The sequence below is a fragment of the Variovorax sp. AC194 genome (assembly GCF_979257995.1).
The window spans coordinates 5,602,842-5,827,722 of the sequence record NZ_OZ409823.1; the positions used below are offsets into that span (position 1 = coordinate 5,602,842).

The following is a 224,881-nucleotide window of genomic DNA, read 5'->3' on the forward strand; positions in this document are numbered from 1 at the left end:
ATCGGGCTCTATGCGCTGGTCGCCGCAGGCCTCGTGATGCTCACCGGCGTGGGCGGCATGACCTCCTTCGGCCAGGCCGCGTTCGTCGGCATGGGCGCCTACGCCACCGCGTGGATCTGCACCTCGCCCACCGCCGCCGCATGGATGGGCGGCGCGGTGAGCCCCGCGCTGCTGCCGTGGGCGGGCCTTGCGCTCGGCCTGGTCTTCACCTTCGCGCTCGCCTGGACGCTGGGCGCGGTCACGCTCAAGCTGCAGGGCCACTACCTTCCGCTGTGCACCATCGCCTGGGGCCTGAGTCTTTACTACCTGTTCGGCAACATGGATTTCCTGGGCGGCCAGACCGGCATCACGGGCGTGCCGCCGCTGGTGGTCGCGGGCTTCTCGCTCGCCACGCCGCGCGCGCTCGGCGTGGTGATCTGGGGCGTGCTGCTGCTCGCGCTGTGGGCGATGCACAACCTGCTCGACTCGCGCGAAGGCCGCGCCATCCGCGCGCTCAAGGGCGGACGGCTCATGGCCGAGTCGATGGGCGTCGATACGGCGCGCCACCGCATCAAGCTCTTCGTGCTGGCCGCGCTGCTCGCGGCGGTGTCGGGCTGGCTCTATGCGCACCTGCAGCGCTTCGTGAACCCGACGCCCTTCAACCTGAACATCGGCATCGAGCTTTTGTTCATGGCGGTGGTCGGCGGCGCGGGGCACCTGTGGGGCGCGGTGCTCGGCGCGGCGCTGATCACGCTGCTCAAGGAAAAGCTGCAGGACGTGCTGCCCGCGCTGCTGGGCACGAGCGGCAACTTCGAGGTGGTCGTGTTCGGCCTGCTGATGCTCTTCGTGCTGCAGCGTTTTGCGGACGGGCTCTGGCCCACGGTCTCGCGGCTGGCGAGCCGCTGGGTGCGCGACGACGCGCGCAAGGCGGCGCCTGCCTTGGTACACCCCTCCACGATGCAGCTCGTGCAACGCAAGCTGCCCGCATCGGGCGAGTTGCTGCTCGAGGCCAGCGACGTGAGCAAGCGCTTCGGCGGACTCGTGGCCAACAACGCGATCTCCATGACGCTGAAGGCCGGCGAGATCCATGCGCTGATCGGACCGAACGGCGCCGGCAAGAGCACCTTCTTCAACATGATCTCGGGCGTGGACGATCCCACCTCGGGCGTGGTGCGGCTCTCGGGCCAGTCGATGGCAACGAAGCCTTCGCGCGCCTTCGCCGCGCTGGGCCTGGGCCGCACCTTCCAGCACGTGCGGCTGCTCGGGCAGCGCAGCGTGGTCGAGAACGTCGCGCTCGGCGCCCACCTGCGTGCCAAGCGCGGCTGGCTCGCCGCGATGCTGCGGCTGGACCGCGCCGAAGAGGCCGCGCTGATGGCCGAGGCGCGCCGCCAGATCGAACGCTGCGGCCTCGGCGCGCACGCCGACACGCCGGCCGCATCGCTCTCGCTCGGCCAGCAGCGCGTGGTCGAAATCGCGCGCGCGCTCGCAGGCCAGCCGTCGGTGCTGCTGCTCGACGAGCCCGCCGCGGGCCTGCGCCACCTCGAAAAGCGCGCGCTCTCCGTGCTGCTGAGCCAGCTGCGCGCCGAGGGCCTGGGCATCCTGGTGGTGGAGCACGACATGGAGTTCGTGATGAACCTGGCCGACCGCATCACGGTGCTCGAATTCGGCACCGTCATCGCCACCGGCACGCCGGCCGAAGTGCAGGCCAACCCGCGCGTGCTCGAGGCCTACCTCGGCGGCGCCGACGACGAACTGCTGGAAGACGCACGATGACCGCGATGACCACACCCCTGCTCCAACTCCAGGACTTCTGCGTCGCCTACCGCACCGTCGAAGCGGTGCACAGCGTGCGCCTGCATGTGAACGAAGGCGAGATCGTCACCGTCATCGGCCCCAACGGCGCGGGCAAGACCACGCTCCTGTGCGCGGCGATGGGCCTCCTGCCTTCCACCGGCGCGCTCACGCTCTCGGGCGAGCGCATCGCGCGCCCCGGCGTGGAGACCATGGTCGCGCGCGGCGTGGCGCTCGTGCCCGAGCGGCGCGAGCTGTTCGGCGAGATGTCGGTCGAAGACAACCTGTTGCTCGGCGGCTTCTACCAATGGCGCAAGGGCAAGCGCGACCAGCGCGCGCGCATGGAGGAGGTGTTCGCCATCTTCCCGCGCCTGCGCGAGCGCAAGCCCCAGCTGGCCTCCACGCTCTCGGGCGGCGAACGCCAGATGCTGGCCATCGGCCGCGCGCTGATGGCGCGGCCGCGCCTCCTGATGCTGGACGAACCGTCGCTGGGCCTCGCGCCGCTGGTCGTGCGCGAAGTGCTGCGCGTGGTCTCGCAACTGCGAAGCCATGGCGTCTCGGTGCTGCTCGTGGAGCAGAACGCGCGCGCCGCGCTGCAGGTGGCCGACCGCGCCTACGTGCTGGAGATGGGCGCCGTGGCGCTCGAAGGCAACGCGCGCGAGCTGTTGCACGACCAGCGAATCATCGACACCTACCTGGGCATCGGCAACCGCAACGCGGAACCCGCCGTCGCCTGAACCCCCGGACGCTCAAGGACCTCCATGACCACCCTTCAAAGCTACATCGCCGGCCGCTGGATCGGCAAAGAGAGCGCGCAGCAGCTGCGCAGCGCCATCAACGGCCAGCCCGTGGCCGCGACGCATGCCGAGGCGATCGACTTCGCCGAGGCGCTGCAGTACGCGCGCCGCACCGGCATTCCCGCGCTCATGAAGCTGGACTTCCAGCAGCGCGCCGAGCGCCTGAAGGCGCTGGCCAAGTACCTCGCGGCGAACAAGGAAACGCTCTACGCGATCTCGGCCCACACCGGCGCCACGCGCGCCGACAGCTGGATCGACATCGAAGGCGGCGCGGGCACGCTGAGCGCCTATGCGGGCATCGGCTCCAACGAGCTGCCCTCGGGCAACCTCGTGCACGAAGGCCCGGCCTTCCCGCTCGGCAAGAAGGGCGGCTTTGCGGGCACGCACATCCTGGTGCCGCGCGGCGGCGTGGCGGTGCACATCAACGCCTTCAACTTTCCGGTGTGGGGGCTGCTCGAGAAGTTCGCGCCCAGTTTCCTTGCGGGCATGCCGTGCATCAGCAAGCCGGCCTCGGCCACCAGCTACCTCACCGAGGCGGCCGTGCGGCTCATCGTGCAGTCGGGCATCCTGCCCGAGGGCAGCCTGCAGCTGGTGATCGGCGGCACGGGCGACCTGCTCGATCGCCTCGAAGGCCCCGACGTGGTGACCTTCACCGGCTCGGCCGACACCGCCGCCAAGCTGCGCGTGCACCCGAACATCGTGCGCCAGTCGATCCCGTTCAACGCCGAGGCCGACTCGCTCAACTGCGCGATCCTCGCGCCCGACGTGACGCCCGACGACGAGGAGTTCGATCTCTTCGTGAAGGAAGTGGCGCGCGAGATGACGACCAAGGCCGGCCAGAAGTGCACCGCGATCCGCCGCGCGATCGTGCCGCGCCAGCACCTGGATGCGGTGGCCGAGCGCCTGCGCGCGCGGCTCGCGAAAACGGTCATCGGCGATCCGTCGCGCGAAGAGGTGCGCATGGGCGCCCTCGCTTCGCACGCGCAGCAGGCCGACGTGGCCGAGCGCGTGGCCATGCTGCTGCAGGGCGCCGAGCTGGTCTACGGCGAGCGCGACGGCTTCTCGCCCGTGGGCGACGGTGTCGCCGAGGGCGCCTTCTTCGCGCCCACGCTGCTCCTGAGCCGCAAGCCCCTCGAACACGATGCCGCGCACGACGTCGAGGCCTTCGGGCCCGTCAGCACGCTGATGCCCTATGACGGGATCGACGAAGCGTTGGCGCTCGCCGCACGCGGCCGCGGCAGCCTCGTGGGCACGCTGGTCACGCGCGATCCGGCCATCGCGGCCAAGGCCATCCCGGTCGCCGCCGCATGGCACGGCCGCCTGCTGGTGCTCGACCGCGAAGCCGCCACCGAATCGACTGGCCACGGCTCGCCGCTGCCGCAGCTCAAGCACGGCGGCCCGGGCCGCGCGGGCGGGGGCGAAGAGCTCGGCGGCCTGCGCGCCGTCAAGCACTACCTGCAGCGCGCCGCGGTGCAGGGCTCGCCCACGATGCTGGCCGCGATCACCGGCGAGCACGTGCGCGGCGCGGCCGTGCGCGAGAGCGATGTGCACCCGTTCCGCAGCTACTTCGAAGACCTGCGCATCGGCGACTCGCTGCTCACGCACCGCCGCACCGTCGGCGAGGCCGACATCGTGGCCTTCGGCGGCATCTCGGGCGACTATTTCTACATGCACTTCGACGAAGTGGCGGCCAAGGAGTCGCCGTTCGGCAAGCGCATCGCGCACGGCTACTTCGTGCTCTCGGCGGCGGCGGGCCTGTTCGTCTCGCCGGCGCCCGGCCCGGTGCTGGCCAACTACGGCCTCGATACGCTGCGCTTCGTCAAGCCCGTGGGCATCGGCGACACGATCCGCGCGCGCCTCACATGCAAGCGCAAGATCGACCGCAACAAGAAGGACGCGAGCGGCCAGGGCCAGGGCGTGGTGGCCTGGGACGTGGAGGTGACGAACCAGGATGGCGACGTGGTCGCGAGCTACGATATCCTGACCCTCGTCTCCAAGAAACCGGAAGCCACCTGATGTTCGATCTCACGGGAAAAGTCGCGCTCGTCACCGGCGGCAACGGCGGCATAGGTCTCGGCATGGCCCAGGGCCTGGCGAAAGCCGGCGCGCGCGTCATCGTCGCGGCGCGCAATGCGCAGAAGTCGGCCGCCGCGGTGGAAGCCCTGAAGGCCCTGGGCAGCGACAGCTTCGCGCTCGAAGTCGACGTGACCAGCGAAGCATCCGTTCAGAAGGGGTTCGACGACGCGGTCGCGCGCTGCGGCCGGCTCGACATCCTCGTGAACAACGCCGGCACCACGGTGCGCAAGCCCGTCGACCAGCTCGCGCTCGCCGAATGGCACCAGGTGATGGACACCAACCTCACGAGCGCGTTTCTGTGCAGCCGCGCCGCGCACCCGCACCTGAAGGCGGCCGGCGGAGGGAAGGTCATCAACATCGGCTCGATGATGTCGATCTTCGGCGCGCCCTATGCGCCGGCCTATGCCGCGAGCAAGGCGGGCATCGTGCAGCTGACCAAATCGACCGCGCTTTCGTGGGCGGCCGACAACATCCAGGTCAACGCGATCCTGCCCGGCTGGTTCGAGACCGAGCTCACCGACGGCGCGCGCAGCCAGATTCCGGGCCTGTACGACCGCGTGGTGGCCCGCGCCGCCGCCGGCCGCTGGGGCCAGCCGGCCGACATCGCGGGCACCGCGGTGTTCCTCGCGAGCGCCGCTTCCGACTACGTGACCGGCACCGCCATTCCGGTCGATGGCGGGTTTTCGATCTCTGGCTGAAGACGGGCGGCCCGTGTAAATTCGGCCGCCATGCTCTTCTGGTTCCAGATCTTCCTTCTTGTCGCCGGCACTGCCGCGCTGCTCTACGTCTCGCGCGGGCCGTTGCGCCAGCCCGGCTCGCATGGCTTCTACCGCTTCTTCGCGTGGGAATGCATGCTGGTGCTGATCGTGGTGAACCTGCCGGTGTGGCATGTCGATCCGTTCTCGGCGACGCAGATTCTTTCGTGCGTATTCCTGGCGCTGTCGATCTGGCTGCCGATCCACGCGGTGCGCCTGCTCAAGGCGCAGGGCAAGCCCAGTGATGCGCGCAACGACGACCCGGCCCTCTACGGCTTCGAGAAGACCTCCTCGCTCGTGACCTCGGGCGCCTTCCGCTACATCCGCCACCCGATGTACACCGCGCTGATGCTGCTGGCCTGGGGCGCCTTCCTCAAGCAGTTCACCTGGCTCACGCTGGCGCTGGTGGCGGCGGCCACGCTGCTCTTGGTGCTGACGGCGCTCAGCGACGAGAAGGAATGCATCTCGCATTTCGGCGACACCTACCGCGACTACATGCGCCGCACGCGGCGCTTCATTCCGTTCGTGCTGTAGTTGGCCATTCGGGCGCGGGATGCGTCCGTCGTTTCGCGGGGCGACGGTAATATGCGCGACCTCCCCCGTCCCCGCCCCTCGCTCCTCGCGCCCCTCCCATGCCCTCCCCGAAAAGCACGGCCTTTCCCTCCGCCGTGCAGGCCGTCCTGCTGTTCGTGGCGCTGTTTCTCTGCGAGCTCGTCGTGGGCGCCGCGCTGCGCGATGCGAACGGCTGGCTCGGGCTGAACGGCATGCAGCTGGGCGTGCTCTCCACCGTGCTGGGCAACGGCTGCGTGTTCGCGGTGGTGATGCACTACCAGCAGCTCACCTACCGCCAGCTCTTCCACGCCTCGCCGATGTCCGTGCGGGCGACGCTCACGATGGTCGTGCCCCCGGTGCTGCTGCTCGTGCCGGCGCTGATGGTGACGGTGATCACGGCGCTCAACCTGCTGGTGCTGGTCGCGCCGCTCTCGCCGTGGGAAGAGTCGCTGTTCAGCCGCATGGCCGACGGCAGCGTCGCGGCCACGCTGGCGGTGTGCGTCGTGGCGCCGCTGCTGGAGGAAATGCTGTTCCGCGGCATCGTGCTGCGCGGCTTCCTGCAGCGCTATGCACGCTGGCATGCCATCGTCGGCTCGGCTGTGCTGTTCGGGGCCGCGCACCTGAACATCTACCAGTTCCTCGTCGGGCTGGTGCTGGGCCTGGTGCTCGGCTGGCTCTACGAGCGCACCCGCTCGCTCATTCCGTGCGTCGCGCTGCACGCCACCTACAACACCGGCACCTTGTTCGTCGGCGACTGGCCCACGGACGCGTCCAGGGCGGACGCGGTGTGGACCCTGCTGCTGGTCGTTGTGGCGGCCGTCGTGGGTGCGCTGGCGTTGCGGCGCCTGCTGGTCACGCCGGGGGCAGGCAAGCCCCGGCGCTGAGCCGTCAGGGCTAGCGCTGCACCGGCGGCAGCGGCCGCGCATCCACCGCCTCGCCATCGACGATGAAGTGCCCGCCCGCCACGTGATGCAGCGTGCGCAGGTCGTCGTGGCCGGTGAAGTTCCAGCGCCCGTCGGCGAACACGCGCGCATCGGCCTGCGCGGCGATCACTTCGCCGAGGAACAGGTCGTAGCGCTCCTGGATCGGCGGCTCGGGGAGCAACCGGCATTCGAGCCACGCGGCGCAGCCTTCGAGCAGCGGCGCCTCGGTCGCGGTGCCCGCAAAAGTCTCGAGGCCATACGCGGCGAACTTGTCGCGCCCCGAGGTCTCGACGATCTCGCGGCCCGAACTGTTGCCCAGCGCCTCCGTGAGGTCGAGCTGTGCGCGCGTGGGCACCTGCAGCGCGAAGGTGCCCGCGCCTTCGAGCAGCACGCGCGTCCAGGTGCTCTTGTCGAGCACCACGGCCACCTTGGGCGGATCGAAGTCGAGCGGCATCGCCCACGCGGCGGCCATGATGTTGCGCTGCCCGCCGTGCGCGGCGCTCACGAGCACGGTGGGGCCGTGGTTGAGCAGGCGGTAGGCCTTGGCGAGCGGAACGGGGCGGCGGTGGGAGGACAAGGACGAGGACGAGGAGGCGTTCATGAAGTCGTCGGAGAATGAAGTAGAAACCGGGGCGGCAGCGGCGGCAAGCGTCGCACAAAGCCCGCCCTTCGTCATCCTCTGCCCGGAGCGCCCCTTCATGGAACCCTCGAAAGCCAGCTACACCGCCCTCGTCACCTCGCTGATGCGCGCGCTTCACACGCGCAGCGACCCGGCGCCGCTGCTGGACGACCCGTGGGGCGACCGCCTCGTGCCCGAGTCCGTGCAGGCCGGCCTGCGCGACCGGGCGATGGCGCGGCTGGACCCCGCTGAGCGCGCCGAGGCCGCGCCGGCCAGGGTGCTGGACGCCGCGATGCGCGCGAACGCCGCTTACCCCGGCGTCATTTTGCGAAGCCGCTACACCGAAGACATGCTGGAGGCCGCGGTCGCGCGCGGCATCGCGCAGTACGTGCTCATCGGCGCGGGCTTCGACAGTTTTCTCTGCCGCCGCCCGGCCTGGGCCGAAGGGCTGCAGGTCTACGAAGTGGACCACCCCGCGACGCAGCAGTTGAAGCGCGAGCGCCTGCGGCACTGCGGCATCGCCGAATCCGACGACGTGCATTTCGTGGCGGCGGACCTCGCCGAGGAGACGCTGCAGTCGGCCCTCGCGCGCTCATCCTTCGATCCGGCGCAGCCCACCTTCTTCTCGTGGCTCGGCGTCACCGTGTACCTCACGCGCGAGGCCAACCTCGCGACGCTGCGTGCCATCGCCACCGTTGCGCCGGCGGGGAGCGAGCTGGTCTTCACCTACATCGACGAAGTGGCGCTGCAGCCCGGCCATGCGGGCACCGAGGGGTTCCGGAAACTCCGCAGCGATGTGTCCGGCGTGGGTGAGGCGTTTCTCTCGGGCTTCGATCCGGCGACGCTCGGTGCGCTGCTGCTGGAGACCGGCTTGGTGCTGACGGAAGACCTGGACGGAGAACAGACCGTGGCCCGCTACGACGCGGCGGGTACCAACGGCCTGCAGCGGCAGCGGGCCGGCGCGGGGCACATCGCTCACGCGCGCGTGGATGCACGCGTGGTCAGCGCCGCGCCGCCCGCCGCCTGAACTCGCCCGGCTGTACGGCTACAACGCGGCGATCTCCTGCGTGACCCGCAGGAATTTCTCCATGTCCGCCATCGAGTGGCAATGCAGCGGCGAGACGCGCACCGTGCCTTCGAGCCCGAAGGATTCGAGCATCCGCTTCGAGTAGATGCTGCTCGCCACGCGCTCGTACACGGTGACGCCGCGCTTGCCGTACTCGACCACCGCCTGCGTGCAGTCGATGCGGTCGAAGCCGATGCCCAGGATCAGGTCGCGCCGGGTCAGGTCTTCGTGGTCGAGGAACACCTGGGCGCCGCGCATTTCGCGCAGGCCTGTCGCATCGCCCGTGCCGTCGAGCAGCGCCGCGAGCAGCGCGCGCTCGTGCAGCTCGATGCGGCCGATGCCTTCGACGAACAGCGCGCGGCGCTCGGTGGCATCTGTGAACTGGCCGCCGATCCAGCAGACGTAGTCCACGATCTCCGTGAGCGCGGCGAACTGCCACGGCGCGGAACTGCCCAGGTCCCAGTAGTCCGGCTTCTTGCCCGCGAGCTTGTGGTGCGGCAGCACGGCCGCGCGCTCGGACACCCACGAGAGCCCCGAGCCGCGGCAGCCGAAGAACTTGTAGGGCGCGAGGTTGATGCCATCGACCGGCGTCTTCTGCAAATCGATGAGGCCGTGCGGCGCATGCTGCACCGCGTCCACGAGGATGTAGAGATCGGGCTTGATGGCGCGCGCGCGGCGCACGATCTCGGCCATGTCGAGCTTGGCGCCCGAGATGTTCGAGGCGTAGATCACGTTCAGGAGGCAGGTGTCCTTGTCGATGAGGCGCACGATCTCCTCGACATCGACGCCGCCCGTCACCGGGTTGCTCTTCGCCACGCGCAGCTCGCGGCCGAGCCGGCTCGCGTAGAGGCTCATCGCATCGAAGGCAGAGGGGTGCTCCAGCACCGTCGTGACCATGTTCGTGCCGGCCACGTTCTCGGCCACCGCGCGCACCATGTCGAACATGGCGCCCGAGGCGGTGAGCGAGGCGTAGACGCTGCCGCCCTTTGCATTGAGGATGGTGCGCAAGTCGTCGGCCGCCTTCGCCTGGATCTGCTGCAGCTCGACCGCCGTCGCGTGGATGCGCTCGGCGTTGTCGGGAATCGCATCAACCTGTGCGAAGCGCTCGGCCGCAGCCTTCAGGCGAAACGAGCCGCCCGCGTTGTCGAAGTAGAGGCGCTCGCGGCCGTGGTGATCGTGGTCCACGAGCAGGAAGCGCGCCTTCACCTCGCGCATCAGCGCATCGGAAAACGCGAGGCCGCGGGGGTGGTTGTCAAGCGTGGTCGCCATGTGCTCAGACGCCCTTGTTGTTGGGGTTCTTGTAGATGTCGCGCACCGCGTCGGACATCGGGAAATTCAGGTTCGCGTTCTTCGGCGGAATCGGCGACATGAACCACTTCGCATACAGCTGCTCGATGGCGCCCGACTTCATGAGGCCGGTGACCGTTTCATCGACCAGCGCCTTGAATTGCGGATCGTCCTTGCGCAGCATGATCCCGTAGGGCTCCTGGCGCAGCGACTCCTTCAGCAGCTTGTACTCGCCCGGATTGGTGGCGCTGGCGACCATGCCGGCGAGCTGCACGTCGTCCAGCACGTAGGCATCGGCGCGGCCGGTGGAGAGCAGCAGGAAGCCGTCTGAGGTGTCCTTGCCCGCGATCTCGTTGACTTCGATCGTGCCGCTCTTGCGCGCACCGCGCAGCAGCTGGATCGAGGTGCTGCCCGAGACGGTGGCCACGTTCTTGCCGTTGAGGTCGGCCAGGGTGTTGATGCCCGAGCTCTTGCGCACCGCGGCGGTGATGTTGGTGACGAAATGGCTCGGCGCGAAATCGACCTGCGCCTGGCGCTGCGTGGTGTTGGTGGTGGTCGCGCAATCCAGGTCGACCGTGCCGTTCTGCAAGAGTGGAATGCGGTTGGTCGAATTGAGCATCGTGTAGCGCACGTCGAGCTTCGCAAGGCCGAGCTTGGCCTTCACCGCATCGACGATCTTCAGGCAGATGTCGTTGGTGAAGCCGATGGGCGCGCTGTCGGCGCTCAGCTTGTAGGAGAACGGGATCTGGCTGTCGCGCGCGCCGATCTGGATCGTGCCGCTCTCCTTGATCTTCTGCAGGGTGCCGCCGTCCTGGGCGCTGGCGGCGCCGCAGGCGAAGGCGAGGGAGAGTCCCAGGGCAAGGACAGAAGGCAGCTTGACGAAGTCCATGGCGTGTATTCCTTGGTTTGCAGACGGAGGGGTGGGCTGGGCGAATCTTCTGCGTCTCGATGAATTTCTAAAAGCGATTTTTTGTGATCGAATTGCATGAACAAAAGCGTTCTGTCAGGCAGTTTTCACAGGAGACCCGCACCGTGATGACCTTCAAGCAACTCGAAGCCCTCTACTGGATCGGCCAGCTCGGCGGCTTCGCGCAGGCCGCCAACCAGCTGCACACCTCCCAGTCGGCCGTCTCCAAGCGGGTGCACGAACTGGAGCTGCTGTTCGACACCGAGCTCTTCGACCGCAGCCAGCGCACCGCGCGCCTCACCGAAAAGGGCGAGGAGATGTTCGTGCTCGCCAAGCGCCTCCTGGAGCAGCGCGATGCCGCGGTCGAGCAGTTCGGCAAGCCCGGCGTGGTGGAGCGGCGCATCCGCATCGGCGTGACCGAGCTCACCGCGATGACGTGGCTGCCGCGCCTGGTCGGCCTCATCCAGCAGCACTACCCCAAGGTGATCCTGGAGCCCGACGTGGACGACAGCCTGCAGCTGCGCGACAAGCTCCTGGTCGATGCGCTCGACGTGGTCATCGTGCCCGACACCTTCGCCGACTCGCGCATGCAGAGCAAGGTCATCGGCAAGGTGAAGAGCGCGTGGATGTGCAAGCCCGGCGTGATTCCATCGGCCGCGGCGACGGGCACCGTGCGCCTGCACGACCTGGCGCGCCACCGCATGCTGGTGCAGGGCAACAACTCGGGCACCGGCCGCGCCTACGACGCATGGATGAAGGACCAGGGCGTGCAGCCTTCCAACGTGATCGTGGTGAGCAACCTCGTGGCGCTCACCGGCCTCACCGTGTCGGGACTGGGCGTGAGCTACCTGCCGCGCGAATGCCTCGCGCCGCTGGTGGCGGCCGGCATGCTCGCGGTGATCGAAGTGACGCCGCCGCTGCCGGTGGTGCGCTACGTGGCGATGCACAAGGGCGAGCACCGCAGCGCGCTCACCTCGTCGATCGTGATGCTGGCGCAGGAGTGCTGCGACTTCACGCGCATGTTCCAGGCGCAGGATTGAACCACTGGGGAGTGCGGGCGGCCTTGTTCGGGGGCGCGATCACGCCGACGGGGTACCTTGCTCCGCGAATGTCCCCCGCCTTCGGCTCCTCCTTGATTTCGCTGCGCAAGGCACCCCATCGGCGTGCTCGTTATTCAGCGCGGTCGTTGATCGGCCGCGAACCAGCAGCGCGTCCATGTGCGCAGGGCGTCGGGTGCTCCCCGCAGCGAAATCAAGGAGGAGGCCGCAGGCCGGGGGACATTCGCGGAGGGGAGCACCCGGCGGCCTGCGCACCCGCCCCGAATGACTTCAGCCCCCGCGCGTCAACATCCGCCCGGCACGCGCAAGCACGCGCGCTTCGGCCTCACCGCCGCGATACGCGAGCACGCCGTTCACGAACACACGCTCCACGCCCACGCTCACGCCGTGCGGCTTGTCGTAGGTCGCGGTGTCGGCGATGGTCTCGGGGTCGAACACCACCACGTCGGCCATCGTGCCGACGCGCAGCAGGCCGCGGTCCGCGATGCGCAGGTTGCGCGCGGTCATGCCGGTCATCTTGTGCACGGCCTGCTCCAGCGTGAAGAGGCGGCGCTGGCGCCAGTAGCGCGCGAACACGCGCGGGAACGCGCCCCACAGGCGCGGATGCGGATGCCGGTCGTGCGGCAGGCCGTCGCTGCCGATCATCGTGAGCGGGTGCGCGATGACGCGCTCCACGTCCTCCTCCTGCATCTGGAAATAGCAGGCGCCACCGGGCTTCAGGCGCAGGCACGCCGCCTGTTCGGTGATGCCCCATTCGCGCGCGATCTCGGACACGAGGCGTCCGGTCATCTCCGGATGCGGATCGGACCAGGTCAGCAGCACGTCGATGACGCCGTCCACCAGGTCTTCGCGCAGCACGGTCGAGCCGGCCACGTAGGGGTACACGTCCATCGCGATCTGCTGGCGCTGCGCGAGCGATTCGATCAGCGGCAGCGTCTCTTTCGTGCGGCCCCAGTTCGCGGGGCCGGCGCACTTGTGGTGCGAAATGACCAGCGGCACACCGGCATTGAAAGCCGAGTCGCCGGCCTCGTGCAGCGCCTCGATGATCTGCTGCATCTCGCTGCGCAGGTGCGTGGCGTACACGCCGCCGTGCCGCGCGACCACGCGCGCGAGCGCGGTCACTTCCTCGGCCGGCGCGGCAAAGGCCTCTTCGTAGAAGAGGCCCGAGGACATGCCGTGCGCGCCATCCGCCATGCAGCTGTCGAGCAGCGCTTCCATGCGCGCGAGCTCCTCGCCGCTCGCGGGACGGTCGAGCGCCTGCATCGTCGCGAAGCGCAGCGTGGTGTGGCCGACGAGCGCGGCCACATTGAGCGCGGGCTGCGTCGCATCGACGGCGGCGCGGTACTCGGCCATCGTCGAGTGCCTGAACGAATCGGCGCCCAGCAGCGTGAGCGGCGGTTTCGATTGCGGCGTGCGGTACGGCGCGAGCGAGATGCCGCAGTTGCCCGTCACCACCGTGGTGATGCCCTGCGACACCTTCGGCAGGCACAGCGGGTCGCGCAGCACGATCGCATCGTCGTGCGTGTGCGCGTCGATGAAGCCGGGGGCGATCACTTTCGCGCGGCAGTCGACGATGTCGAGATCAGCGACGCTCAGGCCCTCGGGCAGCCGCCCGCGCAAGCCCTCGCCGAGCGCGAGGATGCGGTCGCCCTGCAACAGAACGTCGCCGGGCCACGAGGGTCCGCCCGAACCGTCGACCACGAGGCCGGCTTCGAGCAATATGGCCTTTACGGCGTTCGGCTCGCTCACGATGCGCGCCCTCCCTTTTCGTTGATGCCGCCGCCGTCCCAGCTTTGCAGCGGGTGCGTGGTGGCGTCGATGCCATGGCGTTGGAAGGCTTCGCGCGCGCGCTGCAGGCGCTGCACCGCGGGCTCGCCGCGGCGTTGCGCGACCAGCACCGTGAGGATCTCGATGGCCGTGAGGTGCGTGAGGTAGGCATCGATGCCCACGTGCATCACCGCGTCGTCGGGCACCGAGAGGCCCAGCAAAAAGTCGGCCTTCGCCGCGAGCGCCGTGCCGGGCCGCGTGAGCGCGACCACCTTGGCGCCCTGCCCGCGTGCGATGTCCACCGCGTCGAGCAGCGAGGGCATGCCGCCCACGTGCGAGATGGCGATCACCACGCCGCCCGGCCGCTGCGCCGCGCCGGCCACCTGCTGCAGGTGGTAGTCGGCCCAGGCGTTGGCCGAGAGGCCGAGGCGAAAGAGCCGCGCCTGCAGGTCGTTGGCCATGAACCACGAGGTGGCGCCCGCGCCATACAGGTCCACATGCGGCGCGGCCGCGATGGCGGCCACGGCGCCGTCGAGCACCTGCATGTCGAGCTGGCCGCGCACGCCCGAGACCGAGGCCGCGGCGCTGCGCGCGATCTTGCCGACCACTTCGTCGGCCGCGTCCTCGATGTTCACGCGGCGGTGCAGCGGCGAGCCGCCGAGCGCGAGCTCCTGCGCGAGCGCGAGCTTGAACTCGCGCAGGCCCGCGAAGCCGAGGTCCCGGCAGGTGCGCATGATGGTGGGCACCGAGCTGCGCGAGCGCTCGGCCAGCTGCTCGAAGCTCTCTTCGAGCACGCGGTCGGGGTCTTCCAGGATCAGGTCCAGGATCGCGCGCCGCGTTGCCGGGGCGCTGCTGCGGATCTGCGCGATCTTCTGGAGCAGGGAGGGGGCCATCGGTGTGCGCGTTTTCAGAAGTGCATGGCGACGGCGTCGCTCACGCGGTAGTCGTTCTCGACGATGGGCATCCAGTGCCATTTGTCGAAGGTGGTGCAGGGGTGCGAGATGCCCAGGCCCACGCGGTCGCCGACCTTGGGCGCATCCGCCTCCTCGCTGGCCTCCCAGCGCAGGTACGCATGCTGGTCGTTGAGCGCGGTGATCTTCCAGCCGGCGGGCACGGCCTGCGCTTCGAGCGCGCCGCGTGCCGCGCGCGCGATGGGCACGGGCATCGAGAGGTCGAACGAGATGTCGCGCTTGCCCACGGCAAGGATCGCCAGGCCCGGCTCGGGGCGCGATTGCACCGTGGCCCAGACCTCCATCGCGGGACGCAGGCTCTCGCCGCAGTCGCAGCCCAGGCGCTCATCGACCGCGCTGACCATGCGCTTGTAGAAGCCATGGTCGTGCGTGACGTAGCAGCCCGAGCGCAAGAGGCCGCGCACCGGCGAGCCCAGCGCGGGCTTCAGGCGCCCGGCCACCAGATCGAAGATGGCCGAGCCGCCGGCCGAGACCAGCACCTCGTCGGTCTCGAAGAGTTTCTGCGTATCGCAGTGGCGCGCGATGGCTTCCACGCGGTCCATCAGCGTGTTGGCATACGCGGTGTCGGGCTCGCTCACGCCGGTGGCGCCCTGCCCTTCGTAGGTCTCGATGCCGACGAGCTTCGCGGCATCGCTCGCGCGCAGGCGCGTGGCGAGCGTCACCGCTTCTTCGTGCGTGCGGCAGCCGGTGCGCGCGCCTTCGACGCCGATCTCGATCATCACGTCGAACGGCACGCTCGCGGGATGGCGCTTCGCCCAGTCCTCGATGAGGCCGAGCTGCGCGAGCGAATCGACCAGGAACACGATGCGCAGGCCCGCATTCGCGCGCAGCAGCAGCTGGATGCCCGCGAGGTCTTCGTCGCTCACCACCTGGTTGGCGATGAGCGTGCGGCGCGCGCCGGCCGCCACGCCCACGGCCAGCTGCGTGACGGTCGCGAAGGTCAGGCCCCACGCGCCCGCGTCCAGCTGGCGCTGGAAGAGCTGCGGCGACATGCTGGTCTTGCCGTGCGGCGCGAGGTCGATGCCCCACTCGCGCACGCGCGACTGCATCCATGCGAGGTTGTGCTCCAGCGCCTCGCGCTTGAGGATGGCGAGCGGCAGCGGCAGGTCGCCGGCCAGCACGTTCCAGCCGGCGGCGCCGACCTCGCTGCGCAGGCGCGGCGGCTGGGTGCGCGGGTAGCCCTTGAAGCTGCTGCCCAGCAGCGGGTCGGTGAAGCTCGTGGCGGTGGTAGTTGCGGTGTCTGTCATGGTCGTCATGCGGCGATGTTGGAGAGCAGTTCCTTGCGGATGCAGGCGCTGTAGTGTCCGGGGGAAATTTCGTCCAGCGGCGGCACGGTCTGCGCGCAGGCCTCGATGGCGTGCGGGCAGCGCGTGCGGAACACGCAGCCCGAGGGCGGCGAGATGGGGCTGGGAATATCGCCCTTCAGGGCAATGCGCTCGGTGGCGAGCGTGGGGTCGGGCTTCGGGCTCGCGGCCAGCAGCGCCTGGGTGTAGGGGTGCGCGGGGCGCGCGAAGAGTTCGTCGGTCTCGGCCACTTCCATCACCTTGCCCAGGTACAGCACCACCACGCGGTCGCACAGGTACTCGACCACATCCAGGTCGTGCGAGATGAAGAGCATGGTGAGGCCCAGGCGCTCGCGCAGGTCGGCCAGCAGGTTGATGACCTGCGATTGAATGGACACATCGAGCGCCGACAGCGGCTCGTCCGCCACGATGAATTCGGGCTCCACCGCGAGCGCGCGCGCCACGCCGATGCGCTGGCGCTGCCCGCCCGAGAACTCGTGCGGAAAGCGGCTCGCATGCTCGGCGCGCAGGCCCACGGTCTCCAGCAGTTCGGCGATGCGCTTGTCGCGCGCCGCCGCGCCCTTGTGCAGGCCATGCGTGGAAAGCGCTTCGCCCAGGATCGCGCTGATGCGCATCTTCGGGTTCAGGCTCGCATACGGGTCCTGGAAAATGATCTGCAGCTTGCTGCGGAGCTTGCGCATGCGCTCGCCCGAGAGCGCGCCGATGTCCTCGCCGCGGTAGAGCACCTGGCCCTCGGTGCGCTCGACCAGCCGCAGCACGGTGCGGCCGATGGTGCTCTTGCCCGAGCCCGATTCGCCGACCAGGCCCAGCGTTTCGCCGGGCTGGATCGCGAACGACACGTCGTCGACCGCGCGCACCGGGCGGTCGCTGCTGCCGAAGTATTTCTTGAGTCCGCGGACTTCGATGAGGGGAGGAGAGGAAGAAGAGGAAGAAGAAATGGCGGTCATGCGACCCTCGCGAGTGGGGCATCGGGCTGCACGCGAATGCAGCGGGCCTGGCGGCCCGGGCGGATGTCGATGAGCGGCGGGATCGCGGCGCTGCAGCCGGCCAGCGCCAGGTCGCAACGCGGCTCGAAGGCGCAGCCGGGCGGCGGCGCGAGCGGGCTCGATACCTGCCCGCGGATCGCGAACAGGCGCTTGGGCTTCGGTTGCCCCGGAACGCGCGCCTTGCCCGGAAGGCACGCCAGGAGGCCCTGCGTGTACGGGTGCTCCGGCTGCGCGAACAGCGGCCGCACGGGCGCGCTCTCGACCACGCGGCCCGCGTACAGCACCACCACGTCGTCCGCATGGTGCGCGACCACGCCCAGGTTGTGGGTGATGAAGAGGATGCTCATGCCCGTCTCGGCCTGCAGCCGCCGCATGAGTTCGAGGATCTGCGCCTGGATGGTCACGTCCAGCGCGGTGGTGGGCTCGTCGGCGATCAAAAGCGTCGGGTCGCAGGCCATCGCGAGCGCGATCATCACGCGCTGGCGCATGCCGCCCGAGAGCTGGTGCGGGTACTCGTGCAGGCGCTGCGCCGCGGCCGGAATTTCCACCAGCTCCAGCATGCGCAGCGCATGCGCGAGCGCGGCCTTGCGGTCCAGCCCCTTGTGCAGCCGCACGCTCTCGGCGATCTGCTCGCCGATGGTGAAGACCGGGTTCAGGCTGGTCATCGGCTCCTGGAAGATCATCGACAGCTGGTTGCCGCGCAGCGACCGCATCTCGCGCTCGCCGATCTGCAGCAGGTCGAGCGTCTTGCCTTCGCGCGTGACGAAAGCGGCCGAGCCGCTGACCTGCGCGTTCGCGGTCTTGGGCAAGAGGCGCATCAGCGTGAGGCTGGTGACCGACTTGCCCGAGCCCGATTCGCCGACCAGCGCGGTCGTCTTGCCCGGCTGGATGGAGAAGCTCACATCGGCCACCGAACGGATCAGGCCGTCCTCGGTGGGGAAGCTGGTGCTCAGGTTGCTGACCGTCAAACGCGGTGTGTTGTTCGTGGGGTTCGTGGGGTTCGTCATCACGAGGTCTTCTTGAGCTTGGGGTCCAGCAGGTCGCGCACGCCGTCGCCGAGCAGCTGCAGCGAGAGCGCGGTGAAGATGATCGCGAGCCCCGGGAACAGCACCACCCAGAAGGCCTGGTGCGCGTACTGCTGGCTGCCCGCGACCATGGTGCCCCAGGTCGGAATCTCGGGCGGCACGCCGACGCCGAGGAACGAGAGCCCCGCCTCGGCCAGGATCGCGTAGGCGAAGATGAACGACACCTGCACGAGGATCGGCGACATCAGGTTCGGCAATATGTGCCGCCACAGGATGCGCGAGGTGCGCACGCCCAGCGCGCGCACCGCCTCGACGAACAGCAGCTCCCGCACCACCAGCGTGGAAGCCCGCACCACCCGCGCCACGCGCGGCGTGTACACCAGCACCAGCGCGAGCACGGTGTTCATCAGCGAAGGCCCGAGGATCGCGACCAGTGCGATGGCCAGGAGGATGTCGGGGAAGGACATCATCGCGTCGACCACGCGCATGAGCGGCGTGTCGAGCCGGCGAAAGAACCCCGCCATCAGCCCCAGCACCGTGCCGGCGATGACCGAGCCCAGCGCGGTGAGCGCCGCGATGGCCAGCGAGTAGCGCGCGCCGTGCACGATGCGCGAATAGAGGTCGCGGCCGAGCTCGTCGGTGCCGAGCAAATGCGCGGCGCTCGGCGCCTTCAGGCGGTCGAGCACTGCTGTGTCGTTGGGGTCGATGGAGGCGAACAGCGGCGCGCCGATGGCGAGCACCGCGATCACCAGCAGCACCAGCGCGGAGACCATCACGATGCGGCGGTGCATCAGCTGGCGGAGCATTCTTGGCATCTGCATTTTCTTTTTCCCTCAGACCTTCACGCGCGGATCGACGACGGCATACAGCAGGTCGATCGAGAAATTGATGAGCACGTAGATCGCGGCAATCACGAGCAGCGCCCCTTGAATGACGGGGTAATCGCGCCGCAGCACCGCGCTCACCACGAGGTTGCCGACGCCCGGCAGGCCGAACACCGTCTCGGTGATGACGGCGCCGCCGATCATCAGCGCGACCGTGAGGCCGATCACCGTGACGATGGGCACCAGCGCATTGCGCAGCGCGTGCTTGAGCACCACCTTGCTTTCGGAGAGGCCCTTGGAGCGCGCGGTGCGCACGTAGTCTTCGCCGAGCACGTCGAGCATCGAGGCGCGCGTGAAGCGGATGATGAGCGCCGAGTTCAACAGGCCCAGCACCGCGGCCGGCAGCACCAGCGCATGCAGTCGCTCGGCCAGCGCCGCATCGGGCGCGCCGTAGCCCGACACCGGGAACCAGCCGAACGACACCGCGAAGATCTGGATCAGCACGATGCCCAGCCAGAAGCTCGGAATGCTCGCGCCGAGCATCGCGATGCCGGTGAACAGCTGGTCGACCACGCGCCCGCGAAACACCGCCGACACGATACCGCAGGGCACGCCGATCAGTGCCGCGACGGCCACGGCCATGAGCGCGAGCAGCGTGGTGGGCTCGGCGCGCTCCCACAGCGCCTGCGTCACCGGGCGCTGCAGGAAGATCGACGTGCCCAGGTTGCCCTGCAGCACTTCGCGCAGCCAGTAGCCGAACTGCACGGGCAGCGGTTTGTCCAGGCCGTACTCCTTCTGCACGCGCGCGATGTCGGCGGCCGTGGCCTGGTCGCCCAGCAGCACCGAGACCGGGTCGCCCGACGCGGCGCGCGTGAGCACGAAGACCAGCACCGCCACGATGGCGAGCACGACGAGCATGCCGCCCGCGCGGGAGGCGATGTAGCGCAGCGGCGCACTTTTCATCTTCATCATCACGACGAGAACTCGATGGCGGCCGCGCTGCCCACGGCCACGTACTGGCCGGTGAACTGGATGTCGCCCTTCTTCACGCGGAACACTGTGACGTTGTCGCCCTGCTTGTTGTGGCACACGTAGAGAAAGCGCCCGCTCGGATCGAGCGTGCAGCTGCGCGGGTAGTTGCCGCGCGTCCACTCCTCGCGCACGAGCGTGGGCGCGCCGGTGCGGGCATCGACCTTGAAGAGCGAGATCGAATCGTGCAGCCGGTTGAGCGACACGAAGTGCTGGCCGTCCGGCAGCATGCGGATGCCCGAGGCGTAGCTGGTGCCCTTGAAGCCCCTGGGCAGCGCCGAGGTTTCGCTCACGAGCGTGAGCACGCCGGTGGCGCTGTCGTAGCGCATGAAGGCGATGGTCGAGGCTTCCTCGTTCACGAGGTAGAGCCACTTGCCGTTCGGATGAAAGACGAAGTGGCGCGCGCCCGAGCTTTCGGACACGGCGACCGTGCTCGGCTCGCTGAGCACGCCGGTGATGCGGTCGAAGCGGTACGAGATCACGCGATCGAGGCCGAGGTCTGCGACCAGCACGAAGTTGCCGGTCGGATCGCTGTGCACCATGTGCGCATGCGGGCCGTCGTGGTCGCTCGTGGCAAAGCCTTCGTGCGAGCGGGCCGCGGCCGGCACCACGTCGGCGCCCGGCTTGCAGGGCGTGGCGCCGCAGGCGGCCGCGTCCTTGTAGACGACGGCGGCGACGTCCGGATCGAAGCCGCCGTCGGTGCGCAGCGCGATCACGCTCACATCGCCGCTCGCGTAGTTCGCGGTGAAGAGAAAGCGCCCGTCGGGATGCACGCTGATGTACGCCGGGTCCTTGCCGCCGCAGGCCATTTCGGCCACGAACGACAGCGCGCCACGGTCGCTGGTGCTTGTGCCGATGCGGAAGGCGGAAACAGAGCCCGCCTCGAACTCGTTGGCCGCATAGAGCATCGGCAGCTTCGGGTGCCGCGCGAGCGATGCGGGGTTGCGCAGCTTGGCGCTATCGCCGGTGCTCGCCACCGCAGGCGGCGCGCCGGGGATGGGCTTGAGCGCGCCGGTCGCGCCGTCCACCACGAACTGGTGGACGCCCAGGCCGCGCCCGCCGCGCCACGGCTTGCCGCCGTCGCTGTAGGTGCCGACGTAGGCATACACGGGACCCGACGCAGCGGCCTGTGCGGTGGAGGTCGTGAGACCCAGGGCTCCGAGGCCGGAGGCCAGTGCGCTGGCTTGCAGAAGTTGGCGACGCGATGGCATGGCGGATGTCCTTTGCGGCCTTACTTGATCTTCGCGTTCCAGAAGAACGGCCAGGTCGCGGGCTGGTAGTTGTCCAGCGCCGGGCTCTTGGCCGATAGGCCGTTGAACTTGCCGACGTTGATGTACGGCACCTCGTCGTAGACGACCTGCTGCACCTTGCCCCAGAGCGCGCCGCGCTTGGCCGGATCGCTCTCGACATTGAAGGCCTGCAGCGCCGACTTCTTGGCGGGCGTGTCCCACCAGCCGGGCGCGCCGTCGCCCAGCTGCGGCGGCGAGAGCATCGGCTCGGGGAACTGGCCCGAATGGGTCACGTAGATGTCCCAGAGCTTGGAGTCGTTGCGGCGCTGCACGAGCGTGGCCCAGTCGACCACGTTGAGGTCGACCTTGAAGCCCGCGCGCTTCAACTGCTCGGCCATCAGCAGCGACATGTTGTAGTGGAAGTCGTACTGGCGGCTGGTGAGCACGCGGATCGGATCGCCCTTGTAGCCGGCCTTGGCCGCGAGCTCCTTGGCCTTGGCGGCGTTGCGCTGGTTGTACTGGTCGCCGCCGGCGGTCGAATAGAACGGCGAGCCCTTGGGGAAGTGGTTGCCCTCGGCCACGAAGAAGCGCGTGTCGCCGAAGCCCGCGGCGAGCATCTCGCCTTCGCCGAGCGCGGTCTGGATCGCCTGGCGCACCGGCTGGCTCGCGGCCACGCCTTCCTTGGTGTTGAGCACGAGGTAGGGAAAGCCGAACGACGGCGTCATGATCGGCACGGTCTTGCCGCCCGACTTTTCAAGGCGCGGCAGCGCCTCCACCGGCAGCAGGTCGGCGAAGTCGTACTGGCCCGCGAGCGCGCCTTCGACGCGCGTGCTGGCGTTGGGCACGGGCACGAAGCGCAGCTCCTCGATCGCCGCCTCGCGCTTGCCGCCGTAGCCGCTCGCGGGCTCCTTGCGCGCGGCGTACTTGTCGAAGCGGGTGAGCAGCACGAACTGGTCGGGGCGGCGCTCCTTGAACTTGTAGGGGCCGGTGCCGACGAAATCCTTGAGCGGCGAGGCGATCGAGTCCTTGGCCATGATCGCGGCCATGCCGCTCGGCAGCGCCAGCTGCGAGAGCAGCGGCGCATACGGCGCCTTCAGCACGATCTCCACGCCGAGCGGACCCTTGGCCTTGAGCGTCTCGATTTCCTTGCCCACGGCCTTGCCGCGCGGCGACTGGTCCATCCAGCGCTGCAGGCTCGCCACCACATCGTCGGCATTGAGCTCGCGGCCGTTGTGCAGCATCACGCCCTTGCGAAGGGTGATGGCGTAGGTCTTGCCGTCGGCGGAGATCTTGGGCATGGTTTCGGCCAGCATCGGCACCACGTTCCACTTGGCATCGAAGGTGTAGAGCGTCTCGTACACGTGCTGCATGATGGTTCCGACCAGGTCGGCGGTCGATGCCATCGGGTCGAGCGTCTGCGGCTCGGCCACCATCGCGAGCGTGGCGAAGTTGCGCGGCCCCTGGGCGTGCGCCTGTTGATACGGCAGCGCGGCGCACAGCATCGCGAGGAGAGACGCACCCAGCAGGCTGCGCTTGGACAGCGTGGGCAGGCGCTGGACGAGACCAGCGTTGGCGGCGTGGGGCATGGAGAACTCCTTCATGGGGGTCGGGCAGGTTTTTGAAAGAAATTTTCTTTTCGGCCCGGACTTTGAAGCAGTATTCATGCCAAATCATCCGTGTTAACCCTTGTTCGAGGGTTATTCTGAAATAGATTTTCAGATTGGATCGATACTTGCGGTCCGCTTTTCTTTCATTCCCCCACTTCAGGAGTCCTCCCATGCCCCTCGAATACCTCGGCGCCCCGCCCGTCGCCTCGGACCGCCAGGCCCGCCCCTTCTCCCCGGCCGTGCGCGCGGGCGATTTCATCTACGTCTCGGGCCAGGTGCCGGCCAATGCCGATGGCGAGATCGTGGTGGGCGGCATCGAGGCGCAGACGCGCCAGGTGATGGAGAACCTGAAGAAAGTGCTCGCGCTGGCCGGCGCGACGCTCGACGACGTGTGCAAGAGCACCGTCTGGCTGCACGACGCGCGCGACTTTGGTGCCTTCAACCGCATCTACATGGGCTACTTCGGCGAGAACAAGCCGGCGCGCTCGACCACCGAGGCGCGCCTCATGGTCGATGCGAAGGTCGAGATCGACGTGGTGGCCTACAAGCCCAAGTAACTGTTACTTCAGCTCGGTCTTGCGCTGGATGATCCGCGAGACCAGCCCGTACTCCACCGCCTCCTCGGCCGAGAGCCAGCGGTCGCGCTCGATGTCGGCCAGCACCACGTCGATGGGCTTGCCCGTTTCGCGCGCGATCTCGTGCGCGATGCGCTGGCGGGCCTTGATGATTTCCTGTGCCTGGATCGCGATGTCGGTCGCCTGCCCGCCCGCGCCGCCGCTGGGCTGGTGGATCAGGAAGCGCGTGTTCGGCAGGCACACGCGGCGCTCGCGCGGGGCCGCGAGAAAGAGGTGCGTCGCCGCGCTGCCGACCCAGCCGGTGCCGATCATGTTCACCGGCGCGCTGATGAAGCGCACGATGTCGTGGATCGCATCGCCCGATTCCAGGTGCCCGCCGGGCGAGCTCACCAGGATGTCGATGGGTTGCTGGTTGTCCGCGTCCAGCGCGATGAGGCGGCGCGTCACGTCGGCGGCCACCGCGTCGGTGATGCTGCCGAAGATCAGCAACGTGCGCGATTTGAACGCCTTCTCCTCCAGGTAGGAGTTGCGCGGCTCGGCCGTGGCCGCGGGCTTGGTGTCGTCGTCGGTTTCCATGATCAAGAAAAACTCCTGTGGTTGAACTGTCTTGACGAACAAGCCCACAGTTTCGTGACATTGCGGGGGCTGTGGCAAGCTGCATCGATGCTCGATGAACGCTACCTGTCGCAATTGCCGGCGCATCGCGGCCGGCTCGTCCGTGCCGCGGCACGGCTCCTGGGCAACACGGCCGAGGCCGAGGACGTGGTGCAGGACACGTACCTGCGCGCGCTCGAGGAAGGCGACCGGCCTGCACTCGATGCGGCTCAGGCCTGGCTCACCACAGTGATGCAGCACCTGGCCATCGACCGGCTGCGGCGGCGCAACTGGATGCAGCGTTGGCTTCAGGATGCGCAAGCGCTGGAGCCTGCGGCCGAGGCTGCTTCCATCGAATCCCACGCAGCGCTGGCGCAAGAGGTCGAACAGGCGCTGCGGCTGCTGGCCGCGCGGGTGAGTCCCGCAGACGGCGCCGCGGTGCTGCTGCGCGAAGTGTTCGAGGCCAGCTTCAAGGAAATTGCAGAGGCCGGTGGCAAGACAGAGGCGGCGTGCCGGCAGCAGCTGCATCGCGCATTGCTGCGGCTGCGGCAGGACAACAAGGACGCGGGAGACGGCGGCTCTGAAGCGGTCTTTCATGTGTATCGACAAGCGCTGCATGACTGCGATGCGAGCACGCTGTTCGCGATGCTGCCGCAGCCACCGGCGCGTGCGCTCTCCATGTCGGCTGCGATCGCACCCAAGTCCGATGCACCGCGTGTGGTGTGCCAGGTGATGCAGATCGGCGGGCAGCTCGGGCTCGTGCTGACGCTTGGCGGCAAGGTGCTGTGCGTGCTGCCGCTGGATGCGCGGCAGGCCGAAGAAGCGTTGCATTAGCCCCTTCCCCCTCTGGGGGAAGGTTGGGATGGGGGCACGCGCGGCCTTGAAGGCTGCATGGCGTTGGAGGCCGCGAGCCCCCACCCCGGCCCTCCCCCAGCGGGGGAGGGAGAAAGGCAAGGGTCAGCCCGCGAGCCGGCCCGCCACCAGCTGCAGCACGCGGTCGCAGCGCTTGGCCAGCTCCTGGTCGTGCGTGACCATCACGAAGGCCGTGCCATGGCGATGCGCCAGGTCGAGCATCAGCGCGAACACCGTGTCGGCCGTGCTGCGGTCCAGGTTGCCCGTGGGCTCGTCGGCCAGCACGCACGCTGGCTGCGTGACCAGCGCACGCGCGATCGCCACGCGCTGGCGCTCGCCGCCAGAGAGCTCGGCCGGGCGATGGTGCACGCGCTCACCGAGGCCCACGCTCGCGAGGATCTTGCGGGCCGACTCCGCGGCCTGCGCCGCCTCGACGCGGCGGATCTTCAGCGGCATCGCCACGTTGTCGAGCGCGCTGAACTCGGGCAGCAAATGATGGAACTGGTAGACGAAACCCAGGTGCTGGTTGCGCAAGCGCCCCTGCTCCGCGGCATCGGCATGCGCGATGTCCTTGCCGAGCAGCTCGACCTTGCCCGCGGTCGGCGAATCGAGCCCGCCCATCAGGTGCAGCAGCGTGCTCTTGCCCGAGCCCGAGGCGCCGACGATGGCCAGCGTTTCGCCGGCGTGCACGTCCAGGTCCACGCCGTGCAGCACGGTGAGGTCGATGCGTCCTTCGTGAAAACGTTTGGTGAGCCCGCGTGCCTTCAATACGACTTCACTCATAGCGCAGCGCCTCCGCGGGGTTGACGCGACTGGCGCGCCAGCTCGGGTACAGCGTGGCCAGGAAGGCCAGGACGAGGGAAATGATCGCGATGGGCATGATGTCGCTCTGCTGCGGGTCGCTCGGCATCTTGCTGATCAGGTAGATGTCCTTGGGCAGGAAGCTCGCGTGAAAGAGCTGCTCCAGAAAGGGCACGATCACGTCGATGTTGTAGGCGATGCCCAGGCCCAGCAGCAGGCCCGCCACCGTGCCGATCACGCCCACCATCGCGCCCTGCACCACGAAGATGCCCATGATGCTGCGCGGCGAGCTGCCCAGCGTGCGCAGGATGGCGATGTCGGCGCGCTTGTCGGTCACCGTCATGACGAGCGTGGAAACCAGGTTGAACGCCGCCACCGCCACGATCAGCGTGAGGATGATGAACATCATGCGTTTCTCGACCTGCACGGCCGCGAACCAGGTCTTGTTCTGGCGCGTCCAGTCGCGGATCAGGAATTCGCCAGGCAGGCTCACGGCCAGCTGGTCGGCGATGTCGCGGGCTTCGTTCAGGTCCTTGAGCTTCAGGCGAATGCCGGTCGGGCCTTCGAGGCGGAACACCTTGGCCGCGTCCTGCTCGTGCACCATCGCGAGCGCCGAGTCGTACTCGTAGTGGCCCGAATCGAAGGTGCCCACCACGGTGAACTGCTTCAGGCGCGGCACCACGCCGGCCGGCGTGACCTGGCCGCCCGGCGCCACCAGCGTGACCTTGTCGCCCGGCTGCACGAACATCGAGCGCGCGAGCTCCACGCCCAGCACGATGCCGAATTCGCCCGGCACCAGCTTGTCGAAGGTGCCCTTGCTCGCGATGCCGCCGGTGTCGGTCACTTCGGGTTCGAGCTTGGGGTCGATGCCGCGGACGATCGCGCCCTTCATGTCTTCGCCGCGCGCGATCAGCGCCTGCGTGTTGATGAAGGGGGCCGCGCCGATGACCTCGGGGTTCTTGCGCGCGGCGGCCATGATCTCGTCCAGGCTCTGCAGCGCCTGGCCGTCGCGCGAGAAGATCTCGATGTGCGACACCACGCCGAGCATGCGGTCGCGCACCTCTTTCTGGAAGCCGTTCATCACACTGAGCACAATGATCAGCGCCGCCACGCCCAGGGCGATGCCAAGCATCGAGACACCGGAGATGAAGGAGATGAAGCCGTTGCGCCGCGTCGCCCGGCCTGCGCGCGTGTAGCGCCAGCCGAGCTGCAGTTCATAAGGGAGTCGCATAGGGGCGGAATTGTGGCATCACGGAAAACCTGGGGGCTTCCGGGACAATAGAGGGATGGCCGAACAACCCCCACGTCACTTGTTGATCCCTTTCGCCGGCCGCGGTTCCCCGGCGTGCCGCGCGGCACTGCCGGCGCTGAAGCTCCCGAATCTCGAATCCCTCCTCTCCCGCCTCACCCTCGCGGACACCGACACGCAGGACGAAAGCACGCGCTCGCCTCCACACGAGAGGGCGCTCGCCAAGGCACTCGGCATCACGGCTGCCGACGGCTGCATCCCCTGGGCCGCGCTCGAAGCCCGCCAGGCCGGCCTCGCCACCCCTGACGACGCCGAAGGCTGGGGCGTCGTCACGCTGTGCAACTGGCAGGTGGGCATCGACGACGTGGCGCTGGGCGATCCGGCCGCGATCGAGATCGACGCCGCCGAATCGGCCGCGCTGCTCGACGTCGCCAAGCCCTTCTTCGAGGAAGACGGCATCGCGCTGCACGCCTCTACCACGCCCGGCCGCTGGCTTGCGCGCGCGCACATCTTCGATGGGCTGGCCACGGCTTCCATCGACCGCGCGGTGGGCTACCCGATCTCGCAGTGGTCGCCGCTGGGCGATTCGGCGCGGCCGCTGCGCCGGCTGCAGAACGAGATGCAGATGCTGCTCTACACGCAGCGCGTGAACGACGACCGCGCCGCGCGCGGCGTGCCGCCGATCAACTCCTTCTGGCTCAGCGGCACCGGCGCGTTGAAAGGCGCCACGCCGGCAGCGGCCGCACCGGCCGTGAGCGACGCGCTGCGCGTGCCGGCCCTGCGCGACGACGGCGCGGGCTGGGCCGAGGCTTGGCAGGCGCTGGACGCGGGCGAGATCGCCTCGCTGCTGGCCGACTACACGCGCGGCGCCGACGTCGCGCTCACGCTCTGCGGCGACCGCGCCGCGCAGCGCTACACCGTGCAGCAGCGCGGCCTCGCGCGTTGGGCCAGGAGCCTGTTCGACCGCACGCGCGCCGGCACGGTGCTGGAGTCGCTGTGAAAATCATCGCCCGCGACATTCCCCCGCGCACCGTCTGGGCGCTGGAGCAGGCCGGCGTGCACCCGCTGCTCGCGCGCCTGTTCGCCGCGCGCGGCGTCATGGCCAAGGACGAGCTGGACGACGGGCTCGCCCGCCTGCTGCTCCCCGACACCCTGCGCGGCACGCGCGAAGCCGCCGTGCTGCTGGCCGACGCGATGGCGCAGGACAAGCGCCTGTGCATCGTCGCCGACTACGACTGCGACGGCGCCACCGCCTGCGCGGTCGGCGTGCGGGGCCTGCGCCTCCTGGGCGCCAGGCACGTGAGCTACCTTGTGCCCGATCGCGTGGTCGACGGCTACGGCCTCACGCCGCCGATCGCCGAGCGCGTGGCCGACAGCGGCGCCGACATGCTGATCACCGTGGACAACGGCATCGCCAGCGTCGAAGGCGTGGCCGCCGCCAAGGCGCGCGGCCTGCAGGTGCTGGTGACCGATCACCACCTGCCCGGCCCCGAGCTGCCGATCGCCGACGTGCTGGTGAATCCGAACCAGCCCGGCTGCGAATTCGAGAGCAAGAGCATCGCCGGCGTGGGCGTCATGTTCTACGTGCTGCTCGCGCTGCGCTCCGAGCTGCGCGCGCGCGGCGTGTTCGACGTGGCGACGCAGCCCAAGCTCGATGCGCTCCTGCCGCTGGTCGCGCTGGGCACCGTCGCCGACGTGGTGAAGCTCGATGCCAACAACCGCCGCCTCGTCGCGCAGGGCCTGCGCCGCATCCGCGCGGGCGCGATGCCCGCGGGCGTGGCCGCGCTCTTCAAAGCGGCGGGCCGCACGGCGTCGGCGGCCACCACCTTCGACTTCGGCTTTGCGCTCGGCCCGCGCATCAACGCGGCGGGGCGGCTCGCGGACATGACGCTCGGCATCGAATGCCTCCTGACCGACGACGCCGGCCGCGCCGACGAACTGGCGCGCATGCTGGACGGCATCAACCGCGAGCGGCGCGACATCGAGGGCGGCATGCGCGACCAGGCGCTGCTGCTGGCCGAATCGCTCTTTGCCACCGACGGTGAAGGCATCGAAGCGCCGCCGGCCGCCATCAGCGTGTTCGATGCGAACTTCCACGAAGGCGTGGTCGGCATCGTGGCCTCGCGCATCAAGGACCGCTTCCATCGCCCGACCTTCGTGTTCGCCGCGAGCGGCGCGCCGGGGAAAGAGCAGGAGCTCAAGGGCTCGGGCCGGTCGATTCCGGGCTTTCACCTGCGCGATGCGCTGGACCTCGTGGCCAAGCGCCATCCGGGCGTGCTGCTGCGCTTCGGCGGGCATGCGATGGCCGCGGGCTGCACCGTGGCACGCGAGCACTTCAAGACCTTCGAGCAGGCGCTCGCGCAGGTGGCGGGCGAATGGCTCGCCGTGGCCGCGCTCACGCGCCAGATCGAGACCGACGGGCCGATCGCGCGCGAGTACATGCGCATCGACCTGGTGGACACGCTGCACCGCGAGGTGTGGGGCCAGGGCTTTGCGCCGCCGACCTTCAGCGAAGAGGTGGAAGTGGTGTCGCAGCGCCTTGTGGGCGAGAAGCACCTGGCGCTCAAGCTCAGGCACCAAGGGCAGCCGATCGATGCGATCTGGTTCAGCCACACCGAGCCGCTGCCGCCGAAGGTGAAGCTCGCGTTCCGCCTCGATGCGGACGAGTGGCAGGGCGTGCGGCGCCTGCGCTTCCTGGTCGAAGGGGCGGAGTTCTAGAGGAAAAGACCCGGGGAACCTGCCCGGAGAACCTGATCAGAGGGGGGAGACTGCGTTTCGCCGCGTCGGCGGTCTCATTTCAGGCACGCGCAGACCGGCGGACGCAAGCCGACCGCCTGTTCGATCAGCGCCACGGCCGACCGGCTGCATCCGCACTCGGCCGGGTCGTCGCACAGGCAGATCATCGACACCACGAACGCACAGCTGTAGACCGCGACCACGCACATGCCCACGAGAAAGCCCGCCGCCCTGCGGCTGTCTTCCGTCGCGCGCCAATGCGCCTGCCGGGCCTCGGAATTCCGAATCAGCAACCGGTCGATGTCCATCACGTCCACCCCCCTCCTCACAGCACCTCCCTGTCCCGCAAGCCAGCCGCGCCGAGGCGATCGCTCTCCCGCCCGTGGACGGAAACAGTCGTCACGCTCCCTCCCAGGATCATTGCCTTCGATGCGGCCTGCATTGCTTTCACTCCCGCGCCGTCCGATGAGGCGCATGCAGCGACTTTAGTGAAAACTAAATTTGAAACAACTAATGACTAATACCAGTCGCACCGTCAATATCGCAATTGCCGGAGGCTGAAAGTTCGACGTTTGGCCGGCCGATAAAACTTCCGGCTACGCGACTTCCCGCAACACCAGTGAATTCTGCGTATTCCCTCCGGCGGGCCGCGGTGCTGCAATGGACACACGTTGAAGCGCCGCACGCGCCCGCTTTTTCGTTTTCACGATGGCGCGGTTCCCAAGGATGCATGGCAAAGAGCCCGCAACAATCGAAAGCCTCTTATCTGTCGCCGCTGGCCGCTGACATCGAAGCCGAGTTCGGCGCGCTGCGGCACATCAAGGGCGAAGGCGGACCTTTGTCGGCCGCCAGGCTCGATGCATTGCGCATTGCATTGGAACAGGCCGCGCAGAATCTGCCGAAGGCGCTGCACCCGGGTTTTCATCGCAATTGCACGGAAAGACTGAAATCGCATTTCGGCTGCGATTATCGGGAAATAGCCGAAAGCCAATTCCAGGAAGCCGTGGCCGTGATCGGCCAGCAGATTACCGAGGCGCGCCACCGCGTCGACAAATTGGCCATCGAATTGCCTCGCGCCGAAAACCGCCGCTGGCGCGTGACGTTTTTCGACCTGACCAGTTAATCGCTGGAAACCGTGCCGATCACGAATTCGCGGGGAATGAGAATCCTGAATAGCGTGCCCCGGCCCATGACCGATTTGACTTCGATGCGGTAACTCAGGCGCGCCGCAAAGCGCTTGACAATGGCCAGGCCCAAGCCCACGCCCTTGGCGCGGCCCTGATCGCCCGAATCCTCCTGGTGGAACGCATCGAATATCCGCTGCTGCGCTTCGGGCTTGATGCCATTGCCCTGGTCCCAGACCTCAATGGACACGCCGCGTGAAGTCTTGCGGGCGCACACCAATACACCGCCCTTGGTGTATTTGAGTGCATTGGAAACCAGGTTTTCGAGCATCCGCAAAAGCATCGATGCATCGGTACCGATGGTGATGCGGGCCATGCGAAAACGCAATTGCACCCCGTTCTGCTCCGCGATCTTCTCGAAATGCAAATCGAGCTTCTGGAACAGCGATTGAATCTCCGTCGCCCGTATCTTCACGCCCGCATCGAGCGATTCGATCCGCGCGAATTCCAGGATATTGTTGATATAGACCTGCAGCGCATCGACTTCCTGGCCCAGCCGGTCGAGCGTCGATTCCGCGGATTGATTCGCCTTGGTGGCCGCCATGGCGGACAGCACCCACAATTTGGCGGCATGCAGCCGCTGCTGGAAATCGTGGCTCGCGCCGGCAAAGAATTCGGAGCGGGTGTCCAGCGTCTTGTAGGCCCTGTCCTTCAGGCGTTCCAGTTTGCTGTTGGCCGTTTCGAGCGCGACCACCAATTGGCTGGTTTCGCGGGTGCGCTCGAGCTGGTCGTTGAGCTGGCGGATGGCAATGAAAATATTGAGCCAGAGCACGGCCAGCACCCCCACGTCGAGCGCCACGATGACCGGAAAGCTCGCCACCCCGTTCGCGTACAGGCTGATCGAAAAAGCGCCCCACAGCACGCTGTTGTAGATGACCACGGCCAGCGGCGTGACCGGCCACATGCCGGTCATCGACACGCTGATGCTGAGCAGGCCGATGCACATGATCAATTCGCGCACCGTGAGCACCGGGCCCGCGAACAATTTGATGGTCCATATCCAATACAGGCACGCAATGACGCTGATGCTGAGCGGAATCAATTTGAGCCAGAGCGATTTCTTGACAACGGCCGGCGGCAATTGCGTCAATGGCCAGAAAAGGCTGACCCGGACAATCCACGTCCCGACCGACACCCCGAGCCATATCCACATCGAGGTGGAAGTAAGAACAGGCGCGCTCGCCTCGGCCACCAGCAAACCGAGCACGGTGATCCAATAAGCGATTTGCTGGACGACGAATTGCCGCTGCGCCAGATGCCGATGCGCCAGTGTCACATTGATCAGGGAGCGCGAGACTTTTCCCTGATTTTCCATGAGCGATTCATCGATCGCTCCGGCGTTTTTTGCGATATTGCGGCGGAAATTCTCAAGCATTTCCATCGCTGCTCCTTGCCGCAAATCCGGCGAGGAGCCCCAATTGCAATGCCTTCTGGACCGCATGCGCGCGCGATTTGACGCCCAATGCCTCCATGGCGGAGTCGATGTGGTAATTGACCGTTCCGGGATGCAATGACAGCAATCGCGCGATTTCTTTCGTGGAATGTCCGGCGCCGACGAATTCCAGGCATTGGCATTGGCGATTGGTCAAACGCACCGCACCCGAATCCGCGCTCAGGTCGGGAATATCAGGGAATACTTTCTCACCCGCAATGGCTTTTTCCAGGCTGGCCTCGAGTTCCTTGATTTCAATGGCTTTCAGGATATAGCCCTGGAATCCGCTGGCCTTGGCTTGCGCGATGTAATCGGCCCGATACGTTCCGGTCAGGATGCAGGTCAATGCTTCCTTGCCCATTTTCTTGATTTCCATGGCCAGCGAAAGACCGACGGCGCCAGGCACGTCCAGGTCCAGAAGAATGAGACCCCAGCGATCGGGCGTCGCTTTCAATGCGAGCAGTGCCTTTTCGGCGCTGTTGCAGATGTCGATATTGGCGACGCGAGAACTTCGCGCAATCTTTTCGGCGGTCGCCTCCGACACCAGAGGCTGGTCTTCTACAAACAACACGTTGATCATTGACATTTCCGACAGGTATTTCTTCTTTTTTTGAATTGGGAATCTGGAAAATCGGGAATCGCGAACAGGGAAATTCAGGAATTCCAGTTTCTATTGGCCGGCCCGCTGTCCAGCAGCGTGACCAGCGCCGTGCCCAATTCCGGCAGGGGCTTGCGCGCGAACGCGCCGATGACCGAAGCGATGACTTCGCGCTGGTCCGTGGGCACGGCCTGCAGGAACTCCGCGAGCCGGTCGATCACGGTCTGCAGCGAGACCGCGGCGGCGCCGCCTTGCGGGTCCAGCGACGGGTGCAGGATCGGGTCGCCCTCGATCTTCAGGCGCTCCTGCCAGTTGCGGGCGCTGCGCTCGCCCAGCGGGGCGCGGGAGCCCTTGGCGATCAATTGGGAGAGGTAGCTCATGTGGGATGGCGTGAGGCCGTATTTGGCCGCGACCTTGCTGTAGCCGCCTTCGCCGTCGATGAAGCGGCGCAGCGCTGCACGACGGGCTTCGGTCAGTTCATCCATTCCATGACTTTACTAAAGATAACTAAGTCAACTGGGAAAAATAACTGACGGGCCAGGGCGTTGATCGCGTGTTTCGCCGCCGCCGAATTGGCTGCTTCTTATGGGTGGAAAGACCTGGCTTTCGCCAAGCCAGCGAGTGGTTTTGACGAGGTGGCCGTGGGTCGCAAGCGCATGCCGTGACGGGCGCAGGTTCGGGACGCATTCCTACGCACGCACGCTCGCGGCGTTCTACGGTGATTCCTCAAACGCGAACCACCTCGCGCAACACCTCACGCAATTGCAGGAGCACCGTCCATGGCATCCACCACCACCTCGAAACCGAAGGCCCGCAAGACCAGCGAGGTCGCCACCCGGCACCGCGCCGTGCAGCGCGCGCAGGATGCGAAGGACCGCGCGACGTCCGAGGCCGGCACATCGAAGAAGAAAAAGCCCGTGCAGGCGGGGCCGCGCCCGCAGCCGGAGAACCCGGTGCCCGCGCAGCACCTGCGCAAGCCCGGCAACGAAGCCGACATGGCGCTGCGCCCGCGCTTCGAGGCGCCCGATTACCAGGGCAGCCACAAGCTGCAGGGGATGGCCGCGCTCATCACCGGCGGCGATTCGGGCATCGGGCGCGCGGTGGCCGTGCTCTATGCGCGCGAAGGCGCGGACGTGGCCATCGTTTACCTGGAGGAAGACGCCGATGCCGAGGAAACCCGGCGCCACGTGGAGGCAGAAGGTGCGCGCTGCGTGCTCATCAAGGGCGACGTGCGCGATCCGGCCTTTTGCCGCGCGTCGGTCGAGCGCACGGTGAAGGCGTTCGGCAAGCTGGACATCCTGGTGAACAACGCGGCGTTCCAGCTGCACGCCGCGTCCATCGAGGACATCACCGACGAGCGGCTGGACCTCACGCTGCGCACCAACGTGTTCGGCTATTTCCAGATGGCGCGCGCGGCCGTGCCGCACCTGGGCAAGGGCGCCTCGATCATCAACACCGGCTCGGTCACGGGCCTGGAAGGCAGCGCGCAGCTCTTGGACTACTCGACCACCAAGGGCGCGATCCACGCCTTCACCAAATCGCTCGCGAGCAACCTGCTCGCCAAGGGCATCCGCGTGAACGCCATCGCGCCCGGCCCGGTGTGGACGCCGCTGAACCCGGCCGACCGCTCCGCCGAGGAAGTTCAGGACTTCGGCAAGGACACCGACATGAAGCGCCCCGCGCAGCCCGAAGAGCTGTCGCCCGCTTATGTGTTCCTCGCCGCGCCGAGTTGCGCGAGCTACATCACCGGGATCGTGCTGCCGGTGACGGGAAGCGTGGGCGCGGTGTGACGCCGTGTGAAGCGGTGTGCGCTTCGTTCGTTTACTCAACTCATTCAGGAGACCGACATGGAAACCACAGACCTTCGCCCGCTCGCGGTGGTGACGGGCGCCTCGTCCGGCATCGGCTTTCAACTGGCGCTGCTCGCGGCGCGCAACGGCTACGACCTGTTGATCGGCGCCGACGAGCCACTGGAACAGGCCGAGACCGAACTGCGCGTGCTGGGCGCGAACGTGACGTCGGTGCGCGCCGACTTCGCCACGCGCGACGGCGTCGACGCGCTGTTGACCGCCACCCAGGGCCGGCCCATCGACGCGCTCTTCGCCAACGCGGGCCACGGCCTCGGCCATGGCTTTCTCGACCAGGACTTTCACGACGTGCAGCACGTGATCAACACCAACATCACCGGCACCATCTATCTCGTGCAGTGCGTGGGGCGCGAGATGCGTCAGGCGGGCCAGGGCCGCATCCTGATCACCGGCTCGATCGCGGGCTTCCAGCCGGGGAGCTTCCAGGCGGTCTACAACGGCAGCAAGGCCTTCATCGATTCTTTTGCGATGGCGCTGCGCAACGAACTGAAGGGCACGGGCGTGTCGGTGAGCTGCCTCATGCCGGGCGTGACCGACACCCACTTCTTCGCCCGCGCCGACATGCTGGACACGCGCGTCGGCCAGCAGAGCGACAAGGCCGACCCGGCCGACGTGGCCAAGGCCGGCTTCGACGCGATGATGAAGGGCGAGAGCGGCGTGATCGCGGGCTGGCGCAACAAGATGCAGGTGGCGCTGTCGCGGGTGATGCCGGGGCCGAAGCTGGCGGAGCAGCACCGCAAGCTGGCGGAGCCGGGGAGCGCGGAGCGGAAGACGGCGTTGTCGTAGGCGGCCGTCCATCGCGCCGTCTGCCGCTCAAAGAAAAACCCTCCGGGCGGTGGACCACCGGGAGGGTTGTGAGGGCTTGGTGCCGCTTGTCGGAATCGAACTGACGACCTTCCGCTTACAAGGCGGGTGCTCTACCAATTGAGCTAAAGCGGCTGAATTTCTTCGGTGCGTGATTCTAAAGGCGCCGTTTCCGGCGCCTGTTACTTGACGCGCTTGAGCGACGGCCGCGAACCGCCACCGGCCGGCGGGCGCGGCGGCTCGTCGACGGGGCCGGTGGCCGAGTCGGCGGGCGCCGCATCGATCGTTTCGCCGCCGTCTTCGCCTGTGACCAGGTGAACGATCTTGCCGGCATCGCCTTCGGTGCCACGCGAGGCGTCGCGCAGCGGCATGCGCGCGGGACCCGTGGGCGAGGCCGGCACGTCGCCGTTGTCGCCCGCGGGCGCCGGCGCCGGTGCCGGAAACGCCATGCCCTGCCCGTTCTCGCGCGCATAGATCGCGATCACGCGCCCCACGGGCACGCTGATTTCGCGCGCACTGCCCGCAAAGCGGGCCTTGAACTCGATGAAGTCGTTGCCCAGCTTGAGCGAGCTGGTCGCGTCGAAGCTGATGTTGAGCACGATCTCGCCGTTCTTCACGTACTCGCGCGGCACCTGGACGGAATCGTCGACCTGCACCGCGACATAGGGCGTGAACCCGTTGTCGGTGCACCATTCGTACAGCGCCCGGATGAGGTACGGGCGGGTGGAGGACGACTCGAGCGCGTTGATCATGAAAAAGACTGCGGAGAACGGTACGGTGGGCGCAGGCTTACTTGCGCATGACCTTTTCGGAAGGCGTCAGTGCTTCGATGTAGGCCGGGCGCGAGAAGATGCGCTCAGCGTACTTCAGAAGCGGTGCCGCGTTCTTGCTCAGGTCGATGCCGTAGTAGTCCAGGCGCCAGAGCAGCGGCGCGATGGCCACGTCGAGCATCGAGAAGTTGTCGCCCAGCATGTACTTGTTCTTGAGGAACACGGGGGCCAGTTGCGTCAGGCGGTCGCGGATGTGCGAGCGGGCCTTTTCGATGGCCTTCTCGTTGCCCTTGGTGGTGCGGTTCTCCAGCGTGGAGACGTGCACGAACAGTTCCTTCTCGAAGTTGAGCAGGAACAGGCGCACGCGGGCGCGGTCGACCGGGTCGCCGGGCATCAGCTGCGGATGCGGGAAGCGCTCGTCGATGTACTCGTTGATGATGTTCGACTCGTACAGGATCAGGTCGCGCTCGACCAGGATCGGCACCTGGCCGTACGGGTTCATCACGCTGATGTCTTCGGGCTTGTTGTAGAGATCGACGTCGCGGATCTCGAAGTCCATGCCCTTTTCGAACAGAACGAAGCGGCAGCGGTGGGAAAAGGGGCAGGTCGTTCCTGAATACAAGACCATCATGGCGAGAGACTCCTAAAAATCAAAAAGAGTGGGTCGCGTTGGCAACCCACTCTGTGGGACCGGATGCACGGGGCATGACCGGTCGGCGTGGACGGAACTACTTGACGTCTTTCCAGTACGAGGCGTTCAGTCGCCACACAAAAATCACCGACATGGCCAGGAACAGCAGGACCCACACGCCGATGCGGATGCGGGTGTTCTGCGCGGGCTCGGCCATCCACTGCAGATAGCTCACCAGGTCGCCGACCGCATTGTCGTACTGCACGGGCGTCAGGGTGCCGGGCGTGACCTGCTCCCACTTGCCCGTCAACACTTCGGTTTCGTGGCCGTGCTGCTCGACCTTGGTGTAGACCGGCCGGCGTTCGCCCTGCAGTTCCCACAGGGGGTTGGGCATGGCGACGGCCGGGAACGCGAGGTTGTTCCAGCCGGTGGCCTTGGTGTCGTCGCGGTAGAAGGTGCGAAGGAAGGTGTAGAGGTAGTCGGCGCCGGTGCCGCCGTGGCCGGCACGCGAGCGCGCGACCAGCGTGAGGTCGGGCGGCGTGGTTCCGAACCAGTCCTTGGCCTGGCGCGCGTCGATGTTGGCCTTCATGGTTTCGCCGACCTTGTCGGTCGTGAACAGAAGGTTGTCCTTGATCTGCTGCTCGGTGATGCCGATGTCCTGCAGGCGGTTGTAGCGCATGAAGGCGGCCGAGTGGCAGCTGAGGCAGTAGTTGACGAACAGCTTGGCGCCGTTCTGCAGCGCCTGCACGTCGTTCGTCTTGTTGGGTGCCTTGTCCCAGGCCAGGCCGCCCGATTCGGCCGATGCGGCGGCGGAAAAGGTCAGCCCCAGCGCCAGACCCATGACCGCGAGCCAGCCGGAAATTCTTTTCTTCATCGTGTTTCTCTCAAGCTCTTGCACTTCTCGTGTCTCGTCTCAATGCGCGGCGAAGACCACGCGCTCGGGCACGGGCTTGAATTCGCCCTTGCGGCTCCACCAGGGCATCAGGAGGAAGAAGCCGAAGTAGAAGAGCGTGCCGATCTGCGAGATGGTCTGGGCGATGTCCAGCTTGAACGAGCCGATGCCCAGTTCACCCCAGACGCCGGGCGGCTGGATGCCCAGGTAACCCAGGATCAGGAAGAAGAAGACGAAGACGCCGTACACATACTTGTGCCAGCTCGGGCGGTAGCGGATCGACTTGACTTCGCTGTGGTCCAGCCACGGCAGGAAGAACAGGATGATGACCGAGCCGCCCATCACGACCACGCCCCAGAACTTGGCATCGAAGGCCTTGAGCAGGAAGATGGCCACGGCCGCCACGACGACGATCGCGATCTTCAGCGCCGTGCCCGACTTGCCCTTGACGAAGTTCAGGATGGCAGCCGCGCCGATGATGAGGGCGAACACGTTCACCATGTCGTCGGTGGTCGCGCGCAGCATCGAATAGAACGGCGTGAAGTACCAGACCGGGGCGATGTGGTTGGGCGTCTTGAGCGAATCGGCCGGGATGAAGTTGTTGTACTCCAGGAAGTACCCACCGGCTTCGGGCGCGAAGAAGATCACCGCCGAGAAGATCGTGAGGAACACCACCACGCCGAAGATGTCGTGCACCGTGTAGTACGGATGCGACGGAATGCCGTCGAGAGGATGGCCGTCGGGGCCGCGGTTGGCCTTGATCTCGATGCCGTCGGGGTTGTTGGAACCCACTTCGTGCAGCGCGATCAGGTGGGCCACCACGAGGCCCAGCAGCACCAGCGGCACGGCGATCACGTGGAAGCTGAAGAAGCGGTTCAACGTGGCATCGCTCACCACGTAGTCGCCGCGGATCAGGAGTGCCAGGTCAGGACCGATGAACGGAATGGCCGCGAACAGGTTCACGATCACCTGGGCGCCCCAGTAGCTCATTTGCCCCCAGGGCAGCAGGTAGCCCATGAAGGCTTCGGCCATGAGGCACAGGAAGATCGCGCAGCCGAACACCCAGATCAGCTCGCGCGGCTTGCGATAGCTGCCGTACATGAGGCCGCGGAACATGTGCAGGTACACCACGATGAAGAACGCCGAGGCGCCCGTCGAGTGGATGTAGCGGATGAGCCAGCCCCAGGGCACGTCGCGCATGATGTACTCGACCGATGCGAACGCCTGGTTCGCGTCGGGCTTGTAGTGCATCACCAGGAAGATGCCGGTGACGATCTGGATCACCAGGACCAGCATCGCCAGCGAGCCGAAGATGTACCAGAAGTTGAAGTTCTTCGGCGCGTAGTACTTGCCCCACTGGTCGTTCCAGAGCTTGGTCAGCGGGAAGCGGTTGTCGACCCAGTTGAGCAGCTTGGCGCCGGCGGGCGCATTGGGGGAAATTTCGTGGTATTCAGCCATGTTCTTCTTCTGCCTCAGGCCTTCTTGGAGTCTTCACCGATCAGGAGCTTGGTCTCCGACAGGTACATGTGCGGGGGCACAGGCAGGTTGTCGGGGGCGGGCTTGTTCTTGAAGACGCGGCCGGCCAGGTCGAACGTGGAACCGTGGCAAGGGCAGAGGAAGCCGCCTTCCCAGTCGGCCGGCAGCGAAGGCTGGGGGCCGGCCTGGAAGCGGTCGGTCGGCGAGCAGCCCAGGTGGGTGCAGATGCCCACCACGACCAGCACGTCGGGCTTGATCGAGCGGTGCTCGTTCTGCGCGTACTTGGGGGTGAATTCGTCGGGGTGGCGCTTGGAAAGCGGATCGGCCAGCTGGCCGTCCAGCTTGGGCAGCTCGGCGATCTGCTCCGGGGTGCGCTTGAGGATCCAGACCGGCTTGCCGCGCCATTCGACGGTCATTTTCTCGCCGACCTTCAGGCCCGAGATGTCGACTTCGACAGCGGCGCCGGCGGCCTTGGCCTTCTCGGAAGGCTGGAAAGTGCTCACAAATGGAACTACGGTGGCCACGCCACCCGCTACGCCGGCACAGCTGGATGCGATCAACCACGTCCGCTTGCTTGTGTCGATCCGGGGCGAGCCGGAGGTCATGTCACTCATGGGGATCCTCTTGTCTTCTTCGCTGGAGCAGGGGTCAACCCGCGATTGTAGCGGGCCGCTGCAGGGATATTCAATGGGCGCCATGCGCGTGGCCGGCGGCCGATGGTCGGCGCGGCGCGTCCGAGGAGCGCCGGCCATGCCACGGCGAGGGCGGCAAGGGCAGCAAGGGCCCTCGCCGGACGCGCTTCAGTTCAGAAGCCCGTGCTGCGTCGCCTCGTGGACCGCTTGCGTGCGCGACTTGACCGCGAGCTTGCGATAGATGCTCTTGGCGTGGAACTCGATCGTGTTGACCGAGAGGTACACCGCCTCGGCGATCTGCCGGTTGCTCCAGCCCTGCGCGATCAGGCGCAGCACCTTGAGTTCGCGCGGGGACAGCAGCGCCGGCACGGAGCGCGGCGCCGGTTCGGCGCGCGGCTCGATCCGCGGCTCGGTGCGGATGGGCTCGATCGTGCGCGTCTTCGCCGAAGCCGCGATCAGCCCGAGGATGCGCCGCGCGACGCGCGAGTCCATCGGCGCGCCGCCGCGCTCGATCGAGCGCAGCAGGAATGACAACTCCATGTCGTCCGCTTCCGTCAGCAGGTAGCCGATAGCGCCCGCGGAGATCGCGGCGTTCACCAGTTCGTGATCGTCCGACGGCGACATGGCGATGGTCTCGATCTGCAGGTAGGTCCGGCGGATGTGGGCGATCAGCGAGACGCCTTCGCTGCGCGGCAGGCGCATGCCCACCAGCACGAGGTCGTAGGGCAGCGAGGCCAGCAGGTTGCACGCTTCGGAGCGCGTGGAGGCCACCACGACGCGGCGGCCCGGCGCAAGGTTACCCAGTATGCGTCGCATGCGGTCGGCCACCGCGGGATCGTCCTCGACGATCAATGCGCCATGAAAGATGCTCACGTACGACAGCTGCGACGCCGACGGCATCGGGGCTGTTCTCACAGGGTGACAGGAAAGATTGATGGCCACGCGCTCGCCCCTCTTCGCTACGCAAGGTAGCTTCCAAATGTTGACTTTCGTTTCAGATGTCGCAGGAACAATGCCCGCGCGGAAACACGTCAACCGGAACACCGGGGTCAGGACGAGTAGTACTTTGATTTCATTGGGAAATTCATCAAAAAAGAGGCGTTGAACGCCCTCTCGACACGGCCTCTTCGAGGCCGTTTTAGCGCCGTTGTTACGCGCTTGTGACGACGCGTGTTACGTAGCACCGGGCCACGCGGAACACGCCGCAAAACGCTGCGCGAGGGGCCCATCCCATGTTCACGTGATGCCCGCGAAGCCGCATGGGCAGTGGCTTTGCGGTCCATCGGCCAACGCGCCGCCGGCGTATCTGCCAAACCACATAGGCCGAGAACTACGGATACCGGTGATGTTCACCGGAGGACTCGATTTCTAGCATTCGTTGCATTGGGTAACTCAATGAAACCCAACCCTGCTTCGAGGCTGCGAGGGACATGTCGGGCTCGCGAAGTTGTCACTTATCCATCAAGGAAAACAGTCCAAATGACTACACGCAAGAACGCCGGTTCAGTTCGCACCATCACCATCACCCGCTACACGGGTGTCAGCCGCGTCCTCGCTTCTGTCCTGGTGGGTGCGGGCTTCGTCATGACGTTGCCCATGGCACAGGCGCAGGTCACCATCGGTGGCAACGCCATCGCCACGCCGAGCAATCCTTTCGGCACCGGTGGCCCCCTCACCAACAACAACGGCGTGCTGAATGCTGGAGGCGGCATCACCACGACAACGCTCTCCGCCGCAAGCCTCAGCAGCACCGCGCTCACGGCCAGCAACGGGACTATCCGCACGCTGAGCGCCACGAGCATCACCGCCGGCACCGTGACCGCGACCAGCATCAGCTCGGGCAGCATCTCTGCGGCCAATGGCACGCTCGGCACGTTGAGTTCCACCAGCATCAGCTCGACCAGCCTGAGTGCCGGCACTGTCACCGCCACCAGCATCAGCACGGCCAACGTGTCGGCCACCAACGGCACCATCACCAACCTGAGCGCCGGCACCGTCAGCGCCGCCAGCGTCAGCGCGACCAACGTCTCGGCCACCAACGGCACGATCACCAACCTGAGCGCCGGTACCGTCAGCGCCGCCAGCGTCAGCGCGACCAATGTCTCGGCCACCAACGGCACGATCACCAATCTGAGCGCCGGTACCGTCAGCGCCGCCAGCGTCAGCGCGACCAACGTCTCGGCCACCAACGGCACCATCACCAACCTGAGCGCCGGTACCGTCAGCGCCGCCAGCGTCAGCGCGACCAACGTCTCGGCCACCAACGGCACCATCACCAACCTGAGCGCCGGCACCGTCAGCGCCGCCAGCGTCAGCGCGACCAATGTGTCCGCTACCAACGGCACCATCAACAACCTGTCCACCACCAGCATCTCGGCCAACACGGGCACGATCAACACGCTGAGCTCCACCAGCATCACGGCCGGCACGGTCAGCGCGGGCAATGTGACCACCGGCAACCTGTCGTCGGGCAACGGCACGATCCAGTCGCTCACCTCGACCAACATCCTGGCGACCGGCGTGACCGCGACCAACGTCCTGGCAACCGGCGTCACATCGACGAGCGTCCTCACGACCAACCTGACGGCCAACACCGGCAGCATCTCGACGCTCACCTCGACCAACGTCAGCACCACGCAGCTGACGGCATCGAACGGCACGATCAACACGCTGAGCGCGACCAACGTCAGCACGACCAACCTGTCGGCTTCCAATGGCACGATCAACACGCTGAGCGCGACCGATGTCAGCACGACGAACCTGTCGGCCAGCAACGGCACGATCAACACGCTGAGCGCGACCAATGTCAGCACGACCAACCTGTCGGCCAGCAACGGCACGATCAACACGTTGAGCGCGACCAACGTCAGCACGACCAACCTCTCGGCCAGCAACGGCACCGTCAACACGTTGAGCGCCACCAACGTCAGCACGACCAACCTGTCGGCCAGCAACGGCACGATCAACACGCTGAGCGCCACCAATGTCAGCACGACCAACCTGTCGGCCAACAACGGCACGATCAACACGTTGAGCGCAACCAACGTCAGCACCACCAACCTGACGGCAAGCCGCGCCACGATCAACACGATCAGCGCCACCAACGTGAGCACCACCAACCTGTCGGCAGCCAGCGCAACCATCAATGCACTGACCGCCAACACGGTGGCCGCGACCACGGTGAACGCCAGCACGGTCAACGCAAGCACGGTGAACGCCACCACCGTCAACGCCAACACCGGCAACTTCCAGACGCTGACGGCCGCCAACGGCAACATCACGGTGCTGAACACGCAGACCGGCAACATCACCACGATCAACGCGGTGACCGGCAACGTCACCACCTTGAACGCAGGCACGGTGAACGTCACCGGCAACGTGACGGCGGGTGGCACGATCACCGCAGGCAACGGCGTGGTCGCCAACGGCCGCGTGCAGAACGTGGCGCCCGGCATCCTGCCGACGGACGCAGCCAACATCTCGCAGTTGAACCAGGTTCGCAGCGAAGTGCAGGACATGCGCAAGACGGCCAGCACCGGCGCGGCCATCGCGCTGGCTGCGGCCTCGGTGCCGGCGCTCGAAGCGGGCAAGAGCTTCGGCATCGGCGTGGGTGTGGGCTCCTACGACGGCCGCTCGGCGGTCGCCGCGGCAGCCAGCTTCCGCCTGAGCGAATCGGCCCAGATCAAGGTGAACTTCGGCAGCGGCAACAACGGCAAGGTCGGCGGCGGCATCGGCGCCTCCTGGTCCTGGTAATCCGCCCGCGGGCACCCTCGGCGCCGATGCGCGAGGGGTGCCCCCGAGGGTGAAATCGAAGGCCGGCACCTATACTGGGTGACCGGTCTTTTTCGTTGCAGCAAGGGGTCGGGGCCGGTGTTCTCGGCGGCCCTTTCGACCCGTCCATCACATGGCCTCATGACCACTTCCTCCATCGCGCCCCTTGGCTCCGAAGACAACATCGAGGACAACGCGCCTGGCCTGCTGGAGCAAGGCCTCGTGCTGCACCGCCAGGGCCTCTTCGCCGAGGCGCTGAAGGTCTACGAAACGCTGCTCGCCCGATTCCCCGAACACGCGGACGCGCTGCACCTGACGGGCGAGGCGCTGTACCGGCAAGGCCGCCCGCGGCTGGCGCTCAACTATGTGAACCGCGCGATCGTGCAATCGGCGCATCACTTCTACTTCAACACCCGCGCGACGATCTTCATGCACCTGGGCCTCCTGGCCGAGGCGCAGCAGGACCTGCGCCGCGCGATCAAGGCATTCGCGAACTACCCCGAGGCGTACGTGAACCTGTCGGCGGTCTACCGCCAGCAGAAAAAATTCCGGCAGGCGCGCGAGGCCGCGGCCGATGCCACGCGCCTCGCGCCGCAGGTGCCTGCGGCATGGAACAACGCCGGCGCGATCGACATGGAACAAGACCGCTTCGACGAAGCCGTCGTGCAGTTCCAGCAGGCCCTGAAGCTCGACGCGAACTACACCGCCGCCCACAAGAACATCGGCAAGATCCGCGCGCACCAGAAGGACTGGGCCGGCGCCCTCGCCTCGCTGCAACAGGCCACGGCCGATGCGAGCGACTTCGAGGCTTCGTACCTGCTCGCTCGCGCGCTGCTCAGCGCCGGCCGCACCGAGGACGCCATCGCGCCCATGCAGCACGCCATGCGCAACTGGCCGGCCGAGGAGCGCCACAAGGCGCTGTCCGATCCCGAAGGCGTGGCGGCGCTTTATGGCGTGTGCGGCGCGCTGGAGGGCGTGTCGATGCGCTTCGCGGAATCGGCCGAGCTCTACAAGCTCGCGCTCGAGAGCCTGCCCGAGCACGAGCTGCTGCTGAACAACCTGGGCACGGTGAACTTCCGGCTCGGCCATTTCGACACCGCCATCGAGGTGCTCAAGAAGGCGCTCGACGTGCACCCCAAGCAGGTGCTCGCGCGCTGCAACCTGGGCGTGACCTACGTGATGGCCGGCCGGTCGGAGGACGCCATCGCGGAGTTCGAGCAGTGCCTGCGCGACGACCCGAACTTCATGCCCGCCATGGTGTGGATGCTGGGCGAGAAGGCCCACATCGCCGACTGGCGCGGCGTGCCCGAGCTGCGCGAGAAGATCGCCGCGCAGCTGGACAACCCGGGCAACGACCAGACGGTGTCGTCGTTCATCCTGATGTCGAACTACGACGACGCGCGCCGGCTCATGGCGTGGACGCAGCGCTCGGCCACGCTGGCCGACAGGAACGCGGGCATCAAGGCTTTTGCCGATGCCGGCGCACGCCGCACCTCGCCGCGCATCCGCGTGGGCTACTACTCGTTCGACTTTCGCAACCACCCGGTCGCGCACCTCACGGCCGAGCTCTTCGCGCGGCACGACCGCAAAGACTTCGAGGTGTTCGCGTACTCCTACGGCCCCGACGACGGCCATCCGGCGCGCGCCCGCATCGCCGCGTCGGTGGAGCATTTCGTGGACATGCAGGGCCAGTCGATCCAGCAGATGGCCGAGCGCATCCGCGAGGACGAGGTCGACATCCTCATTGACCTCTCGGGCGACACGCGCGGCGCCAAGCCGCAGGTGATGGCCTACCACGCGGCGCCCGCGCAGCTCATGTGGCTGGGCTACATGGGCACCAGCGGCACGCCGAACTACGACTACCTGGTGTCCGACAACTTCCTCTCGCCGCCGGGCACGGAAGACTGCTATTCGGAGAAGCTGCTGCGCCTGCCCGAGACCTTCCAGGTGATCGACTCGCAGCGCCCCACCAGCCCCGCGAAGGCCACGCGCGCCGACCACGGGCTGCCCGAGGACGCCTTCGTGCTGTGCAACTTCTCGCAGTCCTTCAAGATCCAGCCGGAGACCTTCGCGGCCTGGGTGCGCATCGTGCAGCGGATTCCGAACGCGGTGCTCTGGCTCGCGCAGGGCCCGAGCGGCTTCGAGCCCAACCTGCGCGCGCAATGGGAGGCCGCGGGCCTGCCGGCCGAGCGGCTCATCGTCTCGCCGCGCATGCCGATCGACAGGCACCTGGCGCGCATCGGCCTGGGCGACCTGTTCATCGACACCTTCCCCTACAGCAGCGGCGCCACCGCCAACGACGTGCTGTGGGCCGGCGTGCCGCTGCTCGCGCTCACGGGCACGACCATGGTCTCGCGCATGGCGGGCAGCCTGCTGGGCGCCATCGGGCTGCCGGAGCTGGTGGCGACGAACCACGACGAGTACGTCGAGAAGGCCGTGCACTACGCCACGCATCCGGACGAACTGGCGGTGCTGCGCGGCCGGCTGGCCGAAGCGAAGGCCGCGCGCCGCGGCTACTTCGACACGCCGCGCTTCGTGCGGCACCTGGAAGACGGCTTCCGACAGATCGCCGCGCGCAGCCGTGAAGGGCTGCCGCCGGAGCACATCGGCGTTGCGCTGCGGCCGCTGGAGAAGTGAGCAATCGCGGGCATACTCGGCTCTCCTTCAACAGCAGAGCTCCAGCAGCCTTTTGAATCATGAGCATCCTCAGTGAATTCAAGGAATTTGCCGTCAAGGGCAACGTCATCGACCTGGCGGTCGGCGTGATCATCGGCGCGGCGTTCGGCAAGATCGTCGACTCGCTGGTCGCCGACATCATCATGCCGCTGGTGGGCGTGGTGTTCGGCAAGCTCGATTTCTCGAACCTCTACGTGGTGCTCGGCACAGCACCCGCCGGCGTGGCCAACACGCTGGCCGACCTGAAGAAAGCCGGCGTGCCGGTGCTGGCCTATGGCAGCTTCATCACCGTGGCGGTCAACTTCGTGATCCTCGCGTTCATCATCTTCATGATGGTCAAGCAGGTCAACAGGCTGCGGAAAACCGAAGTGGCGGCGCCCGCCGCACCGGCCGCGACGCCGGAAGACGTCATGCTGCTGCGCGAAATCCGCGACAGCCTCAAGCGTCCCTGAGTTCTTTCAGGCGCTCCCGAGCGTCCTTGCCATGCGAAGCGCCTCGACGAGGCTCGACGCATCGGCCAGGCCCGTGCCCGCGATATCGAACGCGGTGCCGTGATCGGGGCTGGTGCGCACGAGCGGCAGCCCCAGCGTCACGTTCACGCCCTTCTCCACGCCGAGGTACTTGACCGGGATCAACCCCTGGTCGTGGTACATCGCGATCACCACGTCGAACTCGCCGCTGTCGGGCACGCCGTGCCTCGCGCGAGCGCGCATGAACACCGTGTCGGGCGCGTGCGGCCCGTTGGCGTCGATGCCTTCGGCGCGCGCCGCGGCGATGGCCGGCGCGATGATCTCGCGCTCTTCCGAACCGAACAGGCCGCCCTCCCCCGCGTGCGGATTCAGGCCCGCCACGCCGATGCGCGGCGCGCGGCCCAGCGCATGCGACAGCGCCCGGTGCGTGATGCGCAGCGTCTGCAGCACGCCCTCGAAATGCACCGCCTCGATGGCATCGCGCAGCGACATGTGGATGCTCACGAGCACGGTGCGCAGTTCGTCGTTGGCCAGCATCATGCGCACCGGCACGTCGGTAACACTGCGGCCCAGGTGCGCGGCCGCCTCGGCCTGCAGCAGCTCGGTGTGGCCGGGGTAAGGAAAGCCGGCCGCGGCCAGCGCCTCCTTGTGCAGCGGCGCGGTCACGATGGCGGCGATTTCGCCGCGCAGCGCCGCCCGCGCGGCCCAGACCACGCAGTCGCCCGCCGCGCGGCCGGCCTCGGCGCTGACCTGGCCGAGCACGATGTTCGCCGGCGGCGCGATCACCTGCAGCACCGGAATGCAGCCGGGCGGCACAGTTGCCGCCTCGGCCACGGTCTCGATCTGCGCGACGGGCCATGCGGGCTGTCCCGGTCCGGCGAGCGATTGCGATGCGCGCCGCAGCGTGGCCACGTCGCCGGCCACGAAGGCGCCACGGGTCGCATCAGGGGCGTCGCGGAAGGCCTTGGCGATGATCTCGGGACCGATGCCCGCGGGATCGCCCAGCGTGATGGCGATGGCTCCGCTCATGCAGGGTTGTCGATGTCGATGAACTCGTGCTTCAGCCCGAGCTGCACCGCCACATGTGCGGCCACGGCCTGCGCGCCGTAGCGCTCGGTGGCGTGGTGCCCGCAGGCGAGGAACGCCACGCCCATCTCGCGCGCATAGTGCGCCTGGGGCTCCGAGATCTCGCCGGTGATGAAGGCATCGGCGCCGGCCGCGATGGCGGCCTCGAAATAGCCCTGGGCGCCACCGGTGCACCAGGCGATGTTCTTGATGGGGCGGTGCGCCGTGTCGAGCAGCGTCACGGGGCGTTTGAGCACCTTCTCGACGTGCGTGGCCAGCGCCTTGGCACTGGCGAAGTGCTCACCGTTCTCGCGCGCCCCGAGGAAGCCGAGTTCCTGCTCCCCGAACCGCCCGCCAGAACCCCCGTGCGCCACGAGCCCCAGTTGCAGCCCGAGCTGCGCGTTGTTGCCCAGTTCCGGATGCGCATCGAGCGGCAGGTGGTACGCGAAGAGATTGACGTCGTCCCCCAGCAAAAGGCCCAGCCGCTGCTTCATCCAGCCGGTGACGCAGCCGTCCTGGCCGCGCCAGAAGAGGCCGTGGTGAACGAAGATGGCATCGGCCTCGGCGTGAATCGCGGCCTCGATCAGCGCGCGGCTGGCGGTCACGCCCGAGACGATCTTGCGGACCACGGTGCGCCCTTCGACCTGCAGGCCGTTGGGTCCGTAGTCCTTGAAGCGTCCGGGGGCCAGCAACAGGTCGAATGCGTGGAGCAGTTCGTGGCGTGTGGTGCTCATCGCGACATTGTCGCGCCGCCCGGGGCCCCGACGCCATCGCGCATGGCATGGCCGCGTGCGGCCAGTGGCCACAGCGCGAGCAGGAAACCCAGCGCCGCGAGGGCCGCGACGTAGTGCGCCGGCGCCATCGGGTCGCGCTGCAGCCAGAGCGTGAGGATCACCGGCGTGAGCCCGCCGAAGACCGCGTACGACATGTTGTAGGCGAACGAGAGCCCCGTGAAGCGCACCGGCGCGGGGAAGGCGCGCACGCCCGCGATCGGCACCGTGGCGATGGTGCCCACGAAAAAGCCCACCAGCCCGTAGTGCCAGAACAGCGTGGCCGGCGTGCCGGGCAGGCCCGTGTAGAACAGGTAGGCCGTGGCGAAAAGGCCGCCCCAGCCGACGAGCATCACCGCGCGCGTGCCGATGCGGTCGCTAGCCCAGCCGACGATCACGCAGCCGATGGTCAGCGTCAACGTGGCGAGCGCGTTGGCTTCCAGCGCCAGCGCGGCCGGGATGTGGTGCACTTTCTGCAGGTAGGTGGGCGTGTACAGCACCACCACCACGATGGCTGCCGACAGCACCCAGGTCTGCAGCGCCACGTACACGCAGGCCAGCCGGTGCTCGCGCAGCACGGTGCGCAGCGGCAGCTCGCGGGCGACCGACTTCAGGCCGGCCAGCTCCTTGAAGACCGGCGTCTCGTGCAGGAAGCGGCGCAGGTACACCGACACCAGCCCGAACACGCCGCCCAGGATGAAGGGAATGCGCCAGGCGAAATCGCTCACCTCCCCGGGCGAGTAATGGCGGTTGATGGCCACCGCCACCAGCGACCCCAGCAGGATGCCGCCGGTGATGCCCGAGGTCAGCGTGCCGATGCCCAGGCCGTAGCGCCTGGCCGGCACGTGCTCGCCGACGAACACCCAGGCGCCGGGCATTTCGCCGCCGATGGCCGCGCCCTGCAGCACGCGCATCGCCAGCAGCAGGAGGGGCGCCGCCACGCCGATGCTCGCGTAGGTGGGCAAAAGGCCGATCACCAGCGTGGGCGCGGCCATGAGGAAGATCGACAGCGTGAACATGCGCTTGCGGCCCAGCAGGTCGCCGAAATGCGCGATGACGATGCCGCCCACAGGACGGGCGAGGTAGCCCGCCGCGAAGATGCCGAAGGTCTGCAGCTGCCGCAGCCAGTCGGGCATGTCGGTGGGGAAGAAGAGCCCGCCCAGCACCGTGGCGAAGAAGACGTAGATGACGAAGTCGTAGAACTCCAGCGTGCCGCCGAGGGCCGAGAGGGCGAGGGTCTTGTAGTCGCGCGCGTCGAGCGTGCGGGCCGGAGCGGGCTTTTTTGCGCCGTCCGCGAGGGTTGCTTCTGAAGTCATGGCTGGCAGGGAAATCGTGATCGCGCGCCGTCGCCAAACCGGATGGGAAAAACGGGACATGGCGCGCTGACGAAACGCCTGGCCGCATCCGCCGGGTGGGCAGCGCGGGAGGCCTGGAAAGGTGGGAGCCGGGTGGGATCGCTGCGCGATGCTAGGGGTTATCCCGTATTCACGCAGCCGGGCTTGGCCAATCTCGACCGTGCGGCGCGGTCTATGGTCAACCCCATTGAGGGACAATCGCACGCATCGCCGTCGCAGGCGGTGTCTTCAAACGTCTTTTCATCAAGTTTTCATGAAACGCACCTGGCTGCTCTTTGCCCAAGCCGTGACCGTCCTCTTGGCGGCCTATTTCGTCGTCGCGACGCTCAAGCCCGAATGGATCAACAAGCGCGCGACCTCGCTCGGCGGCGTGGTGTCGATCGTCGAGGCCCCGGCCGGCGCCCCGAGCGTGCCCGCCGTCGGCAGCCTGAGCGCGGCGGCCAAGAAGGCCTCGCCGGCGGTGGTGAGCATCAACACCAGCAAGGCGGCCCAGCGCCATCCGCGCAGCAACGACCCCTGGTTCCGCTTCTTCTTCGGCGACCAGGCCGACCAGCCCCAGGTGGGCCTGGGCAGCGGCGTGATCGTGAGCACCGACGGCTACATCCTCACCAACAACCACGTGGTCGAGGGCGCCGATGAAATCGAGGTGACCCTGAACGACAGCCGCCACGCGCGCGGCAAGGTGATCGGCACCGACCCCGACACCGACCTGGCGGTGCTCAAGATCGAGCTCGACAAGCTCCCGGTGATCGTTCTGGGCAACTCCGACGAACTGCTCGTGGGCGACCAGGTGCTGGCCATCGGCAACCCCTTCGGCGTGGGCCAGACCGTGACCAGCGGCATCGTCTCGGCGCTCGGCCGCAACCAGCTGGGCATCAACAATTTCGAGAACTTCATCCAGACCGATGCGGCCATCAACCCCGGCAACTCGGGCGGCGCGCTGATCGACGTCAACGGCAACCTGCAGGGCATCAACACCGCGATCTATTCGCGCTCGGGCGGCAGCATGGGCATCGGCTTCGCCATTCCGGTGTCGATGGCCAAGATCGTGCTCGAGGGCATCGTGAAGGAAGGCCAGGTGCGCCGCGGCTGGATCGGGGTCGAGCCGAACGACCTGTCGCCCGAACTGGCCGAGACCTTCGGCGTGAAGGCCGATGCGGGCGTGATCATCACCGGCGTGCTGCAGAACGGCCCCGCCGCCAAGGCCGGCATCCGGCCGGGCGACGTGATCACCTCGGTGGGCGAGAAGAAGACCGACAACGTGCAGGCGCTGCTGACCGCCGTGGCGGGCCTGAAGCCCGGCGACACCGCGCGCTTTGCGCTGCAGCGCGGCAGCGACAAGATGGAGCTGGACGTGACGCCGGGGCTCAGGCCGAAGAGCCCGGTCCGGCAAGTCCCCAATCAGCAGGAATAAAAGGCTCGCCCCCAGGCTTCGCGCACTTCGTGTCGCTGCGCCTACCCCCTACCGGGGGCAACACCTGAGGCCCGGCAAAGCCGGTTCCTCGGTGTTTCCGGCGAAGCGGATTCGGTGAAGGCCTCAGCTTGACGCTGAAGAGTCGGCGTTTTCTTCTTCAGGCTTCTTGCCACTCTGCGCGAAGTAACGCGCGCCGATGATGCCCACCTCGTACAGCAGGCACATCGGCACCGCCAGCGCGAGTTGCGACACCACGTCGGGCGGCGTGAGCACCGCGGCCACCACGAAGGCCACCACGATAAAGTAGCCGCGGAAGGACTTGAGCTTCTCGATGGTCACCATCTCGAAGCGCACCAGCAGCATCACCACGATCGGCACCTGGAAGGCGACGCCGAACGCGATGTAGAGCGAGAGGATGGCCTCCACGTACGACGAGATGTCGGGTGTGGCAGCCACCGCGGCGGGCGTGAACTTCTGGATGAAGCTGAACATCTTGTCCAGCACGAAGAACTGCACGAAGGCGATGCCCGCATAAGCCAGCATGCTGCCGAAGAAGATCAGCGGCAGCGCAAAGCGCTTCTCGTGGCTGTAAAGGCCAGGCGCCACGAACATCCAGGCCTGGTACATGAGCCACGGCAGCGCCAGCAGCACGGCCGTCATCATCAGCACCTTGAGCGGCACGAAGAAGGGCGAGAACACGCCGATGGCGATCAACTTGGCATCCGGCGGCATGTGCGCGCGGATGGGCATCGCGATCAGGTCGATCAGCCCGCCCGGGCCGGGCCAGATGGACAGCAGGATGCCGGCGATCGCCAGGCCGTAGACGCAGTAGAGCAACCGGTCGCGAAGCTCGACCAGGTGCTGCACGAACGGCTGCTCGGTGCCCGCCAGCTCGTCTTCTTTGTCTTTGTTCTTGTCGTCGGAATCGGCCATGGGGAAAGGAAAGAGCGTGGCTTCGGCCGGCGTGCGGCAAGCGAGAAACGCGGGGGTGTTGAAGCGCTAATTGATCTTGTGGGGGCGAAAGCGCGCAACCCGCGCCGCACCCGACAATGCCTTGGTCCGCACGCCGTTGCGCGCCTTGTACCAATTCGGCGTGGCGCCCTGCTTCAGGCGCCAGTTCTTGCGGGGGTGCTTGTACTCGGGCACCGGGGCTTCGGGCTCGGCCAGGGCCGAGAGCGTTTCGCCGGAGCCGGAGAACTGCTTCTCGAATTCGCTCGCGCCGGTGTGGATGTTGTGCTCGACGTCGCGCGCCGCATCCTCCACCGTGGTCTTCATCTTGCGCAGTTCGTCCAGCTCCATCGAGCGGTTGACTTCGGCCTTGACGTCGTTCACGTAGCGCTGCGCCTTGCCCAGCAGGGTGCCCACCGTGCGGGCCACGCGCGGCAGCTTCTCCGGCCCGATGACGATCAGCGCCACGACGCCGATCAGCGCCAGCTTCTCAATGCCGAGGTCGAGCACGTGCGGTCCGCGCTCAGGACTTCTGACGCGCTTCGACGTCGATCGTCTTGTCGCTGTTGGCCGGCTGGCCGGTCACTTGCGCCGCGGGGGCCGAAGCCGCCGATGCGTCGGTGGTGGGGTTGCCGTTGGCATCCTTCATGCCGTCCTTGAAGCCCTTGACGGCGCCTCCAAGGTCCGAACCCATGTTCCGCAGCTTCTTGGTGCCGAAGATCATGACCACGACGAGCAGCACGATCAGCCAGTGCCAGATAGAAAAAGAACCCATGGAAGACTCCTAAGAATGTGTCCGATTTTAGTCGGTCGGAATGTGACAGTTTGGCTTGACGAAAGTCAGCCGCGAAGCCATGGCCGGGGACCGCCCATGACGTGCACATGGAGATGGTGAACCTCCTGCCCGCCCTCGGTGCCGGTGTTCACGACGACGCGGTAGCCGCCGTCCGGATAGGGCCTGCAGCCCTGCTCCAGCGCCAGCCTGGGCGCCAGGGTCATGATCTTGCCCATGAGCGCGGCGTCCTCGGGCGTGAGCTGCGCCATCGAGGCGATGTGCTTCTTGGGCACCAGCATGAAATGCACCGGCGCCCAGGGCGCGATGTCGTGGAAACCGAACAGGTCCTCGTCTTCGTAGACCTTGCGCGAAGGGATCTTGCCTTCGACGATTTTGCAGAAAACGCAGTTCGGATCAGATGACATCTTTGGGTTCCATCGGGCGGTTGTCGTTCATGCGGATCATGCCTTTCACGATCCGGTACAGGAACCACAGCGAAATCAGGCTCCAGGCAATCCAGCCCGGAATGAAAAAGAGCAGCCACAGCCACGAGGTGACGATGTACAGGAGGCCGGCCCAGAGCACAGAGCGGATGCGCCAGCTGAAGTGCGAGGCCTGCCAGGTGCCGGCCGCGTCGTCGCGCTTGACGAAATCGATCACCAGGGCCACGAGCAGGATGACGACGGAGGCCTGAGCCCCCGGGAGGACCGCGCCAATGGCCACGATCAGGTGCAGGATGTAGCTCACCCAGCCCCAGGTCTTGAGCGATTCGTCGGGTTCCACGTTCACGATGTCGTTGGCCATGGAATGTCCTTTCAATCGTTGCTTGCTTCGCGGGCCTGCACCTTGCGCAGGGCTTTTTCCTCGATGCCGCTGGTGCCCTCGCGGCGCTCGAGCTCCGCGACCACTTCTGCCGGCGAGAAACCGTAGTGCGCGAGCGCCACCATGGTGTGGAACCACAAGTCGGCCACTTCGTTCACTATTTTCGAGCGGTCGCCGCCGTGGTCGGCGTCCTTGGCGGCCATCACGACCTCGGTGGCTTCCTCGCCGATCTTCTTCAAGAAAGCGTCGGGGCCCTTGTGCAGCAGGCGCGCGACGTAGCTCTTCTCGGGGTCGCCGCCGTTGGCAGGCAGGCGGGTCTCGATGACCGCGGCCAGGCGTGCGAGGCCATCGGAAGTGTTGGAGGTGGTGTTCACGGTGCCGGTCATTTGTAGATCGATTCCGGGTCTTTCAAGACCGGCTCCACCACGGTCCACTGGCCCTTTTCGTACTTGCTGAAAAAGCAGCTGTGGCGGCCGGTGTGGCAGGCGATGCCGGGCTCGTGGCCCAGCTGGGTGACCTTGAGCAGCACCACGTCGTTGTCGCAGTCCATGCGGATCTCGTGCACGGTCTGCACGTGGCCCGATTCCTCGCCCTTGAACCACAGCTTGTTGCGCGAGCGGCTGAAATACACCGCGCGGCCCAGCTCAGCGGTCTTCTCGAGCGCCTCGCGGTTCATCCAGGCGAACATCAGCACGTCGTTGCTGCCTTGTTCCTGCGCGATCACGGGTACGAGTCCGTTCGCGTCCCACTTCACTTCATCGAGCCATTTCATGGGCGGTATTGTCGGGGATGGGGCAAAGACCCCTCAGCGGCCGATCAACGGTCGATTCGCACGGGAATGCCCCGCGCGGCCATGCGGGCTTTCGCCTCGCCCACGGTGTGCTCGCCGTAGTGAAAGATGCTGGCGGCCAGCACCGCATCGGCGCCGCCGGTCTGGATGCCGTCGGCCAGGTCGTCCAGGTTGCCGACGCCACCCGAGGCGATCACCGGCACGCTGACGGCATCGCTCACCGCACGGGTGAGCGCGAGGTCGAAGCCGCTCTTGGTGCCGTCGCGGTCCATGCTGGTGAGCAGGATCTCGCCCGCGCCGCGGCGCGCCATCTCGGTGGCCCACTGAACCGCGTCCATGCCCGTGTTCTTGCGGCCGCCGTGGCTGTACACGTCCCAGCCCGGGCCGCGCGTGGCCGCCTCTTCGGGCGTGCGGCGCTTGGCATCGATGGCCACGACGATGCACTGCGAGCCGTATTTCTGCGAGGCGTCGTTGATCACCTGCGGATCGGCGATGGCGGCCGAGTTGAAGCTGGTCTTGTCCGCGCCCGCATTGAGGAGCCGGCGTACATCGGCCACCGTGCGCACGCCGCCGCCGACGGTGAGCGGAATGAAGACCTGCGAGGCCACCGCCTCGATGATCGGCAGGATCAGGTCGCGCCCGTCGCTGGTGGCGGTGATGTCCAGGAAGGTGAGCTCGTCGGCGCCCTGCGCGTTGTAGCGCGCGGCGATCTCGACCGGATCGCCGGCATCGCGCAGTTCGAGGAAGTTGACGCCCTTGACGACGCGGCCGCCGGTGACGTCGAGGCAGGGAATGATGCGTTTGGCAAGCATGGGAATGTGAACCGGAAGGAAATCAGAGAACGGTGAGCTGTTGCCAGCCCTGCCATTGGGCGCCGGGCGCCAGCGTCACTTGCTCGTCGATGCGCGCGGCCTCGACGCAGAGCATGTGGCGGTAGCCGTCGGCCGGCATGTCGGTCAGTTTGGCGCAGAGCTCGGCGCCCGGGTTCCACACCACGGTTTCGGTGCAGCTCGCGCTTTGCGAGATTTCGAGCGTGCCGCTCGGCTGCACGAGACGCAGCGGTTTTGCGGGCGCCGCATAGACGCTGTCGAACTCGGCGTCGAACCGCAATGCGGCAGCGGTCTCCACATGGCGGTCGTCGCGCAGCGAATCCCAGCGGTTGGCGCCTTCGAGGCCCTCGAGCCGCACCTGGGCGATGTCGTCGACGTGCAAGTAGGAATGCAGCGCCGCGGCAAAGGCCCAGGGCGCGGGGCCCGTGTTGGTCAGCGTGAGCGCGATGCGGAGCTGGCCGGGGGCCAGCGTCGCTTCCAGGCGTGCCTCGAAAGCGTGCGGCCAGAGCGCCCGGGTGGCCTCGTTGTCGCGCAGCCGGAACGCCAGGGTTCCCGGCGCGGTGCCCGAGGCCTGGAGTTCCCAAGGCAAATTGCGCATGAAACCATGCTTGGGCAGCATGCCGCGCATGTTGAACTGCGGGCAGCAAATGGGCACGCCGCCCCGGATCGCGGTCTTGCCGTCGAACACCGCGCGGGGGCTGAGAAAGAACCTTTCCCCTCCGTCGGCCGTGGTCCACGAGAGCACCTGCGCACCGTGCAGGGCGATCGCGAGGGTGTTTCCGTCCGCGCCGGTGGCACGGATCGCGGGCTGGCCGCGCAAGTCGATCGGGGTGATTTCCATGTGAGGAATTGTAGGCAGCCCCCGTGCCATGGCACGGAATTGGCATCGGGGGCCCATTGCGTGGCCGGGGCCTTCTTGGATACCCTGTCTCCCTCTAAAAAACACTCACACATCCAAAGGGGAATCTCATGAAGAAAAAGCTGCCGATGGCCGCATGGATCCTGATTGCCATGGTGCTCGGCATCATCGTCGGCTACATGATCTTCTCCAGCTTCCCGGACAAGAAGGCTGCCAAGGAAATCGCGGACTACGTGTCCATCGTCTCGGACGTGTTCCTGCGCCTGATCAAGATGCTGATCGGCCCGCTGGTGTTCTCCACGCTGGTGGTGGGCATCGCGCACATGGGCGACGCCAAATCGGTGGGCCGCGTGTTCGGCAAGGCGATCGGCTGGTTCCTCACCGCCTCGCTCATCTCGCTGGTCATCGGCCTCATCATGGCCAACCTGCTCAAGCCCGGCGAGAACCTGGGGCTGCCGCTGCCGGACATCGGCGCCTCGGCCAACCTGGCCACCTCCAAGTTCACGCTCAAGGACTTCGTGAGCCACACGGTGCCCAAATCGTTCGTGGAGGCCATGGCCAACAACGAGATCCTGCAGATCGTGGTGTTCTCGATGTTCTTCGGCGTGGCGCTCGCCTCGCTGGGCGACAAGGCCAAGACGCTGGTGGCCGCCATCGAAGAACTCTCGCACGCCATGCTCAAGATCACCGGCTACGTGATGAAGCTCGCGCCCCTGGCGGTGCTGGCCGCCATGGCCGCCACGGTGGCGGTGAACGGCCTGGGCATCCTCCTGAAGTTCGCCGTGTTCATGGGCGACTTCTACCTGGGCCTCTTCGTGCTGTGGAGCGTGCTGGTGCTGGCGGGCTTCCTCTTCCTCGGGCCGCGCGTGTTCAAGCTCTTGGTGCTCATCAAGGAAGCCTTCCTGCTGTCGTTCGCCACGGCGAGCTCCGAGGCGGCGTATCCGAAGATCCTGCAGGCGCTCGACCGTTTCGGCGTCAAGCGAAAGATCTCCAGCTTCGTGATGCCGATGGGCTATTCGTTCAACCTGGACGGCTCGATGATGTACTGCACCTTCGCCGTGCTCTTCATCGCGCAGGCCTACAACATCCACATGCCGATCAGCACGCAGGTCACCATGCTGCTGATCCTCATGCTCACCTCCAAGGGCATGGCCGGCGTGCCGCGCGCATCGCTGGTGGTGATTGCCGCCACGCTCAACCACTTCGACATTCCCGAGGCCGGCCTGCTCTTGATCCTGGGCGTGGACACGTTCCTGGACATGGGCCGCTCGGCCACCAACGCGGTGGGCAATTCCATCGCCACCGCGGTGGTCGCCAAGTGGGAGGGCGAGCTGCTCTCCGAGGGCGATGCCGAGGTCAATGCGAAGGCGATCGACGAGGAAGCCAACGCCACCCTCGCCCACCCGGCCCACGCGTGAGGCGCGCCATGAACCTCAAGGCCACGCGCGCGGTTCTCCTTGCCGGACTGGTGGCGGCCGCCTCGCTCGCCGCGGCACCGGCGCATGCGCAGGAGCAGCTCACCGGCACGCTCGCCAAGGCGCGCGAGTCGGGCGCCATCACCATCGGCTACCGCGAGTCGTCGGTGCCCTTCTCGTACCTCAATGCGCGCAAGGAGCCGATCGGCTATTCGATCGAGCTGTGCCGCGCGCTGGTCACCGCCATCGAGGACGCGGTGAACAAGAGCCTCGCAATCAAGTGGGTGCCCGTGACTTCCGATTCGCGCATCGACGCGGTCGCCGGCGGCAAGGTCGACCTGGAGTGCGGCTCCACCACCAACAACCTGGAGCGCCAGAAGCGCGTCGCCTTCTCGCCCACGATGTTCGTCTCGGGCACCAAGGTGCTGGTGAAAAAGGGCGCGCCGATCAAGTCGTTCCGCGACCTCGCCGGCAAGAAGGTGGCTGTGACCGCAGGCACCACCAACGAGAAGACGCTGCGGGAGCTCTCGGAGAAGTTCAAGCTCGGCATCAACCTGCAGGTGGCGCGCGACCACGCGGAATCGTTCGGGCTCGTGAAAAGCGGCCAGGCCGATGCGTTTGCGACCGACGACGTGCTGCTCTACGGCCTCATCGCGCAGGACGCCGCCAAGGCCGACTACGAGGTGGTAGGCGACTTCCTCTCCTACGACCCCTACGGGATCATGTACCGCAAGGGCGACGCGCAACTGGCCAAGGTGGTCAACGACACCTTCCAGGTGCTGGCCGAAGACGGCGAGATCGAGCGGCAGTACAAGCGCTGGTTCCTGCGCAAGCTCCCTTCGGGCGAGAGCATCAACCTGCCGATGAGCGCGCAGCTGGAGACGATCATCCAGACGATGTCGGTGAAGGCCGAGTAGGCCTTGTGCGGCCGCCGCCGGGCCGCCCCAAGGCGGTCCGCGCCTCCCCCTCGGGGGGTGGCGAATTACACGCAGCGCAGCGAAGTGAAAAGCCAGGGGGTCAACAGACCTATCGCGCTGGCCACTCCCAGCGCGGGATCTCGCTCATGTCCAGGTTCGCGATGCGGGTCTCGCCGAACTGCTTTTCCAGCACCACGGGTTGCAGGCCGTCGCAGTCGTCCAGCGCGGCGATCAGACGTGCGGCATGCGACACCACGATCACCTGCGACTGCCGCGCCGCCTGCGCGATGAGACGGCCGAGCGCCGGCAGCAGGTCGGGGTGCAGGCTGGTCTCGGGCTCGTTGAGCACCAGCAGCGCGGGCGGACGGGGCGTCAGGAGCGCCGCGATCCACAACAGGTAGCGCAGGGTGCCGTCAGAGAGTTCGGCGGCCGTCAGAGGCCGCAAAAGGCCGTGCTGATGCATCAGCGTCTCGAAGCGATCGTCGACCACGCGGACTTCGATGCTGGCGCCGGGGAAGGCATCGTCCACCGCGCTGTCGAGCGCATCGCTGTCACCGATCTCGCGGATGGTCTGGAGCGCGGCTGCGAGGTCAGCGCCGTCGTTGGCGAGCACCGGCGTGTAGGTACCGAGTTGCGGCCGGCGTGCGGGAGCTTCGGCATCGGAGCGGAAGTGATCGTAGAAGCGCCACGAGCGCATCTGCTCGCGCAGCATGAGCATCTCGGGGGCCGTACGCGGGTCGGCGTACTCGGTCATCATGCTGGCGAAGACCGGTATCGGCCGCTCCACAGCCTGCCAGCTCTTGCCATCCTCGCCACGCAGACGCAGCGCGGCGTTCTTGCGGTCGACCAGTTGGGCCGACGCGCGCAGCCACGGTCCACTCCAGATCACTTCGCGCTTGATTTCGGGGTCGTGCCCGAACTCCGTGTTGCGCGGTGTCGGCAGGCCAATGTCGATCGCATAACCGAAGTCGTCGGCCTCGCTGCCCGCAAAACCCAGCCGCAGGGCGACTGGCCCGTTGCGGCCCGAACCCTGCACCGGTGCGTCGCCACGCAGCATCGCGGCCGAAAAGCTTTCGGGCCCGGCCCACAGGGTCGAAGACAACCCACCCTCACGAACCAGCGAGCGGATCACGCCCCCATTGGCAATCTCGGCCAACAGCCGCATCGAGCGGTACACGCTCGATTTGCCACTGCCGTTGCCTCCGGTGATGACGGTGAGCCGCCCGAGAGGCACCGTCAGCTGGCGCAGTGAACGGTAGCCAGCAATGGCGAGCGCGGAGAGCACGCGCTGCTGAAGAACGGCGTCAGGCGCCGGCCAGCTCGTCCGCGCGCGCCTGGGCGGCGGCGAAGTCGAGGTCGCCCGAGTAGATGGCGCGTCCGCAGATCACGCCTTCGACGCCTTCGAACTCGACCGCGCAGAGCTGGTCGATGTCGGCCATGTTCGAGAGACCGCCCGAGGCGATCACCGGGATGCTCAGCGCCTGCGCGAGCTTGACGGTGGCCTCGATGTTGATGCCCGAGAGCATGCCGTCGCGGCCGATGTCGGTGTAGATGATCGACTCGACCCCGTAGTCCTCGAACTTCTTGCCCAGGTCGGCCACCTCGTGGCCGGTGAGCTTGCTCCAGCCGTCGGTGGCGACCTTGCCGTCCTTGGCGTCCAGGCCCACGATGATGTGGCCGCCGAAGGCGCTGCACGCGTCTTTCAGGAACCCCGGGTTCTTGACCGCGGCGGTGCCGATGATCACGTAGCGCAGGCCGTCGTCGATGTAGCGCTCGATGGTGTCCAGGTCGCGGATGCCGCCGCCCAGCTGCACCGGGATGTCGTCGCCGACTTCCTTCAGGATCGCCTTGATCGCCGCGTGGTTCTGCGGCTTGCCGGCGAAGGCGCCATTCAGATCGACCAGGTGCAGCCGCCGCGCGCCGGCGGTGACCCACTTGCGGGCCATGGCGGCAGGGTCTTCGCTGAAGATGGTGGATTGGTCCATGTCGCCCTGCTTGAGGCGAACGCAGTGGCCGTCTTTGAGATCAATGGCGGGAATGAGGAGCATGGTGCCGGTCAGCAGAAGCGAAGGTTCAAGAAAGGAGGGAGGAATTGTTCAAGGACACCACGGAACCGGCTTTGCCGGGCCGTCGGTGTCGCCCCCGGTAGGGGGTTGGCGAAGCGGACACGCAGTGCCGCGCAGCCTGGGGGCGAGCAACAAGTCATGGGTTCCAGTGGAGGAAGTTGCGATAGAGCTGCAGCCCATGGTCCGCACTCTTCTCCGGGTGGAACTGGGTGGCAAAAATGTTATCGCGTGCGATGGCTGCGGTAAAGCTCGCGCCGTAATCGGCCTCGCCTACGCTGTGCCGGGCGTCGGCCGGCCGCGCGTAGAAGCTGTGCACGAAGTAGAAATAGCTCTGGTCGGGAATGTCCGCCCACACCGCGTGCGGCTGGGCCTGGCGCACCTGGTTCCAGCCCATCTGCGGCACCTTGAAGCGGCTGCCGTCGGCCTGCAGGCGCCCGGCCAGCTCGAACTTGATGACCTCACCCGGTATGAGGCCAAGGCCGTCGGTCGGGCCTTCGTCGCTGCGCGACAGCAGCATCTGCATGCCCACGCACACGCCGAAGAGCGGCTTGTTCGCCGCCGCCTCGAGCACCGATTCCTGAAGACCCGAGTCGCGCAGCTCGCGCATGCAGTCGGGCATCGCGCCCTGCCCCGGCAGCACCACGCGCGTGGCCTTGCGCACCACGTCCGGGTCGGAGGTGACGAACACCTCCACGCCCACCTGGTCGGCCGCATGGCGCACGGCCTGCGACACCGAGTGCAGGTTGCCCATGCCGTAGTCGACAACGGCGACGGAATTCGTTGCTACATATTTCATAGCTGTTCGCCAGCGGCTTTCAGAGCGAACCCTTGGTCGACGGAATGACGCCAACGGAGCGCGGATCGAGCTCCAGCGCGCCGCGCATGGCACGGGCGAAGGCCTTGAAGACCGTCTCGCACTGGTGGTGCGCGTTCACGCCCTTCAGGTTGTCGATGTGCAGCGTGACGAAGGCGTGGTTCACGAAACCCTGGAAGAACTCGTAGGTGAGCTGGCTGTCGAAGGTGCCGATCATTCCGCTGGTGAAGGGCACGTGCATCACGAGGCCGGGGCGGCCCGAGAAGTCGATGACCACGCGGCTCAATGCCTCGTCCAGCGGCACGTAGGCATGGCCGTAGCGGCGGATGCCCTTCTTGTCGCCGATGGCCTGGGCCACGGCCTGGCCGAACGTGATGCCCACGTCTTCCACCGTGTGGTGGCCGTCGATGTGCAGGTCGCCCTGGCAGTCGATGTCCAGGTCGATCAGCCCGTGGCGGGCGATCTGGTCGAGCATGTGGTCGAAGAAGCCGATGCCGGTGGAAAGCTTGGCCTTGCCGGTGCCGTCGAGGTTCACGCTGACGGTGATCTTCGTCTCGGCGGTGTTGCGGGTGACCGACGCGGTGCGATCGGTGCTCTGTGGGGTGGTCATAGTGAGGCTTCGAGTGCCGCCAGCATCCGCGCATTCTCGTCGGCCGTTCCGACGGTCAGGCGCAGGCAATTTGCCAGCAGTTCGTGCATTTTAGAAACGTTCTTCACCAGCACCCCCTGAGCCTTCATGCCCTCGAAGGTCTTGGCGGCATCGGGGACGCGCAAAAGGATCATGTTCGCGTCGCTCGGCCAGGTCTTCACGCCCGGCAGCCGGCCCAGGCCCGTCATCAGGCGCTCGCGCTCCTCGCGGATCTGTTTCGCCTGCGCCTCGAACACTTCGGCGTGCTCCAGGGCGAACAGCGCGCACTCGCAGTTGAGCACGCTGATGTTGTAGGGCGGACGCACCTTGTCGACCTCGGCGACGAGCGCCGCCGGCCCCATGAGGTAGCCCAGGCGAATGCCGGCCAGGCCGAACTTGCTGAGCGTGCGCATCAGGAGCACGTGGCGGTGCTTCGCGAGGCGGTCGATGTAGCTGCGGGCGGCAAAGGGCTGGTAGGCCTCGTCGATCACCACCAGGCCGCCCTGCGCGCCCTGGGCCTGGACGATTTTCTCGACGACCGCGTCGTCCCAGAGGTTGGCGGTCGGGTTGTTCGGGTACGCGAGATAGACGATGGCGGGCTTCTCGCGCGCGATGGCGGCCAGCATGGCGGCCTCGTCCAGCTCGAAGTCGGCCGTGAGCGGCACGCCCACGAAGCGAAGGCCCTGCAGCTGGGCACTCATGGCGTACATCACGAAGCCGGGCACGGGCGCGAGCACCGTGGCGCCGGGCTGGTCGCAGGCGATGGCCAGGAGCGAGATCAGCTCGTCCGAGCCGTTGCCCAGCATCAGCGAAAAGCCTTCGGGCATCTGCGCGTGCGCGGCCAGCGCGCGCTGCAGGTCGGCGCCGCGGTCGCCCGGGTAGCGGTTGAGCGCGAGCGCGCCCAGCCGCGCGCCGAGTTCGGCCTGCAGCGCGGGCGGCAGGCCGAAGGGGTTTTCCATCGCATCGAGCTTGATGAAGCCGCGCGCGTCCTGCACGGCGTAGGCGTGCATGGCGCGCACGTCGGCGCGGATGCGCTGCAGCGCGGGGAGAGAGTCAGACATAGGAGATTCGCTGGGGGTCGAAGACCATCGGGTGGTCGTTGGCGTCGAACAGGTCGAGCAGTTCGCCCAAGCCGTCCTCGCGCTTGACCAGCGCGTATTCGGCTTCGGAGATGAGGTTGACGGTCAGCATGGCGATGGCCTCGCCCTCGTCCACTGTGACGCCGGAGAGCATGCGCGCATCAGGCCCGTAGATCGGCGTGAGGAAGAAGAAGGTCTGGAACCCGCAGAACGACAGCGGCGGCTCGGGATCGGCACGCGATGGCCGCTGGCCAGGAAGAAGCGGTCGAAGGCCGGCAGCTTGGCGAGCCAGCGCAGGTTCGAGATGTATTCGGGGTTCAGGTCGCGCACGTACCAGACCAGCTCGGCCGCGCGCGTCATGCCCTCGGGCACGCCGTGGGGCGGCGCGGGCATGAGCCGGTCGCTCATGCCGTTGGTGACGAGCACGTAGCCCTCGTCGTCGGCCAACTCCTCACCCTCACTGTCTTCGACGAAGTTGCGGCCGAAGGCGTGGATGTCGACGCGGTGCTCGGCGTCGGCGCTGTCCAGGAAGGTCTGCTCGGGCTCGTCTTCGAGCGCGTCGAGCATGGCCTGCAGGCGCAGCTGGGCGCGCGTCGGCGCCGCGGCTGCCGCACCGCCCATCAGGGCCTTTTTCAACTTGTCGAACATGGCGGGATCAGGATGCGCAGCGAAAGCTGTTCTGCAGCGCGCTGGACAGCACCAGCTGCACCGGCATGTCGGCCTCGTAGAGCTCCGCATTGCGCTTGAGCTCGGCCTGGAAGAGCGAGCGCGCCATCGAGGGCTCGAGCCGGCGGCCGTCGACGCAGAACAGCGGCTTCTGGCCGGTGCGCCGCGCCGTGTCGCTGGCTTCGCGCAGGCCTTCGAGCACGCCCACGAGGTAGTAGCTCGCGTAGGCCTTGCCCTCTTTCTTTTCCTTGACCTCGAGCGTGTGGAACTCGCGCAGGGTCATGGCCTGCGCACCGACGCCGGCCGCGAGCGCGAACACAAGTGCGAACCCCAGCATCGGCAGACGAACGGTGCGCTTCATGGCTTTTACTTGCGGTAGCGCGGCGGCGGCGCGTAGGCGCCGTCGGCCGGGAAGGCGCTGGGCTGCGGCGGCGTGGCATCGCGGCGCGGACGGCGCGGGGCCTGGGGCTGTTCGAGCTCGAACAGCGCGGCGCCGATCACGCCGATGTTGCGCACGTCGCCGGCCTCGGTGTTCGCGGCGTAGGCACGGCCCGGCGTGGCGAAGCGGAAGGCGGCGACCTCGCTCTGGCTCTTGCGGAAGCCCTCGATGTTCAGCGTCTCCTGCGGGCGCAGCACGTAGCCGCCGTTGCGCAGGCTCCCGGCCTTGCCGGTGAGCACGTCCAGCCCGTCGACGGTGGCGATCACCTCGTAGCTGCGGTCGCTCAGGTTGCGAAAGCGCAGCGTGTAGCGCGCGCCTTCGATGCCGGCCAGGCGGAACATGTCGCTGCTGCTACTGCCGCTACTGCTGCTACTGCCGCGGCGTGCGCGCTGCAGCGGCAGCGGGCGGTTGCTCTCGTCGAGCACCGACCATTCGACGTCGCCCTGGGCGAGCTGCAGGTTGAGCCGGCGCTCGGGGTTGTTGCCCACATCGTGGCGCACGGCGGACGCTTCGTTGTAGCCCACCGAAGCCACTTCGTCGGGCTGCTCGGACAGCCGCTTGGCCACGACGGTGCGGGTCTTCGACTCGATGCCCTCGCCCCATTGGGTGCCAAGTTGTGCGGGTGCAGGTGCGGCCGGCGCGGCGCTGGGCGTGGCGGACATCGCAGCCGTTTCGCCGCGGTTCTGCGGCATCTGCGTGCAGGCGGCCAGCAAGGCGGCGCCTGCCACGAAGCCGGTGGCGAAACGGAAAAATCTCGAACGATAGAGACGTTGAATCATCTGGCGTGCTCCTCCCTGAAGCGGGGTTGTTGGAGCCTCAGATCTTACGCAGGCGCATGCGGGCGGCTTCGGCGTGCGCCTGCAGGCCCTCGCCTTCGGCCAGCGTGACCGCGATCGGGCCGAGCACCTGCGCGCCGGCTTCGCTCACCTCGATCAGGCTGGAGCGCTTCTGGAAGTCGTACACGCCCAGCGGGCTGGAGAAGCGCGCCGTGCCGCTGGTGGGCAGCACGTGGTTCGGGCCGGCGCAGTAGTCGCCCAGGCTCTCGCTGGTGAAGGCGCCCAGGAAGATCGCGCCGGCGTGGCGCAAGAGCGGCTCCCAGCGGCCCGGCTCGCTGCTGCTGACTTCCAGGTGCTCGGGGGCGATGCGGTTGCTGATCTCGCAGGCCTCTTCCATGCTTTTGGTGTGGATCAGCGCGCCGCGCCCGTTGAGCGAGGCGGCGATGATTTCGGCGCGCGGCATGGCGGGCAGCAGGCGATCGATTTCGGCCTGCACGCGGTCGATGTAGGCGGCGTCGGGGCACAGCAGGATGCTCTGCGCGAGCTCGTCGTGCTCGGCCTGGCTGAAGAGATCCATCGCCACCCACTCGGGCGGCGTGGTGCCGTCGGCCAGCACGAGGATCTCGCTCGGGCCCGCGATCATGTCGATGCCCACGGTGCCGAACACGCGGCGCTTGGCGGCGGCCACGTAGGCGTTGCCGGGGCCGGTGATCTTGTCGACCGCGGGGATGGTGGCGGTGCCGTAGGCCAGCGCCGCCACGGCCTGCGCGCCGCCGACGGTGAAGCCGCGCGTGACGCCGGCCACGTAGGCGGCGGCGAGCACGAGCTGGTTCTTTTCACCTCTGGGCGTCGGCACGACCATGATGATTTCGCCCACGCCCGCGACGTGCGCGGGAATCGCGTTCATCAGCACGCTCGACGGGTACGCGGCCTTGCCGCCCGGCACGTAGATGCCCACGCGGTCCAGCGGCGTGACCTTCTGGCCGAGCAGCGTGCCATCGGCGTCGCGGTAGCTCCAGCTCTCGCCGCTCGCCTTCTTCTGGGCCTCGTGGTAGCTGCGCACGCGGCGCGCGGCGGCTTCGAGCGCGTCGCGCTGGGCGGCGGGCAAGGCCTCGAACGCGGCCTTCAGTTCGGCTTGCGTGAGCTCCAGTTCGGGCAGCGTTTTCGCGTCGAGCTTGTCGAAGCGGTTGGTGTATTCGAGCACCGCGTCGTCGCCGCGCTTTTGCACATCGGCCAGGATGTCGGCCACCACTTTCTCGATTGCAGCATCCGCGTCCGCGGACCAATGCAGCCGCGCCTTGAATTCAGCGTCGAAGCTGGCTGAAGTCGTGGAGAGACGGGCGGGGGCTGCTTTCAGAGTCATGGGGCGGGAGATTGGGCGGGAGGAATGGCTGACGCGAACGCGTCGATGATGCGGCGAATGGGTTCGCGCTTGAGCTTGAGCGCGGCCTGGTTGACGACCAGCCGGGCGCTGATGTCCATGATGCGTTCCACCTCGACGAGGTGGTTGGCCTTGAGCGTGTTGCCGGTGGAGACCAGGTCGACGATGGCGTCGGCCAGGCCCGTGAGCGGCGCGAGCTCCATGCTGCCGTAGAGCTTGATGAGGTCCACGTGCACGCCCTTGCTCGCGAAGAAGTCGCGCGAGAGGCCCACGTACTTGGTCGCCACGCGCAGGCGCGAGCCCTGGCGCACGGCCGAGGCGTAGTCGTAGTCGGCGCGCACGGCCACGCTCAGGCGGCAGGCCGCGATGCGCAGGTCCAGCGGCTGGTACATGCCCTGGTTGCCGTTTTCCAGCAGGACGTCCAGGCCGGTCACGCCCAGGTCGGCACCGCCGTACTGCACGTAGGTGGGCACGTCGGAGGCGCGCACCAGCACCACGCGCACGTCGGGGCGGGTGGTCTCCAGGATCAGCTTGCGCGACTTCTCGGGGTCTTCGGTGACCTCGATGCCGGCCGCGGCCAGGAGAGGCATCGTCTCTTCGAAGATGCGGCCTTTGGAAAGCGCCAACGTGATCATGCGGCGGCTCCGGTCACGCGCTCGATGTCGGCGCCCAGGCCGCGCAGCTTGGCTTCCATGCGGTCGTAGCCGCGATCGAGGTGGTAGATGCGATCGACCAGCGTCTCGCCCTCGGCCACGAGGCCGGCGATCACGAGGCTGGCGGAAGCGCGCAGGTCGGTGGCCATCACGGTGGCGCCCGAGAGCTGGGGCACGCCCTCGACCATCGCGACCTTGCCCTCGACATGGATGGTCGCGCCCAAGCGCACCATCTCGTTCACGTGCATGAAGCGGTTCTCGAAGATGGTTTCGGTGACCATCGAGGCGCCGCGCGCGATCACGTTCAGCGCCATGAACTGGGCCTGCATGTCGGTCGGGAAGCCCGGATATTCGGTGGTGCTGAAGCTCTGCGCCTTCAGGTGCTCGCTGGCCGGGGCCTTGGAGCTGATGCGCACACCGCCCTCTTCCCGCGCGACCGTGCAGCCGGCGTCGCGCAGCTTGTCGATCACCGCGTCCATGTGGTCGGCGCGGGCGTGGCGCAGGAACACCTCGCCGCCCGTGGCCGCGACGGCGCACAGGAACGTGCCGGCCTCGATGCGGTCGGCCACCACGGCGTGCTCGCAACCGTGCAGCTTTTCGACGCCCTGGATGCGGATGTGGCTCGTGCCGTGGCCTTCGATCTTCGCGCCCATGCGGATCAGCATTTCGGCCAGATCGACGATCTCGGGCTCCTGCGCGGCGTTTTCGAGCAGCGTCTCGCCCTCGGCGAGCGCGGCGGCCATGAGGAAGTTCTCGGTGCCGGTGACGGTGACCATGTCGGTCAGGATGCGCGCGCCCTTCAGGCGGGTGCGGCCCGCGGGCAGGCTGGCAATCATGTTGCCGTGCTCGACCACGATCTCGGCGCCCATCGCCTGCAGGCCCTTGATGTGCTGGTCGACGGGCCGCGAGCCGATGGCGCAGCCACCGGGCAGCGACACCTTGGCGTGGCCGAAGCGCGCGAGCAGCGGGCCGAGGGCCAGCACCGAGGCGCGCATGGTCTTCACGAGCTCGTAGGGAGCCTCGGGATTCGTGAGGTCGCCGGCATTCAGTTGAACGGTGCCGTTGTCGTCGCGCTCGGCCACGACACCCATGTTGCGCACCAGCTTGAGCATCGTCGACACGTCCTGCAGGCGCGGCACGTTGTGCAGCGTCACGGGCTGGTCGGTCAAGAGGGCCGCGCACAGCTCGGGCAGCGCGGCATTCTTGGCGCCGGAAATGAGCACCTCGCCGCGAAGCTGGCGCCCGCCGCGAATCAGAAGTTTGTCCATCGAGGATCCAGCGAAATGGGGTGGCCCGAGGGCCGGAAAGTTACTTTTCCACCGCCGCCCATTCGGCCGGCGTGTAGGTTTTCATCGAGAGCGCATGCACTTCGTCGGTGTGCATTTTCGCACCGAGGGTGGCGTAGACCCGCTGGTGACGCTGGATGGCGCGCTTGCCCTCGAATTCGGCCGAGACGATGGTCGCGTACCAATGTCGGCCGTCGCCTTCCAGCGAGATGTGCTCGCAGGGGAGGTGGGACTGGATCAGGGCCTGGAGTTGTTCGGCGGTCATGGGTCTGGAAAGGGGCGTTCAGCCCCGGATTTTGTAGCCGATACGGAGGAGATGGACAGCGACGGCGCTCACCACCAGCCAGGCGGTGCCCACGATGCCCAGGCTCAGCCAGGGCGAAGCGTCACTCACGCCGAAGAAGCCGTAGCGGAAGCCGTCGATCATGTAGAAGAACGGGTTCAGGTGGCTCACGCCCTGCCAGAACGGCGGCAGCGAGCCAATCGAATAGAACACGCCCGAGAGGAAGGTCATGGGCATGATCAGGAAATTCTGGAAGACGGCCATCTGGTCAAACTTCTCGGCCCAGAGGCCGGCGATCAGGCCCAGGGTGCCGAGCATCGCGGCGCCCAGCAGCGCGAAAACGACGATCCACACCGGTGCCACGAAATTCGGCATCGCGAAGAACACGGTGACGACGAACACGCCGAGCCCCACCGCCAGCCCGCGGATGATCGACGAGCCCACGTAGGCGAAGAACCAGCCCCAGTGCGACAGCGGCGTGAGCAGCACGAACACCAGGTTGCCCATGATCTTGCTCTGGATGATCGAGGACGAACTGTTCGCAAAAGAGTTCTGCAGCACGCTCATCATCACGAGCCCCGGCACCAGGAAGGCCGTGTAGCCCACCGAGCCATAGACCTTCACATGGTCTTCGAGCACGTGGCCGAACACCATCAGATACAGCAGCGCGGTGAGCACCGGCGCACCGACGGTCTGGAAGCCGACTTTCCAGAAGCGCAGCGTCTCCTTGTAGAGCAGCGCGCGCCACCCAGTGACGGCCATCATCGCGACACCTCCAGCGGCGTCTGCTCGCCCGCCATCAGGTCGATGAACACGTCTTCCAGGTCGGCCTTGCGCATTTCCACGTCTTCCACCGCGACGCCGGCTTCGCGGATCGCGGCCAGCAATTGTTCGACTTCATGAGCGTTCTGCGCCGGCAGCTGCACGATGCGGCCGGTGATGCGCGCGTGCTGGGCAATGGCCCAGGGCAGCATCGCATCGGTCTTGAAGCGCAGCACGTTGCTCGCGGCCGATTTCAAGAGTTCGCTGGTGCGGTCCAGCGCGATCACGCGGCCCAGCTTGAGCATCGCGATGCGGCTGCACAACGCCTCGGCCTCTTCGAGGTAATGGGTGGTCAGCAGCACGGTGCTGCCCTGCTTGTTGAGCCGGGCGACGAACTGCCAGAGGGTCTGGCGCAGCTCGACGTCGACACCGGCGGTGGGCTCGTCCAGCACGATGACGGGCGGCTTGTGCACCAGCGCCTGCGCCACCAGCACGCGGCGCTTCATGCCACCCGACAGCTGCCGCATGTTGGCCGTGGCCTTGTCGGTGAGGCCCAGGCTGTGCAGCAGCTCGTCGATCCAGTCGTCGTTGTTCTTGATGCCGAAGTAGCCCGACTGGATGCGCAGCGATTCGCGCACGTTGAAGAAGGGGTCGAACACCAGCTCCTGCGGCACGATGCCCAACTGGCGGCGCGCTTCGGCGTAGTCGCGCTGCACGTCGAAGCCGTGCACGCTGATGGCGCCGGACGTGGGCCGCGAGAGGCCCGCGAGCATGCTGATCAGGGTGGTCTTGCCCGCGCCGTTGGGGCCGAGCAGGCCGAAGAACTCGCCCGGCTCGATCTGGAAGGAAACCTCGTCGACCGCGCGCAAGCCTTGTTTGCCTTGGGCTTTCTGCTGTCTGGAGGGAGGGTAGGTCTTGGAGACCGATTGGAATGAGATCGCGGGCATGGGAGCCCGCGATTTTAAGGGGCGCCCCCGCGAGCTGGCGCGTAGCGGCTCGATTGCCCTCATGCGGCCGCCGCCGGGCCGCCCCAAGGCGGGCCGCGCCCCACCCTCGGGGGGTGGCGAATTACACGCAGCGAAGCGAAGTGAAAAGCCGGGGGGCCAACAGTCAGGGCGCGGCGGGCAAAAGGCCCGCGATGCCGTACAGCGCAGCCAGTTCGCGCAGGCGCGGCGAAAGACCTTTGACCGAGAAACCGCGGCCCAGCGCACTGGATTCGCGGCGGCATTCGAGCAGCACCGCCAGCGCCGACGAATCGAACTGGGCCAGCGCGGTGGCATCGACCACCGTGGACGACGAATCCGTCTGGCCCTTGAGCCCCTGCTGCAGCATGCGCATGCAGGCCGGGGCCTCGTCGTGGGTGAGCTTGGTGGGCAGGACCAGCATGTGCGTTGCCGTGGGCCGGTCAGCCCTTGGTGTTGCTCTTGTTGCGGCTGGCCAGCGCGGTGATCAGGCCGTCAATGCCGCTCTTGTTGATTTCCTGCGCGAACTGCGTGCGGTAGGTATCGACCAGCCAGACGCCCAGCACATTGAGGTTGTAGACCTTCCAGCCCGCGCCCTGGCCCGGCGTCTTCTCCAGGCGATAGTCCAGCTGCACGGGGTCGCCGCGGCCCTGGATCTCGGTGCGCACCAGCACTTCCTTGTCGTCGGCCGAGCCGCGGAACGGACGCACGGTGACGGTCTGGTCGACCACCTGGTCGAGCGCGCCGGCGTAGGTGCGAACCAGCAGGGCCTTGAATTCTTCCTGCAGGCGCTTTTGCTGCTCGGGGGTGGCCTGGCGCCAGGCCGGGCCGACGGCCGAGGCCGTCATGCGCTGGAAGTTGACGTTGGGCATGATCTTGCTGTCGACCAGCACCATGATCTTGTTGACGTCGCCGGCCTTGATCGACGAGTCGGCCTTGATCGTCTCGAGCACGTCGCTCGACAGGCGCTTGACCAGCGCGTCGGGCGCCTCGTCGGCAGCGTAGGCCGGGCGGACGAAGGCGACGGCGGCGCCGAACAGCAGGGCACCGGCCAGAACCAGCCGGCCCACATCGCGTCGTTGCAAGATCTTGTTGTTCATGGAGAGTCCCTCAGAATTTTGAAAATGGACGAAGCACCCAGGTCGCGCAAGGCGTTTGAGTGCTGCGACAAGAACGGATTCGACAGGCCCGGGGCCGACCGGGTTCCTGAAGCGCAGGTGAAGCCTTGCAACGGGATGCAAGCGGCTTCATCGTCTGCCCCGCGCTTTTTACTTGCTTTCGGCGCCGTCGTCGGCCGGACTGTTGCCCGCACCGTCGTCCGGCGGATTGCCGTCGTAGACCTGGCTGCGGCGGCGCTGCAGGAACGCATCGCGCGTGAACGAATACCTGTCGAGCGCGGCTTCACCGAGCAGGCGGCTCGCGCGCAGGTACTGCGAACGCGTGTCGACGATGCGCAGTACCGAGAGCGAATTGCGCCAGGCCACGTCGTCCATCTGGGCGACCGGGTCGCCGAAGCGATCCACCGGCAGCGCGGCCGTGTCGCGCAGGGTCGAAGACCCGAGCAGCGGCAGCACGACGTACGGACCGGCGCCTACGCCCCAGTGGCCCAGCGTCTGGCCGAAGTCTTCTTCATGGCGCGGAATGCCCGCCTCGGTGGCCACGTCGAGCAGCCCGCCGAGTCCGAAGAAGGTGTTGACGTTGAGCCGCATGAAGGTCTCGGCGCTGTTTTGCACCTTGAACTGCACCACGTTGTTGGCAAGGTTCCAGACGTCGCCCAGGTTGTTGAAGAAGTTGTTCACACCCGTGCGCACCATCTGGGGCAGCGCGCGCTGGTAGGCGGTGGCCACCGGCACGAGCACGGCGTCGTCCACCGTGTCGTTGAAGCGAGAAACGCCGCGATTGAACGGCTCGAACGGATCGGCCGGATTGGCGTTGGGCCCGGTGGCACACCCGGCGACGATCACCAAGGCGGCGGCTGCCATCGCCCAGCGGGCACTATTAGCTATGCTTTTCATAGCATTCGATGCAAAGAATCGTGATTTCATTTTTTGTTGGCTGTTCCCGGCGCCGTATTCGAGCCCCCTTCGGCCGCCTTGCTGTAAAGGAACTGGCTGATCAGGTTCTCCAGCACCACGGCCGATTGGGTCGAGGTGATGGTGTCGCCGGCTTGCAAGTTCTTCTCCTCGGCGCCCGCTTCGATGCCGATGTACTGCTCGCCGAGCAGGCCACTGGTCAGGATCTTGAGCGAGCTGTCCTTGGGAAAACTGTAACGTTTTTGCAGGGCCAGTGTGACGTCGGCCTGAAAGGCCTTGTCGTTGAACGCGATGGATTCCACACGTCCGACCACCACGCCGGCACTCTTGACCGCGGTTTGTGGCTTCAAACCACCAATGTTGTCGAAGCGCGCGGTGACCGCGTAGGTCTGCTGGAAGTTCAGGCTCAGCAGGTTGGCCGACTGCAGCGCGAGAAACAGCAGTGCGGCCGCGCCGATGAGCACGAATAGGCCGACCCAGATGTCGTTGTTGGTACGTTGCATGGTTTGCACTCTCTAGAACGATGGGAGCGGTGCTCCTTTAGATACTGAACATCATGGCGGTGAGAAGGAAGTCCAGCCCCAGCACCGCGAGCGATGCCGTCACGACCGTGCGCGTCGTCGCGCGCGACACGCCCTCGGGCGTGGGCTGGGCCTCGTAGCCCTGCAGCAGCGCAATGAAAGTCACGGTGAAGCCGAAGACGATGCTCTTGATCACGCCGTTGCCGACGTCGCGCCACACATCGACGCCGCCCTGCATCTGGCCCCAGAACGCGCCCGGGTCGACGCCCAGCATCAGCACGCCCACCACGTAGCCGCCCATGATGCCGACCGCGCTGAACACGGCCGCCAGAAGCGGCATGGTGATGACGCCGGCCCAGAAGCGCGGCGCGAGGATGCGCTGCACCGGGTCGACGGCCATCATCTCCATGGCGCTCAATTGCTCGTCGGCCTTCATGAGGCCGATCTCGGCCGTGAGCGACGTGCCCGCGCGCCCGGTGAAGAGCAGCGCCGCCACCACCGGCCCGAGCTCGCGCACCAGGCTCAGCGTCACCAGGAGGCCGAGCGCCTCGGACGAGCCGTAGCGCTGCAGCGCGTAATACATCTGCAGCCCCAGCACGAAGCCGACGAACAGCCCCGACACGCCGATGATCGCGAGCGAGTAGTTGCCCAGGAAATGGATCTGGTCGCGCACGAGGCTGAAGCGACGCATGATCTGCGCGCCGGGCCCGACCAGGCGCATGAAGAGCTTGGCGCCATAGCCCAGATTCGCCAGATGGCTGCGCACGGAAAAACCGACGTCGGCGGGCTTCCACCAGCTCATGAGCGCCCTCCTTCGACGTTGCCGAAATCGTCTTCGATGCTGACGCCCGGGTAATGGAAGCGCACGGGCCCGTCGGGCAGCGCATTGACGAACTGGTGCACCAGCGGGTCGGTGCTCTCGCGCACTTCGGCCGGCGTGCCCTGCGCGGCGATGCTGCCGTTGGCCAGGATGATCACGTGATCGGCGATGCGGAAGGTCTCCTCGAGATCGTGCGACACCACGATGCTGGTGAGCCCGAGCGTGTCGTTGAGCTGGCGAATGAGGCGCGCCGCGGTGCCGAGCGAAATCGGATCGAGGCCGGCGAAAGGTTCGTCGTACATCACGAGGTCGGGGTCGAGCGCGATGGCACGCGCCAGCGCCACGCGCCGCGCCATGCCGCCCGACACCTCGCTGGGCATCAGGTCGCGCGCACCGCGCAGGCCGACCGCGTCGAGCTTCATGAGCACCACGTCGCGCACCAGCGCTTCGGACAATTGCGTGTGCTCGCGCAGCGGGAACGCCACGTTGTCGAACACGGTCATGTCGGTGAAGAGCGCGCCGAACTGGAAGAGCATGCCCATGCGGCGCCGAGCCGCGTAGAGCGCCGCGTTGTCGAACTTGCCGACATCGTGGCCGTCGAAATGCACCTCGCCGCGCTGCGCCCGCTGCTGTCCGCCGATCAATCGCAGCACGGTGGTCTTGCCGCCGCCGGAAGCGCCCATCAAGGCCGTGACCTTGCCGCGCGGGACGGCGAAAGAGACGCCGTCGAGAATCGCGCGCGCGCCGTAGCCGAACGTGACGTCACGGAACTCTACGAAGGGTTGTGGCTGTGCGGCTGGGTCCATCTCAATAAAAAAGCCGGGCGCCTTTTCAGGCATCCCGGCATGCGGTTTCCGCGAATGATAGCGGGGCCGTGACAGGCCCCGCGAAATTGAAACAAAAATCAGCGCGGCAAATCGCTGAATCCCATGAGGAATTCATCCACCGAGCGCGCGGCCTGGCGGCCCTCGCGAATCGCCCAAACCACCAGCGACTGGCCGCGGCGGATGTCGCCTGCAGCAAACACCTTCGGCACGTTGGTGGCGTAGCCGCCGATGAAGTCGACGCTCGCGCGGGCATTGCCGCGTGCGTCCTTCTCCACGCCGAAAGCGTCGAGCACGGTGGCCACGGGGCTGATGAAGCCCATCGCCAGCAGCACCAGGTCGGCCTTGAGGATCTGCTCGCTGCCGGCCACTTCCTGCATCTTGCCGTCCTTCCACTCGACGCGAACGGTCTTCAGGCCCGTGACCTTGCCCTTTTCGCCGATGAACTCCTTGGTGGAGATGGCGAACTCGCGCTCGCAACCTTCTTCATGGCTGGAGCTGGTGCGCAGCTTGATCGGCCAGTAGGGCCAGGTCAGCGGGCGGTTCTCTTCCTCGGGTGGCTGTGGCATCAGCTCGAACTGCGTGACGCTCACGGCGCCGTGGCGGTTGCTGGTGCCCACGCAGTCGGAGCCGGTGTCGCCGCCGCCGATGACGATCACGTGCTTGCCGTCGGCGCGCAGCTGGCCCTTGACCTTGTCGCCCGCGTTGACGCGGTTTTGCTGCGGCAGGAACTCCATCGCGAAATGGATGCCGTCCAGGTCGCGGCCGGGCACCGGCAGGTCGCGCGATTGCTCGGCGCCGCCGGTGAGCACCACGGCGTCGAAATCTTTCTGCAGTTGCTCGGGCGTGATGGTTTCCTTGGCGAGGTTGGTCACCTTGGAGCCCTTGCCCAGCGGCTCTTTCGCGGCGCCGATCATCACGCCGGTGCGGAAGATGACGCCCTCGGCCTTCATCTGCTCGACGCGGCGGTCGATGTGGGTCTTCTCCATCTTGAAGTCGGGGATGCCGTAACGCAGCAGGCCGCCGATGCGGTCGTTCTTCTCGAAGAGGGTCACGTCGTGGCCGGCGCGCGCCAGCTGCTGCGCAGCTGCCATGCCCGCCGGGCCCGCGCCCACCACGGCCACCTTCTTGCCGGTCTTGTGCTTGGCCACGCGCGGCGCGACCCAGCCTTCGTCCCAGGCGCGGTCGATGATCGCGTGCTCGATCGACTTGATGCCGATCGCGTCGTCGTTCACGTTGAGCACGCAGGCCGCCTCGCACGGTGCGGGGCAGATGCGGCCGGTGAACTCGGGGAAGTTGTTGGTCGAGTCGAGCACCGCGAAGGCGTTTTGCCAGTCGTCGCGGTATACGAGGTCGTTGAAGTCCGGAATGATGTTGTTGACCGGACAGCCGCTGTTGCAGAACGGCGTGCCGCAGTCCATGCAGCGCGCGCCCTGCACCTTGGCCTGCTCGGGCGTGAGGCCGACGACGAATTCCTTGTAGTGCTTGACGCGCTCGTCGATGGGCTTGTAGCCCTCTTCGATGCGCTCATGCTCCATGAAGCCGGTGATCTTTCCCATCGTGCTTTCCTCTGTTCTTCGTTTTCGTTGCCGCTCAGACCGCAGCCGTCGTGGCCGGTGCGACCAGTGCGTGCGGCTCCAGGCCCACGTGCGCGTTGTTGCCGCTGCTGCTGAGCTCGACCTTGCGGTCGTGCAGTTCGGCGAGTGCCCGCTTGTATTCGTTCGGGAACACCTTGACGAACTTGGTGCGCGAGACGGCCCAGCTGTCCAGCAGTTCGCGCGCGCGCTTGCTGCCCGTCCAGCGGTGGTGCTCTTCGAGCAGCTTCTTCAGTTGCGCCTCGTCGGTCTCGCCGCCGTGCCAGATCTTGCGGTGCACGCTGGCGGTCTGCTCGGCGGAGGTCAGCACCTTGTCGAGCGACACCATCGAGAGGTTGCAGCGCGTGGCGAACTGGCCGTCCTCGTCATAGACGAAGGCCACGCCGCCGCTCATGCCGGCCGCGAAGTTGCGGCCGGTCTTGCCGAGCACCGCGACCGTGCCACCGGTCATGTATTCGCAACCGTGGTCGCCCGTGCCTTCGATGACCGCCGTGGCACCCGAGAGGCGCACCGCGAAACGCTCGCCGGCCACGCCGCAGAGGTAGGCCTCGCCAGTGGTCGCGCCGTACAGCGCGGTGTTGCCGACGATGGTGTTGCGCACCGCCTCGCCGCGGAAGTCCAGGCTCGGACGCACCACCACGCGGCCGCCCGAGAGGCCCTTGCCGGTGTAGTCGTTGGCGTCGCCGATCAGGTACAGCGTGATGCCGCGTGCCAGGAACGCGCCGAACGACTGGCCGCCCGTGCCTTCGAGCTGGATGCGGATCGAATCGTCGGGCAGGCCCTGCGGATGCACCTTGGTCAGAGCGCCCGAGAGCATCGCGCCCACCGAGCGGTTGACGTTGCGCGCCACCTCGATGAACTGCACCTTCTCGCCCTTGTCGATGGCGGGACGCGACTTCTCGATGAGCTTGACGTCCAGCGCGCGCTCCAGGCCGTGGTCCTGGTTCTCGACATGGAAGCGCGCCACGTCGGCCGGCACGTTCGGCAGCGCGAACAGGCGGCTGAAGTCCAGGCCCGAGGCCTTCCAGTGCTCGATGCCCTTGCGGGTGTCCAAGAGGTCGGCGCGGCCGATCAGGTCGTCGAACTTGCGGATGCCCAGCTGGGCCATGATCTGGCGCACCTCTTCCGCGACGAAGAAGAAGTAGTTGACGACGTGCTCGGGCTTGCCCGAGAACTTCTTGCGCAGCACCGGGTCCTGCGTGGCCACGCCCACCGGGCAGGTGTTCAGGTGGCACTTGCGCATCATGATGCAGCCCTCCACCACCAGCGGCGCGGTGGCGAAGCCGAACTCGTCCGCGCCCAGCAGCGCGCCGATGGCGACGTCGCGGCCGGTCTTCATCTGGCCATCGGCCTGCACGCGGATGCGGCTGCGCAGCCGGTTGAGCACCAGCGTCTGCTGCGTTTCTGCCAAGCCGATTTCCCACGGACTGCCCGCATGCTTGATCGACGACCAGGGCGAGGCGCCCGTGCCGCCGTCGTGGCCCGCGATCACGACGTGGTCGCTCTTGCACTTGGCCACGCCTGCCGCGATGGTGCCCACGCCGATCTCGCTCACCAGCTTGACGCTGATGCTCGCGTGCGGCGCGGTGTTCTTCAGGTCGTGAATGAGCTGCGCCAGGTCCTCGATCGAGTAGATGTCATGGTGCGGCGGCGGCGAGATGAGGCCCACGCCCGGCACGGCATAGCGCTGCTTGCCGATGTATTCGGTGACCTTGCCGCCCGGAAGCTGCCCGCCCTCGCCCGGCTTGGCGCCTTGCGCCATCTTGATCTGGATCTGGTCGGCCGAATGCAGGTATTCGGCCGTGACGCCGAAGCGGCCCGACGCGACCTGCTTGATGCGCGAACGCAGCGAGTCGCCGTCCTGCAGCGGCAGGTCGACCTCGACGTTGGCCGCGCCGATCACGCTCTTGAGCGTGTCGCCCTGCTTGATCGGGATGCCCTTCAATTCGTTGCGGTAGCGCGCGGGGTCTTCGCCGCCTTCGCCCGTGTTGCTCTTGCCGCCGATGCGGTTCATGGCAATGGCGAGCGTGGCGTGCGCCTCGGTGCTGATGGAGCCGAGCGACATCGCGCCGGTGGCGAAGCGCTTGACGATGTCCGCGGCCGCTTCGACCTCGTCCACCGGAATCGCCTTGGCCGGATCGATCTTGAACTCGAACAGGCCGCGCAGCGTCAAGTGACGGCGGTTCTGGTCGTTGATGAGCTGCGCGTATTCCTTGTACGTGTTCCAGTTGTTGGAGCGCGTGCTGTGCTGCAGCTTGGCGATGGCGTCGGGCGTCCACATGTGCTCTTCGCCGCGCGTGCGCCAGGCGTATTCGCCGCCGGCGTCCAGCATATTGGCGAGCACCGGGTCGTCGCTGAACGCGGCCTTGTGCATGCGGATGGCTTCCTCGGCGATCTCGAAGACGCCGATGCCTTCCACGCGGCTGGCGGTGCCGGTGAAGTACTTGTTCACCGTCTCGGTGTTCAGGCCGATGGCCTCGAACAGCTGCGCGCCGCAGTAGCTCATGTAGGTGCTGACACCCATCTTCGACATGATCTTGGACAGGCCCTTGCCGATGGCCTTGACGTAGTTGTAGACCGCCTTGTCGGCGCTCAGGTCGCCCGGCAGGTCGGCGTGCATGGCCGCCAGGGTTTCCATCGCGAGGTACGGGTGCACGGCTTCCGCGCCGTAGCCGGCGAGCACGCCGAAGTGATGCACTTCGCGGGCCGAGCCGGTTTCGACCACGAGGCCGGCCGTGGTGCGCAGGCCTTCGCGGACCAGGTACTGGTGCACGGCCGAGAGGGCCAGCACCGCCGGAATCGCCACCTGCGTCGGGCTCACGCCGCGGTCGCTCACGATCAGGATGTTGTGGCCGCCCTTGATGGCGTCCACCGCTTCGGCGCACAGCGACGCGAGCTTGGCTTCGACGCCCTCGTCGCCCCAGGCGAGCGGGTAGGTGATGTCCAGCGCGTAGCTCTTGAACTTGCCCTGCGTGTACTTGCCGATGTCGCGCAGCTTGGCCATGTCGGCGAAGTCCAGGATCGGCTGGCTCACCTCGAGCCGCATCGGCGGGTTGACCTGGTTGATGTCCAGGAGGTTGGGCTTGGGGCCGATGAAAGACACCAGCGACATCACGATCGCTTCGCGGATCGGGTCGATCGGCGGGTTGGTCACCTGCGCGAACAACTGCTTGAAGTAGTTGTAGAGCGGCTTGTTCTTGTTGGAGAGCACGGCCAGCGGGCTGTCGTTGCCCATGGAGCCGATGCCCTCTTCGCCGGCCTGCGCCATCGGGCTCATCAGGAACTTGATGTCTTCCTGGGTGTAGCCGAAGGCCTGCTGGCGGTCGAGCAGCGCGACCTGGCTGAGCGGCGCGGAAACAGGCTCGGCCTTGACGCTATCGAGCTTGATGCGCAGGTTCTCGATCCACTGCTTGTAGGGCTTGCTGTTGGCGAGGGTGGCCTTGACCTCCTCGTCGTCGATCATGCGGCCCTGCTCCAGGTCGATCAGGAACATCTTGCCGGGCTGCAGGCGCCACTTGCGCACGATCTTCTGCTCGGGCACGGGCAGCACGCCCGACTCGGACGCCATGATGACCAGGTCGTCGTCGGTCACACAGTAGCGGGAAGGCCGCAGGCCGTTGCGGTCGAGCGTGGCGCCGATCTGGCGGCCGTCGGTGAAGACGATGGAGGCCGGGCCGTCCCAGGGCTCCAGCATCGCGGCGTGGTATTCGTAGAACGCGCGGCGGCGCGGGTCCATGGTGGCGTGCTGTTCCCAAGGCTCGGGAATCATCATCATCACGGCCTGGCTGATGGGGTAGCCCGCCATCGTCAGGAGCTCGAGGCAGTTGTCGAAGGTGGCGGTGTCGGACTGGCCGGCGAAGCTGATCGGGTAGAGCTTCTGCAGGTCGGCGCCCAGCACGGGCGACGACATGACGCCCTCGCGCGCCTTCATCCAGTTGTAGTTGCCCTTGACCGTGTTGATTTCGCCGTTGTGGGCGACGTAGCGGTACGGGTGGGCCAGCGGCCACTCGGGGAAGGTGTTGGTCGAGAAACGCTGGTGCACCAGACCCAGGGCCGAGACGCAGCGCTTGTCCTGCAGGTCCAGGTAATAGGTACCGACCTGGTCGGCCAGCAGCAGTCCCTTGTAGACCACGGTGCGGCTGGACATGCTCGGAACGTAGTATTCCTTGCTGTGCTTGAGCTTCAGGCGCTGGATGTTGGCGCTGGCGGTCTTGCGGATCACGTAGAGCTTGCGTTCCAGCGCGTCCTGCACGATCACATCGTTGCCGCGGCCGATGAAGACCTGGCGCAGCAGCGGTTCTTTTTCGCGCACGGTGGGCGACATGGGCATGTCGCGGTTGACCGGCACGTCGCGCCAGCCGAGCAGCACCTGGCCTTCGGCCTTGATGGCGCGTTCCATCTCCTGCTCGCAGGCTTCGCGGGAGGCGTGTTCCTTCGGCAGGAAGATCATGCCGACGCCGTATTCGCCCGGCGGGGGCAGCGTGACGCCCTGCTTGGCCATCTCTTCGCGGTACAGGTGATCGGGCAGCTGGATCAGGATGCCGGCGCCGTCGCCCATCAGCTTGTCAGCGCCCACTGCGCCGCGATGGTCCAGGTTCTCGAGGATCTTCAAGCCCTGCAGCACGATGGCGTGGCTCTTTTCGCCCTTGATGTGGGCCACGAAGCCGACGCCGCAGGCATCGTGCTCGTCGGCACCGGAATACAGACCGTGTTTTTGGAGATGTTCGATCTCGGCAGCCGTCGTCATGGCGCACTCCTTCAGTTTTCGCAGGGAAAGGGAGCATATTGCGATGCACAAAGAATGCCAAACACTTTAATTGGGGTCAGATTCTTATTAAAAGTCGAGTCATCTGATCGGGATTAAATTGGGGACATATCAAAAAAGGTAGCACAACGAGCCAAGAGCACGCCGCGGAGCCGGCAATTTCAGCTCAGGAATTGGAAGCGGATGGCGGCCGGCCCGCCTTAGCCTTGACCACGCGACGCTCGGTCGATTTCTGCAATGAGTCTAAAAAATCCCCATCGCCCGCCGCCCAGCCGCGCAATGTGGCTTCTGTGATCGCGGCCTGATCGGCCGCCCGCACCCCGCCGCGCACCAGTTCGACATACGCCGCCTCGCGCGCGAACGGCGTGTTGCCCAGTTCCCAGTACAGCGGATGCGGCGTGAGCAGCTTGTCGTGGCGCAGTCCCGCGTAGTGCCCGTGGCTCGACCACGGGTAGTCGCGGGCATCGACCGCCATGCCGGCGCGCACCGGGTTGAGGTCGATGTAGGCCATGCAGGTCATGAGGTAGCGATCGGTCTGGATCAGCGTCGACCTGTAGCGCCCCTCCCACAGGGTGCCGCTGCGGCCATGGCGGTCGTTGAAGTAGCGCACATAGCTGCGTCCCACCGACTGCATGAACTGCGGCAGGCCGGTGGTGCTGTTCGGCGTGGCCAGCAGGTGGAAGTGGTTGTCCATCAGCACGTAGGCGTGCAGCGCGATGCCGAAACGCGCGGCGTTGTCGGCCAGGAGGCCGAGCAGCTTTTCGTGGTCCGCGCGATCGACAAAGATCGGCTGGCGGTTGTTGCCGCGCTGGATCACGTGGTGCGGCATGTCGGCCAGCGTGAGACGGGGGAGTCGGGCCATGGAATGAAGTGACGCGCGAGGCTTGTATCCTAAGCGGCTGGTTTACCAATGCACCCAGGGAGGAACGAATGTTCAAGTTTTTCAAGGAACTGGTCGATACGGTGAAAGAAGGCATGGCCGAGGGACGGGCCGAGCTGGCCCAGGAAACAGCCGATCGCGAGGCCGCGCAGCAGGAAACCAATGCCGCGCTGGCAGCGCGCCTTGCGGCCTCCTCGCGCTTCGAGAACTTCGCCGTGGCGCTCGCCGCGGTGTACCGGCAGACCTTCGCGCCCGACCTCAAAGAAGCCCGCGAGGCGCAGCGCAGCGCCGTGCACCTGTTGTGCGTCGGCATTCCTCCCGATGAGATCGAGGCCTGGAAGAAGCTGCTGGCCCGCGACTTCTCGGTAACGAACGGCGACGAGGCCGAGTCCGCGGTGACGGAGATCGTCGACGGTCTCGCCGCGCAGGCCAGCAACGACGACCTGGCCCTGTGGATCGGCCGCGCCGCCCATCTGGCGACCGGCGCAGCAGCAGTCGGCCATTCGACTGCCGAAGAAGCATTGGACTGGCTGGAGCCTGCGGCGGAACTCGCCATCAAGCGCTTCAGCGGCTGGGACCACTACGCGCAGAGCTTCCTCGCCGGAGAGCGCAACGCGCCGGGCAGCAACATCGTCGGGCGCAAGCTGCTGGCCTCGGTGGCGGAGAAACTTCTCGCGGACGACCTCAGCCCCTGGAAGACAGTGGCGTGGCCGGCGCGTGATTCATTCGCCGACCTGGTGGCCTCGCGCGGGACAGCCCGCTCCGCCTAGCGTCCAGACGCGGACTCGTCAGCCGAGGCGAAACCGCGTGTCGCCCAGCGCATCGAGCCCGAACTGCGACAGCAGTTCGCCCAGCCGCGTCGCCGCGCTGGCTTTGCGCTGGCCGGTGTAGCGCGCCAGGATGAGTTCGTTCTTCATGCTGTGCTCCCAGCCCACCAATTCGGTGACCGTCACGCTGTAGCCATTGGCCTCGAGGTACAGGCAGCGCAGCACGTTGGTGAGCTGGCTGCCGATTTCGCGCGTGTGCAACGGGTGGCGCCACAGCTCCGCGAGCGGCGTGCGCGACAGGGCCAGCGCCTTGGTCTCGCGCAGGCATGCGGCCACTTCCGCCTGGCAGCACGGCACCAGCACCATGCAGCGCGCCTTCTTCGCGAGGCCGAAGGCGATGGCGTCGTCGGTCGCGGTGTCGCAGGCATGCAGCGCGGTGACCACGTCGATCTGCGCCGGCAGCTCGCTCGCGTTGGCCGACTCCGCCACCGTGAGGTTGAGGAACGACATGCGGCCGAAACCCAGGTGCTCGGCCAGCTTGCGCGAGCGCTCGACCAGTTCGGCGCGCGTCTCGATGCCGTAGACATGCCCGCCCTCGCGCGCCCTGAAGAACAGGTCGTAGATGATGAAGCCGAGGTACGACTTGCCCGCGCCGTGGTCGGCCAGCGTGGCCCCCGCACCCCCGTCCGGCAGCTCGCGCAGCAGTTGCTCGATGAACTGGAACAGGTGGTAGACCTGCTTGAGCTTGCGCCGCGAGTCCTGGTTGAGACGGCCCTCGCGCGTGAGGATGTGCAGTTCCTTGAGCAGCTCGATGGACTGCCCGGGGCGCAGCACCTCGGCCAGTTCGGCATCGGCCTTGGCGGCCTTGTTCGTCTTCGTGGCGTTGGCCGTGGCGTGTGCGTTCATGGTCGGGCGCTCCCTGGGCCCACGTCGAGCGCCGCCCAGCCCTCGGGGCCCAGCGCTTCGAGCGTCTCGATGTTGCGTTCGAAGATGGCCTCGGCTTCCGGAAACGCCTCGACCGCTCGGCTCACGCTGTCCTCGCGCAGCAGGTGCAGCGTGGGGTACGGTGCCCGGTTGGTCGCGTTCTCGATGTCGTCCGGCTCGGTGCCCGCGAACTGGAATTGCGGATGAAAGCTCGCGAGCTGGAACACGCCGTCAAAGCCCGCGCGGGCGAGCTTGCGTTCGGCGCGGCCGAGAAAATCGTTGAAGTCCAGAAAATCCGCCAAGGTGTTGGGTGCGATCAGAAGGGTCGTGTCGCGCACGGTGGCGTCGACGGCTGCGAGGTCATTGGCTTCGGCAAGAAGCGCTTCCATCAGCCCGGCTTCCTCGGTGGGCAGGTGCACGGCGTAGTGGATCTGCGCCTTCACATGCACCGCCTTGGCGAACGGGCACAGGTTGAGACCGATCACCGCCCGCTCCAGCCAGCGCCGCGTGTCGGCTTCGGCCTGAAAGGCGTCGATTGTCGCCGGGGCGGTCATGCCACCTCCGCTGCAGGGCGTATTCGGCCCAGGCGCCGTGCGACGGCCATGCCGGCCAGCGAACAGGCCAGCGTCGCGGTCCACGTCCAGTGCCAGCCGCCCACGCGGTGCGCCACCCAGGCGACCGCGGGCGGCGCGAGGAACTGTCCGAGCGACGAGGCCTGCTGCATGAGCCCCACCGTCGTGGACACCGTGGTGGGACTGGGCGCCAGCCGGACGCCGAGCAGGAACAGCGTGGCCGGCACCATGCCACCGCCGAGCGAGAAGGCGCAGACCGCGGCGTAGCGAAGCGCAGGCGGCAAGCCCAGCGCATCCGCGCCCTGCCCCACCTGCGCGAACGCGGCCACGCCACCCAGCGCCATCGCCAGGAAGCCCCATTGCAGCAAGCGCTCGGGCGCCACGCCCCGCTGCAGCCAGCGGCCGCCCGCGACGTTGCCGACGATGTTCATCGCGGCCGCGATCGCGGTGAGCACCGCGTTCCAGCCAGCCGGCACGCCCGCGCCGGCGTAGATGGCGGGGAGAAAACCGATCACCGCCATCCACTGGGCGGAATACACGGCGAAGGTCAGCGCGGTCAGCCAGGGTGCGCGCGCGCCGACGGTGGCGCGCAGGCGCGAGACCCAGCCTTCGCTCGCGCCGCTGGCCGCGGAGGGACGCAGCCGGTCTGCCGGCACCGCCGACCATACCCACAGCGCGGCCGCTGCCGACACGACCGACAGCGCCCACCACCAGTCGGCCCAGCCGCCCCAGGCGATCAGCGCGGGCCCCAGCAACAGCGCGAGGGCTACGCCAAGCGGCATGTAGGCGCCCCAGAGGCCGAGCGCGGCCTTGTCGGCGCCCGATGGCGTGAGGGCGCGGATCAGTCCGGGGCCCGGCATCACCGCCAGCAGAAAACCGATGCCTTCGATCGCGCGCAAAACCAGCAACCACTGCACCGCATGTGCCCCGCCGATGAGACCGGCGCCGACCGCGCCGCCGAGCAGGCTCGCGGCGGTCAGCACCACGAGCCCCGTCAGCATGCTGCGGCGCAAGCCGATGGTGTCGGCCGCAAGACCCGCCACCAGGCCCAGCGTCATGCTCGCCACCTGCACGAGCGAGAGCAGGAACCCCGCTTCGACCAGTCCGATGCCGAGCGAAGCCTGCAGCGCCGGCACGGCGGGCGGCAGCTTGCCCAGATGCAATGCGGCGCTGACGCCGCCCAGCATGACGGCGAAAGCCGCGAGCGGGACGCGCGGCGCGGGGTTCGCGCTCACGCGATGCCCCGCCGGCCGGTCAGCCGCTCGTGCTCGCGCATCGCGAAGCGGTCGGTCATGCCGGCGATGTAATCGGCCACGGCCCGGTGGCGGTCGCGGCGCTCGGCGTAGGAATCGGGCATTTCGGCGCCGCGCTCGAAGTACGCCTCGAACAGCTCACGCACTACCTGCTGGGCTTGGTCGGTCGTCTGCGTCACCTGTGGGTGGCGGTAGAGATTGCGGAAGAGGAAACGCTTGAGCTCGTCCGACTGGGCCCGCATGGTCTCGCTGAAGGCAACGATGGGCGGTGCACGGCGCACGCCGTCGGCATCGGCGGGCGCCAGCGTCTGCAGCGCGGCGCGCGTGGCGTCGATCACGTCATAGACCTGCGCGCTCAGCATGCGCCGGATGGTCTCGTAGAGCACGCGGCGCCCCTGGAGCTCGGGGTATTCGGACAGCGCCTCGCGGCGGTAGCGCTCGAAGAGCTCCACCTCGGCGAGCTGCTCGACGCTGATCAGGCCCGAGCGCACGCCATCGTCGATGTCGTGGGCGTTGTAGGCGATGGCGTCGGCCAGGTTGCACAGCTGCGCCTCGAGGCCAGGCTGCGTGCGGTCGAGAAAGCGGCGCGCCACCCCGTTCGGCTCGGCCGCCTCCAGCCGCTCGGCATTCGCGCGCGAGCAGTGCTTGAGGATGCCCTCGCGGGTCTCGAAGCTGAGGTTCAGGCCGTCGTACTGCGGATAGCGGTGCTCCAGCGCATCCACCACGCGCAGGCTCTGCAGGTTGTGCTCGAAGCCGCCGTGATCGGCCATGCAGGCGTTGAGCGCGTCCTGCCCGGCATGGCCGAAGGGCGTGTGGCCCAGGTCGTGCGCGAGGGCAATCGCCTCGACCAAGTCTTCGTTCAGGCGGAGGGCCCGTGCGATCGATCGCCCCAGTTGCGCGACCTCCAGCGAATGCGTGAGCCGCGTGCGGAACAGATCGCCCTCATGGTTCAGGAAGACCTGGGTCTTGTAGACCAGCCGGCGGAACGCCGTGGAGTGCACGATGCGGTCGCGGTCGCGCTGGAAGGCATCGCGCGTGGGTGCGGGCGGCTCGGCATGGCGGCGGCCGCGCGACTGCGCGGGGTGGCAGGCGAAAGCCGCAAGGCTCATTCCACGCAGCACTGCGCGAGCACGTCGCGCACCAGCGCGTCGGGCGCGCTGCTGACCGCGGCGGAACCGGGCTTGTCGATCACCACGAAGCGGATCTCGCCGGCTTCCGACTTCTTGTCGACGCGCATGAGTTCGAGATAGCGATCCGCGCCCAGCGCCGGACCGACGATCGGCAGGCCCGCGCGCTCGATGAGGCGGGTAAGTCGCTCGACGAAGGCCTTATCGACGCCGCCGAGCCGCTGCGACAGGTGCGCCGCCATGACCATGCCGCAGCCGACCGCCTCGCCATGCAGCCATTCGCCGTAGCCCAGGCCCGACTCGATCGCATGGCCGAAGGTGTGGCCGAAATTCAGGATGGCGCGCAAGCCTGTCTCGCGCTCGTCCTGGCCGACGACCAGCGCCTTGATCTCGCAGCTGCGCTTGACGGCATAGGCGAGCGCGGCCGGGTCGCGTGCGACCAGCGCATCGACGTTCTCCTCGATCCAGTCGAGGAAGGCCATGTCGTGAATCGGACCGTACTTGATCACTTCGGCCAGGCCCGCGCTGAGTTCGCGCGGCGGCAGCGTCTGCAAGGTGCTCAGGTCGCAGACCACCAGTTGCGGCTGGTAGAACGCGCCGATCATGTTCTTGCCCAGCGGATGGTTGATGGCCGTCTTGCCGCCGACCGACGAATCGACCTGCGCCAGGAGCGTGGTCGGCACCTGGACGAAGGGCACGCCGCGCATGTAGCTGGCGGCGGCGAAGCCGGTCATGTCGCCCACCACGCCGCCGCCCAGGGCGAACAGCACGGTCTTGCGGTCGCTGCCGTGGCCCAGCAGCGCGTCGAAGATCAGGTTCAGGGTCTCAAGGTTCTTGTACACCTCGCCGTCGGGAAGCTCGAGCAGGTGCACGGTACGAAAGCGATTCGCCAGCGCGGCCCGAAGGACCTGGGCGTAGAGCGGCGCGACCGTGGTGTTGCTGACGATCAACGCACTGGCCGCCGCGGGCGTGGCCGCGAAGCTTGCCGGATCGTCCAGCAAGCCGGCACCGATCAGGATGGGGTAGCTGCGCTCGCCGAGCTGAATGTCGACGCGTTCTGGCGGGGCGGAAAGTACGGGCTGTGCTGACAATGGCATGGCGGCGAGTTTAGGCGCTGCGGCCGGGTCGACTCAGGCGGCGGGCTCTTCGGGATGGGCGCCCGGCGCGACGAGGCCGGCGAGTTCGAGTTGCATCACGATGATGTTGACCAGCATGGCGATCGAGGGGCGGCCGGTATCGACCACGTCGTGGGCCGTCTCGCGGTAGAGCGGGTCGCGCGCGTCGTGCAGCTCGCGAAGCCGGCCCAGCGGATCGGCCACCTGCAGCAACGGCCGCTTGACGTCGTGGCGCAGGCGCCGGAACAGATCCTCGGGAGAAGAGCGCAGGTAGATCACGTGGAAGTGATCGCGCAGCTGACCGCGGTTAGCCTCGCGGAGCACGGCACCGCCACCGGTGGCCAGCACGCCCTGGGCGTTCGCGGCCAAGTCGGCGATGACGGTTTGTTCGAGATCCCGGAAGACCGCTTCACCTTCGCGGTCGAAGTAGTCACGGATCGAGCAGCCGATGCGCTGTTCGATCACGTGATCGGTGTCGATGAACGGAGTGTTCAGCCGCGCCCCCAGGCGCCGGCCCACTGCGGATTTTCCGGCGCCGGGCAAGCCGACGAGTGCGACCGCCACGCGGTGGCTGCTACGCCCGCGCGTCAGCGCGCGGCGTTGCGGTCGGTAATCATCTTTGGAGTGATAAAGACGAGCATTTCGGTCTTGTTGGCAACGCGTTCGCGCTTGCGGAACAGTGCACCCAGGTAGGGCACTTCACCCAGCACCGGCACGCGCGACTCGTCATTGGTTTCGGTAAGTTCGAAGATACCACCGATGACAACCGTGCCGCCGTTCTCCACCAGCACCTCGGTCTGCACGTGCTTGGTGTTGATGGCCGGGCCCGCCGAGGTGTTGACGCCGCGGGCGTCCTTGCTCACGTCCAGGGTCAGGATGATGTTGCCTTCGGGCGTGATCTGCGGGGTGACTTCGAGCTTGAGCACGGCCTTGCGGAACGAGATGGAAGTCGCGCCGCTGGACGTCGCCTGCTGGTAGGGAATTTCCTCGCCCTGTTCGATCAACGCCTTGGTCTGGTCGGCCGTGATGACGCGGGGGCTGGACACCAGCTTGCCCTTGCCGTCGGCTTCCAGCGCGGAGATTTCGAGGTTCAGCATGCGCGAGAAGCTCGAGTTGAACAGCGAGATCGCGAAATTGCCAGCCGCGTTACCCGTACCGCCTGCATCACCTGCGGGCAGGTTGATGAAGTTGGAGTTGGTCCACGTGGTATTCGCCGTGCTAGGCCCACCGTTGGTGCCCGGGGTAACGATCGGCATGACGCCAAGATTGCCGAAGGCCCGGTTACCTGCCGAGGAGGCAACACGTTCTCCGGCGATACCGCCTCCCAATCTCACGCCCAACGATTTGCCGAAGGTGTCAGACGCTTCGACGATGCGGGCTTCGATCAAGACCTGGCGCACGGGCACGTCCAGCTTCTGGATCAACTCAGTCACCTGGGCCAGGCGCGACGGGATATCGGAGACGAACAGTTGATTGGTGCGCGACTCGGCAATCACACTGCCACGTGGGCTGAGGATACGCGTCGTAGTACCGCCGCCACCGCCGCCACCGCTGCCGGCGCCAGTGCCGGTCAAACCTTGCGCAATGGCAATGGCCTTCGTGTAGTTCAACTGGAACGATTGCGTACGCAGCGGCTCCAGGTTCTCGATCGCGGCCTTTGCCTCGAATTCGAGCTTTTCCTTGGCGTTGATTTCATCCTTCGGCGCGATCCACAGCACGCTGCCGTTCTTGCGCATGCCCAGGTTCTTCGCCTGCATGATGATGTCCAGCGCCTGGTCCCACGGCACGTCCTTCAGACGCAGCGTCAGCGCGCCAGTCACCGAGTCCGAGGTCACGATGTTGAAGTTCGTGAAGTCGGCGATCACCTGCAGCAGCGAGCGGATCTCGATGTTCTGGAAGTTCAGCGAGAGCTTCTCGCCGTTGTAGCCCACCCCTTGGGTCAGCTTGGTCGGGTCGACCTTGCGGGCGCGGACTTCCACCACGAACTGATTTTCGCTCTGGTAGGCGCTGTGCTCCCAGTCGCCCTTGGCTTCGATCGTCATGCGCACGCGGTCGCCCGATTGCTGCGAAGTGATCAGCTGGACCGGTGTTCCGAAGTCGCCCACGTCAAGACGGCGGCGCAGGCCTTCGGGCAGCGTCGACTTGGTGAACTCCACCACGAGGTTCTTGCCTTGCTGCTTGACATCGACGCCCACCTGGTTGTTCGGCAGGTCGACGATGACGCGGCCCGTGCCGTCGGCGCCGAGACGGAAGTCGACGTCGCGCAGCGGCAGCGTGTCGCGGTTGCGGTTCTCGGCAAAAACGGTGGCCGAGGAAGCCGCCAGTGCCGTACCGGCCACTGGCTCGAGGATCACCAGCAGCGATTTGCCCTGGATCTCGGTCTTGTAAGCCGTGGCTTGCTTCAGGTTCAGCACCACGCGGCTGCGCTCACCGGCCTGCACCACGTTGACCGAACGCAGGTTGCCCTGGTTCACCTCAATGGCGGAGCGCCCGATGGCGTTCGTCACGCCAGGGAAGTCGAGCGCAATGCGCGCCGGGGTCTGGACGGCGAATCCGGCCGGCACCGCGGTGAGCGGCTGGGCCAGATCGATCCGGATCACCTCGGCGCCGGATTGCGTCGAGCTGGTGACAGCCTCGATCGCGTTTTGCGCATGGGCGACGGCAAGTGCACCGAAGGCCAGCAGACCCAGCCCGGCGGCGCGCAGCCACTGTGCCATCGTTGATTTTTTTTGGTTCATTTCGCACTCTCTTGCAGCTGCAATGTCGCCACGCGTTCGATCCATTCACCTCCAGCGTCTTGCACGATTTCACGCAAGGCGACTTCGGTTTCGTTGATACGGGTAATGCGCCCGTAGTTCAGGCCCAGGTATTCGCCGACGCGCACCTTGTAGAGCAGCTTGTCGACACGCACCAGCGCCACCGGCTGGCCGTTGCGATTCATGCTGCCGACCATGGCCATCGAATCGAGCGGGAAGGCTTCGAGCGATTCCTTGCGGCGCGCCAGTTCGGGCGCGATCAGCTCCGAGGTGCTCGGCTGGTTCGATTCGCGGCGCAGTGCCTGCGTCAGCTTCAGCATGTTGAAGGGCTCGAAAGACGCGCCTTCGGTGTAGGCCTGCGGCGTGAATTTCTTGGGCTCGGCGATCGGCGGCACCGAAGGCTTCACCTGAGCGCGCTGCTCGACCATCCAGCGTTGCAGGTCTTCCTGCCCCGAATCACAGGCGCTCAGGCCCGCCGTGGCCAGCATCAGCCACAGGACTTTGCTTGCGGCCCTCATTTCTTCGCCTTCGGCGCCGTGGCGCGTTTCTGGGCGGCCCGCTCGTCTTCATCGAGATAGCGGAAGGTGCGCGCGGTGGCGTCCATCGTCAGCACGTCCTTGTCCTTTTGCGGCGTGATCGTCACGTTGTTGAGCGTCACGATGCGCGAGAGGCTGGCAACGTCGGCCGCGAAGGCGCCCATGTCGTGATAGCGACCGGTGACGCGAACGGCGATCGGAAGCTCCGCGTAGTAGTCCTTCACCGAGATGGAGCCCGGGCGGAACAGCTCGAACTGCAGGCTGCGGCCAAGGCCCGCCTGGTTGATGTCCGAGAGCAGCGCGTCCATTTCGGCCTTGCTGGGCAGTTGTTTCTCGAGCAGGGTCACGTACTGCTGCACCTGTTCGCGCTGCTTTTTCAGCAGATCGAGGTTGGCCGCCTGGGCGACCTTCTTCTGGTAGTCGGCCTTGAGCGTCACTTCCTTGCCCCGCTCGCTCTCGAGCTGGTCGTTGGAGTTGGTGAGCCAGACGAACCACAGCGCCACGAGCACCAGCGCGGTCACGGCCAGACACAGCGCATAGCGCGGGACCGCCGGCCACATCGACGGATCGTTCGGATTGAGTCCGCGGAACTGCTCGCCGACGTTCCGCAGTGCGGCGCCAACGTCTACTTTTTGGGAGGGGCGATTGCTTGCCATGATCGGTTACCCCTTGGATTGCGCCGCTGCGGCCAGTGCCTTTTCGGCAGCTGCCTTCTGGGCATCGGTCGGTCGTTTCAGGCCGATGCGCATCGTGAAGCTCGCAACGCGACGCTGGTCGCGCTGGCTCAGGTTCACATTCGTCGAAGTGATCTCGACCAGTTCGGGCTTCACCAACCAAGGGCTGTTGTTACCCAGATTGCGCAGCAGTTCCGACACGCGCTCGTTGGACTGGGCCATGCCTTGCAACGTGACGGTCTGGTTGTCCTGTTTCATGCTGCTCAGGTAGACACCGTCGGGCAGTTGCCGGACCAGCTCATTGAACAGGTGCACAGGCAGGTTGCGGTCGCCCTGCAGGTCTTCGACGGCCTGCTGACGCGCGCGCAGGGCCGCAATTTCATCCTGCAGCGTCGATATTTCCTTGATCTCGACTTCGAGCTTCTTGATCTCGGCCTGCAGGAAGCCGTTCTTCGATTGCTGGGTCGAGATCTGCGCCTCGAACCAGAGGTAGCCGAGGCCCGCGATCAGGCCGCCCAACAGCGCAGCGCCGCCGAGCGTTCCGTAGAAGGCTTCGCGGCGCCGCTTGCGCGCGGCTTCGCGGTGCGGAAGCAGATTGATGAGGATCACTGCAGAAACCTCCGCATGGCAAGGCCGCAAGACGTCAGGTACGAGGGCGCTTCGCGCCGCACCTTTTTCTCGCGGATGCTCGGCCCGAAGTCCATGCCGTCGAACGGATTGACAAGCGAGCAGGCAAAAGAGGTCTGGCGGGTCACGGCACTGGTCAGGCCCGGCAGCGACGACGAACCGCCGGCCAGCAGCACATAGTCCACGCGGTTGTGCGGCGTGCTGGTGAAGAAGAACTGCAGCGCGCGTGCAATTTCCTGCGCGATGCTTTCCACGAAGGGCTTGAGCACGCCCGAGCCGTAGTCGTCGGGCAGATCGCCGCTGCGTTTCTTGGCTTCGGCTTCTTCTGCGGAAAAACCGTATTGACGGACGATCAGCTGGGTCAGCTGGGCGCCACCGAAGGCCTGGTCGCGGTCATACAGCACTTCCTGGTTGCGCAGCACCTGCATGCTGGTGGTGAAAGCGCCCACTTCGAACAGCGCCACGATCGAGTCCACGCCCTTGCCGGGCAGTTGCTCGATCAGGCGTGCGGTCGCGAGGCGCGAGGCATAGGACTCGACGTCCAGGATCATGGCCTTCAGCCCGGCCGCTTCGGCCAGGCCTTCGCGGTCTTGGACCTTTTCCTTGCGGGACGCAGCGATCAACACTTCCACATCGCCCGCGGAGGTGGTGCTGGGGCCCGTCACGCAAAAGTCGAGGCTCACCTCGTCCAGCGAGAAGGGGATGTACTGGTTGGCTTCGGACTCGACCTGGATCTCGAGCTCCTGCTCGCTCATGCCACCAGGAAGAATGATCTTTTTGGTGATCACCGCCGAGGGCGGCAGCGCGAGCGCGACGTTGCGCGTCTTGGTGCCGCTCTTGCGCACGACACGCCGGACGGCCTCGGCCACCTCGTCGAATTTCTCGACGTTGCCGTCAGTGATCCAGCCGCGCTCGAGCGGCTCGATGGCGCAGCGCTCCAGAACCAGCTTTCCGCTGGCATCACGGCCGAGTTCGACCAGCTTGACGCTGGACGAGCTGACATCCAGCCCGAGCAGGGGGGCATTCTGACGACGAAACAATGTTCCAAGAGCAGCCAAGTTAGGTCCCTCTCCCCCTGTATTTGTAACCAATGGAAAAATATGCGTTCGGTTGCACTCTAGCAGCAGGCGTAACGCCAACCAAGCAACGCAGGGGGACAAAACGGACAACCGTTGTCAAAACCTGACGTCAAAGCCGCATTCTGTAACTTTTGGATTAGGACTGCACGCGGAAACAAAGATCGGATCGCGCGGGAGGGGCGGCTTTTTATAATGTCCGGTGACTCTCCGGCCCTCCATGCAAGAAACTTCACGCCCCAAAGGGCCAGCCAAGACCCCTCCTCCCGCACGCCCAGCCTGGCTCCGATGGCTGTTGCGCATCGTGTTCTGGGGGTTCGGCATTGCCGCGGCCGGTGTGCTGTCGGTCCTGTGCGTGGTGGCGGTGGCCCTGGCGGTCGCCTATCCGAACCTGCCGGACATCTCGGAACTCTCCGATTACCGGCCCAAGCTGCCGCTGCGGGTTTTTTCCGCAGAAGGCACGTTGATCGGCGAGTTCGGCGAAGAGCGCCGCAACCTCACGCCGATCGCCGCCATTCCGAAGGTGGTGAAGGACGCGGTCCTCGCGGCCGAAGACACGCGCTTCTACGATCACGGCGGCGTCGACTACAAGGGCATGGTCCGCGCGGGCCTGGCCAACCTGAACCGGGTGAAGAGCCAGGGCGCCTCGACCATCACGATGCAGGTGGCGCGCAACGTCTACCTGAGCTCCGAGAAGACGCTGACCCGCAAGGTCTACGAAGTGCTGCTCACCTTCAAGCTGGAGCACCTGCTCAGCAAGGACCAGATCTTCGAGATCTACCTGAACCAGATCTACCTGGGCAACCGCGCCTACGGCTTCGCCGCTGCGTCGGACGCGTATTTCGGCAAGCCCCTGCAGGAACTGACGATCGCGCAGGCCGCCATGCTGGCCGGCCTGCCCAAGGCACCGGGCGCGAACAACCCGGTCAACAACCCGCAGCGCGCGCGCGGCCGCCAGTTCTATGTGATCGACCGCATGCAGGAAGCCGGCTTCATCACCGCCGAGCAGGCAGCCGAAGCCAAGAAGGAAGAGCTGCACCTGCGCGATGCCGCCGACCCGAACCGCCTGCATGCCGAGTACGTGGCCGAGACCGTGCGCCAGCTGATGTATGCGCAATACGGCGACAGCACCTACACGCGCGGCCTCAAGGTCTACACCTCGCTGGTTGCGGCCGATCAGGCCGCCGCCTACAAGGCGCTGCGCAAGGGCATCATGGATTACGAGCGCCGCCAGATCTACCGCGGCCCGGAGAAGTTCGTCGACCTGCCGACCGACAACAAGGACCTGGACGAAGCCGTCGACGATGCGCTCACCGACCATCCCGACAACGGCGACGTGATGGCCGCCGTGGTGCTCAAGGCCAATGCCAAGGAAATCACCGCGGTGCGCGGCAACGGCGACCCGGTGCAGATCACCGGCGAAGGCCTCAAGCCCGCGCAGTCGGGCCTCTCCGACAAGGCACCGCCCAACATCAAGATCCGCCGCGGCGCGGTGATCCGCGTGGTGAAGACGCCCAAGAACACTTGGGAAATCACCCAACTGCCCGAGGTGGAAGGCGCCTTCATCGCCATGGACCCGCGCGACGGCGCCATCAAGGCATTGGTCGGCGGTTTCGATTTCGGCAAGAACAAGTTCAACCACGTGACGCAGGCCTGGCGCCAGCCGGGCTCGAGCTTCAAGCCGTTCATCTACTCGGCGGCGCTGGAGAAGGGCTTCACCCCCGCCACGGTCATCAACGACGGCCCGCTCTTCTTCGATGCCGGCACCACCGGCGGCCAGCCCTGGGAGCCCAAGAACTACGGCGGCGGCTACGATGGCCCGATGTCGATGCGCACGGCGCTGATGAAGTCGAAGAACCTCGTGTCGATCCGCATCCTGCAATCCATCGGCACCCGCTATGCGCAGGACTGGATCACCAACTTCGGCTTCGACAAGGACAAGCACCCCGCCTACCTCCCGATGGCGCTGGGCGCGGGCGCCGTCACGCCGATGCAGATGGCGGTGGGCTACTCGGTGTTCGCCAACGGCGGCTACCGCGTCAATCCCTACCTCGTGACCCGCATCACCGACCACAAGGACAAGCTCCTGGTCGACAAGCAGCCATCGCTCCTCAACGAGGCGAACCGCGCCATTCCCCAGCGCAACGCCTTCATCATGGACACGCTGCTCAATTCGGTGGCCCGTGCCGGCACCGCCGCCAAGGCACAGGCCACGCTCAAGCGCGTCGACCTCTACGGCAAGACCGGCACCACCAACGATTCGCTCGATGCGTGGTTCGCGGGCTTCCAGCCCACGATGACGGCCATCTCGTGGATCGGCTACGACACGCCGCGCAACCTGGGCGACCGCGAAACCGGCGGGGGCCTGAGCCTGCCGATCTGGATCAACTACATGGAGACCGCCATCAAGGGCGTGCCCGTGACCGACCTGTCGACCACGCCGCCCTCGGGCATCGTGAACGTGGGCGGCGAGTGGTACTACGACGACTATGCGCCGGGACGCGGCGTGGCGAGCCTGGGGGTGGAAGCGGCAGCGCCCGTGGCACCGGTCGAAGCCCTGACCGGTGTGCCGGTGAGCCCGCCGGCGCCGCCGGAAGAGCGCAACCGCATCCTCGATCTCTTCCGGAACTGACGACGACGAATCGGTTGATCAGCCGGCCGCGAACGCCAGCGGCTGGCCCGCCTGCAACGTGGCCTCGCGCGAGAGGTTGCCGAAGAACTCCTCGCCCGTCTTGGTATCGACCCATGCCCGGCCGTCGTGCCGGTAGTGATAGCCACCGGACCGCGCGGCCAGCCAGATTTCCTGCAGCGGCTTCTGCAGATTCACGATCAGCTGGCTCCCGTTCTGGAAGGACATCGTGATCATCCCGCCCACCCGTTGGTTGTCGATGTCGGCGTCGGTCGCGTCGTTGATGCGGTCGCAGGCTTGCTCGATCGCAGCGAGCGCTGATTCGGCGCGGTCCATGTACTCGGTGTCGGTCATTACAATTTCGTTATGTTGAATGTTCGCCAAATTCTAGTGACCGCCCGCGGCCGCACTGTGCTCATGGTTTGCATCGCCGCTGCGGCCGCCGGGCTCGCCGCCTGCGGCCAGCGCGGTGCGTTGTACCTGCCGAACGATCCGGCAGCCGCCCAGCGGGCCACCCTGCCGCAATTGATCACCCCCGGCGGCTCCGGCGCTTCTTCCAATGAAGCCGCACCCAAGCCTGCCGCCGCCAGCAGTGCGCCGGCCGCAGCCACCACCGGCAGCGGAGCGCCCAAGTGACCAACGCCTCCCTCCCCGGCCACCCCCACATCGCCCACCGCGACGGCGCCCTGCATGTCGAGGGGCTGGCCCTCGATGCGTTGGCGCGCGAGCACGGCACGCCACTGTTCGTCTATTCGAAGCAGTGGATGCTCGACGCCCTGGCCGCCTACCAGCGCGGCTTCGAGGGCCGCGACGCCCTCATCTGCTACGCGATGAAGGCCAATTCGTCGCTCGGCGTGCTGCGCGTGTTCGCAGAAGCCGGTTGCGGCTTCGACATCGTCTCGGGTGGCGAGCTCGCCCGGGTGCTGGCCGTCGGCGCCGATCCGAAGAAGATCATCTTCTCGGGCGTCGGCAAGACCCGCGCCGAAATGCGCCAGGCCCTCGCGGCCGGCATCGCCTGCTTCAACGTCGAGAGCGAGGCCGAGCTCGACGTGCTCAACGAAGTGGCGCTGGCCGAAAGCCGCCGCGCGCCGATCAGCATTCGCATCAATCCGAACGTCGATCCGAAGACCCACCCCTACATCTCCACCGGCCTCAAAGGCAACAAGTTCGGCATCGCGCACGACCGCGCGGTCCAGGCATACCAACACGCCGCGAAGCTGCCGGGCCTGGAGGTCGTGGGCATCGATTGCCACATCGGCTCGCAGATCACCGAAGCCTCGCCGTACCTGGACGCCTGCGACCGCGTGCTCGACCTGGTCGAAGCGATCGAAGCGGCCGGCGTGCCGATCCATCACCTCGATTTCGGCGGTGGCCTGGGCATCGACTACAACGGCGAAGTGCCGCCCAAGGCCGATGACCTTTGGCAGCAGTTGCTCGCCAAGCTCGATGCGCGCGGCTTCGGGCAGCGCAAGCTGGTCATCGAGCCTGGCCGTTCGCTGGTCGGCAACGCGGGCGTGTGCGTGACCGAGGTGCTCTACACCAAGCCCGGCGAAGACAAGAATTTCTGCATCGTCGATGCGGCGATGAACGACCTGCCGCGTCCCGCGATGTACCAGGCCTTCCAGAAGATCGTGCCGCTGCGCATCCGCGCCGGCGATGCGCCGACCTACGACGTGGTCGGCCCGGTCTGCGAGAGCGGCGACTGGATCGGCCGCGACCGCGCGCTCAACGTGCTGGCCGGCGACCTCCTGGCCGTGCTGTCGGCGGGCGCGTACTGCATGAGCATGTCCAGCAACTACAACACGCGTCCTCGCGCGGCCGAAGTGCTGGTGAGCGGCCGGAGCGCCACGCTGATCCGTCGCCGCGAGACGATGGAAGATCAGCTGCGCAACGAGCAGCTCTGAAGCTCTCTAGGTGGTGCTGCGCAGCGGCTTCTCGCCGCCGCGCGCACCGGCGGCAAGCGTCTTCGCCTTGCGCTTGCTCGCGTAGTTCCACACGCGCCATCCCAGCAGCACCGCGATGATCGCGACGTAGACGAACACCTCGGCGAAGTTGTTCTTGCCCGCGCGCATCCAGAAGAAGTGCAAGAGGCCGAGCCCCGCGATCACGTACACCAGCTTGTGCAGCATCTGCCAGCGCTTGGCGCCCATCGCCTTGATCGCGCGATTGAACGAGGTCGCCGCGAGCGGCGTCAGCAGCACGAAGGCCGAGAAGCCCACCAGGATGAACGGCCGCTTGGCGATGTCCTTGGCGATCTCGCCCCACTCGAAGCCCATGTCGAACCAGCTGTAGCACAAGAGGTGCAGCACCACGTAGAAATACGCGAACAGGCCCAGCATGCGGCGAAAGCGCGCGAGCGCATTCCATTTGCTGATGACGCGCAGCGGCGTCACCGCCAGCACGATGCAGATGAAGCGCAGCGTCCAGTCGCCCGTGGCGCGGATCAGGAACTCCGCGGGGTTCGCGCCCAGCCCATCGGTGAATGCGCCGTACGCCAGCCGCGCGAACGGCAGCAGGCACAGCAGGAAGATGACCGGCTTGGTCGCCGGGTGCATGAGCAGCTTGTTCATGGCGTGAGGACCGGGCGACGCAGCGCGCTCAGTAGTTCTTCTTCAGGTCCATGCCCGCATACAGCTGGCCGACCTGCGCTTCGTAGCCGTTGAACATCAGCGTCTTGTTGCGCTTGGCGAACAGGCCGCCGCCGTCGCCGATGCGCCGCTCGGTCGCCTGGCTCCAGCGCGGATGGTCCACGTTCGGGTTCACGTTCGAATAGAAGCCGTATTCCTGCGCCGCCGCCTTGTTCCAGGCCGTGCTCGGCTCCTTCTCGACGAAGCGGATCTTCACGATCGACTTGGCCGACTTGAAGCCGTACTTCCACGGCACCACCAGGCGCACGGGCGCACCGTTCTGGTTGGGCAGCACCTCGCCGTACATGCCGAAAGACAGGAGCGTGAGCGGGTGCATCGCCTCGTCCATGCGCAGGCCCTCGGTGTAGGGCCAGTCGAGCACGCGCGAGCCGACGAAGGGCATGGTCTTGGGGTCGGCGAGCGTCACGAACTCGATGAACTTGGCGTTGCCCTGCGGCTCGACCTTCTTGATGAGTTCGGCCAGCGAATAGCCGACCCATGGAATGACCATCGACCAACCCTCGACACAGCGCAGCCGGTAAATGCGCTCTTCCTGCGCACTGAGCTTGAGCAGGTCTTCGATGCCGTACTTGCCCGGCTTCTTGACCAGGCCTTCGACCTCGACGGTCCACGGGCGGGTCTTCAGCGTGCCGGCGTTCTTGACCGGATCGCCCTTGTCGGTGCCGAACTCGTAGAAATTGTTGTAGCTCGACGCGTCCTTGTAGTCGGTGAGCTTTTCCATGCTCTGCGCACCCGGTACCGTCGACTTGACCGCGGGCAGCAACGCGAGCTTGTGCGGGCCGGTGGCCTGGGCGAAGGCTTCGCGGCCGGCAAAGCTGGCGAGCGCCGCGCCTGCCGCGCCCGTGGCCATCAGCTTGAGCAGGTCGCGCCGGCCTTCGTAGGCGGCGCGCGGCGTGATCTCGCTCGGCAGCGGATGGATGAAGCCGCTGGTGTCGCGGCGGTGCGAGCGGGAATGGAACGACATGACAGGCCTTTCGCGTGAATCGTTGGTCTCAGGGTAGTTCGTGACATGCCCTGGTTTGGTTACGCGCCGTGGCGGCGCGCGGTTTCAATTCTTCGCGAAAGGCGCGCAGCCTGCGCCTACAGCGTGCCGTAGCTGTGCAGCCCGCTCAGGAACATGTTGACGCCCAGGAACGCAAAGGTCGTGACCGCCAGGCCGCCCAGCGCCCACCAGGCCGCCACTGTGCCGCGCAGGCCCTTCACGAGCCGCATGTGCAGCCAGGCCGCGTAGTTGAGCCAGACGATCAGCGCCCAGGTTTCCTTCGGGTCCCAGCTCCAGTAGCCGCCCCAGGCGTCGGCCGCCCACAGGGCGCCGAGCACGGTGGCGATGGTGAAGAAGGCGAAGCCGACGGTGATCGACTTGTACATGACGTCGTCGAGCACCTCGTTGGCCGGCAGGCGCGCCGCGATGCGTTTGCGCCCAAGCAGGATGCCCGCGGCGATCAGCGCCGAGATGCCCGCGTAGATCACCCAGTAGCTGCCGCCGGCTTCCTGCACGCGCTGGCGAAACGCCACCGGCACGAAGCAGAGGGCCACGCCCAAGAGCCAGATCGGCGTGAGCTTGTACCAGCGGGTCTCGGTGGCCTGCTCCTTGATGAGGTAGGCGAACGCCACCATCGCCGCGAGCGAGAAGGTGCCGTAGCCGATGAAGTTGGCGGGCACGTGCAGCTTCATCCACCAGCTCTGCAGCGCGGGCACCAGCGGCTGGATTTCATGCGCCTCGCGCACGATCGTGTACCAGAGCAGGAAGCCGACCGCGGCGCTCACCACCAGCATCACGAAGGCGCCGAGCGCGCGCGTGTTGTAGCGCTCCTCGAAGTAGAGGTAGAACGCGGCCGTCAGCCAGCAGAACAGCACGAACACTTCGTACAGGTTGCTCACCGGGATGTGGCCGATGTCCGGGCCGAGCTGGTGACTCTCGTACCAGCGCACCATGGTGCCGATCAGCGCCATCGTCACGGCGGCCCAGGCCAGGCGCGAGCCGATCGCGTCGAAGGTGTCGGCCTGCTTGCCGCCGAAGAAGCCGAGCCAGTAGAAGACCGTGCTCATGAAGAACAGCACGCTCATCCAGAGGATGGCCGACTGGCTCGAGAGGAAATACTTGAGCCAGAACACCGAATCGGCGCGCGCCAGGTCGCCCTGGTAGGAGGTGATCGCCAGCAGCGAAGCCGCTGCCACCACGATGGCCAGCACCCGCAGCGGCCGCCAGAACCAGCCGATGGAGATCATCGCGATCACCGCGGCGGCGAGGATCGGCTTCTCGTAATAGTCCATCGATCCCGCATAGCGGGTGAAGGCGAACAGGCCGCCGGCCAGCACCAGCGCCGCGAACACCCAGTCGAACAGGTTGCGGCGCGAGAGCCAGCTTTCATTGAGCGTGAGGGTCGTGGTGTTCATGGTGTCTCTGGTTCTGCTTTGTTCAGCGCGAGCAGCTTGTGCTTGAGGTGCTCGAATTCACGGTCGCTGTCGATCGTCTTGCGGTTGACCGAAAAGGCCATCGTGGCGGCAGTGGCGCCGCCCTCGCTGCCTTCGGAAGCGCCACCATCGGGTGTCAGCCACACCCAGAGGCGCCGCTCGCGCACGTACAGCATGGCAAAAATCCCGACGATCAGCAACAGACACCCGAGATAGACGACGTTCTTTCCAGGGGCACGCGCCACCTGGAACACGCTGGCCTGCACCTGGGTGAAGTCGGTCATCATCATCGCGACGGGCGCCGGGTAGAAATGCGCGTCGCTGATGGCCAGCACCGCCTGGGTGAGATAGGCCTGCGACTTGTCGTCGCTCGGCAGGGCCGCGAGGCCCGCGCCTTCGCGGCTCAGATTGAGCACTTCGAACAGCACGTCGTTGAGGATGCGCACCAGCACCGCGCCGGCGCGTTCGCGCTCGGCCTCGGGCACGTTGACTTCCATGAATTCGGCAATCGCCTGCCAGCCGCCGGCGGTGGTGGCATCGGCCCGGGCGCGCTCGCTGCCCGAGAACAGCGCGAGCGCGCGGGTGGCCGACACGCGCAGCTGCTCGGCCATCTCCGGCCGCTTCGGATCGCTCGCCTTGGCCACGTAGCGCTCGATGGCGCGCGCGCGGGTGTCGGGATCGCCGAGCGCCGTGCGCATGCGCACGAACCCGTCCATCGAGCCCTGCTCGTCGGCCGGCACGCGCAGGTAGCGGAACGGGTCCTCGGGCTTCTCGCGCATGCCCAGCAGGAACACCGGCTGGCCGTCGCCGGTATCGACCGGCACCATGTAGTTCTGGTACTCCCGCGCCTGGCCGGCCGCGTCGCGCAGCTTGTAGCCGATGCTCGGGCCGATGTTGCGCAGCACCTTGGGCTTGTTGGTCTTGTTGGCGGCGCCCAGGCGCGATTCGAGGCTGTGGCGCAGGTCGACCTTGCGCACGTCGGCGCCGCTTCCCATGGCACCGCCGTCGGCGAAGTTCTCGACGTTGATCACGCGCAGCGCGGCGTACTCGAGCGTGAGCTTGTCCTTGCCGTTGGTGATCTCGGTGTTGGGGCCGCCGATGACGCCCTCGACCTCGAAGGGCTTGGCCGCGGCCGCCATCGGCACCGCCTTGAGCTTCACCTTGGAGCCGCCGTCGTCGAAGCTCGACTGGTAGATCTCCACGCCCTTGTAGCTGGCCGGATGGTTCACCTCGATGCGCGCGGGCACCTGCGCGCCGGTCTCGCGGTCGTGCAGCACCACCTCGCTCGCAAAGAGCTTGGGCATGCCGGTGGAGTAGTAGTCGACGATGAACTTCTTGAGCTCGATGGAGAACGGCAATTCCTGCAGCAGCACGCCGTCGGCCTGGTTCAGGATCGCCACGCTGCCCTGCCCGCCCTCGGGCACGAGGATGTTGCCGCGGAAGGTCGGGTTGTTGACCGAGAGCCGGTGCTCGGGGGCCACGTCGGCGATCATGCCGCCGCCGGTGAACACGCTCTTGCCGTTGAACCAGGTCTGCGCGCGCACCACGAGATCGCCGTCGAGCAGGCCGCCGATGCACACGAGAACGATGGCGCTGTGCGCCGCGATGTAGCCCAGCTTGTGCGCGCCACCGGCACGCGCGGCGACCATCCAGCCAGGTGCTGCCTTGCCATCGCTGGAACCGTCGCGCTGTTGCAGCTTGACCTTCCAGCCACCGCTCACGAGCAGCTGGCCGATGCGGTTGGCGGCGGCGTCCGGCGTTTCGGCAAGCGTGTTCTCGGCGCGCTGGCCAAAGGCCTTCAGGCTCTGCGCGCGGATGTCTTCCTTGAAGGTCTTCAGGTCCACCAGGATGCGCGGCGTGTTGCGCGCGATGCACAAGGAGGTGCTGATCACCAGGAACAGCAGGATCAGCAGGAACCACCAGGCGCTGTAGATCGAATCGAGCCGCGCTGCCCGGAAGAACTCGGCCCAGAACGGCCCGAACTGGTTGATGTAGTTGTTGATCGGCTCGTGCTGCTTGATGACCGTGCCGATGATCGAGGCGATGCAGATGACGGTGAGCAGCGCGATCGCGAAGCGCATCGACGAGAACAGCTCCACTGCCGCGCGAAGCACTTGCGGGCCGCGATGCACGCGAAGGCCATGGGTGGAGACTGACATCGGGTGGGGCGCTGGAAAAAGGGGAAAAAAGCAAAAGGGCGGGCCATCCTCCTGGATCGGCCCGCCCTTTGTTTGGGGTTGTTGTCGGCGGTTAGTTCACGCTGGAAAGCGCGGAATCAGCGCAGGCCGGCGATGTAGTCGGCCACGGCCTTGATTTCACGGTCGTTGAGCTTGGCGGCAACGCCCGTCATCGGCAGGCTGTTGTTGCGCACGTTGTCGCGGAAGGCCGTCAACTGGGCGATGGTGTATTCGGCGTTCTGGCCACCCAGGCGCGGGTACTGCGCGGGGATGCCGGCGCCGTTCGGGCTGTGGCAGCCGGCGCAGGCCGGGATCTGTCGATCGCCGATGCCGCCGCGGTAGATCTTCTCGCCCATGGCGATGGTGTCCTTGTCCTTCGAGAAGCCCGTCTTGACCTTCTTGGAGCCGACGAACCAGGCGATGTTGCGCATGTCCTCGTCCGACAGCGCCGAGGCCAGCGGCTTCATGATCGCGCTCTTGCGGGCGCCGGACTTGAAGTCCTGCAGCTGCTTGAGGATGTATTCGGGATGTTGTTGCGCCAGCTTCGGGTTGGCCGCGATGGCCGAGTTGCCGTCGGCGTTGTGGCACGAGGCGCAGCTCTGGCTGTTGGCCGGCGTCGCGTTGAACACCGTGTCGCCCTTGGCGGGATCGGGCTTGGCCGGCTTGGCGACAGCTGCTGCGGGGGCAGCGGCATGCTCATCGGCTGCGAAACTCGCGCTGGCTACGACGCCCATGAGGGCCGCAAGCAGAATATTGGCAAACAACTTCATATCGGGGGCTTAGATTTATGGCGCAAAACCCCGCGATTCTACAATGGCGCCCCGTTCCGAAAGCCCATTGATGACCTCCCCGCGCGCCAAGTCCGCCGCTTATCCTCCCCGCGCGGCCCCCGCCGCGGACCCGCAGGTCGCCGAACGCGAGCGCGTGGCACTGGGTTGGCTGCACACCGCCCACTTCCTCACCAGCGCTCCGCAGCTGGAACACCTGCCTCCCGTGGACCTGCCCGAGATCGCTTTCGTCGGCCGATCGAACGCCGGCAAGTCGACCGCCATCAACACGCTCACCCAGCAGACGCGCCTGGCTTTTGCCTCGAAGACGCCGGGCCGCACTCAGCACATCAACCTCTTTGGCATCGGCAAGCAGAAGGTCGACGACGCGGTGCTCGCCGACCTCCCCGGCTACGGCTACGCGGCCGTGCCGAAGGAAGCCAAGCTGCGCTGGCAGCGCGTGATGGGCAACTACCTCATGACGCGCGAAAGCCTGCGAGGGGTTGTCCTGATGTGCGATCCGCGCCACGGCCTGACCGAGCTCGACGAAATCCTGCTCGATGTGATCCGCCCGCGCGTGCAGCAAGGCCTCAAGTTCCTCATCCTTTTGACCAAGTCGGACAAGCTCACGCGCAGCGAGGGCGCCAAGGTGCTGTCGATCACGCGACTCCAGGCCGGCGGCGGCGAGGTCAAACTGTTCTCGGCGCTGAAGAAGCAGGGCGTCGGCGACGCGGCCCAACTGCTGTGGCAGTGGGTGCACCCCGAAGGCGGCGCTGCGCCGGCCGGACAGGAGCCACAGGAAACGCCGGAGCCTCCGGAAGAAACCTGAGGCCGAACGGCTGCATTGACCGTCCCGCCTGCTGCATTCACTATCAAAACAATAGCGACAGTCAACCCAAGGAGACGAGAAGCATGACCGAGACCTTCCAACGCAGCCTGCCCAACGGCACCACCCTGAGCTGCCGCGCGGCCGGCAAGCCGGGACAGCCGCTGATGGTGTTCCTGCACGGCTTTCCCGAGGCGGCGTTCATCTGGGACGAGCTGCTCGATTACTTCGCGGACCCCGCGCACGGCGGCTACCGCTGCGTGGCGCCCAACCTGCGCGGCTTCGAAAAGTCCAGTGCGCCGACCGAGGTGGCCGCGTACAAGCCGCAGCTGATGATCCAGGACATCCAGCAGCTCGTCGCCACCGAAAGCGCCGACGGTTCGATGGCCGCGCTGGTCGCGCACGACTGGGGCGGCGCCTTCGCGTGGGGCTACGCCAACGCGTTCCCGGCGCAGGTCGGCAAGCTCGTGATCATCAATTCGCCGCACCCCGGCACCTTCACGCGCGAACTGCGCAACAGCCCGGCGCAGCAGCAGGCCAGCGCGTACATGAACTTCCTCGCGCGACCCGACGCCGAGGCGCTGCTCGCGGCCGACGATTTCAAGCGCATGTGGCCCTTTTTCCTGCTGATGAAGGCCGGCCCCGACGGCTTCGGCTGGCTCACCGAAGAAGTGAAGCAGCAGTACCGCGAGGTCTGGAGCGCGGGCCTCACCGGCGCCTGCAACCTCTACCGCGTGACGCCGATGAAGCCGCCGCTGCCGGGCCAGACCATCGACGGCATTCCGGTGCTGCCGCCAGAACGGCTCATGGTGAACGTACCGACCTTCGTGTTCTGGGCGCTGGACGATGCGGCGCTGCTGCCGGGCCTGCTCGAAGGGCTGGAAGAGTACGTGCCGAAGCTCGAGGTCAAGAAGGTGCCGAACGCGACCCACTGGATCGTGCACGAGCAGCCGCAACTGGTCGCGCGCGAGATCGAGGCCTTCCTGCAGCGGAACTGATTCCTGCAAACCGTTCGGGCTGAGCCTGTCGAAGCCTTGCGCGGCGCTTCGACAAGCTCGGCGTGAACGGGTTTGGCCCTCAATAGATCTTCGGCTCGCCCTCTGGGCGTGTCTTGAACCGGCGGTGCACCCAGTAGTACTGGGAGGGCATCGCGTCGATGTACCCCTGCAGCCGCTCGTTCATGAGCGCGGTGTCGGCCTCGACGTCGTCGGTGGGGAAGTTCTGCCACGCCGACTTCACTTCGATCTCGTAGCCGCCGGGCGTGAGCTTCGCCACCACCGGCACCACCTTGGCCTTGCCCAGCCGCGCGAAGCGCGAGAGCGAGGGCACGGTCGCGGCCTGCACGCCGTAGAACGGCACGAAGATCGTCTGCTCGCGGCCGAAGTCCATGTCGGGCAGCAGGTACAGCAGGCCCCCCTTGCGCAGCCCCGAGAGCACAGGCTTGATGCCGTCCACCCGGTTGAGCGCCGCCACGTCGCCAAAGCGCGTGCGGCCTTCGCGGATCCAGGCATCGACCATCGGGTCGCGCTGCGTCGTGTAGATCGTGGCCGAGGGGCGCGCCGTGTGCATGGTGAGCGCGGTGGCTGCGGCGTCGAGGCCGTAGAAGTGCGGCGCGAACAGGATCATCGGCGCGTCGCCCTCGGCGATTTCGGCGATCTCCGACGCCGAGCCCACGATCTTCAGCCGGCTCGCCACCACCTTCTCCGGTGCATGCCAGAGCCAGCTGCGGTCCAGCCACGACTGCGCGACGAAGACGAAGGTTTCGCGCGCAATGGCGCGGCGCTCGGCCTCCGATTTCTCGGGAAAGCAAAGGGCCAGGTTTCGGTCGACCACGCGCCGCCGCGGCACGGCGATGGTGTGAAGCAAGCGGCCGAGGACCTTGCTGAAACCGCGCACGAGCGGCAGGGGCAGCGGTGCCAGCACTCGCATGAAGCCGATGCCCAGGCGTGAACTGAGGCTCATGGCGTCTGCTCCCCCGTCGCGGCCGCAACGGAACGATCGGCGCGCGGCTCCTTGTAGCGCGCGTAGTCCCAGACGTACTGGCCGGGCAAGCTGCGGATCAGGCGGCCGATGCCGTCGTTCATCGCCGCTGCCGCGTCTTCGACGCTGGCCTTCGGATCGGTCAGCGCCGTGCCCACGATGGGTTCGAAGCGGATCACGTAGCCCGCGCCGCGCGGCAGCCGCTCGCACACGCTGAGGAAACACGCCGCGCCCGTCTGCTGCGCGAGGCGCGGAAGCAGGGTCATGGTGTAGGCCGGCCGGCCGAGGAACGGCGCCCAGACGCCTTGGCCCATCGGCGGCACCTGGTCGGGGAGGATGCCCGTGTAGCCGCCACTTCGCAGCGTGCGGATCAGGCCGCGCACGCCGGTGTTGTTGGTCGGCAGCGTCTGCAGGCCGGGCCGGTCGCGCGAGCCCGCGGCGATCAGGTCGGCCATCCATTTCTTGCGCGCCGGACGGAACAGCGCGGTGATCGGCCCGAAGGCCTCGAAGAAGCGCTCGCCGATCGCCTGGCCGCACATCTCCCAGCTGCCCAGGTGCGGGGCCACCAGGATCACGCCCTTCTTCGCCCGCATGGCGGCCTCGAAGGCTTCGACGCCTTCCCAGCGCACGACACGGGGCAGCACGCTCTCGCCTTGCGGGCGCAGCCACAGCCAGGGCAGTTCGGACGCCATGTGGCCGGCGGCGGCGATGGCGGGGCGGTATTGGCCGGGGGTGAAACCCGCGCTTTCGGCATTGGCCTTGAATCGGCGGCGGTAGTCCGGCGCGCAGAACCAGACCAGCCAGCCCAGCATGGCGCCCAGGCGATGCATCAACGGCATCGGCACGCGGGCAAGCAGGCGGAACAGGGTGATCATTGAAACGGGAGGGGAGTCAAAAAACGGACGCGCGCGCATGGTATTGCGCGGCTCGAATAGAATGCAAATTGTCGCCGAGTTACGGAACAACTTGCAGGGCGACAAACACAAGCGCGAAGCGATTGTGCCCCGCCGATTCACCGGCATCTCTGCTAAAGCGTTCGCCAGGGCTCCGCAGAGTTGGCAACGCGCCAAACCACTTCAAGGAGCTTTGAAAAAATGGCGAACGACTTCCTCTTCACTTCCGAATCCGTCTCCGAAGGCCACCCCGACAAGGTCGCCGACCAGATCTCGGACGCCATCCTGGACGCGATCTTCGAGCAGGACCCCCGCAGCCGCGTGGCCGCCGAGACGCTGACCAACACCGGCCTCGTGGTGCTCGCCGGCGAGATCACCACCAACGCGCACGTGGACTACATCCAGGTCGCGCGCGACACCATCAAGCGCATCGGCTACGACAACACCGAATACGGCATCGACTACAAGGGCTGCGCGGTGATGGTCTGCTACGACAAGCAGTCCAACGACATCGCCCAGGGCGTGGACCACGCCTCCGACGACCACCTGAACACCGGTGCCGGCGACCAGGGCCTGATGTTCGGCTACGCCTGCGATGAAACGCCCGAGCTGATGCCCGCGCCGATCTACTACGCCCACCGCCTCGTGGAGCGTCAGGCCCAACTGCGCAAGGACGGCCGCCTGCCGTTCCTTCGCCCCGACGCCAAGAGCCAGGTCACGATGCGCTACGTGGACGGCAAGCCCCACAGCATCGATACCGTGGTGCTCTCCACCCAGCACAGCCCCGACCAGAGCGAGACCTCCACCAAAATGAAGGCCTCGTTCAACGAAGCCATCATCGAGGAGATCATCAAGCCCGTGCTGCCCAAGGAATGGCTCAAGGACACGCGCTACCTGATCAACCCGACCGGCCGCTTCGTCATCGGCGGCCCGCAGGGCGACTGCGGCCTCACCGGCCGCAAGATCATCGTGGACACCTACGGCGGCGCCTGCCCGCACGGCGGCGGCGCGTTCTCGGGCAAGGACCCGTCCAAGGTCGACCGCTCGGCCGCCTACGCCGCACGCTACGTGGCCAAGAACATCGTGGCCGCCGGCATTGCGCGCCAGTGCCAGATCCAGGTGGCCTACGCGATCGGCGTGGCCGAGCCGATGAACATCACGGTCTACACCGAAGGCACCGGCGTGATCCCCGACGAGAAGATCGCCGAACTCGTGCGCGAGCACTTCGACCTGCGCCCGAAGGGCATCATCCAGATGCTCGATCTGCTGCGCCCGATCTACCAGAAGACTGCCGCCTACGGCCACTTCGGTCGCGAAGAGCCCGAGTTCACCTGGGAGGCCACCACGCAAGCGCCCGCACTGCGCGCGGCAGCCGGCCTCAAGTAAATAGAAAAAGACGGTGGGTCGTCAGAAGCGGTACGCACCGCCGAGGCCCACCGTCCAGTTACGGCCCGGCGCGGGCTCGTAGTAGCGCGCATTGCCCTCGTTGACGATGACCGAGCCCACGTAGCGCCGGTCGAACAGGTTGTCGACACGCGCGAAGGCGTTGAACTCCCAACGCTCCCACTTCTTCAGATACCCCGCATACAGCGCCGCGACGGCATAGCCCGGCGCGCTCGCCGTGTTGACGTCGTTCGCCTGGATGCGCCCGAGCGCGCGCATCTCGATGCCGGCGCGCCAGCCCTCGGGCGGCACCCAGCCCAGCGACGCGAAGAGCGACTGCCGCGCGATGCCCGGAATGCGATTGCCGCCGACCACCGTGTTGGCGACGGCGCAGGGCGACGGCGAGCAGAAGGCATCGCGGTACGTCGCATCGAGCCACGTGTAGGCCAGCTGCGTGCGCCAGTGGTTCGCCGTCTCGTGCTGCCAGCCGAGCTCGAAGCCGTTGCGCCGCGTGCGCCCCGCGTTCTGGAAGGTGGCGCGGCCGCCAACGTTGGTGTCGGTCACGATCTCGTCGCGCGTGCGGGTCTGGAACAGCGCCGCCGTCAGCAGCCCACCCGCCAGCCGCGCCTTGGCGCCCAGCTCGATGCTGTCGTTGACCGACGGCCGCAGCGCGAAGTTGAGGCCGCTCGCGCCGCCCGAGCGGTACGAGAGCTCGTTGAGCGTCGGCGTTTCGAACCCGCGGCCGATGGACCCATAGAGCGCGAGATCGGGCGTGGCCTGGTAGCGCAGCGACGCCACCGGCAGCGTCTTGCTGTAGCGCGCGGTGCCGCTGTCGTCGCGGTTCGCGCCCACGATGTAGCGGTCGTTCGATGCGAAGTGCACGCTGCTGCGGCGCACGCCGGCCTCGAGCGTCCAGCGGTCGGTGAAGCGCCAGGTCGCCTGCGCGTAGGGGTCGAGGTTCCAGACCTCGTTGCGCTCGCTGCGGCGCAGGCGCCCCTGCACGCCGAGCACCGGATTCGCGGCGCTGCCCAAGTAGTTCTCGTAGCCGCGGCGGCGCTCGCGCAGGCTGTCGTAGCCCAGGCCCGCCACCACGTCGAGCGGCCGGTCCACCAGCTGCAGCGCGGCGGTCCAGCGCACGTCGACGCCGCCGTACTGCCGCGAGAGATCGATCACGCCGCCCGCGTGCAACGGGTTCTGCTGCGCCGAGGGCGGGATCGACTGGTACTGCGTGGTCTTGCGCTCGCCGCCGTAGACCATGAGGCGCAGCCCCTGCGTCGCGTCGATGCGCCGTTCGTAGAGCAGGCCCATCTGCGTCTGCTCGACCGTCTTGCGCGTGTCGTACTGCGTCGCGAGCGGTGCGTTGCGCGGTGCGAGCGCGTACTGGTCGGCGGTCAGGCCCAGCGGGTCCTGCGCATCGATGCGCACGCTGTTGAGCACGAGCGTGAGCTTGTCGCCGTTGTCCAGCGCGATGCCCAGCTTGCCGTTGGCGATGTCGCGACGCGCGGCGCTGTGCTCGCGCCAGCCGTCGGTGTGAAAGCGGCTCGCGCCCAGCAGGTAATCGACCGCGCCCTGCGAGCCGCTCAACTGCACCGACTGCCGCCAGGTGCCGAAGCTGCCGCCGGCCGCGGAATAGGAAAGGCGCGGCGCGCCCTCCCCCGATGCGGTGAAGGCCTGCAGCACCCCGCCCGACGAGTTGCCGTAGAGCGCCGAGAACGGCCCGCGCAGCACCTCGACGCGATCGACGGAGCCGATGTCGATGTTCGACGTCTGCCCCTGCCCGTCGGGCAGCGTGGCCGGAATGCCGTCGACATAGAGCCGCACCCCGCGCACGCCGAAGGTCGAGCGCGCGCCGAAGCCGCGGATCGAGAGCTGCAGGTCCTGCGCGTAGTTCAGCCGGTTCTGCACCTGCAGCCCCGGCACGGCGCCCAGGCTTTCAGAGAGGTTCACCTGCAGCCGGCCCTCGCGCATTTCCTGGCCATCGACCCGGTCGACGGAGCCGGGCACGTTGAACGGCGCGACCTGGCCGCGGGGCGTGGAGACGGTGATCGGGGGCAGTTGGCCCGCTGGCGCTTCGGTCGTTGGCGCCGGCTGGGCATTCGCCGCGATGGGAACGCCCAGCAACAACAGTCGGGCGGCGTGGGCGAGTGCGGCATTCATTGCACCGATTCTGCGTTGGCGCGCCAACACCCTCGCCTAGCGAGAACCCGACGAGAAGGAAACGGCGTGCGGCTAGCGCTCGGGCGACCGGCGCCAGCCGTACCAGGCGCACACCGCGACCGGAATGCCCAGTGCCGCCCAGGCCAGCATGTCGCCCAACCCGCCGTCGCTGAAGAGCGCGGAGACGAGGCCGATGCTCGTCAAGAGCCCGAGCACGATCGGCCAGCCCCACATGCGCCAGAAGGACTGGTGCTGCGTCTTGTGGTGCGCCGTCATGCCTGCACCTTCATGGCCGGTGCCGGGTCGGGCTGCGGGCCCGATCCCGCGGGTGGCGCGCGCTCCGTGGCGGGCGCGGTCGCGGTCGCGGTCGCGGTCGATTTGGCCGGCACGGTGTTGCCGCGCTTGAGCCAGAGATAGAGCCCGCTGCCAAGCACGATGATGGTGGCGATGTCCAGCAGCGCCCAGAGGATCTGCATCGGCATGCCGCCGTAGTCGCCGAAGTGCAGCGGCTGCGACACCAGGAGCGCCGTGAGGTACCAGGGCATCTTCGGCGCCGCCGTCACTTCCGCGGTCTTGGCATCGACCAGCACGGGCTGCAGGAGCTTGGAGGTGAAGGGCTCGTTGCCGCGCATGAAGAAGGTGTTGTGGTGCGGGCTGGAGAACGAGGTGCCGGGGAAAGCGATGAACGACAGCTTCATGCCGGGCGTGCGCTGCATGGCCTCGTCCATCGAGCGCTGCACCGAGCCGCGCTCGGCCGCGGGCACGATGGGCTCGTTCTTGTAGGGCGTGAGCAGCGCGCTGAGCTGGTCGTACTGCCAGTACTTGATGACCAGGTCGGCCCACGTGTTGATCATGCCGGTGGAGCCCACCACGAACAGCCACACCAGCGTGACCACGCCCAGGAGGTTGTGCAGGTCGAGCCACTTCAGGCGCGGGCGCTTCTCGCGGCGCACGGTGCCGAAATCGAGTTTGCGCATGAAGGGCGAATAGAGCACCACGCCCGAGACGATCGCCACCAGCAGCAGCAGGCCCATGAAGCCCAGGAAGAGCTTGCCCGCCAGGCCCGCGAACAGGTCCACGTGCAGCTTGAACATCACGTACATGAAGCCCTCGTCGAACTTGGGCTGGGCCAGCACGACGCCGGTGCGCGCGTCGACCGCGACCGACTTGAAGTCGTCGGTGGGCTCGGGCGTGGGCGTGAGCGTGACGAACCACAGGCCGTCGTCGTCCTCGGGCTGCGAGGCGAACTGCACCACCCGATCGGGGTGCTTGGCCTTGGCGATCTCCAGCACCTTGTCCAGGCTCACCCGCGGCGTGTTCGCCGGCATCTTGGGTGCCTCGACCTCGGTGCCCAGCAGGTGGCCGATCTCGTGGTGGAAGATCAGCGGCAGCCCGGTGATGCACAGGAGCAGCATGAACACCGTGCACACGAGGCTGCTCCACTTGTGCACCCAGGCCCAGGTCTTGATCTTTCGGCTGTTCATGTCGTCGTGCTCTGTGGGTTGAAGGCGGAGTTTAGAAGCGGTAGGTCGCGCTCGCGACGACGTTGCGGCGGGAGCCATACCAGCAGTCGCCGCGCGACAGGCAGGTGCTGAAGTACACCTTGTCCGTCACGTTGTTGATGTTGAGCGCATAGCGCCACTGCGCGGTCTCGTAGGCGAACACCAGGTCGGCCAGCGCGATGCCCGGCACGCGCGGGCCCACGCCGAACTGGGTGTCGCGGAACGAGCTCATCAGGCGCACGCCGGCACCGGCCGAGAAGCCGTTCACGCCGCCGATCGAGAAGCGGTACTTGGCCCAGACGCTGGCCTGGTGCTTGGGCAGGCCCTCGATCTGCGCGTCGGCATCGGTGTAGTTGTAGTGGGCGACCAGGTCCAGGTCGCGGCCGATCGAGCCCTTGGCCTCGAGCTCGACGCCCTTGGTCTTGGTGAGGCCGCGCTGCGAGAACACGTTCGGCTGCTCCTCGACGATCTGGTTCTTCTCGCGCAGGTCGTACACCGCGGCGCTGAAGGCCAGGGCGCGGTCCTTGGGCTCGTATTTCACGCCCACTTCCCATTGCTCGCCGCGCAGCGGCGTGAAGATGCGCCCCTGGCGCGGCGACTGCGGCGTGAACGACTCGCTGTAGCTCACGTAGGGCGACCAGCCCGAGGGCGAGGCGTACATGAGGCCGAAGCGCTTGGTGGTGGCGCTGCTCTTTTGCTCGTCGCTGCCGGCGGCGCTGGAGACGGCCTTGTCGTGGCGCAGGCCCGCGACGACGATCCAGTTATCGAGCTTGATCTGGTCCTGCAAGTACAGGCCGGTCTGGCGCTGGCGGGTGCGCGGCAGCGCGACGGCTTCGGGCACGTCGCGATGGCCGTAGACCGGCGCGTAGACGTCGATGGTGTCGACGGTCGTGCCGCTCCAGACGTTCTCGCGCTGGCGCGCGAAGTCCGCGCCGACGAGCAGCGTGTGCTTCAGCGCCCCGGTCTGGAAATGGCCTTCGACGTGGTTGTCCAGCGTCTGGGTGCGGTTCAGGGTCAGCTGGTTGTCGAAGTAGCGGCCGAGCACGCGCTTGGAGACGGGGTCGCTGGACCAGCTGTCGAAACCGCTGAATGCGGCGCCGTAGTGGTACTGGTTGGCGTTTTCGTTCTGCGCGTAGCGGAAGTTCTGGCGCACGGTCCAGTTGTCGTTGAACTTGTGCTCGAACAGCCAGCCGAAGGTCTTGCGCTCGCTGTTGTAGAAGTCGCCCGGCTCGCCGATGAAGCGACTGGCCGGGAGGCGCCCGTTCGGGTTCGGCAGCAGCGTGCCCTCCCACGGCAGGAACTGCGAGCTGCTGCCGCTCTTGTCTTTTTGCCACAGGCCTTGCAGCGTGAGCGAGGTCGCCGCGCTGGGCCGCCAGGTGAGCGAAGGGGCGATCAGGCTGCGGTCGTCGGGCACGTAGTCGACCTGCGTGTCGGACTTGCGCTGCAGGGCGATCAACCGGTACGACAGGGAGCCGTCGGCATTGAGCGGGCCTGTCAGGTCGGCCTGGATCTGCTTGCGGCCGAAACTGCCGAACTGCACGCCCACTTCGCGCTGGGCTTCCTGCAGCGGCCGCTTGCTGACCATGTTGACCACGCCCGCGGCCGTGCCCGCGCCGAACAGCATGCCCGAGGGGCCGCGCAGCACTTCGAGCCGCTCCAGCGTGTAGGGCTCGGTGCGGGTGGTGCTGGTGTAGTAGCCGTAGGCCTGGCGCAGGCCGTCCAGGTAGACGTCGGGGTAGGCGCCGCGCACGCGCACCGAGTCGGTCCGCGAGTCGAGGCCGTAGGCGTCGGAGCGCACGCCGGCGGCGTAGTTGAGCGCGTCCTGCAGGCTGGTCGCGCCCTGGTCGACGATCTGGTCGCGCGTGACGATGGTCACGGATTGGGGCGTTTCGGACAGCGGCGTGTCGGTCTTGGTGGCGGTCGTGGCGTTTTTCGCGCGGTAGCCGATGACGGGGGTGGTGGCGGTTTCGGGGGCGGCGTTCGCATCGACCCGTATTTCAGACAGCGAACCCTCTGCGGCGGTCTGCGCCAACACCTGGTGCTGCATGTAAACGGCCATGCATCCCACCAGCACCGAAGCGGCTCTGCGCCGCACCAACGTCCTCTTCATCCTGCTCCACTCCAAATATCAATTAAGAACCATTCTCATTGTAATAGTCACAAAGTCTCAATCCATCCCATTTCCAAGCTCGGCGAAGGGAGTTGCGTTGCGAATTCGCGTCCTCGGCCCGGAGCAGAGCGGCTACGATGCCGCGGCACGTTTTTCCGTGCTGGCAGGCCTCATGCACAAGCTCATCGCCCTTCTGTTTCCTGCGCTGCGCGCCCCGGTTCTGCTGCTGATCGCGCTGGTGCTGACCGGCTGCGCCGGACTGCCGCCGCGCACGCCCGAGCCGCCGACCCAGGCCATCGCGGCCTCCCCCGCCACCGCGCTCGGCCACGCCGCCATCCGCTTGAACACGCCGCCCGACGGGCTCTCCAGCCTCCGGCCGCTGATCGAGTCGTCCTATGCGCTCGACGCGCGGCTGGAGCTCATCCGGCGCGCCCAGTCCTCGCTCGACGTGCAGACCTACCAACTGGGCAACGACAAGACCGGCCGGCTCCTGCTGCGCGAGTTGCGCGATGCCGCCCGGCGCGGCGTGCGCGTGCGCCTTTTGCTCGACGATTTCTACACGGCCGGCATGGACCGCCTCCTGCTGGGCCTGGCCGCCGAGCCCAACGCCGAAGTCCGGCTGTTCAACCCCTTCGTCAACCTGCGCGACCACTCGCCGGGGCGATGGCTGGAGTTTTTCGGCGATTTCCGACGGCTCAACCACCGCATGCACAACAAGCTGTTCGTGGCCGACGGCGCCATGGCCATCGCGGGCGGCCGCAACCTCGCCGACGAGTATTTCCAGCGCAGCGAAGTCGCGAACTTCATCGATTTCGAACTGGTCATGGCCGGCCCGGTGGTGCCGGAATCGGCCGCCATCTTCGACACCTACTGGAACAGCGACGTGGTCTACCCGCTCCAGCGGGTCGCCGGCACCACCCGCACGCCGGCCGAGCTGAAGTCTGCGTTCGATGCCGACACCGGCCCCGCCCACGCGCCGCCGCCCGATCCGCTGCCCGCCACCGATCTGCTGGGCGACCCGCCGCTGGCCGCGCAGCTGGCGAACATCGACGAGGCGAAATGGATGCGCGCGGAAGCGCATGCCACCGCCGACAGCCCCAACAAGGCACTGGGCGTGATGGCGCACCCCACCGAGTCGCTGGCCCAGCGCTTCCACGAGATGCTGGCCACCGCCCAGTCGAACGTGGTGGTGATCTCGCCCTACTTCATCCCCGGCGACGAGGGCATGGCGCGCATTCGCATGGGGCGCGAGCACGGGATCAACATCACCGTCATCACCAATTCGCTCGCCGACAGCGACGAGCCGCTGGTCAACATCAACTACAACCGCTACCGCGTCGACATGCTCAAGCTGGGCGTGAACCTGTACGAGGTCAGCACCCAGCAGCTGCGCCGCAGCGGCCAGTTCCGCGACCTGCTCAAGAAGGCGCGTGGCCGGCTGCACGCCAAGCTGGCGCTGGTCGACCGCCAGTGGGTGCTGCTCGGCTCCATGAACCTGGATCCGCGCTCGGCCCGGCTGAACACCGAGTTCGGCGTGCGGGTGCGCAGCTTCGACCTCACGCAGGCGCTGCTTTTCGCCTACCAGTTGGACGACATCGAGGGCGTCTACCGCGTCGTGCTCAAGCCCGACGGCCAGAACGTGCAGTGGATCGGCACCGGCGACGTCACCAACGAAGTGCTCGACAGCGAGCCCGACTCCAGCATGCTGACCCGGCTGCAATTGCTGCTTTTCTCGTGGTTCGTGCCCACGGACCAGTTGTAAGCGACCGCCCGCCGGCAACCCCCAGGCCTTGAAAGGCCACCGATTGCCCTTATGATTAGCACTCGCTGATGATGAGTGCTAACAAGCCCTCGCTCCCAGTCGATGGGCCGCCGACCTTCAGTCCGGTGCCCGACCCCAACCCCGTTTCTTATCCAGGAGATGCAATGAAACTTCGTCCTTTGGCCGATCGTGTGATCGTCAAGCGTATCGACAGCGAAACCAAGACCGCCTCCGGTATCGTCATCCCCGACGCAGCCGCAGAAAAGCCCGATCAGGGCGAAGTCCTGGCCGTGGGCCCGGGCAAGCGCACCGACAAGGGCGAACTGACCGCACTGACCGTCAAGGTCGGCGATCGCGTCCTGTTCGGCAAGTACAGCGGCCAGACCGTCAAGGTCGACGGTGACGAATTGCTCGTCATGAAGGAAGACGACCTGTTCGCGGTCGTCGAGAAGTAATCCATTCCATCCCATTCGGAGTAAACAAACATGGCAGCAAAAGACGTAGTCTTCGGCGGTGAAGCCCGCGCACGCATGGTCGAGGGTGTCAACATCCTGGCCAACGCAGTCAAAGTGACCCTGGGCCCCAAGGGCCGCAACGTGGTGCTCGAACGCTCGTTCGGCGCCCCCACGGTGACCAAGGACGGTGTGTCGGTCGCCAAGGAAATCGAACTCAAGGACAAGCTGCAGAACATGGGCGCCCAGCTCGTGAAGGAAGTGGCCTCCAAGACCAGCGACAACGCTGGTGACGGCACCACGACCGCTACGGTCCTGGCACAAGCCATCGTCCGCGAAGGCTTCAAGCTGGTGGCTGCCGGCATGAACCCGATGGACCTGAAGCGCGGCATCGACAAGGCTGTCACGGCCCTGGTCGCCGAGCTGAAGAAGGCTTCCAAGCCCACCACCACCTCCAAGGAAATCGCGCAAGTCGGCTCCATCTCGGCCAACAGCGACGAAACCATCGGCAAGCTCATCGCTGACGCGATGGACAAGGTCGGCAAGGAAGGCGTGATCACCGTGGAAGACGGCAAGTCGCTGGACAGCGAACTGGACGTCGTCGAAGGCATGCAGTTCGACCGCGGCTACCTGTCGCCCTACTTCATCAACAACCCCGAGAAGCAATCGGCGTTGCTGGACAACCCCTTCGTGCTGCTGTTCGACAAGAAGATCAGCAACATCCGTGACCTGCTGCCGGTGCTGGAGCAAGTCGCCAAGGCTGGCCGTCCGCTGCTGATCATTGCCGAAGAAGTCGAAGGCGAAGCCCTGGCTACCTTGGTCGTGAACACGATCCGCGGCATCCTGAAGGTCGTGGCCGTCAAGGCGCCTGGCTTCGGCGACCGCCGCAAGGCCATGCTCGAAGACATCGCCATCCTCACGGGCGGCAAGGTCATCGCTGAAGAAGTGGGCCTCACGCTCGAGAAGGTGACGCTGGCCGACCTGGGTCAAGCCAAGCGCATCGAAGTGGGCAAGGAAAACACCATCATCATCGACGGCTCCGGCGCTGCCGGCGACATCGAAGCCCGCGTGAAGCAAGTGCGCGTGCAGATCGAAGAAGCCACCAGCGACTACGACCGTGAAAAGCTGCAAGAGCGCGTGGCCAAGCTGGCCGGCGGCGTGGCAGTGATCAAGGTCGGCGCTGCCACCGAAGTCGAAATGAAGGAAAAGAAGGCCCGCGTCGAAGATGCACTGCACGCCACCCGCGCTGCCGTGGAAGAAGGCGTCGTGGCTGGCGGCGGCGTGGCGCTGCTGCGTGCCAAGCAAGCCGTGGGCGAGTCGGTCAAGGGCGACAACGCCGACCAGGAAGCCGGCATCAAGCTGGTGCTCAAGGCCATCGAAGCGCCCCTGCGCGAAATCGTGAACAACGCCGGCGGCGAAGCCTCGGTGGTGGTGAACGCTGTGTTGGCCGGCAAGGGAAACTACGGCTTCAACGCTGCGAACGACACGTACGGCGACATGCTCGAGCTGGGCATCCTGGACCCGACGAAGGTCACCCGCACCGCACTGCAGAACGCCGCCTCGGTGTCCTCGCTGCTGCTGACGACCGAAGCCATGGTCGCTGACGCACCGAAGGACGAATCGGGTGCCGGCGGCGGCATGCCCGACATGGGCGGAATGGGCGGCATGGGCGGCATGGGCATGTAATGCCCGGCTGAGCACTGCTCACCAAAACGAAAGGGCCGCGCAAGCGGCCCTTTTTTCGTTTGCTCTCGCATTCAAAGCCGTTCGGGCTGAGCCTGTCGAAGCCGTGCGCAAGGCTTCGACAGGCTCAGCCCGAACGGTTTGTCGTGCGTTGGCGGTTATCGAAACTGATCGCGCAACGCCATGTACAGCACCTGGAATCGCGCATGCCGCGTCCTGTGCCCATCGGCCCCTTCGGACGAAGGCGTGAGCTTCTGCTTGACCGGCGGCAGCGTGCACACCTCGGCCACCGCACCGCCATCGGCCAGCCATGCGAGCCGCGCCGCGCCGAGCGCACCACCCGTCTCGCTGCCCGCATACAGCGTGAGCGGCACCTGGAAGATGTCGGCCAGCAACTGCCCCCACCAGATGCTGCGCGCACCACCGCCCACCAACGCCACTTCGCGCAACGGCATGTCGGCGGGCAGCCGCAGCGTGTCGAAGCCGTCGCGCAACCCGAAGCTCACGCCCTCGACCACCGCATAGGCGATCTCGGCCGGGCCATGCGCGTGCGTGAGGCCGAACAGCGCGCCCTGCGCATTCGGGTTGTTGTGCGGCGAGCGTTCGCCCGACAGGTACGGCAGGAACAGCGGGCAACGCGCCCGGTCCGCCAGCGCCACCGACGCCGCTGCTTCGAGCAGCGCCGCCTCGTCGGCGAACTTGAATGTCTTCGCGGCCCAGCTGACCGCGCTCGCGGCCGAGAGCATCACCGACATCTGGTGCCAGCGCTTGGGCAGCGCATGACAGAAGGCATGCATCGCCTGCGCGGGATTCGGCAAAAAGCGATCGGTCGAGACGAACACCACGCCCGACGTGCCGAGCGACACGAAGCCCTGTCCCGGCTCGACCAGCCCCATGCCGACCGCGCTGGCCGCGTTGTCGCCCGCGCCACCCGCGATGAGCACGGCGCCACTGCCCACGCCCCAACGCTCGGCCAACTCGGGCTTGAGCGTCGCCGACACCTCGCTGCCTTCGACCAGCCGCGGCATGTGGTCGCGCGTGAGCCCCGTGGCCGCGAGCAGTTCGTCGGACCAGTCGCGCGCACCCACATCGAGCCACAGCGTGCCGGCCGCATCCGACATCTCGCTGACCGCCTCGCCGCTGAGCATGAAGCGCAGCCAGTCCTTGGGCAGCAGCACGCGCGCCGTGCGCTGGAAGATCTCGGGCTCGTGCTCGCGCACCCACAGGAGCTTGGGCGCCGTGAACCCGGGCATCGCGAGGTTGCCCGCGATCTCGCCCAGGCGCGGCACGGCGCGTGTGAGCGCCTCGCACTGCGCGCCGCTGCGCCCGTCGTTCCAGAGAATGGCAGGACGCAGCACCTCGCCCGCCGCATCGAGCAGCGTCGCGCCATGCATCTGGCCCGACAGGCCGATGGCGCGCACCGCCGACAGCGCTTCCGCATGCGAACCCCGAAGCTGCGCCATGACCTCTTCGAGCGCCTGCCACCATTGGCTGGGCGCCTGCTCCGACCAGAGCGGTTGCGGCCGTTCGACCGTGAGTGCCGCGCGCGCCACGCCGACGATGCGGTGATCGCCCGCGAGCAGCAGCGCCTTGAGCTCGGACGTGCCGAGGTCGAGTCCCAGATACAAGATGAGCTCCCTGCTTTTCTGACTACGAAGAAATGCCCGAGCCGAAGCGCGTATCGGCCTGGCGCCGGAATTCGCTGGGCGTCATGCCCTTGATCTCCAGGAAGCGCCGGTTGAAATTCGCCACGTTGTTGAAGCCGACCTGGTAGCAGATGTCCGTCACGTAGTGGTCGGTCTGCATCAGCAGGTGGCACGCGCTGTTGATGCGCACGCGGTTGACGAAATCGGTGAAGCTGTTGCCCGTGGAGCGCCGGAAGAAGCGGCTGAAGCGGCTCTCGCTCATGCCCAGTTCGGCCGCCACGTCCGACATCGAGATCGGCTCGGCCATGTTGTTGGTGATGCGGTTGACGACGTCGTTGATCTGGTCGACCTGCGCATCGCCGTCGCTGCCCTGCACGCCCTGCATCTGCACGCTCGAGAGCAGGCGGTAGTCGGTGCATTGCGCGAGGTCGGCCATGAATTCCAGGAACAGCCCGAGCCGGCGCACGCCGCGCGCGGCCTTGATGTTGTCCCAGTGCGCCTGCGCCTGCTGCGACATGCCGAAGAACTCGATGCCGTGGCGCGCGCGCTCCAGCAGCTGCATCACTTCGCGCAGCTCGGAAATCTCGGCAGCAGCCCGCTCGATCGGCTCGTGGCGGAACTGGATCACCCGGTCGCGCCCCGCGGCGCCGCCTTCGGGCACGTCGAGCGAGATCCAGTTGTGCGGCAGCCGCGGCCCGCACAGCACCAGGTGCCCGGGCTGGAACGGCCCGATCCAGTCGCCGATGAAGGCCTTGCCCGAGGTCTCGGTGATCAGGTGCAGCTCGTAGTCTTCATGGAAGTGCCAGCGCACCAGCGGGCTCGGAAAGCCGTGCGCGAGGCATCGCACCAAGCCGGTTTCTTCGGGCGCCTCGTAGCCCAGCGAGGGCGAGCGCGCGAAGTCGCGCTCCAGCTCGGGTTGGCGCTGACGGGGGACCGAACGTTTGCGTGGGGACGTCGTCATGGCGGCAGAAGGGCAAGGCCTGGAAGCAGCCTCAATTGTCCGCCTGGGCGAGCGCGTTGTGAACGGCTTCCAGGGTGGGTGGGTCCGCGCCCTCGCGGGTGCAGTTCAGGGCGGCGGCGGTGGCGGCGAAGCGCATCACTTCGGTCCAGCTCTCGTCGCTCAGTTCGCCAAGCTGGGCCGGATGCTCGACGCCGTGCGCGAGCAGCGACACCGACAGCCCCGCCGTGAAGGTGTCGCCCGCGCCGATGGTATCGACCACGGTGATGCGCGGCGCGGCCACGGCGAGCGGCGCGTGCCCCGTGCGCCAGAGCGTGGCCCCGGCGCCGCCACGCGTGACGATCACCGCGCGCGCGCCGGCCTGGAGGCACTCCGCGGCCAGCGCATCGACCGGCTGCCCGGGCGCGAGCAGTTCGGCGTCTTCGTCGCTGAGCTTCACGAGATCGGCCAGCGCGAGCCAGTTCGTCACGCGTTCGCGGAACACGGCCATGTCCGGGATCAGGCTCGGCCGCACATTGGGGTCGAACACGATCACGCAGCGCCCCGAATTCGCGGTGACGAGTTCGGCGATGCGCGTCGACGCCGGCTCCTGCAGCAGCGAGATCGAGCCGAAATGCAGGAAGCGGCACTCCGCCGGCAACTGCGGCAGCGGCTCGGGCGACCAGGTCGCATCGGCGCTGCCGCTTGTGTAGAACGCATAGCGGTTGGTCTTGGGCGTGCGTTCGACGAAGGCCAGCGTCGAGGGCGCGTTGCTACGCAGGATGAAGTTGGTGTCCACGCCGTTGCGCGCGAGAAATTCCATCAGCCGCTCGCCGAACAGGTCGGTCGACAGCTGCGTGAAAAACCCCGTGTGCACGCCGAGCCGCGCGCAAGCCACGGCTGTGTTGAGCGGCGAGCCGCCCTCGTGGCCGAGGAACGCCAGGGTGCCCGCCTCGCTGGCGGTGAAATCGATCAGGGCTTCGCCCGTGAGTGCAATTCGCATGGTTCTTGAAACGTGTGGGTCAGCTCAGTTCATCCGCATCGGCCAGGAAGCCGCGTTCGGCGGCCAGCGTGGCGGGGTGGTCCAGCAATTCGGCAAAGAGGCGCGGCGGGATCGTGATGGCGCCGACGCCCAGCGCGAGCAGCGACAGATACGCCTCGCGCGAGCGGATGCTCGCCACCAGCAGCCGCGTGCCCGACGACGGCCGCTGCGCGACCAGCGACTGCATCTGCGCGATCCGCCCCAATCCATCGACACCTGAATCGTCGAGCCGCCCGAGATACGGCGCCGCATAGGCCGCACCCAGCTGCGCGGCGAAGTGCGCTTGTTCGGGCGCGTACACGGCCGTCCACGTCACGGGCACGCCTTGCGCAATGAGCCGCGCGCCGGCATCGAAGCCCTGGCGCGTGGCGGGAATCTTCACGACAAGTTGGCCGCGGTCGAAGTGCGAGAGCAGCGCCTGGGCGTCCTCGAGCATGCCGTCGACATCGCCCGAATACACCTGCGCCTGCACCTGCCGCGCACCCAGGTCGAGACAGCGCTTGAGCAGGCCGGGCACCTCGCCGCGACCGACGCCCGCACGCTTGAGCAGCGTCGGATTGGTCGTCACGCCGTGGACCACCGGGTGCGGCAGGCAGGTCTTCAACTCCGCCAGGTCGGCGCTGTCGAGGTAGAGATGGAAATCGTCGTTCATGGGCCGCAGGCTGCAAGGGACGCCGATCTTCGCACCGCACCGGTTGCGACGCACCGCTCGAAAGGGAGCCCTGCCGATACTTTTTTATCCGAGGTCATTTCAGCTCATGACGTTGCCGCCATCGACATTCAGCGTCTGCGCCGTGATGTAGCGCGCCTCGTCGCTGGCGAGGAACACGGCCGCCCCCGCGATGTCGCTGGGCACACCCATGCGGCCCAGCGGCACTTCGAGTCCCACGCGCCGCTTCTTCTCACCAAGCGGCAGCCCCTCGGCCTTGGCGAACAGGCTGTCGACGTGGTCCCACATCGGCGTATCGACCACGCCCGGCGAAATGCCGTTCACGCGGATGCCGTGCGGCGCCATCGCGAGCGCCGCGCTCTGCGTGTAGCTGATGACGGCCGCCTTGGTCGCGCAGTAGTGCGACACCAGCGCCTCGCCGCGGCGCCCCGCCTGCGAGGCCATGTTGATGACCGAGGCACCCTGCGCGCCGGCCTCGACCATGTGGCGCAGCACCGCCTGCATCACGAAGAACATGCCCTTCACGTTGACGGCGAAGAGCTTGTCGAACGAGGCCTCGTCGCTCTCGAGCAGCGGGGCCAGATCGAACACGGCCGCGTTGTTGAAGAGCGTATGCACGGGGCCGAACGCGGCGATCGCTTCGGCCAGCAAGCGTTGAATGTCTTGCGTGCGTGTGACGTCGGCCGCGATGTAGACAAGGCGGTCGGGATGCCGCTGCTGCAAAGCGCGCACTGCGTCGGGCGCGCTGCCCGACCGGTCGATCACGCTGCAGCGCGCGCCTTCGGCGATGCAGGCCTCGGCCACCGCAAGACCGATGCCGCCGCCCGCACCGGTCAGCAGCACATGGCGGTCTTGCAGGCGACCCGTCATTTCACGTCGCCTTCGACAAAGCGCACGACGCGCGCGCAGGCCTTGCGCACCGCCTCGACCAGCCGCGCATCGCCCGCGAGGTCGCCCCACAGGCCCGCGTCGGCGCACAGCGCCGCGACCGGATCGGCCGCATCGCAGATCGCGTGCGCCACGGCCTCGTCCATGCCCTGGTCCTGGTAGGCGTAGGGCAGCGCGCCGCGGTGCCAGCGCTGCAGGAACGCCAGGAACAGCGCCGGCAGCATCGCCACGCTGTCGATGGATTGCCCCGCGGCCAGGCGCTCGCGCACGGTCGGCGCGATGAAGCCCGGGATCTTGGAGAAGCCGTCCGCCGCCACGCGCTGGTTGGTGTCGCGGATCGCGGGATTGCCGAAGCGGTCGAGCACCACGTCGCGGTAGGCCGCCAGGTCGATGGGGCTGGGGCTCAGGCACGGGATCACGTCGTCGGTCACGTAGTCGTGGGCCATCTTGCGGATGGCCGCGTCGTGCGTGCCTTCGTGGATGAATTCCAGGCCGATCAGCGTGCCGGCCCATGCGATGCAGCTGTGCGTCGCGTTGAGGATGCGGATCTTGGCCTCCTCATACGGCTGCACCGATTCGACCAATTCCACGCCCACGCGCCCCCAGTCGGGCCGCCCGGCAATGAAGTTGTCCTCGATGACCCACTGGATGAAGCTCTCGCCCGTGATCGGCGCGGCATCGTCGCGGCCCGTCGCTGCGAGCACGCGCGCGCGCAGCTCGGGCGGCGGGCGGGGGGTGATGCGATCGACCATCGCGTTCGGGCATCGGGTGTTGGCGACGGTCCAGGCCAGCAGGTCGGCATCGCCCGCGCGCTCGATGAATTCGAGCAGGCCGCCGTGGAAGCGGTCGCCGTTGTGGCGCAGGTTGTCGCAGTTCAGGAGCGTGACCGGGCCCGCGCCCGCCGCCTTGCGCGCGCGCAGGATCGCGCACACCGCGCCGTAGATGGTCTCGCCCGCCTCGCCGCGCCGCGCGCGTTCGATGTCGGCAGCGAGATCGGCGAACGACAGGTCCAGCTTGTTGTCCTTCGCGTCGAGGTAGTAGCCCGCCTCGGTCACGGTGAACGAGACGATGCGCGTCGAAGGCGCCGCGCCGCGCGCGATCACCGCGGCGAGCGACGGCTCGTAGGGCAGCACCTCGCGGATGGCTTCGATCTGCTCGTAGCGGTACTCGCCCGCGGGCGACACGGTCTCCAGCGTGTAGCGCCCGCCCTGCGCGCGCAGCGCCGCGACGACCTCGGCCATGTCGGGCCGGATGTTGGCGCCCGCGAGCGACCAGCGGGTATCCCCCGCCTCGATCAGCCGCTGCAGGTAGACGGCCTGGTGGGCGCGGTGGAACGAACCCAGGCCCAGGTGAAGCACCGTGAACTCCGAAGGAGCCGGTGGTGTGTGCGCGGTAGACGCTGCTGCGAGAGTCACGGGAAATGTCCGGAAAAGAATGGAAGGAATGAGAGGGATCAAGCGGAGACCGAACGGCCTTCGCGGTTGAAGAGATGCAGCACCGACGGGTCGAGCTCGACCGCCACGTCGTCGCCGGCCTGCAAAGGCGTGCGGTCGTTCTGGCGCGCGATGAGCGGCACGCCGCCCACGTCGACGTGGATCAGCGTGTCCGCGCCCAATGCCTCGATCAGCTCCACGCGGCCCAGCACGTCCGACACCGGCGCGCCCTGCTTCGGGTGCACGCGCAGGCCCTCGGGGCGCACGCCGAGGAAGCCGTCGTTCGGCAGGCGCCCGCCGGTGGCCGCGGAGAAACTCGGAATGGCAGTTGCCGACACCATGTTCATCGACGGCATGCCGATGAACTGCGCGACGAACTGGTTGGCCGGGCGGTCGTACAGCTCCAGGGGCGTGCCGACCTGCTCGATGAGCCCGTCTTTCAGCACCACCACGCGGTCGGCCAGCGTCATGGCCTCGACCTGGTCGTGCGTCACGTAGATCGTGGTCGCGCCCAGTGCGCGATGCAGCTTGTGGATTTCGACGCGCGTGTTGCCGCGCAGCGCCGCATCGAGGTTCGACAGCGGCTCGTCGAAGAGAAACACCTTCGGCGCGCGCACGATCGCGCGGCCAATGGCCACGCGCTGCCTCTGGCCGCCCGAGAGGTCCTTGGGCGTGCGGTCCAGGTACTGCGTGAGGTTCAGCGTCTTGGCCGCGTACTCGACCTTGGTCCTGATCTCGTCCTTGGCCACGCCCGCGAGCTTGAGCGCGAAGGACATGTTGTCGTACACGCTCATGTGCGGGTAGAGCGCGTAGCTCTGGAACACCATTGCGAGGTCACGCTTGCCCGAGGGCGCCCAGGTGATGTCCTTGCCGTCGAGCATCAGGTTGCCGCTGGTGATCGGCTCCAGGCCCGCGATCAGCCGCAGCAGCGTCGACTTGCCGCAGCCCGAAGGCCCGACGAAGACGATGAATTCGCCCTTCTGGATTTCGAGATCGACGCCCTTGATGATGTTGACGTCACCAAAGCTCTTCTTGATGTTCTTGAGTTCGAGGTAGGCCATGAGATGTCTCCCTTTTCTTTACTTGACGGCGCCGAAGGTCAGGCCTTGCACCAACTGCTTTTGGCTGAACCAGCCGAACACGACGATGGGCGCGATGGCCATGAGCGACGCGGCCGACAACTTGGCCCAGAACAGGCCCTCGGGGCTGGAGTACGAAGCGATCAGCGTCGCCAGCGTGCCGGCCTTGGCGGAGGTGAGGTTCAACGCCCAGAAGGCCTCGTTCCAGCTCAGCACCAGGCACAGGAGCCCGGTCGATGCGAGCCCGCCGACCGACAGCGGCATCACGACATGGCGGAACTCGGTCCACAGGCTCGCGCCGTCCATGCGCGCGGCTTCCAGGATCTCGTTCGGAATGTCCTTGTAGGCGCTGTAGAGCATCCACACCATGATCGGCAGGTTCGACAGCGTGAACACGATGGTGAGCGCGGTGAGCGAATCCAGCATGCCCGCGGTTTGCGCGAGCACGTAGATCGGCACCAGCGCGCCGACGGCCGGCATCATCTTGGTGGAGAGCATCCACATGAGGATGTCGCGCGTCTTCTTCGTGCGGAAGAACGCCATCGAGTACGCCGCGGGCGCCGCGATCAGCAGGCCCAGGATCGTCGAACCCAGGCTGGTGATGAGCGAGTTGCGCGCGTACAGCAGGTAGTCGCTGCGGCGCTGCACTTCGCCGAAGTTGTCCAGCGTGGGCTCGAAGATGAAAAGCGGCGGCACGTGGATCGCCTGCAACTCCGTCTTGAAGGCCGTGAGGAACAGCCAGCCGAGCGGGAAAAACAGGAGCAGCGCCACGGCCCACGCGCCGACGGTGCGCAGCAGCTGGGGAAGGAAGTTGCTGGGTTGCATGGTCGTTCCTTCAGTCGAGGTTCTTGCCGATGATGCGGATGAGGAACACCGCGACGATGTTCGCGAGCACCACCGCGAAGAGCGCACCGGCGGAGGCCACGCCCACGTCGAAATTCATCAGCGACTGCTTGAAGATCAGGTAGGTCATGTTCGTGCTCTCGTTGCCCGGGCCGCCATTGGTGGTGATGGCGATCTCGGCGAACACGCTGAGCAGGAAGATCATCTCGATCATGATCACCACCGCCATCGGGCGGCCCAGGTGCGGAATGGTGAGATAGAAGAAGCGCTGGAACGAGCTCGCGCCGTCCATGCGCGCGGCCTCCATCTGCTCGCGGTCCAGCGACTGCAGCGAGGTGATGAAGATGAGGCACGCGAAGGGCAGCCACTGCCAGGCCACCATGATGATCACCGAGAGCAGCGGCACGTCGGTGAGCCAGTCCACGGGCTGCGCGCCGAAGAAGCGCCACACGTCGGCGAGCACGCCGTAGATGGGGTTCATCATCATGTGCTTCCACAGCAGCGCATTGACTGCGGGCATGACGAAGAACGGAGAGATGAGCAGCACCCGCACGATGCCGCGGCCCGGAAAGGGCTCGTTCACCAGGAGCGCGAGCAGCACGCCGAACACCACGGTGATGACGATCACGCTGCCGATGAGCAGCAGCGTGTTCCACGTCGCGGGCCAGAAGTCGGGGTCGGTGACGAAGTAGTGAAAGTTCTCGATGCCCGCGAACGTGCGTTCGCCGGGCTGCATGAGGTTGTAGTTCACGAAGGAGAAGTACAACGTCATCAACAGCGGCACGATCATCCAGAGGAAGAGCGTGAGCACGGCGGGCGCCATGAGGGCCCGGGGCAGGAGTCTTTTCATTGTGTGTTCCTCACTGGCTGCTGGCTGCTGCCCCCTCTCCCGTGCGCGGGAGAGGGTTGGGGTGAGGGCGTGCGGCGCTTCCCATGGGCACGCCGCCCCCTCACCCTGGCCCTCTCCCCGCGGGGGAGAGGGAAACAGGCGCTTACTTGTACTGGCCCGACTTCTTGATCTCGCGCTCGGCCAAGGTCTGCGAGGTCTTGAGCGCCTGGTCGACCGTGACCTTGCCCGACAGCGCCGCGCTCATCTGCTGGCCCACGCCGGTGCCGATGGCCTGGAACTCGGGAATCGCCGCGTACTGCACGCCGACGTAAGGCGACTTGGGCAGCGTGCTGTCGCTCAGGTTGGCGCTGTCGATGGCCTTCTTCTCGGCCGCCGCGAACTTGGCCACCTTCTGGAACTCCGGGTTCGCATAGGTCGACTTGCGCGTGCCGGTGGGCACCGAGCCCCAGCCGCTTTCCTTGGCCACGAGGTTGACGTACTCCTTGGAAGTCGCCCACTTCACGAAGGTCTGCGCAGCGGCGCCCTTGGTCGAGCTGGCGGGAATCGCCAGGTTCCAGGTCCACAGCCAGTTGGCGCCCTTGGGCGTCACGGCCACCGGAGCCTGCGCGAACGCGACCTTGTCGGCCACCTTCGATTGCTTCGGATCGCTGATGAAGGATGCCGCGATGGTCGCGTCCACCCACATGCCGCACTTGCCTTCGTTGAACAGCGCCAGGTTCTCGTTGAAGCTGTTGGCCGAGGCGCCCGGCGGGCCGTAGGCCTTCATCAGATCAACATAAAAGGTGATCGCGTCCTTCCAGGGCTTGGTGTCGATCTGCGGCTTCCACTGCATGTCGAACCACTGGCCGCCGTTGGTGTTGACCAGCGTCGTGAGGAAGGCCATGTTGTCGCCCCAGCCCGGCTTGCCGCGCAGGCACATGCCGTACACGCCGGCCTTCGGGTCGTGGATCTTGCCGGCCAGTTCCTTCACCTGCGCCCAGGTGGGCTGCTCGGGCATCTTGAAGCCGACCTTGTCGGCCAGGTCCTTGCGGTACATGAGCATCGAGCTCTCGCCGTAGAAGGGCGCCGCGTAGAGCTTGCCTTCGTACGACAGGCCCGCGCGGATGGCGGGCAGCAGGTCGTCCGCGTCATAGGCGGCGTCGGTGGCGATGGGCTGGAGCCAGCCCTTCTTCGACCAGATCGGCGCCTCGTACAGGCCGATGGTCATCACGTCGAACTGGCCGCCCTTGGTGGCGATGTCGGTGGTCACGCGCTGGCGCAGCGTGCCTTCTTCCAGCGTGACCCACTTGAGCTTGATGTCGGGGTTGGCTTTCTCGAAGAAGGGGGTGAGCTTCTGCATCTCGATCATGTGGCCGTTGTTCACGGTCGCGATCACGAGTTCGGTGGCGGCCTGGGACACGAGCCCCGTGCCGAGGAGTGCGAGGACGAGGCCCGCTTTCAGAAAACGCTTCATGTTGTCTCCTAGAGGTGAGCGACGCCCGCCTGTTGTCGGGTCGCCGTGGGGGGATTCTGGAGAAACTCAGTTGCGGCTTTGGTACTTCGTCGGTTACCTCCAGTACTTTCATGCACCGGTTGGCTAGTGAATTCCCTAATTGGTGCAACACAGCATGGAAAACCGCAAGCCAAAGGCCTCAGGCGAACTTCAGGTACCGCCGCCCAGCAGCTGGCGCCGGAACTGCGCGGCCGCCGGCGAGAGCGCGCGGTCCTCGCGGGTGATGAGGCAGATGGGCGGCACGCGCACCGGCAGTTCCACCGGCACGGTGCGCAGCACGCCCAGCCGGGCGTAGTGACTGGCTTGCGAGGCCGGCATCACGGCGGCCATGTCGGAGTTCTCCAGCAGCGCCGTGATGGCGATGGGCGATGCCGTTTCGATGATGTCCAGCCGCGCCTGGATGCCCGCCTCCCGCATCGCCGCCTCGAAACGCCCGCGCTGCGGCGAGCCCGGCGGCTGCAGCACCCACGACCAGCCCGCCATCTCGGCCAGCGTGACGGCGTTCGCGCGCTCGAGCACCGGGTGCGCCGCGCGCACCACCACCACCTGCGACTCGCCCAAGAGCGGCACGCTCGCGTACTTCGCCTCGTCGTGGCCGTCGGTGAGCCGGCCCAGCACGAGATCGACATCGCCCTGCTCCAGCTGCGCCTGCATCACGTCGCTGGTCTCGACCACCACCGAAACGGCCACCTGCGGATGGCGCCGGTGGTACTCCACCAGCGCCGGCGCCAGCAGCTCGGGCACCGCGCCCGGCACGCTGCCCACGCGCAGCGCGCCGCTCAGGCCCGAGCGCAGCGCGAGCATTTCCTCGCGGGCGGTGCCGAAGTCGCTGAGCACGCGGCGGGCGTAGCGGATGAGGATCTCGCCGTAGGGCGTGGGCTCCATGCCGCGCGCGAGGCGCTCGAAGAGCTTTTCGCCGAGCGACTCTTCCAGCTGCTGCAGCAGCTTGGTTGCAGCGGGCTGGCTGATGTTCATGGCTTCGGCCGCGCGCCCGAGGTGGCGGTGGGCGTCGAGCCGGGCCAGCAGCAGCAACTGGCGCGGCCGCACGAGGAGCATCAGAGAGGCATCGGTCAGGCCCGGGGTTGCATCGGTCATGCACAAAAGTATATGGAGCTTCGGGCTTTTACGATTGGATTGCGAGGGTGAAGCTCCGTAGGCTCGGGCCAAACAGAACAGGAGACAACCCGATGAGCATCTCTTCCCTGGCCCGCGCGGCCGGCATCGCCGCATTGGCGCTGGCCGCAACGGCAGCCGGCGCCCAGCCCAACTATCCCGACAAGCCCCTGCGCATCATGGTGGGCGCTTCGCCCGGCGGCGGCACCGACATCCTCGCGCGCGTTCTGGCCGACAAATTCGCGCCGGTCTTGAAGCAGCCCGTGACGGTGGAGAACCGCCCCGGCGCCTCCAACACCATCGCCGGCGAACTCACCGCGCGCGCGCCGGCCGACGGCGCCACGCTGCTCCTGGCCACCAACACCGCGCAGGCGGTGGCGCCGCACATCCTCAAGCTCAAGTACGACCCGCTGAAGGACCTGACACCCATCGGCCTCGTGGCCGTGATGCCCAACGTGCTGGTGGTGTCGGCCAGCTCGCCCTACAAATCGGTGAAGGACCTCGTGGCCGCCATGGCCGCCAAGCCCGGCGGCTTCAAGTACGCGTCGTCCGGCATCGGCAGCACGCAGCACGTGGGCGGCGAGGCCTTCAACCTGGCCACCGGCATGAAGTCGATCCACGTGCCCTACAAGGGCAGCTCGCAGGCGCACATCGACATCATCTCGGGAGAGGTCGACATGATGTTCGACAGCACCTCCTCGGCCATGGGCCAGATCAAGGCCGGCAAGTTCCGCGCGCTGGCCGTGAGCGCGCCCCAGCGCTCGCCCGAGTTGCCCGACGTACCCACGCTCGCCGAGCAGGGCGTCAAGGGTGCCGACGTGTCCACCTGGTACGGCCTCTACGTGACGGCCGGAACACCCCGCCCCGCGGTCGACAAGCTCAACGCCGAGCTCGTGCGAACGCTCAAGCTGGCCGACGTGCAGGCGCGCATCAAGGCGCTGGGCGGCGAGACCGGCACGCTCACCGGCGAGCCCTTCGCGGCGATGAACAGGCAGGAGTTCGACCACTACGGCCAGCTCGTGCGCGACGCCAACATCAAGGCCGAATGAGGCCTCCTTCCATTCCTTCCAACTCCAATCCGACGACATGTCCAATTCATCGAAAACCCCGAGCGTGATCTCCGCCAAGCCCCGCATCGTCGTGCTGCTGGGCGACCCCAGCGGCGTCGGCCCCGAGATGGCCGTGAAGCTGCTCGCGCGCCAGCGCAACCTGGACGCCGCGCGCGTGCTGCTCATCGCCGACCCCACCGTGCTGGCCGAGGGCGAACGCGTGGCCGGCGTGAAGCTCGATGCGCTGCAGGTCGAGGGCCTGAACGACCTGCGCTTCGAGGACGGGCGGCTCAGCCTGTACCTGCGCGACTGGATGGAGGGCGAGGCGCCGGTGCTCGGCGAATCGAACGAGCGCTCGGGCCGGGCCTCGTTCGAGGCGCTCGAATATGCGACGGTGACGGTTCGGCGCGGGCAGGCCGACGCGATCGTCTTCGCGCCGCTCAACAAGCATTCGCTGCGCCTGGGCGGCCTCGTGCACGAGGACGAACTGCGCTACATGCAGGAGCGCTTCGCGGTCGCGGGCTTCGTCTGCGAGTTCAACCTGACCGGATCGCTCTGGACCTCGCGCGTGACCTCGCACATTCCGCTGAAGGACGTGGCGAGCCACATCACGGTCGAGGGCGTAGGCGACGCGGTGAAGATCATCGCGCAGGCGCTGCGCCGCGCGGGCGTGGCGCAGCCGCGCATCGCGGTGACGGGACTCAACCCGCACGCGGGCGACGGCGGCTCCATCGGCATGGAAGAGATCGAGATCATCGCGCCGGCCATCGCGCAGCTGCGCGCCGAAGGCTACGACGCGCGCGGCCCGTTCTCCCCCGACACGGTGTTCATCGGCGCGCGCCGCGGCGACGTGGATGCGGTGGTTTCGATGTACCACGACCAGGGCCAGATCGCGATGAAGCTCATGGGCTTCGAGCAGGGCGTGACGCTGCACGGCGGACTGCCCGTGCCCGTGGCCACGTCGGCCAGCGGCAGCGCCTTCGACATTGCCGGCAAGGGCATCGCGCAGATCGAAGGGCTGCAACAAGCATTCGATCTGTGCGTGCGGATGGCGAGCGGCGGTGCGCCCCTGAAGGCGCCCGCCGAGACCGCCGCGGCCTGAGGTTCTTCAGGAACTCAGGCGCTTCAGGAGGCCCGCCGTCGAGGCGTCGAGCCCCATGATGTCGCCCGAGGCGAGGCGCGGCTCGATGTCCCTCGCCAGCACCTTGCCCAGCTCCACGCCCCACTGGTCGAAGCTGTTGATGCCCCAGAGGGCACCGCTGGTGAACACGCGGTGCTCGTACAGCGCGAGGAAGGCGCCCAGCGATTCGGGCGTGAGCTTCTCGAACACGAAGAAGGTGCTCGGGCGGTTGCCCGGAAAGTTCTTGTGGCCGCCCTCGTCCAGCTTGCCCACCATCAGCGCCTGCGCCTGCGCGAGCGCGTTGGCCAGGAGCTTGGGATGGTGGCCTTCGAGGTCGTGCGCCGCATCGCGCACCGCCACGAATTCGAGCGGGATCACGTCCGTGCCCTGGTGCAGCATCTGGAAGTAGGCGTGCTGGCCGTTGGTGCCGGGCTCGCCCCAGAGCACGGGCGAGGTGCCGAACGCCACGGGCTTGCCGCTCGCATCGACCTGCTTGCCGTTGCTCTCCATCTCCAGCTGCTGCAGGTAGGCCGGCACACGCTTCAACGCGCTGTGGTACGGCGCGATGCTGCGGCTCGTGAACTTGTGGAAGTTGCGGTACCAGACGTCGAGCAGCCCGAGCCGCACCGGCAGGTTCTTCTCGAGCGGCGCGGTGCGGAAGTGCTCGTCCATCGCATGCGCGCCCGCAAGCAGCCGGCGGAATCCGTCGGCGCCGATCGCCAGCGCGATCGGCAGGCCGATGGCCGACCACAGCGAATAGCGGCCGCCCACCCAGTCCCAGAAACCGAAGGTGGTCTCGATGCCGAACTTGTTCGCGGCCTCGACATTCGTCGTGAGCGCGGCGAAGTGGCCGGCGATGTCCGTGCCGCCCGATTGTTCGTACCAGCGCTTGGCCGAGAGCGCGTTGGTCATCGTCTCGGCGGTGGTGAAGGTCTTCGAGGCGATCAGGAACAGCGTGTGCTCCGGCGCCAGGTCGCGCAGCACACCAGCGAGCTCATGGCCGTCGACGTTCGAGACGAAGTGAAAGCGCTTGCCCGGGGCCGCGAACTCGGCGAGCGCCAGCACCGCCATCTGCGGGCCGAGGTCGGAGCCACCGATGCCGATGTTGACCACGTCGGTGATCGTGTGGTCGCCGCGCACCTTCTCGGCATAGGCCAGCATCGCGTCGAGCGTCTCGTGCACTTCGCGCAGCTTGTCGGCCGTCTTGCCCACCTTCGCATCGGCGGGGGCGCGCAGCAGCGTGTGCAGCACGGCGCGGTCTTCGGTGTTGTTGATGTGCTCGCCCGCGAACATCGCGTCGCGGTGCGCCTCCAGGCCGCACTCGCGGGCCAGCGTGAGCAGCAGCTCTTCGGTGCGCGCGTCGATCAGGTTCTTGGACAGGTCCGCGAAGACGAAGGGCGCCTCCTGGCTGAAGCGCTCGAAGCGCCCCGCGTCGTCCACGAAGGCGTGGCGCACGTCGAACTGGCGGCCCGCCGTCTCGAAGGCGGACTGCAGTTGCGCCCAGGCCGGCGCACGGTCGCAGCGTTGGGTCATTGCCATGTTTACTTGCCGCTTTCCTGCATGAGCTTCTCGAGCTTCACGGCATCGGCCGCGAAGGCGCGGATGCCTTCGGCGAGCTTCTCGGTGGCCATCGCGTCTTCGTTGAGCGCGAAGCGGAAGGCCGGCTCGTCGTAGCTCAGCTTCTCGGCGTCGGGCTTGGGGGCGGACTTGGCCAGGGCATGTTCGAGCGGCTCGTTGCTCGCGGCCAGCTCGGCCAGCAGCTCGGGGCTGATGGTCAGCAGGTCGCAGCCGGCCAGCGCCTGGATCTGCCCGACGTTGCGGAAGCTCGCGCCCATCACCTCGGTCTTGATGCCGTGCTGCTTGTAGTAGTCGAAGATCTCGCGCACCGACTTCACGCCCGGGTCGTTGGCGCCCGCGTTGGCCGCTTCGTCCCACTTGGCGCCGGCCGACTTCTTGTACCAGTCGTAGATGCGGCCCACGAAGGGCGAGATCAGCTGCACCTTCGCCGCGCCGCAGGCCACGGCCTGCGCGAACGAGAACAGCAGCGTGAGGTTGGTGCGGATGCCTTTTTGCTCCAGCGCGCGCGCGGCCTCGATGCCCTCCCAGGTGGAGGCCACCTTGATGAGCAGGCGCTTCTCGGTGTCGATGCCTTCGGCCTTGTAGAGCGCCACGATGCGCTCGCCGCGGGCGATGGTGGCGGCGGTGTCGAACGACAGGCGCGCATCGACTTCGGTGGAGACGCGGCCCGGAATGATCTGCAGGATCTCGGTGCCGAAGTTGACCAGCAGGCGGTCGATGACTTCATCGAGCGGCTTGCCCGCGTGCTTCTTGACGATCTCGTCCAGCAGGGGGCGGTATTCGGGCTTCTGGACGGCCTTGAGGATCAGCGACGGATTGGTGGTCGCATCCTGCGGCTTGGAAATGGCGAGCTGCTTGAAGTCGCCGGTGTCGGCCACCACGGTGGTCCACTGGCGGAGGGCGTCGAGTTGGTTCATGAAATCATTATCCTGTGCGGGTTGTGACAAGTCCTGCACGCAGTTGCGCGTCGGCCGATGTTTTCATGCGCACCGTAGCACGGGTTTTCGCGCACATCCATCGGCCTTCTGCCCGCAGGGTTGTCGGCCGCCCTGCCCTACAGGCGCTGTGGTCCGTGACTGACGACGCGGCCCTGTCGGCGAGGGCTACCCTGAGTGTTACGAGCGATTTACGCCGAACGTCTTACCCTCAGGAGTGCCCCATGTCCCCTCGCCAACGACGCCCCGCCGCAGCCCCCGCCGGCCCCGCTTTCGACGACCGCCGCACCAGCCAGGCGATCGGCGCGATGGCCACGGCTTTCGTCGTCGGCGGCCTGGCAACCTGGCTCGCGCTGGGAGCCGCGCGCACCGCCCGCGCGCAGCCGGCCGGCCCGGCCGACGGCGCACCGCTGATGCGCGCCCCGCTGCAGGTGGTGGCGCCCGTGGACCTGCAACGCTATGCCGGCATCTGGCACGAGCAGGCGCGCCTGCCCAACCGCTTCCAGAAAACCTGTTCGGGCCCCGTGACCGCCGAGTACACGCCGCAGCCCGACGGCACGGTGCAAGTGGTCAACCGCTGCGTGCGGGCCGACGGCAATTTCAACGAGGCCATCGGCGCGGCACGCGTGGTGCCGGTGGCGGGCCAGCCCGGCGCGGGCCGCCTGGAGGTGCGCTTTGCGCCCGCGTGGCTCGGCTGGCTGCCGATGGTGTGGGCGGACTACTGGATCCTGAAGCTCGACCGCGACTACCAGGTGGCGTTGGTGGGCACGCCCGACCGCGAATACCTCTGGGTGCTGTCGCGCGCGCCGCGCCTGGACGACGCGGCACTGCAGGTCGAGCTGGACTACGCGCGCAGCCTGGGCTTCGACGCCGACAAGGTCGTGTTGACGGGCAGGTAGCGCGAGAGCTGCGCCGGCAGCATCTCCGGCGCGGTGCAGTGGATGGCCTGCCAGCCGAAGGCCCGTGCCGCCTCGACGTTGGCGGCCGAGTCGTCGATGAACACCGTTTCTGCGGCACCGAGCGCATGGCGCACTGCCAGCACTTCGAAGATTTCACGATCCGGTTTGATGAACTTCACGTCGCCCGAAAAAACGCCGCCGTCGAAGCGCCGCATGAATGGGTGCCGCCGCTCGAGCGCGCGCGCATACGGCGCGGGCATGTTCGAGAGGTAGTAGAGCCGAAGCGGCTGGCCGGCTTCGCGGTGGGCGAACAGCTGCTCGAGCATGTCGACGGTCACCTCGATGGCTTCGAGGCGCTCGCCCAGGTTGCCGAGCATGGCATCGAGTCGATCCGCCGGCAGCGAGAGCCGCGCCGCCATGCGGGCGATGGCATCGTCCAGCGTGCGGGTGCCGCAATCGAAACTGGTCCAGTCGTCGTGATGGAACATCGCCCGGCCCAGCGCCGCGGCGGCGGCTTCAGTGGGCGCGTGGGGCGCGAGATGGGCCTGTACCAGCCGGGTGGGCTCCCATGCGATCAGCACGGCGCCAAGGTCGAAAACCACGTTCATGGCGCCATTGTTTCATGCGCCCGGCACCACGCTCACGCCATGGGCTCGCAGGGACAAGGTGGTCTCGGCGCCCGCGGCCAAGGGTTGCGAAAGGTCGGTGGAGACCACGAAGACCGGGCCCAACGTGGTGTCGAAGCCGTATTCGTAGAAGCTGCCGAGGTACGCGGCCTTGCGCAAGGTGGCGGGCAGGCCACCGGCCGCACCGATTTCCCACGCCTCGGGCCGCACCGCCACCTTCACCGTGCCGGGCGCGACCGCGTGGCGCGGCGTGAGTCGCAGCGGGCCGAGCGTGACGCTGCCGTCGGCCTCCGCCACGCCGGGGAACACCATCGCCTCGCCCATGAAGCCGGCGACGAACTCGCTCTCGGGCCGGCCGTAGAGCTGCTCGGGCGTGCCGCGCTGGGCGATCACGCCGTGGTCCATCACGATGATCTGGTCGCTCACGGCCAGCGCCTCGCTCTGGTCGTGCGTGACGTAGGCGACGGTGAGCTTCAGCCGCTGCTGCAGCGCGCGGATTTCCTCCCGCATCTCGCGGCGCAGGCGCGCGTCGAGGTTGGACAGCGGCTCGTCGAAGAGCAGCACCGCGGGTTCGAGCACCAGCGCGCGCGCGAGCGCCACGCGCTGCTGCTGGCCGCCCGAGAGCTCGCTGGGCAGGCGCTCGTCGAAGCCGACCAGGCCCACGCCCCTGAGCGCCTCGCGCGCCCGCGACGTGGCCTCGTCCTTCTTCACGCCGCTCATGCGCAGGCCGTAGCCCACGTTCTCGATCACGTTCATGTGCGGGAACAGCGCATAGCTCTGGAACATCATGCTCACGTTGCGCTCGGCGGGGCCGAGCGTCGTCACATCGCGTCCGCCCATGAAGATCGAACCCGAGGTCGGCGATTCGAGCCCCGCGATCATGCGCAGCGTGGTGGTCTTGCCGCAGCCCGAAGGGCCGAGGATCGTGGTGAGCGTGCCGACCGGCACCTCGAAGCTGATGCCCTTCACCGCCATCGGCCCGTTCCTGTCGGTGCCGTAGCGCTTGGTGACGTTGCGGAATTCGATGCCGTTCATACGGAGAGGCTTTCCATTTTGTGATGCCCTTGGTGATCGGGCGTGGCCCCGCGCCGGCCCAGCTTGCGCTCCCCGACCACGAACTGCACCAGCGCGATCGCCAGCGACATCAGGATCATGAGCACCGTGCAGTACGCGAGCGCGATGCCATAGTCGCCGTTGCCGACGCGGCCGATGATGTACGTGGTGGCGAGCTCGTTCTCGGCGGTGACCAGGAAGATCACCGCGCTCACCGTCGTCATCGCGCGCACGAAGCTGTAGACCAGCGCGGCCACGAGCGCTGGCTTGAGCAGCGGCAGCACCACCTTGAAGAGCGTCTGCGAGGTCGAGGCGCGCAGCATCAGCGAGGCCTCGTCGAGCGAGCGGTCCAGCTGCTTGAAGGCCGCGGTGCCGGCGCGCACGCCCACCGGCAAATTGCGGAACATGAAGCACAGCACGATGATGAGCCCGGTGCCCGTGAGCTCCAGCGGCGGCACATTGAAGGCCAGGATGTAGCTCACGCCGAGCACCGTGCCCGGAATCGCGAAGGCCAGCAGCGCGCCGAACTCGAAGATGCCCTGCCCCTTGAATTCGTTGCGCGCCAGGAGCCACGCGATCAGCAGGCCCAGCGCCGCGGTGATCGGCGCCGAGATGCCCGCGAGCTTGAGCGTGGTGAGGAGCGAGTTCCACGCCGTGCCCGCCCACACCAGCCCGAACTGGCCCCACTCCAGCGCGAACGCGTTCTTGAAGTGGTTGAGCGTGAAGCTGTAATCGCGCCCCCAGGTCTGCACGAAGCCGCCCGCGAAGGCGAAGAGGTAGACCACCGCGGTGAAAGCGATCCACGGCAGCGCGATGCAGTAGATGGTGCGGCACACGCCGTCGGGCAGCGCCATTGCGATGCCCGCATCGCCCTTGCCGCTCACGGTCGTGTAGTTCTGCTTGCCCAGCAGGCCGCGCTGCAGCGCGAACACGCCGAGCGCGAACAGCGTGAGCACCCAGGCGAGCGAGGCCGCGCGGCCCTGGTCGTACTGCGCGCCGACGATGGCGAAGAAGATGTCGGTCGACAGCACCGAGAACTGCCCGCCCACCACCACCGGATTGCCGAAGTCGGCAATGCTCTCGATGAAGCCGACCAGGAAGGCGTTGGCCAGCCCGGGTTTGAGCAGCGGCAGCGTGATGGTGAAGAAGGTGCGGCGCCGGTCGGCGCGCAGCATCTGCGCGGCCTCCTCCAGGCTGGGCGCAATGCCCTGCACCACGCCGCGCATGATCATGAAGGCGATGGGCGTGAACGCGAAGAGCTGCGCCACCAGCACGCCCGGCATGCCGTAGAACCAGCGCGTCGGCTCGATGCCGAACACGTTCTCCAGCAGCTGGTTGACGATGCCCGCGCGGCCGAACAAGAGGATGAGCCCCAGGCCCACCACGAACGGCGGCGTGATGATCGGCAGCAGCGCCAGCACCCGCAGCACGCCCTGCCCGCGCTTGCTGCCGCGCTCGGCCATCAGCGCCATCAGCGTGCCGAGGAAGGTGGTGCCTGCCGCCGTGAGCAAGGCCAGCACCAGCGTGTTCCACGCCACGCCGCAGCGCACCCCTCCCGCCAGGCACCCCAGGCCCCAGATGCGCTCGGTGAACACGCGAGCGACGAAGGCGCCGATCGACCACTGCCCGTCTTCGTTGAAGAACGCGCCCGAGAGCGCCTTGCTCACCGGGTAGGCGATGAACAACGCCATCAGCACGCCGCAGCCGATGACCGCGGCCGCGACGAAGAGATCGCCCTTGAAGCGCCCGAGCCGCGCGATGCCGAAGGCCGCCAGCAGCACGAGCGCCGTGAGCGCCACGAAGCCGCCCGCGCCGACGCCGAACTGGTTGATCGCCAGTTCGCCGAAGTGCGTGTTGAGCGCCGCGAAGCTCCAGCCGCGCGCGCCGATGGTGAAGCCCGCGACCGCGAGGCCGATGGCCCCGATCGCGCCGCCCGCCAGCAGCCAGCGCCCTTGGCCTCGGCCCGGCGGCAGCCAAGCGCCGACCGCGCACATCAAGAGACCCGCCAGCCCGATGAAGAGCCAGCCGCGCCCCTGCGTCGCGGCCTGCATCAGGCCGTTGGCGCCCTCGGCCTGCCCGAAGACCTGCGGAACGGCCTCGTACCAGGTCGCGTCCTGGATCGCATACCAGGGCAGCAGCAGATACGCCGCAAAACCCAGCGCGACCCAGGCCCAGATCCAGCGCTGCGAGCGCCGGGCGGCGGCCACTGAAGCCGGATTGACCGGCCCGGTGCCGGCAGCAACGGTAGCCACTGGCTCAGCGCGGCAGCGAGTTGACGTCCTTTTCCCAGCGCGCGATCAGGCGCCGGCGTTCGGCGCTGGCGCCGTACTTGGCGTAGTCGTAGTTGATGAACTTGATCTTCTTGAAGTCGGGAATGCGCGGATCGAGCTTGGCGCCCACGTTGCTGGGCAGCTGGAACTGCTTGTTGGCAGCGCCCAGCTCCTGCGCGGCGGGCGTGAGCGCCCATTCGTAGAACTTCCTGGCCGCGTCCAGGTTGCGCGCGCCCTTGATGATGCTCATGGAGCCGATCTCGGCGCCGGTGCCGTCGCTCGGCGTGATGGTTTCGACCGGAAAGCCCTGCATCTTCTCGCCCGGGCCGTCGTGCACGAAGCTGATGGAGATCGCGGTCTCGCCGCGCGCCACCGCCTTGATCGGGCCGGTGCCCGAGCGGGTGTACTGGCCGACGTTCTTGTGCAGCGCCTTCAGGTACTCGAAGGCCTTGTCCTCGCCCATCATCTGCACCAGCGTGGCGATCATGGTGTAGGCCGTGCCGCTCGATGCGGGGTTGGCCACCTGGATGTCGCCCTTGTACTCGGGCTTGAGCAGGTCGGCCCAGGTCTTGGGCACGGGCAGCTTCTTCTTGGCGAGCAGCTCGGGGTTGTAGCCGAAGCCGAGCGGCCCCGAATAGATGCCCACGGTCTTGTAGCCCGACTGCTTGGCCTGCTGCTGGGCCCAGGGGTGCAGCTGCGCGAGCGTGGGCGACTTGTATTCGAGCGTGAGGCCCTGCTCGGCCGCCTGCAGGTGCGGATCGCCCGTGCCGCCGAACCAGACGTCGGTCTTGGGGTTCTCCTTCTCGGCGATCAGCTGGGCCAGCGCCTCGCCCGAGCCCTTCAGGGCCATGTTGATGCGAACGCCCGTGGTGCGGGCGTAGACGGTGGAGATCACGTTGCACCATTCGGCCTGGACCGAGCAGATCACGTTCACCGTCTGTGCCGATGCGGCGGCCGACAGGCCCACGAGCGCGGCTGCGCAAAAAAGCTTCTTCATTTGGTATTTCCCTGCCTCGTGCATAAAAAAAGGCCTTGCGGCCTGGGGGCAGCGTAGCTTTAGTACAGGTCGGGGGAATCGGTACAAGTACCATCGCGACTGGCGCGCCGGCAGGCCCGGACGTCTCCAGGCACTCAGACAAAGGAAAGTTTTCTCATGAGCTTCGATCTCGTTCTGTTCGGCGGTACTGGCGATCTCGCGTGGCGCAAACTCATGCCCGCGCTGTTCCAGGCCTTCCGGCACGGCAGCCTCCCGCAGGACGGACGCATCGTCGGCGTGGCGCGGGACGACCTGTCGGACGACCAGTACCGGGAGCTCATCCAGTCGCGCTTCAGTGCGGTCGAAGGCGCCAAGCGCCCCTCCCCGGAAGAGTTCAAGAAGTTCGCGTCGATGCTGCACTACCTGCGCATGGACCTGTCCAAGCCCGACGACTACGCCAAGCTCGCCGAGCTGCTCAAGCAGCGCGATGCCTCCACGGTCGTGATGTACGTGGCCACGGCGCCCGCCCTCTTCACGCAGGTGGTCGAGCAGATCGCCGCGGCCGGCCTGAATGGCCCGAAGACCCGCATCGTGCTGGAGAAGCCGCTCGGCCACGACCTCGCCTCGAACCGCGCGATCAATGCCGCGGTGGGCAAGGTGCTCGAGGAGAAGCAGGTCTTTCGCATCGACCATTACCTGGGCAAGCCCTCGGTGCAGAACCTGTTCGCGATGCGCTTCGGCAACGCGCTCTTCGAACCCATCTGGCGCCGCGAGCACATCGCCAACATCCAGATCACCATTGCCGAAGACCTGGGCGTGGAGAAGCGCGGCGCCTTCTACGACCAGACCGGCGCGCTGCGCGACATGGTGCAGAACCACGCGCTGCAGCTCTTGTGCGCGATCGGCATGGAGCCGCCGATCAACTCGCACGCCGATGCGATCCGCGACGAAAAGCTGAAGGTGCTGCGCGCCCTGAAGCCCTGGACGCCCGAGAGCCTGAGCCTGCACGCGATCCGCGGCCAGTACACCGCCGGCACCGCCTACGGCGAGCGGGTGCAGGGCTACCGCGACGAGCCGGGCGTGGACCCCGACAGCCGCACCGAGACCTTCGTCGCGCTGCGCACCGAAATCGCCAACTGGCGCTGGGCCGGCGTGCCGTTCTACATCCGCACGGGCAAGCGCCTGGCCTCGCGCGATGCGCGCATCGAGGTCAACTTCCGCCCGACGCCGCATGCGATCTACCGCGCGCCCGCGGGCAACGTCAACAAGCTGGTGATCAACCTGCAGCCCAAGGACGGCCTGGAGCTGCACATGCTCGCGCAGGCGCAGGACAACCGGCAGCGCAACGGCAACCAGAGCGCCGCCGCGCAGCTCGCGCCGGTGCAGCTGGACCTGGACTTCGACAAGCGCTTCGGCGTCGAGCGCGTGGGCGCCTACGAGCGCCTGCTGCTCGACGTGATCGACGGGCGCCTGAACCTGTTCGTGCGCAGCGACGAACAGGAAGAGGCATGGCGCTGGGTGGAGCCGCTGATCGAGAGCTGGGAATCGGACGGCGGCCCGCGGCCCTACGCGGCCGGCACCTGGGGCCCCAGCGCATCGAGCGCGATGATTGCGCGCGACGGCTTCTCGTGGGGCGAAGAGCAATAGCTCAGGCCCTGAAGGCGCGAAGGAACCGTCGCGAGCGCCCCGAGGTCGCGTCGAGGACCGCAGCCGTACTGACGTACGGCGAGGACCGCAGGCGCGAGATCGGGGTGCGCAGCAGGTTCATTCGCGCCTTCAGCCGAACTGCACGCAGCGCATGCTGAGCGTGCCGGACTGGAACCCCTCGTAGACCGTCTTGGCGCGCTCGCCCGCGCCGGCGGCGCCGAGCGCGTAGAGGAACGGAAAGTAGTGATCGGGCATGGCCACCGCGGTGGATGCGCCCTCCAGCTTTTCATAGCCGATCAATGCGCGGTCATCGCGGCCCGCGAGCGCTGATTTCACCGCATCGTCGAAGGACTGCGCCCAGGGGCGGCTCGCCTTCGGGCCATCGGCGGTGCCGCGGTCGGTGGCGCGCAGGTTGTGCACCACGTTGCCGCTGCCCATCACGAGCACGCCCTTGTCACGCAGGGCCATCAAGTCACGGCCGACTGCATAGTGGAAGGCGGCGGGCTTGTCGTAGTCGATGCTGAGCTGGAAGACCGGGACGTCGGCCTTCGGATAGAGGTGCTTGAGCACCGACCAGGTGCCGTGGTCCAGGCCCCATTGCTCGGTGGCGATCACCGGCGCCTGCTTCACCGCGCCGACGGTTTCGCGGGCCAGCGCCGGATGGCCGGGCGCGGGGTACTCGACGTCGAACAGCGCCTGCGGGAAGCCGCCGAAATCGTGGATCGTCTTCGGCTTTGCCTGCATGCCGACGCCGGTCGCGCCGCGGCTCAGCCAGTGCGCCGACACGCTGAGGATGGCCGCCGGCGGCGGCAGCTCCCGGCCCCAGGCCGAGAGGCGGCGCGTGAATGCGTTGTCGGCGATGGCGTTCATCGGCGTGCCGTGGCCGATGAAGATGACCGGCATCCGCTGCGACGGCGCACCGGCGGCCTGCACCGTGCAAGCAAGGGAAGCCAGCACGGCGGTCGCGCCCAGCGCGGTACCCATCAGAAAGCCTCGGCGGCCCAGTTCGGAAGTGGCGAGTGTCGTCATTGGCATGGCCCGCACTCTGCAACGGATTCCCGCGCAAGGCGGTGCCTTTGCGCACACTTTTTTCAGAACGGTCTCATTTCCTCGCCAGCACGGGCTCCCGCAAGGGTCCGCCCTTGACCACCAACTGCACCACCACCGCCACCACGATGTTGAGCACCAGCGCAGTCAGCCCGGTGTACAGCGTGTAGCTGCCGTCGCCGATCACGAAGGTGTGCACGGGCTTGATGCCGTCCGAGAACGCGAGCCAGCTGCCGCCCACCAGCCCCACGGCCCATCCGGCAAGCAGCGCCGGCGCGCGGAACCAGCCGAAGAAAAGGCCGAACACCACCGACGGAAAGGTCTGCAGGATCCACAGGCCGCCCAGCAACTGCAGGTCGAGCGCGAACTGCGTGGGCAGGAACAGGATGAACACCAGCGCCCCCAGCTTCACGACCAGCGAGACGATCTTCGCGACCTTGGCCTCGCCCGCCGGCGTGACGTCGGGCTTGACGTAGGCCTTCCAGAAGTTGCGCGTGAACAGGTTGGCCGCGCCGATCGACATCACCGCCGCCGGCACCAGCGCGCCGATGGCGATGGCCGCGAACGCGAAGCCCGCGAACCACGAGGGGAACAGCGCGTTGAAGAGCGCGGGCACCACGTCGTTGTTGCTCTTGACCGTGAGGTGGGCCGCATAGGCCATGTAACCCAGCAGCGCGATGAGGCCGAGCAGCACCGTGTACGCCGGCAGGAAGACGGCGTTCTTGCGGATGGTGTTGGCGCTTTTGGCCGCGAAGATGCCGGTGAGCGTGTGCGGGTACATGAAGGCCGCGAGCGCCGAGCCCAGCGCCAGGCTCGCGTACGGCAGGTACTGCGCGGGCTTGAGGGTGAGGCCGGTCGCGCCGCCCTTGGCCGCGAAGGCATCGCCGGCCGCATGGAACACGCTGCTGTAGCCACCGAGCTTCATGGGCACCAGCACGACCGCGACGAGCACCACGATGTAGATCATCAGGTCCTTGACGAAGGCGATCAGCGCGGGGGCGCGCAGCCCGGCCGAATAGGTGTAGAGCGCAAGGATCACGAAGGCGGCCGCCAGCGGCAGCTCGCCCGTGAGGCCCAGCGCCTTGATGACCACCTCCATGCCGACCAGCTGCAGCGCGATGTAGGGCATGGTCGCGACCACGCCGGTCACGGCGATGGCCAGTTCCAGCGCGCGCGAGCCGTAGCGCCCGTACACGACGTCGGCCGCCGTTACGTGGCCCGCCTTGTGCGCCGCATGCCAGAGCTTGGGCATGATGACGAAGACGATCGGGTACACGAGGATGGTGTAGGGCAGCGCGAAGAAGCCATACGCACCCACGGCATAGACCAGCGCGGGCACGGCGATCACGGTGTAGGCGGTGTAGAAGTCGCCGCCCACGAGGAACCAGGTGATCCAGGTGCCGAAGTTGCGCCCGCCCAGGCCCCATTCGTCCAGATGGGCGCCCTTGCTGTTCTTGCCTCCGCTCTGCCAGCGCGAGGCCCAGAAGCCCATCACCGTGACCAGCAGGAAGAAGAACACGAAGACCGAGAGCGCGGTCCAGTTGATGTGGCCGTCCATCATTCGTCTCCCTCTTCATACCCGCTGCGGTACACGATCCAGATCAAGAGCGCCGTGATCGGCACCCACAGCAGCTGGTACCAGTAGAAGAAGGGAAAGCCGAACAACTCGGGCAACGGGCTGTTGTAGAACGGAAGCCACAACAGACCCACGAAGGGCAACAGGAGCAGGGCCCACATGTGCTGTTCTCCTTGGTGTGATTTTTACGAAAGCACCAAGGAGTTATAGACCCAAAGCCGAACACGCGGCGCCGACCCGGAATAAGGCGCGGTGCTAGATGCGCCCCTCCTCCACCGCATGGCAGGCCACCTGCACGCCCTTGAGGCTCAGCAGCTTCGGCCGCTCCGCGGAGCAGCGCGCGTTCGCATGCGGGCAGCGCGGATGGAACGCGCACCCCGTCGGCGGGTTCAGCGGATTGGGCACCTCGCCCTGCACCGGCGTGCGCTGGCGCCCCGTGTGCTTCATCTGCGGAATGGCATCGAGCAGCATGCGCGTGTACGGATGCTGCGGATCGGCGAAGAGCTTCTGCTTGTCCGCCACCTCGACCAGCCGGCCCAGGTACATCACGCCGACCTGGTCCGCCACGTGGCGCACGACCGCGAGGTTGTGCGAGATGAAGAGATAGGTGAGGCCTTGCTCCCGCTGCAGGTCCTTCATGATGTTGAGCACCTGGGCCTGCACGCTCACGTCGAGCGCGGAGGTGGGCTCGTCGCACACCAGGAACTCGGGCTGCGTCGCGAGCGCGCGGGCGATCGAGATGCGCTGGCGCTGGCCGCCGGAGAACTGGTGCGGGTACTTGCTCATGTCCAGCGGCGAGAGGCCGACCGACTTGAGCAGTTCGCCCACGCGCTCGCGCAGTTCGGCCTTGCCGCTGAGGATGCCGTGCTCGCGCAGCGGCTCGCCGATGATGTCCTCGACGATCCAGCGCGGGTTCAGGCTCGCGTAGGGGTCCTGGAAGATCATCTGGATGCGGCGGCGCAGCTTCCGGCCTTCGGGGGTCTTGAACGCGGCATGCGCGTCCTGCCCGTCGAACTGCAGGCCGCCGCGCGTGGGCGCGTAGAGGCCGACGAGAAGCCGCGCGACGGTGCTCTTGCCGCAGCCCGATTCGCCCACCAGCGCGAGCGTCTTGCCCCGCTCGATGGAAAAGCTCACGCCGTCCACCGCATGCAGCAGCACGCGCGGCTTGCGCTCGAGCACGCGGTTGAGCCAGGGCGGCGAGACGTCGAAGGTGCGCGCGAGATCGTGCGCGACGACCAGAGGCTCACCGGTTGTTTCCTTGCGGGGTTCTATCACGGCGCTCATCGCGTCACCTCGGCGATGGGTTCGGCCGCTTCGGGCGTGGCGCGTTCGCCTGCGGCCAGCGCGTCGTGGTGCTTCGCGGCGATCTCCGCCTGGCCCATGTGCGGGTCGGCCGCGTCGTGCAGCCAGCAGGCGGCGCGCGTGGCGCCCGCGTGCAGCAGCTCGGGCCGCTCGGTGAGGCAGCGCGCGAAGGTGCGCGGGCAGCGCGGGTTGTAGGCGCAGCCCGCCGGAATGGCGTTCAGGCGCGGCATCGCGCCGTCGATCTGGTTGAGCCGCTCGCGGTCACTCGCCATGTCGGGAATCGAAGCCATCAGGCCCGAGGTGTAGGGGTGCGCGGGCTGGTGGATCACTTCGTGCACCGGGCCGATCTCGGCGATGCGGCCCGCGTACATCACGGCCACGCGGTCGCAGGTCTCGGCGATCACGCCCATGTCGTGCGTGATGAGCATCACCGCCGCGCCGCGGTCCTTGCAGATGCGCTTGAGCAGTTGAATGATCTGCGCCTGGATCGACACATCGAGCGCTGTGGTCGGCTCGTCGGCCACGATGAGCTTGGGCTCGGCCGCGAGCGCGAGCGCGATCACCACGCGCTGGCGCATGCCGCCGGAGAACTGGTGCGGGAAGTGGTCGATGCGCTGCTCGGCCGCGGGAATGCCGGTGTCCTGCAGGAGGCCGATGGCGCGCTTGCGGGCTTCGGATTCGGTCACCGGCAGGTGCGCGCGGATGGTCTCGATGAGTTGCCGGCCCACGGTGTAGAGCGGGTTCAGCGAAGTGAGCGGGTCCTGGAAGATCGCGCCGATCTTGCGGCCGCGGATGGGGCGCATCGCATCGAAACTCAGGTTGTCGATGCGCCGGCCTTCGAGCAGGATCTGCCCGCTGGCCACGCGGCCCGGCGGCTCGAGCAGGCCGATGATGGCCGCGCCCGTGAGCGACTTGCCCGCGCCCGATTCGCCCACCACGCCGAGGATCTCGCCGGGCGCGATGTCGAAGGAAATGCGGTCGATCGCGCGCAGCGTGCCGCGGCGGTGCGGAAATTCGACGACGAGGTCTTGGACCTGGAGCAGCGTCATGGTGGCGTTGTCCTTTTCTCTTCAGCGCAGGCGCGGATTGAGCGCGTCGCGCAGCCAGTCACCGAGCAGATTCACGCTGAGCGCGATGAGCACCAGCATCAGGCCCGGGAACACCGTGATCCACCATTCGCCCGAGAAGAGGTACTGGTTGCCGATGCTGATGAGCGTGCCGAGCGACGGCGAAGTCGGCGGCACGCCGACGCCCAGGAACGAGAGCGTGGCCTCGGTGATGATCGCGGTCGCGACCTGGATGGTGGCCAGCACCATCACCGGCCCCATCACGTTGGGCAGCACGTGGCGCAGCATGATGCGCACGGGCGCCACGCCGGTGACGCGCGCGGCCTGCACGTATTCCTTGTTGCGCTCCACCAGCGTGGAGCCGCGCACCGTGCGCGCGTACTGCACCCAGCCCGTGAGCGAGATGGAAATGATCAGCACGCCGAACGCGAGCGACTCGTGCGCGCCCGGGAAAAGCGCGCGGCCGACGCCGGCGATGAGCAGCGCGACCAGGATCGGCGGGAACGACAGCATCACGTCGCACACGCGCATGAGGAACGAATCGAGCCAGCCGCCGAGAAAGCCGGCGAGGAGCCCGAACACCACGCCGACGACGACCGAGAGCACCACCGAGACGACGCCCACGATCATCGAAATGCGCGCGCCGTAGATGACGGCCGAGAGGATGTCGCGGCCCTGGTCATCGGTGCCGAGCAGGTACTTGGACGAGCCCTCCGCGCTCCATGCGGGCGGCAGGCGAGCGTCGCCGAGTTCGAGCGTCGCGAGGTCGAAGGGGTTGTGCGGCGAGACCCATCCGGCGAACGCCGCGCAGAACAGGCAGGCCAGCGCAATGAGCGCCGCCACCATCGCCACGGGCGAGGTGCGAAAGCTGTAGCCGACGTCGCTGTCGAGCCAGCGGGCGAGTGTTTTTTTCATCGCCGGGCCGCCCCAAGATGAAAAATGGCCCCCTCGGGGGGCAGCGGACATTGCGCAGCAAGGGGAGCGTGGGGGTTGATTTTCATCGTGAGGCAAATGGAATGGGCCCGCAAGAAGCGGGCCCATGGTCGGGCCGTCAGGCCGCCCGAGGGGCGGCCGGGGGAATCACTTGATGCTCATCCACTTGAAGTACATGAAGTTGTCGGCCAGTTGCACCAGCTCGACCTTCTTGCTCACGCCCCACGCGAGCGATTGCTGGTGCAGCGGCAGCGTGCCGATGTCGTCCGCATGCAGCTTGAAGGCTTCCTTGATGAGCTCGTTGCGCTTGGTCTTGTCGGTCTCGGACTGGATCTTCTTGGTCAGCTCGTCCAGCTTCGGGTTGCAGTACGCGCCCAGGTTGAACTGGCCCGTGCCCTTGTCGTCGGGGCAGGCGGTCAGCGAGCTCAGCGCGTTGTGCGCGTCGTAGGTGGTCGGGGTCCAGCCGAGCATGTAGAAGCTGGTGTCGCGGCGCAGGATCTTGGGGAAGTAGGTGCCCTTGGTTTCGGCGGCCAGGTTGATCTTGACGTTGATGCGCGCGAGGTTGGCGGCCACGCTCTGGCAGATCTGGCCGTCGTTCACGTAGCGGTCGTTCGGGCAGTTCATCGTGACCTCGAAGCCGTTGGGGTAGCCGGCTTCGGTCATGAGCTTCTTGGCGGCTTCCACGTCGTAGGGCAGGCGCTTGTCCTGCTCGGCGGTCCAGCCGTTGATGCCGGGGCCGACCAGGAGGCCCGTGGGCCGCGAGGCGCCGCGCATCACGGTGCGCTGGATGCCGGCGATGTCGATGGCCTGGTAGAAGGCCTGGCGAACGCGCTTGTCCTTGAACGGGTTCTTGCCCTTGATGTTGGAGTACTGCAGCTCGTCGCGTTTCTGGTCCATGCCCAGGAAGATGGTGCGCAGCTCGGGGCCGGTGATGACGCGGGCGGTGGGCGCGGCGTTGATGCGCGCGATGTCCTGCACGGGCACCGGCTCCATCACGTCGACTTCACCCGAGACCAGCGCGGCCACGCGGGTGGCGGGATTGGCGATGGGGGTGAAGACGATCTCTTGCGCGTTGCCTTCGATCTTGCCCCAGTAGGTGCCGTTGCGCGTGAACACGGTGCGCACGTTCGGCTGGCGCTCGCGCACGCGGAACGGGCCGGTGCCGTTGGCCTTGAAGGAGGCGGTGTTCTCGATGCCCTTGCGGCGGTCCACGGGCTTGGTGGCCTGGTTTTCCTCGCACCACTTCTTGCTCATGATCATGGTGAGCGAGATGACGTCGGGCAGGATCGGGAACGGGCCGTTGGTCTCGATCTCGATGGCGAGGTCGCCGACCTTGCGCACGGCCTTGATGTCGCTCAACGTGGCGCGCATGTCTGAGCCGTCGCCCTGGGCGCGCGCGAAGCTGAAGACCACGTCGTCGGCGGTGAACGGCGTGCCGTCGTGGAAGACCACGCCCTTGCGCAGCTCGAAGCGCCAGACGTTCGGCGAGGTCTGCTTCCAGCTGGTGGCCAGCAGCGGCGCAAGGCTCAGGTCCTTGTTGCGCCCCACGAGGGTTTCATAGACGTTGGCGGTGACGCTCAACTGCAGCGACTCGTTGAGCGAGTGCGGATCGAGCGACAACGCGTCGCCCTGGTTCGCGATCCGGATGGTCTGCGCGCTCGCGACCAGGCTGACGGCGCCCAGTGCGCACACGGCGGCGGCCGCGGCCACTTTTTTCTTGAAACTCATGGGGACACTCCTCGGGTTGAAATCGAACACATCACGATGCCGCGGTGGCGGCTGCTTTCCCTGGCTGCGTGCTGCGGGTAGCAGCAAGCGGCATGCCCTGCTCGATGAGGCCGGCATGCAGCGCGGCGCCCAGCGGCAGGATCTCGTCGTTGAAGTCGTAGCGGCTGTTGTGCAGGAACGCGCCTTCGCGCACGTCCTGTCCGATGCGCAGGTACGCGCCCGCCTTTTTCTGCAGCATGAAGGAGAAGTCTTCGGCGCCCATGCTGGGCTCCATGCTGCGGTCGACATTCTTGGCACCCACGAGCGACTCGGCCACGTCGGCCGCGAACATCGCCTCGGGGGCGGTGTTGATGGTGGCCGGGTAGATGCGCTCGTACTTGATGGTGGCGGTGGCGCCGAAGCCGCCGGCGATCGCCGTGCACAGCTCGGTCAGGCGCTGCTCGACCTGGGCCTGCACCCGCGCGCTGAAGGTGCGCACGGTGCCGACCAGCGTGGCCTCGCCGGGGATCACGCTCATCGCGCCGAGGTCGCCCGCCTGCACCGCGCAGATGCTGACGACGGCCGCATCGATCGGGCGCACGTTGCGCGAGACGATGGTCTGCGCCGCGGTGATGATGTGCGCGGCGACCACCACCGGGTCGATGGTCTGGTAGGCATGCGCGCCGTGGCCGCCCTTGCCCTTGATCTGGATGGTGATGCGGTCGGCCGCGGCCATCATCGCCCCGCGGTTGATGCCCACGGTGCCGGCGGGCATCGCGGGCCAGTTGTGCATGGCGTAGACGGCGTTGACCGGGAAGCGGTCGAACAGGCCGTCCTCGATCATCACGCGCGCGCCGGCGAAGCCTTCTTCGCCGGGCTGGAAGATCAGCACGGCGGTGCCGTCGAAATCGCGTGTCTCGGCCAGGTAGCGCGCGGCGCCGACCAGCATGGTGGTGTGGCCGTCGTGGCCGCAGCCGTGCATGAGGCCGTCGTTGGCGGAGCGCCAACCGAAGTCGTTGTCCTCGCGCATGGGGAGCGCGTCCATGTCGGCGCGCAGGCCGATCATGCGGCCGCTGGCAGTGGACTTGCCGCGGATCACGCCGACCACGCCGGTCTTGCCGATGCCGTCGTGGATCTCGTCGACGCCGCAGGCGCGCAATGCCTCGCGCACGCGGCCGGCGGTGTAGACCTCTTCGAAGCCGAGCTCGGGGTGTGCGTGCAGGTCGCGGCGGAAAGCCGTGATCTCGGGATAGAAACTCGCGATGTGGGCGAACGCCCTTCCGGATGCCGTGAGGCGCGGAGCCGATGCCGTCATGTTCAATGTCCTCCGGCCTTGCCCACGCGCAACCGCGGATCGACCACGAAGTACAAGAGGTCGACCACGAGGTTGATCACGACGAAGATCAAGGCGATGAGGCACAGGTAGGCGGCCATCACCGGAACGTCGGCGAAGGTCACGGCCTGGATGAACAGGAGACCCATGCCGGGCCACTGGAAGACCGACTCGGTGATGATGGCGAAGGCGATGAGGCCGCCCAGCTGCAGGCCGGTGATGGTCATCACCGGCACCAGCGTGTTCTTGAGCGCATGGCCGAAATGGATGGCGCGGTTCGAGAGGCCTCGGGCACGCGCGAACTTGATGTAGTCGGTGCGCAGCACCTCGAGCATCTCGGCGCGCACCAGCCGCATGATCAGCGTGAGCTGGAAGATCGCGAGCGTCACCGCCGGCAGCACGATGTGGTGCCAGCCATCGACCTTGAAGAGGCCGCTCGTCCACCAGCCGAACTGCACCGTCTCGCCGCGCCCGAAGCTCGGGAACCAGCCCAGCAGCACAGCGAAGACGAGGATGAGCAGGATGCCGATCAGGAAGGTGGGCAGCGACACGCCGAGCAGCGAGACCGTCATGAACACCTGGCTCAAAAACGTGCCGCGGCGCAGGGCGGTGTAGACGCCCATCGGGATGCCGATGAAGAGCGCCAGCGCGGCCGCGACGAGCGCGAGTTCCAGCGTGGCCGGGAAGCGCTCGCCGATCAAGCGCGACACCTTGGCGCCCTGGCGCAGGCTCAGGCCGAACTCGCCTTGCGAGGCATTGACGAGAAAGTGCCAGAACTGCACGAAGAAGGGACGGTCGAGCCCCAAGGCGGCGCGCATTTCACGGATCTGCTCGGGCTTGGCGTCCTGGCCCAGCAGGAAGACGACGGGGTCGCCGACGTATTGGAACAAGAGGAAGGCAATGAACGCGACCGCGATCATCACGATCACGGCCTGGATCAGGCGGCGCAGTACAAAGGCAATCATTAGCAAACAAAGTGATCGGGCATGCTAGCAGTGCAAGGTGCGTGCCCGCACGGGGGTTCCCCGGGGGTGCACACACATGGTGCTCATTGCCAACACTCTGTTCTTTGCAGCGCCAAAACGAAAAAAGCCACTCGACTTGCGTCGAGTGGCTTTTGAGCTTTTAGCTTTGATGCTGGCCTACGCCAGCGTCAAATCAGAAAGCGTGACGGATACCGAAGTCGTAGCCGGTCGAGGTCTTCGGGGTGAAGCCACCGGTGGTGATGAACGACGGGCCGCCAACGGTCAGAGCTGCACCGTTCTTGTTGCTCACGCGAGCGATCGTTGCGTACAGAGCCGTGCGCTTCGACAGGTTGTGCACGTAGCCGATTGCCAGCTTGTTGGCCTTCGGGTCAGCAATACGCGGCTGGAACAGCACTTCTTGCTGGTTGTTGTCGTACTTGACAGCCGAGTACGAAGCGCGGATCAGGCCAGCACCGACCGGCACAGTCACGCCGAGCAGGTAACCGGTCAGGTCAACGTCAGGACGGCCGCCCAGGAAGGGTTCGGTTTCGTAGTCCAGCTTGTTCTTCGAGCGCGACACTTCACCGAAGAGCTTCACAGGACCGAAGTCGTACGAAGCGCCGAGGTTGAAGGTGTTGACCTTGTTGGTCGTGCCGACGTAGAACTGGTCGCCAACGGTGCTGCTGCCGTAAGCAGCTGCGATGTCCAGAGGACCGTTTGCGTAGCCGAAGCGGCCACCGACGTAACGACCTTGACGCGAGTTGTTCGCGACGTCAGGCGTAGCGGTGCCAGGGCTGTACTTGGTCTTTTCGCTGAACGAGTACTGCAGTTGGCCGTAGAAACCACCCAGGTTCGGCGGCAGGAAGTAGCCGATGCTGTTGCTGGTACGGGTGTAGTTGCTGGTGCTGACATTGGTGATGCCAGGCACAGCTGCAGGAGCCGCACCGGCAAAGTTAGCGAAACCCGACGAAGCCGTGAAGACCAGGTTGGTGCCAACGCCGTTGGTGCCGAACGGATCGAACACGGTGTCGTTCCAGAACGTGGCGGAGTAGTCACGACCCAGACGCAGTTCACCGAAACCACCCGACAGGCTCACGGTCGAACGACGAGCGAACGTCGAAACGCCTTGCTGGCCGTCGTCATTGGTGATCGGGGCTTCAAGCCAGAAGCTGGCTGCCAGGCCACCACCGAGGTCTTCCGTACCACGGAAGCCCAGACGGCTGGAGTTGTAGCCCGAGTTAGCCAGTTCGCGGCGGCTTGCCTTGACGCTGCCCCGGTTCACGTAGAACGGGTTCAGGAACGTGGCGCCGTTCAGATCACGCGAGGTGGACGAGTAGCCGCTGACCGACGCGTCGACCACACCGAACAGAGTGACGGACGACTGAGCCGAGGCAACACCGGCAACAGCCAGGGCAGCCAGAGCAACTAGAGATTTTTTCATTGCAAGTTTCTCCAAGGTTAAACATAGGGCTCCGGTGCGAAGGGCTCACCGTGACTGGCACTTTGTGCTCCCACCGGACCCCGGGCCAACCTCCTTTTGGGAAGTTGTTGCTATTGCACCAGAGCCGCTTCGGCAGGGCAAAACAAATCGCCCGAAATCTCGGATGTCCACGGCGTTTCGTTGCAGTCCTGCAACAAAGGACTTAGCCCATCCGCCACACCACAATGCGGAACAAAACCGTAACTTTTTGCAGCCCTGCCGAGGTGCGGTCAAATAGCTGCATGACGCTCTTGTTAGACCCCGTCCTGACCGCGGCAGACGCGGCATTGCGCACCCTTTTTGCCCGTCCTCATGCAACCCGGGCCATGCCCGCTCCGGCGCAGGCACCCGGCGAACTGAACGAAGAACAGCGCCGCGAGGCCGGCGCATTGATGCGAGTCAACCATGTCGGGGAAGTCTGCGCACAGGCGCTTTACACCGCCCAGGCCGCCGTGGCGCGCGATCCGGCCCTGCGTGCCCAATTCGTTGAAGCCGCGCACGAAGAGACCGATCACCTGGCCTGGACGCGGCAACGCCTGGACGAACTCGGCGCCCGGCCTTCGCTGTTGAACCCGCTCTGGTATGCCGGCGCCTTCGGCCTCGGCCTTGTCGCCGGACGCCTGGGCGATCCGCTGAGCCTGGGTTTCGTCGCAGAAACCGAACGTCAGGTGGAAGCCCATCTCGACAGCCATCTGGATCGGCTTCCGTCGGCCGACAGCGCCTCCAGGGTCGTGGTCGAGCAGATGAAGCTCGACGAGGCGCGCCATGCGGCGCAAGCCATCGATGCGGGCGCCGCGGAACTACCGGCCCCGGTCAAGGGCCTGATGCGCCTGGCCTCTCGCGTGATGACCACGTTGGCGCACCGCATCTAGAAGCGCAAGCGGGTCGCCTCAGGTTTCGACCAGATCGAAACTGGTGGTGATCTCGGCGGTCTTCGCCAGCATGATGCTGGCCGAGCAATAGGTTTCGTGGCTCAACGCGACCGCGCGCTCCACCGCAGAGGCCGGAATCCCCTTGCCGGCCACGGTGAAATGCATGTGGATCTTGGTGAAAACCTTGGGGTCCTTCTCCGCGCGCTCGCTGGTCAGCTTGACGCTGCAGCGCTCGACGCGGTGGCGGCCGCGCTTCAATATCAGCACGACGTCGTAAGCGGTGCAACCGCCCGTGCCCGCAAGCACCGTTTCCATCGGCCTCGCGGCGAGGTTCTGGCCGCCGTTTTCCGGCTTGGCTGCGTCGGGGGCGCCATCCATCATCAGGACGTGGCCGCTGCCCGTTTCGGCGACGAAACCCATGGCCGAACGCGTTCCCGCGTCGCCGGTCCAACTTACTGTGCATTCCATGATTTTTCGGATTCCAGTCGGGATGCCGGGCAAAAACGCACGCTGGCATCGATTTGTATGGGAAATTTGTGTGGGAAAAGCATCACTCGCTTGTTGCAACGCAACAAACAGTCGATATACTTTATTTCATCGCGCATACGTTTGCGCTCACAGTTGTCTCCTCCACCCTTCCAATTGGTGGATTTAGCCCCGAGTTGCAAAACTCGGGGCTTTTTTCTTTCCGGACCGCCCCGGGCCACCCAGGGCGCCGCGAGTGCCGGCCGGCCGGGCGCCTCTTATCATCGCCGGCTAGCCAATGAAAACTCCCCTGGAAAAAACCGTGCGCACCGCACCCGCCCCGGCGCCCATGACGCCCCTCGCCCCCCTCACGCCCGCCGACTACCTGCGCAAGATCCTCAACGCCAAGGTCTACGACGTGGCCGTGGAGTCCGCGCTCGAGAAGGCCCGCGCGCTCAGCGAGCGCCTGGGCAACACCGTGCTGCTCAAGCGCGAAGACCAGCAACCGGTGTTCAGCTTCAAGCTGCGCGGCGCGTACAACAAGATGGCCCATCTCAGCGCCGCCCAGTTGGCCAGCGGCGTGATCTGCGCCTCGGCCGGCAATCACGCGCAAGGCGTCGCGCTCGGCGCGCGCAAGCTCGGCACCCGCGCGGTGATCGTCATGCCGGTGACCACGCCCCGGCTGAAGATCGACGCCGTGCGCGGCTTCGGCGGCGAAATCGTGCTGCACGGCGACAGCTATTCCGACGCCTACCTGCACGCCCTCGAATTGCAGAAGCAACAGAGCCTGACCTTCGTCCACCCCTTCGACGATCCGGACGTCATCGCGGGCCAGGGCACCATCGCCATGGAAATCCTGCGCCAGCACCAGGGCCCGCTCGACGCGGTCTTCGTCGCGATCGGCGGCGGCGGCCTCATCTCCGGCGTGGCCAACTACATCAAGGCCGTGCGTCCCGAGATCAAGGTGATCGGCGTCCAGATGAACGACTCCGACGCGATGATGCAATCGGTCGCGGCCCGCCAGCGCGTGAACCTGCCCGACGTGGGCCTCTTCTCCGACGGCACCGCCGTCAAGCTGGTCGGCGAGGAAACCTTCCGCATCGCCAGCGAACTGGTCGATGAATACATCGCCGTCGACACCGACGCGGTCTGCGCCGCCATCAAGGACGTCTTCGTCGACACGCGCAGCATCGTCGAACCCGCGGGCGCGCTGGCCGTGGCAGCGATCAAGCAGTACGTGGCCGGCCACGGCCGCCACGGCGAGACCTACGCGGCCATCCTGTGCGGTGCCAACATGAATTTCGACCGGCTGCGCTTCGTGGCCGAGCGCGCCGAGGTCGGCGAAGAACGCGAAGCGCTCTTCGCCGTCACGATCCCCGAGGAACGCGGCAGCTTCCGCCGCTTCTGCGAACTGGTCGGCGAACTGCCCGCGAGCGATGCCAAGGAATCCGGATCGGCCGGCGGCGCGCTGCGCAACGTGACCGAGTTCAACTACCGCATCAGCGACGCGGCCAAGGCGCACGTGTTCGTCGGCCTCACGACGTCGGCCCGCGGCGAGTCGGCCATCATCGCCAAGAGCTTCGGCGACCACGGCTTCGACGCGCTCGACCTCACGCACGACGAGCTCGCCAAGGAGCATCTGCGGCACCTGGTCGGCGGGCGCACGGGCCTTGCGCACGACGAGCGCCTGCTGCGCTTCGTGTTCCCCGAGCGTCCCGGCGCGCTGCTCAAGTTCCTGAGCCTGATGCGGCCGAACTGGAACATCAGCCTCTTTCACTACCGCAACCAGGGCGCCGACTACGGCCGCATCCTGGTCGGGCTGCAGGTGCCGGCCGGCGACGCCGCGGCCTTCGATGCGTTCCTCGAGAACCTGGGCTATCCCTGCGTCGAGGAAACGGCCAATCCGGCCTACCGGTTATTCCTGCAAGCTTGAGGCGACGTTCGCGTGCAACTAAAAAGCCGGCGTGACAGCCGGCTTTTTTTCATCGTTGCGGCAGCACGCTACTGCGCTGCTGCTGGCGCCTGACCTTGCTGCTGCTGCTGCGACGCGTCGGGCTGGGGCGCCGGCGGCGGCATCGCCACGGCCGGCATGGTGGACGGCAACACCCCAGCCGAGCGCTGCGCCGGCGCCTGGGCCGTCGCGGGCATCGGCGACACGCCCGACATCGGCGGCGGCGGCAGCCCCACGCTGATCGGCGCGCGCACCGGCAGTTGCAGCGTGAAGGCCGGCGGCCCGTCCACCTGCGCACCGAGCGTCGCGGCGCGCACGCCCACCGACTGCAGCATGTAGTTGTCGCCGACGCGCGAGCCGACGCGGAACGGCTTGGGCGGCTTGCCGTCGATGGCGATCAGCGCAGCGCCCTGGTTCGACGGATCGGCCACCACGCCCACCAGCGCGAAGCGGCTGGCCGCCTCGGGGGCTGCGGGCGCGGCCGTCTGCGCGGACACCACGCCGAGCAACCGCCCGACCGCCTCGGCATCCGCCGTGACCGAGGGCTTGGGCATCGCGGCCGCGGCGGCCACTGCGTCGACCGGCGAAGACAGGCGCAAGGCCCAGAACACCGCAGCACCGGCGGCCAGCGCCCAAAGCCCCGTCGTTGCAAGTGGGGCATGCCAGCGGGCAGCGGAGTAAGGACTTGTCATGGGCGCGGATTATCATGCAGCGCGCTTTCCGAATCATGTCGCCCAACCTATGAACAAATTCCTTCGTGCCGCTTCCCGCACCGCCCAGCGCGGCTTCACGCTGATCGAACTGATGGTGGTGCTGGTCATCATCGGCGTGCTCGCCGCGCTGATCGTGCCGAACGTGATCGAGCGCGCCGACGACGCCCGCGTGACGGCCGCCCGCACCGACATCAACAACCTGATGCAGGCGCTCAAGCTCTATCGCCTGGACAACCAGCGCTACCCCACGGCCGAACAGGGCCTGCAGTCTTTGCTCACGCGCCCCACCGTCGGCCCGGCCGCCCCGAACTGGAAGCCCTACGTCGAGAAGCTGCCCAACGATCCGTGGGGCCACCCTTACCAGTACATGAACCCGGGCATCAAGGGCGAAATCGACGTGCTCTCGTTCGGCGCCGATGGACAGAACGGCGGCGAGGGCAAGAATGCCGACATCGGCAGCTGGCAATAGCGGCAACGGCACATCGCGCGGCTTCACGCTGCTCGAGCTGATCATCGTGATCGCGATCATCGCGATCGCCACCGCCAGCGTGAGCTTTGCCATGCGCGACACCAACGCGGCCAAGCTCGACCGCGAAGCCGACCGGCTCGCCGCCCTTCTCGAATCCGCCCGCGCCCAGTCGCGGGCCAGCGGCGTCGCCGTGCGGTGGCGCCCCGTCGAAGGCAGCTTCGTCTTCGATGGCCTTCCCGCCGATGCGCTCCCCAGCGGCTGGGTTGCCGAAGGCATCACCGCCCAGGCGGCGCTCGGCAACGGCACGCTGGTTCCGGGGCTGCAGCTGGGGCCCGATCCGATCATCGCGGCGCAGCAGATCACGCTCTATTCCGCCGGCCCGCCCGCGCGCGCGCTGCGCATCGCCACCGACGGCCTGCGCCCCTTCACCGTCTTCCCCGTGCCATGAGACTGCGGCGCACGTTGGCCAGCGGCGGCTTCACGCTGATCGAAGTGCTGATCGCGCTGGGCATCGTCGCGCTCGCGCTGGCCGCGGGGTCGCAGGCCACCATGTCGCTCACGCGCAATGCGCAGCGCCAGTCCGACCTGGTGCTGGCCGACCTCTGCGCCGAAAACGAACTCGCCAAGGCCCGGCTCGCGCGGCAGATGCCGGCCGTGGGCGACTCGGGCTCCATCTGCGTGCAGGCCGGCGTTTCGTTCAACGTGACGACCTCGACCGTGCCCACGCTCAATCCGAACTTCCGGCGCGTGGACGTGCAGGTGCGCGACGAAGGCGACTCGCCGATCCTGCGCATCTCGACCGTGGTGGGGCGCTTCTGATGAAGACGAAGAGGAAGGCGAAAGCGCCGCGCGGCTTCACGCTGATCGAGCTGCTCGTGGCCATCTCGGTGATGGCGCTCCTCTCGCTCGTGAGCTGGCGCGGGCTGGACAGCATGTCGCGCGCCACCACGCAGAACCAGCAGCGCGCCGACGCCATCCTCACCCTGCAGGCCACGCTCGCCCAGTGGGGCGCCGACCTCGACGCGGTGACCTCGATCGCGCAGACCCGCCCCATCGACTGGGACGGCAACGTGCTGCGGCTCACGCGCCGCGGCAGCGACCCGATGGCGCCCAGCATGCAGGTGGTGGCCTGGACCCTCAGGGCGAGCGCCGAAGGCCCGCGCTGGCAGCGCTGGCAGTCGCAGGCCTTCACCACGCGCGGCGAGTGGCAGCAGGCCTGGAACCTCGCGGCCTCCTGGGCGCAAGGCGGCGGCGGCACGCAAGGCGGCTACAACGACGTGGCACTCATGCCCACCAGCGGCTGGCAGCTCTATTACTTCCGCGACAACGCCTGGACGCCCGCGAGCTCGCTGCCCACGACGCCGGCCAATCCGGCCAACCCCGCGGGCCCGATCGTCAACATGCCCGACGGCGTGCGCCTGGTGATCAGCCTGCCGCCCGGCGACGGGCTGTCGGGCACGCTCACGCGCGATTGGGTCAAGCCGATCGTGGGGGGTGCGCGGTCATGACGAGGCGCGTTCCTGCATTCATGCGCCGTGCACGCGGTGCACGCGGTGCACGCGGTGCATGCGGTGCACGCGGTGCATGCGGTGCGCGCCGCCAGTCCGGCGCCGCCCTGCTCGCCGCGATGCTGACGGTGATGCTCGTGGCCACCTTCTCCGCGGCAGCGCTGTGGCAGCAATGGCGCGCGGCCGAAGTCGAAGGCGCCGAGCGCGCGCGCGTGCAGGCGGCCTGGGTGCTGATCGGCGCGCTCGATTGGTCGCGCCTGATCCTGGCCGAAGACGGCCGCGCCGGCGGCCCCGACCACCTGGGCGAACCGTGGGCCGTGCCGCTTGAAGAGGCGCGCCTCACCAGCTTTCTCTCGGCCGAGAAGAACGTGGCGAGCGACAACCTCGATGGCCTGCCCGACGCGTTTCTCTCGGGCCGCATCGTCGATGCCCAGTCCAGGCTCAACGTGCTGACGCTGGTCGATGCGGGCAAGCCGGTGCCGGCCAGCGTCGCCACTTTCACCCGGCTCTTCAACCTGCTGGGCCTGCCGGCTTCGGAACTCAGCCAGATGACCACGGGGCTCGCCAGGGCGCTGTCCACCGGCACCGACGAGGCCTCGGGCGGCGGCGATGCGGGCAATGCGCCGCTGATGCCGCAGGAGGTCTCGCAACTGGTGTGGCTCGGGCTCTCGCCCTCGACCGCTGCCGCCATCGAGCCCTACGTGACGATCCTGCCGGTGCGCACCACGCTCAACCTCAACACCGCCAGCGCCGAGGCCATCAGCGCCAGCATGGAAAACCTGCCGATCGCCAGCGCGCGGCAGCTGGTGGACAGGCGCACCCGCTCCTATTTCAAGACCATCGACGAGGCCAACGCCGGGCTGCCCAGCGGCGGCTCCCGCTTCAACGCGGCCCAGCACGGCGTGGGCACCCAGTTCTTCGAGGTCTACGGGCGCCTGCGCCTGGACCGCACCTGGGTCGAGGAGCACTCGCTCCTGCAGCGCAACGGTGTCACGGTGACGACGGTCTGGCGCACCCGCGGCGCCGGCGCAACAACCACTCCGGTCAAACCCTGAGTGTGGTTTACATATATTGATCAAAACGCCTTATAACGCCCGTCACATCTGTCGAGTACGCTATTTAAATAATAGCAATTGACTGTCAGACGCCCTCCTACAATCACCGGCTTTTCCGACACCCCCTCCATGACCCCGCTGCTGCTCATTGCCCCACTGCCTCCGGCCGACGCCGCGGGTGAGTACGACTGGGCCCAGGCCGGCGACGACGGCATTGCATTGCGCAACCAGGGCCGCGCGCTGCTGGCGCTCCTGCCCTCGGGCAGCGAAGTCACGCTCGGCATTCCTTCGGCGGCGCTGTCGTGGCACCGCGTCACGCTGCCCAAGGGCAGCATGGGCAGCGCCTCGAAGCTGCGCGCCGTGCTCGACGGCCTGCTCGAAGAGCACCTGCTCGACGACCCCGAGGCCCTGCACTTCGCGCTGGAACCCGACGCGAAGGCCGGCGGGCCGGTGTGGGTGGCCGCCTGCAACCGCATCTGGCTGCGCAGCATCGTGCAGGGGCTCGAAGCGACCGGCCGCCGTGTCGTGCGCATCGTTCCTGAATTCGCGCCGCAGACGGCCGACGGCCCGCCGCTGCTGCAGATCACCGGCGAACCGGAAGCCCCGCAGCTCACCGTGAGCGATGCCGACGGCGTGGTCTCGCTGCCGCTCGCCGGCGCGGGGCTCGCGCTCTCGGGCGGCCTGCCGCTCGACACCGCGGTCATCACCACCGAGCCCGCGGTCGCCGAGGCGGCCGAGCACCTCCTGGAGCGCCGCGTGCCGATCGTGCAGGCGCCGCAGCGCTGGCTCAACGCCGCGCGCACGCCGTGGGAGCTCGCGCAGTTCGACCTCGCCGCAACGGGCCGCGCGCGCGCCGGCAAGAAATTCGCATCGGTGCTGCAGACGCTGCGCTACGCACCCGAATGGCGCGCCGCGCGCTGGGGCGTCGTCGTGCTGCTGCTGACCCAATTGATCGGCCTCAATGCCTGGGCCTGGAAGGAGCGCAACGCGCTCGAGGCCAAGCGGCAGGCCGCCAAGACCGTCCTCACGCAGACCTTTCCCTCGGTGAAGATCGTGATCGACCCGCAACTGCAGATGACGCGCGAAGTCGCGGCGCTGCAGCAGGCCGTGGGCGACGTGGCCGCAACCGATTTCGAACCCATGGTCGGCGCCCTCGCCACCAACCTTCCGCCCGGCCGCACGCCGTCGGCCGTCGACTACAGCGGTGGCCAGCTGCGCCTGCGCGGCCTCGGGCTGCAGCCGTCGGAGGTCTCGCAGATCACCGGCGCGATGGCGCCGCGCGGCTACAGCGTGCGCACCGAGGGCGATCTGCTGCTCGTGCAGGCCGAGGCCACTCCCCGATGAACTTCAGCGAACAACTCAAGGCCCGCTGGGCCGCCCTCGCGATGCGCGAACGCCAGATGGTCGGCGGCGCCATCGCGCTCGTGGCACTGGCCTTGCTCTGGTGGATTGCGCTCGCCCCCGCGTTGCGCACGTTGGCCGCGGCACCGGCCGAACACGCGCAGCTCGATGCGCAATTGCAGCAGATGGCCACCTTGCAGAACCGCGCGAAAGCGCTGCAGTCGCAACCGCGCCTGGCTCGCGACGACGCGCTGCGCTCGCTCGAAACCTCGGTGCGAGAAGGTCTCGGCGTCAACAACGCGCAACTCATGACGGCCGGCGGCGATGGCGCCACCGTCACGCTGCGCGCCACGCCCGCCAGCACGGTCGCCCAGTGGCTCGCGCAGGCGCGCGGCAATGCGCATGCGGTGCCGCGCGAAGTGCACCTGACACGCGCGCCCGCCACCCCGCCGGCGCCGGGCAACAAAGACGCCCCGCAGCTTCCGCAGGTCCGCTGGGAGGGCACGGTCGTGATGGCATTGCCCGCCCCCCGATGAACAGCCCGGCATGGTGACGCGCGCTCCTCTTTCCCCGCTCTCCGAGCCCAAGCCGCGGCGCGGCTGGCGCTGGGCCCTCGTCGGCATCGCGATCGGCGCGGTGCTCGCGGTGGCGCTGTTCGCCCCCGCGCGCTGGCTCGCCTCGGCGCTGTCCAGCTGGAGCCAGGGCCGGTTGCTGCTGGTCAATCCGCGCGGCACGGTCTGGAACGGCGCGGCCGCCGTGGTGTTCGCCAGCGGCTCCGGCAGCGCGCAGGCCGTCTCGCTCCCCGGCCTCCTGCACTGGCGCCTGCGGCCCAGCTTCAGCGGCATCTTCGCCTCGCTCGATTTGCCCTGCTGTGCCCCGCGCCCTCTCGAACTCAAGGCCAGCCCGCGCGGCAACGGCATGAAGGTCGACTGGCTGGACGGCCGCTCGCGCTGGCCCGCCACGATGCTCACGGGCCTGGGCGCGCCGTGGAACACGCTCAAGCTCGACGGCGCGCTCGACCTTTCCACCAAGGCCTTCTCGCTGCAATGGGACGGCCCCGTGCTGCGCATCGCGGGCCAGGCCACGCTCGATGCCACGGATGTTTCCTCCAGCCTGTCGACCCTCAAGCCGATGGGCAGCTACCGGCTCTCGCTCGAAGGCGGCAACAGCCCCACGCTCCTGCTGAGCACGCGCGAAGGCAGCCTGCAGCTGAACGGCAGCGGCAGCTGGAACGGCACAACCTTTCGCTTCAACGGCGAAGCCAGTGCCGCGGCCGGCCGCGAAGACGCTCTTTCCAATTTGTTGAACATCATCGGACGGCGCGACAACGCGCGTTCGATCATCACCCTGGGTTGACCATGATGAAGCCACTGTCCACGCCCGGCGCTCGCCTGGGCATCGTCGCGCTCGCGGCGCGCCTGCTGATCGCGGCGTCGTTCCTGCAGGTGCTGCCGCCCGCCTTCGCGCAGGGCGACGCGCCGCGCCGCGGCGAGCCGATCACGCTCAACTTCTCCAACGCCGACATCGAGGCCGTGGCGCGCACCATGGCGGTGGTCACCGGGCGCGACGTGGTGGTCGATCCGCGCGTGAAGGGCACGATGAACCTGGTGACCGACCGCGCCATCCAGCCGGCCGCCGCCTTCAACCAGTTCGCCTCGGCGCTGCGCCTGCAGGGCTTTGCGGTGGTGGAGGCCGACGGCCTCTACAAGGTGGTGCCAGAGGCCGACGCCAAGCTGCAGAGCAGCACGGTGAACACCTCGATCGGCGCCACCGCATCGTCGGGCAGCAACCAGATCGTCACGCAGATCTTCCGGCTCAACTACGAATCGCCCAACAGCCTGCTGCCAGTGCTGCGCCCGCTGATTCCGCCGAACAACACCATCAACGTGAACCCGGGCAACAACTCGCTCGTGATCACCGACTACGCCGACAACATGCGCCGCCTGGCGCGCATCATCGCGGCGCTCGACGTGCCCAATGCGTCGGACATCGAGATCATCCAGCTGAAGCACTCGGTCGCCAGCGACCTGCTGCCGCTGGTGCAGCGGCTGGTCGACGGCAGCGGTTCGGGCGCGGCACCGGGTGCTGCGCCGGGCGCGGTCGATGCGTCGTTCCGCACCACGCTGCTGGCCGATCCGCGCAGCAATTCGCTGATCCTGCGCGCGGCCAACCCGGCGCGCGCGCAGCTGGTGCGCACGCTGGTCGAGAAGCTCGACCGCGCGCCCGCGGAAAGCAGCAACGGCCTGGCCGGCAACATCTACGTGGTCTACCTGAAGAACGCCGATGCGGTGCGCCTGGCAGCCACGCTGCGCGCCGCGATGGCGGCCAACCAGCAGTCCACGCCGGGCTCGCCCGGTGCCGCTGGCGGCGGCGGCAGCAGCCCCGCGCCGCAGCAGGCCAGCTTCCAGCAAAACAACCAGAACAGCTTGAGCGGCAACAGCGGACAGGGCGGCTCCGCAGCCGCCAATGCGCCGCTGAACAACGCCAACCAGCCTTCGACCGGAGGCCAGATCCAGGCCGACCCGTCGACCAACTCGCTGATCATCACGGCGCCCGAGCCGCAGTACCGGCAGATGCGCGCGGTGATCGACCGGCTCGACGGCCGGCGCGCGCAAGTGATGATCGAGGCGCTGATCGTCGAGGTGAACGCCACCAAGGCGGCCAGCTTCGGCGTGCAATGGCAGAGCGCGCTGGGCAACAACGCGCTCATCGGCACCAACTCGTCGCTCAGCGGCGCGAACATCCTGGCGCTGACGCAGGCCATCGCCACCAAGAACCCGGCCGGCATCCAGCTCGGACAGGGCCTGAACCTGGGCATCGCCGGCAAGATCGGCGGCCAGTACATCCTGGGCGCCATTGCCAACTTCTTCAGCAACGACAACGACGCCAACGTGCTGTCCACGCCCAACCTGCTGACGCTGGACAACGAAGAGGCCAAGATCGTGATCGGCCAGAACGTGCCCTTCCCCACCGGCTCGTACGCGAGCACCTCGGGCTCGGTGGGCATCAACCCGTTCACCACCGTGGAGCGCAAGGACGTGGGCCTCACACTGCGCGTGCGCCCCACGATCAACGAGAACGGCACCGTGAAGATGCAGATCTTCCAGGAGATCTCCAGCGTCGCGGCCGGCACGCTGACCGACCCGAACGGCCCCACGACGGACAAGCGCTCGCTCGAGTCGAGCGTGCTGGTGGACGACGGCGGCCTCGTGATGCTCGGCGGCCTGCTGTCGGACACCTACGGCACCAGCATCGACAAGGTGCCGCTGGCGGGCGACATCCCGGTGGTGGGCAACCTCTTCAAGAGCGAGAACCGCTCGCGCAGCAAGAAGAACCTCATGATGTTCCTGCGCCCGGTGGTGATGCGCGACGCCGCATCGACCGAGGCCTTCGCCTACGACCGCTACGACCAGATCCGCGGCCTGCAGCAGGTGGTGCAGCCCAATGCCGACAACGTGATGCTGCGCTCCGTCGATGCGGCGCCGATCCTGCCGCCCTCGCCGCCGCTGGGCACCACGACCGGCCGCAGCGGCGGCCTGCGCGAGCAGGGCACGCAACTGATCCCGCCGCCCGCGTTGCCGGCCGACAACCGCAAGCTCGCCCCGAGCCCCCTGCGGGGCGCCCTGCCGCCCACCGCCGACCCGGTCAGCGCGCGCGAACTGCCTTGATGCCCATGCGCTACCCGCTTCCCTACGCGTTCGCACGCAGCCAGCAACTCCTTCTCGAAGAAGCCGACGACGGCCGCTACACGCTGTGGATGTCGTCGCACCCCGCGCGCAGCGCGGTCGGCGAGGTGGCGCGCAAGTACAGCGTGCAGGCCTTCGAGGTGCTGGCCGACGCGGCGCTCGCGCAGCGCATCAGCGCGGCCTACGCGCAGGGCGAATCGAGCGCCGCCGCGGTGGTGAGCGAAGTGCAGAACGACGCCGACCTCTCGCGCATGATGCAGGAGCTGCCGGCGGTCGAAGACTTGCTGGCCAGCGCCGGCGACGCGCCCATCATCCGCATGCTCAATGCGCTGCTCACGCAGGCCGCGCGCGACGGCGCGAGCGACATCCACATCGAGCCCTACGAGCGGACCTCCTCCGTGCGCTTTCGCATCGACGGCACGCTGCGCGAGGTGGTGCAGCCCAACCGCGCGCTGCACGCCGCGCTGATCTCGCGCCTGAAGATCATGGCCGACCTCGATATCTCCGAGAAACGGCTGCCGCAGGACGGGCGCATCAGCTTGCGCATCGGCACGCGCGCGGTCGACGTGCGCGTCTCCACGCTGCCGAGCGCGCACGGCGAACGCGCGGTGCTGCGTTTGCTGGACAAGAGCGAATCGAAACTCACGCTCGAATCGGTGGGCATGCAGGGCGACACGCTGCAGCGCTTCGAAAAACTCATCACGCAGCCGCACGGCATCATCCTGGTGACCGGGCCGACCGGCTCGGGCAAGACCACCACGCTGTATGCGGCGCTCGCCCGGCTCGATGCGAGCCGCAGCAACATCATGACGGTGGAAGACCCCATCGAATACGAGCTGCCGGGCGTGGGCCAGACGCAGATCAACGCGAAGATCGAGCTCACCTTCGCCAAGGCCCTGCGCGCGATCCTGCGGCAGGACCCGGACGTGATCATGATCGGCGAAATCCGCGACTTCGAGACCGCGCAGATCGCCATCCAGGCCTCGCTCACCGGCCACCTGGTGCTCGCGACGCTGCACACCAACGATTCGGTGAGCGCCGTCACGCGGCTCACCGACATGGGCGTCGAGCCTTTCCTCTTGAGCTCGTCGCTCCTGGGCGTGCTCGCGCAGCGCCTCGTGCGCAAGGTCTGCACGAGCTGCGGTGGCGCGGGCTGCGACGTCTGCGGGCAAACGGGCTACCAGGGCCGCACCGGCATCTTCGAATTGCTGGTGGCCGACGAAACCGTGCAGGGCCTCATCCACAGCAAGGCGGCCGAGAGCGAACTGCTGCAGGCCGGCGCGCGCGGCGGCCTCAGGCTCATGCGCGAAGACGGCGAACGGCTGGTGCAGGCGGGCATCACCTCGCGCGCAGAGCTCTTGCGCGTCACACGCGACTAGCGGCCAGCGCCCCACCTCGCCACACTCGCCATGCCCGCCTATTCCTTCGAAGCCATCGACGCCAGCGGCCAGTCGCGCGAAGGCGTGCTCGAGGCCGACACCGCGCGCAGCGCCCGCAGCCTCTTGCGCGCGCAGGCGCTGATTCCGCTGTCGGTCACGCCGGTCGGCAGCGACCACATCAACGGCACCGGCCAGCGCAGCAGCCTGAGCCGGTGGCTCGGCGGCGGCAAGCGCGTGTTCAATTCCACGGGGCTGGCCGTGTGGACGCGCCAGCTCGCGGGCCTCGTCTCTTCGGGCCTGCCGCTCGAACGCGCGCTCACGGCGCTCACCGACGAAGCCGAGTCCGAACCGCAGCGCAACCTCGTCGCGTCGCTGCGCGCCGAGGTCAACGCGGGTTCGCCCTTCGCGCGCGCGCTGTCGGCGCACTCGCGCGAGTTCTCGCCCATCTACACCGCGGTGATCGGCGCCGGCGAGCAGAGCGGCAACCTGGGCCTCGTGCTCGACCGCCTGGCCGACGACCTGGAAGAACGCCAGGCGCTGCAGCAGAAGCTGATCGGCGCGGCGCTGTACCCGGCCATCGTCACGCTGGTGGCGATCGTGATCGTGATCTTTCTCGTGAGCTACGTGGTGCCGCAGGTGGCGCAGGTGTTCGCGGGCACCAAGCGCTCGCTGCCCTTTCTCACCACCGTGATGCTCTCGCTGAGCGCGGGCGTGCGCAACTACGGCTGGTGGATGCTGGGCGGCGTGGTGCTCACCGCCATCGGCGTTCGCGTGGCGCTCGCGCAAGAGGCTTTCCGCCTGAAGTTCGATGCGGCCTGGCTCAAGCTGCCGCTGGTGGGCAAGCTCGCGCGCGGCTACAACGCGGCGCGCTTCGCCAGCACGCTCGCGATGCTGGCCACCGCCGGCGTGCCGATCCTGCGCGCGCTGCAGGCGGCCTCCGAAACTTTGGGCAACCGCGCGATGCGCGCCGATGCGCTCGATGCGCTGGTGCTCGTGCGCGAAGGCGCGCCGCTCGCTTCGGCGCTCGCGCAGAAGAAACGCTTTCCGGGCCTCGTGTCGATGTTCGCGCGCCTGGGCGAGCAGACCGGCACGCTGCCGCTGATGCTGCAGCGCGCGGCCAACCAGCTGGGCGCCGAAGTGCAGCGGCGCGCGATGCACCTGGCCACCATCCTGGAGCCGCTCCTGATCGTGGCGATGGGCGGCGTGGTGATGCTGATCGTGCTGGCCGTGATGCTGCCGATCATCCAGTTGAACCAGTTCGTCAAATAACCCTGGAGGCTCGCCGCCATGGCAAATCGGAGCTACCTGTTCGCCAGTCCGTTCGTGCCGGGGCTCGATCCCGCGAAGGACGATCCGCGGCAGGTCAAGGGCATCTCGGAGCGCAACTACGACATACCGCTGGTCTACCAGCTGCTGGTGTCCGCGGACGTGCAGCTGTGCCGCTCGATGATCTGGACCAGCCTGGACGAACCGACCGCGCTCGCGGGCCGTGCCGGCGCGGGCATCGACCGGCTCCAGCAGTTCCTCGCCCGCATCGACCACCCTTCGGTCGCGCCGCTGCGGGACGAGGCCCTCGACTTCCTGAACCGCCACGTCGACCGCAACGGCTACTTCGTACTGGAGTGCGCCGAGATCCTCGACATGGGCGACGAGCCGCTGGGCGAGCAGGCCGCCGGCCTGCTGCGCGACGTGCAGGACATCGACGCGGAGATCGAAGCCGCCATCGCCCGGCTCGCGCCGAAGAAAAAGAACTTCTGGGAGCGCATCTTCGCGCCGTCGCAGGAGAGCATCGAGGCGCCCCTGCGCGAGCTGGGACTAGGCTACTGGTCGGATACGCTCTACTACGCGCCCGATGACGCGCCCAACGACGCGAACTGAATCACCCCATGCCAGTCACCCTCGAAGACAAGCTCGTGGTCGCGATCTCCTCGCGCGCCCTCTTCAACCTCGAAGAAGAAAACCGCATCTTCGAGGCCGGCGACAACGAGGGCTACATGAAGCTGCAGCTGGACCGGCTCGACGTGCCGGCCGCCCCCGGCATCGCGTACTCGCTGATCCGCAAGTTGCTGCGCTTCAACGACGACGGCGTGCAGCGCGTCGAGGTGGTGATCCTTTCCCGCAACGACCCGGTCTCGGGCATGCGCATCTTCAAGTCGAGCGCGGCCGCCGACATCAAGCTGCAGCGCGGCGTGTTCACGCAGGGCCGCCCGCCCTTCGGCTACCTGCGCCCGCTGCGCGCGCACCTCTTTCTCTCGGTCAACGCGCAGGACGTGCGCGAGGCGCTGGTCGCGGGCTTTCCGGCCGCGCGCGTGCTGGTCGAATCGGTGAAGGCGAGCGACGCCTGGCCCAACGAAGTGCGCATCGCCTTCGACGGCGATGCGGTGCTGTTCTCCGACGAAGCCGAGCGCGTGTTCCAGGCCGAGGGGCTCGACGCCTTCCAGGCGCACGAGTTGAGCAAGGCCGACCTGCCTCTGCCCGAAGGCCCGTTCAAGCCGCTGCTGATGGCGCTGCACCGGCTGCAGATGGCGGGCAATGCGCAGATGCGCATCCGCACCGCGCTGGTCACCGCGCGCAGTGCGCCGGCGCACGAGCGCGCGATCCGCACGCTGATGAACTGGAACATCCGCGTGGACGAAGCGATGTTCCTCGGCGGCCTGCCCAAGGGCGAATTCCTGCGCGAGTTCGAGCCTGATTTTTTCTTCGACGACCAGACCGGTCACGTCGATGCGGCTTCGCGGCATGTGCCCGCGGGGCATGTGTCCAGCGGCATCAGTAACGAGGGCTGACCCCCAGGCTTCGCGCACTTCGTGTCGCTTCGCCAACCCCCTTGCAGGGGGCAATATCTGCGGCCCGGCAAAGCCGGTTCCGCGATATTCCTTGAACGATACCGCCAACTTTGAAGTGCTGAATCCGCGCGTCGTCACGCGCACGACTTCGCTCTGTCATCGCGCATTCATTGCGGCGTAACGCGCGCTTCTTAGCCTCGCTGTCTGTTCGGTGCGCAGTGCCCTTGTGGCACTTTTTTTTTGCCGCGCCGGCTTCCATCCCTCCGACAGACAGACCCACCGGCTTCCTCCGATGCGCCCGATCACACCTTCGCACGCCCCGCTTTCCACGCGCTGGCTCCTGCCCCTTGCCACGTCCATCGTGCTTGCCGCCTGCGGCGGCGGTGGTGGCAGTGGCCCCGCGTTCCCGCTCGTCAACGTGCCACCTGCCAACAATGGTGGTGGTGGTGTTGGCGGCGCCAATCCGCCGGCATCCGGCACGAACCAGGGCAAGAGCGGCCCCAAGGCACTCGTCGTCGAGATCGACGGCCTCACGCACGCCGCCCTGCGCGATGCGATCGCGCAGAACAAGGTGCCCGCGCTGCAGTCGCTGCGCATCGCACCGGCATGGACCGGCGGCGCCAATGGCACGCCGAGCGAACAGCGCACCACCGACGGCCCGGGCTGGGCCACGCTGCTCACGGGCACCTGGGTGCCGCGCCACGGCGTGCGCTGGGACACGGCCGACCAGCGCATCGACGCGAAGCTCGCGCCCTCGGTCTTCGCGCTCGCCAAGCAGAACAAGGCGGCCGGCTACAAGACCGCTTCGGTCACGGCCAATGTGCTCTATCCGCAGCTCATGGCCAGCGAGAGCGGCACTGTCGACGGCGCCGTCGATTGCGCGGGCGCCGATGCCTGCGTGACCGAGCGCACCGCGCAGTTCATCGATGCCGGCTACGACCTCACGGTCGCGCAATACGGCGCACCCGCCGCAGCCGTCGGCAATGGCTTGAAGAGCGATGCCTACCAGCGCGCGATCTCGAACACCTCGGCCGCCATCGGCCAGTTGCTCGCACGCATCGCCAAACGCACCGCCAACGATGCGAAGGAGGACTGGCTCGTCATCCTCACGACCGGCCACGGCCTGGATGCTTTCGGCACCGCCACCGGCCTGCAGACGATCGACAACAAGACCGTCTTCATCGCGAGCAACAAGACACTGGCCGCGTTGCCGGGCGTCGGCACGGCAGCGCCAGCAGACACCGCGCTGCTGCAACTCGCCGCGGCCACCGACATCGCGCCGACCGTGCTGCGCCATCTCGGCGCGCTGCCGGCCGCCCAGGACTACACCTTCAACGGACAGGCGCTGCAGGCCGCGACGTCGTTGCGCAATCTCTCGGCCAAGGCCGGCGCGGACAAGACCAGCATCGACCTCGCATGGACGCTCTCGGGCGATGCGAGCGCGCCGGTGCTGGTGTTGCGCGACGGCAAGCTGGTCGTCGCGCTGCCGGCCGGCTCGACCGCGTACAGCGATCCCATCGTGGCCGATGCCGACGGTGTCTACACCTACCAGTACACCGTCGTTTCCGGCGAAGCCAGCCTCGCGCTCGCCGCGCAGCTGGCCTACGTGAAGCCCGCGACGCTCGCGCCCACGCTGGCGAACGGTCTCGTCAACTATTACCCGCTGGACACGCTGCCCGGCGCAGACCTGAAGAGCGCCTCCACGCTCGCACCGTGGGCGGCCGATGCCAACGGCGGCACCGTGGTCGACGACGGTTTCAAGATTCCCTACAAGGTCAAGGCGCTGCGCGTGGACAGCACGGTGAAGAACGCGGGCGGCTCGGCCGGCTACCGCCTGCTGCAGACCACCGACGTGGCCACCAACCCGGCCGTCACCGCCTACACCCTCGGCTTCTGGGTGCGCACCGACGCCACCTGCAGCCAGGGCGTGAGCAACGGCGCCTCGATGCTCGCCAACAAGAACTACACCACCGGCGCGAACGCGGGCCTGGCGATCGGCCTCTTCGGCAGCTGCGAGATCCGCTTCAACGTGGGCACCGGCAGCGCGCGCGCCGACAGCAACGGCTACGGCCTCACCGCGGGCCAGTGGGCCTATGTGGCGGTCGTGATCGACAAGGCCAACCTCCAGCTCACCGGCTACGTGTTCGATTCGGCCCGCGCCATGCAGACCGGCAGCGCCACGCTCACGAGCGCGCTGGTCGCGCAGCTGGGCGGCCTGAAGAACGGCATCGGCCTCAACGAAGACGGCACCGGCCAGTACTACCAGCGCGAGACCAGTTCGCCGCGCGGCGCGATGGACTTCAACGAGTTCGCGATCTGGAACCGCGCGCTCACCACCGACGAGCTCGCAAGCATCTTCAAGTCGGGCCAGCCGCTGATGTTGCTGCTGCCCTGAACCGTCCCTTATCACCCCCCGACAACAAACGACTCGAGAGGATCTCCATCATGAATATTCCATTCCTTGCCACGCGCTTCGTGCCCGTGCTGTCCACGCTGGTCGTGGCCTGTGCCCTGTCCGCCTGCGGTGGCGGCAGCGATGGCGGCGGCGGCTTCTTCGGCGGCCTGCCCGGCGCCGGCACGCCGCCCACGACCACCCCGCCGGTCACCACGCCGCCCGACACCGGCGTCGCCCCCGTCAAGAGCTGCGCGCCCTGACCCCGCGCGACATGAACTCCCGCGACATGAACCCGCAGAACCACAAGCCCATGAAGAACTCGCGCCGCAACTTCCTCACGAGCACCGCCACAACCGGCGCTGCCGCCCTCGCGCTCTCGGCCTTTCCGCCGGCCATTCGCCGCGCGCTGGCCATTCCGGCCAACAACAAGACCGGCACCATCCAGGACGTCGAGCACATCGTGATCCTGATGCAGGAGAACCGCTCGTTCGATCACTACTTCGGCACGCTCATGGGCGTGCGCGGCTTCGGTGACCGCTTCACGATTCCGCTGCCCAAGGGGCTCAACGTCTGGCAGCAAGCCGACGACACGGGCAAGCCCGTGCTGCCCTACCACCTGGACCAGACCAAGGGCAACGCGCAGCGCGTTGCGGGCACGCCGCACGACTGGAACGACAGTCAGAACGCATGGGACGGCGGCCGTGCCTACCAGTGGGTCAAATACAAGAAGACGGGCACGGCGCCGTACACCCAGTCCATGGGCTACCTCAAGCAGGCCGAGTTGCCGTTCCAGTTCGCACTGGCCAATGCCTTCACGCTGTGCGACAGCTACCACTGCAGCATGCACACGGGCACCAACTCGAATCGCATGTTCCACTGGACCGGCACCAACGGCCCCACGGGCGCGGGCGTGGCCTCGGTCACCAACGAGTGGGACGACAGCTACACGCCGCCCTCGACCACCGGCTACGAGTGGAAGACTTTCCCCGAGCGCCTGCAGGCGGCCGGCATCAGCTGGATCGTCTATGAAAACATGCGCGACAACTTCGGCGACAACCCGCTCGTGGGCTTCAAGCAGTATCGGCAGGCCAGCGAGGCATCGGGCAAACCAGTCACGAACACCGGCACGGTGCCGGCCTACGACCCGGCCAGCGATGACGTCGGCAACCCGCTGTACAAGGGCATCGCCAACACCATGCCCGGCGCCAATGTGGATGAGTACCTGAACACCTTCCGCAACGACGTGAAGAACGGCAAGCTGCCGCAGGTCTCGTGGATCGTCGCGCCCTCCACCTATTCGGAGCACCCCGGACCGTCCAGCCCGGTGGAAGGCGCCTGGTACGTACAGGAAGTGCTGGACGCGCTCACCGCCGTGCCCGAGGTCTGGAGCAAGACCGTGCTGCTCATCAACTTCGACGAGAACGACGGCTACTTCGACCACTACCCCTCACCGGCCGCGCCCTCGCTGAACCCCGACGGTTCGGCCGCGGGCAAGACGACGCTGCCCGAAGCCGACATCGCCTTCGAGCGCTTCACGCACCCCAAGCCGCCGGGCACCACCCGGCAACCCGCGCCCGATGGCCGCGTCTACGGTCCCGGCGTGCGCGTCCCGATGTACATCGTCTCGCCGTGGAGCCGCGGCGGCTGGGTCAACTCGCAGGCCTTCGACCACACCTCGGTGATCCGCTTCATCGAGGCGCGCTTCGGCGTGAAGGAGCCCAACATCTCGCCGTTCCGGCGCGCGGTGTGCGGCGACTTGACGAGCGCCTTCAACTTCGCAACGCCCAACACCGAGGCGCTGCCCACGCTCGCGGGCCGAACCACGCGCACCGACGCCACCAAGACGCGCAGCGACCAGGAAGCCCTCGCGCAGGTGCCGCTGCCGCTCGATCCGCAACTGCCGCGCCAGGCCACCGGCACCCGCCCCTCGCGCGCGCTCCCCTACGAGCTGCACGTGAGCGCGCGCGCCGATTCGGTCGGCGGCAAGATCCAGCTGCTGTTCAAGAACAGCGGCAAGGCCGCGGCCGTGTTCCACGTCTACGACAAGCTCAACCTCGATCGCCTGCCGCGCCGCTTCATGGTGGAGCCCGGCAAGTCGCTGGACGACGCCTGGAGCGCGATGACCGACAACAGCGGCTTCTACGACCTATGGGTGCTCGGGCCGAACGGCTTTCACCGCCACTTCAAGGGCGACCTCAATGCGCTGCGCACGAGCGGCGCGAACCCCGAAGTGCGCGTGTGCTACGACATCGCCAACGGCAACGTGTACCTGGAGATGCTCAACGCCGGCACGAACCCCGCGAAGTTCACCGTGCGCGCCAAGGCCTACCGCAACGACGGCCCGTGGGGTGCCACCGTCGCGGGCGGCGCCAAGGCAGAGCAGCAGTGGGTGCTGGCCGGCAGCGGCCAGTGGTACGACTTCGCGGTCACCTGCGATGCCGACCCGGCCTACTACCGGCGCTTTGCCGGCCGCGTGGAAAACGGCAAGCACACGGTGAGCGATCCGGCCATGGGCCTGGCCGACCTGTGAGCGTGACGTCCACCGAAAAACACGGACCGATGAATTCACGCCGCAAATTCCTCACGGGCACCGCCACCACCGGTGCTGCCGCGCTGGCGCTCTCGGCCTTTCCGCCGAGCATCCGCCGCGCCCTCGCGATCCCTGCCAACAACAAGACCGGCACGATCATGGACGTCGAGCACGTCGTGATCCTGATGCAGGAGAACCGCTCGTTCGACCACTACTTCGGCACGCTCATGGGCGTGCGCGGCTTCGGCGATCGATTCACCATTCCGCTGCCCAAGGGGCTGAACGTGTGGCAGCAAAGCGATGCCACCGGCAAGCCCATCCTGCCGTACCACTTCGACAGCCGCACGGGCAACGCCCAGCGCGACGGCGGCACGCCGCACGACTGGAACGACAGCCAGAACGCATGGGACAACGGCCGCATGTACCAGTGGCCGCGCTACAAGACCAACAAGGCGATGGGGTACCACAAGGAGGCCGAGGTCCCCTTCCAGTACGCGCTGGCCAACGCCTTCACGATCTGCGACGCGTACCACTGCGGCATGCACACCGGCACCGACGCGAACCGCTCGTTCCACATCACCGGCACCAACGGACCGACCGCGCAAGGCGTGGCGTTCGTGCGCAACGAGTGGGATGCGATCGACGGCCTGCCCGCGTCGGCCAACACCGGCTACACGTGGAAGACGTATGCCGAGCGCCTGGAGGATGCGGGCGTCAAGTGGATCAGCTACCAGAACATGCCCGACGAATGGGGCGACAACATGCTGGGCGCGTTCCAGCAGTTCCGCCAGGCGAATCTCGCCTCGGGCTTTCCGGTCTCCAGCGGCGGCTCGCCGCAAAAGCCCTATGCGCTGACCGGCCAGGCGCTGCCGTACCACGCCTACGACGCGGCCTCCGACAACGCGAAGAACCCGCTCTACAAGGGCGTGGCCAACACGCTGCCGGGCACCACGCCCGAGACCTACCTGGACGCCTTCAAGCGCGACATCCGCGAAGGCAAGCTGCCGCAGGTCTCGTGGATGAATGCACCGTCGATCTACTGCGAGCACCCCGGTCCGTCGAGCCCCGTGCAGGGCGCGTGGTTCCTGCAGGAAGTGCTGGACGCGCTCACCGCCGTGCCCGAGGTGTGGAGCAAGACCGTGCTGCTCATCAACTTCGACGAGAACGACGGCTACTTCGACCACGTGCCCTCGCCCTCGGCGCCTTCGCCCAACGGCGACGGCACCTACGCCGGCAAGACCACGCTGCCCGATGCGGACTTGGGCGCCGAGTACTTCACGCACCCGGCGCCGGCCGGCAGCGGCAGCCAGCCCAAGCCCGACGGCCGCGTCTACGGCCCGGGCCCGCGCGTGCCGATGTACGTGATCTCGCCGTGGAGCCGCGGCGGCTGGGTCAACTCGCAGGCCTTCGACCACACCTCGGTGCTGCGCTTTCTGGAAACGCGCTTCGGCGTGAAGGAGCCGAACATCTCGCCGTTCCGGCGCGCGGTGTGCGGCGACCTGACGAGCGCCTTCAACTTCGCCACGCCCAACAGCGAGGCGCTGCCCACGCTCACCGGGCGCACGACGAAGGCCGATGCCGACAAGCTGCGCACCGCCCAGCAGGCGTTGCCGCAGGTGCCGCTGCCGCTCGATCCGCAGCTGCCGCGCCAGTTCACCGGCACGCGGCCGTCGCGCGCGCTGCCCTACGAACTGCACGCAAGCGCCAAGGCCGACACGATCGGCGGCAAGGTGCAGCTGTTGTTCGCGAACACCGGCAAGGCGGCGGCGGTGTTCCATGTCTACGACAAGCTGAACCTCGATCGCCTGCCGCGCCGCTACATGGTGGAGCCCGGCAAGACGCTGGACGACGCGTGGACGGCGATGACCGACAACAGCGGTTTCTACGACCTCTGGGTGCTCGGGCCGAACGGCTTTCATCGTCACTTCAAGGGCGACCTCAATCGCCTGCGCGCGGGCGATGCGGCGGTGCCTGAAGTGCGCGTGTGCTACGACATCGCGAACGGCAACGTCTACCTGAGCATGCGCAACGACGGCAAGAACGCCTGCACGTTCACCGTGCGTGCGAAGGCCTATCGCGGCGACGGTCCGTGGACCGCGACGGTCAACGGCGGTGCGACAACCGACCAGCACTGGGAGCTCGCAGCGAGTGGCCAGTGGTACGACTTCGCTGTCACCTGCGATGCCGATGCCGGCTACTACCGCCGCTTTGCGGGTCGCGTGGAAACGGGCAAGCACACGGTGAGTGATCCGGCGATGGGGTTGGCCGATCTTTGATCTTTTGCGAAGAGGTTCCGGGGGGTGTGCACAGGCCACCGGGTACTCCCCTCCGCGAATGTCCCCCGGGCTTCGCCCTCCTCCTTGATTTCGCTGCGGGGAGCACCCGATGCCCTGCGCACTTGGGCACGCTGCTGGTGATCGGCGATCAACGACTGCTCTGAAGCGCTCGCGCTGATGGTGGGCTCTGTTTCGCGAAATCAAGGAGGAGCCGAAGGCGGAGGACATTCGCGAAACAGAGCCCACCGTCGGCGCGAGTGCCGCCCTGAACAAGCGCACGACGCGCACACGAAATACATCGCAAAGCGCCCCACGCGTTTCGCACGCTTACACCTCACCCCCGTCCCGTTCATGGCGATGTCACGCGCATTTTTTAGCCTCGAGTCCAGCGGCCTTCGCGACCTGCGTGAAGTGCCCGCACAACAACACCAAGAGGATCTCTCCCGATGCAACTTCTTTCTTATTCCATGCGGCTCGCACCCGCGTTGATCGTGGCCTGCGTGCTCTCTGCCTGCGGTGGCGGCAGCGATGGCGGTGGCTTCTTCGGCGGTCTGCCCGGCGCCGGCACGCCGCCCACGACGACCCCGCCCGTCACGACGCCGCCCGACACCGGCGTGAAGCCCGAGATGCGCTGCGCGCCCTGATCGCACGACGAGAAACACCCAGAACAACACCATGACCTCACGCCGCAAATTCCTCACGGGCACCGCCACCACCGGCGCTGCCGCGCTGGCGCTCTCGGCCTTTCCACCGAGCATCCGCCGCGCCCTCGCGATTCCCGCCAACAACAAGACCGGCACGATCATGGACGTCGAGCACGTCGTGATCCTGATGCAGGAGAACCGTTCGTTCGACCATTACTTCGGCACGCTCAAGGGCGTGCGCGGCTTCGGCGACCGCATGACCATTCCGCTGCCCAACGGCCTGGCGGTGTGGCAGCAACTCGACGACGCCGGCAAGCAGGTGGTGCCCTACCACCTCGATGCGACCAAGGGCAACGCGCAGCGCGTGAGCAGCACGCCGCACACCTGGGTCGACTCGCACAACGCATGGGACGGCGGCCGCCTCTACCAGTGGCCGCGGTACAAGAAGGTGAGCAACAAGGCGCCCTTCACGCAGTCGATGGGCTATCTCGCGGAGGCCGAGCTTCCGTTCCAGTTCGCGCTGGCCAATGCCTTCACGATCTGCGACGACTATCACTGCGCGATGCACACCGGCACGCATGCCAACCGCTCGTTCCACTGGACCGGCACCAACGGCCCCAACAGCGCGGCCGGCGGTAACCAGGCCTACGTGAACAACGTCAACCCGTGGAGTTCCACCGGTCCGTCGACCGAAGGCTACGAGTGGAAGACCTATGCGGAGCGCCTGCAGGAAGCCAACGTCAGCTGGATCGTCTACCAGAACATTCCGAACAACTACGGCTGCAATCCGCTCCTGGGTTTCAAGCCCTACCGCAAGGCGAACGAGGCTTCGAACAAGCCGGTGAGCACCTCGCTGCCGCAGGGCGCATCGCCTGCCTACGCGGCCGGCGACGATGCCGGCAACCCGCTCTACAAGGGCACGGCCAACACGCTGCCGGTGGCCGACCAGGCGGCCTTCGATGCGGGCGCGATCTTCGATGCGTTCCGCGCCGACGTGAAGGCCGGGCGCCTGCCGCAGGTGTCGTGGGTCATTCCGCCGGACGTTTACTCCGAGCACCCCGGCCCGTCCAGCCCCGTGCAGGGTGCCTGGTACATCCAGGAAGTGCTGGACGCGCTCACCGCGGTGCCCGAGGTGTGGAGCAAGACGGTGTTCATCGTCAACTTCGACGAGAACGACGGCTACTTCGACCACGTGCCCTCGGCCTCCGCGCCTTCGCCGATTCCTTCGGCCGACCCGGGCGTGAAAGCCTTCGCCGGCAAGACCACGCTGTCGGACGCGGACCTGAGCTACGAGTACTTCAACCACCCCAAGCCGCCGGGCATGACCGCCTCGCAGCCCACGCCCGACGGCAACGTCTACGGGCCGGGCATGCGCGTGCCGATGTACGTGCTCTCGCCGTGGAGCCGCGGCGGCTGGGTCAACTCGCAGACCTTCGACCACACCTCGGTGCTGCGTTTCCTGGAGGCGCGTTTCGGCGTGAAGGAAACCAACATCAGCCCGTTCCGCCGCGCGGTGAACGGCGACCTCACGAGCGCCTTCAATTTCGCGACACCGAATGAAGAGGCGCTGCCCACGCTCGCGGGCCGCCGCAGCAAGGCCGAGGCCGACCAGGTGCGCGCCGCGCAGGACGCGCTGCCGCAGGTCACGCCGCCGGGCGACGGCAAGCTGCCCGTGCAGGTGACGGGCACGCGGCCGTCGCGCGCGCTGCCTTACGAACTGCATGCGAGCGCCAAGGTCGACACGACCGGCGGCAAGGTGCAGCTGCTGTTCTCGAACACCGGCAAGGCTGCCGCCGTGTTCCACGTCTACGACAAGCTGAACCTCGATCGCCTGCCGCGCCGCTACATGGTGGAAGCGGGCAAGTCGCTCGACGACACCTGGGCTGCGGCCGCCGACAACGCGGGCAAGTACGACCTGTGGGTGCTCGGGCCGAACGGATTCCATCGCCACTTCCAGGGCGACCTCAATGCGGTGCGCGCGGGCGATACGGCATTGCCCGAGGTGCGCGTGTGCTACGACATCGCCAACGGCAACGTCTACCTGAGCATGCGCAACGACGGCAAGGCGGCCTGCAAGTTCACCATCCGCGCCAAGGCCTACCGCGGCGACGGCCCGTGGACCGCGACCGTCAACGGCGGTGCGACCACCGACCAGCACTGGGAGCTCGCGGCGAGCGGGCAGTGGTACGACTTCGCGGTCACGTGCGATGCCGACCCGGCCTACTACCGCCGCTTCGCCGGCCGCGTGGAAACCGGCAAGCACACGGTGAGCGACCCCGCGATGGGCATGCCCGACCTCTGAGTGGTCGCGCGCGATCCCGCGCGCAAAATGCCGGCATGCTGATCCTTCGACATGCCGACATCCTCGTCACCATGGACGCCGCGCGGCGCGAGATCGCCGACGGCGCCGTGGTGACCGACGGGCCCGCGGTGGCCTGGACCGGGCCCACCGCCGAGCTACCCACGGCGTACCTCGATGCGCTGCGCAACGGCCAGGCCGAAGCCATCGACATGCACGGCCATGTCGTGATGCCCGGGCTGGTCAACACGCACCACCACATGTACCAGAGCCTCACGCGCGCCGTGCCCGAGGCGCAGGACGCAGAGCTCTTCGGCTGGCTCACGAGCCTGTACCTGCTGTGGGCGCGCCTCACGCCCGAGATGATCCGCGTCTCGACGCAGACCGCGATGGCCGAGCTGATGCGCTCGGGCTGCACCACCACCAGCGACCATCTCTATCTTTTTCCGAACGGCGCGAAGCTCGACGATTCGATCGAGGCGGCCGATGCCATGGGCATGCGCTTTCATGCGGCGCGCGGCAGCATGAGCGTGGGCCGCAGCGCCGGCGGCCTGCCGCCCGACGAGGTGGTGGAAACCGAAGCGGCGATATTGCGCGACAGCGAGCGCCTCATCGGCCGCTGGCACGACGCCTCGCGCCATTCGATGCGCCGCATCGTGCTCGCGCCCTGCTCGCCGTTCTCGGTCTCGCGCGACCTGATGCGGCTGTCGGCCGAACTCGCGCGCGAGCGCGGCGTGTCGCTGCACACGCACCTGGCCGAGAACGACAACGACGTCGCCTATTCGCGCGAGAAGTTCGGCATGACGCCGGCCGAGTACGCGCAAGACCTGGGCTGGGTCGGCCGCGACGTGTGGCACGCGCACTGCGTGAAGCTCGACGAAGCCGGCATCGCGCTCTTCGCGCGCACCGGCACGGGCGTGGCGCACTGCCCGTGCTCGAACATGCGCCTGGCCTCGGGCATCGCGCCCATCGGTGCGATGCGCCGCGCGGGCGTGCCCGTGGGCCTGGGCGTGGATGGCAGCGCATCGAACGACGGCGCGCACATGCTCGGCGAAGCGCGGCAGGCCCTGCTGCTGCAGCGCGTGGGCTACGGCCCGGCGGCGATGACGGCGCGCGAGGCGCTGGAGATCGCGACGCTCGGCGGGGCTCGCGTGCTCGGCCGCGACGACATCGGCGCGCTCGCGCCGGGCATGTCGGCGGACCTCGTGGCCTTCGACATGCGCGGCGTGACGCACGCGGGCGCGTGGCACGACCCGGTGGCTGCGCTGGTGTTCTGCACGCCGGGGGAGGTTTCGTTGAGCGTGATCAACGGGGAGGTCCGCATCCGGGACGGACGCTTCACGGCGCTCGAATTGCCGCCCCTGCTGGCGAGGCACCGCGCGCTGGCGCGCACGCTGTACGACGGCGCGCGGCATCCGCACACGGCCTAGTGATCGATGCCGAGTGCGCACCTTTGCACTGCGCGTGAACCCCGATTGCCAAGCCTCGGGAACATCCGACGGCGCTCAGCGCCGCATGGTGTCCAGTGACGTAACGGGGGCGCTGTCGTTGCCCCACGAACCGCGGATGTAGGTGAGCACCGCCGCCACCTCCGCTGCATCGAGCACCTGCCCGAACGGCGGCATGCCGTAAGGGCGCGGATTGCCCGCCGTCGAAGGCAGGAACCCGCCGTGCGAGACCACCTGGATGAGGTTCGTCGGCGGCGACATGTTCACCGCGCGATTGCCTGCCAGCGGCGGGTAGGCGCCGGTCGCGCCCTGGCCCTGGTCGCCATGGCAGTAGGCGCAGCGCTGGTCGTAGATCTTGCCGCCGCGCGCCATCGTGCCGGCATCGCGGCGGATGGGGGCCGCGGAGCGTGTTGGCTCTTCGGGCTTGGCAACGTCGGGCAGGTCTTTCAGGTAGCCCGCCATCGCCGTGAGGTCGGCCTCGCTCAGGTGCTGCGTGCTGCGGAACACCACGTCGGCCATCGGCCCCATCACCGAGCCGCCCGGCGCGGTGCCGGTCTTGAGGAGCGCGACCACATCGGCCGTGGGCCATGCGGCCACGCCGGCCTGGTGCTTGTCGGTGAGCGACGGCGCATACCAGTTCTCCACCGCGATCAATCCGCCCGAAAGGCCGAGCTTGGTCTCCGTCGCACCCAGCGAATTGCGCGCGCCGTGACAGGCGATGCAATGGCCGAGCCCGTCGACGAGGTACGCGCCGCGGTTCCACTCGGCCGGCTTGCCCGCATTGGCCACGAAAGGCTCGGGCTTGAACGAAAGCGCGCGCCACACGGCCAGCGCGGCCTGCGTGTCGTAGGGAAAGCGCAGCCGGTGCGCGAGGTTCGGCGCGGGTGCGGGCGCCACGGTGCGCAGGTACGCGTAGATGGCGTCCGAGTCCTCGCGCGTCACCTTGGTGAAGTTGGGGTACGGAAACGCCGGATAGAGCAGGCGCCCATCCTTGCTGCGGCCGTTGTGCATCGCGCGCCAGAAATGCGCGCTGCTCCAGCCGCCGATGCCCGCCTTGGCGTCGGAGGTGAGGTTGCTCGAATAGATGGTGCCGAAGGGCGTCTCGATCGGAAGGCCTCCCGCATAGGGCTGCCCGCCGCGCGTGGTGTGGCAGCCCGCGCAGTTGCCGGCCAGCGCGAGGTAGCGGCCGCGCTCGACCTGCTGGGGCGTGGCGTCGAAGGCCTGGGCTTGTTCGGGCAGCGGGTCTTCGCCGCGCAGGTTCATCGCCACGAGCACGCCGGCGCACACGGCGGCCAGCACGATCAACGTCAGGAGGGTCCAGCCGAGGTGTCGCAGTTTCATCGCGGGCTCACTTCGGCATGCCGCCGCAGGCCACACGCTGCGATCCAGGCGGCGGTGCGGGCAATGAAGACGCGGGCTTGGTGTTGGCCGGCATCGGCTGCACCGCCAGCCAGCCCGCGACCGCGTTGATGTCCGCCGTGGTCATGTGGCGGCCGACCTCGGCCATGCAATCGGGCGCCATCGCATGCCGCTCGCTCGTGAGCCATGCACCGAGCTGCGACGACACATAGAGCCGCGGCAGCCCGAGCAGCCCCGGGATGGCCGGCTGCACGCCGGTGAGCGCCGCGCCATGGCATTGCACGCAGGCCGGGATGCCGCGCCCCGCATCGCCCTCGAGCGCGAGCTTGCGGCCGCGCTGCAGCTGGTCGGGCGTGGCGTCGCTGATGGACGAGATCGGCGGATAGGGCAGGTCGAGCCCCGCGAAGTACTCGGCCATCTCGCGCAGGTACGCGTCCGACAGGTGCTGCACCATGTACGCCATGTCGGCGTTGAAGCGGCGGCCGTCGCGAAAGCTCACGAGCTGGTTGAAGAGATAGCCCGCGGGCTTGCCGGCCAGGCGCGGAAAGAAGCCCGCGTTGGTGGTCGCGCCCTCGCGGCCGTGGCAGGCGATGCAGGCGGCCACGCGCTGCTCGATGGTGTCGGGCACGGTCGCCGGCGGCGCGGCGCTCGCCACGCCTTGCACGAGGAACAGCAGCGCGAGCGCCAAGGAGCGAAGGCCGGCCGTCATGTGCCGGCGACGAAGCGCGCCAATGTGATCAGGCCCGCGACCAGCAACAGCACCACGAACAGCGCCACGCCGATCAGCGGCAGGATGCCGACCTGCGCGGTCCGCTTGTCGGCGTCTGCGCGGCGGCCGCCCAGCCCGATGAAGCTCCAGAGAACGGCGCGCACCGCGCGCATGAGATTGGACATGCACCGACTGTGCCCCAGAAAGCCCCCAAAAAACAGATGCAGATCCCGCCCGATTCACCGGTGCAGATAAAGTCCGGGCGAATGACTGCGATGGAGCTTTATGAAGCGCTATGAAGCCCTGGCCGCCGACATCGAGGCCTCGATCCGCAACGGCACGCTGAAGACCGGCGACCGCCTGCCCTCGGTGCGCCACACCGGGCAGAGCCGCGGGGTCAGCGCGTCTACTGTGTTCCAGGCGTACTACCTGCTGGAAGCGCGCGGCCTCGTGCGGGCGCGCGACCGCTCGGGTTACTACGTCACGGGTGGAGGCCTGCGCGACGCGCCGCCCGAATCCACCCTCACCTCCCGCCCGGCGGATGGCCCCATGTCGCTCGACGTGAGCGACCAGGTGTTCGACATCCTCGAGGCCAGCATGTCGCGCAAGGTCGTGCCCTTCGGCTCGGCGTTTCCAAGCCCGCTGCTGTTCCCGCTCGCGCGGCTGGGCCAGTTCATGGCCGCGAGCGCCAAGTCGCTCGACCCGTGGAGCACGGTGGACGACCTCACGCCCGGCAGCGCGGCGCTGCGCCGGCAGATCGCGCTGCGCTACCTCGCCGACGGCATGCAGGTGCCGGCCGAGGAGATCGTCGTCACCAACGGCGCGCTCGAGGCGCTCAACCTGTGTCTCGCGGCGGTCACGCGGCCGGGCGATGCGGTGATCGTCGAATCGCCCACCTTCTATGCCGCACTGCAGGCGCTGGAGCGCATGGGCCTCAAAGCCATCGAGGTGCCCACGCACCCGGGCGAAGGCATCGACCTGGGCGCGCTCGAACAGGCCATCGCGGCCCACAAGCCCAAGGCCTGCTGGCTCATGACCACCTTCCAGAACCCGCTCGGCAGCCTGATGCCCGATGCGAAGAAGAAGGCGCTGGTCGCGCTGCTCGCGCGCCATGAACTGCCGCTGATCGAGGACGACGTGTACGCCGAGCTCTACTTCGGCGACCGGCGTCCCGCGCCGGCCAAGGCCTTCGATACGCAGGGGCTGGTGCTGCATTGCTCGTCGTTCTCCAAGTGCCTCGCGCCGGGCTACCGCATCGGCTGGACCTCGGCCGGGCGGTTCGCGCGCAAGGTGGCGCGGCAGAAGCTCACGTCCACGCTCAGCACCTCGGCGCCGGCGCAGCTGGCGCTCGCGGCGTACCTGGAGAAAGGCGGCCTCGACAAGCACCTGCGCAAGCTGCGCCAGACGCTCGCGATGCAGCAGGCGACCTTCGCGCAGGCGGTGGGGCATTACTTTCCCGAGGGCACGCGCGCCACGCGGCCGCTGGGCGGCTACTTCCTGTGGGTCGAGCTGCCGCCGCAGGTGAACGCGCTGGACATCCATCGCCAGGCGCTGGCACTGGGCATCAGCGTCGCGCCGGGGCCGATCTTTTCAGCGACACGCGCGTTCACCCATTGCCTGCGCCTGAACTACGGCCACGCGTGGAACGCGCAGAGCGAGAAGGCTATGCGGACACTGGGCCGGCTGGTGGCCGAAGCCGCAGGCGGTACAGCCTGAAGAGCAGGAACGATGCGATGCAGAGGTTCAGCAGGTTCCAGCCGATGCCGTTGACGAACGCTGCGTGGTAGCTGCCGGTCAGGTCGAACACCTTGCCCGACATCCACCCGCCCAGCGCCATGCCGAACAGCGAGAACATCAGCACCGTGCCCACGCGCGCCCCGGCTTCCTTCGGCGGAAAGTGCTCGCGCACGATGATCGCGTAGGCCGGCACGAGGCCGCCCTGGAAAAGCCCGAACAGCGCCGAGATCACATAGAGCGACGCGAGCCCGTCGAACGGCAGGAACAGGAGCAGCGCGATGCACTGCAGCACGCCGCCCAGCAGCAGCGTGCGCAGGCCCCCGATGCGATCGCAGATCGCGCCCGACACCAGCCGGCTCACCACGCCGAAGCCCAGCATCAGCGACAGCATCTGCGCGCCCCGCGCGGGGCCGTAGCCCAGGTCGCCGCAGTAGGCCACGATGTGCACCTGCGGCATCGCCATCGCCACGCAGCAGGCCACCGCCGCAACGCACAGCAGGGCCTGGGCCGAGCCCATGCTCAGGCCGAAGGGCCGCGTCATGTCGCGCGGCGCCGCTGCATTCGCTGCCTGCCCGACCGGCGCGGCGGCCACTGCCGGCGACCGTGCGCGGAAGAAGAGCGCGAGCAGCGCCATCGCGATGCCGCAGAAGATGCCCATGCCGATGTAGGTCTGGCGCCAGCCGACCGTCTCGATGAAGTGCTGCGCGATGGGCGGCCAGATGGCCCCGGCGACATAGTTGCCGCTCGCGCAGACCGCCACCGCGATGCCGCGCCGCTTGACGAACCAGAGCGAGGTATCGGCCACCAGCGGCGCGAAGGCGGCCGAGCTGCCGAGCAGGCCCACCAGCAGGGCCTGCGCGACGGTGAACGAGACGATGCCGCCCGACAGCCCCGTGGCGATATAGCCCGCGGCGAGGAAGACCGAGCCCCCGAGGAGCGGCCACATCACGCCGAAGCGGTCGGCCAGCCTGCCCATGAGCACGCCGCCGAAACCGAAGCCGAGCATCAGCCAGGTGTAGGGCAGCGAGGCGGCGGCGCGGTCGATGCCGAACTCGGCCTGCACCGCCGGCAGCATCACCGAGACCACGTACATGCCGCTGCTGCCGACCGTCATGATCAGGAGCGTGAGGGCCAGGCGCAGCATGGCGTAGCGCGAATCCGCCGCGTGGACGGTTGTCTCGGATGTCTTCATTGTTTTTCTCCTCGCCGAGGATACCCTCCGGCGCGAAGATGCGAGCGAGCACCGTCGGGCGGCGCGGGGCCGCCTTCGCCCGCCAGATGCGGATCAGCGGATCAGCCGATCAGCTCACCGACACGACCGGCAGCGTGACGTTCGCCGCAGCCTTGGGCATCGGCCCACCCGGCTTTGGCTTGTCGTCGCAACCGGCCACAACGAGGCCGATGCAGAACAGAAGAGCGAGTGCTGTGCTTCTCATGCGGCGGATGCTATGCCCGCCGCCTTGCGCGTCAAGTCGGACGCGATGCCGCAGCGGTATCGGCGGTATCAGGCAAGTGCCGGGCGCTCGCCGGATAGCAGCCGGCGCTCGATGTCCTCGAGCACGTTCGGGAGGTCCGCCACGCTGTCGATCACGTAGTGCGCACCGGCCGCCTCGAGCTGCGTGGTCGCGATCTCGCGCAGGGCCTGCTGCTGCGCCTCGTCGAGCGCCGTCCACTCGGCCAGCGTGAGCCCTACCGAGTTGCCGCTGATCGCCAGGCCCACGGCCCAGGTGCCCGCGTTCAGGCCTTCCTGCAGGCCCACGCCGGTGTCGTCGACCTTTACCACCGTGTGCGGCGGCCACACACCGAGGTCGGCGAAGCAGCGGTACATCATGAGCGGCGACGGGCGGCCTTCGGCGAGGTCGCCGCCGCACACGAGGTTGTCGGGCGCGTAGCCGCCGGCCGCCGCGATGGGCACGACCACTTCCATGATCGGGCGGTTGTAGCCAGTGGTCGAGCCGATCTTCAGGCCCCGCTCGCGCGCGGTGTTGACCGCGTCGATCGCGCCGGGAATGAAGTCGGCGTGGTCGCGCGCGCTCGCGGCATTCATTGGCGTGAACACTTCGTAGAGGCGGTCCACATCCGCATCGTTGAAGGCATGGCCGTGCTTGACCCCCCATTGCGCGGCGATGCGCGGCAGCGTGCCGAGCGCCTTGATGTGGTCCCACTTGGCCATGCCCATCGGGCCGCGCGCTTCGGCGATGGTGATGTCCACGCCGAACTGCTCGAACAGCTTCACGAAGGCGCCCATGGGCGCGCAGGAGCCGAAGTCGAGGATGGTGCCGGCCCAGTCGAAGACGACGGCCTGGAGCTTGGAGTGGTTGTGGGCGTTCATGGCAACAAATGGAGGGGAGTGGACGAATTTTCGATCGGTCAATCGATAGACCCCGTTCGGGCTGAGCCTGCCGAAGCCTCGCGCGGCGCTTCGACAAGCTCAGCGTGAACGGTTGGATCTTCCGAACGCGATCGGGTATGAATCATCTGGTGCGCATCACCAGGCGTCGAAAACGTCGTGCGCGATGCCGAAGCCGGTGCTCGCGCCGCTGCCGCTGGTGACCAGCACCACGCGCGTGGCGTCGTCGGGCGCGTCGATCACGCAGGGTGTGGTCCTGGACGAGGGGTAGACGCCGGTCCAGCGCTCGGTGATCTGCGCGGTCTCCAGGTTGAGCGTGCTGCGCAGGTGACGCAGGATGAGCTGGTCGACCTCTTCCATCGCGAAGGGTTCGGGCGCATCGCCGTAGTGGTGCGAATCGCCGACCACGAGCGAGCCGTCGGCGCTCTGCACCACGATGAGGTGGATGCCGTGTTGGAGCGACGCGGCCTCCTCCTGCTGCAACCGCGCGCGCAATGCGGCGGCCTCGGGCAGCGTGCTGTAGCCCTCGTAGCGCACGAGGCTCAGGTCCATCATCACCGAGCCCGGCAAATGGAAGCCCGCCTCGGGCTTCACGCGCAGCATCTGCAGGCGGCACAGCGTGAGGTCGTAGGCGGCGATGCGGTCGGCGAAGAGACCGTGCAGGTCGGTGTTGGTGCAGACCACCACGCGCTCGCCGCGCAACGTGCCGCGCGAGGTGCGCACGCGCGGCGTCTCGATCTCGTGCACGGTTTCGCCGAAGCGGAACACGACGCCATGCGCCTCGGCCAGCCACTTCGCGAAGAGGCCGATGGCGGTGCGCGATTCGACGCGCAACTCGTGCGGACTGAACAGCACCGAGCGCGCATCGGCCAGGCTCAGTGCGGGCGCCTTGGCCTGCGCGTCGGCGGCGTCGAGCAGCTCGCAGGCCTCGCCCATCGGCGTGCGCATGAAGGCTTCGAGCACCGCGTGCGCCTCGGGGCGGTAAGCCGCGAGCCAGAGGTTGCGGTGCACGATGTCGATGCCCGCCTGCGGCGCAACGCTCTGCCACACTTCGCGCGCATGCATCGCGCGGCGCCAGGTGTCGCCCGGCGCCTGGCCGGTGATGGTGATGAAGCCGAAGTTGCGGATCGATGCGCCGATGGCGGCCGCGTCGCGCTCGACCACGCAGACCTTCAGGCCCCGCTGCGCCGCGGTGTAGGCATGGGCCAGGCCGACGATGCCGGCGCCGACGACGATGAGGTCGAAACTGTCTTTGCTCTCGGGGGTACCGGGCATCACCGGTTTCGCCAGGTTTGGGTGCGCTGGAGCGCCCAGTGCCCGGCCAGTGCGAACACGCCGCGGCCGATGGCGGCCGTGAGCATGATCAGAGAGGCCATGGCGGCCGCGGGCGCCACGTCGCCGGCATCGTCCATGTTGAGCACGGCGATGGCCGCCAGCGTGGTCTGCGGCGAGTAGAGGAACACGACGGCCGACACGGTGGTCATCGCATTGACGAAGAAATAGCCGCCCACGTTGAGCACCGTCGGCAGCGCCACCGGCAGGTGCACGCGCCAGAGCGTGCGCCAGAACGGCACGCCCATCGACTCGGACACCAGTTCGTACTCGCGGTCGAGCTGGCGCAGCGCGGTGAGCAAGGTGAGGTGCGCGACCGAGAAAAAGTGCGCCACCGTGCAGATCACGAGGATCGTCATGCCGCCATACAGGCCGTTCAACGGATTCGACGGCGAGATGAAAAAGAAGATGTAGCCCACGCCCAGCACCAGCCCCGGCACCGCGAGCGGCAGGTTCGCCAGCAGGTTGAGCAGCTCGCGCAACAGGCCGAAGTGGCGCGGCTTCTCCACCAGGTAGGCCGAGACGAAGGTGACGAGCGCGCCCGCCACCGCCGCGCAGAGCGCGAGACGCAGCGAGTTGAAATAGCTGCCCCAGCCGCCGCCGTCCATGTTGCTGAAGTCGTAGTTCTTCAGCGACGGCGTGAGCTTGTAGGGCCAGTAGGTCGCGAGCGATGCGAACACCGCCATGCCGATCATCACGAGGATGGCGCAGGCCGTGAGCGTGCAGAACGCGAGCAGCGCGCGGTCGCGCGTCCTCACGGGCTCCGGTTGATAGGGCGTGGCACGCGCCGAGAGCGCCGCGGCCTGCTTGCTGCGCACGTAGCGCTCGACGAGGAAGGAGAGCACCGCCGGAATCAGCAGCACGAGGCCGACCACCGCGCCCATCTGGAAGTTCTGCTGGCCGACCACCTGCTTGTAGATGTCGGTCGCGAGCACGCCGGTCTGCCCGCCCACCACCTTGGGCACGCCGAAGTCGGTGATGACGAGCACGAACACCACCATCGCGGCCACGATGAGGCCGTAGCGCGAGGACGGCAGCGTCACGGTGCGGAAGATGCGCCAGCGGGAAGCGCCCAGCGTCTGCGCCGCTTCATAGAGGCGACCGTCGGACGTGGCCATCGCGGTCGTGAGGATCAGCAGCGCGTGCGGCAGCGTCCAGAACACCGAGCCCAGCACGATGCCCAGCGGCCCGTAGATCGATGCATCGCCCATCAGCCCCTTGAAGATGCCCTGGTTGCCGAAGAGGTAGACAAGGCTGATGGCCGGCAGCAGCGAGGGCGCCAGCAGCGGAATGAGCGCCACCGCGCGCAGCAGGCCCTTGGCCGGCATGCACGAGAGCGTGAGCCCGTAGGCGAACACATAGGCGATGGCCGTGCAGATCACGGCGCTGACCGCGGCGATCCACAGGCTGTTGAAGGCCGACTGCACGAGCGCCGGGCTGTCGAGATAACGCGCGAAATTCGCCAGGCCCACGAAGGCGCCGGCGCGGTCGAAGAAGCTCTGGCCGACCAGCGCGCCGACGGGCAGCGCGACGATGACCACCAGCAGCAGCACCATCAACGCGACGGCCGCGCCCGTGAGCCAGCGCTCGCGGTCGAACGCGCTCGTGCGCGGCATCGCCATCGGCACGACGGCGATGGCGTCGGGAGAACTGCTCATGGCTCAGAAGGTGTGAATGGATTCGGCGTGCCCGAGCAGCCCGCCCAGGCGCACCCGATCAAGGCGCAAAGCGCAGCCATAGCTCGCGCTATGGCGAGCATTTGCAACGCCGAGCGGGTGTGTCTGGGCGGGATGAGCGGGCATGGCGGATTCGTTCACACCTTCTCAGTGCGCGAGGACCGAGAGCGCATTCAAGGGCAGTTGGATGTGCACCATGCTGCTGGGCACCAGCGGCTCGTCGCCGCCATAGCGTGCGTCGGCCGGCAGCTCGGCCTCGATCTCGATGCCCAGCGGCTCGCAGGCCAGCCGCGCCGAGGTGCGGTTGCCGAAGAATTCCGTGTCGAGCAGGCGCGCCGCAAAGCTGTTGGTGCCCAGCTCGGTGCCGAAGCGCTTGACCACCACGTGCTCGGGGCGGATGCCCACGGTGGCCTGCGAACCCACACTCAAGCTGTTGAGGTTGCCCGGCGCGCAGAACAGTTCGCTGTCGCGCACGCGCACCTTGCCGTCGGCCAGCACGGTCGCGGGCAGCATGTTCATGCGGCCGACGAAGCCCGCCACGAAGCGGGTGCGGGGCTGGCGGTACAACTCGTCGGGCGTGCCGGCCTGCTCGATGCGGCCGTTGTGCATGAGCACCACGCGGTCGGCCATCGAGAGCGCTTCTTCCTGGTCGTGCGTGACCATGATGGTGACGATGCCCAGGCGCTTTTGCAGCGAACGGATTTCGCTGCGCAGGCTCGCGCGCACCTGCGCATCGAGCGCGGAGAGCGGCTCGTCGAGCAGCAGCAGGCGCGGATTGGGCGCGAGCGCGCGCGCCAGCGCGATGCGCTGCTGCTGGCCGCCCGAGAGCTGCACCGGGTATTTGTCGGCATGCGCCGTGAGGCCCACGAGGTCGAGCATCTCGCGCGAGCGCTTGGCCATCTCGCGCGCGAGGGCGCCCGTGGGATGCAGGCCGTAGGCGATGTTCTGCGCCGCCGTAAGGTTGGGGAACAGCGCATACGACTGGAACACCACGCCGAAGCCGCGCGCCGCGGGCGGCAGGCCCGCGATGTCCTGGCCGCCGAGCAGGATCTGCCCGCTGTCGGCGCGCTCGATGCCGCACACGATGCGCAGCAGCGTGGTCTTGCCGCAACCCGAGGGACCGAGCAGGCACACGAATTCGCCCGGCTCGATGTCCAGGTCGATGCCGTCGAGCACGCGGGTGGCGCCAAAGGACTTGCCGATGTCGCGGAGGGAGAGAAAGCTCGTCATGTGCTTTTTGCCGTTCGGACTGAATCCATCACCGTTCGCCCTGAGCCTGTCGAAGGGCTGCCTCGCACGCGCAAGGCTTCGACAAGCTCAGCCCGAACGGTCGGAGTTGCATCAGAGCGGCGCCTTCTTTTCCGATTTGGATTCGTAGCGCTTGGACCATTCCGTGAGGATGCGGTCGCGGTTCGCGGCAGCCCAGGTGAAGTCGTTCTTGGCGAGCAGCTTCTCGACATCGCCCGGCACGAATTCGAGCTTCTCCTGGATGCCCGGCAGCGCGAGCACGGCGAAGTTCTTCGCGTAGAGCTCGTTGGCCTGCTTCGTCACGGCCCAGTCGGCCAGTGCCTTGGCGGCGTCCTGCTTCTTGCTGGTCTTGATGATGCCGGTGGCTTCCATGTCCCAGCCCAGACCTTCCTTGGGCAGCACGATGTCGATCGGCGCGCCGTCGCGCTTGGTCTTGTTGGCGCGGTATTCGAACGACATGCCGAGCGCGAATTCGCCAGCGCCGGCCTGGCGGCAGGGCTTGCTGCCCGACTGGCTGTAGATGCCGATGTTCTGGTGCAGCGCGTCCATGTACTTCCATGCTTTTTCTTCGCCCATCATCTGGATCCAGCCCGACACCATCAGGTAACCGGTGCCCGATGCCGCGGGGTTGGGCATGGTGATCTGGCCCTTGTAGACAGGGTTCGCGAGGTCGGCCCAGCTGGTGGGCTTGGGCAGGTTCTTCTTCGTGGCTTCGGCGGTGTTGAAGCAGATGGCCGACGACCACACGTCCATGCCGACCCACTTGGGCGGATTCGCCGGATCGCGCATGGTGGGCTTGATGGCGTCCAGGCCCTTGGGCGCGTAGGGCTGGAGCATGCCTTCCTTGTCCAGCAGCATCAGCGACGTGGCGGCCAGGCCCCACACCACGTCGGCCTGTGGGTTGGCCTTTTCTGCCAGCAGCTTGGCGGTGACGATGCCGGTGGAGTCACGCACGAACTTCAGTTCGATGGTGGGGTTTTCCTTTTCGAACGCGGCCTTGTAGGCCTGCACCTGGTCGGCTTCGAGCGCTGTGTAGACCAGCAGTTCGGTGCGGCCCTGCGCGGATGCGGCGACAGCCAGCGAGAACAACGCGGCGGGCACGGCAACGCGGCGGATGAAGCGGAACGACATGATGGGAGATCCCTCGGGAATGTATGAAAGTACGCGGACGAAAGTACGCACGGCGTGACCGTGAACGCGGCGATGCTCGCAGCGCCGTGTGACAGGGGTTTGTCAGATGCGTCACACGGATGTCATGGCGCGCGACGACGCTTCGCAGGCTGTCGCACGCGTTTCCGTTTCCGTTTCCGTTTCACTTCCATGACACTCGACCTCGCAGAGATCGCCCGCCTGTTCGCCGAACGCGGCGGGGTCGCCTACGCGGGCGAGCCGGTGTCGCAGCTGGAGCACGCGCTGCAATGCGCGTGGCTCGCCGAGCGGGCGGGCGCGGGCGATGCGCTCGTCACGGCCGCGCTGCTGCACGACCTCGGGCACCTGCTGATCGCCGAGCACCAGACGCTCGCGCAATCGCCCACCGAGCTGGGCATCGACGACCGTCATCAATACATCGCATTGCCTTTGCTGCGCGGCGCCTTCGACGTCGAAGTGCGCGAGCCGATCCGGCTGCATGTGGATGCCAAGCGCTTCCTGTGCGCGACGCGGCCGGACTATTTCTCGAAGCTCTCGCCCGATTCGGTGCGCAGCCTCGCGCTGCAGGGCGGGGTGATGGATGCGGCGGCGGCGGGGCGTTTCGCCGAGCACCGCTGGGCCCACGACGCGGTGCGGCTGCGGCTGTGGGATGAAGAGGCGAAGGCCGAGGGGCTGAAGACGCCGCCGCTTGCGCACTTTCTTGCGACGGCTGCGCGGGTCCTGTTGCGCTGACCAGGCTTTTTTGGCCCGGTGGCCGGGTTTCAGGTCCGTTTAAGAAACATTTGTCTACTATGGTTTCCTCATGATGTCCGGCGCACCTGCGCCTCTGAGGAAATCTGCATGTCTTCATCCGTCACGGCGCGCGCGAGCTCGTTCATCCAGGTCCTGCGCCGCGTCTTCACGCTGGCGGCGCCCTATTTCCGGTCCGAGGAGAAATGGCGCGCCCGCACGATGCTCTTGGCCATCGTGGCGCTCAATCTCTTCTATGTGTACGTGGCGGTGCTGGGCAACCAGTGGTACGGGCGCTTCTACGACGCGCTGCAGAACAAGGACTCGGTGACCTTCTGGCGGGAGGTCGGCGTGTTCGGCTGGATCGCGTTCGCCAACATCGCGGTCCAGGTGCTCAAGTTCTACGTGACCCAGTTGCTGCAGCTGCGCTGGCGCGCCTGGATGACGCGCAGCTACCTTGCGCGCTGGACCGCCGACCGCACCTTCTATCACCTGGAACTCGCGCGCTATGCGGGCAACAACGGCCAGACGCCGGACAACCCTGACCAGCGCATCCAGGAAGACATGCAGATGTTCACCAGCGCCACGATGTCGCTGTCGATGGGCCTGCTCAATGCCGTGGTCACGCTCCTGAGTTTCATCGGCCTGCTGTGGGGGCTGTCGGGCAATTTCTCCTTCACGTTCAGCGGCACCACTTACCAGATCGTCGGCGCGATGGTCTGGGTGGCGCTGGGGTATTCGATTGCCGGCACTGTCGTCACCCACTTCATCGGGCGCCCGCTGATCGGGCTCAATTTCAGGCAGCAGCGCTACGAGGCCGACTTCCGGCACCACCTGGTGCGGGTGCGCGAGTACAGCGAAGCCATCGCGCTGGACCGCGGTGAAAAGGTCGAGCGCGAGCAACTCGACCTGCGCTTTGGCGACGTGCTGCGCAACTACCTGCAGCTGATCAAGCAGCAGAAGAACCTGGTGACCTTCACCTCGTTCTTCGGGCAGGCCGCCGTGATCTTTCCGTTCCTCGTGGCGGGGCAGCAGTACTTCGGCGGGGCGTTCCAGCTGGGCCACCTGATGCAGATCGGCTCGGCCTTCGGCAAGGTGCAGGAGTCCCTCAGCTGGTTCGTCGACAACTATGACAGCGTGGCCGTGTGGCGTGCCACCACCGACCGTCTCACCACCTTCGACGATGCCATGCGCGCCCACGCGACGCGGGAGAACGCGCTGCAGCGCGACCCGGCGGCCGTGCTGCAGACAGGCGACCTGGCGGTCTCCCTGCCCAACGGCACGCCGCTGCTCGCGAACGCCGCGTTCTCGGTGCGGCCGGGCGACAGCGTGCTGCTGCAGGGCCCGTCGGGCAGCGGCAAGTCGACGCTGTTCCGCTCCTTCGCGGGCATCTGGCCTTTCTCGCGCGGTCATGTGCAGGTGCCGGACGACGCGGTCTTCATGCCGCAGCGCCCCTACGTGCCCGACGGCAAGCTGCGCGACGCGCTGACCTATCCCAACCCCGCTGCAAACTTCAGCGACGACCAGCTGCGCCAGGCCCTGGCCGACGCCCTGCTGCCCGACCTGGCCGGCCGCCTGGACGACAGCGATTCATGGAGCCAGAAGCTCTCCGGCGGCGAGCAGCAACGCCTGGCCATCGCACGCGTGCTGCTGAAGAAACCGGCATGGCTCTTCGCCGACGAGATCACCAGCGCGCTCGATGCCAAGGCCGAAGGCGAGCTCTACAAGCGGCTCTCGGACACGGTGCATGCAGCGGGCGGCGCGATGGTGTCGATCGCGCACCGCGCGGCGGTCGGCGATTTCCATAACCAGCGCTGGACGCTGGTGCCGCAGGAAGAAGGCACCGCGGGCGGCGCGCGCTACCGGCTGGACACCTCGGCGGTTCAGCCCGCCGCCGCCTGACCCGCGTCGCTGGCGTAACGCTCCCAGCCCTTCTTGCGCAAATCGCAGGCGGGGCATTCGCCGCAGCCATAACCCCAGGCCTGGCGATGCACGCGGTCGCCGAGGTAGCAGGTGTGGGTCTCTTCCACGATCAGCTCGACCAGCGGCTCACCGCCCAGGCGCTGTGCCATCTGCCAGGTCTCGGCCTTGTCGATCCACATGAGCGGCGTCTCGATGACCAAGCGGCGCTCCAGGCCGAGCGAGAGCGCGAGCTGCATCGCCTTCATGGTGTCGTCGCGGCAGTCGGGGTAGCCCGAGAAATCGGTCTCGCAGACGCCGGTGACGATCACCTGCAGCCCGCGCCGGTAGGCCAGCGCGCCGGCCAGCGTGAGAAACAGCAGGTTGCGCCCGGGCACGAAGGTGTTGGGCAGGCCGTCCGCCTGCATGGCGAACGCCACCTCTTCGGTGAGCGAGGAGCCGCCCAGCTGGGCCAGCGCCGCGAGCGTGAGCACGTGGTCTTCGCCCAGGCGCGGCGCCCAGTCGGGAAAGCGCTCGCGCATCTGCGCGAGGATGGTGCCGCGCACGTCCAGCTCGACGCGGTGGCGCTGCCCGTAGTCGAAGCCCAGCGTCTCCACGCGCTGGTACCTGGAGAGCGCATCCGCCAGGCAGGTGGTCGAGTCCTGGCCGCCGGAGAACAGGACGAGGGCGGTGGTGTGCAGGGGCATGTGCGTATGTGCGTCAGCGGAAGGCGCTGTAGTCCAAAGGCGCGATTTTCGCAGGCACTGCCGGGGGCGCGGATACGATCCCGCGGATGAGCACCAAACACCTCGTCGCATGGGCCGCCACCTTCATCGTGCTGTTGGTGATCGACATGCTCTGGCTCGGCGTCGTCGCCAAGAACATGTACCAGCAGGCGATGGGCGACCTGATGTCGCCCGAGCCCCGGCTGGCCTTCGCGGCGGTGTTCTACCTCCTGTACCCCATCGGCCTCCTGGTCTTCGCGATCCTGCCGGGCATCGATGCGCAGAGCGTCACGCGGGCGGCGGTGCTGGGCGGGCTCTTCGGGCTTTTCTGCTACAGCACCTACGACCTGACGAACCTGGCGGTCATCCGCAACTGGCCGCTTGGCCTGTCGTTCATCGACATCGCCTGGGGCACGCTGGTGAGCGGCGTGGCGGCCGCGGCGGGCGCCCTGGCGTTGCGCTGGTACGCCGCGCGTTGATTTCGTCCCACACTATGACTTTAGTCATGGTGGTTGTAACGCCTTGTCAGGGCAAAATCCTGCACCAACGATGCAGGGGACAACAAGATGGGCGAGCGCGGTACCGCGATCAGCTTCGAAGACTTTCAGGGCACACGCAATTTCGCCGCACTCGATGGCCTGCGGGCCGTCTCCGTCTTCCTCGTCTTCAGTGACCATTTCGGCGGCATCGGCTGGACGCGCTTCTCGGGCTGGCTCGGCGTCCACGCCTTCTTCGTCCTCTCCGGCTTCCTGATCACCACGCTGCTGCTGCGCGAGCGCGACAGCACCGGCCGCATCTCGCTCAAGGCCTTCTACATCCGCCGCGCCACCCGGCTGCTGCCGCTCTACCTTCTGGTCTTTCTGGCGGTGCTGGGCCTGAGCCGCCTCGCGCAAGACGGCACCTGGGAGCAGATGAAGGCGGCCACGCCGTACTACCTCGCCCTCCTCAACGAGCTGGCCGACATGGCGCCCCTGCACATGACCTGGACGCTGGGCGTGGAGTGGAAGTACTACCTCCTCTGGCCCGCGCTGCTCGTGGTCTTCGGCACCACGCTGCGCTCGGGCCTGGCGACCGTCGGCTTCTGCCTCGCGGCGCTGGCCATGGTCGCCATCGGCGATTTCCAGTGGAGGCTGTTGCTTGCGCAGAACTACGTGGGCATGCTGTTCGGCTCGGGGCTGGCCATCCTGATGAATTCGCGCCGCACCTTCGGGTGGGTTCGCTGCCTCATGACGCATGGCGTGGCCATCGCGCTCGTGCTGGCGCTGCTGGTGGTGCACCGGCGCTTTCCGGTGATCGCCGGGCGCATCGGCGATGCGTCGGCCCTCGCGGTGTACAGCCTGCTGATTGCGATGCTGATCCCGGCCCTGCTCGCCGCCCGCACCTGGGTCGCCCGGGCGCTGGCATCGAAGCCGCTGGTGTTCGCCGGGCACCGCTCGTATGCGATGTACCTGGTGCAGTACACCGCCGCGCACGCGGTGATCGCGATGCTGCCGGGCCCCACCATCGTGGGCGGCACGCTGCTTTTTCTTTCGTTCGTCGTGGCGCTGGTGCTCTCCGACCAGCTCTACCGCTGGTTCGAGAAGCCGATCACCGACTGGGGCCACCGCTGGGCCCGGGCGGTGAAGCAGGCGGCCCTTTTGAAGACGCCGCTGCCGGGCTGCGACGCCGCCGCGGCGCTGCACCCGGCCAGGAGCCGCAGCCCGCTCTGACCCAGGCTTCGGCCTAGAGAAAGCGCTCGAGCAGCTTGCGCGAAGGCCGGTCGAGTGTCTTCGCATCGGGAATGCGGAACTGCACGCCGTGCGCGCTCGCGATCAAGAGCGCGCCGCCTTCGAGCCGGCGGATGTCTTCCTCGGCTTGCAATTACTCTTCATTTTGCAATTGTTATTAATTGAAGCGATGGAAGTATTGAATGGAGGCCATGAGAGTATTGAAGTACATCTTCGCCTCTGCCTATAGTTATTTCGCGGGCGTGTGCTCGCTTTCAAGGGAATAACTCAAATGCAAGCCATCAAATCATTTTTCGCCGATATTTTTCTACAAAAGAATCACGAGGCAAGTTTTCATACCCTTCGTGCGAGTCGAGTGACCAACGGTGTCGGAGGCGGAGCAATCATCGAGGGCAGTTGGTCTGTGTACATGAACACAGAGTCCATCCTGGGTCGGCAGTGGTAATGGTGTAGTTGCCCCAAATCGCACAACACCGCAAGGTGTTGTGCTTTTATTTTGCAGCCAATGAAAATCACCATTCATGAAGAAGAAGGGCTACAGGTCCGGCATGAGGCATCAAAAGAAATCGAAGAAAGGAAACAACCCTGGCAAGGAGAAATAGCCAGCGCATCAGGAGCGCTGGTTGTGGTGAAAAACCCTCTTCACGCGGCGCGCGCATTTTTTGCACTTTCGAACCCGGAACAGGTAGTTATTTCAGATCGAATTTCCGATCTGATCGAATCCGAATCTCCGGAGATTGACTACTCATTTGCCATAAGAAGCATCATAGAGAACGAGCGTTACGGGCATGAGACGCTTTGGAAAAAAGTCAAATGCGTCCCCCCTGGATCGGCTCTCCATGTCAGGGCACCGCGTGGCATTTTTGAAATTGAAGTAACGAGTCAAATAGAAGAAGAACTGAATCTTCATGACGCGATGCTCGACCCTATGGATCTTCTTTCCAACGAAATCAAGCGGCGCGCCAACATCGGGGCTGTAACTTCCATCAATGTCAATTTCTCTGGCGGATGTGATTCCATGGGCCTTTTGTTGGCGGCGAGGTCCATCGGCCAGTACCCCGTATCGGCAGCAACGTGGACTTATGACGGCGGTAGTGCACACGAGGATTTGATTGCGGCACGCAATTTCACCAACGCGCTTGGCATTCCCCATTTAATCCTGGATATCGACCCGAAGCACATCTTCGAGCCGCCGGCAAAAACCGAGCTGACCCCCAACGTAAGCACATCGATCGCGTTCCATCGTTTCCGGAAGATATTCAATTCACATGTACTGGAACAATTCGGCCCGGGCACATTGGCGTTGAATGGTCATGGCGGGGACCATCTCTACCTGGATCCCGTTCCGCTCGAAATCGTATTCGATGCGTATCGGCAAGGAGGCTTGAAATCCGTGATGTCGGTTTTTGGAAGCCTGACTTCTCTCTACGGGGAAAATTATCTACGCCTGTTAAAAAGAAAATGGCTTCGACGCGAAAATGCATCTAGGCAAATGGAGTTCTTTTTTACTCAAGAAGCACTCGAAGCGTTTGCCTGGCCACACGAAGAGGGAAAAAATCGAGGTGCGAAAAAAATCCACAAGGAATTGATAGAGCAAGCTATTTATCAAAATTCGACTGCACCGCTTGATAGACAAACGCTGCTTGCGACGCCATTCACCTCTCCGGAAATCATTGCCACCGTCTGGAACGCTCACCCAATGGCTTTTTTCGATAGAAATAGAACCAGAATTCCTTTTCGAAATTCGATGAACAGTTTCGCCAAGTCGGGCTCGCCTTCAAAAAGCGTCAAAGGGCATATCACGGGAGCATTTCAGCAGGCTTTGAAGATGAAGAAAAGAGAAATCTTCGAGATCATCGCCAATGGAATGCTTGCCAACAGGCAAATAATAAACACCCAAAACATCATGAAAAAGATTGAGGCGTCCGCACAGGGCTATGGTGGATTCAATCAAATTCTGTTGAAAATTATCTGTTTTGAATTGATGATGCGCGCACGATGATGGCCCCACCAGAAGCGGAATATTTTACGTTCGCAGACCATGTCCATCATATTTTGATCGCCGGCGAGTTTATATTGCTCGACGAAAAAAACGACAAATACCTTTTGCTTGACGTGAGCGACAGCGAACAATTGCTCTCCAGCCTCGTCAGTGGAAAAACAAGCGAAACATTGTTGAAGTGCAGATCGACAGGGCTGATCGCGTCGCGACGGAAACCCCAATGCATCAACATTTTTCCGAGCCGACAGCACGGCATTGGAAATCATGTTTGGGCAAACGTCGGAAATTATCGAAGCGGCGTTTATGGGAAAGCCAAATATATAGTGGCTCTGCTGTTGATAAGCTGCACCAAAATCTGGATCACGGTATTTGGATTCGGATCCACCGTGAAATTGGCACGGCGATTGACAGTAAAAGCCTCACCCAAAGAGGAGAAGTCTTCTGCCGCTGACAGCAGGAGAATCATGGAAATGGCTGCGGCAGTTTATCGCGCCGGCCTGAAATTTCCCTGCAAGATTCAATGCCTTGAATCGTCGTTGGCCTTGTATGCCTATGCAAGCCTTGCAAACATCAGAACCACATTCAAAGTGGGTGTACAGCGATACGATTTTTTGGCGCACGCATGGATAGAAATTGACGGCCGCGTGATTGCAGATGACCCCACTTTGGCAACCGCAATGCCAACGATATTGAAAATCGAACCTAGATTGATCCTATGACAAAAGATCTGCAGGATGGCCGGTCTTCCCTGAAAAACTATGCAACGACATTCAGGCTCGTTTCGTCCGGCTATTCTCGGTTTATTTTTCATTTTTTATTCATTTCAGCACTTTTTCTGCTGGTGGCCGCGATCGCATCCTATGCACCTTTTTTGCTTCGGCAGGCGGCCAACGAAGTGGGAAAGGAGCAGAAATCAGAATTTTATTTATACGCTTCTGCGTATGCAATTTGCTGGACGCTTGCTAGCGTTCTCCAAAACGTCAAGGGAATTTTTTCGGCCGGAGTCTTGGCCAGATCCGACGCGGCGCTTCACAAAACCCTGATACAGCATGTATTTTCCTATTCGCATGCATCGCAGAGAACGATTGATCCAGGCGTGGTGGCGCAGGATATTTCGCGCGCCGCTGTCAGTTTCGGAGCCGTCACGACAGCGGTATTTTGGACAATCATCCCAATCCTCTTCGAATTTTTCTTTTCAATGGGAATAATTTATCGAGCCATTGGCGCCAAGTTTGCATTTCTTTTTGGCGCATGCATCGCGGCATTGGCGATCATTTCGTACGTTATCGCGTTGAAAAATGGAGACGTTCACCTGAGGATCTATCAAACGCAAAACAAGGTGCAGGCGTTCGTGGTCGAGCGACTGGGTGCACTTTTCGATATCCGGGTGAACAACGCATCGACCAGGGAAGAAAAACTACTCGACACTCATCTGAATGAAGCGGCGCGAGCCATCTGGCGTTCCAATCTTCGAATGGGAACATATCTCGGCTGCCAGGCATTGGCCATCGGCGTTGCGCTGGGTGTGTTCACCGCGTATTCGGTCAATTTGAACGGTGCTGCTAAATTCACCAGCGGCGATTTCGTCATGATTTCCGGGTACGTGGGTATGCTGACGATGCAGTTGCGATTGCTGTCCGGCGCCTTCATAGAATTGAAGCGGCATCAGGTCGCATTGGATCTGGGCGTGAAATACATCAGGCCAGAACGATTTTCCAATCAGAAAATCACGGAAAGGGACCCGGCGACACCAAAAAATGGTCAGGTCGTCTTTGCTCTGCACGGTGTCAGCCTCGCCTCTGCCGATCGATTGCTTTTTTCCGACCTGTCGTACCGTCTTTACGAAGATCGATTTGTCGTCATATCGGCACCATCCGGTTTTGGAAAAACCACTTTGATCAATTCGATGCTTGGACTTCTTCCCGTTTGCAAGGGACATATCGAATTTTATGGCGTCGAGGTCAATGTTGAATCGACCCTCACCGTTCTGGAGAAAGTTTCGATTGCGCCTCAGGCAACTCACATCTTCAATGACTCTCTCCGCTTCAATCTTGCATACGGATGCACCGAGCCTCCGTCGGATCAAAAAATGCAGGAATTACTTGCTGCGCTGGATTATTCCGGCAGTTTCACCGAGACAATGAACGTGATGAATCTCGGTGAGAGATTGGGTGTTGGAGGTCGCGCACTCAGTGGTGGGGAAAGACAGCGGTTGTCGATCGGCAGGGCGCTGCTTCGTGGCAAACGTATTTTGATACTCGATGAGCCAACCGCTTTTCTGGACAAGGATTTGGCAAAAAAGATCATTCAATACGTTGCCGCGAATGTCTCGACGCTGATTGTGATTACGCATGACGAGGACATCGTGGCGATGGCCGACGAAGTGCTGAGGCTTGCGCCGTATGCGGCGCGTTGACCCGATTCGAGATCGGCAAAGTGCCGCCTGGAAATCCATCACGCGACATTCAAACGACAGGACCGGGCGCGATGACGGCCGCGGCTCGGAATGGCCACGCCGGCCACGCATGCCGCCGGTCTCTGCGTACGGACGCCTAGAGAAAGCGCTCGAGCAGCTTGCGCGAGGGCCGGTCCAGCGCCTTCGCATCGGGAATGCGGAACTGCACGCCGTGCGCGCTCGCAATCAACAGCGCGCCGCCTTCGAGCCGGCGGATGTCTTCCTCGGCCTTGAGCACGAAGCTGGTGTCGCCGCGGTCGGTGCTCACGGTCCAGGTGCTGGGCACGCCGAAGCTGGAGACCTTGTGCAGCTTCAGCAGCGTGGGCGCGAAGTCGCGCACCGCCAGTTCTTCTTCGAGCAGCGCCCGGGTCGGCGACGGCAGCGTCTCCACGCGGTCGATCCAGACCAGCTCGCGGCCGTCGCCGCCGACCAGCGAAATGCCCTCGCCGGGCGCCGTGAGCGGAAAGGCGCGCACGGGCGTGATGCCCACGTGGTGCTCGCCCTGCGCGTCGGTCAGCACGAGGCGGCCGAAAGCGTCGCGCGCCAGGGCGAAGGCGAAGGTGGTGGTGATGGTGTTGTCGGGGGTCATGCGTCGCCTGCCGGATGTGCCGCGTGGCTGATGAGCGGCAACTGGGCGCCGGCGCGCTCGTCGGCCGCGCCTTCGCTCGCGTCGTCGTCGCCCTGGCGCAGCTGCGCCTGGTAGAGCCGCCAGTAGGCGCCCTGCCTGGCCATGAGCGCGTCGTGCGGCCCGACCTCCACGACCTCGCCGCGGTCCATGACCACGAGCCGGTCGGCCTTGCGCAGCGTCGAGAGGCGGTGCGCGATGGCGATGGTGGTGCGGCCCTGCACGAGGTTGTCCAGCGCCTTCTGGATTTCCTTCTCGGTTTCGGTGTCCACCGCCGAGGTGGCCTCGTCCAGGATCAGGATGCGCGGATCGATCAGCAACGCCCGCGCAATGCTGATGCGCTGGCGCTCGCCGCCCGAGAGCCCCTGGCCGCGCTCGCCGACCAGCGAGTCGTAGCCGTGCGGCAGGCGCAGGATGAAGTCGTGCGCATGCGCGGCGCGGGCGGCGGCCACCACCTCTTCGCGCGTGGCGTCGGGCTTGCCGTAGGCGATGTTCTGCGCGATGGTGCCGAAGAAGAGAAACGGCTCCTGCAGCACCAGCCCCACGTGGCGCCGGTAGTCGGCCACAGCGAAGCGGCGGATGTCGGTGCCGTCCACCTTGATGGCGCCGTCGGTCACGTCGTAGAAGCGGCAGATCAGGTTCACCAGCGTGCTCTTGCCCGAGCCGCTGTGGCCCACGAGGCCGATCATCTCGCCGGGCTCGATCACCAGATCGAGGTCGTGGATCACCGCGCGCGAGCCGTAGCGAAAACCCAGGCCGCTCATCTCGATGCGCCCTTGCACGCGCTCCACCTTCACCGGGTTCGCCGGCTCGGGCACGTTGCTCACGTGGTCCAGGATGTCGAAGATGCGCTTGGCGCCGGCCGCGGCCTTCTGCGTGACCGAGACGATGCGGCTCATCGAATCCATGCGCGTGTAGAAACGGCCGATGTAGGCGATGAAGGCGGTGAGCACACCCACCGTGATGCTGCCGCGCGAAACCTGCCAGATGCCGAAGCCCCACACCACGAGCAGGCCGATTTCGGTCAAGAGCGACACGGTCGGCGTGAACACCGACCAGGTGCGGTTGAGCTTGTCGTTCACCTGCAGGTTGTAGGCGTTGGCGGTGCGAAAGCGATCGGCTTCGCGGCGCTCCTGCGCGAAGGCCTTGACCACGCGGATGCCGGGAATGGTGTCGGCCAGCACGTTGGTCACCTCGGACCACACGCGATCGATCTTCTCGAAGCCGGTGCGCAGGCGGTCTCGCACCACGTGGATCATCCAGGCGATGAAGGGCAGCGGCACCAGCGTGACCACCGCCAGCAGCGGGTTGATGGAGATCAGGATGGCCGCCGTCATGACGATCATCAGCACGTCGTTGGCGAAATCGAGCGCGTGCAGCGACAGGAAGACGTTGATGCGGTCGGTTTCCGAGCCGATGCGCGACATCAGGTCGCCGGTGCGCTTGCCGCCGAAATAGTCCAGCGGCAGGGTCAGGAGGTGCTCGTAGGTGCTGGTGCGCAGGTCCGCGCCGATGCGCTCGGACACCAGCGCCAGGAGGTAGGTGCGCGCCCAGCCCAGGCCCCAGCCCAGGAGCGCCGCGCCGAGCAGGCCGCCGAGATAAAGGCCCACGCGGCCCGGATCGATCTCCTTGCCGTTCTGGAACGGGATCAGGATGTCGTCCATCAGCGGGATGGTCAGGTAGGGCGGCACCAGCGTGGCGGCGGTCGAGAGCAGGGTCAGGAAAAACCCTGCAAAGAGCTGTTTGCGGTACGGCTTGGCGAAACGGCCCAGGCGCAGCAGCACCCAGGTCGAAGGCGGGGTCTGCAGCTCGGTGTCGGCCGGCTCCTCGCCGTCGGCGGCTTCGGGTGTCGCTTCCGTGACACCGGCCGCGCGCTGGCCGAACAGCTTGAGGAGGCGCAGTGCGTTGGCCTGGCTGCCGAGGGTGTAGCGCCAGCGCGCCAGGCGGCCGTCGGGGCCGGTCAGGTCGAGCGTGCCGACGCCTGAATGGTCGGCCAGCAGCAATTGAAGCGCGGGTTCTGTGAGTGGCCACTCACGCCATTGGCCGCCCGGTTCCAGCGCAATCAGGCGCTGGTCAGTCAGGGCAACTAGGCCGGAAGCGAAACGAAGTTCGTAATCAAGGTCAACCGCGAGTGTTACCAGAACGTTTTCCGCGACTGCGAGCCGGTTTTTCAGCGCGCCTGAAGCCGCCTCGATTTCGCCCTCCCGGGTGCCGACTGGATCGTGATGTTGCATTGTGTTTCTTTGACTCTTGCCCGTCGCGGGCCGCAGGGACCGCGTCATGGCGTCCTTTGTCGGGCGCCGATTCTGACTGATCACCATGGGCGCGCTTGAAGGCGCCGTGGTGCTCGGCCAAAGCACATCGAACGTTTTCATGACCCGTTTCGACGACATCCGCCTGCTGCGCATCAACTATTTGCGCGGTCCCAACCTCTGGACCTACCGTCCGGTGCTCGAAGTCTGGCTCGATCTGGGCCAACTGGAAGACTTCCCCTCCAACAAGATCGACGGTTTCACCGACCGCCTCACGGCCCTGCTCCCGGCGCTCATCGAGCACCACTGCGGCGTGGGCGAGCGCGGCGGCTTCATCCAGCGGCTGACCGAAGGCACCTGGTCGGGCCACGTGCTGGAACACGTCGTGATCGAACTTTTGAACCTGGCCGGCATGCCGACCGGATTCGGGCAAACCCGTAGCACCTCGGAGCACGGCGTCTACCGCATGGTGTTCCGGGCGCGCGACGAGCAGGTCGCCCGGGTGGCGCTGGCCGAGGGCCATCGCCTCTTGATGGCCGCGATCAACAACGACCCGTTCACCGCCGCCGAAGTGCAAAAGGCCGTCGATGCCGTCAAGGCCAAGGTCGAAGACTGCTACCTCGGCCCGAGCACCGCCGCCATCGTGGCCGCGGCCACCGACCGCGGCATCCCGCACATGCGCCTCAATAGCGGCAACCTCGTGCAACTGGGCTACGGCGCCAACCAGCAGCGCATCTGGACCGCCGAGACCGACTACACCAGCGCCATCGGCGAATCGATCGCCAGCGACAAGGAGCTGACCAAGTCCCTGCTCGCCAGCTGCGGCGTGCCCGTGCCCGAAGGCCAGATCGTCGCCAGCGCCGAAGAAGCCTGGGAAGCCACCGAGGACATCGGCCTGCCGGTGGTGGTGAAACCCTCGGACGCCAACCACGGCCGCGGCGTGTCGCTCGAGCTGACGACGCGCGAAGAAGTCATGGCCGCCTTCGCGGTCGCCGAGCCCGAAGGCAGCGACGTGATGGTCGAGCGCTTCATCCGCGGCCACGAACACCGCCTCCTGGTGGTGGGCGGCGAAGTGGTGGCGGCCGCACGCGGCGAGATCATCACCGTGACCGGCGACGGCAAGTCGAGCGTGGCCGAGCTCATCGAAAAGCAGCTCAACAGCGACCCGCGCCGCGGCGCCGAAGAGGAGTACCCGCTCGACCTGATCGTGCTGGCCACCGACGCCAAGCTGCAGCTCGAGCTCAAGCGCCAGGAACTGGACGGCGCCGCCGTGCCGGCCGCCGGCCGCGTGGTCACGATCCAGCGCAACGGCAACATGGCCAACGACTGCACCGACCAGGTCCACCCCGAAGTCGCGCACGCCGCCGTGCTGGCCGCGCGCGTCGTGGGCCTGGACATCGCGGGCATCGACCTCGTGGCGCAGGACATCTCCAAGCCGCTCGGCCCGCAGCGCGGCGCGATCGTCGAAGTCAACGCCGGCCCGGGTCTTCTCATGCACCTGAAGCCGGCCGTCGGCTCGCCGCGCCCGGTGGGCCGCGCGATCTGCGACCACCTGTTCCCCAACGACGCGCCCGGCCGCATTCCCGTGGTCGGCGTGGCCGGCTCGCAGGACACCGCGGTGCTCGCGCGCCTGGTCGCCTGGCTCATCAACCTGGGCGGGCGCCACACGGGCCTGGCCTGCCGCGACGGCCTGTTCCTGGAACGCCGCCGCGTCGATGCGCGCAACAGCGCCAACTGGGAAGCCGGCCACCGCCTGCTCGTGAACCGCGCCGTGCAGGCCGTGGTGATCGAGAACGGCGCCGAGACCATCCTGCGCGACGGCCTGGCCTACGACCGTTGCGAAGTCGGTATCGTGACCGACCTGGAAGGCGCCGAGGCACTCGCCGACTACGACATCACCGAGAGCGACCAGATGGTCAAGGTGCTGCGCACGCAGGTCGACGTGGTGCTGGGCGAAGGCACGGCCGTGCTGAACGCGGCCGATGCGCGCGTGGCCGGCCTCGCGCCGCTGTGCGACGGCGCGGTCATCCTGTATTCGGCCGACCCGCAGGCCGCCGCGCTCACCGCGCACCAGAGCACCGGCGGCAAGGCCGTGCTCGTGCGGCAGGACCGCGTGGTGCTGGCCAACGGCAGCAGCGAATCGTTCCTGCCGGGCCTGGGGCGCCTCGCGATCTGGCGCGCCACGCATGCCGGCGTGACCCTCGAAAGCCTGCTGGCCGCCGTGGCCGCCGCCTGGGCCATGGGCATTCCGCTGAACCTGATCGGCGCCGGCGTGGAGGCTTTCGAAGCCGACCTGCAGGCGGCGCTGGCTTCGCTCCAGCTGTCGCAGACCCAGCCCATTCAACCCCAATTCGCTTGAGGCCCCTGCGCCTCTCGCCAGAACGCAAGCTGTCGTAGCCCCATGAAAGTCACCCGCATCCGAGCCCTTCGCGGGCCCAATCTCTGGAGCCGCCACACCGCCATCGAGGCGGTCGTGGCCTGCGAAGGCGATGAAAACGCCATCAGCAAGCTCGCCGGTTTCGAGGCGCGCCTGCGCGCCCGCTTCCCGACCATCGGCGAGCTGCACCCGATGGTGCTGGGCCAGCCGCTGGCGCTCGCCCACGTGCTGGAGAACGCCGCCGTGGCGCTGCAGGCGCAGGCCGGCTGCGCCGTCAATTTCGGCCACACCTCGCCGACGGTGGAAGAAGGCGTCTACCAGGTCGTCTTCCAGTACAGCGAAGAGGCCGTGGGCCGCCGCGCGATCGAGCTGGCCGATGAACTGATCGCCGCGGCGCTCGCCGACACGCCCTTCGACGCCACCGCCGCCATCACCGACCTGCGCGACCTGGACGAGTCCGAGCGCCTGGGCCCGAGCACCGGCTCCATCGTCGATGCGGCCGTTGCGCGCGGCATTCCATACCGGCGCCTCACGAGCGGGAGCCTCGTGCAGTTCGGCTGGGGCTCCAAGCAGCGCCGCATCCAGGCGGCCGAAGTCGACAGCACCAGCGGCGTGGCCGAAGCCATCGCCCAGGACAAGGAGCTGACCAAGCAACTGCTCAACGCCGCCGGCGTGCCGGTGCCGCTGGGCCGCCCCGTCGCGAGCGCTGAAGACGGCTGGGTGGCGGCCGGGGAAATCGGCCTGCCGGTCGTGGTGAAGCCGCAGGACGGCAACCAGGGCAAGGGCGTCACCGTCAACATCACCACGAAGGAGCAGCTGACCTCGGCCTACGACTCGGCCGCCGTCTACGGCGAAGTGATGGTCGAGAAATTCCTGCCGGGCTTCGACTTCCGCCTGCTGGTGGTGGGCGACCGGCTCGTGGCCGCCGCGCGGCGCGATCCGCCGCAGGTGATCGGCGACGGCCAGCTCACCGTGCGCCAGCTGGTGGACACCGTGAACCTCGACCCGCGCCGCGGCGAGGGCCACGCCACTTCGCTCACCAAGATCCGCCTGGACGACATCGCCATCGGCCGGCTCGAATCGCAGGGCCTCACGCCCGACAGCGTGCCCGAGCGCGGCCAGCGCGTGGTGCTGCGCAACAACGCGAACCTCTCCACCGGCGGCACCGCCACCGACGTGACCGACACCGTGCACCCCGAAGTGGCCGCGCGCGCGGTCGATGCGGCGCAGATGGTGGGCCTGCACATCTGCGGCGTCGACATGGTCTGCGAGAACGTGCTGCGCCCGCTCGAGGAGCAGCACGGCGGCGTGGTCGAAGTGAACGCCGCGCCGGGCCTTCGCATGCACATCTCGCCCTCGTTCGGCCGCGGCCGCGCGGTCGGCGAGGCGGTCATGGACACGATGTTTTCGCACGGCGACGACGGCCGCATTCCCGTGGTCGCGGTCACCGGCACCAACGGCAAGACGACGACTGCGCGCCTCATCAATCACCTGCTCGCCTCCAGCGGCCTGCGCACCGGCATGACCAACACCGACGGCGTGTACGTCGATGGCCGGCAGACCGACAGCGGCGACTGCAGCGGCCCCAAGAGCGCGCGCAACGTGCTGATGCACCCCGACGTCGATGCGGCCGTGTTCGAAGTGGCCCGCGGCGGCGTGCTGCGCGAGGGCCTCGGTTTCGACCGCTGCCAGGTGGCCGTGGTCACCAACATCGGCAGCGGCGACCACCTGGGCTTGAACTACATCACCACCGTCGAAGACCTCGCGGTGTTGAAGCGCGTGATCGTGCGCAACGTGGCCGCCGACGGCTACGCGGTGCTCAACGCGGCCGACGTGAACGTGGCCGCGATGGCCGCCGGCTGCCCCGGCCACGTGATCTTCTTCACCGCCGACCGCATGCACCCGGTGATGGCCACGCACCGCGCGCAGGGCAAGCGCACCGTGTACGTCGACCAGGACACGCTGGTGGCCGCCGAAGGCTCGTGGCGCGAGCGCATCGCGCTGCGCGACGTGCCGATCACGCGCAACGGCACCATCGGCTTCCAGGTCGACAACGTGATGGCCTCGGTGGCCGCGGCCTGGGCCGTGGGCCTGGACTGGGACACCATCCGCAGCGGCCTGGCGAGCTTCATGAACGACGCGGCCGGCGTGCCCGGGCGCTTCAACGTCATGGACTACCGCGGCGCCACCGTGATCGCCGACTACGGCCACAACACCGACGCCATGCGCGCGCTGGTCTCGGCCGTGGACACGATGCCGGCCAACAAGCGCTCGGTGGTGATCAGCGGCGCGGGCGACCGGCGCGATTCGGACATCCGCGATCAGACGGCGATCCTCGGCGAAGCCTTCGACGACGTGATCCTGTACCAGGACGCGGCGCAAAGGGGCCGTGCCGACGGCGAGGTGATGGCGCTGCTGCGCCAGGGCCTGCAGGGCGCGGCGCGCACGCGCCAGATCGACGAAATCCGCGGCGAATTCGTGGCGATCGATGCAGCGCTGGCCCGCCTGCAGCCGGGCGACCTGTCTCTGATCCTCGTCGACCAGGTCGAGGAAGCGCTCGCTCACTTGGCGCAACGCATCGCAGCAGGCTGAGACCCGGGTTGACGGACGTGTCCCACAAACAGGGGCGCGTCCGGCCCGCCCGGTGAACGGGGCTGTCCCACACGGCCCGGCCCCCGACGGGCACCACACTGTGGCTCCGGTCGCGCACCTCCTGGTCCTGGAGGACGCGCCCCAACCAGGAGCCCGCATGACAACAACAGTTCGTTCCCTTCTTTCCGCCACGGCCCTCTTCGCCGCCAGCGGCTTCATCGTCTTCGGCGCACAGACGGCCAGCGCACAGGCGCCCGGGTCCAGCGTCCGCATGCAGCAAGAACGTGCGACCTGCGACGGCGTGCAGCAAGACCGCGCGGCGTGCCTGCGCGAAGCCGGTGCCGCGAAGCAGGAAGCCGGCCGCGCCGGTCTCACCACGCCGAGCCCGGCGCGAGGCCAGGTCAATTCGCTGGCACGCTGCGCCGAGCAGCCCGCGGCCGACCAGGCCGAATGCGAAGCCCGCATCAAGGGCGGCGCCCGCACCACCACCGAAGGCAGCGTGATGGGCGGCGGCGTCATTCGCGAAACCGTGACGCCTTTGCCCGCGCAGCCTGCGCCGGCACGTTGATTTGCTGACTGACTACGCCAAGGAGCACATCATGAAAAGCAATACCCGTTCGATCGTCCTCGCCCTGCTCGCCGTTGGCGGCATGGCCAGCGCCACCCTGGCCACCGCGCAAAGCGGCCGCGGCGGCATCTACCAGCAAGAGCTTTCGGTCTGCGGCCACAACCAGCAAGACCGCGCGGCCTGCATCCGCGAAGCCGGCGCCGCCCGCCAGGAAGCCGCACGTGGCGGCCTGACCGGCGCGCCGGACTACCGCGCCAACGCGCTCGCACGCTGCGGCCTTCAGCAGTCGCCCGGTGACCGCAGGGACTGCGAAGCCCGCGTGCTCGGCGGCGCGGGCAACACCAGCGCCAGCGTCGAAGGCAGCGTGATGGGCGGCGGCGTGATCCGCGAATCGGTCACCACCGTCGTGATGCCTGCGCCGATGCCGATGCCGATGCCGATGCCTGCGGAGCGCGCACCGGCGCCGATCCTGGTGCCGATGCCCGCGGAGCGGGTGCCCGCCCCGATGATGCCGCCACCGCGTCCTGCACCGATGCCGGCCCCTCTGCGCTGATTGCGAAGGCTCCGCCGCCCGTCCTGCACGGCGGGACGGCGATGCCCTTGCTTGTCACACGACTGTCATAAAACACACAGTCGTGCTAGCTATAGTTCTCGGTCCCTGCCCACCGAGGAACTCTTTCCCATGAATGCCATCAAGGTCGCTCGCCGATTCATAGAAACGGACCCGGCCAACGAATCGGCCAAGATCCTGGCCCAGCTCGTGTTGGCCCTGGAGTCCGAACGCAGCTTCGAGCTGGTCACCCTCTACAGCCTGGACTACAAGAGCTTCGAGCTCGCCATGGACATCCTGAAGGAATGGCGCCTGGACCGCTACTACGCCAGCAAGTCCAAGCTGTTCGACCTGTCCCTGCAAGTCACCGAACTCGAAAAAAGCTGAGCGCGGACGCGTCGCTCAGACCAGCATCCCGCCCGACACCTCGATGCGCTGGGCATTCACCCAGCGACTCCCCTCCCCGAGCAAGCCCGCGATCGCACCGCCGATGTCGTCGGGCTTGCCCGCGCGTCCGAGCGCGGTGAAGCCCGCGACCATCGCGTTCACCTGCGCGTTGTCGCGCACCATGCCGCCGCTGAAGTCGGTCTCGATCGCGCCCGGTGCGATCGTGTTCGCCGCGATGCCGCGTTTGCCCAGTTCCTTGGCGAGATAGCGCGTCAGCACTTCCACGGCGCCCTTCATCGCGGCATAGGCCGAAGCGCCCTCCATGGCGAAGCGCGTGAGCCCCGTCGACACGTTGACGATGCGCCCACCGTCGTTGATCAGCGGCAGCAGCTTCTGCGTGAGGAAGTACGTGCCCTTGAAGTGGATGTTGTAGAGCGTGTCGAACTGCGCTTCGGTCATGTCCTCGAAGTTCACGTGCAGGCCGACGCCCGCGTTGTTCACCAGGAAGTCGAAGCGCTCGCGCTGCCAGGTGGCCGCGAGCGCCGCCTTCACCGATTCGGCGAACGCGGCGAAGGCCTTGCTGTCGCCGACGTCCAGTTGCAGCGCGACGGCGCGGCGCCCTTTCGCCTCGATCTCCGACACCACCGCCCGCGCGCTGGCTTCGTTCGACACGTAGGTCAGGATCACATCGACGCCATCGGCGGCGAGCGACAGCGCGGCGCTGCGGCCCAGGCCCCGGCTGCCGCCGGTGATGAGTGCGATGCGGGACGGGTTGGAGGTGGTGGAAGCGGTCATTTCAAAGTCCTCGGTGGTGGATCGGTGGATCGATGGGAGGACTTTAAAAATTACCGGCAGAAAGATAAATTCCGCCAAACTAGGCACACTGTTATCCAGGAACGAAACAATCCGCCGTCATGACCACCGACGAACTGCGCATCTTCTCCAAGGTGGCCGAGCTCGCCAGCTTCAGCCGCGCCGCGGACCAGCTCGGCCTGACCCGCGCGCGCGTCTCGGTGGCCGTGCAGCAACTCGAAGAGCGCCTGGGCACGCGGCTCCTGCAGCGCACCACGCGCAGCGTGCGCCTCACGGAAGACGGCGCGCGCTTCCTCGACCGCTGCAAGGACTACCTGGCCGAAGGCGAGCAGCTGGCCACCATGTTCCGTTCGAACACCGGCGGCCTCACGGGGCGCCTGCGCATCGACCTGCCGGCCACCGTGGCGCGCGACCTCGTCATTCCGCGCCTGCCCGAATTCCTCGCGCGGCATCCCGCGCTGGAGATCGGCATCAGCACCACCGACCGCCGCGTCGATCTCGTGAACGAAGGCTTCGACTGCGTGCTGCGCGTGGGCGTGCTGGGCGATTCCGAACTGGTCGCGCGGCCGCTCGGTTTCATGCGCATGGCCAATGCCGCCAGCCCCGCCTACCTGCAGGCGCACGGCACGCCGCAGACGCTGGCCGACCTCGCGCAGCACCGCATCGTGCACTTCGCGCAGACGCTCTCGCCGAACGACGCGGGCTGGGAATACTTCGACGCGGCCCAGGGCCGCTACCGGATGCAGGCGATGCGCTCCATCGTCACGGTGAACGGCACCGACGCCTACAACGCCGCGGCGATCGCGGGCCTCGGGCTGATCCAGGCGCCGGTCGGCGGCCTCGCGCCCTGCTTTGCGGAAGGCTCGCTCGTGCAGGTGATGCCGGCGTTCACCGCGCGCCCGATGCCGGTGTCGCTGGTGTACGTCAACCGGCGCCAGCTCGCGCCGCGCGTGCTCGCGGTGATGAACTGGCTCGCCGGACTCCTCGCGCCCTACTTCGTCGAGGACAGCAACTTGACTATTTCCCCCAGCGCAGCACCAGCGGATCGAGTCGCTTCGCCGTCTCGATCAGCCCGGCGCGCGTCGCGGGGTGCATCGCCGGCAGCGGATGCCGCGGCGCCTCGCAAGCGATCACGCCGCCCTCCTTCATGAGCGACTTGCAGGCCAGGAGGCCCGCCTGCCGGTTCTCGTAGTTGATGAGCGGCAGCCACTGCTGGTACAGCGCGAAGGCCTTGTCGCGGTCGCCCGCGCGGTGCGCCTCGATGATCGGGCGGATGCCGTCGGGATAGCCGCCGCCGGTCATCGAACCAGTCGCGCCGGCGTCGAGGTCGGGCATCAGCGTGATGGCCTCTTCGCCATCCCACGGGCCTTCGATGGCGTCACCGCCGAGGCGAATCAATTCACGCAGTTTCGCCGCCGCGTTCGCGGTCTCGATCTTGAAATACGCGACGTGCTCGATCTCCTTGGCCATGCGCGCGAGGAACGGCGCCGACAGCACCGTGCCGCTCGCGGGCGCGTCCTGGACCATGATCGGAATGCCCACCGCATCCGAGAGCCGCGCATAGAACTCGTGGATCTGCGGCTCCGGCACGCGGAAGGTCGCGCCGTGGTACGGCGGCATCACCATCAGCATCGCGGCGCCCATGTCCTGCGCGCGGCGGCTGCGCTCGGCGCAGACCTTGGTGCTGTAGTGCGTGGTGGTCACGATCACCGGCACCCGGCCGTTCACATGTTCGAGCATCGTGCGCGTGAGCACTTCGCGCTCCTCGTCCGACAGCACGAACTGCTCCGAGAAATTCGCGAGGATGCAGAGGCCATCGGAGCCCGCGTCGATCATGAAATCGACGCAGCGCTTCTGGCTTTCCAGGTCGAGCGCGCCCTGTTCGGTGAAGGTGGTCGGCACCACCGGGAAGATGCCGCGGTATCTGGGGGTCATGGTCTGTGATTCAGTGTGAATGGCGGGGAACGGCGGCGCCTCTGCAGCCCACCAGGAAGTCGAAGTCGCAGCCTTCATCGGCCTGCAGCACGTGGTTCACATAGAGCTTCTGGTAACCACCGCCGCGCGTGCTCATCGGCTGCGCATCGGATGCGGACAACGACGCGAGGCGCGATGCGAGCTCTTCATCGCTGATGTCCAGGTGCAGGCGCCCCGCATCGCAATCGAGCTCGATCCAGTCGCCATCGCGCACGGCCGCGAGCGGCCCGCCGTCGGCAGCCTCGGGCGCGACATGCAGCACCACCGTGCCGTACGCCGTGCCGCTCATGCGTGCGTCCGAAATCCGCACCATGTCTTTCACGCCCTGGCGCAGCAGCTTCGGCGGCAGCCCCATGTTGCCCACCTCGGCCATGCCGGGATAGCCCTTGGGGCCGCAGTTCTTGAGCACCATCACCGAGCTCGCATCGATGTCCAACGACTCGTCGACGATGCGCTCCTTGTAGTGCTCCAGGTTCTCGAACACCACGGCGCGGCCGCGGTGCTTGAGCAGTTCGGGCGATGCGGCCGAAGGCTTGAGCACCGCGCCGCGCGGCGAGAGATTGCCGCGCAGGATGCGGATGCCGCCGTCGGCGATCAGCGGCTTGTCGAGCGGACGGATCACCTCGTCGTTCAAGCTTGGCGCCTCACGCACGTTGTCCCAGATCGAGTGGCCGTTGACCGTGAGCGCACCCGGATGCGGCAGCAGGCCGTTCTCGCCGAGGCGGCGCAGCACCGCGGGCAGCCCACCCGCGTAATAGAACTCTTCCATCAGGAAGCGCCCCGAGGGCATCAGGTCCACGATGGTCGGCGTGTGGCTGCCGATGCGCGTCCAGTCTTCCAGTTCGAGATCGACGCCGATGCGGCCGGCGATCGCCTTCAGGTGGATCACCGCGTTGGTCGACCCGCCGATCGCCGCGTTCACGCGGATCGCGTTCTCGAACGCCTCGCGCGTGAGGATCTTCGAGAGCGTGAGCCCCTCCTTGGCCATCTGCACCGCGCGCATGCCCGACATCTGCGCGAGCACGTAGCGCCGCGCATCGACCGCCGGAATTGCCGCGTTGTGCGGCAGCGAGGTGCCCAGCGCCTCGGCCATGCAGGCCATCGTCGAGGCGGTGCCCATCGTGTTGCAGGTGCCCGCCGAACGCGACATGCCGCCCTCGGCAGAGAGGAACTGGTGCAGGTTGATCTCGCCCGCCTTCAGCGATTCGTGCAGCTGCCACACGGCCGTGCCCGAGCCGATGTCCTTGCCGTCGAGCTTGCCGTTGAGCATCGGCCCGCCCGTCACCACGATGGCGGGAATGTCGCAGCTCGCCGCGCCCATCAGGAGCGCCGGTGTGGTCTTGTCGCAGCCCGTGAGCAGTACCACCGCATCGACCGGGTTGCCGCGGATGGCCTCTTCCACGTCCATGCTCGCAAGATTGCGCGTGAGCATCGCGGTCGGCCGCAGGTTCGACTCGCCGTTGGAGAACACCGGAAACTCCACCGGAAAACCACCCGCCTCCGAGATGCCGCGCTTCACATGCTCCGCGATCTTGCGAAAGTGCGCGTTGCACGGCGTGAGCTCCGACCAGGTGTTGCAGATGCCCACGATCGGCCGGCCGTCGAACTCGTGGTCCGGAATGCCCTGGTTCTTCATCCAGCTGCGGTACATGAAGCCGTTCTTGTCGGCCGAGCCGAACCATTCGGTCGAGCGCAGTTTCTTCGGAGGGGTGTCCGGCATGCGAGAAATATCCTGAGAGAAAAAAAAGAAAAGAGCGTCAGCGCCGCGGTGCGCGCGAGGTGAAGAAGCGCTGCAGCAGGCAGAACACGAAGAGCAGCGCGCCCACGACGATGCGCGTCCACCACGAGCTCAGCGTGCCGTCGAAGGAAATCAGCGTCTGGATGATCCCGAGCATCAGCACGCCGAAGAGCGTGCCCGCCACGTAGCCCACGCCGCCGGTGAGCAGCGTGCCGCCGATCACCACCGCCGCGATCGCGTCGAGCTCCAGCCCGAGCGCATGCAGGCCGTAGCCCGAGAGCATGTAGAAGGTGAAGATCACGCCCGCGAGCGCCGAGCAGAAACCCGAGAGCGTGTACACGCCCACGAGCGTGCGGCGCACCGGCAGGCCCATCAGCATGGCCGAGTGCTCGCTGCCGCCGATGGCGTACACCGCGCGGCCGAAGGGCGTGCAGTGCGCGATGAACACCGCGGCCAGCAGCACCACGATGGCGATCACCGCGCTGATCGAGACCGAGGCCTCGCCCCAGATCGGAATGCGGATCTGCGAGACCTCCGAATAGAACGCGTTGGTGATGCTGATCGAGTCGATGCTGATGAGATAGCAGAGACCGCGCGCGAGAAACATGCCCGCGAGCGTGACGATGAACGGCTGCAGCCGGAAGCGCTCGATGAGCAGTCCCATGAACGCGCCGAAGGCAGTGCCCATCAACAGCACCAGCGGAATCACGATCGCCGGGCTCCACCCGTGCTTCTCGACCAGCGAGGCCGACACCATCGTCGTGAGCGCGATCACCGAGCCCACCGACAGGTCGATGCCGCCCGAGAGAATCACGAAGGTCATGCCGACCGCGACGACGATCAGGAAGGCGTTGTCGATCAGCAGGTTGAGGAACACCTGCGCCGAGAAGAACCCGTCGTAGAACACCGAGCCCAGCGTCGCCATCAGCATGAACAGCGAGATGGTTGCGGTCAGCGGCAGGTACTTCGGATTGAGCCCCCTCTTGCCCCCTCTCCCGTGCGCGGGAGAGGGCTGGGGTGAGGGTGCAGCGTTCGTCTCGATCACCGCGCTCATGCCCGTCCCCCTTCATGCGCCGGCCGCTGCACCAGCGACCGCACCTGCGCCCTGAACTCCGGCGACTGCAGCAGCATCACCACGAACACCACCACCGCCTTCACCACGAGATTGATCTCGGGCGGCACGCCCAGCGAATAGATCGCATAGGTCAGCGTCTGGATGATGAGCGCGCCGATCACGCTGCCCATGAGGCTGAAGCGTCCGCCGGTCAGCGCCGTGCCGCCCAGCGTGACCGCGAGGATCGCATCGAGCTCCAGCAACTGGCCCGCGTTGTTGCCGTCCGCGCTCTTCACGTTCGAGCTGATCAGGAGGCCCGCCACACCGGCGCAAGCACCGCAGAACGCATACGCGCCAACCACAAGCCGCCGCGCCTGGATGCCCGCGACACGCGCAGCCGTCGGGTTGATGCCCACCGCCTGGATGAAGAGCCCGAGCGCCGTGCGCGTGATCGCGAGATACAGCAACACGAACACCGTCGCCACGATGAACAGCGAGAACGGCAGCCCCAGCAGATAGCCGCTGCCGAGGAAGAAGAAGGGCTTGTAGTAGATCGTGATGATCTGCCCGTCCGCGACGAGCTGCGCGATGCCGCGCCCCGCCACCATGAGGATCAGCGTCGCGATGATCGGCTGCATGCCGACCTTGGCGACCAGCAACCCGTTCCAGAGGCCGCACAGCAGTGCAACACCGATGGCCGCGAGGATCGCCAGCGACATCGGGAAGCGGCTCACGTCGCTGGAGACCGAGCCGCCGATCATCCAGGCCGCGACCGCCGCCGCAATCGCCACCACCGCGCCCACCGAGATGTCGATGCCGCGCGTGGCGATCACCAGCGTCATGCCGAGCGAGACCAGCACCAGCGGCGCCGCGCGGTTCAGGATGTCGATGAGGCTGCCGTAGAGGTGGCCGTCCCGCCATTCGAGGTGCAGGAAGCTCCCATTGAACGCGGTGTTGATCGCGAGCAGGAGCAGCAGCGTGACGATGGGCCAGGCGAGGCGGTGGCTCATGAGGGACGAGAGGCGGTTCATGTCGGCGTGCTCTCGATGCGGGAGACACCGCGGAACCGGCTTTGCCGGGCCGCAGGTGTCGCCCCCGGAAGGGGGTTGGCGAAGCGACACGAAGTGCGCGAAGACTGGGGGAGAGTCATGTTGCAGCGATCATTTCGTAGACCTCGTCCTCGGTCGAACCGCCCGGCAGTTCGCCCACCTTCTGCCGGTCGCGCAGCACCACGATGCGGTGCGCAACGCGCACCACCTCGCTCATCTCCGACGAGATGAAGATCACCGCCATGCCCGCGCGCGCGAGCCGCAGGATCTCTTCCATGATCTCCTGCTTGGCCGCGACGTCGATGCCGCGCGTGGGCTCGTCCAGGATCAGGAGGCGCGGCTCGGTCGCGAGCCAGCGCGCGATCATGGCCTTCTGCTGGTTGCCGCCCGAGAGGAGGCCAATGGGCGTTTCGACGCTCGCCGTCTTGATGCCCAGCGACGCGACGAAGCGCTCGGCCATCGCGGTCTGCTCCGCGTGCGAAAGAAATTTCCGCGTGCCGAGCCGGGCCTGCAATGCGAGCGCGATGTTCTCGCGCACCGACAGCTCGGCCACGATGCCATCGGTCTTGCGTTCTTCGGGGCACAGCGCGAGACCTTCGCGAATCGCATCGGCCGGGTTCGAGAAGCTGACGGCGCGGCCATCGACCTTCAACACACCACGGTCCGGCGATTCGAGCCCGAACAGCAGGCGCGCAAGCTCGGTGCGCCCCGCGCCCAAGAGCCCCGCGATGCCGACGACTTCGCCGGCACGCACGCGCAGATCGGTCGCCTGCAACTGCCCCGCCTGGCCCAGTCCTTCGGTCTGCAGCAAGGCGGGCGCGGCTTCATCGAACGCCGGCAGTGCCGCAGGCCGCGCGGATTGGGCCGCCAATTCGCGCCCCAGCATCGCGGCGATCAACGCCTGCGGGCCGAGGTCCGCAGCCTTCCATTCGCCCACCCAGTTGCCGTTGCGCAGCACCGTGATGCGGTCCGACACCGCGTACATCTGATTGAGAAAGTGCGTCACGAAAACGATCGCGAGCCCTTCGCCGCGCAACCGCCGAAGCACCTCGAACAGCTTCTCGACTTCGTCGTCATCGAGGCTCGATGTGGGCTCATCGAGGATCAACACCTTCGACGACACACCGAGCGCCCGCGCGATCGCCACCATCTGCTGCACCGCGACCGAGTAGCTCGACAGCAGGCGCGTCACGTCGATGTCGAGCCCGATGCGCGCGAGCAATTCCTCCGCCCGGCGATTCACCGCCGCCCAGTCGATGCGAAAGCCCTGCAGCGCGCCGCAGCGCGGATAACGCCCCGCGAACACGTTCTCCGCCACCGAGAGGTTCGGGCACAGGTTCACTTCCTGGTAGACCGTGCTGATGCCCAGCTTCTGCGCCTCCAGCGGCGAGCCGGGCCGGATGGCCTGGCCACCCAGGAACATCTCGCCGCCGCTCGAAGGCAGCACGCCCGTCAGCACCTTGATGAGCGTGGACTTGCCCGCGCCGTTCTGCCCCATCAGCGCATGGACCTCGCCCGGGTAGAGCTTCAGCTGCACGTCGTTGAGCACGGAGATGCCGCCGAACTGCTTGTGGATGCCCCGCAGTTCCAGCACGGGGGTGACGCTGCTGCCGGTCATGCGTTCACTTGTTCTTGTTGTAGACGTCGATGAACACCGCCGCCAGCAACACCAGCCCCTTGATGACCTGCTGGTAGTCGATGCCGATCCCCAGGATCGACATGCCGTTGTTCATCACGCCCATGATGAAGGCGCCGATCACCGCGCCCATCACCCGGCCCACGCCGCCCGAGGCCGAGGCGCCGCCGATGAAGCAGGCCGCGATCACGTCGAGCTCGAAGCCCAGGCCCGCCTTGGGCGTGGCCGTGTTCAGCCGCGCCGCGAACACGAGGCCCGCCAATGCGGCCAGCGCGCCCATGTTCACGAAGGTGAGGAACGCGAGCCGCTGCGTCTTCACGCCCGACAACCGCGCCGCTTTCTCGTTGCCGCCGAGCGCATAGATGCGCCGGCCGATGGTCGTGCGGTTGGTGACGAAGTCGTACACCACGATCAGCACCGCCATCACCACCAGCACGTTGGGCAGGCCCTTGTAGGTGGAGAGCAGGTAGCTGAAGAACAGGATGATCGCCGCGAAGAACAGGTTCTTCACGAGGAAGAAGGCATAGGGCTCCTGCTCCATGCCGTGCGCCTTGAGCTTCGCGCGCCCGCGCAGCTTGAAGAACACCAGCGCCGCGGCCGCGAGCACGCCCACGACCAGCGAGGTGGTGCGCAAGGTGTCTCCGCCGAGCGGATCGGGAATGAAGCCCGAGCTCAGCCGCTGGAACTCCACCGGAAACGGCCCCACCGACTGCCCCGCCAGCAGCGCCAGCGTGAGCCCCTTGAACACCAGCATGCCCGCGAGCGTGACGATGAACGAGGGGATTTTGCGGAACGCGACGAACCAGCCCTGCGCGGCGCCGATGACCGCGCCGGCCGCGATGCTCACGATGGCGGTGGGCACGAAGTGCCATTCGTACTCCACCATCAGCACCGCCGCGAGCGCGCCGATGAAGCCGCACACCGAGCCCACCGACAGGTCGATGTGCCCCGCCACGATCACCAGCAGCATGCCCAGCGCCATGATGACGACATAGCTGTTCTGCAACAGCAGGTTGGTGAGGTTGAGCGGCCTGAGGAGCGTGCCGTCGGTCAGCACCTGGAACAGCACCATGATCGCGACCAGCGAGATCAGCATGCCGTACTCGCGCAGGTTGTTCTTCAGGAAGCCCACGTGGAGCTTCGGAGCAACGACAGGAGCGGCGCCTTGCACCGCGTTCGCTTCAGGCTGCGACATGGACAGAGCTCCCTGCGCTCACGATGGCATGCATGATGCGCTCCTGCGACGCCTCGGCCGCCGTGAACTCGGCCACGAAGCGCCCCTCGTTCATCACGTAGATGCGGTCGCACATGCCCAGCAGCTCGGGCAGTTCGGAAGAAATCATGAGAATGCCTTTGCCCTCGCTCGCGAGCTGGTCGATGATGGTGTAGATCTCGTACTTGGCGCCCACATCGATGCCGCGCGTGGGTTCGTCCAGGATCAGCAGTTCGGGCTTGGTGAAGAGCCACTTGCTCAGCACCACCTTCTGCTGGTTGCCGCCCGACAGGTTGACCACCAGTTGCTCGACCCCCGAGCAGCGGATGTTCAGCGCCTTCCTGTAGTCGTTGGCCACCTTGAACTCGCGGCCGTCGTCGATCACCGTTCGTTCGGAGATCGCATCGAGGTTCGCGAGGCTGATGTTCTTGCGGATGCCTTCTTCCAGCACCAGCCCGAGGCCCTTGCGGTCCTCGGTGACGTAGGCGATGCCGTGGTCGATGGCCTTGCGCACGGTGCTCACGTCCACGGGCTTGCCGTGCATGTGCACCGAGCCGCTGATGCGCTGGCCGTAGGACTTGCCGAACACGCTCATCGCCAGTTCGGTGCGGCCCGCGCCCATGAGGCCCGCGATGCCGACGATCTCGCCCTGGCGCACATGCAGGTTCACGCCCTTGATCTGCTCGCGGTCGGCGTGCAGCGCGTGGTGCACGCGCCAGTCGCGCACCTCCAGCACCGTCTCGCCGATCTTCGGCGAGCGCTGCGGGTAGCGGTGCTCCATGTCGCGGCCGACCATGCCGCGGATGATGCGGTCTTCGCTGATCGGGTCGCTGCGGCAATCGATGGTTTCCACCGTCGCGCCATCGCGCAGCACGGTGATCGAATCGGCCACCTTGGCGATCTCGTTGAGCTTGTGCGAGATGAGGATCGAGGCGATACCCTGGCGCTTCAATTCGAGCAGCAGCATCAGCAGCGCATCGCTGTCGTTCTCGTTCAGGCTCGCGGTGGGCTCGTCGAGGATCAGCAGCTTCACCTCTTTCGCGAGCGCCTTGGCGATTTCCACCAGCTGCTGCTTGCCCACGCCCAGGTCGGTCACGAGCGTGGTGGGCAGTTCCTTCAGGCCCACCTTCGCCAGCAGCTCGCCCGTCTTCGCATAGGCGGCGAACCAGTCGATCACGCCGCCGGTGGCGATCTCGTTGCCGAGAAACAGGTTCTCTGCAATCGAGAGCAGCGGCACCAGCGCGAGCTCCTGGTGGATGATGATGATGCCCAGCTTCTCGCTGTCGGCAATGCCCTTGAAGCGGCGCAGCTCGCCTTCGAAATGGATCTCCCCGGTGTACGAGTCGCACGGGTAGACGCCGCTCAGGACCTTCATGAGCGTCGACTTGCCCGCGCCGTTCTCGCCGACCACCGCGTGGATCTCCCCCGCGCGCACGGCGAGGTTGACGTTGCTCAGGGCCTTCACGCCCGGAAACGTCTTGGTGATCCCGCGCATCGCGAGGATCGTGCGCGCGTCTGCTGCACTCGCCATGCTCACTTGACCTGGCTTTCCTTGTAGTAGCCGCTGTCCACCAGCACCTGCTTCCAGTTCGAGGCGTCCACGCTCACGGGCTTGAGCAGGTAGGAGGGCACGACCTTGATGCCGTTGTTGTAGGTCTTGGTGTCGTTCACCTCGGGTGTCTTGCCCGAGAGCATGGCGTCGACCATCGCGACCGTCACCTTGGCCAGCTCGCGCGTGTCCTTGAACACGGTGGAGGTCTGCTCCTTGCGAAGGATCGACTTGACCGAAGGCACCTCGGCGTCCTGCCCCGAGACGATGGGCATCGCCTGCGAACCCGAGCCGTAGCCCACGCCCTTGAGAGACGAAAGAATGCCGATGGAAAGGCCGTCGTACGGCGACAGCACCGCATCGACGCGGTCCTTGGTGTAGTAGGCCGACAGCAGGTTGTCCATGCGCGCCTGCGCCACCGCGCCGTCCCAGCGCAGCGTGCCGACCTTGTCCATGCCCATCTGCTTGCTGCGCACCACCAGCTTGCCGCTGTCGATGTAGGGCTTGAGCACCGAGAGCGCCCCGTTGTAGAAGAAGAAGGCGTTGTTGTCGTCGGGCGAGCCGCCGAAGAGCTCGATGTTGAACGGGCCCTTGCCGCTCTTCAGGCCCAACGCGGCCTCGATCGATTGCGCCTGCAGCACGCCCACCTGGAAGTTGTCGAAGGTGGCGTAGTAGTCCACGTTCTTCGAACCCTTGATGAGCCGGTCGTACGCGATGACCTTCACGCCCTTGTCGGCCGCCTTCTGCAGCACGTCAGAAAGCGTGGTGCCGTCGATGGCCGCGATCACCAGCACCTTGGAGCCCTTGGTCACCATGTTCTCGATCTGCGCGAGCTGGTTGGGGATGTCGTCGTCCGCGTACTGCAGGTCGGTCTTGTAGCCCTTGTCCTTGAAGTACTTGACCATGTTCGCGCCGTCGGCGATCCAGCGCGCCGACGACTTGGTGGGCATCGAGATGGCGATCAGGCCCTTGTCCTGCGCATTCGCGAGCGGCGTGAAGCCGACGACGGCGAAGGCCAGGCCCGCTAGGGAGGCCTTGAGGAATTTGCGTTTCATTGGAGGTGCTCTTCTCAATATTTGCGGTTCGGGAATTCCTTGGCGGCCACTTCCATCGGGAAGATGCCTTCTTCGGTGACGATGCGCTTGGGCAGCGTCTTGCCGGCCTTGATGTCCTTCACGGCCTGCATGAGCTGCGGCCCGAGCAGCGGGCTGCACTCCACAGACACGTTCAGCTTGCCGGCGATCATGGCTTCGAAGGCGCCCTTCACCCCGTCGATGGAGATGATGGTGATGTCCTTGGCGGGCTTCAGGCCCGCCTCTTCGATCGCCTGGATCGCGCCGATGGCCATGTCGTCGTTGTGCGCGTAGAGCACATTGATCTTCTTGCCCTCGGCCTTCAGAAACGCTTCCATCACTTCCTTGCCCTTGGCGCGCGTGAAGTCACCGGTCTGCGAGCGGATGATCTTGA

206 protein-coding genes, 1 tRNA gene and 2 pseudogenes (2 of these 209 only partly in view) are annotated in these 224,881 nt (G+C 67.0%); 71 read left to right on the plus strand and 138 right to left on the minus strand.

The genetic code is table 11. From position 1 onward, the window contains the following. From ACZYRS_RS26595 to ACZYRS_RS26620, 6 genes are all read left to right on the plus strand, one after another. Positions 1-1,752: the 3' portion of a branched-chain amino acid ABC transporter ATP-binding protein/permease gene (locus ACZYRS_RS26595; RefSeq protein ID WP_463421622.1), read on the plus strand. 150 nt of this gene lie to the left of the window's left edge; 1,752 of the gene's 1,902 nt are visible here — the last part of the coding sequence; its start codon lies off the left edge, out of view; its stop codon occupies positions 1,750-1,752. A gap of 5 nt (positions 1,753-1,757) precedes the next feature. Further along, on the plus strand, positions 1,758-2,507 hold the full coding sequence (locus tag ACZYRS_RS26600) for an ABC transporter ATP-binding protein (protein WP_463422540.1): 750 nt from the start codon (positions 1,758-1,760) through the stop codon (positions 2,505-2,507). Positions 2,508-2,531: 24 nt separating this feature from the next. Beyond that, complete coding sequence (gene paaZ / locus ACZYRS_RS26605) at positions 2,532-4,583, plus strand: phenylacetic acid degradation bifunctional protein PaaZ (protein ID WP_463421623.1); 2,052 nt, start codon at positions 2,532-2,534, stop codon at positions 4,581-4,583. Continuing rightward, entirely contained in the window at positions 4,583-5,341 is a 759-nt protein-coding gene (locus ACZYRS_RS26610) for an SDR family NAD(P)-dependent oxidoreductase (protein ID WP_463421624.1), read from the plus strand. Before paaZ ends, ACZYRS_RS26610 begins: the two co-directional genes overlap by 1 nt. A 30-nt stretch (positions 5,342-5,371) precedes the next feature. Then, the gene (locus ACZYRS_RS26615) at positions 5,372-5,932 is read left to right on the plus strand and encodes a methyltransferase family protein (protein WP_198785890.1); all 561 of its coding nucleotides are present in this window, start codon (positions 5,372-5,374) and stop codon (positions 5,930-5,932) included. Positions 5,933-6,030: 98 nt separating this feature from the next. Continuing rightward, positions 6,031-6,834, plus strand: a complete 804-nt coding sequence (locus ACZYRS_RS26620) for a lysostaphin resistance A-like protein (RefSeq protein ID WP_463421625.1) — start codon at positions 6,031-6,033, stop codon at positions 6,832-6,834. Between the two features lie 10 nt (positions 6,835-6,844). Here ACZYRS_RS26620 and ACZYRS_RS26625 read toward each other — a convergent pair whose 3' ends face one another. Next, positions 6,845-7,474 carry a flavin reductase family protein gene (locus ACZYRS_RS26625; protein WP_463421626.1) on the minus strand — a complete coding sequence of 210 codons (630 nt, stop codon included), beginning with the start codon at positions 7,472-7,474 and terminating at the stop codon, positions 6,845-6,847. A 97-nt stretch (positions 7,475-7,571) separates the two neighbouring features. Here ACZYRS_RS26625 and ACZYRS_RS26630 point away from each other — a divergent pair, with 97 nt between their 5' ends. Next, on the plus strand, positions 7,572-8,519 hold the full coding sequence (locus ACZYRS_RS26630) for a class I SAM-dependent methyltransferase (protein ID WP_463421627.1): 948 nt from the start codon (positions 7,572-7,574) through the stop codon (positions 8,517-8,519). A gap of 18 nt (positions 8,520-8,537) precedes the next feature. Here ACZYRS_RS26630 and ACZYRS_RS26635 read toward each other — a convergent pair whose 3' ends face one another. Next, positions 8,538-9,827 (minus strand): aminotransferase class V-fold PLP-dependent enzyme, encoded by a 1,290-nt coding sequence (locus tag ACZYRS_RS26635; RefSeq protein ID WP_463421628.1) that lies wholly within the window; start codon positions 9,825-9,827, stop codon positions 8,538-8,540. 4 nt (positions 9,828-9,831) lie between these two features. Then, entirely contained in the window at positions 9,832-10,734 is a 903-nt protein-coding gene (locus ACZYRS_RS26640; protein ID WP_463421629.1) for an amino acid ABC transporter substrate-binding protein, read from the minus strand. Between the two features lie 146 nt (positions 10,735-10,880). Between ACZYRS_RS26640 and ACZYRS_RS26645 the strand changes: the two genes are divergently transcribed. Beyond that, entirely contained in the window at positions 10,881-11,792 is a 912-nt protein-coding gene (locus ACZYRS_RS26645) for a LysR family transcriptional regulator (RefSeq protein ID WP_198785908.1), read from the plus strand. A 288-nt stretch (positions 11,793-12,080) separates the two neighbouring features. Here the strand turns inward: ACZYRS_RS26645 and ACZYRS_RS26650 are convergent, their stop codons facing one another. Genes ACZYRS_RS26650 through ACZYRS_RS26690 form a run of 9 tightly spaced genes read right to left on the minus strand, consistent with a single transcriptional unit; the run spans position 12,081 to position 22,531 of the window. After that, positions 12,081-13,559 carry an N-acyl-D-amino-acid deacylase family protein gene (locus tag ACZYRS_RS26650; RefSeq protein WP_463421630.1) on the minus strand — a complete coding sequence of 493 codons (1,479 nt, stop codon included), beginning with the start codon at positions 13,557-13,559 and terminating at the stop codon, positions 12,081-12,083. Next, positions 13,556-14,470, minus strand: coding sequence for a MurR/RpiR family transcriptional regulator (locus ACZYRS_RS26655; RefSeq protein WP_198788859.1), 915 nt, complete (start codon positions 14,468-14,470; stop codon positions 13,556-13,558). The genes ACZYRS_RS26650 and ACZYRS_RS26655 overlap by 4 nt, the downstream gene beginning before the upstream one ends. 14 nt (positions 14,471-14,484) lie before the next feature. Next, complete coding sequence (locus tag ACZYRS_RS26660) at positions 14,485-15,804, minus strand: amino acid deaminase (protein ID WP_463421631.1); 1,320 nt, start codon at positions 15,802-15,804, stop codon at positions 14,485-14,487. Beyond that, the gene (locus tag ACZYRS_RS26665) at positions 15,801-16,799 is read right to left on the minus strand and encodes an ABC transporter ATP-binding protein (protein WP_463421632.1); all 999 of its coding nucleotides are present in this window, start codon (positions 16,797-16,799) and stop codon (positions 15,801-15,803) included. The genes ACZYRS_RS26660 and ACZYRS_RS26665 overlap by 4 nt, the downstream gene beginning before the upstream one ends. Then, positions 16,796-17,845: an ABC transporter ATP-binding protein gene (locus tag ACZYRS_RS26670; RefSeq protein ID WP_463421633.1), complete on the minus strand. Its 1,050-nt coding sequence runs from the start codon at positions 17,843-17,845 to the stop codon at positions 16,796-16,798. Before ACZYRS_RS26670 ends, ACZYRS_RS26665 begins: the two co-directional genes overlap by 4 nt. Beyond that, a complete protein-coding gene (locus tag ACZYRS_RS26675) occupies positions 17,845-18,684 on the minus strand; it encodes an ABC transporter permease (RefSeq protein ID WP_257865352.1) in 840 nt (279 codons plus the stop codon). Before ACZYRS_RS26675 ends, ACZYRS_RS26670 begins: the two co-directional genes overlap by 1 nt. A 12-nt stretch (positions 18,685-18,696) precedes the next feature. Beyond that, positions 18,697-19,650, minus strand: a complete 954-nt coding sequence (locus ACZYRS_RS26680; RefSeq protein ID WP_463422541.1) for an ABC transporter permease — start codon at positions 19,648-19,650, stop codon at positions 18,697-18,699. 8 nt (positions 19,651-19,658) lie between these two features. After that, positions 19,659-20,927 (minus strand): lactonase family protein, encoded by a 1,269-nt coding sequence (locus tag ACZYRS_RS26685; protein WP_463421634.1) that lies wholly within the window; start codon positions 20,925-20,927, stop codon positions 19,659-19,661. A 20-nt stretch (positions 20,928-20,947) separates the two neighbouring features. Then, positions 20,948-22,531 carry an ABC transporter substrate-binding protein gene (locus tag ACZYRS_RS26690; protein WP_463421635.1) on the minus strand — a complete coding sequence of 528 codons (1,584 nt, stop codon included), beginning with the start codon at positions 22,529-22,531 and terminating at the stop codon, positions 20,948-20,950. A 191-nt stretch (positions 22,532-22,722) separates the two neighbouring features. On the opposite strand from ACZYRS_RS26690, the gene ACZYRS_RS26695 reads away from it, so the two are divergent. After that, entirely contained in the window at positions 22,723-23,109 is a 387-nt protein-coding gene (locus ACZYRS_RS26695; protein ID WP_093439950.1) for a RidA family protein, read from the plus strand. Between the two features lie 3 nt (positions 23,110-23,112). Here ACZYRS_RS26695 and ACZYRS_RS26700 read toward each other — a convergent pair whose 3' ends face one another. Continuing rightward, positions 23,113-23,703: an ATP-dependent Clp protease proteolytic subunit gene (locus tag ACZYRS_RS26700; RefSeq protein ID WP_463422542.1), complete on the minus strand. Its 591-nt coding sequence runs from the start codon at positions 23,701-23,703 to the stop codon at positions 23,113-23,115. A gap of 87 nt (positions 23,704-23,790) precedes the next feature. Between ACZYRS_RS26700 and ACZYRS_RS26705 the strand changes: the two genes are divergently transcribed. After that, positions 23,791-24,555, plus strand: coding sequence for a sigma-70 family RNA polymerase sigma factor (locus tag ACZYRS_RS26705; RefSeq protein ID WP_463421636.1), 765 nt, complete (start codon positions 23,791-23,793; stop codon positions 24,553-24,555). Between the two features lie 123 nt (positions 24,556-24,678). Here the strand turns inward: ACZYRS_RS26705 and lolD are convergent, their stop codons facing one another. Both lolD and ACZYRS_RS26715 read right to left on the minus strand, forming a co-directional pair. After that, positions 24,679-25,356, minus strand: coding sequence for a lipoprotein-releasing ABC transporter ATP-binding protein LolD (gene lolD, locus ACZYRS_RS26710; protein ID WP_463421637.1), 678 nt, complete (start codon positions 25,354-25,356; stop codon positions 24,679-24,681). Beyond that, positions 25,349-26,605, minus strand: coding sequence for a lipoprotein-releasing ABC transporter permease subunit (locus ACZYRS_RS26715; protein ID WP_198788851.1), 1,257 nt, complete (start codon positions 26,603-26,605; stop codon positions 25,349-25,351). The genes lolD and ACZYRS_RS26715 overlap by 8 nt, the downstream gene beginning before the upstream one ends. Positions 26,606-26,660: 55 nt before the next feature. On the opposite strand from ACZYRS_RS26715, the gene ACZYRS_RS26720 reads away from it, so the two are divergent. Both ACZYRS_RS26720 and recJ read left to right on the plus strand, forming a co-directional pair. Continuing rightward, positions 26,661-27,623, plus strand: a complete 963-nt coding sequence (locus ACZYRS_RS26720) for a hypothetical protein (protein ID WP_463421638.1) — start codon at positions 26,661-26,663, stop codon at positions 27,621-27,623. Next, entirely contained in the window at positions 27,620-29,341 is a 1,722-nt protein-coding gene (gene recJ / locus ACZYRS_RS26725) for a single-stranded-DNA-specific exonuclease RecJ (protein ID WP_463421639.1), read from the plus strand. Before ACZYRS_RS26720 ends, recJ begins: the two co-directional genes overlap by 4 nt. Positions 29,342-29,415: 74 nt before the next feature. Here the strand turns inward: recJ and ACZYRS_RS26730 are convergent, their stop codons facing one another. Continuing rightward, on the minus strand, positions 29,416-29,670 hold the full coding sequence (locus tag ACZYRS_RS26730) for a hypothetical protein (RefSeq protein ID WP_463421640.1): 255 nt from the start codon (positions 29,668-29,670) through the stop codon (positions 29,416-29,418). 419 nt (positions 29,671-30,089) lie between these two features. On the opposite strand from ACZYRS_RS26730, the gene ACZYRS_RS26735 reads away from it, so the two are divergent. Next, a complete protein-coding gene (locus tag ACZYRS_RS26735) occupies positions 30,090-30,482 on the plus strand; it encodes a hypothetical protein (protein ID WP_463421641.1) in 393 nt (130 codons plus the stop codon). On the opposite strand, the gene ACZYRS_RS26740 is transcribed toward ACZYRS_RS26735, so the two are convergent. From ACZYRS_RS26740 to ACZYRS_RS26750, 3 genes are all read right to left on the minus strand, one after another. After that, positions 30,479-31,918 carry a sensor histidine kinase gene (locus ACZYRS_RS26740; RefSeq protein WP_463421642.1) on the minus strand — a complete coding sequence of 480 codons (1,440 nt, stop codon included), beginning with the start codon at positions 31,916-31,918 and terminating at the stop codon, positions 30,479-30,481. The two genes, ACZYRS_RS26735 and ACZYRS_RS26740, sit on opposite strands and share 4 nt — an antisense overlap. Then, positions 31,911-32,555 (minus strand): response regulator transcription factor, encoded by a 645-nt coding sequence (locus ACZYRS_RS26745; RefSeq protein ID WP_198788845.1) that lies wholly within the window; start codon positions 32,553-32,555, stop codon positions 31,911-31,913. Before ACZYRS_RS26745 ends, ACZYRS_RS26740 begins: the two co-directional genes overlap by 8 nt. A gap of 74 nt (positions 32,556-32,629) precedes the next feature. Further along, a complete protein-coding gene (locus tag ACZYRS_RS26750) occupies positions 32,630-33,058 on the minus strand; it encodes a hypothetical protein (RefSeq protein ID WP_198788844.1) in 429 nt (142 codons plus the stop codon). A gap of 294 nt (positions 33,059-33,352) precedes the next feature. Here ACZYRS_RS26750 and ACZYRS_RS26755 point away from each other — a divergent pair, with 294 nt between their 5' ends. Both ACZYRS_RS26755 and ACZYRS_RS26760 read left to right on the plus strand, forming a co-directional pair. Further along, the gene (locus tag ACZYRS_RS26755; protein WP_463421643.1) at positions 33,353-34,363 is read left to right on the plus strand and encodes an SDR family oxidoreductase; all 1,011 of its coding nucleotides are present in this window, start codon (positions 33,353-33,355) and stop codon (positions 34,361-34,363) included. Positions 34,364-34,420: 57 nt separating this feature from the next. Next, entirely contained in the window at positions 34,421-35,227 is an 807-nt protein-coding gene (locus ACZYRS_RS26760; RefSeq protein WP_463421644.1) for an SDR family NAD(P)-dependent oxidoreductase, read from the plus strand. 77 nt (positions 35,228-35,304) lie between these two features. Here ACZYRS_RS26760 and ACZYRS_RS26765 read toward each other — a convergent pair. The 7 genes from ACZYRS_RS26765 to ACZYRS_RS26795 form a co-directional block, all read right to left on the minus strand. Continuing rightward, positions 35,305-35,380, minus strand: a tRNA-Thr gene (locus ACZYRS_RS26765). 47 nt (positions 35,381-35,427) lie between these two features. Next, entirely contained in the window at positions 35,428-35,997 is a 570-nt protein-coding gene (locus tag ACZYRS_RS26770; protein ID WP_198788841.1) for a ClpXP protease specificity-enhancing factor, read from the minus strand. A 37-nt stretch (positions 35,998-36,034) separates the two neighbouring features. Next, positions 36,035-36,646, minus strand: coding sequence for a glutathione S-transferase N-terminal domain-containing protein (locus tag ACZYRS_RS26775; protein WP_042579119.1), 612 nt, complete (start codon positions 36,644-36,646; stop codon positions 36,035-36,037). A gap of 97 nt (positions 36,647-36,743) precedes the next feature. Then, positions 36,744-37,520, minus strand: coding sequence for a cytochrome c1 (locus ACZYRS_RS26780; RefSeq protein WP_463421645.1), 777 nt, complete (start codon positions 37,518-37,520; stop codon positions 36,744-36,746). 39 nt (positions 37,521-37,559) lie between these two features. Further along, a complete protein-coding gene (locus tag ACZYRS_RS26785) occupies positions 37,560-38,996 on the minus strand; it encodes a cytochrome b (RefSeq protein WP_463421646.1) in 1,437 nt (478 codons plus the stop codon). A 14-nt stretch (positions 38,997-39,010) separates the two neighbouring features. Further along, positions 39,011-39,628, minus strand: a complete 618-nt coding sequence (gene petA, locus ACZYRS_RS26790; RefSeq protein WP_198788838.1) for a ubiquinol-cytochrome c reductase iron-sulfur subunit — start codon at positions 39,626-39,628, stop codon at positions 39,011-39,013. 186 nt (positions 39,629-39,814) lie between these two features. After that, entirely contained in the window at positions 39,815-40,546 is a 732-nt protein-coding gene (locus tag ACZYRS_RS26795) for a response regulator transcription factor (protein ID WP_463422543.1), read from the minus strand. Positions 40,547-41,125: 579 nt separating this feature from the next. On the opposite strand from ACZYRS_RS26795, the gene ACZYRS_RS26800 reads away from it, so the two are divergent. From ACZYRS_RS26800 to mscL, 3 genes are all read left to right on the plus strand, one after another. Next, on the plus strand, positions 41,126-43,399 hold the full coding sequence (locus tag ACZYRS_RS26800; protein ID WP_463421647.1) for a YadA-like family protein: 2,274 nt from the start codon (positions 41,126-41,128) through the stop codon (positions 43,397-43,399). 159 nt (positions 43,400-43,558) lie between these two features. Next, the gene (locus tag ACZYRS_RS26805; RefSeq protein WP_463421648.1) at positions 43,559-46,054 is read left to right on the plus strand and encodes a tetratricopeptide repeat protein; all 2,496 of its coding nucleotides are present in this window, start codon (positions 43,559-43,561) and stop codon (positions 46,052-46,054) included. A 59-nt stretch (positions 46,055-46,113) separates the two neighbouring features. After that, complete coding sequence (mscL, locus tag ACZYRS_RS26810; RefSeq protein WP_463421649.1) at positions 46,114-46,545, plus strand: large conductance mechanosensitive channel protein MscL; 432 nt, start codon at positions 46,114-46,116, stop codon at positions 46,543-46,545. Positions 46,546-46,551: 6 nt separating this feature from the next. On the opposite strand, the gene pdxA is transcribed toward mscL, so the two are convergent. The 3 genes from pdxA to ACZYRS_RS26825 are packed head-to-tail and all read right to left on the minus strand — an operon-like array spanning position 46,552 to position 49,714. Then, on the minus strand, positions 46,552-47,592 hold the full coding sequence (gene pdxA / locus ACZYRS_RS26815; protein WP_463421650.1) for a 4-hydroxythreonine-4-phosphate dehydrogenase PdxA: 1,041 nt from the start codon (positions 47,590-47,592) through the stop codon (positions 46,552-46,554). Continuing rightward, entirely contained in the window at positions 47,589-48,362 is a 774-nt protein-coding gene (locus ACZYRS_RS26820; protein WP_463421651.1) for a Nif3-like dinuclear metal center hexameric protein, read from the minus strand. The genes pdxA and ACZYRS_RS26820 overlap by 4 nt, the downstream gene beginning before the upstream one ends. Next, positions 48,359-49,714, minus strand: coding sequence for an MFS transporter (locus tag ACZYRS_RS26825; protein WP_463421652.1), 1,356 nt, complete (start codon positions 49,712-49,714; stop codon positions 48,359-48,361). The genes ACZYRS_RS26820 and ACZYRS_RS26825 overlap by 4 nt, the downstream gene beginning before the upstream one ends. Positions 49,715-50,006: 292 nt before the next feature. On the opposite strand from ACZYRS_RS26825, the gene ACZYRS_RS26830 reads away from it, so the two are divergent. Then, complete coding sequence (locus tag ACZYRS_RS26830; RefSeq protein ID WP_463421653.1) at positions 50,007-51,167, plus strand: S1C family serine protease; 1,161 nt, start codon at positions 50,007-50,009, stop codon at positions 51,165-51,167. Between the two features lie 123 nt (positions 51,168-51,290). Here ACZYRS_RS26830 and tatC read toward each other — a convergent pair whose 3' ends face one another. The 9 genes from tatC to ACZYRS_RS26875 form a co-directional block, all read right to left on the minus strand. Beyond that, the gene (gene tatC, locus ACZYRS_RS26835) at positions 51,291-52,100 is read right to left on the minus strand and encodes a twin-arginine translocase subunit TatC (RefSeq protein WP_463421654.1); all 810 of its coding nucleotides are present in this window, start codon (positions 52,098-52,100) and stop codon (positions 51,291-51,293) included. A gap of 66 nt (positions 52,101-52,166) precedes the next feature. Next, positions 52,167-52,625: a Sec-independent protein translocase protein TatB gene (tatB, locus tag ACZYRS_RS26840; RefSeq protein ID WP_198788828.1), complete on the minus strand. Its 459-nt coding sequence runs from the start codon at positions 52,623-52,625 to the stop codon at positions 52,167-52,169. A gap of 13 nt (positions 52,626-52,638) precedes the next feature. Continuing rightward, positions 52,639-52,890, minus strand: a complete 252-nt coding sequence (tatA, locus tag ACZYRS_RS26845) for a Sec-independent protein translocase subunit TatA (RefSeq protein ID WP_042579106.1) — start codon at positions 52,888-52,890, stop codon at positions 52,639-52,641. A gap of 65 nt (positions 52,891-52,955) precedes the next feature. Next, complete coding sequence (locus ACZYRS_RS26850) at positions 52,956-53,315, minus strand: histidine triad nucleotide-binding protein (RefSeq protein ID WP_463421655.1); 360 nt, start codon at positions 53,313-53,315, stop codon at positions 52,956-52,958. Continuing rightward, positions 53,305-53,694: a DUF4870 family protein gene (locus tag ACZYRS_RS26855; protein ID WP_198788826.1), complete on the minus strand. Its 390-nt coding sequence runs from the start codon at positions 53,692-53,694 to the stop codon at positions 53,305-53,307. The genes ACZYRS_RS26850 and ACZYRS_RS26855 overlap by 11 nt, the downstream gene beginning before the upstream one ends. An 11-nt stretch (positions 53,695-53,705) precedes the next feature. Continuing rightward, positions 53,706-54,086, minus strand: coding sequence for a phosphoribosyl-ATP diphosphatase (locus ACZYRS_RS26860; RefSeq protein ID WP_443083377.1), 381 nt, complete (start codon positions 54,084-54,086; stop codon positions 53,706-53,708). A gap of 8 nt (positions 54,087-54,094) precedes the next feature. Continuing rightward, entirely contained in the window at positions 54,095-54,493 is a 399-nt protein-coding gene (gene hisI / locus ACZYRS_RS26865; RefSeq protein WP_198788864.1) for a phosphoribosyl-AMP cyclohydrolase, read from the minus strand. Between the two features lie 35 nt (positions 54,494-54,528). Continuing rightward, positions 54,529-55,314 (minus strand): imidazole glycerol phosphate synthase subunit HisF, encoded by a 786-nt coding sequence (gene hisF, locus ACZYRS_RS26870; protein WP_257864711.1) that lies wholly within the window; start codon positions 55,312-55,314, stop codon positions 54,529-54,531. Between the two features lie 22 nt (positions 55,315-55,336). Then, positions 55,337-56,173, minus strand: a complete 837-nt coding sequence (locus tag ACZYRS_RS26875) for a D-hexose-6-phosphate mutarotase (RefSeq protein WP_463421656.1) — start codon at positions 56,171-56,173, stop codon at positions 55,337-55,339. A 128-nt stretch (positions 56,174-56,301) separates the two neighbouring features. On the opposite strand from ACZYRS_RS26875, the gene ACZYRS_RS26880 reads away from it, so the two are divergent. Continuing rightward, on the plus strand, positions 56,302-57,609 hold the full coding sequence (locus ACZYRS_RS26880; protein WP_463421657.1) for a dicarboxylate/amino acid:cation symporter: 1,308 nt from the start codon (positions 56,302-56,304) through the stop codon (positions 57,607-57,609). A gap of 8 nt (positions 57,610-57,617) precedes the next feature. After that, positions 57,618-58,523 carry an amino acid ABC transporter substrate-binding protein gene (locus ACZYRS_RS26885; RefSeq protein WP_463421658.1) on the plus strand — a complete coding sequence of 302 codons (906 nt, stop codon included), beginning with the start codon at positions 57,618-57,620 and terminating at the stop codon, positions 58,521-58,523. 109 nt (positions 58,524-58,632) lie between these two features. Here ACZYRS_RS26885 and ACZYRS_RS26890 read toward each other — a convergent pair whose 3' ends face one another. The 24 genes from ACZYRS_RS26890 to ACZYRS_RS27005 all read right to left on the minus strand — a co-directional run bounded on the left by ACZYRS_RS26890 (position 58,633) and on the right by ACZYRS_RS27005 (position 81,738). Beyond that, positions 58,633-59,808, minus strand: a complete 1,176-nt coding sequence (locus tag ACZYRS_RS26890; RefSeq protein WP_463421659.1) for an AAA family ATPase — start codon at positions 59,806-59,808, stop codon at positions 58,633-58,635. A 19-nt stretch (positions 59,809-59,827) separates the two neighbouring features. Continuing rightward, positions 59,828-60,571 carry a 1-(5-phosphoribosyl)-5-[(5-phosphoribosylamino)methylideneamino]imidazole-4-carboxamide isomerase gene (gene hisA / locus ACZYRS_RS26895; protein ID WP_093439766.1) on the minus strand — a complete coding sequence of 248 codons (744 nt, stop codon included), beginning with the start codon at positions 60,569-60,571 and terminating at the stop codon, positions 59,828-59,830. 154 nt (positions 60,572-60,725) lie between these two features. After that, entirely contained in the window at positions 60,726-61,385 is a 660-nt protein-coding gene (gene hisH, locus ACZYRS_RS26900) for an imidazole glycerol phosphate synthase subunit HisH (RefSeq protein ID WP_463421660.1), read from the minus strand. A 19-nt stretch (positions 61,386-61,404) separates the two neighbouring features. Beyond that, positions 61,405-62,013, minus strand: coding sequence for an imidazoleglycerol-phosphate dehydratase HisB (gene hisB, locus ACZYRS_RS26905; protein ID WP_198788818.1), 609 nt, complete (start codon positions 62,011-62,013; stop codon positions 61,405-61,407). After that, positions 62,010-63,092, minus strand: a complete 1,083-nt coding sequence (gene hisC / locus ACZYRS_RS26910) for a histidinol-phosphate transaminase (RefSeq protein WP_463421661.1) — start codon at positions 63,090-63,092, stop codon at positions 62,010-62,012. Before hisC ends, hisB begins: the two co-directional genes overlap by 4 nt. Next, complete coding sequence (locus ACZYRS_RS26915) at positions 63,085-63,327, minus strand: suppressor of fused domain protein (RefSeq protein WP_463422544.1); 243 nt, start codon at positions 63,325-63,327, stop codon at positions 63,085-63,087. The genes hisC and ACZYRS_RS26915 overlap by 8 nt, the downstream gene beginning before the upstream one ends. Further along, on the minus strand, positions 63,216-63,758 hold the full coding sequence (locus ACZYRS_RS26920) for a suppressor of fused domain protein (protein ID WP_463421662.1): 543 nt from the start codon (positions 63,756-63,758) through the stop codon (positions 63,216-63,218). Before ACZYRS_RS26920 ends, ACZYRS_RS26915 begins: the two co-directional genes overlap by 112 nt. Before the next feature lie 7 nt (positions 63,759-63,765). Beyond that, entirely contained in the window at positions 63,766-64,137 is a 372-nt protein-coding gene (locus ACZYRS_RS26925) for a hypothetical protein (protein WP_463421663.1), read from the minus strand. Positions 64,138-64,142: 5 nt separating this feature from the next. Then, entirely contained in the window at positions 64,143-64,994 is an 852-nt protein-coding gene (locus ACZYRS_RS26930; RefSeq protein ID WP_463421664.1) for a hypothetical protein, read from the minus strand. A 37-nt stretch (positions 64,995-65,031) separates the two neighbouring features. Continuing rightward, entirely contained in the window at positions 65,032-66,354 is a 1,323-nt protein-coding gene (gene hisD / locus ACZYRS_RS26935) for a histidinol dehydrogenase (RefSeq protein ID WP_463421665.1), read from the minus strand. Beyond that, the gene (gene hisG / locus ACZYRS_RS26940; protein ID WP_198788812.1) at positions 66,351-67,007 is read right to left on the minus strand and encodes an ATP phosphoribosyltransferase; all 657 of its coding nucleotides are present in this window, start codon (positions 67,005-67,007) and stop codon (positions 66,351-66,353) included. The genes hisD and hisG overlap by 4 nt, the downstream gene beginning before the upstream one ends. Next, positions 67,004-68,293, minus strand: a complete 1,290-nt coding sequence (murA, locus tag ACZYRS_RS26945; RefSeq protein WP_463421666.1) for a UDP-N-acetylglucosamine 1-carboxyvinyltransferase — start codon at positions 68,291-68,293, stop codon at positions 67,004-67,006. The genes hisG and murA overlap by 4 nt, the downstream gene beginning before the upstream one ends. 40 nt (positions 68,294-68,333) lie before the next feature. Then, a complete protein-coding gene (locus ACZYRS_RS26950) occupies positions 68,334-68,576 on the minus strand; it encodes a BolA family protein (protein WP_013539709.1) in 243 nt (80 codons plus the stop codon). An 18-nt stretch (positions 68,577-68,594) separates the two neighbouring features. Beyond that, positions 68,595-69,359, minus strand: a complete 765-nt coding sequence (locus ACZYRS_RS26955; protein ID WP_198788809.1) for an ABC transporter permease — start codon at positions 69,357-69,359, stop codon at positions 68,595-68,597. After that, on the minus strand, positions 69,356-70,303 hold the full coding sequence (locus tag ACZYRS_RS26960; RefSeq protein WP_198788808.1) for an ABC transporter ATP-binding protein: 948 nt from the start codon (positions 70,301-70,303) through the stop codon (positions 69,356-69,358). Before ACZYRS_RS26960 ends, ACZYRS_RS26955 begins: the two co-directional genes overlap by 4 nt. A 163-nt stretch (positions 70,304-70,466) precedes the next feature. Beyond that, positions 70,467-70,742: an STAS domain-containing protein gene (locus ACZYRS_RS26965; RefSeq protein ID WP_013539706.1), complete on the minus strand. Its 276-nt coding sequence runs from the start codon at positions 70,740-70,742 to the stop codon at positions 70,467-70,469. Positions 70,743-70,761: 19 nt separating this feature from the next. Then, positions 70,762-71,418: an MlaC/ttg2D family ABC transporter substrate-binding protein gene (locus tag ACZYRS_RS26970; RefSeq protein ID WP_198788807.1), complete on the minus strand. Its 657-nt coding sequence runs from the start codon at positions 71,416-71,418 to the stop codon at positions 70,762-70,764. A 168-nt stretch (positions 71,419-71,586) separates the two neighbouring features. Next, positions 71,587-72,300: an MlaA family lipoprotein gene (locus ACZYRS_RS26975; RefSeq protein ID WP_463421667.1), complete on the minus strand. Its 714-nt coding sequence runs from the start codon at positions 72,298-72,300 to the stop codon at positions 71,587-71,589. Positions 72,301-72,359: 59 nt separating this feature from the next. Beyond that, positions 72,360-72,854 carry an outer membrane lipid asymmetry maintenance protein MlaD gene (mlaD, locus tag ACZYRS_RS26980; protein WP_042579085.1) on the minus strand — a complete coding sequence of 165 codons (495 nt, stop codon included), beginning with the start codon at positions 72,852-72,854 and terminating at the stop codon, positions 72,360-72,362. Between the two features lie 37 nt (positions 72,855-72,891). Beyond that, a complete protein-coding gene (gene mlaE, locus ACZYRS_RS26985) occupies positions 72,892-73,674 on the minus strand; it encodes a lipid asymmetry maintenance ABC transporter permease subunit MlaE (protein WP_198788805.1) in 783 nt (260 codons plus the stop codon). Next, a complete protein-coding gene (locus ACZYRS_RS26990) occupies positions 73,671-74,498 on the minus strand; it encodes an ABC transporter ATP-binding protein (protein WP_233102071.1) in 828 nt (275 codons plus the stop codon). Before ACZYRS_RS26990 ends, mlaE begins: the two co-directional genes overlap by 4 nt. A 98-nt stretch (positions 74,499-74,596) precedes the next feature. After that, positions 74,597-76,075, minus strand: coding sequence for a glutamate synthase subunit beta (locus ACZYRS_RS26995; RefSeq protein WP_463421668.1), 1,479 nt, complete (start codon positions 76,073-76,075; stop codon positions 74,597-74,599). 34 nt (positions 76,076-76,109) lie between these two features. Further along, a complete protein-coding gene (locus ACZYRS_RS27000) occupies positions 76,110-80,858 on the minus strand; it encodes a glutamate synthase-related protein (protein ID WP_463421669.1) in 4,749 nt (1,582 codons plus the stop codon). 184 nt (positions 80,859-81,042) lie between these two features. After that, positions 81,043-81,738, minus strand: coding sequence for a transposase (locus ACZYRS_RS27005; RefSeq protein ID WP_463421670.1), 696 nt, complete (start codon positions 81,736-81,738; stop codon positions 81,043-81,045). A gap of 68 nt (positions 81,739-81,806) precedes the next feature. Between ACZYRS_RS27005 and ACZYRS_RS27010 the strand changes: the two genes are divergently transcribed. Beyond that, entirely contained in the window at positions 81,807-82,526 is a 720-nt protein-coding gene (locus ACZYRS_RS27010; protein WP_463421671.1) for a DUF1266 domain-containing protein, read from the plus strand. Positions 82,527-82,544: 18 nt separating this feature from the next. On the opposite strand, the gene ACZYRS_RS27015 is transcribed toward ACZYRS_RS27010, so the two are convergent. The 11 genes from ACZYRS_RS27015 to ACZYRS_RS27065 are packed head-to-tail and all read right to left on the minus strand — an operon-like array spanning position 82,545 to position 93,165. Beyond that, complete coding sequence (locus tag ACZYRS_RS27015; RefSeq protein ID WP_463421672.1) at positions 82,545-83,429, minus strand: class I SAM-dependent methyltransferase; 885 nt, start codon at positions 83,427-83,429, stop codon at positions 82,545-82,547. Further along, a complete protein-coding gene (locus ACZYRS_RS27020) occupies positions 83,426-84,001 on the minus strand; it encodes a DUF1415 domain-containing protein (protein ID WP_463421673.1) in 576 nt (191 codons plus the stop codon). The genes ACZYRS_RS27015 and ACZYRS_RS27020 overlap by 4 nt, the downstream gene beginning before the upstream one ends. Further along, positions 83,998-85,206: an MFS transporter gene (locus ACZYRS_RS27025; RefSeq protein WP_463422545.1), complete on the minus strand. Its 1,209-nt coding sequence runs from the start codon at positions 85,204-85,206 to the stop codon at positions 83,998-84,000. Before ACZYRS_RS27025 ends, ACZYRS_RS27020 begins: the two co-directional genes overlap by 4 nt. A gap of 44 nt (positions 85,207-85,250) precedes the next feature. Beyond that, a complete protein-coding gene (locus tag ACZYRS_RS27030) occupies positions 85,251-86,381 on the minus strand; it encodes a deoxyguanosinetriphosphate triphosphohydrolase (RefSeq protein ID WP_463421674.1) in 1,131 nt (376 codons plus the stop codon). Further along, positions 86,378-87,496 carry a 3-dehydroquinate synthase gene (gene aroB / locus ACZYRS_RS27035; protein WP_463421675.1) on the minus strand — a complete coding sequence of 373 codons (1,119 nt, stop codon included), beginning with the start codon at positions 87,494-87,496 and terminating at the stop codon, positions 86,378-86,380. Before aroB ends, ACZYRS_RS27030 begins: the two co-directional genes overlap by 4 nt. Positions 87,497-87,529: 33 nt before the next feature. Next, positions 87,530-88,078: a shikimate kinase gene (locus ACZYRS_RS27040; RefSeq protein ID WP_463421676.1), complete on the minus strand. Its 549-nt coding sequence runs from the start codon at positions 88,076-88,078 to the stop codon at positions 87,530-87,532. A 23-nt stretch (positions 88,079-88,101) separates the two neighbouring features. Beyond that, positions 88,102-90,252 (minus strand): type IV pilus secretin PilQ, encoded by a 2,151-nt coding sequence (pilQ, locus tag ACZYRS_RS27045; RefSeq protein ID WP_463421677.1) that lies wholly within the window; start codon positions 90,250-90,252, stop codon positions 88,102-88,104. Then, a complete protein-coding gene (locus ACZYRS_RS27050; RefSeq protein WP_463421678.1) occupies positions 90,249-90,788 on the minus strand; it encodes a pilus assembly protein PilP in 540 nt (179 codons plus the stop codon). Before ACZYRS_RS27050 ends, pilQ begins: the two co-directional genes overlap by 4 nt. Beyond that, on the minus strand, positions 90,785-91,462 hold the full coding sequence (locus tag ACZYRS_RS27055; protein WP_463421679.1) for a type IV pilus inner membrane component PilO: 678 nt from the start codon (positions 91,460-91,462) through the stop codon (positions 90,785-90,787). Before ACZYRS_RS27055 ends, ACZYRS_RS27050 begins: the two co-directional genes overlap by 4 nt. 6 nt (positions 91,463-91,468) lie before the next feature. Beyond that, the gene (locus tag ACZYRS_RS27060; RefSeq protein ID WP_463421680.1) at positions 91,469-92,089 is read right to left on the minus strand and encodes a PilN domain-containing protein; all 621 of its coding nucleotides are present in this window, start codon (positions 92,087-92,089) and stop codon (positions 91,469-91,471) included. Further along, positions 92,086-93,165: a pilus assembly protein PilM gene (locus tag ACZYRS_RS27065; protein WP_198788862.1), complete on the minus strand. Its 1,080-nt coding sequence runs from the start codon at positions 93,163-93,165 to the stop codon at positions 92,086-92,088. Before ACZYRS_RS27065 ends, ACZYRS_RS27060 begins: the two co-directional genes overlap by 4 nt. A 238-nt stretch (positions 93,166-93,403) precedes the next feature. Between ACZYRS_RS27065 and ACZYRS_RS27070 the strand changes: the two genes are divergently transcribed. Continuing rightward, positions 93,404-95,815 (plus strand): penicillin-binding protein 1A, encoded by a 2,412-nt coding sequence (locus ACZYRS_RS27070; protein WP_463421681.1) that lies wholly within the window; start codon positions 93,404-93,406, stop codon positions 95,813-95,815. 18 nt (positions 95,816-95,833) lie between these two features. Here the strand turns inward: ACZYRS_RS27070 and cyaY are convergent, their stop codons facing one another. After that, positions 95,834-96,166: an iron donor protein CyaY gene (cyaY, locus tag ACZYRS_RS27075; RefSeq protein WP_198788789.1), complete on the minus strand. Its 333-nt coding sequence runs from the start codon at positions 96,164-96,166 to the stop codon at positions 95,834-95,836. Positions 96,167-96,202: 36 nt separating this feature from the next. On the opposite strand from cyaY, the gene lptM reads away from it, so the two are divergent. Further along, on the plus strand, positions 96,203-96,448 hold the full coding sequence (lptM, locus tag ACZYRS_RS27080) for an LPS translocon maturation chaperone LptM (RefSeq protein WP_463421682.1): 246 nt from the start codon (positions 96,203-96,205) through the stop codon (positions 96,446-96,448). After that, on the plus strand, positions 96,445-97,716 hold the full coding sequence (gene lysA, locus ACZYRS_RS27085; protein ID WP_463421683.1) for a diaminopimelate decarboxylase: 1,272 nt from the start codon (positions 96,445-96,447) through the stop codon (positions 97,714-97,716). The genes lptM and lysA overlap by 4 nt, the downstream gene beginning before the upstream one ends. 6 nt (positions 97,717-97,722) lie before the next feature. Here lysA and ACZYRS_RS27090 read toward each other — a convergent pair whose 3' ends face one another. The 5 genes from ACZYRS_RS27090 to ACZYRS_RS27110 form a co-directional block, all read right to left on the minus strand. Next, positions 97,723-98,382 (minus strand): protein-methionine-sulfoxide reductase heme-binding subunit MsrQ, encoded by a 660-nt coding sequence (locus ACZYRS_RS27090; protein WP_463421684.1) that lies wholly within the window; start codon positions 98,380-98,382, stop codon positions 97,723-97,725. A gap of 28 nt (positions 98,383-98,410) precedes the next feature. Then, on the minus strand, positions 98,411-99,424 hold the full coding sequence (gene msrP, locus ACZYRS_RS27095; RefSeq protein ID WP_463421685.1) for a protein-methionine-sulfoxide reductase catalytic subunit MsrP: 1,014 nt from the start codon (positions 99,422-99,424) through the stop codon (positions 98,411-98,413). 116 nt (positions 99,425-99,540) lie between these two features. After that, positions 99,541-100,857, minus strand: coding sequence for a c-type cytochrome biogenesis protein CcsB (gene ccsB / locus ACZYRS_RS27100; RefSeq protein ID WP_198788785.1), 1,317 nt, complete (start codon positions 100,855-100,857; stop codon positions 99,541-99,543). Beyond that, on the minus strand, positions 100,854-103,034 hold the full coding sequence (locus ACZYRS_RS27105; RefSeq protein WP_463421686.1) for a cytochrome c biogenesis protein ResB: 2,181 nt from the start codon (positions 103,032-103,034) through the stop codon (positions 100,854-100,856). Before ACZYRS_RS27105 ends, ccsB begins: the two co-directional genes overlap by 4 nt. 116 nt (positions 103,035-103,150) lie before the next feature. Continuing rightward, positions 103,151-103,822 carry a c-type cytochrome gene (locus tag ACZYRS_RS27110; RefSeq protein ID WP_198788783.1) on the minus strand — a complete coding sequence of 224 codons (672 nt, stop codon included), beginning with the start codon at positions 103,820-103,822 and terminating at the stop codon, positions 103,151-103,153. Positions 103,823-103,892: 70 nt separating this feature from the next. Here ACZYRS_RS27110 and yihA point away from each other — a divergent pair, with 70 nt between their 5' ends. Then, positions 103,893-104,648 (plus strand): ribosome biogenesis GTP-binding protein YihA/YsxC, encoded by a 756-nt coding sequence (gene yihA / locus ACZYRS_RS27115; protein WP_463421687.1) that lies wholly within the window; start codon positions 103,893-103,895, stop codon positions 104,646-104,648. Positions 104,649-104,731: 83 nt separating this feature from the next. Then, positions 104,732-105,643 carry an alpha/beta fold hydrolase gene (locus ACZYRS_RS27120; protein WP_463421688.1) on the plus strand — a complete coding sequence of 304 codons (912 nt, stop codon included), beginning with the start codon at positions 104,732-104,734 and terminating at the stop codon, positions 105,641-105,643. Positions 105,644-105,722: 79 nt separating this feature from the next. On the opposite strand, the gene ACZYRS_RS27125 is transcribed toward ACZYRS_RS27120, so the two are convergent. Continuing rightward, positions 105,723-106,607 carry an LpxL/LpxP family acyltransferase gene (locus ACZYRS_RS27125; protein WP_463421689.1) on the minus strand — a complete coding sequence of 295 codons (885 nt, stop codon included), beginning with the start codon at positions 106,605-106,607 and terminating at the stop codon, positions 105,723-105,725. After that, positions 106,604-107,500, minus strand: a complete 897-nt coding sequence (locus ACZYRS_RS27130; RefSeq protein WP_463421690.1) for a lysophospholipid acyltransferase family protein — start codon at positions 107,498-107,500, stop codon at positions 106,604-106,606. The genes ACZYRS_RS27125 and ACZYRS_RS27130 overlap by 4 nt, the downstream gene beginning before the upstream one ends. Positions 107,501-107,719: 219 nt before the next feature. Between ACZYRS_RS27130 and metK the strand changes: the two genes are divergently transcribed. Further along, complete coding sequence (gene metK, locus ACZYRS_RS27135; protein ID WP_093439654.1) at positions 107,720-108,904, plus strand: methionine adenosyltransferase; 1,185 nt, start codon at positions 107,720-107,722, stop codon at positions 108,902-108,904. Between the two features lie 21 nt (positions 108,905-108,925). Here metK and ACZYRS_RS27140 read toward each other — a convergent pair whose 3' ends face one another. The 4 genes from ACZYRS_RS27140 to ACZYRS_RS27155 all read right to left on the minus strand — a co-directional run bounded on the left by ACZYRS_RS27140 (position 108,926) and on the right by ACZYRS_RS27155 (position 114,670). Then, complete coding sequence (locus ACZYRS_RS27140) at positions 108,926-111,058, minus strand: TonB-dependent receptor domain-containing protein (RefSeq protein ID WP_463421691.1); 2,133 nt, start codon at positions 111,056-111,058, stop codon at positions 108,926-108,928. Positions 111,059-111,130: 72 nt separating this feature from the next. Then, complete coding sequence (locus ACZYRS_RS27145; RefSeq protein ID WP_198788777.1) at positions 111,131-111,334, minus strand: hypothetical protein; 204 nt, start codon at positions 111,332-111,334, stop codon at positions 111,131-111,133. Then, entirely contained in the window at positions 111,331-112,542 is a 1,212-nt protein-coding gene (locus ACZYRS_RS27150; protein ID WP_463421692.1) for a PepSY-associated TM helix domain-containing protein, read from the minus strand. The genes ACZYRS_RS27145 and ACZYRS_RS27150 overlap by 4 nt, the downstream gene beginning before the upstream one ends. A gap of 31 nt (positions 112,543-112,573) precedes the next feature. Then, the gene (locus ACZYRS_RS27155) at positions 112,574-114,670 is read right to left on the minus strand and encodes a TonB-dependent siderophore receptor (protein WP_463421693.1); all 2,097 of its coding nucleotides are present in this window, start codon (positions 114,668-114,670) and stop codon (positions 112,574-112,576) included. A 97-nt stretch (positions 114,671-114,767) separates the two neighbouring features. Here ACZYRS_RS27155 and ACZYRS_RS27160 point away from each other — a divergent pair, with 97 nt between their 5' ends. The 3 genes from ACZYRS_RS27160 to groL all read left to right on the plus strand — a co-directional run bounded on the left by ACZYRS_RS27160 (position 114,768) and on the right by groL (position 118,570). After that, positions 114,768-116,432 (plus strand): phospholipase D family protein, encoded by a 1,665-nt coding sequence (locus ACZYRS_RS27160; RefSeq protein WP_463421694.1) that lies wholly within the window; start codon positions 114,768-114,770, stop codon positions 116,430-116,432. Between the two features lie 164 nt (positions 116,433-116,596). Continuing rightward, positions 116,597-116,887 (plus strand): co-chaperone GroES, encoded by a 291-nt coding sequence (gene groES, locus ACZYRS_RS27165; protein ID WP_042579050.1) that lies wholly within the window; start codon positions 116,597-116,599, stop codon positions 116,885-116,887. Between the two features lie 30 nt (positions 116,888-116,917). After that, positions 116,918-118,570, plus strand: coding sequence for a chaperonin GroEL (groL, locus tag ACZYRS_RS27170; protein WP_463421695.1), 1,653 nt, complete (start codon positions 116,918-116,920; stop codon positions 118,568-118,570). 155 nt (positions 118,571-118,725) lie between these two features. Here groL and xylB read toward each other — a convergent pair whose 3' ends face one another. From xylB to ACZYRS_RS27225, 11 genes are all read right to left on the minus strand, one after another. Further along, on the minus strand, positions 118,726-120,195 hold the full coding sequence (gene xylB, locus ACZYRS_RS27175) for a xylulokinase (protein WP_463421696.1): 1,470 nt from the start codon (positions 120,193-120,195) through the stop codon (positions 118,726-118,728). A 22-nt stretch (positions 120,196-120,217) separates the two neighbouring features. Beyond that, entirely contained in the window at positions 120,218-121,174 is a 957-nt protein-coding gene (locus tag ACZYRS_RS27180) for an AraC family transcriptional regulator (RefSeq protein WP_198789790.1), read from the minus strand. Positions 121,175-121,205: 31 nt separating this feature from the next. Continuing rightward, positions 121,206-122,153: a carbohydrate kinase family protein gene (locus ACZYRS_RS27185; protein ID WP_463421697.1), complete on the minus strand. Its 948-nt coding sequence runs from the start codon at positions 122,151-122,153 to the stop codon at positions 121,206-121,208. A gap of 19 nt (positions 122,154-122,172) precedes the next feature. Continuing rightward, complete coding sequence (locus tag ACZYRS_RS27190) at positions 122,173-122,844, minus strand: transaldolase family protein (protein ID WP_463421698.1); 672 nt, start codon at positions 122,842-122,844, stop codon at positions 122,173-122,175. Positions 122,845-122,943: 99 nt separating this feature from the next. Then, positions 122,944-123,732 carry an L-iditol 2-dehydrogenase gene (locus tag ACZYRS_RS27195; RefSeq protein WP_463421699.1) on the minus strand — a complete coding sequence of 263 codons (789 nt, stop codon included), beginning with the start codon at positions 123,730-123,732 and terminating at the stop codon, positions 122,944-122,946. Then, complete coding sequence (dalD, locus tag ACZYRS_RS27200; protein ID WP_463422546.1) at positions 123,729-125,108, minus strand: D-arabinitol 4-dehydrogenase; 1,380 nt, start codon at positions 125,106-125,108, stop codon at positions 123,729-123,731. The genes ACZYRS_RS27195 and dalD overlap by 4 nt, the downstream gene beginning before the upstream one ends. 95 nt (positions 125,109-125,203) lie before the next feature. Next, complete coding sequence (locus tag ACZYRS_RS27205) at positions 125,204-126,244, minus strand: ABC transporter ATP-binding protein (RefSeq protein WP_463421700.1); 1,041 nt, start codon at positions 126,242-126,244, stop codon at positions 125,204-125,206. 18 nt (positions 126,245-126,262) lie between these two features. Further along, positions 126,263-127,087, minus strand: coding sequence for a carbohydrate ABC transporter permease (locus tag ACZYRS_RS27210; RefSeq protein WP_013539656.1), 825 nt, complete (start codon positions 127,085-127,087; stop codon positions 126,263-126,265). Between the two features lie 10 nt (positions 127,088-127,097). After that, positions 127,098-127,955, minus strand: a complete 858-nt coding sequence (locus ACZYRS_RS27215) for a carbohydrate ABC transporter permease (protein ID WP_013539655.1) — start codon at positions 127,953-127,955, stop codon at positions 127,098-127,100. A gap of 142 nt (positions 127,956-128,097) precedes the next feature. Beyond that, positions 128,098-129,408: an ABC transporter substrate-binding protein gene (locus ACZYRS_RS27220; RefSeq protein ID WP_198789200.1), complete on the minus strand. Its 1,311-nt coding sequence runs from the start codon at positions 129,406-129,408 to the stop codon at positions 128,098-128,100. Between the two features lie 189 nt (positions 129,409-129,597). Continuing rightward, a complete protein-coding gene (locus ACZYRS_RS27225) occupies positions 129,598-130,542 on the minus strand; it encodes a LysR family transcriptional regulator (RefSeq protein ID WP_463421701.1) in 945 nt (314 codons plus the stop codon). Between the two features lie 92 nt (positions 130,543-130,634). Here ACZYRS_RS27225 and ACZYRS_RS27230 point away from each other — a divergent pair, with 92 nt between their 5' ends. Continuing rightward, a complete protein-coding gene (locus ACZYRS_RS27230; RefSeq protein WP_463421702.1) occupies positions 130,635-131,609 on the plus strand; it encodes a Bug family tripartite tricarboxylate transporter substrate binding protein in 975 nt (324 codons plus the stop codon). 37 nt (positions 131,610-131,646) lie between these two features. Then, positions 131,647-132,711, plus strand: a complete 1,065-nt coding sequence (locus tag ACZYRS_RS27235) for a 4-hydroxythreonine-4-phosphate dehydrogenase PdxA (RefSeq protein WP_463421703.1) — start codon at positions 131,647-131,649, stop codon at positions 132,709-132,711. A gap of 6 nt (positions 132,712-132,717) precedes the next feature. Here the strand turns inward: ACZYRS_RS27235 and pgi are convergent, their stop codons facing one another. Both pgi and tal read right to left on the minus strand, forming a co-directional pair. Then, positions 132,718-134,268, minus strand: a complete 1,551-nt coding sequence (pgi, locus tag ACZYRS_RS27240) for a glucose-6-phosphate isomerase (protein WP_463421704.1) — start codon at positions 134,266-134,268, stop codon at positions 132,718-132,720. A gap of 2 nt (positions 134,269-134,270) precedes the next feature. Next, entirely contained in the window at positions 134,271-135,224 is a 954-nt protein-coding gene (gene tal / locus ACZYRS_RS27245) for a transaldolase (protein WP_463421705.1), read from the minus strand. 242 nt (positions 135,225-135,466) lie between these two features. On the opposite strand from tal, the gene ACZYRS_RS27250 reads away from it, so the two are divergent. Beyond that, positions 135,467-136,141: a lipocalin family protein gene (locus ACZYRS_RS27250; protein ID WP_198789205.1), complete on the plus strand. Its 675-nt coding sequence runs from the start codon at positions 135,467-135,469 to the stop codon at positions 136,139-136,141. Here the strand turns inward: ACZYRS_RS27250 and ACZYRS_RS27255 are convergent. From ACZYRS_RS27255 to ACZYRS_RS27270, 4 genes are read right to left on the minus strand one after another with little or no spacing between them, the layout of a single operon-like run. Further along, positions 136,087-136,749 carry an HAD family hydrolase gene (locus ACZYRS_RS27255; RefSeq protein WP_463421706.1) on the minus strand — a complete coding sequence of 221 codons (663 nt, stop codon included), beginning with the start codon at positions 136,747-136,749 and terminating at the stop codon, positions 136,087-136,089. The genes ACZYRS_RS27250 and ACZYRS_RS27255 overlap by 55 nt on opposite strands. A 12-nt stretch (positions 136,750-136,761) precedes the next feature. Further along, positions 136,762-137,802, minus strand: coding sequence for an ABC transporter ATP-binding protein (locus ACZYRS_RS27260; RefSeq protein WP_463421707.1), 1,041 nt, complete (start codon positions 137,800-137,802; stop codon positions 136,762-136,764). After that, entirely contained in the window at positions 137,799-140,072 is a 2,274-nt protein-coding gene (locus ACZYRS_RS27265; RefSeq protein ID WP_463421708.1) for an ABC transporter permease, read from the minus strand. The genes ACZYRS_RS27260 and ACZYRS_RS27265 overlap by 4 nt, the downstream gene beginning before the upstream one ends. A gap of 4 nt (positions 140,073-140,076) precedes the next feature. Then, positions 140,077-141,087, minus strand: a complete 1,011-nt coding sequence (locus tag ACZYRS_RS27270; RefSeq protein ID WP_198789209.1) for an ABC transporter substrate-binding protein — start codon at positions 141,085-141,087, stop codon at positions 140,077-140,079. Positions 141,088-141,243: 156 nt separating this feature from the next. On the opposite strand from ACZYRS_RS27270, the gene zwf reads away from it, so the two are divergent. Beyond that, positions 141,244-142,713: a glucose-6-phosphate dehydrogenase gene (zwf, locus tag ACZYRS_RS27275; protein ID WP_198789210.1), complete on the plus strand. Its 1,470-nt coding sequence runs from the start codon at positions 141,244-141,246 to the stop codon at positions 142,711-142,713. Between the two features lie 129 nt (positions 142,714-142,842). On the opposite strand, the gene ygiD is transcribed toward zwf, so the two are convergent. The 10 genes from ygiD to ACZYRS_RS27325 form a co-directional block, all read right to left on the minus strand. Next, on the minus strand, positions 142,843-143,742 hold the full coding sequence (ygiD, locus tag ACZYRS_RS27280; protein WP_463421709.1) for a 4,5-DOPA-extradiol-dioxygenase: 900 nt from the start codon (positions 143,740-143,742) through the stop codon (positions 142,843-142,845). A 73-nt stretch (positions 143,743-143,815) separates the two neighbouring features. After that, on the minus strand, positions 143,816-145,318 hold the full coding sequence (mctP, locus tag ACZYRS_RS27285) for a monocarboxylate uptake permease MctP (RefSeq protein ID WP_463422547.1): 1,503 nt from the start codon (positions 145,316-145,318) through the stop codon (positions 143,816-143,818). Then, positions 145,318-145,497, minus strand: coding sequence for a DUF3311 domain-containing protein (locus tag ACZYRS_RS27290; protein ID WP_093439587.1), 180 nt, complete (start codon positions 145,495-145,497; stop codon positions 145,318-145,320). Before ACZYRS_RS27290 ends, mctP begins: the two co-directional genes overlap by 1 nt. Positions 145,498-145,591: 94 nt before the next feature. Further along, a complete protein-coding gene (locus tag ACZYRS_RS27295; RefSeq protein WP_463421710.1) occupies positions 145,592-146,620 on the minus strand; it encodes an ABC transporter ATP-binding protein in 1,029 nt (342 codons plus the stop codon). Continuing rightward, on the minus strand, positions 146,617-147,687 hold the full coding sequence (locus ACZYRS_RS27300) for an ABC transporter ATP-binding protein (protein ID WP_463421711.1): 1,071 nt from the start codon (positions 147,685-147,687) through the stop codon (positions 146,617-146,619). Before ACZYRS_RS27300 ends, ACZYRS_RS27295 begins: the two co-directional genes overlap by 4 nt. A gap of 21 nt (positions 147,688-147,708) precedes the next feature. Continuing rightward, the gene (locus tag ACZYRS_RS27305) at positions 147,709-148,620 is read right to left on the minus strand and encodes an ABC transporter permease (RefSeq protein ID WP_198789215.1); all 912 of its coding nucleotides are present in this window, start codon (positions 148,618-148,620) and stop codon (positions 147,709-147,711) included. A 165-nt stretch (positions 148,621-148,785) separates the two neighbouring features. Beyond that, complete coding sequence (locus tag ACZYRS_RS27310) at positions 148,786-150,366, minus strand: ABC transporter substrate-binding protein (protein WP_198789216.1); 1,581 nt, start codon at positions 150,364-150,366, stop codon at positions 148,786-148,788. Between the two features lie 31 nt (positions 150,367-150,397). Next, positions 150,398-151,660: a M20 aminoacylase family protein gene (locus ACZYRS_RS27315; protein WP_463421712.1), complete on the minus strand. Its 1,263-nt coding sequence runs from the start codon at positions 151,658-151,660 to the stop codon at positions 150,398-150,400. A 2-nt stretch (positions 151,661-151,662) separates the two neighbouring features. Next, positions 151,663-152,643, minus strand: coding sequence for an ABC transporter permease (locus ACZYRS_RS27320; protein WP_198789218.1), 981 nt, complete (start codon positions 152,641-152,643; stop codon positions 151,663-151,665). Positions 152,644-152,836: 193 nt separating this feature from the next. Continuing rightward, positions 152,837-154,084, minus strand: coding sequence for a porin (locus ACZYRS_RS27325; RefSeq protein WP_463421713.1), 1,248 nt, complete (start codon positions 154,082-154,084; stop codon positions 152,837-152,839). A gap of 281 nt (positions 154,085-154,365) precedes the next feature. Here ACZYRS_RS27325 and coq7 point away from each other — a divergent pair, with 281 nt between their 5' ends. Next, the gene (coq7, locus tag ACZYRS_RS27330) at positions 154,366-154,995 is read left to right on the plus strand and encodes a 2-polyprenyl-3-methyl-6-methoxy-1,4-benzoquinone monooxygenase (RefSeq protein WP_463421714.1); all 630 of its coding nucleotides are present in this window, start codon (positions 154,366-154,368) and stop codon (positions 154,993-154,995) included. An 18-nt stretch (positions 154,996-155,013) separates the two neighbouring features. On the opposite strand, the gene ACZYRS_RS27335 is transcribed toward coq7, so the two are convergent. Beyond that, positions 155,014-155,463 (minus strand): OsmC family protein, encoded by a 450-nt coding sequence (locus ACZYRS_RS27335; protein WP_198789259.1) that lies wholly within the window; start codon positions 155,461-155,463, stop codon positions 155,014-155,016. Between the two features lie 295 nt (positions 155,464-155,758). Here ACZYRS_RS27335 and ilvA point away from each other — a divergent pair, with 295 nt between their 5' ends. Next, positions 155,759-157,393 carry a threonine ammonia-lyase, biosynthetic gene (ilvA, locus tag ACZYRS_RS27340; protein ID WP_463421715.1) on the plus strand — a complete coding sequence of 545 codons (1,635 nt, stop codon included), beginning with the start codon at positions 155,759-155,761 and terminating at the stop codon, positions 157,391-157,393. Positions 157,394-157,461: 68 nt separating this feature from the next. Here ilvA and ACZYRS_RS27345 read toward each other — a convergent pair whose 3' ends face one another. Then, positions 157,462-158,103, minus strand: coding sequence for a type II secretion system protein N (locus ACZYRS_RS27345; protein ID WP_463421716.1), 642 nt, complete (start codon positions 158,101-158,103; stop codon positions 157,462-157,464). Positions 158,104-158,152: 49 nt separating this feature from the next. Between ACZYRS_RS27345 and gspG the strand changes: the two genes are divergently transcribed. From gspG to ACZYRS_RS27445, 20 genes are all read left to right on the plus strand, one after another. Beyond that, positions 158,153-158,593, plus strand: coding sequence for a type II secretion system major pseudopilin GspG (gspG, locus tag ACZYRS_RS27350; protein WP_013539627.1), 441 nt, complete (start codon positions 158,153-158,155; stop codon positions 158,591-158,593). Beyond that, a complete protein-coding gene (locus ACZYRS_RS27355; RefSeq protein WP_463421717.1) occupies positions 158,568-159,041 on the plus strand; it encodes a prepilin-type N-terminal cleavage/methylation domain-containing protein in 474 nt (157 codons plus the stop codon). The genes gspG and ACZYRS_RS27355 overlap by 26 nt, the downstream gene beginning before the upstream one ends. Continuing rightward, positions 159,038-159,412 carry a type II secretion system minor pseudopilin GspI gene (gene gspI / locus ACZYRS_RS27360; protein WP_198789223.1) on the plus strand — a complete coding sequence of 125 codons (375 nt, stop codon included), beginning with the start codon at positions 159,038-159,040 and terminating at the stop codon, positions 159,410-159,412. The genes ACZYRS_RS27355 and gspI overlap by 4 nt, the downstream gene beginning before the upstream one ends. Further along, the gene (locus ACZYRS_RS27365; protein WP_463421718.1) at positions 159,412-160,101 is read left to right on the plus strand and encodes a PulJ/GspJ family protein; all 690 of its coding nucleotides are present in this window, start codon (positions 159,412-159,414) and stop codon (positions 160,099-160,101) included. The genes gspI and ACZYRS_RS27365 overlap by 1 nt, the downstream gene beginning before the upstream one ends. A gap of 119 nt (positions 160,102-160,220) precedes the next feature. Beyond that, positions 160,221-161,156, plus strand: coding sequence for a type II secretion system minor pseudopilin GspK (gspK, locus tag ACZYRS_RS27370; protein WP_463422548.1), 936 nt, complete (start codon positions 160,221-160,223; stop codon positions 161,154-161,156). Positions 161,157-161,285: 129 nt separating this feature from the next. Then, positions 161,286-162,500: a type II secretion system protein GspL gene (gene gspL / locus ACZYRS_RS27375; RefSeq protein WP_463421719.1), complete on the plus strand. Its 1,215-nt coding sequence runs from the start codon at positions 161,286-161,288 to the stop codon at positions 162,498-162,500. Beyond that, a complete protein-coding gene (gspM, locus tag ACZYRS_RS27380) occupies positions 162,497-163,033 on the plus strand; it encodes a type II secretion system protein GspM (protein WP_463421720.1) in 537 nt (178 codons plus the stop codon). Before gspL ends, gspM begins: the two co-directional genes overlap by 4 nt. Before the next feature lie 10 nt (positions 163,034-163,043). Continuing rightward, positions 163,044-163,853 (plus strand): type II secretion system protein N, encoded by an 810-nt coding sequence (gene gspN / locus ACZYRS_RS27385; protein WP_198789228.1) that lies wholly within the window; start codon positions 163,044-163,046, stop codon positions 163,851-163,853. Between the two features lie 2 nt (positions 163,854-163,855). Beyond that, positions 163,856-166,165 (plus strand): type II secretion system secretin GspD, encoded by a 2,310-nt coding sequence (gene gspD / locus ACZYRS_RS27390; RefSeq protein ID WP_463421721.1) that lies wholly within the window; start codon positions 163,856-163,858, stop codon positions 166,163-166,165. Between the two features lie 5 nt (positions 166,166-166,170). Beyond that, on the plus strand, positions 166,171-167,562 hold the full coding sequence (locus ACZYRS_RS27395; protein ID WP_198789230.1) for a GspE/PulE family protein: 1,392 nt from the start codon (positions 166,171-166,173) through the stop codon (positions 167,560-167,562). A 30-nt stretch (positions 167,563-167,592) separates the two neighbouring features. Beyond that, a complete protein-coding gene (gene gspF, locus ACZYRS_RS27400) occupies positions 167,593-168,831 on the plus strand; it encodes a type II secretion system inner membrane protein GspF (protein ID WP_463421722.1) in 1,239 nt (412 codons plus the stop codon). 18 nt (positions 168,832-168,849) lie between these two features. Then, complete coding sequence (locus ACZYRS_RS27405) at positions 168,850-169,440, plus strand: DUF7822 domain-containing protein (RefSeq protein ID WP_463421723.1); 591 nt, start codon at positions 168,850-168,852, stop codon at positions 169,438-169,440. Between the two features lie 8 nt (positions 169,441-169,448). Continuing rightward, the gene (locus ACZYRS_RS27410; RefSeq protein ID WP_198789233.1) at positions 169,449-170,348 is read left to right on the plus strand and encodes a 5'-nucleotidase; all 900 of its coding nucleotides are present in this window, start codon (positions 169,449-169,451) and stop codon (positions 170,346-170,348) included. A gap of 292 nt (positions 170,349-170,640) precedes the next feature. Then, positions 170,641-172,743 (plus strand): LamG-like jellyroll fold domain-containing protein, encoded by a 2,103-nt coding sequence (locus tag ACZYRS_RS27415; RefSeq protein WP_463421724.1) that lies wholly within the window; start codon positions 170,641-170,643, stop codon positions 172,741-172,743. A 50-nt stretch (positions 172,744-172,793) separates the two neighbouring features. Beyond that, a complete protein-coding gene (locus tag ACZYRS_RS27420; protein ID WP_198789235.1) occupies positions 172,794-173,003 on the plus strand; it encodes a hypothetical protein in 210 nt (69 codons plus the stop codon). A gap of 50 nt (positions 173,004-173,053) precedes the next feature. Further along, positions 173,054-175,273, plus strand: coding sequence for a phosphocholine-specific phospholipase C (locus ACZYRS_RS27425; RefSeq protein WP_463422549.1), 2,220 nt, complete (start codon positions 173,054-173,056; stop codon positions 175,271-175,273). A gap of 29 nt (positions 175,274-175,302) precedes the next feature. Further along, entirely contained in the window at positions 175,303-177,549 is a 2,247-nt protein-coding gene (locus ACZYRS_RS27430; protein WP_463421725.1) for a phosphocholine-specific phospholipase C, read from the plus strand. 446 nt (positions 177,550-177,995) lie between these two features. Then, positions 177,996-178,193: a hypothetical protein gene (locus ACZYRS_RS27435; RefSeq protein ID WP_463421726.1), complete on the plus strand. Its 198-nt coding sequence runs from the start codon at positions 177,996-177,998 to the stop codon at positions 178,191-178,193. A gap of 31 nt (positions 178,194-178,224) precedes the next feature. Continuing rightward, positions 178,225-180,495 carry a phosphocholine-specific phospholipase C gene (locus tag ACZYRS_RS27440; protein ID WP_463421727.1) on the plus strand — a complete coding sequence of 757 codons (2,271 nt, stop codon included), beginning with the start codon at positions 178,225-178,227 and terminating at the stop codon, positions 180,493-180,495. Positions 180,496-180,530: 35 nt separating this feature from the next. Next, on the plus strand, positions 180,531-181,922 hold the full coding sequence (locus ACZYRS_RS27445) for an 8-oxoguanine deaminase (RefSeq protein ID WP_463421728.1): 1,392 nt from the start codon (positions 180,531-180,533) through the stop codon (positions 181,920-181,922). 75 nt (positions 181,923-181,997) lie between these two features. Here ACZYRS_RS27445 and ACZYRS_RS27450 read toward each other — a convergent pair whose 3' ends face one another. The 3 genes from ACZYRS_RS27450 to ACZYRS_RS27460 are packed head-to-tail and all read right to left on the minus strand — an operon-like array spanning position 181,998 to position 184,193. Then, positions 181,998-183,281 (minus strand): c-type cytochrome, encoded by a 1,284-nt coding sequence (locus ACZYRS_RS27450; RefSeq protein ID WP_463421729.1) that lies wholly within the window; start codon positions 183,279-183,281, stop codon positions 181,998-182,000. A 7-nt stretch (positions 183,282-183,288) separates the two neighbouring features. Next, positions 183,289-184,008, minus strand: coding sequence for a c-type cytochrome (locus ACZYRS_RS27455; RefSeq protein WP_463421730.1), 720 nt, complete (start codon positions 184,006-184,008; stop codon positions 183,289-183,291). After that, positions 184,005-184,193, minus strand: coding sequence for a DUF2970 domain-containing protein (locus ACZYRS_RS27460; protein ID WP_198789242.1), 189 nt, complete (start codon positions 184,191-184,193; stop codon positions 184,005-184,007). Before ACZYRS_RS27460 ends, ACZYRS_RS27455 begins: the two co-directional genes overlap by 4 nt. 100 nt (positions 184,194-184,293) lie before the next feature. On the opposite strand from ACZYRS_RS27460, the gene ACZYRS_RS27465 reads away from it, so the two are divergent. Beyond that, entirely contained in the window at positions 184,294-185,724 is a 1,431-nt protein-coding gene (locus ACZYRS_RS27465; protein WP_463421731.1) for an aminotransferase-like domain-containing protein, read from the plus strand. Here ACZYRS_RS27465 and ACZYRS_RS27470 read toward each other — a convergent pair. The 7 genes from ACZYRS_RS27470 to ACZYRS_RS27500 form a co-directional block, all read right to left on the minus strand. Continuing rightward, positions 185,672-186,937 (minus strand): MFS transporter, encoded by a 1,266-nt coding sequence (locus tag ACZYRS_RS27470; protein ID WP_463421732.1) that lies wholly within the window; start codon positions 186,935-186,937, stop codon positions 185,672-185,674. The two genes, ACZYRS_RS27465 and ACZYRS_RS27470, sit on opposite strands and share 53 nt — an antisense overlap. A gap of 109 nt (positions 186,938-187,046) precedes the next feature. Further along, positions 187,047-187,181 carry a hypothetical protein gene (locus tag ACZYRS_RS27475; RefSeq protein WP_463421733.1) on the minus strand — a complete coding sequence of 45 codons (135 nt, stop codon included), beginning with the start codon at positions 187,179-187,181 and terminating at the stop codon, positions 187,047-187,049. A gap of 68 nt (positions 187,182-187,249) precedes the next feature. After that, positions 187,250-188,077, minus strand: coding sequence for a phosphonoacetaldehyde hydrolase (gene phnX / locus ACZYRS_RS27480; RefSeq protein WP_463421734.1), 828 nt, complete (start codon positions 188,075-188,077; stop codon positions 187,250-187,252). Between the two features lie 156 nt (positions 188,078-188,233). Further along, positions 188,234-189,370 (minus strand): TIGR03364 family FAD-dependent oxidoreductase, encoded by a 1,137-nt coding sequence (locus ACZYRS_RS27485; RefSeq protein WP_463421735.1) that lies wholly within the window; start codon positions 189,368-189,370, stop codon positions 188,234-188,236. Beyond that, the gene (locus ACZYRS_RS27490) at positions 189,370-191,085 is read right to left on the minus strand and encodes a putative 2-aminoethylphosphonate ABC transporter permease subunit (RefSeq protein ID WP_463421736.1); all 1,716 of its coding nucleotides are present in this window, start codon (positions 191,083-191,085) and stop codon (positions 189,370-189,372) included. Before ACZYRS_RS27490 ends, ACZYRS_RS27485 begins: the two co-directional genes overlap by 1 nt. A 165-nt stretch (positions 191,086-191,250) precedes the next feature. Further along, entirely contained in the window at positions 191,251-192,333 is a 1,083-nt protein-coding gene (locus tag ACZYRS_RS27495; protein ID WP_463421737.1) for an ABC transporter ATP-binding protein, read from the minus strand. Between the two features lie 111 nt (positions 192,334-192,444). Next, positions 192,445-193,482 (minus strand): putative 2-aminoethylphosphonate ABC transporter substrate-binding protein, encoded by a 1,038-nt coding sequence (locus ACZYRS_RS27500; protein ID WP_463421738.1) that lies wholly within the window; start codon positions 193,480-193,482, stop codon positions 192,445-192,447. 189 nt (positions 193,483-193,671) lie between these two features. Between ACZYRS_RS27500 and ACZYRS_RS27505 the strand changes: the two genes are divergently transcribed. Together ACZYRS_RS27505 and ACZYRS_RS27510 are read left to right on the plus strand one after the other, a co-directional pair. Beyond that, on the plus strand, positions 193,672-194,232 hold the full coding sequence (locus tag ACZYRS_RS27505; RefSeq protein WP_463421739.1) for a phosphonate degradation HD-domain oxygenase: 561 nt from the start codon (positions 193,672-193,674) through the stop codon (positions 194,230-194,232). 108 nt (positions 194,233-194,340) lie between these two features. Further along, positions 194,341-196,131, plus strand: coding sequence for an ABC transporter ATP-binding protein/permease (locus ACZYRS_RS27510; protein WP_463421740.1), 1,791 nt, complete (start codon positions 194,341-194,343; stop codon positions 196,129-196,131). Here the strand turns inward: ACZYRS_RS27510 and queC are convergent. Next, on the minus strand, positions 196,113-196,835 hold the full coding sequence (gene queC / locus ACZYRS_RS27515; RefSeq protein WP_198789252.1) for a 7-cyano-7-deazaguanine synthase QueC: 723 nt from the start codon (positions 196,833-196,835) through the stop codon (positions 196,113-196,115). The two genes, ACZYRS_RS27510 and queC, sit on opposite strands and share 19 nt — an antisense overlap. A gap of 86 nt (positions 196,836-196,921) precedes the next feature. Between queC and ACZYRS_RS27520 the strand changes: the two genes are divergently transcribed. Both ACZYRS_RS27520 and ACZYRS_RS27525 read left to right on the plus strand, forming a co-directional pair. Further along, positions 196,922-197,332 carry a DUF2177 family protein gene (locus ACZYRS_RS27520; RefSeq protein ID WP_463421741.1) on the plus strand — a complete coding sequence of 137 codons (411 nt, stop codon included), beginning with the start codon at positions 196,922-196,924 and terminating at the stop codon, positions 197,330-197,332. Positions 197,333-197,419: 87 nt separating this feature from the next. Continuing rightward, positions 197,420-198,562 (plus strand): acyltransferase family protein, encoded by a 1,143-nt coding sequence (locus ACZYRS_RS27525; RefSeq protein ID WP_463421742.1) that lies wholly within the window; start codon positions 197,420-197,422, stop codon positions 198,560-198,562. Positions 198,563-198,575: 13 nt separating this feature from the next. Here the strand turns inward: ACZYRS_RS27525 and ACZYRS_RS27530 are convergent. Next, positions 198,576-198,713: pseudogene (locus ACZYRS_RS27530) on the minus strand (DUF1854 domain-containing protein); the annotation flags it as partial. Between the two features lie 372 nt (positions 198,714-199,085). Here ACZYRS_RS27530 and ACZYRS_RS27535 point away from each other — a divergent pair. From ACZYRS_RS27535 to ACZYRS_RS27545, 3 genes are read left to right on the plus strand one after another with little or no spacing between them, the layout of a single operon-like run. After that, complete coding sequence (locus ACZYRS_RS27535; protein WP_463421743.1) at positions 199,086-200,582, plus strand: asparagine synthase-related protein; 1,497 nt, start codon at positions 199,086-199,088, stop codon at positions 200,580-200,582. Then, entirely contained in the window at positions 200,579-201,301 is a 723-nt protein-coding gene (locus ACZYRS_RS27540; protein WP_463421744.1) for a lasso peptide biosynthesis B2 protein, read from the plus strand. The genes ACZYRS_RS27535 and ACZYRS_RS27540 overlap by 4 nt, the downstream gene beginning before the upstream one ends. Further along, on the plus strand, positions 201,298-202,998 hold the full coding sequence (locus ACZYRS_RS27545) for an ATP-binding cassette domain-containing protein (RefSeq protein ID WP_463421745.1): 1,701 nt from the start codon (positions 201,298-201,300) through the stop codon (positions 202,996-202,998). Before ACZYRS_RS27540 ends, ACZYRS_RS27545 begins: the two co-directional genes overlap by 4 nt. Before the next feature lie 136 nt (positions 202,999-203,134). Here ACZYRS_RS27545 and ACZYRS_RS27550 read toward each other — a convergent pair whose 3' ends face one another. Then, entirely contained in the window at positions 203,135-203,626 is a 492-nt protein-coding gene (locus ACZYRS_RS27550) for a cyanophycin metabolism-associated DUF1854 family protein (RefSeq protein ID WP_463421746.1), read from the minus strand. Further along, positions 203,623-205,896, minus strand: a complete 2,274-nt coding sequence (locus tag ACZYRS_RS27555; protein ID WP_463421747.1) for a cyanophycin metabolism-associated ABC transporter — start codon at positions 205,894-205,896, stop codon at positions 203,623-203,625. Before ACZYRS_RS27555 ends, ACZYRS_RS27550 begins: the two co-directional genes overlap by 4 nt. A gap of 139 nt (positions 205,897-206,035) precedes the next feature. Between ACZYRS_RS27555 and ACZYRS_RS27560 the strand changes: the two genes are divergently transcribed. From ACZYRS_RS27560 to ACZYRS_RS27580, 5 genes are all read left to right on the plus strand, one after another. Next, complete coding sequence (locus ACZYRS_RS27560) at positions 206,036-208,273, plus strand: cyanophycin synthetase (protein WP_463421748.1); 2,238 nt, start codon at positions 206,036-206,038, stop codon at positions 208,271-208,273. A gap of 42 nt (positions 208,274-208,315) precedes the next feature. Further along, on the plus strand, positions 208,316-210,883 hold the full coding sequence (cphA, locus tag ACZYRS_RS27565; RefSeq protein ID WP_198787888.1) for a cyanophycin synthetase: 2,568 nt from the start codon (positions 208,316-208,318) through the stop codon (positions 210,881-210,883). Positions 210,884-211,040: 157 nt separating this feature from the next. Beyond that, a complete protein-coding gene (locus tag ACZYRS_RS27570) occupies positions 211,041-211,451 on the plus strand; it encodes a hypothetical protein (protein WP_093439454.1) in 411 nt (136 codons plus the stop codon). Between the two features lie 31 nt (positions 211,452-211,482). Next, positions 211,483-212,004, plus strand: a complete 522-nt coding sequence (locus ACZYRS_RS27575) for a hypothetical protein (protein WP_463421749.1) — start codon at positions 211,483-211,485, stop codon at positions 212,002-212,004. A 129-nt stretch (positions 212,005-212,133) separates the two neighbouring features. Further along, positions 212,134-212,388 (plus strand): hypothetical protein, encoded by a 255-nt coding sequence (locus tag ACZYRS_RS27580; RefSeq protein WP_042580210.1) that lies wholly within the window; start codon positions 212,134-212,136, stop codon positions 212,386-212,388. Positions 212,389-212,403: 15 nt separating this feature from the next. Here the strand turns inward: ACZYRS_RS27580 and ACZYRS_RS27585 are convergent, their stop codons facing one another. Beyond that, positions 212,404-213,183, minus strand: coding sequence for an SDR family NAD(P)-dependent oxidoreductase (locus ACZYRS_RS27585; protein ID WP_463421750.1), 780 nt, complete (start codon positions 213,181-213,183; stop codon positions 212,404-212,406). Positions 213,184-213,302: 119 nt separating this feature from the next. Between ACZYRS_RS27585 and ACZYRS_RS27590 the strand changes: the two are divergent. Beyond that, positions 213,303-214,166: pseudogene (locus ACZYRS_RS27590) on the plus strand (LysR family transcriptional regulator); the annotation flags it as partial. Between the two features lie 52 nt (positions 214,167-214,218). On the opposite strand, the gene ACZYRS_RS27595 reads toward ACZYRS_RS27590, so the two are convergent. The 9 genes from ACZYRS_RS27595 to ACZYRS_RS27635 form a co-directional block, all read right to left on the minus strand. Continuing rightward, a complete protein-coding gene (locus ACZYRS_RS27595; protein ID WP_198787891.1) occupies positions 214,219-215,136 on the minus strand; it encodes a dihydrodipicolinate synthase family protein in 918 nt (305 codons plus the stop codon). 10 nt (positions 215,137-215,146) lie between these two features. Next, complete coding sequence (locus tag ACZYRS_RS27600) at positions 215,147-216,895, minus strand: IlvD/Edd family dehydratase (RefSeq protein ID WP_198787892.1); 1,749 nt, start codon at positions 216,893-216,895, stop codon at positions 215,147-215,149. Positions 216,896-216,932: 37 nt separating this feature from the next. Next, positions 216,933-217,967 (minus strand): galactofuranose ABC transporter, permease protein YjfF, encoded by a 1,035-nt coding sequence (gene yjfF / locus ACZYRS_RS27605; protein ID WP_463421751.1) that lies wholly within the window; start codon positions 217,965-217,967, stop codon positions 216,933-216,935. Then, positions 217,964-218,998, minus strand: a complete 1,035-nt coding sequence (locus ACZYRS_RS27610) for an ABC transporter permease (RefSeq protein WP_463421752.1) — start codon at positions 218,996-218,998, stop codon at positions 217,964-217,966. The genes yjfF and ACZYRS_RS27610 overlap by 4 nt, the downstream gene beginning before the upstream one ends. Before the next feature lie 115 nt (positions 218,999-219,113). Continuing rightward, positions 219,114-220,634 (minus strand): sugar ABC transporter ATP-binding protein, encoded by a 1,521-nt coding sequence (locus ACZYRS_RS27615; RefSeq protein ID WP_463421753.1) that lies wholly within the window; start codon positions 220,632-220,634, stop codon positions 219,114-219,116. A 4-nt stretch (positions 220,635-220,638) separates the two neighbouring features. After that, positions 220,639-221,847 (minus strand): multiple monosaccharide ABC transporter permease, encoded by a 1,209-nt coding sequence (mmsB, locus tag ACZYRS_RS27620; RefSeq protein WP_463421754.1) that lies wholly within the window; start codon positions 221,845-221,847, stop codon positions 220,639-220,641. Continuing rightward, positions 221,834-223,396, minus strand: a complete 1,563-nt coding sequence (gene mmsA, locus ACZYRS_RS27625; protein ID WP_463421755.1) for a multiple monosaccharide ABC transporter ATP-binding protein — start codon at positions 223,394-223,396, stop codon at positions 221,834-221,836. Before mmsA ends, mmsB begins: the two co-directional genes overlap by 14 nt. A gap of 2 nt (positions 223,397-223,398) precedes the next feature. Beyond that, positions 223,399-224,469 carry a multiple monosaccharide ABC transporter substrate-binding protein gene (chvE, locus tag ACZYRS_RS27630; RefSeq protein ID WP_463421756.1) on the minus strand — a complete coding sequence of 357 codons (1,071 nt, stop codon included), beginning with the start codon at positions 224,467-224,469 and terminating at the stop codon, positions 223,399-223,401. A gap of 14 nt (positions 224,470-224,483) precedes the next feature. Beyond that, positions 224,484-224,881, minus strand: the end of a protein-coding gene (locus tag ACZYRS_RS27635; protein WP_463421757.1) for an ABC transporter substrate-binding protein. It continues 568 nt past the right edge of the window; 398 of the gene's 966 nt are visible here — the last part of the coding sequence; the start codon falls outside the window, past its right edge; its stop codon occupies positions 224,484-224,486.

Bases quoted from the DNA above. Each gene is read 5' to 3' on its own strand.
- ACZYRS_RS26600 (WP_463422540.1), top strand. From the start codon at position 1,758: ATGACCACACCCCTGCTCCAACTCCAGGACTTCTGCGTCGCCTACCGC.
- paaZ (WP_463421623.1), top strand. From the start codon at position 2,532: ATGACCACCCTTCAAAGCTACATCGCCGGCCGCTGGATCGGCAAAGAG.
- ACZYRS_RS26610 (WP_463421624.1), top strand. From the start codon at position 4,583: ATGTTCGATCTCACGGGAAAAGTCGCGCTCGTCACCGGCGGCAACGGC.
- ACZYRS_RS26615 (WP_198785890.1), top strand. From the start codon at position 5,372: ATGCTCTTCTGGTTCCAGATCTTCCTTCTTGTCGCCGGCACTGCCGCG.
- ACZYRS_RS26620 (WP_463421625.1), top strand. From the start codon at position 6,031: ATGCCCTCCCCGAAAAGCACGGCCTTTCCCTCCGCCGTGCAGGCCGTC.
- ACZYRS_RS26625 (WP_463421626.1), bottom strand. From the start codon at position 7,474: ATGAACGCCTCCTCGTCCTCGTCCTTGTCCTCCCACCGCCGCCCCGTT.
- ACZYRS_RS26630 (WP_463421627.1), top strand. From the start codon at position 7,572: ATGGAACCCTCGAAAGCCAGCTACACCGCCCTCGTCACCTCGCTGATG.
- ACZYRS_RS26635 (WP_463421628.1), bottom strand. From the start codon at position 9,827: ATGGCGACCACGCTTGACAACCACCCCCGCGGCCTCGCGTTTTCCGAT.
- ACZYRS_RS26640 (WP_463421629.1), bottom strand. From the start codon at position 10,734: ATGGACTTCGTCAAGCTGCCTTCTGTCCTTGCCCTGGGACTCTCCCTC.
- ACZYRS_RS26645 (WP_198785908.1), top strand. From the start codon at position 10,881: ATGACCTTCAAGCAACTCGAAGCCCTCTACTGGATCGGCCAGCTCGGC.
- ACZYRS_RS26655 (WP_198788859.1), bottom strand. From the start codon at position 14,470: ATGGCCCCCTCCCTGCTCCAGAAGATCGCGCAGATCCGCAGCAGCGCC.
- ACZYRS_RS26660 (WP_463421631.1), bottom strand. From the start codon at position 15,804: ATGACGACCATGACAGACACCGCAACTACCACCGCCACGAGCTTCACC.
- ACZYRS_RS26665 (WP_463421632.1), bottom strand. From the start codon at position 16,799: ATGACCGCCATTTCTTCTTCCTCTTCTTCCTCTCCTCCCCTCATCGAA.
- ACZYRS_RS26670 (WP_463421633.1), bottom strand. From the start codon at position 17,845: ATGACGAACCCCACGAACCCCACGAACAACACACCGCGTTTGACGGTC.
- ACZYRS_RS26675 (WP_257865352.1), bottom strand. From the start codon at position 18,684: ATGCAGATGCCAAGAATGCTCCGCCAGCTGATGCACCGCCGCATCGTG.
- ACZYRS_RS26680 (WP_463422541.1), bottom strand. From the start codon at position 19,650: ATGAAAAGTGCGCCGCTGCGCTACATCGCCTCCCGCGCGGGCGGCATG.
- ACZYRS_RS26685 (WP_463421634.1), bottom strand. From the start codon at position 20,927: ATGCCATCGCGTCGCCAACTTCTGCAAGCCAGCGCACTGGCCTCCGGC.
- ACZYRS_RS26690 (WP_463421635.1), bottom strand. From the start codon at position 22,531: ATGCCCCACGCCGCCAACGCTGGTCTCGTCCAGCGCCTGCCCACGCTG.
- ACZYRS_RS26695 (WP_093439950.1), top strand. From the start codon at position 22,723: ATGCCCCTCGAATACCTCGGCGCCCCGCCCGTCGCCTCGGACCGCCAG.
- ACZYRS_RS26700 (WP_463422542.1), bottom strand. From the start codon at position 23,703: ATGGAAACCGACGACGACACCAAGCCCGCGGCCACGGCCGAGCCGCGC.
- ACZYRS_RS26705 (WP_463421636.1), top strand. From the start codon at position 23,791: ATGCTCGATGAACGCTACCTGTCGCAATTGCCGGCGCATCGCGGCCGG.
- lolD (WP_463421637.1), bottom strand. From the start codon at position 25,356: ATGAGTGAAGTCGTATTGAAGGCACGCGGGCTCACCAAACGTTTTCAC.
- ACZYRS_RS26715 (WP_198788851.1), bottom strand. From the start codon at position 26,605: ATGCGACTCCCTTATGAACTGCAGCTCGGCTGGCGCTACACGCGCGCA.
- ACZYRS_RS26720 (WP_463421638.1), top strand. From the start codon at position 26,661: ATGGCCGAACAACCCCCACGTCACTTGTTGATCCCTTTCGCCGGCCGC.
- ACZYRS_RS26735 (WP_463421641.1), top strand. From the start codon at position 30,090: ATGGCAAAGAGCCCGCAACAATCGAAAGCCTCTTATCTGTCGCCGCTG.
- ACZYRS_RS26740 (WP_463421642.1), bottom strand. From the start codon at position 31,918: ATGCTTGAGAATTTCCGCCGCAATATCGCAAAAAACGCCGGAGCGATC.
- ACZYRS_RS26745 (WP_198788845.1), bottom strand. From the start codon at position 32,555: ATGATCAACGTGTTGTTTGTAGAAGACCAGCCTCTGGTGTCGGAGGCG.
- ACZYRS_RS26750 (WP_198788844.1), bottom strand. From the start codon at position 33,058: ATGGATGAACTGACCGAAGCCCGTCGTGCAGCGCTGCGCCGCTTCATC.
- ACZYRS_RS26755 (WP_463421643.1), top strand. From the start codon at position 33,353: ATGGCATCCACCACCACCTCGAAACCGAAGGCCCGCAAGACCAGCGAG.
- ACZYRS_RS26760 (WP_463421644.1), top strand. From the start codon at position 34,421: ATGGAAACCACAGACCTTCGCCCGCTCGCGGTGGTGACGGGCGCCTCG.
- ACZYRS_RS26770 (WP_198788841.1), bottom strand. From the start codon at position 35,997: ATGATCAACGCGCTCGAGTCGTCCTCCACCCGCCCGTACCTCATCCGG.
- ACZYRS_RS26775 (WP_042579119.1), bottom strand. From the start codon at position 36,646: ATGATGGTCTTGTATTCAGGAACGACCTGCCCCTTTTCCCACCGCTGC.
- ACZYRS_RS26780 (WP_463421645.1), bottom strand. From the start codon at position 37,520: ATGAAGAAAAGAATTTCCGGCTGGCTCGCGGTCATGGGTCTGGCGCTG.
- ACZYRS_RS26785 (WP_463421646.1), bottom strand. From the start codon at position 38,996: ATGGCTGAATACCACGAAATTTCCCCCAATGCGCCCGCCGGCGCCAAG.
- petA (WP_198788838.1), bottom strand. From the start codon at position 39,628: ATGAGTGACATGACCTCCGGCTCGCCCCGGATCGACACAAGCAAGCGG.
- ACZYRS_RS26795 (WP_463422543.1), bottom strand. From the start codon at position 40,546: ATGCCGTCGGCGTCGCAGCTGTCGTACGTGAGCATCTTTCATGGCGCA.
- ACZYRS_RS26800 (WP_463421647.1), top strand. From the start codon at position 41,126: ATGACTACACGCAAGAACGCCGGTTCAGTTCGCACCATCACCATCACC.
- ACZYRS_RS26805 (WP_463421648.1), top strand. From the start codon at position 43,559: ATGACCACTTCCTCCATCGCGCCCCTTGGCTCCGAAGACAACATCGAG.
- mscL (WP_463421649.1), top strand. From the start codon at position 46,114: ATGAGCATCCTCAGTGAATTCAAGGAATTTGCCGTCAAGGGCAACGTC.
- pdxA (WP_463421650.1), bottom strand. From the start codon at position 47,592: ATGAGCGGAGCCATCGCCATCACGCTGGGCGATCCCGCGGGCATCGGT.
- ACZYRS_RS26820 (WP_463421651.1), bottom strand. From the start codon at position 48,362: ATGAGCACCACACGCCACGAACTGCTCCACGCATTCGACCTGTTGCTG.
- ACZYRS_RS26825 (WP_463421652.1), bottom strand. From the start codon at position 49,714: ATGACTTCAGAAGCAACCCTCGCGGACGGCGCAAAAAAGCCCGCTCCG.
- ACZYRS_RS26830 (WP_463421653.1), top strand. From the start codon at position 50,007: ATGAAACGCACCTGGCTGCTCTTTGCCCAAGCCGTGACCGTCCTCTTG.
- tatC (WP_463421654.1), bottom strand. From the start codon at position 52,100: ATGGCCGATTCCGACGACAAGAACAAAGACAAAGAAGACGAGCTGGCG.
- tatA (WP_042579106.1), bottom strand. From the start codon at position 52,890: ATGGGTTCTTTTTCTATCTGGCACTGGCTGATCGTGCTGCTCGTCGTG.
- ACZYRS_RS26850 (WP_463421655.1), bottom strand. From the start codon at position 53,315: ATGTCATCTGATCCGAACTGCGTTTTCTGCAAAATCGTCGAAGGCAAG.
- ACZYRS_RS26855 (WP_198788826.1), bottom strand. From the start codon at position 53,694: ATGGCCAACGACATCGTGAACGTGGAACCCGACGAATCGCTCAAGACC.
- hisF (WP_257864711.1), bottom strand. From the start codon at position 55,314: ATGCTTGCCAAACGCATCATTCCCTGCCTCGACGTCACCGGCGGCCGC.
- ACZYRS_RS26875 (WP_463421656.1), bottom strand. From the start codon at position 56,173: ATGGAAATCACCCCGATCGACTTGCGCGGCCAGCCCGCGATCCGTGCC.
- ACZYRS_RS26880 (WP_463421657.1), top strand. From the start codon at position 56,302: ATGAAGAAAAAGCTGCCGATGGCCGCATGGATCCTGATTGCCATGGTG.
- ACZYRS_RS26885 (WP_463421658.1), top strand. From the start codon at position 57,618: ATGAACCTCAAGGCCACGCGCGCGGTTCTCCTTGCCGGACTGGTGGCG.
- hisA (WP_093439766.1), bottom strand. From the start codon at position 60,571: ATGCTCCTCATTCCCGCCATTGATCTCAAAGACGGCCACTGCGTTCGC.
- hisH (WP_463421660.1), bottom strand. From the start codon at position 61,385: ATGAAATATGTAGCAACGAATTCCGTCGCCGTTGTCGACTACGGCATG.
- hisB (WP_198788818.1), bottom strand. From the start codon at position 62,013: ATGACCACCCCACAGAGCACCGATCGCACCGCGTCGGTCACCCGCAAC.
- hisC (WP_463421661.1), bottom strand. From the start codon at position 63,092: ATGTCTGACTCTCTCCCCGCGCTGCAGCGCATCCGCGCCGACGTGCGC.
- ACZYRS_RS26920 (WP_463421662.1), bottom strand. From the start codon at position 63,758: ATGTTCGACAAGTTGAAAAAGGCCCTGATGGGCGGTGCGGCAGCCGCG.
- ACZYRS_RS26925 (WP_463421663.1), bottom strand. From the start codon at position 64,137: ATGAAGCGCACCGTTCGTCTGCCGATGCTGGGGTTCGCACTTGTGTTC.
- ACZYRS_RS26930 (WP_463421664.1), bottom strand. From the start codon at position 64,994: ATGATTCAACGTCTCTATCGTTCGAGATTTTTCCGTTTCGCCACCGGC.
- hisD (WP_463421665.1), bottom strand. From the start codon at position 66,354: ATGACTCTGAAAGCAGCCCCCGCCCGTCTCTCCACGACTTCAGCCAGC.
- hisG (WP_198788812.1), bottom strand. From the start codon at position 67,007: ATGATCACGTTGGCGCTTTCCAAAGGCCGCATCTTCGAAGAGACGATG.
- murA (WP_463421666.1), bottom strand. From the start codon at position 68,293: ATGGACAAACTTCTGATTCGCGGCGGGCGCCAGCTTCGCGGCGAGGTG.
- ACZYRS_RS26950 (WP_013539709.1), bottom strand. From the start codon at position 68,576: ATGACCGCCGAACAACTCCAGGCCCTGATCCAGTCCCACCTCCCCTGC.
- ACZYRS_RS26955 (WP_198788809.1), bottom strand. From the start codon at position 69,359: ATGATGGCCGTCACTGGGTGGCGCGCGCTGCTCTACAAGGAGACGCTG.
- ACZYRS_RS26960 (WP_198788808.1), bottom strand. From the start codon at position 70,303: ATGCCCGCGATCTCATTCCAATCGGTCTCCAAGACCTACCCTCCCTCC.
- ACZYRS_RS26965 (WP_013539706.1), bottom strand. From the start codon at position 70,742: ATGCTGGTCCTGCCCACCAAGCTCACCCACGACGAGGCCCCGGCCTGC.
- ACZYRS_RS26970 (WP_198788807.1), bottom strand. From the start codon at position 71,418: ATGAACAACAAGATCTTGCAACGACGCGATGTGGGCCGGCTGGTTCTG.
- ACZYRS_RS26975 (WP_463421667.1), bottom strand. From the start codon at position 72,300: ATGGCAGCCGCCGCCTTGGTGATCGTCGCCGGGTGTGCCACCGGGCCC.
- mlaD (WP_042579085.1), bottom strand. From the start codon at position 72,854: ATGCAACGTACCAACAACGACATCTGGGTCGGCCTATTCGTGCTCATC.
- mlaE (WP_198788805.1), bottom strand. From the start codon at position 73,674: ATGAGCTGGTGGAAGCCCGCCGACGTCGGTTTTTCCGTGCGCAGCCAT.
- ACZYRS_RS26990 (WP_233102071.1), bottom strand. From the start codon at position 74,498: ATGGACCCAGCCGCACAGCCACAACCCTTCGTAGAGTTCCGTGACGTC.
- ACZYRS_RS26995 (WP_463421668.1), bottom strand. From the start codon at position 76,075: ATGGGAAAGATCACCGGCTTCATGGAGCATGAGCGCATCGAAGAGGGC.
- ACZYRS_RS27000 (WP_463421669.1), bottom strand. From the start codon at position 80,858: ATGACGACGGCTGCCGAGATCGAACATCTCCAAAAACACGGTCTGTAT.
- ACZYRS_RS27005 (WP_463421670.1), bottom strand. From the start codon at position 81,738: ATGGCCCGACTCCCCCGTCTCACGCTGGCCGACATGCCGCACCACGTG.
- ACZYRS_RS27010 (WP_463421671.1), top strand. From the start codon at position 81,807: ATGTTCAAGTTTTTCAAGGAACTGGTCGATACGGTGAAAGAAGGCATG.
- ACZYRS_RS27015 (WP_463421672.1), bottom strand. From the start codon at position 83,429: ATGAACGCACACGCCACGGCCAACGCCACGAAGACGAACAAGGCCGCC.
- ACZYRS_RS27020 (WP_463421673.1), bottom strand. From the start codon at position 84,001: ATGACCGCCCCGGCGACAATCGACGCCTTTCAGGCCGAAGCCGACACG.
- ACZYRS_RS27025 (WP_463422545.1), bottom strand. From the start codon at position 85,206: ATGCTGGGCGGCGTCAGCGCCGCATTGCATCTGGGCAAGCTGCCGCCC.
- ACZYRS_RS27030 (WP_463421674.1), bottom strand. From the start codon at position 86,381: ATGAGCCTTGCGGCTTTCGCCTGCCACCCCGCGCAGTCGCGCGGCCGC.
- aroB (WP_463421675.1), bottom strand. From the start codon at position 87,496: ATGCCATTGTCAGCACAGCCCGTACTTTCCGCCCCGCCAGAACGCGTC.
- pilQ (WP_463421677.1), bottom strand. From the start codon at position 90,252: ATGAACCAAAAAAAATCAACGATGGCACAGTGGCTGCGCGCCGCCGGG.
- ACZYRS_RS27050 (WP_463421678.1), bottom strand. From the start codon at position 90,788: ATGAGGGCCGCAAGCAAAGTCCTGTGGCTGATGCTGGCCACGGCGGGC.
- ACZYRS_RS27055 (WP_463421679.1), bottom strand. From the start codon at position 91,462: ATGGCAAGCAATCGCCCCTCCCAAAAAGTAGACGTTGGCGCCGCACTG.
- ACZYRS_RS27070 (WP_463421681.1), top strand. From the start codon at position 93,404: ATGCAAGAAACTTCACGCCCCAAAGGGCCAGCCAAGACCCCTCCTCCC.
- cyaY (WP_198788789.1), bottom strand. From the start codon at position 96,166: ATGACCGACACCGAGTACATGGACCGCGCCGAATCAGCGCTCGCTGCG.
- ACZYRS_RS27090 (WP_463421684.1), bottom strand. From the start codon at position 98,382: ATGAACAAGCTGCTCATGCACCCGGCGACCAAGCCGGTCATCTTCCTG.
- msrP (WP_463421685.1), bottom strand. From the start codon at position 99,424: ATGTCGTTCCATTCCCGCTCGCACCGCCGCGACACCAGCGGCTTCATC.
- ccsB (WP_198788785.1), bottom strand. From the start codon at position 100,857: ATGAACACCACGACCCTCACGCTCAATGAAAGCTGGCTCTCGCGCCGC.
- ACZYRS_RS27105 (WP_463421686.1), bottom strand. From the start codon at position 103,034: ATGTCAGTCTCCACCCATGGCCTTCGCGTGCATCGCGGCCCGCAAGTG.
- ACZYRS_RS27110 (WP_198788783.1), bottom strand. From the start codon at position 103,822: ATGAAGTTGTTTGCCAATATTCTGCTTGCGGCCCTCATGGGCGTCGTA.
- yihA (WP_463421687.1), top strand. From the start codon at position 103,893: ATGACCTCCCCGCGCGCCAAGTCCGCCGCTTATCCTCCCCGCGCGGCC.
- ACZYRS_RS27120 (WP_463421688.1), top strand. From the start codon at position 104,732: ATGACCGAGACCTTCCAACGCAGCCTGCCCAACGGCACCACCCTGAGC.
- ACZYRS_RS27125 (WP_463421689.1), bottom strand. From the start codon at position 106,607: ATGAGCCTCAGTTCACGCCTGGGCATCGGCTTCATGCGAGTGCTGGCA.
- ACZYRS_RS27130 (WP_463421690.1), bottom strand. From the start codon at position 107,500: ATGATCACCCTGTTCCGCCTGCTTGCCCGCGTGCCGATGCCGTTGATG.
- metK (WP_093439654.1), top strand. From the start codon at position 107,720: ATGGCGAACGACTTCCTCTTCACTTCCGAATCCGTCTCCGAAGGCCAC.
- ACZYRS_RS27140 (WP_463421691.1), bottom strand. From the start codon at position 111,058: ATGAATGCCGCACTCGCCCACGCCGCCCGACTGTTGTTGCTGGGCGTT.
- ACZYRS_RS27145 (WP_198788777.1), bottom strand. From the start codon at position 111,334: ATGACGGCGCACCACAAGACGCAGCACCAGTCCTTCTGGCGCATGTGG.
- ACZYRS_RS27150 (WP_463421692.1), bottom strand. From the start codon at position 112,542: ATGAACAGCCGAAAGATCAAGACCTGGGCCTGGGTGCACAAGTGGAGC.
- ACZYRS_RS27155 (WP_463421693.1), bottom strand. From the start codon at position 114,670: ATGAAGAGGACGTTGGTGCGGCGCAGAGCCGCTTCGGTGCTGGTGGGA.
- groES (WP_042579050.1), top strand. From the start codon at position 116,597: ATGAAACTTCGTCCTTTGGCCGATCGTGTGATCGTCAAGCGTATCGAC.
- groL (WP_463421695.1), top strand. From the start codon at position 116,918: ATGGCAGCAAAAGACGTAGTCTTCGGCGGTGAAGCCCGCGCACGCATG.
- ACZYRS_RS27180 (WP_198789790.1), bottom strand. From the start codon at position 121,174: ATGACGACGTCCCCACGCAAACGTTCGGTCCCCCGTCAGCGCCAACCC.
- ACZYRS_RS27185 (WP_463421697.1), bottom strand. From the start codon at position 122,153: ATGCGAATTGCACTCACGGGCGAAGCCCTGATCGATTTCACCGCCAGC.
- ACZYRS_RS27190 (WP_463421698.1), bottom strand. From the start codon at position 122,844: ATGAACGACGATTTCCATCTCTACCTCGACAGCGCCGACCTGGCGGAG.
- ACZYRS_RS27195 (WP_463421699.1), bottom strand. From the start codon at position 123,732: ATGACGGGTCGCCTGCAAGACCGCCATGTGCTGCTGACCGGTGCGGGC.
- ACZYRS_RS27205 (WP_463421700.1), bottom strand. From the start codon at position 126,244: ATGGCCTACCTCGAACTCAAGAACATCAAGAAGAGCTTTGGTGACGTC.
- ACZYRS_RS27210 (WP_013539656.1), bottom strand. From the start codon at position 127,087: ATGCAACCCAGCAACTTCCTTCCCCAGCTGCTGCGCACCGTCGGCGCG.
- ACZYRS_RS27215 (WP_013539655.1), bottom strand. From the start codon at position 127,955: ATGAAAAGACTCCTGCCCCGGGCCCTCATGGCGCCCGCCGTGCTCACG.
- ACZYRS_RS27220 (WP_198789200.1), bottom strand. From the start codon at position 129,408: ATGAAGCGTTTTCTGAAAGCGGGCCTCGTCCTCGCACTCCTCGGCACG.
- ACZYRS_RS27225 (WP_463421701.1), bottom strand. From the start codon at position 130,542: ATGACCGATGCAACCCCGGGCCTGACCGATGCCTCTCTGATGCTCCTC.
- ACZYRS_RS27230 (WP_463421702.1), top strand. From the start codon at position 130,635: ATGAGCATCTCTTCCCTGGCCCGCGCGGCCGGCATCGCCGCATTGGCG.
- ACZYRS_RS27235 (WP_463421703.1), top strand. From the start codon at position 131,647: ATGTCCAATTCATCGAAAACCCCGAGCGTGATCTCCGCCAAGCCCCGC.
- pgi (WP_463421704.1), bottom strand. From the start codon at position 134,268: ATGGCAATGACCCAACGCTGCGACCGTGCGCCGGCCTGGGCGCAACTG.
- tal (WP_463421705.1), bottom strand. From the start codon at position 135,224: ATGAACCAACTCGACGCCCTCCGCCAGTGGACCACCGTGGTGGCCGAC.
- ACZYRS_RS27250 (WP_198789205.1), top strand. From the start codon at position 135,467: ATGTCCCCTCGCCAACGACGCCCCGCCGCAGCCCCCGCCGGCCCCGCT.
- ACZYRS_RS27255 (WP_463421706.1), bottom strand. From the start codon at position 136,749: ATGAACGTGGTTTTCGACCTTGGCGCCGTGCTGATCGCATGGGAGCCC.
- ACZYRS_RS27260 (WP_463421707.1), bottom strand. From the start codon at position 137,802: ATGAACGGCATCGAATTCCGCAACGTCACCAAGCGCTACGGCACCGAC.
- ACZYRS_RS27270 (WP_198789209.1), bottom strand. From the start codon at position 141,087: ATGAAGAAGCTTTTTTGCGCAGCCGCGCTCGTGGGCCTGTCGGCCGCC.
- zwf (WP_198789210.1), top strand. From the start codon at position 141,244: ATGAGCTTCGATCTCGTTCTGTTCGGCGGTACTGGCGATCTCGCGTGG.
- ygiD (WP_463421709.1), bottom strand. From the start codon at position 143,742: ATGACGACACTCGCCACTTCCGAACTGGGCCGCCGAGGCTTTCTGATG.
- mctP (WP_463422547.1), bottom strand. From the start codon at position 145,318: ATGGACGGCCACATCAACTGGACCGCGCTCTCGGTCTTCGTGTTCTTC.
- ACZYRS_RS27290 (WP_093439587.1), bottom strand. From the start codon at position 145,497: ATGTGGGCCCTGCTCCTGTTGCCCTTCGTGGGTCTGTTGTGGCTTCCG.
- ACZYRS_RS27295 (WP_463421710.1), bottom strand. From the start codon at position 146,620: ATGAGCGCCGTGATAGAACCCCGCAAGGAAACAACCGGTGAGCCTCTG.
- ACZYRS_RS27300 (WP_463421711.1), bottom strand. From the start codon at position 147,687: ATGACGCTGCTCCAGGTCCAAGACCTCGTCGTCGAATTTCCGCACCGC.
- ACZYRS_RS27305 (WP_198789215.1), bottom strand. From the start codon at position 148,620: ATGAAAAAAACACTCGCCCGCTGGCTCGACAGCGACGTCGGCTACAGC.
- ACZYRS_RS27310 (WP_198789216.1), bottom strand. From the start codon at position 150,366: ATGAGTTTCAAGAAAAAAGTGGCCGCGGCCGCCGCCGTGTGCGCACTG.
- ACZYRS_RS27315 (WP_463421712.1), bottom strand. From the start codon at position 151,660: ATGACGGCATCGGCTCCGCGCCTCACGGCATCCGGAAGGGCGTTCGCC.
- ACZYRS_RS27320 (WP_198789218.1), bottom strand. From the start codon at position 152,643: ATGATTGCCTTTGTACTGCGCCGCCTGATCCAGGCCGTGATCGTGATG.
- ACZYRS_RS27325 (WP_463421713.1), bottom strand. From the start codon at position 154,084: ATGAAAAAATCTCTAGTTGCTCTGGCTGCCCTGGCTGTTGCCGGTGTT.
- coq7 (WP_463421714.1), top strand. From the start codon at position 154,366: ATGACGCTCTTGTTAGACCCCGTCCTGACCGCGGCAGACGCGGCATTG.
- ACZYRS_RS27335 (WP_198789259.1), bottom strand. From the start codon at position 155,463: ATGGAATGCACAGTAAGTTGGACCGGCGACGCGGGAACGCGTTCGGCC.
- ilvA (WP_463421715.1), top strand. From the start codon at position 155,759: ATGAAAACTCCCCTGGAAAAAACCGTGCGCACCGCACCCGCCCCGGCG.
- ACZYRS_RS27345 (WP_463421716.1), bottom strand. From the start codon at position 158,103: ATGACAAGTCCTTACTCCGCTGCCCGCTGGCATGCCCCACTTGCAACG.
- gspG (WP_013539627.1), top strand. From the start codon at position 158,153: ATGAACAAATTCCTTCGTGCCGCTTCCCGCACCGCCCAGCGCGGCTTC.
- ACZYRS_RS27355 (WP_463421717.1), top strand. From the start codon at position 158,568: ATGCCGACATCGGCAGCTGGCAATAGCGGCAACGGCACATCGCGCGGC.
- gspI (WP_198789223.1), top strand. From the start codon at position 159,038: ATGAGACTGCGGCGCACGTTGGCCAGCGGCGGCTTCACGCTGATCGAA.
- ACZYRS_RS27365 (WP_463421718.1), top strand. From the start codon at position 159,412: ATGAAGACGAAGAGGAAGGCGAAAGCGCCGCGCGGCTTCACGCTGATC.
- gspK (WP_463422548.1), top strand. From the start codon at position 160,221: ATGCTGACGGTGATGCTCGTGGCCACCTTCTCCGCGGCAGCGCTGTGG.
- gspL (WP_463421719.1), top strand. From the start codon at position 161,286: ATGACCCCGCTGCTGCTCATTGCCCCACTGCCTCCGGCCGACGCCGCG.
- gspM (WP_463421720.1), top strand. From the start codon at position 162,497: ATGAACTTCAGCGAACAACTCAAGGCCCGCTGGGCCGCCCTCGCGATG.
- gspN (WP_198789228.1), top strand. From the start codon at position 163,044: ATGGTGACGCGCGCTCCTCTTTCCCCGCTCTCCGAGCCCAAGCCGCGG.
- gspD (WP_463421721.1), top strand. From the start codon at position 163,856: ATGATGAAGCCACTGTCCACGCCCGGCGCTCGCCTGGGCATCGTCGCG.
- ACZYRS_RS27395 (WP_198789230.1), top strand. From the start codon at position 166,171: ATGCGCTACCCGCTTCCCTACGCGTTCGCACGCAGCCAGCAACTCCTT.
- gspF (WP_463421722.1), top strand. From the start codon at position 167,593: ATGCCCGCCTATTCCTTCGAAGCCATCGACGCCAGCGGCCAGTCGCGC.
- ACZYRS_RS27405 (WP_463421723.1), top strand. From the start codon at position 168,850: ATGGCAAATCGGAGCTACCTGTTCGCCAGTCCGTTCGTGCCGGGGCTC.
- ACZYRS_RS27410 (WP_198789233.1), top strand. From the start codon at position 169,449: ATGCCAGTCACCCTCGAAGACAAGCTCGTGGTCGCGATCTCCTCGCGC.
- ACZYRS_RS27415 (WP_463421724.1), top strand. From the start codon at position 170,641: ATGCGCCCGATCACACCTTCGCACGCCCCGCTTTCCACGCGCTGGCTC.
- ACZYRS_RS27420 (WP_198789235.1), top strand. From the start codon at position 172,794: ATGAATATTCCATTCCTTGCCACGCGCTTCGTGCCCGTGCTGTCCACG.
- ACZYRS_RS27425 (WP_463422549.1), top strand. From the start codon at position 173,054: ATGAAGAACTCGCGCCGCAACTTCCTCACGAGCACCGCCACAACCGGC.
- ACZYRS_RS27430 (WP_463421725.1), top strand. From the start codon at position 175,303: ATGAATTCACGCCGCAAATTCCTCACGGGCACCGCCACCACCGGTGCT.
- ACZYRS_RS27435 (WP_463421726.1), top strand. From the start codon at position 177,996: ATGCAACTTCTTTCTTATTCCATGCGGCTCGCACCCGCGTTGATCGTG.
- ACZYRS_RS27440 (WP_463421727.1), top strand. From the start codon at position 178,225: ATGACCTCACGCCGCAAATTCCTCACGGGCACCGCCACCACCGGCGCT.
- ACZYRS_RS27445 (WP_463421728.1), top strand. From the start codon at position 180,531: ATGCTGATCCTTCGACATGCCGACATCCTCGTCACCATGGACGCCGCG.
- ACZYRS_RS27450 (WP_463421729.1), bottom strand. From the start codon at position 183,281: ATGAAACTGCGACACCTCGGCTGGACCCTCCTGACGTTGATCGTGCTG.
- ACZYRS_RS27455 (WP_463421730.1), bottom strand. From the start codon at position 184,008: ATGACGGCCGGCCTTCGCTCCTTGGCGCTCGCGCTGCTGTTCCTCGTG.
- ACZYRS_RS27460 (WP_198789242.1), bottom strand. From the start codon at position 184,193: ATGTCCAATCTCATGCGCGCGGTGCGCGCCGTTCTCTGGAGCTTCATC.
- ACZYRS_RS27465 (WP_463421731.1), top strand. From the start codon at position 184,294: ATGAAGCGCTATGAAGCCCTGGCCGCCGACATCGAGGCCTCGATCCGC.
- ACZYRS_RS27470 (WP_463421732.1), bottom strand. From the start codon at position 186,937: ATGAAGACATCCGAGACAACCGTCCACGCGGCGGATTCGCGCTACGCC.
- ACZYRS_RS27475 (WP_463421733.1), bottom strand. From the start codon at position 187,181: ATGAGAAGCACAGCACTCGCTCTTCTGTTCTGCATCGGCCTCGTTGTG.
- phnX (WP_463421734.1), bottom strand. From the start codon at position 188,077: ATGAACGCCCACAACCACTCCAAGCTCCAGGCCGTCGTCTTCGACTGG.
- ACZYRS_RS27485 (WP_463421735.1), bottom strand. From the start codon at position 189,370: ATGCCCGGTACCCCCGAGAGCAAAGACAGTTTCGACCTCATCGTCGTC.
- ACZYRS_RS27490 (WP_463421736.1), bottom strand. From the start codon at position 191,085: ATGAGCAGTTCTCCCGACGCCATCGCCGTCGTGCCGATGGCGATGCCG.
- ACZYRS_RS27495 (WP_463421737.1), bottom strand. From the start codon at position 192,333: ATGACGAGCTTTCTCTCCCTCCGCGACATCGGCAAGTCCTTTGGCGCC.
- ACZYRS_RS27500 (WP_463421738.1), bottom strand. From the start codon at position 193,482: ATGTCGTTCCGCTTCATCCGCCGCGTTGCCGTGCCCGCCGCGTTGTTC.
- ACZYRS_RS27505 (WP_463421739.1), top strand. From the start codon at position 193,672: ATGACACTCGACCTCGCAGAGATCGCCCGCCTGTTCGCCGAACGCGGC.
- ACZYRS_RS27510 (WP_463421740.1), top strand. From the start codon at position 194,341: ATGTCTTCATCCGTCACGGCGCGCGCGAGCTCGTTCATCCAGGTCCTG.
- queC (WP_198789252.1), bottom strand. From the start codon at position 196,835: ATGCCCCTGCACACCACCGCCCTCGTCCTGTTCTCCGGCGGCCAGGAC.
- ACZYRS_RS27520 (WP_463421741.1), top strand. From the start codon at position 196,922: ATGAGCACCAAACACCTCGTCGCATGGGCCGCCACCTTCATCGTGCTG.
- ACZYRS_RS27525 (WP_463421742.1), top strand. From the start codon at position 197,420: ATGGGCGAGCGCGGTACCGCGATCAGCTTCGAAGACTTTCAGGGCACA.
- ACZYRS_RS27535 (WP_463421743.1), top strand. From the start codon at position 199,086: ATGAAAATCACCATTCATGAAGAAGAAGGGCTACAGGTCCGGCATGAG.
- ACZYRS_RS27540 (WP_463421744.1), top strand. From the start codon at position 200,579: ATGATGGCCCCACCAGAAGCGGAATATTTTACGTTCGCAGACCATGTC.
- ACZYRS_RS27545 (WP_463421745.1), top strand. From the start codon at position 201,298: ATGACAAAAGATCTGCAGGATGGCCGGTCTTCCCTGAAAAACTATGCA.
- ACZYRS_RS27550 (WP_463421746.1), bottom strand. From the start codon at position 203,626: ATGACCCCCGACAACACCATCACCACCACCTTCGCCTTCGCCCTGGCG.
- ACZYRS_RS27555 (WP_463421747.1), bottom strand. From the start codon at position 205,896: ATGCAACATCACGATCCAGTCGGCACCCGGGAGGGCGAAATCGAGGCG.
- ACZYRS_RS27560 (WP_463421748.1), top strand. From the start codon at position 206,036: ATGACCCGTTTCGACGACATCCGCCTGCTGCGCATCAACTATTTGCGC.
- cphA (WP_198787888.1), top strand. From the start codon at position 208,316: ATGAAAGTCACCCGCATCCGAGCCCTTCGCGGGCCCAATCTCTGGAGC.
- ACZYRS_RS27570 (WP_093439454.1), top strand. From the start codon at position 211,041: ATGACAACAACAGTTCGTTCCCTTCTTTCCGCCACGGCCCTCTTCGCC.
- ACZYRS_RS27575 (WP_463421749.1), top strand. From the start codon at position 211,483: ATGAAAAGCAATACCCGTTCGATCGTCCTCGCCCTGCTCGCCGTTGGC.
- ACZYRS_RS27580 (WP_042580210.1), top strand. From the start codon at position 212,134: ATGAATGCCATCAAGGTCGCTCGCCGATTCATAGAAACGGACCCGGCC.
- ACZYRS_RS27585 (WP_463421750.1), bottom strand. From the start codon at position 213,183: ATGACCGCTTCCACCACCTCCAACCCGTCCCGCATCGCACTCATCACC.
- ACZYRS_RS27595 (WP_198787891.1), bottom strand. From the start codon at position 215,136: ATGACCCCCAGATACCGCGGCATCTTCCCGGTGGTGCCGACCACCTTC.
- ACZYRS_RS27600 (WP_198787892.1), bottom strand. From the start codon at position 216,895: ATGCCGGACACCCCTCCGAAGAAACTGCGCTCGACCGAATGGTTCGGC.
- yjfF (WP_463421751.1), bottom strand. From the start codon at position 217,967: ATGAGCGCGGTGATCGAGACGAACGCTGCACCCTCACCCCAGCCCTCT.
- ACZYRS_RS27610 (WP_463421752.1), bottom strand. From the start codon at position 218,998: ATGAACCGCCTCTCGTCCCTCATGAGCCACCGCCTCGCCTGGCCCATC.
- ACZYRS_RS27615 (WP_463421753.1), bottom strand. From the start codon at position 220,634: ATGACCGGCAGCAGCGTCACCCCCGTGCTGGAACTGCGGGGCATCCAC.
- mmsB (WP_463421754.1), bottom strand. From the start codon at position 221,847: ATGTCGCAGCCTGAAGCGAACGCGGTGCAAGGCGCCGCTCCTGTCGTT.
- mmsA (WP_463421755.1), bottom strand. From the start codon at position 223,396: ATGGCGAGTGCAGCAGACGCGCGCACGATCCTCGCGATGCGCGGGATC.
- chvE (WP_463421756.1), bottom strand. From the start codon at position 224,469: ATGAAACGCAAATTCCTCAAGGCCTCCCTAGCGGGCCTGGCCTTCGCC.